Here is a 223098-nt window from a genome sequence, read left to right on the forward strand (position 1 = left end):
TCGGGTAGAGGGCGTGATCGCTCAACTGTGCGAAGCGCGCCAGATACCCAGCCTGATCGTCACGCTGCATGGTGGCAACGCGAGCGGTGAGAAGATTCCGGAGATGATCGAATGGATGCACCGCCTGGACACGATGGGCATTCGGAATGTCCGGTTGCACCTGCTCGAAGTCGACGATGAATCGTTGCGCGGGCGCCTGGTGCTCTCTGCCCGGCAAAACATTTCAGCGCTGTTGGCTTTTGCGCAGGCGGAGCCTCGCTTCACCAACATTCGTTTCGATCTGTTCCGCGATATCGAAAATCTGCTGGAGGGAAAGGATGGCAAGGCCAGTTGTATCTGGCGCGCCTGTGATCCCTACACCACCGAGGCAGTGCAAGGCGTGGAAGGAAATGGACAGTCGAGCAACTGCGGAAGGACCAACAAGGACGGCATCGATTTCATCAAGGCGCAGGTACCGGGATTCGAGCGCTATGTGGCTCTTTTCAATGCGCCTCAATCGGATCACGGGTGTGCTGGATGCCGCTTCTTTCTCATGTGCAAGGGACAGTGTCCCGGCACAGCGGTCGGGGGCGACTGGCGCAACCGGACGGAAAACTGCGAGGAATGGAAGCATCTCTTCCAGTTGATCGAATCCCGATTGGTTCTTGCGGGAAGAATCCCCTTGACCTTGCAGCCTTTGCGCCTCGAATTGGAGCGCTTCCAGATCACCGCCTGGAAACAGGGTCGCAATCCGTCCATCAGCAAGACGCTGGGCTATTTCCACCAGGGCCTGCTGCCTGCCGGGCCCGCAGCTGAACCGGAACCCCAACCCTCTGAGATCAAGAACGGTTCGGGCAGCATTCCCCGGATCAGCTGGGTCAGCAACGCGGCGCGCAGTTTCTGGCAGCCGCGGATGGAACAAGTGCGCACGATGCTGGAAGACGTCACCGTCCACGCCGGGCGGCTGCATTCTGGGCGTTGCTCGGTCCGGCGGGTTCCGGAGTCCAGTCTGGAACGCCTGGCCGGCTTGGCGGGCCGAATGGGCGTGGGGCATGCGTTTCTTCCGGCGTCCGCGCTGACCCATGCCGTCCCTTCCGATCCCTGGGCCGAGCGCTCGGGGCTGCTGGTCTGCGGCGAGCCCTCCAGCGTGGCCTCTGTCCAGGCCGCTTGGGCCGATGGCGATCGGGGTGCGTTCCTGGCGCGGCTGGAGGTTCCACCGTGCTGCCTGGCAGGCCATTCCGCATCGGCAGAAGCGCTGTCCACGGTGCATCTGGACGATGGCTTTTCGCCGCACTCGCTGCTGGCTCCCCTGGGTCTGTCTCTGCTGCCGGTGGCGCCGTGCCAGCCCGGTTGCCGGCACGCGCTGGATGCGGCTCGGACGCTGCGGCAGGCCGCACTCGATGGCGGTTATGGAACCGAGGTGGATTGGCTGCAGGAAATGATGGCGTGGTCGATCTCATGGACTGACCGGCATGGCATCACCGAGGTGAAGGCGCCCGTATTCAAGCTGTGCTTTCTCGCGCCACCGGGGGCGGCAGACACGGCGATCCTGAAGCAGGGCGTCAGCCATGTCGCTTTCGCGACGCAGGGCCTGGGTTTTCCGTTTTCGGTCCCGGCGCGCAAGACGATCACGCTGCACGCCGATGGCCGCCGTGCCGCAGCCTGCGTGAATTCGGGTTGACGGCACTGTGCTGAACCGCAGCAACCATCTGCCGCATGACCCCATGTGGTCATGGGCTTGGAGGGATCGTGAAGCCATTCGATGAAATTCTGGCGGCCATTGACTGGTCGCGCATGGCGGTGCCGCAGCCAGACGGCTACGACACCGATGCCATTCTGGCTCTGGCTGGCAGCGGGGCCTCTCCGCTGCGGCCTGCGCCATATCAGCGCCGTCCGCCAGAAGGCTCGCACGCCTTTTGCGGTGGCATGGTGGCGGTGCGCGCCGGTCCGGAGCGGGGCCTGGGGTCGGCCAGCATGGTGCCTGCTGCGTTGGACCACCCGCATCTCGACAAGGCTGCAGCACTTCTTGCGCGATGGCCTGCGGCCCACGCACAGTTTCAGCGCTTGGTGGAGGCCGTGCATCCTTATTGCGATCTGGCGCAGGTGCGGCTGGGCCAGTGGGCTTTCGGGTCATCGAGCCATTCGCACGAGGCGGACTTCGGCTGCATCCTGGTGACCGTTGATGACCCGCTGGGCCTGGCGCAGGCTCTGCTTCACGAGATGGCGCACCACAAGCTGCGTGCAATGGGCGTGTCGGTGGAGGTGGCAGACCGGCTGATCGCCAATCCGCCCGATCAACGGTTTGATAGCCCTATACGCAAGGACCGGACGAGACCGATGACGGCGGTGTTCCATGCGCAGTATTCCTTCATGCACGTCACTGCGCTGGATCTGTACATGCTGAAAAAGGCCGACGATCCGCTGGAAGCGACCAAGATACTGATGCTGCTGGCGCGCAACGTGATCCGGATGGAGGCCGGGTACCGGGAGATCGACGTGCACCTCAGAACGGATTCGATCGGGCAGACTTTTGTCGAACCCTTCATGCGGTGGTCCCGTCAGGTGCTGGATGATGGCCGCGCTGCGTTGGATGCCCACGGATACACCCTTGCCTGATCCTGCTGCCTGGCGGGCGCCGGCCCTCGGCTTTTCCGCTCACCGTGGTGATTCGGAGGGCCAGCGCCGGACAGGAGTATGGCGGTTCAGGCAGGCCTGGTCGCTGTCACTGGCGCACCGTCCGATCCTTCCTCTTCGCTGCGCCGGTGCACGATCCGGTACAGCAGCGGCAGCACCAGCAGCGTGAGCGCGGTCGAGGACAGGATGCCGCCGATGACCACCGTCGCCAGCGGCCGCTGCACCTCCGCTCCGGTGCCGGTGGCAATGGCCATGGGCACGAAGCCCAGCGAGGCCACCAGCGCCGTCATGAGCACGGGCCGCAACCGGGTGAGCGCCCCCTCCCGGATGGCGGCGTCCAGCGGCATGCCGCCCTCGCGCAGGCTGCGGATGAAGGAGATCATCACCAGCCCGTTCAGCACGGCGACGCCCGACAGCGCGATGAATCCGACCGCGGCCGAGATCGAGATCGGGATGTCGCGCAGCCACAGCGCCACGATGCCGCCGGTGAGGGCGAACGGGATGCCGGTGAACACGACCAGCCCGTCCTTCACATTGCCGAACATGGCGAACAGCAGCGTGAAGACCAGCAGCAGCGCGACCGGCACGACCACCTGCAAGCGCTGGGTGGCCGACTGCAGGTTTTCGTACTGGCCGCCCCAGGCGGTCCAGTAGCCCGCCGGGATCTGGACGGCCTGCATGGCCTGTTCCGCCTCGGCCACGAAGGAGCCCAGGTCCCGGCCCCGCACGTTGGCGCTCACGACGATGCGGCGTTTTCCGTCCTCCCGGCTGACCTGGTTGGGACCCGGTGCCAACTGCAGCGTGGCCACTTCGCTCAGCGGGATGAAGCGGGCGCGGGCGTCTGCGGCGTCGCCGCCGCGAGGCAGTGCGACCGGCAGGCGCTGGATGGCCTCCAGGTCGGTCCGGATGTGCTCCGGCAGCCGCACGAGGATGCCGAAGCGCCGGTCGCCTTCGAAAAGGGTGCCGGCCTCGCGCCCGCCCACGGCAATCGACACGGCCTCCTGGACATCGCCCACATTCAGTCCGTAGCGGGCGGTCTTGGCGCGGTCGATGTTCACCGTCAGCACCGGCAGGCCGCTCGTCTGCTCCACCTTGACCTCGGTGGCCCCATCGATTCGGTTGAGCACTTCGGCGACCTTCTGGGCGGTCTGGTCGAGCACGGCCATGTCGTCGCCGAAGATCTTCACCGCCACATCGCTGCGCACGCCGGAGATGAGTTCATTGAACCGCAACTGGATGGGCTGTGAGAACTCGTAGTTGTTGCCCGGCAGTTGCTCCACCTCGGCCTGGATGGCCGCAAGGAGCTGTTCGCGCGACCGGGCCGGTGCAGGCCAGGCGTCCTGAGGCTTGAGCATGATGTAGGCGTCCGAGATGTTGGGCGGCATCGGGTCCGACGCGATCTCGGCCGTTCCGGTGCGGGCAAAAACCCGCTCGATCTCGGGAAACTTCGCCTTCAGCGTGCTCTCCAACTGCTGCTGCATCGCCACCGACTGCGACAGGCTGGTGCCGGGAATGCGCAACGCCTGCATGGCGAAATCGCCCTCGCCCAGGCTGGGCGCGAACTCGGTGCCCAGGCGCGTCGCCAGCAGGCCGGACAGCAGCACGGCCGCGAGCGCCAGTGCGATGACCACGGGCTTGGCGCCCATGGCGCGGTCCAGCAGCGGCGCGTAGGCGCGGCGGGCCCAGCCCATGAGCCGGTTTTCCTTCTCGCCCACCGTCTTGCCGATGAACAGCGCGACGGCGGCAGGAATGAAGGTGACCGACAGCACCATCGCACCGACCAGCGCGATGACCACCGTGAACGCCATCGGATGGAACAGCTTGCCCTCCACCCCCGTGAGCGCAAAGATCGGCAGATACACGATCATGATGATCAACTGGCCGAACAGCAGCGGCCGCCGTGCTTCCTGCGACGCCGCGAACACCTCGTGAAAACGCTCCGCCCGCGTCAGCGGCCGGCCCTTGTGCTGCTGTGCGTGGGCCAGGCGCCGCACGCAGTTCTCCACGATCACCACCGCGCCGTCGATGATGATGCCGAAATCCAGTGCGCCCAGGCTCATCAGGTTGGCACTGACCTTCTGGTTCACCATGCCGGTAAAGGTGAACAGCATCGACAGCGGGATGACCATGGCCGTGATCAACGCCGCGCGGATGTTCCCCAGGAAGAGGAACAGGATCACGATCACCAGCACCGCGCCCTCGAAGAGGTTCTTCTTCACGGTGGCGATGGCCTTGTCCACGAGCACCGTGCGGTCGTACACCGTCACCGCATGCACGCCGGCGGGCAGGGTCCGGTTGATCTCCTTCATCTTGCGGTCCACGGCCTGGGAGACCGTGCGGCTGTTCTCGCCGATGAGCATGAACACCGTGCCCAGCACGACCTCTCGGCCGTTGTCGGTGGCGGCGCCGGTGCGCAGTTCCTTGCCCAGCCCGACCTCGGCCACATCCCTGACGCGCAGCGGCACGCCGCCCGCATTGCCGAGGATGACGTTGCGCAGGTCGTCCATCGACTGCACTTGCCCGGGAGCGCGAATCAGGTATTGCTCTCCGCGGCGCTCGATGTACCCGGCTCCCACGTTCGCGTTGTTGCGTTCGAGCGCGGTGACCAGGTCCCCCATCGTGAGGCCATGCGCCAGCAGCTTGTCGGGGCTGGGTGCGATCTGGTACTCCTTGGCATACCCACCGATCGAATTGATCTCGGTCACGCCAGGTACGTTGCGCAGTTGCGGCTTGATGATCCAGTCCTGGATCTCGCGCAGGTCCGTGGAGGTGTAGGGTTGTCCGTCCGGCTTGCGGGCCCCGTCCTGGGCTTCCACCGTCCAAAGGTAGATTTCCCCCAGGCCTGTCGATATGGGGCCGATGACCGGGTGAACGCCCTCCGGCATCTGGCCGCGGGCCGACTGGATGCGCTCGTTCACGAGTTGCCGCGCGAAGTAGATGTCGGTGCCGTCCTGGAAAATCACGGTCACCTGCGACAGCCCGTAGCGCGACAGCGAGCGGGTCTGCTGCAGCCCGGGCAGCCCCGCCATGACGGTCTCCACGGGAAAGCTCACGCGCTGCTCCACTTCCAGGGGGGAGTAGCCGGGCGCCGCGGTGTTGATCTGCACCTGGACGTTGGTGATGTCCGGCACGGCATCGATGGGCAGCTTCTGGTAGCTGTAGAGGCCCAGGGCTGCCATGCCGAGCACGGCCAGCATCACGAGCCAGCGCTGCGCGATGGAAAACTGAATGACACGTTCAAACATGGTCCACCTTCAGTGTGAGTGCGACGCTGAGCTCTTGCCCTGCTGGGATTTCACGACGAAGCTGCCTGCCGCGGCATAGGCCGTACCGGCTGCCAACCCTTTGACGATCTCGACCCGCTGGCCATCCGTGCGGCCCAGTTGCACCGCCTGGGCAATGAAGCCGCCTTCGGCCCGGATGAAGACCACGGTCTTGTCATCGACGGTCTGCACCGCATCGGTTCGCACGGTGACCGGCGGTGTCGCTTCGGACGACACCAATTCGACCTCCACGAACAATCCGGGCCGCCAGACCTTCTGGGGATTCGCCACCGCCACGCGGGCCGTGGCCATGCGCGTCTGCGCGCCGATCAGGGCGCCGACATAGGAGACCTCGCCCTCCGCCTTCGCATCGAACGCGGTGGAGCGCACGGTCACCCGTTCGCCCACGCGCACCAACGGCAAGTGTTGCGCGGCCACGCTGATTTCGGCCCACACGGTGGACAGGTCGGATAGGGTGAAGACATTGGCGTCCTCCTTCACGGACTCGCCCAGCGACAGGTGCTTTTCGACCACCATGCCGTCGAAAGGCGCGCGCAGTTCATAGCGGCCCAGGGCCGATGCGGCAGGCGTGGCACCGATGGCAGAGAGCTTCTGCTGTGCATTGGCGACCGCGATCTGCGCTTCGCGCAGAGACTGCTGCGCCTGCAGGTAGTCCTGCTCCGGCGCGATTTTTTCCTCCCACAGCTTCTTCTCGCGCTCGTACGTGGTCCGGGCCAGTTCGGCCCGGCGCTGTGCGGTCTGCAGTTCGCTGCGCTGCTCCGACAGCGCCGGGCTCGACAGCACGGCCAGCACCTGCCCCTTGCGGACCTGTTGTCCGAGCTGGGCCGAGACGCTTTCCACCACACCCGCCAGCCGCGGCACCACGTGGGCCGTGCGGTCCTCGTTGAATTTGATTTCGCCCGGCAACTGCAGCGTGGCACGGATGCGCGCCGGGCCCGCGGTGTCGATCGCTATGCCGGCGGCCTTGGCCTGCGCCTCCGTCAGAGGAATTTTTCCTTCCGCCTGCTGCAGCGTGAAGGTGTGTGCACGGCCATCCTTCTGGATGGAGAGGACGATCTCGAACACATGCGGCTCCTCGATGGCCTGTACGCTCTTCAATCCCTCGCCATCGGCGGTGAACGACAGCGTTTCCCGTTCCCCTCCCGGTCGCGTCAGCGTGGCGGACAACTGGGCGGCATCCGCTTTCACCGGCTTGCCTTGCTCGGAAAGCCAGACTGCGAGATGCGGGGTGCCGCCGTCTTCCGACACTTTTGCCTCAAGGCTGAAGCCGTCTTCCGTGAAGCGCTGGCCCCCATGCGGTCCTTTGGCCGCTTCCTCCTCTGCGTGGGCATCCTGGCTGGCGCTTTTCTCACCGGGGGAGCCATGGGACGTTTCCTCCGCATGGGACGCATGGCCATCTGCCTCGGCATGGCCGCCCGGGGAGGCGGCGGGGCTGCCCCGCAGGATCAGGGCGCCGGCGATCAGCGTAACCAACAGGATGGCGGCCACCACCCACCATTGGCGCTTGCCGGCTTTGCCGGTCGATGGGTTCAGTCGTTGGTTCATGGTGGTCTTTCAGCGGGCAAATGAAATGGGGGAGGGCAGGTCGTCGCCGGCATGCCCCAGCAAGCGGTCCAGGTCGCTGGCGGCGCGGTGCGCGGCGGCCAGGGCGCGCAGCGTCTGCGTGCGCACCTGCAGCAGCGTGCGCTGCGCATCGAGGGCTTCCAGAAAACTGAACTTGCCCAGTTCGAACCCTTTGGTCGCGGCTTGGTAGGCGCTCTCCGCGCCGGGAAGGGCGTCGCGCTGCAGTGTTTCGGCTTCGATGCGCGACGCATGGAGGGTCTCCAATGCCGCCGCCGCTTCGGAGGCCGTGCGCAGTTCGGTGGACAGCAGTTCGTCGCGTGCCTGCTCCTCGCGGCTCAACGCTTCGGCCAGGTTGCCCTGGTTGGTGTCGAAAATGGGCAGGGGTATGGACACGCCCACCACCCACTGGTTTCCGCCCACGTCGGGGCTTCGCTTGCTGCCCAGCGTCACTGCGATGTCAGGCACCCGCTTGGCCTGCTCCAGGGCCGTCAGCGCACTGCGCCGATCAACTTCCAGCCGTGCCTGAACCAAAGAGGGTGCGCCATGCATCCGCTGCTCGATCTCCAGGCTGGACGGTGGGGTGGGCAAGGCATCGAGCTGTCCCACGGCATGGGCGAAGGCGGGCTTCGGATTGCCCCACAGCGCGGCCAATTGCTGCCTCGCGGTTCGCAGGGCGCCCTCGGCCTGCAAACGCTCCACCTGCACGCCGGACTCGGCCACCTTGGCCTTCGTTTCCTCCAGTGGCGAGACCTTGCCGGCAGCCACCCGGTTGGCCGCGGCATGCACCGCCCGCTGTGCCAGCGTGACCGAGTCCTGGGCCAGGCGGACGCGCTCCTGCGCGGCCAGGACTTCGAAGAAGGCGGTGATCACGCCCGCGCGAAGCTCTGATCGGCGTGCCAGGGCGGCGGCGGCGGCCTGGTCCCGCGCCCGCTCGGCGGCTGTGATGCGGGCGGCTCGCTTGCCGCCCAGCTCGATCGGCTGGCTGATCTGCACGGTCGTCGTGCGGCGCTCCTGCCGCAGGTCCTCCACCGTGGTCTCCAGCACAGGATTGGGCCGTGCGCCCGCCTGCCGGATGGCAGCATCCGCCGCATCGCGCGCACGCGCCACGGCAGACAGGTCGGGATTGTTCTGCCATGCCAGTGCCACCGCGGTGGCAAGGCTCAAGGGCTCGGACGATTCCACGGTGCGTGGCTGCACCGTGGACGGGGGGGGAAGCGGGGTGGTCTGGCTGTGCGAAAAGACCGGAAATGCCGCGAAAGCCATGGCGGCCAGCGACACAAAATGCCTGTGCATCGAATTCTCCTGGGTTGCAACAACAACGGGCGGATGAATTCGGCGAGAGTTCTCAGCGAAGGGCTGTGATCAAAGAGGGAAGGCCGTGCCGTGTCTCTCGCCGAATCAGGCGAGCGCTGGCCAGGCAGGGCGCGTGGGAATGCCTCCCACGTGGGAGCGATAGGACTCGGTAAAGGACGGGGGCCGGGCGGCGGGCCCGGCCGTGGCCGCTACGTTGGCGGTATGGGCCAGGGGCTGCACCGTGCAGGTGTGGCAGGTCAGGCAATCATTGTCCGGACCTCCCGGCAAAGGGTCCGAGGGCGTATCGGTGTCTTGTGCCGACGCACTGGTGGCGGCGACGTGGTGGTGTTCGTGGTGCCCGAAATGCGAGGCGCTGGCATGGCTTTCGTGCTGGCAATAGCCTGCGGCGGCCGCCCAGCTCAGCTGGAACGGCATCGCGAAAAGCAAAAGGATCATCAGCCAGCGGCGCATCGGGCGGCAGTATATCGGTGGGCCGCAAGGGCCTGGCACGGGGCTGGGCATTGCCCAAAGTCTCCGGGTGGACAGGCGCCTTGCATTGGCATGGGTGCGGAGGCAAGCTCAATGGTCGCCATAGCGCAGCAGGTTGCCCTTGGCGGCGCGCTCGGCCTCCAGGCGCACTTGCTCGCGTGTCAGCGCGCTCGGGGCATTGGCCTCCTTGCGGGGCACCTCCAGGCCCCACTGCATGGCCACCAGGGTGCCGTCGGTGCGGGCGTTGGCCAGCTCCGACAGGACCTGCGCCCGCGACTTTGCCTGGGTGGCATGCTGCGGATGCACGGTGTAGCCGGCTTCGGTGGGCGCGCTGTGCAAGGTGCTGGCCGCCGAAGCGCTCAAGGGCACCCATGCAGCCGACATGGCGGCGAACAGAAAAACGGCGGGGGAACGGGTCATGGTCAATCTCCTGGGTTGGGCATCCGGCCCGAACCGCCGGGCCGGGATGCAGCCGAACGTTGTGCCGGCGTGAAGTCACTGTAAAAACCCAGTCGGCCGATTCACCGACGGCAAGATGACGAATTCGTCATCTTTCAATCGGTCCCCGGGCGATACGATGGCCCGATGCGCATACTGGTCATCGAAGACGAGCCCAAGCTGGGCGATTACGTCAAAAAAGGCTTGGAAGAAAACGGCTACGTAGTCGACATTGCCAGGGACGGCATCCGGGGCCGGTACCTCGCCACGCAGGGCGATTACTCGGTCATCCTGCTCGACGTGATGCTGCCCGGGGTGGATGGTTTCGGCGTGCTGGCCGCCATTCGGCAGGGCAAGGACGTGCCCGTATTGATGGTCACGGCCCGCGATCAGGTCGAGGATCGCGTCAGGGGCCTGCAGCAGGGCGCCGACGACTATCTGGTCAAGCCCTTCGCGTTCTCGGAACTGCTGGCGCGGGTGCAGGCCCTGCAGCGCAGGGGGCCGCTGCAGGAGCATACCGTGCTGAAGCTGGCCGACCTGGAGCTCGATCTGGTTGCACGCAAATGCCATCGTGAAGGCGTGCGGATCGACCTGACCGCCAAGGAGTTCGCCTTGCTCGCCTTGCTGATGCGCCGCCAGGGGCGCGTGCTCTCTCGAACAACGCTCGCTGAACAAGTGTGGGACATGCACTTCGACAGCGAAACCAATGTGGTGGAGGTGGCCGTGCGACGCCTGCGCAGCAAGCTGGACGATCCGTTTGCGCGGCGGCTCTTGCACACGGTGCGCGGAATGGGTTACGTCTTGGAGGATCGGGAACCGCCATGAGTCCTTTCCCGTCATCGATACAGCGTCGGCTGTCCGTTTGGCTGGCCCTGCAGACGCTGATTGGCCTCAGCGTGCTCTGCGTCTCCGTCTATGCCGTCACGGCGTGGAATTTTCGACAGAAGGCACAGGAAGAACTGGACCAGCAGGCGCGACTGGTATCCCATCTGCTGAACGAGCGCAGCCAAGGGGGCGGGGCGCTGTCCTTGCAGCACAAGCTGGAAGATTACTTTTCCTCCCATGGCAACGTGAGCGTGTCCATCGGTCGCGATGGCGCGCAGTTGTTCAGTTCTACCCCGGCCACTTCGGGCGAATGGGTCTGGGCCGATCACCGGGTGGCGCCGCACGACAGCGGCTCCCCCTTCAACGTGCGCGTTGGCATCGACACCATGCAGGACGCGCGCCTTCTGCGCCGGCTGGGCGGGACGCTGGCCTTGGCCGTGGTGCTGGGCACGCTGCTGGTCTCGCTGACGGGGACGCTGCTCGTGCGCCATGGCCTTAGGCCGCTGCACAAGTTGGCGGAGCGAACCGCCCGCATCACGCCGGACGCTGCCAGTGCACCCATCGATCCCCTCGAATTTGCACAGGAGCTTCGCCCCTGGATCGCGCAATTCAATGCGCTCATGGCCCGGGTCGAACAGGCCTATTCGCAGTCCAAGGCCTTCAATGCCGATGTGGCCCACGAGTTGCGCACGCCCCTGGCGAACCTCATTGCCTCGGCGGAGGTCGAGCTGGCCCGCCCCCGCTCCGCCCAGGACATGCAGTCGCTGTTGGTGTCGAACCTGGAAGAGATCCGGCGGCTCTCGGGCATCGTGGCCGACATGTTGTTTCTGTCGCGGGCCGATCGTGGAGAGTCCTTGCGCTCACGGCAGCCGGCCCGCCTTGCAGAGCAAGCCTGCGCCGTGCTGGAGTTCCATGAAGCCTCGCTGGAGGAGGCTGGATTGCGGGCCACTGTCGTGGGCGACGCCACCGCAGCGGTGGACGTGCCGCTGGTGCGCCGTGCCCTGTCCAACCTGTTGGGCAATGCCATCCGCTATGCGGCGAAGGACTCCACCATTGTTGTGGCCATCCGACCATGGCGCGACGGCGCGGAGATCGCCGTTGAAAATCAGGGACTTGGTATTGCGCCAGAGGCGCTCAGCAGGCTGTTCGAACGCTTTTTCCGGGCAGCATCGGCACGCGATGGTTCGGACCAGCATCACGGCCTGGGATTGGCCATCGTGGACGCCATTGCGCGAATGCATGGCGGAAAAACCTTTGCCAGCAGCACGGCGCAGTTCACGCGCATCGGCTTCACCGTCAGTGCATCGACCACAGAACCGCCCGCAACGTCCTGATTTGCAGGGTTCGACCGGGAGGGGCCTCCCGTTCCCTGCGGCAACCCGGCCCGGGCGCTACACGCCGGCCGCGTGCGCCTGCTGGTCTGCGTGGTAGCTGGAGCGAACCATAGCACCCACCGCCGCGTGGCTGAAACCCATTTCGTAGGCCTTTTCCTCAAACATCTTGAACGTGTCCGGGTGCACATAGCGGCGCACCGGCAGATGGCTGTTGGAGGGCGAGAGGTACTGGCCGATGGTCAGCATGTCGATGTCATGCGCGCGCATGTCGGCCATGACCTGGAGGATCTCCTCGTCCGTCTCGCCCAGGCCCACCATGATGCCGCTCTTGGTCGGAACACCAGGGTGCAGTGCCTTGAATTTCTTGAGCAGGTTCAGGCTGAACTGGTAGTCGCTGCCGGGCCGGGCTTCCTTGTACAGGCGTGGCGCCGTCTCCAGGTTGTGGTTCATCACGTCGGGTGGCGCGGCCTTGAGGATCTCCAGCGCGCGGTCATCCCGTCCGCGGAAGTCTGGCACGAGGATCTCGATCTGGGTGGTGGGGGAGAGCGTGCGGATGTGCTGGATGCACTCCACGAAGTGCCCGCTGCCGCCATCGCGCAGATCGTCGCGGTCCACACTGGTGATCACCACGTACTTCAGCCGCAGCTGTGCGATGGTCTTGGCCAGGTTCAGCGGCTCGTCCTTGTCCAGCGGGTCGGGCCGGCCATGCCCCACGTCGCAGAACGGGCAGCGGCGCGTGCACTTGTCGCCCATGATCATGAACGTGGCCGTTCCCTTGCCGAAGCATTCGCCAATGTTGGGGCAACTGGCTTCCTCGCACACCGTGTGCAGCTTGTTCTCGCGCAGGATGTCCTTGATCTCGTAGAAGCGCGTGGTAGGGCTGCCTGCCTTCACCCGTATCCACTCGGGCTTCTTGAGCACTTCGCCTTGCTCGACCTTGATCGGAATGCGCGACAGCTTGGCGGCTGCCTTCTGCTTGGCCAGCGGGTTGTAGGCAGCGGTGGTTTGCGCTTCGCGCACGACTTCAGGAGTGCTCATGGCAGGGTAGTGGTCAGGGGGCCAGGCGAATGGCGAGCTGCTGGCTCAGCACTTCGGCGGCTTCTTCCCAGGTGGTGTGGACCCCGATTGTAGAAAGGTCCACCGTTTGCAACCCTGCGTAGCCACAAGGGTTGATGCGCGAGAAGGGTTCCAGGTCCATGTCCACGTTGAGTGCCACGCCGTGGTAGGTGCAATGGCGCGACACCTTGATGCCCAATGCGGCAATCTTGCCCAGCCCGGTGAAGTCAGGGGCGTCATGGGCTTGCGTGGCTGGCAGACCCTCGGCCTTGCGTGGCCGCTGTGGCAGTTGGGCATGGCCTCCCGGGTCATCCAGGCGCACGTAGATGCCCGGGGCCCCGCCCACGCGGTGCCCGGTGATGCCGAAATGGGCCAGCGTCCGGATCACCGCTTCCTCGATGCGGTAGACGTATTCCTTGACGAAATAACCGGCGCGCTGCAGATCCAGCAACGGATAGGCCACGACCTGCCCCGGGCCATGGAAAGTCACCTGCCCGCCCCGATTGGTGGCGACGATGGGAATGTCGCCAGGGGCCAGCACATGGTCGGCCTTGCCGGCCAGCCCCTGCGTGTAGAGCGGCGGGTGCTGGCAGATCCACAGCGCATCGGGAGTCTGGGACGTACGCTCCTGCGTGAAAGCCTGCATGCCCTGCAGCGTCTCCCGATAGTCCACGAGGCCCAGGTGGCGAATCTCCATGGGATTTAGAGCACCACCTTGACCATCGGATGCGAGGACAGCGCCCGGTACAGGTCATCGAGTTGTTCGCGGCTGGTGGCTGTGATCGTGATGGTGACGCCCAGGTAGTTGCCGGCGCGGCTGTCGCGCAGTTCGATGGTCGACGCGTCGAAGGTCGGGTCGAAGCGGTGCGCCAGTTCCGTCACCGCGTGGACGAATCCATCCACTTTCTGGCCCATGACCTTGATGGGGAACGACGAGGGGTACTCGATGAGCGAATCCTTGCGGGGATCGGTCGCGGACGGGACGTCTGATGGGAGCACGGAAGGGGGCTGTGTCATGGCGATGGTCTATAAACGGCGGGCTTTGTGCCATTTTGAACGGGTTCGGGGCCGGCAATCTTTCGGCCGAAGTCTGCACCGCGATAGGGCGGTTCACGTTGGCCGGTCACCACAACGGAGCGCGCGTGCGCACACTTTCATACCGGCCTGAGAGGTCATTGCCGGATGAAAGTGGTTTTTACTTATAATCAGGGGCTTTGTGAAAGTTTCGGTCTGTAAAGTGGGCGTCATTCCTCAATGAAAACAAACGCTCCCGACCACGAAACTGAGGCTGAAGATTCCGACTTCAAGCCCCTGTCAGCCGAAGAGGCTGCGCAGTGGCGCCTCCGGCATCCGCGGATCTCCGTGTGGCGAATCGTCTGGGGTCAGGCGTTCGTCGGAGCACTGGCTGCCCTGGTGGCATGGCTGGTTTCCGGCAAGCCCACTGTGGCTTGGTCCACGGGGTATGGCGCACTGGCGGTGGTGATTCCCGCGGCCTTGTTCGCGCGGGGCATGGCCCGGCATCAAACTTCCGCGGGAGGTGCGATGGCTGGCCTGTTCGGGTGGGAGTTGGTCAAGATTGCAATGACCGTTGCCATGCTGGCGGCGGCGCCCCGGCTGGTTCCGGGGCTGAGTTGGCTGGCATTGCTGGCCGGCATGGTAGTGACGATGAAAACGTACTGGATCGCGCTCATGGTGCGGCCCGGTGTCCGAAAAACCGATTGATATTGATAGAAGAGTTGTCCGATGGCCGCAGAAGCGCATGCACCGACTGCCAGTGAATACATCGTTCACCACTTGCAGCATCTCCAGAACATCAAGCAGAAGTCCATTGTCGATTTCTCCGTGGTGAACTTCGATTCCGTGATCGTGGGTTTGGTTCTCGGTTTCATCGCACTTTTTGTCTTCTGGCGTGCCGCCCGCACGGCCACCTCCGGCGTGCCGGGCCGTTTTCAGGCCGCGGTGGAGATCTTGGTCGAGATGGTGGACAACCAGGCCAAGGCCAACATCCACAACGCCGAAAGCCGCAAGTTCATCGCTCCCCTGGCGCTGACCGTGTTCGTCTGGATCTTCCTGATGAATGCCATGGACATGCTGCCGGTCGATCTGCTGCCCGCGATCTGGGCCCAGATCTACGGTGCCGCCGGCCATGATCCGCACCATGCCTACCTGCGCGTGGTGCCCACCGCCGATCTCTCCACCACCCTCGGTCTGTCGTTCGCCGTGCTGGTGCTTTGCCTGTACTACAGCGTGAAGATCAAGGGCCTTGGCGGCTGGGCGCATGAGCTGGTCACCGCGCCGTTCGGCACCAGCAAGAATCCCGTCTTCGCCCTGATCCTGGGCGTGGTCAATCTGCTCATGCAGATCATTGAATACATTGCCAAGACCGTGTCGCATGGCATGCGGCTGTTCGGCAACATGTACGCTGGTGAGTTGGTGTTCATGCTGATTGCCCTGATGGGCGGTGCTGCTGCCATGTCGCTTTCCGGTGTGTTGCTCCCTCTGGGGCACATCATTGCAGGCTCGATCTGGGCGATCTTCCACATCCTGGTGATCACCCTGCAGGCCTTCATTTTCATGATGCTTGCGCTGATCTATCTCGGCCAGGCGCATGAAGCTCACTGATCCTTTCCCTTTCTTTTTCAACCTTCCTTTCTTTTCATCCTAGGAGTCATCATGGAAAACGTTCTCGGTCTCGTCGCTCTGGCTTGTGGTCTGATCGTGGGTCTCGGCGCTATCGGCGCTTCGATCGGCATCGCACTGATGGGTGGCAAGTACCTCGAAGCGTCCGCTCGCCAGCCTGAGCTGATCAATGAACTGCAAACCAAGATGTTCATCTTGGCCGGTCTGATCGACGCCGCCTTCCTGATCGGCGTGGCCATCGCTCTGCTGTTCGCTTTCGCCAACCCCTTCGTCCTGGCCTAAGCTCCGTTCAACGCCCAACTAGAAAGGTGTTGCCGTGAGTATCAACGCGACCCTGTTCGTTCAGGCCATCGTCTTTCTGATCCTGGTGCTGTTCACGATGAAGTTCGTGTGGCCCCCGATCGCGAAGGCACTGGACGAGCGAGCCCAGAAAATCGCCGATGGCCTCGCTGCCGCCGACCGTGCCAAATCCGAATTGACCGCTGTGAACCAGCGCGTCGAGAAGGAACTGGCCCAGACGCGCAACGAAACGGCATCGCGTATTGCGGACGCCGAGCGCCGCGCTCAGGCCATCATCGACGAGGCCAAGGCCCGTGCGACCGAGGAAGGCAACAAGATCGTCGCCGCTGCCCGTGCAGATGCCGAGCAGCAGTCGATCCAGGCCCGTGAAGCCCTGCGCGAGCAGGTCGCTGCGCTGGCCGTCAAGGGCGCCGAGCAGATTCTCCGCAAGGAAGTCAATGCTGGCGTCCACGCCGACCTGCTGAACCGCCTGAAGACCGAGCTGTAAGGAGCGCGCACATGGCAGAACTCGCCACCATTGCCCGCCCTTACGCGGAAGCCCTGTTCAAGGCCAGCACGTCCCAGCCGGGTGCCGACCTGAACGGCACCGTGGCCTGGGTGGAAGAAGTGGCGGCGATTGCCGCCAATCCTCAGCTGCGCCAACTGGCGGACAACCCCAAGGTGACCTCCGAACAGGTGTTCGACGTCATCACGGGCGTGGTTCGTGGCGCGCTGCCCGAGGCAGCCCGCAACTTCCTGCGTGTCATCATCGAGAACGGCCGTGTGGACGCGCTTCCCGAGGTGGCGGCCCAGTTCCGCGCGCTGGTTAATCGGCGCAACGGCTCTTCCGATGCCGTGGTATTCAGTGCTTTTGCGCTGGACGCCGCCGCGTTGGCCGGCCTGGACGCGGTGCTTGAAAAGCGCTTCGGCCGCAAGTTGAATGTCTCGGTACAGGTGGACGAATCCCTGATCGGCGGCGTTCGCGTAGTCGTGGGAGACGAGGTGCTCGACACCTCCGTCAAAGCCCGTCTGGAACAAATGAAAGCGGCCCTCACTGCGTAAGCGGCTTGAGGTCTCGGCTAACCAAAGAAAGAAGGAAAGAGTCATGCAACTCAATCCCGCAGAAATTTCTGAACTGATCAAGAGCCGCATCGAAGGTCTGGCAGCCAGCAGCGACATCCGCAACCAGGGCACCGTGGTGTCCGTGTCCGACGGTATCGTGCGCGTGCACGGCCTGTCCGACGTGATGCAGGGCGAAATGCTGGAGTTCCCCGCCAACAAGGACGGTGCGCCTTCCTACGGCCTGGCGCTGAACCTCGAGCGCGACTCCGTCGGCGCCGTGATTCTGGGCGAGTACGAGCACATCTCCGAAGGCGACACCGTCAAGTGCACGGGCCGCATTCTGGAAGTGCCCGTGGGCCCCGAACTCGTGGGCCGCGTGGTGAACGCGCTGGGCCAGCCGATCGACGGCAAGGGTCCCATCAACGCCAAGCTCACCGACGTGATCGAAAAGGTCGCTCCGGGCGTGATCGCCCGTAAATCGGTGGACCAGCCCCTGCAGACCGGCCTGAAGTCCATCGACTCCATGGTGCCCGTGGGCCGTGGACAGCGCGAGCTGATCATCGGTGACCGCCAGACCGGCAAGACGGCCGTCGCCATCGACGCCATCATTGCCCAGAAGGGCCAGGGCGTGACGTGTATCTACGTCGCCATCGGCCAGAAGGCATCGTCCATCAAGAACGTCGTGCGCTCGCTGGAGCAAGCCGGCGCGATGGAATACACGATCGTGGTGGCCGCTTCGGCTTCCGAGTCCGCCGCCATGCAATACGTGTCGGCCTACTCCGGCTGCACGATGGGCGAGTACTTCCGCGACCGCGGCGAAGACGCGCTGATCGTCTATGACGACCTGTCCAAGCAAGCCGTGGCCTACCGCCAGGTTTCGCTGCTGCTGCGCCGCCCGCCAGGCCGCGAAGCCTACCCCGGCGACGTGTTCTATCTCCACAGCCGCCTGCTGGAGCGTGCCGCCCGCGTGAACGCCGACTACGTCGAAGCCTTCACCAAGGGTGAAGTCAAGGGCAAGACCGGTTCGCTGACCGCACTGCCGATCATCGAAACGCAGGCCGGCGACGTGTCCGCCTTCGTTCCGACCAACGTGATCTCGATCACGGACGGCCAGATCTTCCTGGAAACCAGCCTGTTCAACGCCGGTATCCGCCCCGCCATCAACGCCGGTATTTCCGTGTCGCGCGTCGGTGGTGCGGCCCAGACCAAGATCATCAAGAGCCTGTCCGGCGGTATCCGTACCGACCTGGCCCAGTACCGGGAACTGGCTGCGTTCGCGCAGTTCGCTTCCGACCTGGACGAAGCCACCCGCAAGCAGCTGGACCGCGGTGCCCGCGTGACCGAACTGCTCAAGCAAGCCCAGTACAGCCCGCTGCCCATCTCCCTGATGGGTGCGACGCTGTTCGCAGTGAACAAGGGCTTCATGGACGACATCGAAGTCAAGAAGGTGCTCGAGTTCGAACACGGCCTGCACCAGTTCCTGAAGTCCAGCCACGGCCCTCTGCTGGCCAAGCTGGAACAGGCGAAGGCCATGGACAAGGACGCTGAAGCCGAATTGACCGCCGCCATCGGCGCGTTCAAGAAGTCGTTCGCCTAAACCGAACGAGGAATCATCATGGCAGCAGGCAAGGAAATACGCGGCAAGATCAAATCGGTGGAAAACACCAAGAAGATCACCAAGGCCATGGAAATGGTGGCCGCGTCCAAGATGCGCAAGGCGCAAGAGCGGATGCGCTCGGCCCGTCCTTACAGCGAGAAGATCCGCAACATCGCCGCCAACCTCGGCAAGGCCAATCCGGAGTACGTTCATCCTTTCATGAAGGAAAACGATGCCAAGGTGGCCGGTGTCATCGTGGTGACGACCGACAAGGGCCTGTGTGGCGGCATGAACACCAACGTGTTGCGTGCCGTGACCACCAAGCTGCGCGAGTTGCAGTCTGCTGGCGTGTCCACCGAGGCCGTGGCCATTGGCAACAAGGGCCTGGGTTTCCTGAACCGCGTCGGTGCCAAGGTGGTTTCGCATGTCACCGGTCTGGGCGACACCCCGCATCTGGACAAGCTGATCGGCCCCGTGAAGGTGCTGCTCGACGCTTATGCCGAAGGCAAGATCAACGCGGTGTACCTGGGGTACACCAAGTTCATCAACACCATGCGGCAGGAGTCGGTGGTGGAGCGTCTGCTCCCCCTGTCTTCCTCGCAGATGGAAGCGGAGAAGACGGAGCACGGCTGGGACTACATCTATGAGCCCGATGCGCAGAGCGTCATCGACGAGCTGCTGCTGCGCTATGTCGAATCCCTGATCTACCAGGCCGTGGCAGAAAACATGGCCTCCGAGCAGTCCGCGCGCATGGTGGCCATGAAGGCTGCCACCGACAACGCAGGCAGCGTCATCGGCGAGTTGAAGCTGGTCTACAACAAAACGCGCCAGGCAGCGATCACGAAAGAGCTTTCGGAAATCGTGTCCGGCGCTGCTGCTGTGTAAACAGACAGCTCAACCCACATTTATTTGGAGCAAAAAATGGCTCAAGTGCAAGGCAAGATTGTTCAATGTATCGGCGCCGTGGTGGACGTGGAGTTCCCGCGCGACCAGATGCCCAAGATTTACGACGCCCTGAAGCTCGACGGTTCCACCCTGACGCTGGAAGTGCAGCAGCAGCTGGGTGACGGCATTGTGCGCACCATCGCCCTGGGCTCGTCCGATGGCCTGCGCCGCGGCATCGTGGTGACCAACACCGGCAACCCCATCACCGTGCCCGTGGGCAAGGCGACCCTGGGCCGCATCATGGACGTGCTGGGCGCGCCCATCGACGAGCGCGGTCCGGTCAGCCAGGACCTCACGGCCTCCATCCACCGCAAGGCCCCCGCGTACGACGAACTGTCGCCTTCGCAGGAGCTGCTGGAAACCGGCATCAAGGTGATCGACCTGGTGTGCCCGTTCGCCAAGGGCGGCAAGGTGGGCCTGTTCGGCGGCGCCGGCGTGGGCAAGACCGTGAACATGATGGAACTCATCAACAACATCGCCAAGGCCCACAGCGGTCTGTCGGTGTTTGCAGGGGTGGGCGAGCGGACCCGTGAAGGGAACGACTTCTATCACGAGATGGCCGATTCCGGCGTGGTGAATCTCGAGAAGCTCGAAGAGTCCAAGGTGGCCATGGTCTACGGCCAGATGAACGAGCCCCCAGGCAACCGCCTGCGTGTCGCGCTGACCGGCCTGACGATCGCCGAGTCGTTCCGCGACGAAGGCCGCGACGTGCTGTTCTTCGTGGACAACATCTACCGCTACACGCTGGCCGGTACCGAAGTGTCCGCCCTGCTGGGCCGCATGCCCTCCGCCGTGGGCTACCAGCCCACGCTGGCCGAAGAAATGGGCCGCCTGCAAGAGCGCATCACCTCCACCAAGGTGGGCTCGATCACCTCCATCCAGGCCGTGTACGTGCCAGCGGATGACTTGACCGACCCATCGCCCGCCACGACGTTCGCCCACTTGGACTCCACCGTGGTGCTGTCGCGTGACATCGCTTCGCTGGGTATCTACCCTGCCGTGGACCCGCTGGACTCCACCAGCCGCCAGCTCGACCCGCAAGTCGTGGGCGAAGAGCACTATGCGGTGGCCCGCGGTGTGCAAGGCACGCTGCAGCGCTACAAGGAACTGCGCGACATCATCGCCATTCTGGGCATGGACGAACTGGCTCCCGAGGACAAGCTGGCCGTGGCCCGCGCCCGGAAGATCCAGCGTTTCCTGTCGCAGCCGTTCCACGTGGCCGAAGTGTTCACGGGCTCGCCCGGCAAGTACGTGCCCCTGTCCGAAACCATCCGTGGTTTCAAGATGATCGTGGCCGGCGAGTGCGATCACCTGCCCGAGCAGGCGTTCTACATGGTCGGCACGATCGACGAAGCCTTCGAAAAGGCCAAGAAGGTCGCGTAAGGCGGCGCGATCGGCGGCCTGCCATGGGTGAGCGTGCCGTGCGGGTGCTTCCAGGCACCTGCGGCGCGCTGACCGGACAGACTGCCGATCTCCAGCTTTCCCGACTTTTGGAAGGAACCCCATGAACACCATTCACGTCGATGTCGTCAGCGCCGAAGAGTCCATCTTCTCCGGCGAAGCGCGGTTCGTCGCTCTGCCCGGCGAAGCCGGTGAACTGGGCATCTACCCCCGCCACACCCCGCTGATCACCCGCATCAAGCCCGGCTCGGTGCGCATCGAGATGGCCGATGGCGGCGAAGAGTTCGTCTTCGTGGCCGGTGGCATTCTGGAAGTGCAGCCCCACCGCGTGACGGTGCTGTCCGATACCGCGGTGCGCGGCAAGGACCTGGATGACGAGAAGGCCAACCAGGCCAAGGCCGCGGCCGAAGAAGCCGTCAAGAACGCCAAGAGCGAACTCGACCTGGCCAAGGCGCAATCGGAACTGGCCGTGATGGCCGCGCAGATCGCTGCGCTGCGCAAGTTCCGCCAAAAGCGCTGACCGAACGACGGCCTGCCTGCCGTCTGCGACAAAGCCGCCCTCGGGCGGCTTTTTTCATGGCCGCGATGAATGAGGCAAAAAGGGCCGTGCAGGCGGGCTCGGGGCGGGCGGCCGGGGCGCGCCGTCAGCACGGTAGGCGCCGGCTGACACGGGCATGCGGCGTTCCGCACCCGGGCGAAAGAGGGGTGGGCGATAGCATTCGGCATGCAAGCGCACACAGCACTTCCTTCTACGCACGGCGCATTGGGCGACGGGGTCAGACAGGTCGCCCGTAGGCGCTTCTCCCCTTTCGCGAAAGACACCGGACATGGCGCGCGGTGACGTCGATCTGATCGTCGCGCGCCCCGAAGGCCTGTACTGCACCGCGGGCGATTTCTACATCGACCCCTGGCGGCCGGTGGAGCGGGCGGTCATCACGCACGGCCATTCGGACCATGCGCGCGTGGGCCACGCCCATTACCTCGCCCATACCGACAGCGAGGGCGTCCTGCGGGCCCGGCTGGGCGCCGACATCGCCTTGCAGACGCTGGCCTATGGCGAGGCCATCGAACACCACGGCGTGCGCCTGTCGCTGCACCCCGCCGGCCATGTGCTCGGCTCCGCCCAGGTGCGGCTGGAGCACGGCGGGCGGGTGTGGGTCGCCTCGGGCGACTACAAGACCGAGGCCGACGGCACCTGCACCCCGTTCGAGCCGGTGCGCTGCGACACCTTCATCACCGAATCCACTTTCGGCCTGCCCATCTACCGCTGGCCCACGCAGCCGGTGCTGTTCGCCGACATCGATGCCTGGTGGCGCGCCAATGCCGCGCAGGGCCGGCCTTCGGTGCTGCTGTGCTATGCCTTCGGCAAGGCGCAGCGCATCCTGCACGGCGTGGATCGCAGCATCGGGCCGATCGTGGTGCATGGCGCAGTGGAGCCGCTCAACGCCGTGTACCGCGCGGCCGGCGTGGACCTGCCGCCCACCTTTCGCGTGACCGACCCGGGGGTGGATGCCCAAATGCTCAAGACCGCGCTGGTCCTGGCCCCACCGTCCGCCCAGGGCACGCCGTGGATGCGCCGCTTCGCCCGCCATGCCGATGCATTCGCCAGCGGCTGGATGCAGCTGCGCGGCACGCGCCGCCGCCGGGGCGTGGACCGCGGGTTCGTGATGTCGGACCATGCGGACTGGCCCGGCCTGCAGCGGGCGATCGGGGCCACCGGGGCCGAACGCGTTTTCGTGACCCATGGCAGCGTGGCGGTGCTGGTGCGCTGGCTGTGCGAACAGGGGCTGGATGCGCAATCGTTCCACACGGAATACGGCGATGAGGACGACCAGGAGGCCGCCCCCGCACCAGCCGTGCCGGTGCCAGCGCAGGCCGATGAGGCCGTGAACGCGGCCCGTGCCGCGCAGGCGGCCACGCCCGCGATCGCCCAGCCCGGTGGAGACGCATCCCCGGTGATCGACGGTGCGCCGTCTGCCCCGCCACCGTCCGATGCCAGCGCCCCCGCTGCGCAGGCCGGCGAAGGCCCGGGCGATGGGGCCGCAGCCGCCCAGGCCGCGGCGCCGGACGGCGTGCCCGGTGCTCCGAGGCCCCGCCCCAGGGGCCGATCGAAACGCACCGCCGCTGCCGCCGATCCCGATCAAGGCCGCCTCACGGAGCCCGCCACCGAAGGCGTTGCCCCTTCCGAGGCCGAGTCCCCCTCCCTGTCCTCCGTTACGCCCCGCCGACCCCCTTCGTCCGAACCATGAAGGACTTCGCCGCGCTCTACCGCGCGCTCGACGCCAGCACCTCCAGCCTGGCCAAGCAGGCCGCGCTGCAGGCCTACCTGCGCGCCGCGGCGCCGGCGGATGCGGCGTGGGCGGTGTATTTCCTGGCCGGCGGCAAGCCACGCCAGCTGGTGCCGACCAAGCTGCTGCGCACCCTGGCGCGCGATGCGGCCCGGTTGCCCGAATGGCTGTTCGACGAGAGCTACGAGGCCGTGGGCGACCTGGCCGAGACCATCTCGCTGCTGCTGCCCGCGCCCACCGCCGCGCAGGCGCTGGGGCTGGCCGAGTGGATGGAGCACCACCTGCTGCCCCTGCGCGGCATGCCGCCCGAGGCGCTGGAGACCACGCTGCGGGCCCAGTGGGCGGGTCTCGCGCCCGAAGAGCGGCTGGTGTATTTCAAGCTCATCACGGGGGCGTTCCGCGTGGGCGTGTCGCGCCTGCAGGTCACGCAGGCGCTGGCGGCGGTGAGCGGCGTGGATGCCAAGCGTGTCGCGCAGCGGCTCATGGGCTACACGCACATCGGGGCGCGTCCGGGCGAGGCCGACTACCTGCGCCTGGTCGCGGCCGAGGGCGAAGGCGGCGATGCCGCGGCGCAGGGCGAAGCCCGGGGCCATCCCTATCCCTTCTTCCTGGCGCACCCGCTGCAACTGCCGGTGTCCCAGTTCGACAAGGTGCTCGGCCCGCCCGCGCAGTGGATCGTGGAGTGGAAGTGGGACGGCATCCGCGCCCAGATCGTGCGGCGCAGCACCCGCGCCGAGGGCGCCAGCGACGGTGCCGGCACCTGGGTCTGGTCGCGCGGCGAGGAGCTGGTGAGCGACCGCTTCCCCGAGCTGCAGGCGCTCGGGGAAGCGCTGCCCGACGGCACGGTGCTCGATGGCGAGATCGTCGTCTGGCGCGCTGCCGAGGGCGATGCCGCGGCCCACGTGCGCCCGTTCGCCGATTTGCAAAAGCGCATCGGCCGCAAGACCCTCACACCGAAGCTGCTGCGCGAGCTGCCCGTGGTGCTGCTCGCCTATGACCTGCTGGAGGAGGGCTGCCAGGACCTGCGCCAGCGGCCCCAGCACGAACGGCGGGCGCGGCTCGATGCGCTGCTGGCGCGCGTGGCGCACCCGGCGCTGGTGGCCAGCCCGGTGCTGCAGGGCGACCGCTGGCAGGATCTGGCGGTCCAGCGCGAGCAGGCCCGCTCGCTGGGCGTGGAAGGCATGATGCTCAAGGCCCGCGATGCCGAATACGGCGTGGGCCGCACCAAGGACGTGGGGACGTGGTGGAAGTGGAAGATCGACCCCTTGAGCATCGATGCGGTGCTGATCTATGCCCAGCGCGGCCATGGCCGGCGCGCCAGCCTCTACAGCGACTACACCTTCGCGGTGTGGGACGGCCCGCCAGGCACCGAGGGACGCGCGCTGGTGCCGTTCGCCAAGGCTTATTCCGGCCTGACCGATGCGGAGATGGCGCGGGTGGATGCGGTCATCCGCAAGACCACCGTCGAGACCTTCGGCCCGGTGCGCAGCGTGCGGCCCACGCTGGTGTTCGAACTGGGGTTCGAGGGCATCGCCCGCAGCAGCCGCCACAAGAGCGGGATCGCCGTGCGCTTTCCGCGCATGCTGCGCTGGCGCGAGGACAAGCCGGTGGACGAAGCGGATTCGGTGGACACCCTGGCGGCGCTGTTGCCGAGGTCGGATGCGTGATCGCCGGAGGGCCGTCCATGCCGCGCATTGACGACGGCCGCGAGCGCGCGGCGTTCCTGGGCCGGGCGGTGGGCCGGCGGCCCGCGCACCCTGCGGTGACGCATCCCAAGAAAACGCTCCGGGCCAAGGCGGCGCACCCGGCTTGCCTGCGCTTTGCGGCGGGCTGCCTGCGGTGCGCGCGGCGAGCGGGCACCGTGCCTGCGCGCTCCGCGGCGTCGCGCCCGGGAGGGGGGCGGTCGTTCCGTCCGGTGCGGCCGTTCGTGCGCCAGCCGCTGCGCAGCGCAGCGCAAGCGGAGCGGGGGGCGCAAGCCATGGCGCTTCCCTTGTCACGCCGCTGGGTACGGGCCGGCGAGGCGCGCACGTCGTTGCGGCGCCGTTCGCCACGGCAGGGGGGCTGGCAGTGACCCGGTCCACAGTCCAGCGCGCGGTGGCCGGCTGGTTCGCGCAGCGGGGCTGGAAGCCGTTCCCGTTTCAGAAGCAGGTGTGGAAGGCCATGGCGGAGGGCCGCTCGGGGCTGCTGCACGCGACGACCGGGGCGGGCAAGACCTATGCGGTGTGGCTCGGCGCCCTGCAGGCGCTGGCCGGTGATCCAGACGGATCTGAGCCGAATCGGGCTCCAGCGCAGAGAGTACTAGGGCGTGATGCTATAAAAAAAGTAGCAATTCCTTTGCGGGGGCGCCAGAGCACCGCCGCACCGCTCACCGTCCTGTGGCTCACGCCCATGCGGGCGCTGGCGGCCGACACGCTCAAGGCGCTGCAGGCGCCGCTCGATGCGCTGGCGCCGGTGCACGGCGGCGTGGCGCGCTGGACGGCCGGCGCGCGCACGGGCGATACCGCCAGCGGCGAGCGCAGCGCGCAGTCGCGGCGCCTGCCCACGGTGCTGGTGACCACGCCCGAGAGCCTGTCGCTGCTGCTGGCGCGGGGCGATGCGCGCGAGGTGCTGTCGTCCGTGCAACTGGTGGTGGCCGACGAATGGCACGAGTTGCTGGGCAACAAGCGCGGGGTGCAGGTGCAGCTGGCCATCGCCCGGCTGCAGGGCTGGAACCCGGCGCTGCGCGTGTGGGGCATGTCGGCCACGCTCGGCAACCTGGAGGAAGCCATGCACACGCTGCTGGGCCAGCCGCCCGGTCGGCAGGGCGGCGGCTCCACAGAGGGCGTGCTGGTGCAGGGCCGGGTGGACAAGCGCCTGGTGGTGGACACGCTGCTGCCCGACCACCCCGAGCGCTTTTCGTGGGCCGGCCACCTGGGCCTGTCGATGCTGCCCGCCGTGGTGCGCGAGCTGGCCGGCACGCGCACCACGCTGGTCTTCGTCAACGTGCGCTCGCAGGCCGAGGTCTGGTACAAGGCCATTCTCGATGCGCGGCCCGACTGGGCGGGCGAGCTGGCCATCCACCACGGCTCGCTGGACCGCGGCGTGCGCGAATGGGTCGAGGCCGGGCTCAAGGCCGGGCGGCTGCGGGCGGTGGTGTGCACCTCCAGCCTGGACCTGGGCGTGGACTTTTTGCCCGTGGAGCGCGTGCTGCAGATCGGCTCGGCCAAGGGCATCGCGCGGCTGCTGCAGCGCGCGGGGCGATCGGGCCACGCGCCCGGGCGGCCGTCGCGCATCACGCTGGTGCCCACCCACAGCCTGGAGCTGGTCGAGGCCGCCGCCGCCCGCGCCGCGGTGCAGGCGGGCCAGGTGGAGATGCGCGCCAGCCCGCGCCGCCCCGTGGACGTGCTGGTGCAGCACCTGGTCACCGTCGCCCTGGGCGGCGGCTTCGAGCCCGAGGCGCTCTATGCCGAGGTGCGCCGCACGGCCGCCTATGCCGACCTGCCGCGCGCCGTGTGGCAGTGGTGCCTGGATTTCGTGCACCGGGGCGGGCCGTCGCTGGCCGTCTACCCGGACTACCAGCGCGTGGTGCCCGATGAGGGCGGCGTGTGGCGCATGCCCGATGCGCGCCTGGCGCGGCGCCACCGCGCCAACATCGGCACCATCGTGAGCGATGCCAGCATGGTGGTGCAGGTGCTGCACGGCGCGCGCCTGGGCACCATGGAAGAGAGCTTTCTGTCGCGCCTGTCGGCCGGCGACTGCTTCGTGTTCGCGGGCCAGGTGCTGGAGATGGTCAAGATCGAGGACATGACCGCCTACGTGCGCCGCGCCGCGCGCGGCCGCCCCACCGTGCCGCGCTGGGCAGGATCGCGCATGCCCTTGTCCACCGTGCTGGCCGACTTCGTGGTGCGCCAGCTCGCATTGGCGGCGGATGGCGACTACCGCTCGCCCGAGCTGAAAAGCGTGCGCCCGCTGCTGGAGGTGCAGCAGCGCTGGTCGGCCCTGCCCACGCCCGGCACGCTGCTGGCCGAAACCCTGCGCACGCGCGAAGGCTGGCACCTGTTTCTCTACCCTTTCGCCGGGCGGCATGCACACACCGGCCTGGCCAGCCTGTTCGCCTGGCGCGCGGCGCAGGGCGAGGCGGGCACCTTCTCGATCGCGGTCAACGACTACGGCCTGGAGCTGCTCAGCGCCACCGAGCGCGACTGGGCGGCCCTGTTGCCCGAGCTGCTCAGCACGCAGGCCCGCCCCGCGCCCGGTGCCCTCGCCGCGCCCACGACGGACCCGGCCCCCGGCGCGGACGCTTGCGACCTGCGCGTGCCCGCCAGCGAAGCCCTGGCCATCCGCAACACGGCCAATGCCGCCCGGGCCGAAGCCGACGATGCCGCGGGCCACCCCCTGCCCGAGGCGCCGCACGGCGACCCCGAGCGCCAGGCCCTGCTGCACGAAGTGCTGGCCAGCCTGAACGCCACCGAGATGGCGCGGCGGCGCTTTCGCGAGATCGCGCGCGTGTCGGGCCTGATCTTCCAGAGCCACCCCGGCGAGCGCCGCAGCGCCCGCCAGCTGCAGGCGTCGTCGCAACTGTTCTTCGAGGTCTTTCGCAAATACGACACCACCAACATGCTGCTGCGCCAGGCCGACGAAGAGGTGCTGAGCCAGGAGCTGGACGTGGCCCAGCTGCTGGCCGCGCTGCGCCGCATGCAGGGCCAGCAGCGGGTGGTGCGGGCGCTGCTGCGGCCGAGCCCGTTCGCCTTTCCGCTCATGGTGGAGCGCTTTCGCGAAAAGCTCACCAACGAGCACCTGGCCGACCGCATCGCGCGCATGCTCGCGCAACTGGACAGTGCCGCCGACGCCCGCGGCCCGGCGGCCGAGGCCGCGCCGCGCATGCAGGACGTGGTGCCGCCCGACCCGCCGCTGCGCGCGCGGCGGCTTCCGAAGGCCGCGGCCAGCGAACCGCCGGCCGTCGACGAGGCCCCGGCGGCGCCGCACGATCCCCTGCAGTCCGCGGCGGCCGAGGTGCGCCGCACGCTCGACTTCTCGCTGACCGCCGCCGACGAATCCGCACCGGGCGGCGGCGCGAAGCGGCGCCGCGAGCGCAAGCCCTCGCGGCCCTTGCCCCGGCTGTGAAGAACCATCAAGGCATGAGCGCAACGGACACCCACCCCGCGGCCGAGGGCGCCGCCATCTGCCACCTGGCCGGGACCGAAGTCCACCTGCTGCCCGACCGCTCCCTGTGGTGGCCGGCCGGCCGCACGCTGTTCGTGGCCGACGTGCACCTGGGCAAGTCCGATACCTTCCGCGCGCGCGGGCTGCCCGTGCCCTCCGGCACCACGCGCGACAACCTCGATCGGCTGTCGGCCCCGATCGCCCGGCAAGGCGCGCAGCGGCTGGTGGTGCTGGGCGACTTCCTGCATGCGGCCGAAGCGCAGTCGCCTGCCGTGCTGGCCGCCCTGTCGGCATGGCGCGCCGCGCATGCGGCGCTGCAGGTGGTGCTGGTGCGCGGCAACCACGACAGCCACGCCGGCGATCCGCCGGCCGGCCTGGGGTTCGCCATCGTGGACGAGCCCTGGCCGATCGGGCCGTTCGCATGCTGCCACTACCCGCAGGCGCACGGGACGCTGCACGTGCTCGCCGGCCACGTCCATCCCGCCGTGGTGCTGCGGGGGCGGGGGCGCGACGCCCTGCGCCTGCCGTGCTTCGCGGTGGAGCCGCAACTCACCGTGCTGCCGGCGTTTGGCGAGTTCACCGGCGGCCAGACGATGACCTCCGGCCCGGAGCGCCGCTTTTTCGCCGCCGGCGGCGGGCGGGTGTGGGCGGTGCCGGGCATGGGGGCCACGCCGGAGTGACCTGGCCCGTGGTGAAAGTCCTGGCGGTTATCCGGGGCCGGTTCTGCGCGACGGCCCGGCCTCGGGCGGTCTGGGATGGTTCGGCGGCATCGCTCCGCCCGCCTGAGCCGCCAAGGCCTGAAGGTGCGTATTCACCGAGGCCTCCCACTCGCTGTAGATCTCACGGGCCTGTCGCGAGTATTCGAAAGCGGCGGGGCTTTCATGATCGTCCGGCCAGGGCAATTGAAGGAAAGGATGGTTGTCCCGGGCGTCCGTCAATGGCTCGAACGTCGCTTTGTGCAGTTCCTGCATGCCGACACGCCATGTCTCGTGGTGCATCAGAAACGCTGGGTAGGCCTGCGGGTCGGACGCTTGCGCCAGAACCTCGGAATGCAGGGCTGCGATGTCGTCCGGGTTCAGTGCGCTGAAGTCGAGGTTGGTGAGGTCTTGCGCTGTGTCCTGCGGCAGTTGAAGGGGCCTTTTCAGCGCCGCCTTGGCGTGCGCCAGGGTTTCCAGCGGATCTGCCTGCAGCCATTTCGCTTTCCATGGCGGTAAATCGGTGCGCTGCTTCATCTGGTGTATCAACCGGTTCGTGGCGGTCTCCAGCAGCGACAGCCGGAACTGCTGGCCCATCAGGCCGTTCAACTGCGCTTCGTTGATCTTGCCCGCTCGCACGGCCAGTACCATCTGCCGGTTGCGCACGGCCAGCATCACCTTGGAAAAGCCATCGAGCAGGTTGTCCCTGCAATCGCCGAGGGCGGTCTGCGAGATCAGGTAAACCTCGCTGCGCAGATCGGGATCGCGCGCGATCGCCAGGATGGTCGTGCGCACCTGGCTGGCCAGTTGCTGTTGTGCCGCAGGCGAAAAACCCGGGTAAGCCTCGTCGTGCAGGCGCTCCAGCACCCGGGCGAAGGCAGGTGCCTGGGGCTCGTCGTCGAAGGCATGGGGGTCTGCGGTGGCGGCCTGTGCCATGCCGCTGCCCATCCATGTCCGGATCTGGTGACCCAGTGGCGCTTTCAGGCGTTCGAGGTCGCCTTCGACATCGCCCTCGTCGAGTTCTTCGTCGCGCTGGGTCTCGAGGTAGGCATCGAGGTCGGCTTCGAGGTCCGATGCGTCATCGCCCTCTTCCAGTGAGGGGGCGGTGGTCACGAACGTGCCCACCGGGTTCATGACGAGTTCGATCACGCGCGCCGCGGCGGGGTGGCTGTGGCGGTGCTGTTGCCATAACGCTTCCAGCCCCGTTTTGATTTCGGCCCGAACGCCCTGGCGTGTCGAAAGGGCCGCCGCCATTTGCTGGATATGGTTTTCCAGATCAGGGCGCTGCACGGCCAGCGCCACCAGATCGAAGAGCTGCGAAGAGGCCAGCGGGCCATGGATGCCCAGTTCGCCCAAAGCGTGCTGCAAGTGCTCGGGCGTTTCGAGGTCCAGCGCGCCATCATCGGACTGTGGCGATCCAGGGGCTGACGACACCTCCCCGCGTGGGCTGACCACGGCGGTGGCGGGCAGCGGCGGGCGCAGCGGCATGGCCGAGCGTGGCGGCAAGGAGGGTTCTGCCGTCGGCGCGCTGGCGGAAGTGCGGCGTGGCGACAGGGGCAGGGCTGCATCTGCACCTGGGCCGGTCGTTCGGGCGCGAACGGGCCGGGTGGGCGCTGCGCCGCTGGCCTCGGGGCTGTGTTCTCGTGGCCGGATGCGGCCGGAATGTCGTAGGGGGTCCATGGTCGCCTTTCCCGCCGCATTCGAGCGGGGCGGTACCGGCGATGTTCGTGCGGGAACGCGGTGGCGTCCTGCCCCGTGCGCACGGGTGCATCGTTTTGCGAAGCCGGCGCAACACCGGCCCAATGCGGCTTACGCCATGTCCGGTTCGGGTTTCATGGACGGGTCAGGCGCCCCGATTTTCCCCAAATGCCTCAGCAGCAGATTTTCCTCGTGCAGCCATTTCGCCTCGACCGCCCGGCTGCGGATGGCGTACTCGACCTCCGCTTCCAGGCCCTGCGGCAGGTCTTCATCGAAGAACGGATCGTCGTCGCGTGCCGTGGTGAGCTGGCCGAATTCGCGCGGGTGCAGCGCTTTCATTCCTTCACGCCATGTCGGGTGGTTAAAGCGAAATTCGCCATAAGCGGTAGGATCGCTCGCCTGTCGCTCCACGGCGCGGGCCAGATCGGCCACGTTGTTTTGGCGGAGCACGCTCAATTGCAAGGCCTGTACGCCGGTGACGGTGCCCTCCGGCAGATCCAGTCGGTCCCGCAGCGCCTGCTTGGCGTGCATCAGTGTTTCCAGCGGCTCCCGCGTGAGTTGTCGCTTGGGCCAGGGGCCAAGGTCCGGGCGCTGCAGTTCCTGATGAATGAACCGGGTGACCTCGCTTTCCAGCAAAGCCAGCCGGAACTGCTGCCTTGCCCAGCGCTGGAACTGCGTGGCGTCCACCCGGCCGCTGCGGATGTCCGCCACCATCTGGTGGTTGCGCACCGCCAACAGCGCTTTGGAAAAACCTTCGAGCACGTTGTCCTGGCAACTGCCCAAAGCCGTTTGCGCTATCAGATAGACCTGCGCGCGCAGATCGGGATCGCCTGCTACCGCATGGATGACGGCCGCGACCTGCTCGCCCCGTTGCGCTGCTACCGTCGAGGAGCCGCCCTCCGGGCCCTCGCGGCCGGCATCGCGCAGTCGGGCGAGCAGGCGGGCAAAAGCGGGCGCCTGTGGCTCGTCATCGAAAGCGCTCAATGCAGCGGCTTCGGGATGGTCCGGGCCCAGCCATTGGGCGGCTTCCCAGCCGAGAGGCCTCGTTTGGCGCTTCAGGTCCCGGGCGAGTTCGTCTTGCTCGTTCTCCTCCCCTTCGTCCTCCGACTCGACATCATCGTTTTCAAAGTCGATCAGGATGCCCATCAACTGCCGGATGGCCTCGGTCGTGACGGGGTGCAAGGTGCTGTCCCGGGCCCGCGCTTCCAACCCGTCGCGCAGTTCCGGCAGGGCGCCGAGTTCCACGAGCAGGTCGGCTGATACGCGCAGCACCTGGGGCGCCAACTCCGGCTGGGCATTCAACTGGTCCAGCAACGCAAAGACCTGGGACGAATGGGGCGTTCCGTGAACCCCCAATGCGGCATGGTTCGCAAACGGAAGCGTGAGCGGGTCCGGCGCCGCTTCGTTCTCGCTTTGCCAGCTTTCTTCTTCCGAGTCCGAGGTCTCTGACCACGCGTCTGGTGATGGCGGTGGCGTGTTGTTCAAATCGAGTGGATGAGGCTGTGCAGCGTACTCCTCTGACGATGCGGGCAGCGCGGCGTTCAGATCCGGCAGGTTCGGCGGTTGGGGCAGTGCGGCGTTCAGGTCCGGCAGGTCCGGCGGTTGGGGCAGCGCGGCGTTCAGATCCGGCAGGTCCGGCGGTTGGGGCAGCGCGGCGTTCAGATCCGGCAGGTTCGGCGGTTGGGGCAGTGCGGTGTTCAGATCCGGCAGGTTCGGCGGTTGGGGCCGTGCGGTGTTCAGGTCTGGCAGGTTCGGCGGTTGGGGCAGTGCGGTGTTCAGGTCTGGCAGAGGCAAGTGGGCACGCGGCGCTCGAAGGTAGGCAGCGGCTTCGGCGGCGTTTCCCGACAATGGATTGCGCGCAGCCAAAGGGCCGGCAGGGTGCGCTGGACTGGTTCTGCGTGCGCGGACCTGGCGGTCTGCGACGGACGGTGACCCAACACTTTGCTCACGCGGCCTCACGGTACCAATGCGTTCAATGCCTGACATGGGTGATTTTCCAGTTGGGGGCTGTGAATGGGTGGCTGCCGCGCTGCGGGTTGAGCGGGCAGACGATGGACCGGTGCCCGAGGCCGAACGGCAGACGGTAAAGCGCGCCATGAATGTCCGGTGCCGCCAGCCCGGAAGCAGGCCATTGCGGCTTTGACGAAGCTTGGCTCCGCCGAGGCGTACCGATGTGGCTGGCCATCTCTGGGCGGTGCTCGCGCAGTCGGGTGCGGCTCGGAGGCCGAAGGGGGTCCATTTGGGGCGCCTTTCCTGCCGCGCTCATGCGCTGGCGGTACCGGCGATCGTCTGTGCGTCAGCGAAAACGTTCCATGTTCCGCGCGCAGGGATGCCCGGTTTTGCGAAGCCTTGAGCCAAGCCTCGCAGGGCACGCTTGCGCGCCAAGGGCCGGGGCTATTCTTTCAGCAGCGCATCGCCCGCCAGCACCGGCGCATCGGGCAGTTCGTTGCGCCCGCTCGCCACCGCCCCCTCTTCGCCCATTCCTGTGGGGAAGTGCTCGGCCAGCAGGGCGGACACCTCCGCCAGCGCCTGCGTCAGCCCGTCCTCGTAACGCTCGGCGCGAAAGGCCTCGCCCATGTGAGCGACCAGGGTGCGCCAGCTCTCGGGCGGCACGGCGCGGGCCAGGCCCCGGTCGGCCACGATCTCGATGGCCTGCTCGGCCAGCAGCAGGTAGATGAGCACGCCGTTGTTGTGCTCGGTGTCCCACACGCGCAGCTTGCCGAACAGCGTGACGGCCCGCTCGCGGGCGCTGGCGCCGCGCCACAGGTAGCTGGTGGGCAGGCCGCCTTCGGCGCAGATGCGGATCTGCCCGGTGTGGCGGCGCTCGCTGGCGGCCACGCGGCGCGTGATGCGCTCCAGCACGTCGGGCGGCAGCGCCTGGTGCAGGCGGCCTTCCACCCAGCGGTGCCGCACGAGCCGCGCGATGCGCGAAAGGGCCGAAGGGGGGGCCGCGGGGGCCAGCGAGGTCTTTGCCATGGTCACCAGTCTCCCGAGGCGCCGCCGCCGCCAAAATCGCCGCCGCCGCCCGAACTGAAGCCGCCGCCATCGCTGCTGCTGCCGCCGCCACTGCCACCGCTCCAGCCGCCGAAGCCCCCGGTGGACGTGCCGATCCCGCCGCCCCCGGCCGGCCCGAAGCCGCCGCCGCGCCGCCCGCCCAGGGACAGGCCGGTGCCGCTGAAAAGCCAGGTGTAGAGCAGCGCGATCAGCCCGGCGCCGCCGGCCAGCAGCACGCTGGTGGTGAACAGAAACGCCAGCCCGCCCACGCCGCCGCCCAGCAGCAGGCCGCCCAGGCGGTTGCCGAAAATGCCGCGCGCCACCGGGCCGCCCACCATCACGCCGAAGAACAGGAAGATGGCGAGGTCGGTCCAGTCCACGCCCGGCGCGGACCGGGCCGCGCGTTCGCTGGTGTCACTGGGCAGGGGCAGCGATTCGCCGGCGATGCGCGCGCCGATCTGGTTCACCGCGGCGGACAGGCCGCCCGCGTAGTCGCCCTCGCGAAAGCGCGGCTTCATGGCGCCGTCGATGATGCGCGCGGCGGCGATGTCGGGGATGGCCCCTTCCAGCGCCTTGGCCACCTCGATGCGCATCTTGCGGTCGTCCTTGGCCACCAGCACCAGCACGCCGTCGCCCACGTCCTTGCGGCCGACTTTCCAGGCGTTGCCGACCCGGTTGGCGAACGCGGCCAGTTCCTCGGGCGCGGTGGTGGCCACCATCAGCACCACGACCTGCGAGCCATGGGACTTTTCGATGGCGGCCAGGCGCGTGTCCAGCGCCTGCCGGTCGGCCGCGCTGAGCGTGCCCGTCTGGTCGATCACGCGCGCGGTCAATGCCGGCACGGCGCGCTGCGCCTGCGCTGGCGTGCCAAAGCCGCCGATGGCGATCAGAAAGAGAGCTGTCAGCGCGAGGCGGACGTGCGCCAGGGCCATGTCGGGCACTCCGGTGGTGGCGTCAGGGCTTGGACGCCGGCTTGGAGAAGTCCACCGCCGGCGGGGTGGAGATCTGCGCCTCGTTCTGCACGGTGAAGCTGGGCTTCGGGTCGTAGCTGAACACCTTGGCCGTGACGTTGGTGGGGAAGCTGCGCGCCAGCACGTTGTATTCCTGCACCGTCTGGATGTAGCGGTTGCGCGCCACGGTGATGCGGTTTTCGGTGCCCTCCAGCGTCACGCGCAGGTCGCGGAACGCCTGATTGGCCTGCAGTTGGGGGTAGCGCTCGGCCACCACCATCAGGCGCGAGAGGGCGCCGGACAGCTCGCCCTGCGCGGCCTGGAATTTGTTGAACGCCTCGGGGTTGTTCAGCGTCTCGGGCGTCACCTGGATGGAGGTGGCCTTGGCGCGGGCCTCGACCACCTTGGTCAGCGTGTCCTGCTCGAAGGCGGCCTCGCCCTTGACGGTGGCGACGATGTTGGGCACCAGGTCGGCGCGGCGCTGGTACTGGTTGAGCACCTCGCTCCACGCGGCCTTGGACTGCTCGTCCAGGCGCTGGAAGTCGTTGTAGCCGCAGCCCGAAAGGGCCAGGACGGCGGCCAGGGTGGCAAGAAGACGTTTCATGGCGCGTGCGCTGGGCCGGGTGCAGGCGACAGTGCCGAAAGGCTGGCAGCGCCCGCGCATTCTGCCCCAGCCCGATCGGGCACCGCGTAGTCCGCCGGGCCGACCGCCCGGCCGGTCCGGCGGCCGCGGGCCGGGCGTTGCGGCCCGCCAGCCCCGACAATAGCGCCACCGCATGACAGCCCACCGAAGCGCCATGACCCGATCCCCCTACCGTGCCGCCACCCTGGGCGGCTCCGCCGACGAGACCGAAGCCGCCTTCTACGAAGCCCTGCAGACGGGCAACCTGGAACGCCTGATGGCGTGCTGGGCCGAGGAGGACGACATCGTCTGCGTCAACCCCGGCGGCCCGCGCCTGCTGGGCGCCGCGGCCATCCGCGCCGCCTTCAGCGCCATGTTCGAGCACGGCACCCTGCGCGCCCGGCCGGCCCAGGTGCACCGGGTGCAGGCCATGGCCAGCGCGGTGCACAGCGTGGTCGAGCACGTCGAAGTGGTGCTGGACGGCGGGGTGCGCGAGGCCATCGTGCAGTCCACCAACGTCTACCACAAGACCCCGCAGGGCTGGCGCCTGGTGGCCCACCACGCCAGCCCGGGCACCGTGCACGAAGCCCAGGCGCCGGGCCACCCGCCGCCGGTGCTGCATTGAGGCGCTGCCCGCCATGTTGTCGGCCCACGGGCTTCAAGCCTTTTAGCCCTCCAGCGCAATAAGTACTAGGGCATATTGCTATGAAATATGTAGCGCCTCGCTGGTTGCCCGGTGGCCACCTGCAGACCATCTGGCCGGCGCTGGCCTCGCGCCGGGTGCTGGCCGCGCCACCGGCCTACCGGCGCGAGCGCTGGACGGCACCGGACGGCGATTTCGTGGACGTGGACTTCCTGGCGCCGGCCCCGGGGGCCGGGACGCAGGGCGATCCCGGCCGGCCGCTGCTGGTGCTGTTCCACGGGCTGGAGGGGTCGTCGCGCAGCCACTATGCCGAGGCTTTCGCCGATGTGGCGCGCGAGCGCGGCTGGGCCTACGCCGTGCCGCATTTCCGGGGCTGCAGCGGCGAACTCAACCTGGCCCCGCGCGCCTACCACTCGGGCGACCACGAGGAGATCGCCTGGATCCTGGCGCGCCTGGCACAGCGGCAGGCCGACGGCGCCCTCGGGGCCGACGGCACGCCCGGCCCGCGCGCGCCGCTGCTGGCCGTGGGCGTGTCGCTGGGCGGCAACGCGCTGCTGCGCTGGGCCGCCGAGGCCGGCGCCAGCGCCTCGCGCAGCGCCGATGCGGTGGCGGCCGTGTGCTCGCCGCTCGACCTGGCCGCGGGCGGGGCGGCCATCGGCCGGGGCTTCAACCGGCAGGTGTACACGCGCATGTTCCTGCGCACCATGGTGCCCAAGGCGCTGGCCAAGCTGCGCCAGCACCCGGGCCTGTTCGACCGGCAGGCCCTGCTGGCCGCGCGCGACCTGTACGACTTCGACAACGTGTTCACCGCGCCGCTGCACGGCTTTCGCGACACCGACGACTACTGGCGCCGCGCCTCGGCCCAGCCGCTGCTGGGGCGCATCCGCATCCCGGCGCTGGCCGTCAATGCGCGCAACGATCCGTTCGTGCCGGCGTCCAGCCTGCCGCGCGCGGGGCAGGCCGGGCCCCACGTCACGCTGTGGCAGCCCGCGCACGGCGGGCACGTCGGCTTCGCCCAGGGGCGCCTGCCGGGCCACGTGCGCGCCATGCCGGCCGAGGTGGCCGGCTGGCTGGCGGCCCACGGGGCACCGGACTACGCAGCCGGCGAAACCCCCTCGATACCATCGCGCCATGGATGACATCGTCAAACAGGCCATCGCCAAGTGGCCCAACGTTCCCGATTGCTACGGCTGGCTGGGGCTCGACGCGCGGGGCCGCTGGTACATGCGCGACGACGCCACCCAGGCCCAGGGGCCGTTCCCGCAGGCCAAAGGCTCGCTGCTGGCGCACGGCAAGCTCATCGACTTCATCCAGCGCAACTACGAGGCCGACGCCCAGGGGCGCTGGTTCTTCCAGAATGGCCCGCAGCGCGTGTACGTGGAGCTGGAGATCACCCCGGTGGTCTGGCGCATCGAGCCGGATTTCACCCTGGTCGCCCACACCGGCCGCGCCTCCACCGCCCGCGAATGCCTGCTGGACGAGGCCGGTCGCCTGTACCTGTTCGACGGCACCGTGCTGGGGCTGGCGCACACGCTGGACATGGAAACCGCCGCGCAGGCGGTCGAGGCCGGGCAGTGGGACCCGCAGCCGGTGCAGGCGGCCGATCTGCCGGTGCGCTATGGCTACGTGCTGCAGCCCTCGGTGTTCCGGGTCTGAGCCGTTGCCGGGCCCCGGGCGGTTCTGCGCGGCGCGGCAGTGCCGGCGCACACACTTTCTCAAGGCTTTACCTGCTGGCGTTGTCCCGAGCGGCCGGGCGCTTCACTTCGGATATGACCTCGTCTTCACCGAAGATGCCTATGAAAGCCAGTCACGAGCCGGGAAGCACCCATTCGGCGATCAGCTTGATCTCCACGCTCCGTGGTTCCCAGTGGACCTGATCTACCAGTTGCACGGCTTCGATGTTCGTCTCTTGCAAGACGGTGCCGTCCTGGGTTTGGAGCTGCACAAAGCCAGGGGCGTCTGCGGAAGCGCCGGGCGACATTCGCCACGGCGAGCCGATCCGGAACACGGCCACTTGAAAGCGTTGGTCCGGACTGGTGAAGGTTTTGTAAACGCTGGAGCAACACAGCTTGCGCCCGCTGGGCGTGAACGACAGCCAGCCACAGACCCCCAGCGCCACGGCGACGAGCAAGGCCAAGAATTTGGAGCGCGATGCGCTTGGATGGGCCATGGTTCTAAGGCTTGAACAAGAACGTATTGTTCGTGGTCTGCTTGAGCACCCGCATATCGGAATAGATCAGAAAATCACCGCCTTTCCCATTGGCCGAGCGCCATTTCCTGAAATCAGAATTGCGGACGTTGAAGCCGCCATTCAAACCGGTTCGCCCGACGCTATTGGATTCGAAGTTCCAGTTTCCAAGATCCTGGTCCTCGCCCGCTGCATCATTGAAGTCATAGGAGTCCTTGACATAGATGCCTACCTCCTCGATGGTCACCAGATAATTGCCGGTCGGAACCTTCGGTGCTGGGCCTGAAGCAACTTTTTTTTCGGTCATTTCAGCCTCTACGGTTCCGGCCACCACCAGGCGGAACGTGAAGTTGCCCAATGCGGCCCTCAAGTCGTCCATGGGGCCCACTAACATGTCCAGGTTTCCGCCAATCACGCGGAATTGAATGGCTTCATTCTCCATGGACTGGAGCATCCTGGGGAGCAAGAAGCGTTGTTTGCCGCTGCCCAGTGCGTTCTTTCGTTTGAGGAGCTTCACAATCTCCCTGCGGGCAGCTTCATTCAGCCAAATGCGTTCCGAGATCAGCGTGTCGTAGACTTGGCGCGCTCGGGAAAAGCCAAGAACCCAATCCATGGTAATGATGTCTGTAGACGCTATACCATTCGAGGGGGATGAGTTTGATGGGTCTGAAAACCACTTTTCCATCAATTGGGCCCCACGCTCCCAATTGTTTGATCGCATCACTGTGGGCAGCTTTGTGATATCAAGCTTGGACATATTATTATCAAGTCATTGAAGATTAAATTGATAATAACATGGCTCTCACTGAATTTAAAAGTCAAGCAGTGATTTTTGCCTTTTGATTGAATTGATGTTTCAATGATTCCAGTTTGAAAGGGAATTTTCGATCGTTTTAACCGAAGTGAGATGTCCGCCCCGTAGAGAATTCCTGCCGGATGCAGGTTCATTTGGTTAATGCATAAAAAAGGGACAAGCAATCGCTGTCCCTTTTCTTTTGTGAAGTGCCCTGAGTAATTCTCAGGGCTTACCAAACGGGCATGGAGTTGAATGCCCCGCCTTTTGTGGTAGGTCGGGTGCCTCGTCTTACTTGGCCGCGTTGGCCATGCACTCGACCGCCGCATGGATGTCCGCGTCCGACGCCTGCGTGCCGCCGCGGGGCGGCATGGCGCCCTTGCCGGCGATGGCGATGCGGGTCATGCCGTCGATGCCGTCCTTCAGGCGCTCGGCCCAGGCGGCCTTGTCGCCAAACTTGGGCGCACCTGCGATGCCGGCGGCATGGCAGACCTGGCACGCCTGCTTGTACAGGGCTTCGCCAGCGCCGGCGGCGGCCGTCGTCGTGGGGGCGGCGGGTGCCGCGGCCGGAGCGGGTGCTGCTGCCGCGGTGGCCTGTGCAGCGGAAGCGGGCGCTGCAGCTGCCGTGGGGGCGGCAGCGGCGTCGGAAGCCCCGGCGGCGGCACCGGAGGCCCCTGCGGCTGCAGGGGCGGCGGGCTCTTCGAACTTGGCGCCGGCCGCGTTGGCCATGTAGGCCACGCCGCGCGCGATCTCGGTGTCGTTGAAATCGCCGCCGCCTTGCGGGGCCATCGCGCCCTTGCCGGCGAGGGCGGAATGCACCAGCGCCTCGAACCCGGTCTTGATGCGCGGGCCCCAGGCCGCGGCGTCACCCAGCTTGGGGGCGCCTGCCGCGCCCGTGGCATGGCAGGCGGCGCATTGGCCCTTGAAGACTTCCTCGCCGGGGCGCAGGGGGCGGTTGGCATCGCGCACTTCCACCATGCCCACCTTCTGGATGCGTTCCGCCAGCGCCCGTTCGGGGTTCGCGGCGCCATCGGCCGGCTTGGTGCCCGAGGTCACGTACATCACGAGCCCGATGATGGCAAAGATCGGGACCACAAACGAAAAGAAGACCGTCAACAGCAGTTGCTTGGGATTCTTGATGGGGCCGGTGTGCGCTTCTTCGTGGGGGGTGTCGCTCATGACGTCCTCTATGTATCGGGGGCTTGATGAAACCAGCCGCTGATTATAGGAAGGCTCCCCGGGGCCGGCCGTTAGGGAAAACGGCCGGCTTTTCCTGGCGTTTGCGCTGCATCAAGAACCGGCGGCAGGCATTGGGGTGGCGGCTGTGCGGATCGCCCTTGCGGGCGGGGGCACCACGCCGACGCATCGCAGCGGCCCTGAAAACAAAACGCCCTGCAAGGACGGTTTTCCTTGCAGGGCGCGGTGCCCGGTCTGGAGGCTAAAGCCGCACCCCAGTGCGTGCCCGAAGCCGTTTTGCGGGGGGCGCGGGATCAGGAGCCCGAGGCGCGCTCGTCCTGCGGCGTCCAGCCGCCGCCCAGCACCTTGTACAGGGTGATCTGGTTTTGCAGCTGGATGAGCCGCGTCTGCACCACGAGTTGCTCGGAGGTGAACAGCGAGCGCTGGGCATCCAGCAGATCGAGGTAGCTGGACACGCCGTTGCGGTAGCGCAGATCCGACAGCTGCAGGCGCTTGGCGTCCGCATCCGCCTGGGCGCGCTGCGCCGCCAGCTGCTCCCCGAGGGTGGCCTGGCCTGCGAGGGCGTCGGACACTTCGCGGAAGGCGGTCTGAATCGACTTCTCGTACTGCGCCACCGAGATGGAGCGTGCGGCCCGCGCCGATTCGAGCGTGGCCTGGTTGCGCCCGGCATCGAAGATCGGCAGCGCCGCCTGCGGCGCCAGCGAGAACGCCCAGGAGCCGCTCTTGAACAGGCCCGACAGCTCGTTGCTCACCGTGCCCACGCTGGCGGTCAGCGAGATGCGCGGAAAGAACGCCGCGCGCGCGGCGCCGATGTTCGCGTTGGCGGCGATCAGCTGCTGCTCGGCCTGGCGGATGTCGGGGCGCCGCGTGAGCAGGTCGGACGGCAGGCCCGCCGGAAGCGCCGGCATGGCGGGGGCGTCGGCCAGGCGCGACACCGTGGTGCCCAGGCTGTCGCGGATGTCCTGCGGCAGGGGCTGGCCCAGCAGCAGGGCCAGGGCGTTCTCGTCCTGCATGCGCTGGCGCCGCTGCTGCGCATAGGTGGCGCGGGCGGCCTGCGCCAGGCCTTCCGCCTGGCTGTTGTCCAGCTCGGAACTCACGCCGTTTTCCAGGCGCAGGCGCGTCAGCTTGACCGACTCTTCGCGCGTGCCCAGCGTGCGGCGGGAAATGTCGAGCAGTTCCTCGTCGGCCAGCAGGTTGAACCAGGCGGTGGCGACGGACGACACCAGGCTCAGCTGGGTGGACCGGCGGGCCTCCTCGGTGGCGAAATACTGCGCCAGGGCCTGCTCCTTCAAGGCGGCGATGCGCCCGAAGAAGTCGATTTCCCAGGCCGAAACCGCCAGGCCGACCTGGTAGCTGTTGGCATACGAACGCGTGGTCGTGTCGGGCTGGCGTGTCGCGTTGACGGCGGCGTTCACCGTGGGGAACTGGCCGGCGCGCTGGATCTGGAACTGCGCGCGGGCCTGCTCGATGTTGAGCGCGGCCACACGCAGGTCGCGGTTGTTTTCCAGCGCGATGGCGATCAGCGTCTGCAGGCGTGCATCGGCGAAGTATTCCTTCCAGTCGATGTCCGCGGCGGCCTTGGCCGTTTCGGCGCCGCCGGCGGCCGCGGCGTTGGGGAACGCCTGCGGCACCGGAGCGGCGGGCCGCTCGTAGGTCGGGATGAAGCTGCAGCCTGCCAGCACGGCGGCGGCAGCCACCACGCTCAGCAGGGGGCGTGCGATGCGCGCACTAGCGCGCAGGGACGATGGATGGGGCATGGGGGTCTCCAGCGGATCGGTCGTCATTCAAGGTTTTCCGTGGCATGGCGGTGCTGGACCTGCTTGGCGTCGTGCTCCTGCTGGCGCTTGCTGCCCTTGAAGAAGGTGCGCACCAGCACGAAGAACACGGGCACGAAGACCACGGCCAGCACGGTGCCGGTGATCATCCCGCCGATCACGCCGGTACCGATGGCACGCTGGCTGGCCGAGCTGGCGCCCGAGGCGATGAACAGCGGCACCACGCCCAGCGTGAATGCCAGCGAGGTCATGATGATCGGCCGGAAACGCAGGTGGGCGGCTTCGAGGGCGGCCTCCAGTGCGCTCTTGCCCTCGGCCTGCAGGTCCTTGGCGAACTCCACGATCAGGATCGCGTTCTTCGCCGACAGGCCGATGATGGTCACCAGGCCGATCTGGAAGTACACGTCGTTCGACAGCCCGCGCATCAGCGTGGCCAGCAGCACGCCGAGCACGCCCAGCGGCACCACCAGCAGCACCGACACGGGAATCGTCCAGCTTTCGTACAGCGCGGCCAGGCACAGGAACACCGCCAGCAGCGAGAAGGCGTAGAGGATCATGGCCTGGGAGCCGGCGAGCTTTTCCTCGCGGGACTGGCCCGTCCACTCGAAGCCGAAGCCGGGCGGCAGTTGGCCGGCCAGGCGCTCCATCTCGTTCATCGCATCGCCGGTGGTGAAGCCGGGACCGGCATCGCCCGCGATCTTGATGGACGGGTAGCCGTTGTAGCGCACCGTCTGCATCGCGCCCGTGATCCAGCGCGTCGTGGCGAAGGTCGACAGCGGCACCGTCTGGCCCTGGCTGTTCACGACCGGCAGGTCCAGCACCGATTCCGGGCGCATCCGCGCGGCGGCGTCGGCTTGCACCACCACGCGCTGCAGGCGGCCCTTGTTCGGGAAGTCGTTGATGTAGCTCGAACCCAGCGCGGTCGAGAGCGCCGAGCTGATGCTGTCGAAGCCGATGCCCAGGGCGTTGGCCTTGTCGCGGTCGATGTCGATCTGCATCTGCGGCGCATCTTCCATGCCGTCGGGGCGCACGCCCGCAAGGACCTTGCTCTGCCCGGCCATGCCGAGCAGCTGGTTGCGTGCCCCCAGCAGCGCTTCGTGCCCCTGGCCCGCGCGGTCCTGCAGCCGGAAGTTGAAGCCGGTGCCCGTTCCCAGTTCGGGAATGGGCGGCGGGCTCAGCGCGAAGATGAAGGCATCGCGGATGCTGGAGAGGGCGCCGAAGGCGCGGCCAGCCACGGCAGAGGCCGCGTGTTCGGCGCCGGAGCGCTCGCTCCAGTCCTTCAGGATCACGAAGGCCAGGCCCGCGTTCTGGCCCTGGCCGGAGAACGAGAAGCCCGCCACGGTCACGATGTTCTCGACCTCGGGCTGCTTGAGCATGTAGCCCTCGACCTGCTTGAGCACCTCGCTGGTCCGCGACTGCGCGGCGCCGGGCGGCAGCTGCACGTTGGTGATGATGTAGCCCTGGTCTTCGTTGGGCAGGAACGAAGTCGGCAGGCGCATGAACACCACCGCCACCGCGCCGATCAGCGCGAGGTACACGATCATCATGCGGCCGCCGCGGCGCAGCATCTTGCTCAGGCCGCTTTCATAGCCGTGCGTGGCGTTCTTGAACGAACGGTTGAACCAGCCGAAGAAGCCTTTCTTCTCGGCATGGTGCTCGGGATCGATCGGCTTGAGCAGCGTGGCGCACAGGGCCGGCGTGAGCGACAGAGCGAGGAACGCCGAGAAGGCGATCGACGTGGCCATCGTGGCCGCGAACTGGCGGTAGATGTTGCCGGTGGAGCCGGCGAAGAACGCCAGCGGCACGAACACCGAGATCAGCACCACGGTCACGCCGATCACGGCGCCCGAGATCTGGCCCATGGCCTTGCGGGTGGCCTGCAGCGGCGGCAGGCCTTCCTCGGCCATGATCCGTTCGACGTTCTCCACCACCACGATGGCATCGTCCACCACGATCCCGATCACCAGCACCATGCCGAACATGGTCAGCACGTTGATCGAAAAGCCCATGGCCATCAGCACGCCGAAGGTGCCCAGCAGCGCCACCGGCACCACGATGGTCGGGATGATGGTGTAGCGGAAGTTCTGCAGGAACAGGAACATCACGATGAACACCAGCACCACGGCTTCGATCAGCGTGTGCACCACCTTCTCGATCGAGACGGACACGAACTTGGAGGTGTCATACGGCACCACGTAGTTCACGCCCTGCGGGAAGAACTTCTTGAGCTCTTCCAGCTTGGCCTTCACCGCCTTGGCCGTGGCCAGGGCATTCGCGGACGGCGTGGGCTGCACGCCCAGGCCCACGGCGTCCTTGCCGTTCAGGCGCGCGCTGGTGTTGTAGCTCTGCGAGCCCAGCTCGATGCGGGCCACGTCCCTGAGGCGGACGGCCGAGCCGTCCGTGTTGGCGCGCAGCACGATGCGGCCGAACTCTTCGGCCGACGACAACTGGCCCTGCACCACGATGGTGGCCGCCACGGGCTGGCCCGTCTCGGCCGGCAGATCGCCCAGGTTACCGGCGGACACCTGCGCGTTCTGCGCGCGGATGGCGGCGTTGACCTGATCGAGCGACAGGTTGAAGCCCTTGAGCTTGGCCGGGTCCACCCAGATCCGCATGGCGCGTTCCGAGCCGAACTGCGTGAGCGTGCCCACGCCGGCCACGCGCTGCAGTTCGGGAACCACGTTGCGCGCCGCATAGTCGTTCAGCGCCTCGATGCTCACGTCGGGGCTTTCCGTCGTGAGCATGGCGAACATCAGGAAGTTGGAGCGCGACTGCTCCACGCGCACGCCCTGCTGGGTCACGGCGCTCGGCAGCCGCGGCGTGGCGCGCGAAAGCCGGTTCTGTACGTCCACCTGCGCGAGGTCGGCATTGGTGCCGGGCTCGAAGCTCAGCACGATGCTGCCGGTGCCGTTGGCCTGGCTGGTCGTCTCGACGTAGGCCAGGCCGCTCGCACCGTTCATCTCGCGCTCGATGACGGCCAGCACGCTGTCCTCCAGCGTCTGGGCGTTGGCGCCAGGGTAGGCCACCGACACCTGGATGGTCGGCGGCGCGACGGCGGGGTACTGCGCGATCGGCAGCCGCGTGATGGAGATGGCCCCCATCACGATGATGAAAATGGTGATCACCCACGCGAAGATGGGGCGCTCGATGAAGAACTTGGCCATGTGCCGCGCTCCTTCTTATGGCTTGGCCGGGGCGGCAGCGGAAGCGGCGGACGCGGCGGGAGCCGCCGCAGAGGCGGGCGCACCGGGCGCCGCGGCGCCAGCGCCGCCGGCCTGCCAGGCCACGGGCTGCACCACGATCGGATCGCCGGGCTTGCCGCGCGGCAGCTTCTGGAAGCCGTCCACCATGACCTTTTCGCCCGTCTGCAGTCCTTCCAGCACCACCCAGTTCGTGCCCTGGGCCGGCCCGAGCTTGATGGGGCGCGGCGTGAGGTGGTTGTCCGCGCCCACCACCATCACGGTGTCGCCCTTGGCCGAGCGGGTCACGGCCTGCTGCGGCAGCAGCACGCCGCCGGCCACCTGGGCCTGCTCCAGGCGCACGCGCACGTAGAGCCCCGGCAGCAGCTGGCGGTCGGTGTTGGGGATCTCGGCGCGCAGCGTGACTTGGCCGCTGGTCGGGTCCACCGTCAGGTCGGTGAAGAGCAGCTTGCCGGTCTGGGGATAGAGGCTGCCGTCTTCCAGCACGACGCTCACGCTGGCCGAGCCCTTGCCGGCCTGCTTGTACTTGCCGCTGGCCAGGCCCGCCTTGAGCTTGAGCGCTTCGGAGGCGGACTGCGTGAAGTTCACGTACAGCGGGTCGATCTGCTGGATGACCGCCAGCTCGGTGGCCGAGCCCTGGCCCACCAGCGCGCCTTCGGTCACCAGCGCGCGGCCGATGCGGCCGGAAATGGGGGCGGTCACGGCCGCGTAGCCCACGTTGATCTGTGCCGTGGTCACGGAGGCGCGGGCGGCGGCGAGGTTGGCCTCGGCAGTCTTTTGCGAGGCGACGGCGTTGTCGTATTCCTGCTTGCTGATCGCGTTGACGGCCACGAGCGGTTTGTAGCGCTCGGCCAGCGCGCGGGTCTGTGCCACGTTGGCATCGGCCTGCGCCACGCTCGCCCGGGCGCTTTCCAGCGAAGCCCGGTAGGGCGCGTCGTCGATGGCGAAGAGCTTTTGCCCGGCCTTCACGTCGCTGCCTTCGGTGAACAGGCGTTTTTGCAGAATGCCCGCGGCCCGTGCACGCACTTCGGCGACGCGGGAGGCCTCCAGCCGGCCGGGCAGCTCGGTCACGAGTCCCACGTCGCCGGGCGCCACGGTGACCACGCCCACCTGGGGCGGGGGAGGGGCGCCGCCACCGGCCTGGGCCGGGGCTTCGCTCTTGCCGCAGGCCACCAGGACGGTGGCGGCGACCAGGCTGAGGCAAAGGGTCACGACCCGGCGTGCGGGGGGGAGGGCGGCAGCGGAAACGCCAAGATCGTCACTGAGGCGAAGCATGAAAGTCCTTCCGGAAATGCGCTGATTGAAAAGGCCATGCAGGCACGGAGATGTCTTTGATCGGCATCAACCACGCAGATGGCCCTTGAATTCGGTGCGCGATTATACATACAAACATGAATGTATAATTGCTGCGAAGCGCTGGCGCCGCCCTTTCCACGGGGTGGGCAATGCCAGAAAAACGCGGACATCGAACACAAAAGGAGACATGCCCCATGGCCCGACGCACCAAAGAAGACGCCGTTGCGACACGCAATAGTTTGCTGGATGCGGCCGAGCAGGTCTTTTACCAGAAGGGTGTGTCGCACGCGTCGCTCAACGAGATCGCGCAGGCCGCCGGCGCCACGCGGGGCGCCATCTACTGGCATTTCAAGGACAAGGTCGATCTGTTCAACGCGATGATGGAGCGCGTCACCCTGCCGCTGGAGCGCGCCAACGGCGAATGCGAGAGCAACGAAGACATGGCGCCGCTGCAGCGTATGCGCGGCGTGATCGACCTGGTGCTGCGCAACCTGGCGCAGGACCAGCGCATGCAGCGTGTCTTCGAGATCGCTTTCTTCCGGGTGGAATACGTCGAGGAACTGGCGGGCGTGCGCGACCGGCACATCGCCGCCTGCGGCGCCTTCCGCGAGCAGCTCGCCAACGACCTGCGCCTGGCCGCCGAGAGCCAGAAGGTGCAGCTGCCCATGCCCCCGCAGATCGCGGCCATCGCCTTGCAGGCGATCTTCGAAGGGTTGCTGCAGGGCTGGATCCTGAACCGCGCCAATTTCGACCTCCCGGCGACCGGCCGTGCCTCGGTGGACGCCTACCTGCGCGGGCTGGGTCTGGAGTTGCCCCCGTTGCCGGACTGGCTGCAGGATTGCTCTTTGCGGGATGTGTGCCCGCACGCCGCGAGGGCCGTGCCATAATCGCCGACTGATCGGGCCGCAATGGCCCGCTGTGCGGCTGTAGCTCAGTGGATAGAGTATTGGCCTCCGAAGCCAAGGGTCGTGGGTTCGATCCCCGCCAGCCGCACCATCGATGATCGCCGCAGTGCCGGACAACGCACGGGGTTCTCCCTCTTTTTCCATTCCTTCCGATTCGCGTCCGGCGTTACTGCCGCATCAGCGGCGCCTGCGCAACGCATCGCGCTTTTCACGCCGTTCCAGCCACAACGACAGCGCCACGCGCGCGGCCAGCAGGGCCACGGTGGTGGCCAGGGCGCCGGTGGACAAGGGCGCTGCCGGAGCCGCTTGCATGGCGGGCGCGGGCAAAGGCGTGACGGGCGTGAGCGCCGAGTTGGCGTCGGCCCCGCCCTTGCGGGGCTCGACCGGGTCGAGCAAGGCCTCAGGGGCGGCGGCATGCGAGCCGTGCTCGGCCGCGTACACCTTGGTGAATTCCGCGCCCAGCAGGAAGATCTGCGCGGCGTAATACACCCAGATCAGCACCACCGCGATGGCGCCGGCGGCGGCATAGGTCGAGCTCAGGCCCGCCTTGCCCACATACAGGCCGATCAGCACCTTGCCCACCTCGAACAGCACGGCGGTCACCGCGGCGCCCACCCACACGTCGCGCCAGGCGATCGGCACCGAGGGCATGAACTTGAAGATCATCGCGAACAGCACGCAGCTGATGCTCATCGACAGCAGGGTGTTGATGCCCATCAGCATCAGCTCCCAGCCCGGCATCAGCGCGCCGAGCCAGGTGCCCGCCGCCGCCACCGCGGCGCTGACGGTGAGCGAGGCCATGAGCAGGAAGGCCAGGCCCAGGATCAGCCCGAACGACAGGAAGCGCGCGCGCAGCAGGCCCCAGATGCCGCTCGGCTTGGCGGGCTCCGGCACGTGCCAGATGCGGTCGAGCGCGCTCTGGATCTCGCCGAACACCGTGGTCGCGCCGATGCCCAGCAGCACCAGGCTGATGGTGCTGGCGATGATGCCTTCTGTGGGCTCGCGGGCGCTCTTGATGAGGCCCTGGATGGCGAGCGCGCCGTCGCGCCCCACCAGGCCGGAGATCTGTCCTTCGATGGTGCCGCGCACCGCGTCCTGGCCGAACACGGCACCGGCGATGGAGATCACGATGACGAGCAGCGGCGCAATGGAGAACGCGGTGTAGTAGGAGATGGCGGCCCCCATGCTGGGGCGTAGTCGTCGAGCCAGGCCTGGCAGGATTTCTTGGCGAGTCGAAAAAGGGTCGAGGCGTTCATTGCGGTTCCGGGGTCAGGCCTCTGGTGTAACCAATCGCATTGCCGCAGGCTGTAGGAGGGGGCCGGAAGCGCCCTTCGCCGGCCCCGTTCACTCTCCACGGGGAGCCCGTCCGATGCAGCGCGAGGGCGCCGTCCCACACGGGGGCGGCCGCGGGCGGTGCGGTAATCCGGTCATTCCCAGAACTTTGCGAGGTCCGTCCATGTCCCGTTCGCACCGCCAGTGTTCCGATAAAGCCAAGCCCCGGGAGATCAAGCGCCAGCGCCAGCGGGAGGCGATGTTCAAGCCGGCGGGGCGGGGCGGCGTGCCGTTCTATCCCGACCCCGAACCGCCCGTGTGGAAACCGCTGGGCTGATGCCGCGCCCGCCGTGCCAGCGCGCTACGGCGTGGCGCAGGCCCCGTCCACGAACACCCGCAACTCGCCGCTCTGGAAAGCGGTCCACCGCTCATCGCTGGTGAGCGGCGCGGTCACGACGACGGCCACGCGGTCCTGCGGCGTGGTGTGGGCGGAAAAATCGATGCGCAGGTCTTCGTCGCACAGGCGTGCCTGCGAGAAAGGGTGGCGCCGCTCGATGTAGTAGAGCTGCGTGGAGGCATGCGCCCACAGCGCCTGGCCGTTCGACAGCAGGAAGTTGAACGTGCCGTGCGGGGCGATGCGCGCGGCCAGTTCGCGCAGGGTGATGGTCAGCTCCGGAATGCTGGGCACGCCCGCGTGGGACTTGGCCAACTCCTGCATGATCCAGCAGAAGGCATGCTCGCTGTCCGTCGTGCCCACGGGGTGGAAGTGCGAATGCAGCCGTGGGCGGAAGTCCTTGAGGTCGCCGTTGTGCGCGAACACCCAGTACCGGCCCCACAACTCGCGCACGAACGGGTGGCAGTTCTGCAGCGAGACGCTGCCCTGCGTGGCCTTGCGGATGTGGGCGATGACATTGCGGCTCTGGATGGGGTAGCGGCGGATCAGCTCGGCCACGGGCGAGTCCACCGCGCGCTGGTGGTCCACGAAATGGCGCAGGCCCTTGTCTTCGAAGAACGCGATGCCCCAGCCGTCGGAATGATCCGCCGTGTTGCCGGCACGCTGCGCGAACCCCGTGAAGCTGAACGTCACGTCGGTCGGCGTGTTGGCATTCATTCCGAGCAACTGGCACATGGGCTTTGGGAGAAAAGAAGGAAAAGGACGAAGGGCGGAAGGCCAGGGACGGGATCGGGCTTAGCGGCCCGGCGCTGCGGCTTTGGGCGCGCGCAGCTGCCACGCGGCCACCAGCGCCAGCAGGCACAGGCCGGTGAGCAGCAGGAAGGTTTCGCCGAAGGCGGCGATGCGCGCCGGGCTGCTGACCGCGTTCTGCAGCGAGTCGCCATGCGCGGCGATGCGCCATTCGAGCACGATCCCGCACAGGCTCACGCCGGCTGCGCCGCCCAGCATGCGCACGAAGCTGATGGCGCTGGAGCCCTGCGCGATGAGCGGCTTGGCCAGCGGCCGCATGGCCCCCAGGTTGAGCGAGGGCAGGATGAACCCGAGCCCGATGCGCCCCAGCACCGCGAACACCACCAGCATCCACAGCCCGCTGGTCAGATCGACCAGCACCATGAGCGCAAACGAGATCGCCAGCAGCGCCAGGCCCGTGCCCACCAGCCAGTGCGTGGGGTGGCGGTCGGCCAGCCGGCCCACGATGGGAATGGTGATGGCCAGCACGATGCCCGCCGGCAGCATGATGGTGCCCACGTGCGAGGCCGACAGCTGCAGGCCCAGCTGCATGAACACCGGCAGCAGGTAGGTGGAGCCGAAGAGCGCCGTGCCGTAGATGAAGGCCACGATGCTGCCCATGGCGAACTGCCGGTATTCGAACAGGCGCAGGTCCATGAGCGGCGTGGCGCCGCGCGCCAGTTGCCGGCGCTGCCACGCGATGAAGACGGCCAGGGCCGCGAAGGCCGCCAGCAGCAGCGCGCCGGCCTGCAGGCCTGGCCCGCCGTGCAGCGCCACCAGGCCGTTGAGCAGGCACAGCGTGCCGACCGCGCCCAGCACCAGCCCGCGCCAGTCCAGCGCGTTGCCGGACTGGCCGGCCACGGCGCCGCCGGGGCTGCTGACCGGCACGAACCGATAGGCCAATGCGATGGAGGCGATGCAGAACGGCACCACCATGAAGAAGATCGAGCGCCAGCCGAACCAGTCCACCAGCAGCCCGCCGATGCTCGGGCCGATGGCCGGTGCCAGGACCACGCCCATGCCGAAGATGCCGCTTGCGCGGCCCTGCTCGTGCGGCTGGAAGGCGTAGAGGATGATGACCGCCGGAATCGGCTGCACCACGCCCGCGGCCAGCCCTTCGAGCACCCGGGCGGCCAGCACCAGCCCGTAGTGGCTGGCCACGCCGCCGCCGATGCCGCCCACCAGCAGCAGCACCATGGCGCCCACGTAGGTCGCGCGGTAGCCGAAGCGGGCCAGCAGCCAGGGGGTGGTGAGCATGGCGACCGTGGTGGCCACCATGAAACCCGACGACACCCACTGCGCGCGTTCCTGGCCGAGCGTGAAGTAGTGGCTCATGTCGGGAATGGCCACGTTCACGATGGTCGACGACATGATGGAGGCCATCGTGCCGACCATCACGGACAACAGGAGCAGCCAGCGGTAGCGCTCGCCGTACCGTTCGCGCAGCAGGGCGGTGGAGCCGGGACCGGTCATCGGGCGGAAATCGGGCAGGGGCCGGCCGGATCAGGTCCGCTCGGACCAGAGCTTTCCGCCGGTGGCCCAGTTCTCGCGCTTGACGTCGGTGATGAGGATGTCCACCGAGTCGGGCGAGCCGCCGAGGATTTCCACCGACACGCGGGTGATCTCTTCCACCAGCTTCTTCTTCTGTTCGATGGTGCGGCCTTCCATCATTTCGATGTGGTACGTCGGCATGTCGGTCCTTCAGGGAGTTCAAAAAAGGGAGCGGCCATCATATCGGCGCGCCGGTTGCCGCGCCCTGTGGCGCGGAGCCCGTTCCGGCCGCGCACCGGGGGCACAGGCAGGCGGTGCCGCGCTGGCCGGGGGCCAGTTGCGCCAGGGCCTGCACGGACACGTCGGCCGCCATGCACCAGCAATCCGCGGCGGGGGCGCCGGCTTCGATGGCGCACTGGTTGCGGCCACCGCACAGGGGGCAGCGGGAGGGGTCCAGCGGGGCGGGGGAGGGCGGTGCGGCGGTCATGGCGTCGGGGCAAGGCGCCAGTGTAGACCGCGCCAGTGCGGCGGGGTGCCGCACAGGGGAATGGGCAAAAATGCCTTCCGGCGCATATTCTTCTAGGGCATTGTGCTATTAATTAAATAGCAATCGATTGCCCGGCGGCGCCCGCGCCGGGCATGGGCCACCGGCCGTTCGCGTCAGCCCGCGAGGGCCGGCGCGTGCCGCGCTGCCGCGAGCGCCGGGCCGGCGCCATCGGCGTTGCCGACGCGGAACACCGCCACCGCGCGCACCAGTTGCGCCGTCTGCGATTCCAGCGAGCCGGTGGCCGCGGCCGCCTCTTCGACCAGCGCCGCGTTCTGCTGCGTCACCGTGTCCATCTGCGAGATGGCCTGGTTGACCTGCTCCAGCCCGGTGGTCTGCTCCTGGCTGGCCACGCTGATCTCGCCCACGAGGTCGGTCACGCGGCGCACGCCGTCCACCACCTCGCGCATGGCTTCGCCGGCCTGCTCCACCAGCCGGTTGCCCGAGTCCACGCGCTGCACCGAGTCGTCGATCAGGCCCTTGATCTCCTTGGCCGCCGCCGCGCTGCGCTGCGCCAGCGTGCGCACCTCGCCCGCCACCACGGCGAAGCCGCGGCCCTGCTCGCCGGCCCGGGCGGCCTCGACCGCCGCGTTCAGCGCCAGGATATTGGTCTGGAAGGCGATGCCGTCGATCACGCCGATGATGTCCACGATCTTGCGCGAGGCCGCGTGGATCTCGCCCATCGTGGAGACCACGTTGCCCACCACCTCGCCGCCGCGCACGGCCTTGTCCGAGGTGGCCTGCGCGAGCTGGTTGGCGGTGCGCGCGTTGTCGGCGTTCTGGCGCACGGTGGCGGTCATCTGCTCCATCGACGCGGCCGTCTGCTGCAGCGCGCTGGCCTGCTCTTCGGTGCGGCTGGACAGGTCCAGGTTGCCCCGCGCGATCTCGCTGGAGGCCACGGCGATGCCCTCGGCCCCGTGGCGCACCTGGCCCACGGCGGTGCGCAGTTGCTCGCCCATGGCGTTCAGCGTGCGCAGCAGCTGGCCGGTCTCGTCCTGCGCGGTGCTGTCGGACGACACGGTGAGGTCGCCCGTGGCCACGGTCTTGGCCATGGTCACGGCATCGTGCAGCGGGTGGGTGATGCTGCGCGTGATCGCCACGGCCAGCGCCAGCGCGATCAGCGTGGCCAGCGCGCCCAGCGCGATCAGCTGCAGCCGGCCGCTCTGGTAATTGGCCTGCACGGCTTCGGAGGATTCGTTGATCTGCGCGCGCTGGAAGTCCAGCATCGCCTGCAGGGCCTGCAGGTATTGCTCGCCCGCGGGGGTGAAGTCGGCGTTCAGGATGCGCTCGGCGTCTTCGGAGCGGCCTTCGGCCTTGGCCTTGTAGATGGCATCGCGGGCGACGACGAAGCGCTTGCGCTCTTCGCCGGCCTTGTCGAACAGGGCCTGCTCCTGCGGGCTGCTGATGAGCTTGGACAGCTGGCTCTGCTGCTCGGACGACATCTTGGAGGCCGCTGCGTTGTCCGCCGCGAACTGCTGCGCCAGGGTGGAGTCGGTGCTGCGGGCCACCACGCTGTGGCGGCGCACGTTGCTGAAGATGGTGCGGTACCAGTCGGAGATGAGCCGCTCCTTGGTCAGGGGCAGGGCCATCATCGAAGCCGTCTCTTGCGCCACCGACTGCAATTTCCAGGTGCCCACGCCCAGCATGGTGACGATGAAGAGGATGAGCACGCCGAAGGCCAGGCCCAGGCGTTTTCCGATGGAAATGTTTTGGAGGTTCATGGTGAGGCTAGGGAAAACCCTTGGTTGGGTGGCGATTCTCTCCGCATTGATCCAGCGCAACTACAAACCCTTACGCATTGCCGGAACATATGGATTTACCCGGATACCCCTGTTAAGCCGTGCTTTTCGGGCGCCCAACGACAACGGGGCACCCGGATGGGTGCCCCGTCGACGGGGGGCTGGCCGGCACTCCAGGCGCCGGCCGGGCGGAAGGTGCCGAGCCGGTTCAGCGCACGGCGGCGCCGGCCTTCACCTTCAGCCGCCAGGCGTGCAGCAGGGGCTCGGTGTAGCCGCTGGGCTGCTCCACGCCCTTGAAGACGAGGTCGCACGCGGCCTGGTAGGCGGCCGATTCGGCGAAGCGCCCGGCCATCTTCTGGTACAGCGGATCGCCGGCGTTCTGCTGGTCCACCACGGCGGCCATGCGCTCGAAGGTTTCGCGCACCTGCGCTTCGGTCACCACGCCGTGCAGCAGCCAGTTGGCCATGTGCTGGCTGCTGATGCGCAGCGTGGCGCGGTCCTCCATCAGGCCCACGTTGTGGATGTCGGGCACCTTGGAGCAGCCCACGCCCTGGTCGATCCAGCGCACCACGTAGCCCAGGATGCCCTGGGCGTTGTTGCGCAACTCCAGCTCCTGCTGCTTCTCGGCATCGCGCCACTTTGGGTTGGCGGTGATGGGGAGCATCAACAACCGGGTCAAAATGTCGCCATTCCTTGCGATCAAACCTCTTCATCGCGGTTTGTGCAACCTAGCCGAGTTGCTCACCATAATGCACCATTCGTTTAAGTGAAAGTTGTCATGCCTGCGATTGATACATCTGTAGCCGTTAGGCAAATGCAAGAACCCGAGCTTTTGGCATATCGGCCGGAAGCGCGTGCTTTCAAAATCGAAGATTTAATGCTGGAGATAACGCTAGGGAGACTTCGGATTCCCACATTTCAGCGCCGTTTAGCTTGGGATCGTTCCGACGCACGCAAGTTGGTTGATAGCTTATATCGTGGATATCCGGTGGGTACCTTACTGTTCTGGCAAACCAGTGCTCCTGCAGACCAGTGGCGTTGGGGGGCGCTCGAAATTCGAGCAGATGAGCGGCAGGATGCTTGGTTGGTCGTGGATGGTCAGCAAAGGCTTGTTTCGTTGGCCCGTGTTCTGTTGACTTCGGACACGCAGTCGGAAGACTTTGCGTTGTACTTTGATTTGGACTCATCCGAGTTCGTCTTTCCACCTTCGCAAGGAGCCGTGGAGGAGGATGCATCCCGATGGTTGCCATTGAATCGTGTGTTGGACTCCGAGAAACTGTTTGAGTGGTTGTACGAGAAGGAACCAAGCAAGGAACGCCGAGAGCGTGCGTTGCAGTTGGGAAAGCGGTTAAGGGAATACGACATTCCTGCGTACATTGTTCGCAGTGAAAGCGAAGGTACCTTACGTGAGATTTTTGGTCGTCTCAACTCTATGGGAAAGCGCCTAGAGGCGTCGGAAGTGTTCGATGCGCTCAACGGCGCGCGTAATGGGCAACGACCTTCGACGTTGTCCCAGATGGCCTTGGAGTTAATGCAATCGACCAATTTTGGGCGCCTAGACGATGACATTCTGTATCGTTTACTCCGCGTTCTGCATGGCGTAGATGTGATTCAAAGTGGTCGAGATGATCCGCTTCGCTTGGACGGGGCACTGGCGGAAAGCTTGTATACCCAGACCGAGCACGCTGTGCGACTCGCAATGGACTTCATCTCTAGAGATGCGGGAATCCCACACTATCTGCTCCTGCCTTATAAGCAGCCGCTTGTGACGTTGGGTAAGTTCTTTCATTTCCATCCAGAGCCCAAGCCTCGCTCTCGAGAGTTGTTGGTTCGCTGGATTTGGCGCGGAGCCCTCACAGGCGCACATCGGGGTGATTCTGTTTCTACCCGTACGGCGTTGGATCACGTGGTTGCAGGTGATGAAGAGGGGTCTGTTCAGCGCATGTTGGCAATGGTTGGGCGCACAGAGCCCAGCTTGCCGCAGGTTCAAGACCGGTTTCACTTTCGCTATGCGGCCAGCAAATTGCAGGCTTTGGCCTTGTTGGATTTGGCTCCCAGAGATCTGGAGTCAGGCGAGGTGTTAGATATCGCAAGCCTATTGAACTACCGTGAAGAAAAAAAGGATCCCCCATATCCTACGATCATCAAGTCCACGGCAGATATGCTTCCGCTTCTTTTGACGGGTGCCAATCGCATAGCACATCCAAATCGGCCAGGGTTGCGCAAAGCCGTAGAAGAGGCGGACATGGCGATATTAGCTTCCCATGGCATTCAAGAGCCAGCATTACGAGCGCTTCAGCGCGACGATCTCGCCGAATTCTTGAGGCAGCGTGCCCGCCACTTGCAAACGCGCTTCGCGGAGGTGTTTGCTCGTCAAGCACGTTGGCAGGATTCGGATCGCCCGTCCATCGGTGCGCTGGTCATTGCAGACGAAAGCTAGGGCGATGAGCAAGGTCATCAGGCAGCTTCGAGTGTTGCTCAATGAAGTCCCGGTAGGTCGCTTGACGCTTGACGACGCAGAAATTTGCGAGTTCCATCTTTATGAGTCTTATCGCAAATCATCGCCTCGCTTGGTGCTAGGGCAACAGTTTGAGGATGATTTGTTCAAGCATTACCGTGCGCGGTCGCGTTTGCCGCGCTGGTTCTCCAATTTATTGCCCGAGGGGGCGTTGCGGAAGTTGGTGGAGGAGCAAGCAGGTCATCGAGAGTTTGATCTGTTGGTGCGTTTGGGAAAAGATCTTCCAGGGGCTGTACGCATCGAAGTGGAGCCCAACGTGGGGGGCACTGAGGAGAGCGCCGATTGGATGGCGGACAGCGACCCTGCATCACCGTTAGATGACGGGACATGGCATTTTTCGCTTGCAGGTGTCCAGCTGAAGTTCTCTGCGAACCGCATAGACCGGGGAATGACGATTCCAGTTTCTGGGCAAGGAGGCGATTGGATATTGAAGTTGCCAGACCCCCGATTCCCTAATGTGCCTGCTAACGAGTACGCCACTATGCGTTGGGCGGCAGCCAGCGGCATCAACATTCCAGAGATTGATTTACTGGACTTGAGTTCAGTCATTGGATTACCACAAGAAGGCGTTCCTAGGCATGAGACGCAAGCATTTGCTATTCGGAGATTTGATCGCCCGAGCGCGGATGGGCGCGTGCATATGGAAGACCTTGCTCAGGTTTTGAATCTCTACCCCGAGCAGAAGTACAGTCAATTCAACTATGAAACGATCGCCCGCTTGACCTTGGAGTTGGCAGGTCACGCGGCACTCAAGCAACTGGTGACGAGGTTGGTCTTCATGCTGGCTAGTGGCAATGGTGATGCTCACCACAAGAACTGGAGTTTCTTGTACCCCGATGGTGTCCGTGCCGAACTATCCCCTGCCTATGATCAAGTTTCAACAATCCAGTACATGACCAGTGATTCGTTGGCGCTCAATTTGGGAGGAACCAAGTTATGGGCGGACAAGCGCGTAGAAACCTTTGTGCGATTGGCGCGGAAGATTGGATTTGATGAGCGCGAAATGGGCGACTGGGTGGGTGAGGCTGTGACTGCCGTGTGTGGAGCTTGGAGCGCAGCTGCGACCGACTTCGGGTATGACCAAATGACCAGAAAAAGGATCGAAAGCCATATGAATGAAATTCCTGTCTTGAAGGGCGCATAAAAAATAGCTGCTAGCGCTTATCAATAAGTCGCTGGCAGCTTTTTTTGCAAGCAAATACTCAGGCCGCCGCCTTCACCTTCAGCCGCCAGGCGTGCAGCAGGGGCTCGGTGTAGCCGCTGGGCTGCTCCACGCCCTTGAAGACGAGGTCGCACGCGGCCTGGTAGGCGGCCGATTCGGCGAAGCGCCCGGCCATCTTCTGGTACAGCGGATCGCCGGCGTTCTGCTGGTCCACCACGGCGGCCATGCGCTCGAAGGTTTCGCGCACCTGCGCTTCGGTCACCACGCCGTGCAGCAGCCAGTTGGCCATGTGCTGGCTGCTGATGCGCAGCGTGGCGCGGTCCTCCATCAGGCCCACGTTGTGGATGTCGGGCACCTTGGAGCAGCCCACGCCCTGGTCGATCCAGCGCACCACGTAGCCCAGGATGCCCTGGGCGTTGTTGTCCAGTTCCTGTTGCTTTTCGGCATCGCTCCACTGCGGCGTGGCGGTGACGGGCACCGTGAGCAGGCCGGTCAGCAGGTTGTCGCGCTCGGCGTTGGCGTCGGTCTTTTCCAGCTCCTTCTGCACCTCGGCCACGTTGACCTGGTGGTAGTGCAGCGCGTGCAGCGTGGCGCCCGTGGGGCTCGGAACCCAGGCGGTGTTGGCGCCGGCCTTGGGGTGGGCGATCTTCTGTTTGAGCATCTCGGCCATCAGGTCGGGCATGGCCCACATGCCCTTGCCGATCTGCGCCTTTCCGCGCAGGCCGCACGACAGGCCCACGAGCACGTTGTTCTTCTCGTACGACTGGATCCAGGCGCTGGCCTTCATGTCGCCCTTGCGCACCATGGGGCCGGCCTGCATGGCGGTGTGCATCTCGTCGCCCGTGCGGTCCAGGAAGCCGGTGTTGATGAACGCCACGCGTGCCGAGGCCGCGGCGATGCAGGCCTTGAGGTTGACGCTGGTGCGGCGCTCCTCGTCCATGATGCCCAGCTTGACGGTGTTTTCGGCCAAGCCCAGCAGTTGCTCCACGCGGCCGAACAGGTCGCTGGCGAAGGCCACCTCGGCCGGGCCGTGCATCTTGGGCTTGACGATGTAGACGCTGCCCTTGCGCGAGTTGCGGATGCCGCCCTGCCCCTTGCCCTGCAGGTCGTGCAGCGCGATGGTGGTGGTGACCACGGCGTCCAGGATGCCTTCGGGAATCTCGCGCTGCGTGCCCTGCGCATCGGTCCACAGCACGGCCGGGTTGGTCATGAGGTGGCCCACGTTGCGCAGGAACATGAGCGAGCGGCCGTGCAGGCGCACCTCGCCGCTGCCGTCCGGGGCGGTGTACAGGCGGTCGGGGTTCAGGCCGCGCGTGAAGGTCTTGCCGCCCTTGCTCACCTGCTCGGTGAGGTCGGCCTTCAGGATGCCCAGCCAGTTGGCGTAGCCGTTGACCTTGTCCTCGGCATCGACGGCGGCCACGGAGTCTTCCAGGTCCAGGATGGTCGAGAGCGCGGCTTCCACCACCAGGTCGCTCACGCCGGCGGGATCGGTCTTGCCGATGGGCGTGCTGCGGTCGATCTGCAGGTCCAGGTGCAGGCCGTGGTGGCGCAGCAGCACGGACGAAGGCGCCGACGCCTCGCCCTGGTAGCCCACGAACTGGGCCGGCTCCTGCAGGCCGGTGGTGCCGCCGCCTTCCAGCGCGACGACCAGCTGGCCGCCTTCCACGCGGTAGCCGGCGGCGTTCTTGTGCGTGCCCTGGGCCAGCGGCGCGGCCTGGTCGAGCACCTCGCGGGCGAACGCGATCACGCGGGCGCCCCGCACGGGGTTGTAGCCCTGGCCCTTTTCGGCGCCGTCGGTCTCGGGGATGGCGTCGGTGCCGTAGAGCGCGTCGTACAGCGAGCCCCAGCGCGCGTTGGCCGCGTTGAGCGCATAGCGCGCGTTCAGGATCGGCACCACCAGCTGCGGGCCGGCCTGCGTGGCGAGTTCGTCGTCCACGTTGGCGGTGGTGGCCTGCACATCGGCCGGCTGGGGCACCAGGTAGCCGATCTGTTCGAGGAAGGCGCGGTACGCCGCCATGTTCTGCACCGGGCCCGGGTTGGCGCGGTGCCAGGTGTCGAGTTCGGACTGCAGGCGGTCGCGCTCGGCCAGCAGGGCGATGTTGCGCGGGGCCAGGTCGGACACCAGCGCGCTGAAGCCCTTCCAGAACGCCTCGCTGTCCACGCCCGTGCCGGGCAGGACCCGGTCTTCGACGAAGCGGTGCAGGGAGGTGGCCACTTGCAGGCCGTGAACGGTGGTGCGGTCGGTCATGGAGGTCTCTTGGGTCTGGGAAAGGGTGGATGCGAACCGGCAACGGCCGCTAGGGACCGTCACCACGATGTCGACCCACTGTATTGCAAATCTTTCCAGACATAAACCGCCTGAAAATCTCAGAACCAGTGACTTTTACGCACAAATGAAGAAAGCGGCGGCGGGGTCCGGGCGGGGTTGCGCGGCCGCCCGGAGCGCTTGGGGTAGCCGTCAGCCGCGCCCGGCCATGGCCCGCGCGTCCACCCTTCGGTCGTATTCGTCGCCCGTGAGAAACCCCAGCGCCACGGCGGCGGCCTTCGGCGTGATGCCGCGTTCCATGGCCTCGCGCGTGATGCGGGCCACGCGGTCGTAGCCCAGCACCGGGTTCAGGGCGGTGGCCAGCAGCAGGGCGTTGTCCACGTTGGCGGCCAGGCGGTCGGTGTCGGCCTCGATGCCCTGCACCAGGCGCTCGGCGAACACGCGGGCGCTGTCGGCCAGCACGCGGATGGACTGCAGCAGGTTGTGGATGAGCACCGGCTTGGCCACGTTCAGCTCGAAGTGGCCCGATGCGCCGGCCAGCGTGATGGTGGTGTGGTTGCCCATCACCTGCCAGGCGGCCTGCGCCACCACCTCGGCGATGGTCGGGTTGCGCTTGCCCGGCATGATCGACGAGGTGAGCCCGTCGTCCGGGATGCGCAGCTCGCCGAGGCCGCAGCGCGGGCCCGAGCCCAGGAGCCGCAGGTCGTTGGCGATCTTGGCCAGCGACGCGGCGACCACGTTCAGCGCGCCGGACACCTCCACCAGCGCATCGTGCGCGCCCATGCCCTCGAATTTGCTCGGGTTGGGCGTGAAGGCCATGCCGGCCAGCGCGCTGGCCTCCTCGCAGAACGCCACGTCGAAGCCGGGCGGCGCATTCAGCCCCGTGCCGGCCGCGGTGCCGCCCTGCGCCAGCAGGCACAGGCGGGGCAGGGTGGCGTGCAGCCGGTCGATGCCATGGCCCACCTGGTGGGCGAAGGCGTCGAAGCCCTGGCCCAGCGTCATGGGCACGGCGTCCATCAGGTGGGTGCGCGCGATCTTCAGCACGCCGGCGAAGGCGGTGGCCCGCTCCTGCAGGCGCGACTGCAGCAGCGCGAGCGCGGGCACCAGTCGGTCGCGCAGCTCCAGCGCCGTCGCCAGGTGCATCACGGTCGGAAAGGTGTCGTTGGACGACTGCGAGGCGTTCACGTGGTCGTTCGGGTGCACCGGGCTGCGCGTGCCCGGCGGCTGGCCCAGGCACTGGTTGGCGCGGTTGGCCAGCACCTCGTTGGCGTTCATGTTGGTCTGCGTGCCCGAGCCCGTCTGCCAGATGGTGAGCGGAAAGTGCGCATCCAGCAGGCCGGTGCGCAACTCCTCGGCGGCGGCCTCGATGGCGTCGGCGCGCGGGGCGTCCAGCGTGCCCAGGCGGCGGTTGGCGCGGGCCGCCGCCTGCTTTTGCAGGCCGAAGGTGTGCAGCAGGCAGGCCGGAAAACGCTCCTCGCCGATGTCGAAGACCGCCAGCGCGCGCTGGGTCTGCGCGCCCCACAGGCGGTCGGCGGGGATCTCGACCGGCCCGAAGGCGTCGTGCTCGGTGCGGGTGGCGGCGCCCATGCGGTCAGTCCAGTGAGATCCTGGCCTCGGCCGCCACCTTGCGCCAGCGCTCCACCTCGGTGGCGGTGTGTCTGGCCAAGGCGTCCGGCGTGTACTGGTCGTCCGGCAGCATGCGGATGCCCTGCGCGGCCATCCTGTCGGTCCAGGCCTTGTCGGCCAGGGCCTTGGTGTAGGCCTGGTAGACCTTCTGGATGGCCTCGCGCGGCGTGCCCTTGGGGGCGTAGATGCCGTACCAGGTGGCAGTCTCGAAGCCGGGAATCACCTTCTGGCCCAGCGGGGGCACGCCCGGGAACTGCGGCATGGCCTTGTCGGAGGTGAGCGCCACGGCGCGCACGCGATCTCCGGCCAGCTGGGGCAGGGCGGTGTTGGTCTGGTCGAACATCGCATCGACCTGGCCGGCCACCAGATCGGTCATGGCCGGGGCCGCGCCCTTGTACGACACGGAGGTGATCTCGACCTTCGCGCGGCTGGCGAACAGCGCCGCCACCAGGTGCGAGGTGGAGCCCACGCCGGCGTTGCCGAAGTTGAGCTTGCCCGGGTTCTGCTGGCCGTGGGCGATCAGGTCCTCGGCCGTCTTGTACGGCGAGTTCTTGCCCACCAGCAGCACCAGGGGCGTGTCGGGGAAGCGGAAGACGGCGTCGAAGTCCTTCACCGGGTCGTAGGCCAGCTTCTTGTACAGCGAGGGCGCGGCGCCCATGTACCCCATGTGGCCGACGAGGAAGGTGTAGCCGTCTGCCGGCGCGCGCGCCGCCTTGGCGCTGCCGATGGTGCCGCCGGCGCCCGGCGTGTTCTCGATGATGATCTGCTGGCCCAACTGCGTGCTGGTGCGCTGCGCGATGTCGCGCGCCATGGCGTCGGTGGGGCCGCCGGCGGCGAAGGGCACGATCCAGGTGAGCGGCTTGGCGGGGTAGCCCTGCGCCTGGGCGGCGAAGGCGAAGGCGAGGGTGGCGGCGGCCAGCGCCACGGCGGCGCGGCGGAAGGTCGAAGGTTGCATGCGTGTCTCCGGTTGACGTTCTTGGGAATCAGCTTTTTTTCTGCGCGCGCGACAGGGCCAGTGCGCGGTCCACCATCCCGGGCGCGGCGCCCAGGTAGTTGCGGGGATCGGTGAGGCGGTCGATCGCCGCGCGGTCGAAGTGCGCCGACACCTCGGGCAGCCGCGCCAGCGCATCGGCCAGCGTGCCGCCCTGCGTGTTCACGGTGCGGCAGGCGCCGTAGACGATGTCGTGCGCCTGCTGGCGGCCGGTGAACGGGGCCAGGCCCATCATCACGGCCTCGGCCACGATCAGGCCGTCCGTCATGTCCAGGTTCCTGGCCATGCGGTCTTCGTTGACGATCAGGCCGCCGAGCATGAAGCGCGCCTGGTTCAGGGCCCCGGCGGTGAGCACGAAGCTCTCGGGAATGGCGATCCACTCGGCGTGCCACGGGCCGGTGGCGCGCTCCAGGTCCTGCACCATGGCGTCCAGCATCAGGCCGGCATGCTGGCGCACGGACTTGGACGCCGCCAGCATCAGTTCGCTGGAGATCGCATTGCGCTTTTGCGGCATGGTGCTGCTGGCGCCGCGGCCGGGCACGAAGGGCTCGAACACCTCGCCGAACTCGGTGGCCGACAGCAGCATCACGTCGTAGGCGATCTTGCCCAGCGAGCCGGTCACCAGGGCCAGGAAGTTCACCGCCTCCGCCAGCCCGTCGCGCGCCACGTGCCAGGTGGTGGCGGGCACGCCCAGCTGCAGCTCCTCCATCAGCAGACCCTGCACCTCCAGCCCGCGATCGCCCAGCGAGGCCAGCGTGCCTGCGGCGCCGGCGAACTGGCCGACGAGCACGCGCTTTTTCAATTCCTGCAGCCGCTCGGCATGGCGGTCGAACATCGCCAGCCAGATGGCGGCCTTGTAGCCGAAGGTGATGGGCAGCGCGTGCTGCAGATGGGTGCGCCCGGCCATGGGCGTGTCGCGGTAGCGCTCGGCCAGGCCGGCCAGGATGCCGCGCAGGGCCGCGATGTCGGCCTCCACCAGCGCCAGCGCGTCGCGCACCTGCAGCACCGTGGCCGTGTCCATGATGTCCTGGGTGGTGGCGCCCCAGTGCACGTAGCGGCCGGCGTCGCCGCACTGCTTCACCAGCTGGTGCACCAACGGCAGGATGGGGTAGCCGACAATGTCGGTCTCCTGGCGCAGCAGCTCGAAGTCGAGCGCGTTCAGGTCGCAGCGCGCGGCGATCTCGCGGGCCGCTTCGGCCGGAATCACGCCGCAGCGGCCCTGCGCGGTGGCCAGCGCCACCTCCACTTCGATGTAGCGGGCGACGAGCGTGCGGTCGGCGAAGATCGCGCGCATGGCGGGCGTGCCGAAAGCGTCGCGAAAGAGCAGCGAGTCGATGGCGGTGCTGGAGGCAAAGGCGGGGGTGGTCATGGTGTCGGTGGTTGCGTCGGCGTCCGCGGGTGATTAAGTTCGGACATATGAATTATTGTGTTTATGTACGTACATAAAGAAAATCCGGGTTTACCCCGGGTGAAAGGCTGCGCCCATGGCTGAGCCGCGCTATGCGCTGGTGGCGCGCCATCTGTCGGAGCGCATCGCCGCGGGCGAATACGTGGTGGGCGCGCTGCTGCCGACCGAGCTGGAGCTGTGCGACCGCTACGGCGTGAGCCGCCACACGGTGCGTGCCGCGATCTCGGAACTGCAGCAGTCCGGCCTGGTGTCGCGCCGCAAGAAAGTGGGCACGCGCGTGGAGGCGGCCACGCCCAATGCGCACTACAAGCAGACGCTGGCCTCGCTGGACGACCTGGTGCAGTTCGGCGCCACGCACGTGCGCGAGGTGCGCCGCATCGAAGAGGTGGTGCTCGACCGCGACCTGGCCGCCGAGCTGGGCTGCGCCGCCGGCAGCCGCTGCCTTGCCATCGCCAGCCTGCGCCGGGACGGTGCCGCGCCGCACCTGCCTATCGCCTGGACGGTGGTCTACGTGGATGCGGCCCGCTTCGACGCGCAGGAGCTGGCCGAACATGTGCGCGCCGCGCCCGACGTGCTGGTCAGCAGCCTGCTGGAGGCGCAATACGGCCTGCGCATCGCCAAGGTGCGGCAGGACATCGTGGGGGCGCTGGTGCCGGAGTCGCTGGCCGAAGAGCTGCAGGCGCCCGCCGGTTCCGCGGCGCTGAAGATCGTTCGCCGCTACGTGGACACCGGCGGCGAACTGATGGATGTGAGCGTGACGCTGCACCCAGCCAGCCGCTACACGCTGTCGATGCAGCTCACCCGCGCGGCCGTCTAGGCGCGGCTGCGGGAGCGATCGGCGCGGGGCGGGGCGACCCCGTGCAATTCATGGGGCAGAGTTTGCTATTTTTTTGATAGCTATACGCCCTAGAATTAATTGCACTGGTGCCCGATTTCGCTTGAAGTCCTACGTCAGCAATCAGCGTGGAACCCGCATGCATCCGTGACATCCATCCGCATAATCGGCGCCCATGGACAAGCTCAAGGCCTTCGAGTCATTCGTGTCGGTGGCAACGCGCGGCAGCCTCACCGCGGCCGCCAAGGCCGAAGGCGTGGCCCCGGCCATCATGGGGCGCCGGCTCGATGCGCTGGAAGAGCACCTGGGGGTCAAGCTCATGGTGCGCACCACGCGGCGCATCCACCTCACGCACGAGGGCAGCGCCTTCCTGGAAGATTGCCAGCGCCTGCTGTCCGACGTGGCGAATGCCGAGGCCAGCGTGTCCGCCGGCGGCGTCAAGGCCACCGGGCACCTGCGCATCACCGCGCCGGCCGGTTTTGGGCGGCGCCACGTGGCGCCGCTGGTGCCGCGCTTTCGCGACCTGCATGCCGAGGTGACCATCTCGCTCAACCTGAGCGACCGCGTGGTCGATCTGGCGGGCGAGGGGTTCGACTGCGCGGTGCGCGTGGGCGACCTGCCCGATTCTTCCCTGGTGAGCGTGCGCATCGCCGACAACCGGCGCCTGTGCGTGGCCACGCCGGCGTACCTGGCGCGCCACGGCACGCCGCGCCACCTGGGCGATCTGGCGCAGCACGCCTGCCTCACGCTCTCCAGCGACGCCTCGCAAACGCGCGGCTGGGCCTTTCGCATGCCCGCGGCCGAGGGCGGCGGCACCGAGGTTGTGCACTTCAAACCCGGCGGTCCGCTGGACTGCTCGGACGGGCAGGTGCTGCACGACTGGTGCCTGGGCGGCTGGGGCATCGCCTGGCGCAGCACCTGGGAGGTCGAGGCCGAGATCGCCGCGGGCCGCCTGGCCGCCGTGCTGGAAGACTTCGCCGCGCCGCCCAACGGCATCTACGTGGTCTTTCCCCAGCGCAAGCACATGCCGCTGCGCGTGCGGCTGTGGATCGACTACCTCAAGCACCATTACGGCCAGCCCGAGTTCTGGCGCCGCACGGCGGGCCCTGCCGCCGCCCCATCCACCCAAGAAGGAGCCTTGCCATGACCCACCATTCCCCACCGAGGCGGCGCGGCGCGGCGGCGCGCGCCGCGGGCATGGCCTGGCCGGGACGCGGCCGCGCGGGCGCGGCGCTGGCCCTGCTGGCGGCCGCCGCAATGCTGGCCGGCTGCGCGGGTGGGCCGCCAACGGCCCCGGAAGCGCCCCAGGCGCCCGTGGCGGGCCGAAGCCCGGCCCCGGAATCCGCACGGCCGGCCGCTCCCGGCCCCGGCGCGGCACGCGGGGCGCATCCGGTTGCGCCCGGCATCGTCAGCGTGGAGTACGACGATCCCTCCCGCTTCAGCGATGCCCGAATGGGCCCGCACGAGTCCGACCGCGCGCGCCGGGCGTGGGTCGATGCCCTGTGCCAGCACCTGTCCGAACGCGCGGCCGCCGCGCTGCCCGATGGCGAGCGGCTGGCGGTGCGCATCACCGACGTGCAGCGCGCGGGCGGGTTCGAGCCCGGGCGCGGCGCGCAGCTGGCGCAGGTGCGCATCGTGCGCGACGTGTATCCGCCGCGCATCGACCTGGAGTTCCAGCGGACGGCGGCCGATGGCCGCGTGCTGCAGTCCGGTCGCCGCGAGCTGCGCGATCCTTCGTTCCTGTCCCGCGCGGGGCGGGGCGGCAGCGATCCGATGCGGTATGAAAAGGCGCTGCTCGACGACTGGGTGCGCCAGGACATCGGAGCGCCTTCGCCGCAGTGATGCGGCGAAGGCGGCACCCCGTGGCGCTGCCTTCGCCGCCTGCGCGGGTCAGCGGCCGGGCCCGACGACCGCCGGGTCCTTCAGTGCCGTGTTGATCCGGTCGATGTAGGCGCTGGCGTTGGCATTGCCCGGGTCGGGGTTGCCCGACACGTAGTACGCCAGCCCCTGCTGCAGGCCGCCGTGGTCGGCCACGCGCTGGGCCAGGTTGGATGCCGCCATGCGCAACTGCGTCGTCACGCTGCCCTGGTATTGCTCGGTGGAGACCTTCTGGCCGCCGACCCGTTCGTTGCCGGGGCCGCCGTCCGCCCATTCGCGGCCGTCCAGGAACTTGCGGGAAATCTGCCCCAGGCCGATGGAGGTGTTGTTCTCGCCGGCACGGCCCAGGTCGCCTTCCAGCTTCATGGCGCCCTGAAAGCCCTTGGAGAAGGCGTTGGATTCCACCTCCAGCTGGGCGCGGAACACGTTGGGGTCGAGGCCGTATTCCCTGGCCGTGGCATCGGCCGCCTTGCCGAAGTCCGCCTGGGTCTGGATCTGCGCGTCCTTTTGCGACTCGTCGCCGCGCAGCACCGGCTCGAATTTCGGGTAGACCTTGCCCGCACCTTCCGCCACGCTCTGCGTGCCGAAGTCGTTGCCTGCCGTGCCGCTGCCGGGAATGGCCGGGCTGGTAGAGGGCGCTGGTGCCAGGACCGTGTCGGCGGTGCCGTCGTGCGTTGGCGTGGGAGCCGGAGCGCCCGAGGGGGGGCTGGCCGGACCGGCGGACGGGCTGGGTGCCGGGCCAGGTGATGGACTGGGTGACGCGCTGGGGGGCGCGCTCGCGGGGCTGGAAGCCGGGGTGCCGCCGGGCTGGCTGGACGGCGCGTCGTTTTTCTTGCCCAGCTTCTCCAGCAGGCTGACGAGCAGCATTTCCAGGACCTTTTTGATGAGATCCTGCTGCAGGGTGGTGCTCTGGTCGCCCTGGAGCCAGGCGTTGGGCTGCGTGTGGGAGATGGACTGGATCGGCATGGACATGCCTCGCAACAATGGAGAGGCTTTCACTGTTGCGCCAGTCCCGGAGATTGCGCACGCGCACCCGAAGCGCTGCACCGGCGAACGAAACGCGGCGCAGGCTGCCGTAGGCGCGCTACCATCGCGCCGCCCCCACTCCAAGGAACGCCACATGACCACCGAAGCCCTGCTGGCCTATGCCCATTTCCTGGCCATTCTCACCATGGTCACCTTCCTGGCCAGCGAAGCCGCGCTGTGCCGCCCGGCCTGGCTGAACGCGGCCGCGGTGGAGCGGCTGGCGCAACTGGACCGGTTCTATGGCATCGCGGCCCTGGCCGTGCTGGCCACGGGGCTGGCCCGCGTCGGCTGGGGCATCAAGGGTGCGCAGTGGTATGGAATGCAGCCGCTGCTGCATGTGAAGGTGGGGCTCTTCGTGGTGGTCGGGCTGATCTCCATCGCGCCCACCCTGCGGTTCCTGCGCTGGCGCAAGGCCCTGCGCGCCACGGGCGCGCTGCCGGACGAGGCGGCGATCCGCAGCACCCGGCGCCTGGTCATGATCGAGGCGCACCTGCTGGTGCTGATCCCGCTGGCGGCCACGTTCCTCGCGCGGGGCGTCGGCACCCGCTGAACGCCCCGCGCCCAGCAAAAAAGCCCCGCAATGCGGGGCTTTTTGACGAAAGGCGGGCCGGTGGCCGGATCAGGCGGCGGGCTTGTTGCTCAGGCACTGCTTCATGAAGGCCTTGCGCTCGTCGCCCTTGAGCGCCTTGGTCTTGGCGTCGGCGTTGCAGGTGGTCATCTTGCCCTGCTGGGCGGCCTGCTTGTCGGCGCTCAGGCAGTCCTTCATGAAGGCCTTGCGTTCGTCGCCCTTGAGTGCCTTGGTCTTGGCATCGGCGTTGCAGGTGGCCATCTTGCTCTGTTGAGCGGTGGGGGCCTTGGCCGGCGCGGAGGCGGCGGCTGCGGGGGCATCGGCGGCATGCGCCGTGGCGAAGGAGAGGGCGAGGCCGGCGGCGGCCACCACGGAGAGCAGATTCTTCATGTCGTATTCCTGCAAAAAGTGGATAGGAAGCCCCCCGTCGACGCGCACCCCGCGAGGCTGTTCAGCATAACGTCATGGCCGAAAGTTTGGATGACGGGCGGCCCGTAGAATCGCCGCATGCTCTCCGTCAAACAGGAATTGCTCTCGGCGCTCGCCGGCGAGCTGGAAAAATTGTCGCCCGGCGCTGCCGGGCGTGCTGCTTTTGAATCCCCCAAGGTGGCGGCGCACGGCGATTTCGCCTGCACCGCCGCCATGCAGCTGGCCAAGGCCGCCAGGCAGAACCCCCGGCAACTGGCCGAAACGCTGCGCGAGGCCCTGCTGGCCACGCCGGCCTTCGGCCGCTGGGTCGAGGCGCTGGAGATCGCCGGCCCCGGCTTCATCAACATCCGCCTGAAGCCCGCCGCCAAGCAGGAAGTGGTGCGCGAGGTGCTGGCCGCCGGCGAGCGCTTCGGGCAACAGCCGGACAACGGGCGGAAGGTGCTGGTCGAGTTCGTCTCGGCCAACCCCACGGGCCCGCTGCACGTGGGCCACGGCCGCCAGGCGGCCCTGGGCGATGCGATCTGCAACCTCTTCGCCACGCAGGGCTGGAAGGTGCACCGCGAGTACTACTACAACGATGCGGGCGTGCAGATCCACACGCTCACGCACAGCACGCAGCTGCGCGCCAAGGGCTTCAAGCCCGGCGACGACTGCTGGCCCACCGATCCCGAGAATCCCGCCAGCAAGGGGTTCTACAACGGCGACTACATCCAGGACATCGCCAACGACTTCCTCGCGAAGAAGACGGTGCAGGCCACCGACCGCGCCTTCACGGCCAGCGGCGACGTGGAGGATGTGGAGTCCATCCGCAACTTCGCGGTGGCCTACCTGCGCCACGAGCAGGACAAGGACCTGCAGGCCTTCAACCTGAAGTTCGACGAGTACTACCTGGAGTCGAGCCTGTACACCAGCGGCCGCGTCGAGGCCACGGTGAACCGGCTGGTCGCCAACGGCAAGACCTACGAGCAGGACGGCGCGCTGTGGCTCCAATCCACCGACTACGGTGACGACAAGGACCGCGTGATGCGCAAGCAGGACGGCTCGTACACGTACTTCGTGCCCGACGTGGCCTACCACATCTCCAAATGGGAGCGCGGCTACACCAAGGTCGTCAACATCCAGGGCACGGACCACCACGGCACCATCGCCCGCGTGCGCGCCGGCCTGCAGGCCGCCGACGTGGGCATTCCGCAGGGCTACCCCGACTACGTGCTGCACACCATGGTGCGCGTGGTCAAGGGCGGCGAAGAGGTCAAGATCAGCAAGCGCGCCGGCAGCTACGTGACGCTGCGCGACCTGATCGAGTGGACCAGCAAGGATGCCGTGCGCTTTTTCCTGCTGAGCCGCAAGCCCGACACCGAATACACCTTCGACGTCGATCTGGCCGTGGCGCAGAACAACGACAACCCGGTGTACTACGTGCAGTACGCATATGCACGTATTCGCTCCGTGCTCGCCGCTTGGCACGCGCAACGCCGGGGTGATGACCCAAATATCTCGGATGAAAAACTCGAAAGCTTGGCGCCAGCAGAACTAGAAAGCTTGGGTGAACTTGCTCGATCAGATCAAAACTTTGCGTTCATATTGAATGAACTTAAAGACGTGGACCTGTCCGCGCTCGAAGGCCCGCAGGCCCAGGCGCTGATGCTGCAATTGGGCAAATACCCCGAAATGCTCACCGCCGCGACCGAGGGCGAGGCGCCGCACGACGTCACTTTTTACCTGCGCGACCTGGCCGCGAGCTACCACAGCTACTACGACGCCGAGCGCATCCTGGTGGACGACGAAGCCGTCAAGCGCGCGCGCCTGGCGCTCGTCGCCGCCACCGCACAGGTATTGCACAATGGCCTGGCCGTGCTGGGCGTATCGGCGCCAGCCAGAATGTGAGTGTTTACGGATATGACAAAACAGCAACGTGGGGGCACCGCCATCGGCTTCATCCTCGGGGTGGTCGTGGGCCTGGGGGCGGCGCTGGGCGTGGCCGTGTATGTGACCAAGGTGCCGGTGCCCTTCCTCAACAAGGGCGGTGCGCGCAATGCCGATCAGGACGCCGCCGAATCCCAGAAGAACAAGAACTGGGATCCGAATTCGCCGCTGTACGGCAAGAACCCGGCGCGCCCGCCCGTGCCCGCCAGCTCGACGCCCGCGGTGGCCGGTGTCGCACCGGCCCCTGCGAGCAACGCTTCGGTGCCCGCCGCCGTGGCTGCCGCTTCGGCGCCTCGGGGTGCCGCCAGCAAGCCGGCCGCCTCGTCCGATCCGCTGGGCGATCTGGCCAAGGCCCGGGCCGCCAGCGCGCCCGGCGGCGCCGAGCCGTTTGATTACTTCGTGCAGGCCGGTGCCTTCCGCACCCAGGGCGACGCGGATGCGCAGCGCGCCAAGCTGGCCATGCTGGGCTGGGAGGCCCGGGTGAGCGAGCGCGAGCAGAGCGGCCGCACCGTCTTTCGCGTGCGCGTCGGCCCCTTCACCAAGCGCGACGATGCCGAAATGCTCAAGGACAAGCTCGATGGCGCGGGCGTCGAATCCGCGCTGGTGCGCGTGCAGCGCTGAACTTTTCCCGCAGGCTGCCGCTCACAACCCTCTGACCGAACAAGGAGTGTCTTTTTCATGAAACGCCGCGAGTTTTCCCTGTCCACCGCCACGGCCGTGGCCGCTTCCGCCCTGACGCTGCCCCTGGCGACGCCCGCCATGGCCCAGGCCCGCCAATTCAAGGAAGGCAAGGACTACGTCAAGCTCGCCAAGCCCGTGGCCAGCGATGTGCCCGCCGGCAAGGTCGAGGTCATCGAGTTCTTCTGGTACAGCTGCCCCCACTGCAACGCCTTCGAGCCCACGCTGGAAGCCTGGATCAAGGCGGCGCCCAAGGACCTCGTCATCCGCCGCATGCCCGTGGCGTTCAACTCCAGCTTCGCACCGCAGCAAAAGCTGTACTTCGCCCTGGAAAGCATGGGCAAGGTCGGCGATCTGCACGCCAAGGTGTTTCGCGCCGTGCACGTGGAAAAGCAGGCCCTCAACAAGGACGACCTGATCTTCGAATGGATCGGCAAGCAGGGCGTGGACGTGGCCAAGTTCAAGGAGGCTTACAACTCCTTCTCCGTGTCCAACCAGTTGCGCAAGGCCGCCCAGCTGCAGGAAGCCTACGGCGTGGAAGGCGTGCCCTCGATGGGCGTGGCCGGCCGCTACTACACCGATGGCACCATGGCCGGCAACATGCAGGGCGTGCTGCAAGTGGTGGAGTACCTCGCTTCCACCGCCGCCAAGGGCGGTTGATCCCCCCGCCCCTGTGCGATGCAAGCCCGCGTTTGCGGGCTTTTTCTTTGCTGCTCCCGGATCGCGCCAAGGGGTGGCTACAATCTTTGCAAGATTCGTGCCCTATGAGAAAACGCCTCCTACCGATCCTCCTGCTTGCCGCCCTGGCTTTCGCCATGGGGGGCACCCGCGCCGAAAAGGCCGACCGCAACAAGCCCATGAACATCGAGGCCGATGCACTGCGCCACGATGAGCTCAAGCAAACCAGCGTCTTCACCGGCCGCGTGGTGGTCACCAAGGGCACCATCCTGCTGCGCGGCGCGCGGCTGGACGTCCGGCAGGACCCCGATGGCTTCCAGTACGGCACCATGACGGCCGAGGCCGGCAAGCGGGCCTTCTTCCGGCAAAAGCGCGACACGGCGCCCGGCATGCCCGACGAGTTCGTCGAGGGCGAGGGCGAGGTCATCGAGTACGACGGCCGGGCCGATCTGGTGCGGCTCATCCGCCGCTCGGAACTGCGCCGCTACCGCGAATCCACCCTCACCGACGAGATGGCCGGTGCCCTCATCGTCTACAACAACCTGACCGACGTGTTCACCGTCGATGGCCAGAAGGCCGCCCCCGCCGGCAGCAACACCGCGGCCACGCCCGGAGGCCGCGTGCGCGCGGTGCTCTCGCCCAAGGAGACTCCGGCCAAGGCCGGGGCGCCCGCTGCGGCCCCCACCTCGCCGGCCCCCGCGCTGCGGCCCAGCGGCGAACTGGGCGGCGGCGCGAAGTGATGGCGGCGGCACACCCTTCCGACGCCTCGGCGGCCGGCACCACGAGCCGGCTGGAGGTCGAGCACCTGCAGAAGTCCTACGGCAGCCGCAAGGTGGTCAAGGACGTGTCGATGGTCGTGCAAAAGGGCGAGGTCGTCGGCCTGCTCGGCCCCAACGGCGCGGGCAAGACCACCTCGTTCTACATGATCGTGGGGCTGGTGCGCAGCGACGGCGGCGACATCCGCATCGACGGCCATTCGGTGGCCGACATGCCCATCCACCGCCGCTCGCGGCTGGGCCTGTCCTACCTGCCGCAGGAAGCGTCGATCTTCCGCAAGCTGACGGTCGAGGAAAACGTGCGCGCCGTGCTGGAGCTGCAGCGCGACGAGAACGACAAGGCCCTGAGCCGCGACGAGATCGAGTCGCGCCTCACCGCCCTGCTGCAGGAGCTGCGCGTGGAGCACCTGCGGGCCTCCCCGGCCCTGGCGCTGTCGGGCGGCGAGCGCCGCCGCGTGGAGATCGCGCGGGCCCTGGCCACGCAGCCGCGCTTCATCCTGCTCGACGAGCCGTTCGCGGGCATCGACCCCATCGCCGTGATCGAGATCCAGCGCATCATCGGGTTCCTCAAGGCGCGGGGCATCGGCGTGCTCATCACCGACCACAACGTGCGCGAGACCCTAGGCATCTGCGACCACGCGTTCATCATCAGCGATGGGCGCGTGCTGGCGCGGGGCACGCCCTCCGAGATCGTGGACAACGCCGAGGTGCGGCGCGTGTACCTCGGCGAGCATTTCAGGATGTGAGCATGGCGTCCACGCTGGTCATCGTGTTGACTGCGCTGCTCCCCGCGGGGGCTCTCGCGCCTCGGGGCGGCCCGGCGGCACCGGTGTGATGAAGCCGGGGCTGTCGCTGCGCGTCTCGCAGCATCTGGCACTCACGCCGCAGTTGCAGCAGTCCATCCGGCTGCTGCAGTTGTCCACCCTGGAACTGTCGCAAGAGGTCGAGCAGATGCTCGACGAAAACCCCTTCCTCGAACGCACCGCCGAAGAGGCCGCGCGCGAAGAATTCGGCCTGCCGCAGGCCGATGCGCCCGTGAGCGAGGACGATCGCCACACCGAAGAGGCCATCTATTCCGGCGCGCCCGGCGAGTCCAGCGCGGCGGTGGAGTCCTCTTCGGAGGGCGATGCCGCGAGCGCCGCCGAGGCGCCGGGCAGCGCCGACGCCCCCGACTGGGAGGGCGACGGCACCGTCGAGATGGCGCCGGACGACGGCGAATGGGGCGGCGACGCCCCGGCGCGCACGCGCACGGCCGGCGAGGGCGACGAAGCCGATGCCACCGAACTGGCCCGCAGCCACGAGTCGCTCACCGCCTACCTGCACCGGCAGGCGCTGGGCCTGCGCCTGTCCGAGGTCGACACCGCCGCTTTGCGCTTTCTCATCGAGTCGCTCAACGACGATGGCTACCTGGAAGAATCGCTGCCGTCGCTCGCCGTGAGCCTGGCGGGCGAGGACGACACCGAGCAGGTCGAGGAGCTGGTGCACCGCTTCACCGTGGCGCTGGGCCTGCTGCAGAGCCTGGACCCGGTGGGCGTGGGCGCGCGCGGACTGGCCGAGTGCCTGACCCTGCAGCTCAAGGCGCTGCGCGAGGACGGCGAGGGCGACCCCGACGTGGTGCAGACCGCGCTGCGCATCTGCCAACAGCCGCTGGAGATGCTCGCGCGGCGCGACGTGCGCCGCCTGGCGCAGGCCTGCGGCGGCGGCGAGGAGCGCACGCGCGCGGCCATGGCGCTGATCGCCCGCCTGGAGCCCCGGCCCGGCCGCGCCTTCGCCGAGGTGGAGCGCAACATCATCGTGCCCGACGTCATCGTGAAGAAGACCGGGCGCGGCACGCAGCAGAACTTCAGCGTGCAGCTCAACCCCGATGTGATGCCGCGCCTGCGCGTGCACGACATCTACGCCGGCGCGCTGCGCGGCAACCGTGGCGGCGAGGGCCACCAGGGCCTGCAGCAGCGGCTGCAGGAGGCGCGCTGGTTCATCAAGAACATCCAGCAGCGCTTCGACACCATCCTGCGCGTGTCGCGCGCCATCGTGGACCGGCAGAAGAACTTCTTCGTGCACGGCGAGCTGGCCATGCGGCCGCTGGTGCTGCGCGACATCGCCGATGAACTGGGCCTGCACGAGTCCACCATCAGCCGCGTGACCACGGCCAAGTACATGGCCACGCCGCAGGGCACGTACGAACTCAAGTATTTCTTCGGCTCGGGCCTGGGCACCGAGACCGGGGGCAACGCCTCCAGCACGGCGGTGCGGGCACTCATCAAGCAGTTCGTCTCGGCCGAGAGCCCGGCCAAGCCGCTGTCGGACAGCCAGATCGCCGAGATGCTGAAGGAGCAGGGCATCGAGTGCGCACGCCGCACCGTGGCCAAGTACCGCGAGGCGCTCAAGATCGCGCCGGCCAACCTGCGCAAGGCGCTGTAGCCCGCGCCGCGAAAGACGCCGGCCCCTCAGCCCAGCAGTTGCGGATTCAGCCGCCAGACCGTGAAGTTCAGCGCGGCGGCGAAGGTGATCCAGGCCAGGTAAGGCACCAGCAGCGCCCCGGCCAGCGGCCTCAGCCGCCAGAACGCCACCAGGGTGGCGGCCACGCAGCACCACAGCAGGCCGATGTCGGCCAGCGCCCAGGCGCCCTGGTGCCACTGGAAGAACAGCCAGCTCCACAGCGCATTGAGTGCCAGCTGCACGGCGAACAGCCACAGTGCGCGCCGGCGCAGGGCCCCTGCGGGCTCGCGCCATACCAGCCAGGCGGCAACGCCCATCATGGCGTACAGCGCGCTCCACACCGGCCCGAACAGCCAGGCGGGCGGTGCCCAGGCCGGCTGGGTGAGCTGGGCGTAGAACTGCGGGGCCTGGACCGATGCGATGCTGCCGACCGCAGCAGCCACGAAGGCGATCGCGAGCCAGCCGGCCAGGGCGAGCCAGATGCGTGGCGTGAGGGGGGCTCGGCCGGGGCGGGCCGGCGCCGAAGGGGTGCGCGAGGGCAGGGTGGGGGTCATCGCGCCATCATGGCCGCCGGGGGGCCTTGGCGCCGTCAGCGAAGGCCGAAAGAAGGGCGCTCGCGGGCTTGAATGCCACCCGGCGCCCCTGTCCTTTATCGCTGATTGGGGCTGCCACGCCCCAGGCCTGAGCCCGATCGCCATGCGGCCGGGTAATTTGCTATCAAATATATAGCTATATGCCCTAGTGTTTATTGTGCTGGAGGCCGTTTTTTATCGCATGGTCAGGGCGCGGTTCGTTCCGGCCGCCGGACCGCCCCGCGACGGCGCTGCGGCCCCGTGGGCGTCGAGCTTGAAGCCGGCGACCGCATCGGCCAGTTGCGCCGCCTGCTGCTGCAGCGACTGCGCGGCGGCGGTGGCTTCTTCCACCAGCGCGGCGTTCTGCTGGGTGGACTGGTCCATCTGGCTCACGGCGCTGCCGATCTCGGCGATGCCGGTGCTCTGCTCCTGGCTGGCGTTGCTGATCTCGGCCACGATGGCCGTCACGCGGCGCACGCTGTCCACCACCTTGTCCATGGTGGCCCCGGCGTCCTGCACCAGCTTGCTGCCGGCGTCCACCTGCGTGACCGAATCGTCGATCAGCGCCTTGATCTCCTTGGCGGCGGTCGCGCTGCGCTGGGCCAGCGTGCGCACCTCGCTGGCCACCACGGCGAAGCCCCGGCCCTGCTCGCCGGCGCGGGCGGCTTCCACGGCCGCGTTCAGCGCCAGGATGTTGGTCTGGAAGGCGATGCCGTCGATCACGCCGATGATGTCCACGATCTTGCGGGCCGAGGCATCGATGCCGCCCATGGTCTTCACGACCTGGCCCACCACGGTGCCGCCGTGCGTGGCGATCTCCGAGGCGCCCGTGGCCAGCGTGTTGGCCTGGCGCGCGTTCTCGGCGTTCTGCTGCACCGTGGCGGTGAGCTGCTCCATGGCGGCCGCCGTCTCCTCCAGCGAGCTGGCCTGCTGCTCGGTGCGCGAGGACAGGTCCTGGTTGCCGCTGGCGATCTCGCTGGTGGCCAGGCGCACGGATTCGGACGAGGCGCGGATCTGCACCAGCACCGCCGCGATCTTGTCCACGAAGTGGTTGAAGGCGCTGGCGATCTGGGTGAGTTCGTCGCTGCCGTGGGTGGACAGGCGGCGCGTCAGGTCGCCGTCGCCCGAGGCGATGTCTTCCAGCGCATCGCGCACCACGCCCAGGCGGCGCAACTGGTGGCTCACGGCCACGGTGACCAGCGCGACGGCGGCCAGCACGCTCAGCAGGGTGATGACGATGGCCACCTGCAGCAGCGCGCGCACCGATTGCGTGGCCTCGGAGCGGTCGATGGCGATGGCGAGCGTCCAGGGCGTGCCCTCCACCTTGGCGGCGTAGAGCATCTGGTCGGCGCCGTCCACCTGGACGTCCGCGCGGCTGCCGTCTTCGGCCAGGCGCTTGAGGAGGCTGGCGTCCAGCGTGCCCGCGATGGCCGAGACGGGCTTGAGCGCCAGTTCCGGCTTGGCGTAGGCGAGGATCTTGCCTTCGCCATCCAGCAGCACCGCGAAGCTCTTGGGGATGGGGTGGATCGCGCTGACCTTGCGGGTCACCGAGTCCAGGAACATGTCGCTGCCCACCACCGCGGTGATCTGGCCGGCCGGGCCGACCGGCTCCGCGAAGCTGATCGTGAGCTTGCCGGTGGTGGCATCCACGTAGGCGGGGGTGACCACCGGGCCACCGGCCTGCGCGGCCTGCCGGTACCAGGGGCGCGAGGTGCCGTCATACCCGGGGGCCATTTTCGACAGCGAAACGTGCCGCTTGTCCGCATAGGTGAAGTACACCGCGTCGAAAGCTCCCGCCTGCTGGGTCGCCTGCAGGAAGGGAATCGGCTCCGCCTGGCCCACCGCGACTTTCAGGGAGCCGGTGACGCGCTGCTTGTCCTTGACCCATTCGGCCACCTCGCTGGCGTGGTTGCGGGTCAGTTGGCCGATCCGGGCATCCAGGTCCGCCAGCGTGTCCTTGCGCACCACGAAGAAAGTGACCAGCGCCAGGGCCAGCAGCGACAGCACGGTGATGGCGACGCAGATGCCGATGAGGCGTGCACGCAGGCTTTTGAACATGAAGTACCTTTGCAAATGGATACACACAAGGGTTCATTCTGACCATCGGTTGACCCAGAACAAACGCCAAGTCAGGAGTTCTGTTAGGTGGAAACCCGGATTCCCCGGATGGCCTGGTCTTCGGCACACCGGCCGCATCCCAGGCCGGTGTCGGCGGCCCTTCGGCGCCGCAACGGGGCTGCCAGCGCGTATCCTCGGGGCCGTCTATGAACCAACTGCAACTTTTCCTGCCCTGCGCCGCTGGCGTCGAGGGCTTTCTGGCCGACGAGGTGCACGGCATCACCGGCCTGACCGGCCAGGACCTGCTCACCGGCCGGGGCGGCGTGCTGCTGCGGGCCTCCTGGCGCGACGCGCTGATGCTCAACCTGCACAGCCGCCTCGCGCAGCGCGTGCTGGTGCAGCTCGGCCACCGGCCGTACCGCTCCGAGAACGACCTGTACGCCGCCGCGAGCGAGGTCGCCTGGGAGATCTGGTTCACCCCGCGCCAGAGCTTCAAGATCGACGTCACCGCCCAGCACAGCCCGCTCACCAGCCTGAACTTCGCCGCGCTGCGCGTGAAGGACGCGGTGGCCGACCGCTTCCGTGCCAAGACCGGCGTGCGCCCGGACGTGGACACCCAGTGGCCCGACGTGCGCATCCACCTGCACCTGACCACCGACGAGGCCACGGTGTACATCGACACCTCGGGCGAGCCGCTGTTCAAGCGCGGCTGGCGCGAGGACAAGGGCGACGCCCCGCTCAAGGAAACCCTGGCCGCCGCCATGATCGCGGCCACCGGCTGGGACCCGCAGGGCGACGTGCCGCTGTACGACCCCTGCTGCGGCAGCGGCACCGTGCTGATCGAGGCGGCGCAGATGGCCTGCCACATCCCCGCCGGCATGCAGCGGCGGTTCGCCTTCGAGAAGCTGCTGCCGTTCCAGGCCCATGTCTGGTCTGCTATCAAAAATGAAGCGAAAAAGGCCATCAAACCGCCGGCAGTGGGCATCTTCGGCTCGGACGTGTCGCACCGCATGGTGGACTTCGCCCAGCGCAACGCCGAGCGCGCGGGCGTGGCCCAGGCCATCGAGCTGCGCGGCGGCGACGCGCTGCAGCGCATGCCGCCCACCGCCCAGCCCGGCGTGATGCTGCTGAACCCGCCCTACGGCGAGCGCATTGCCGCCGCGGGCACGGCCGGGCGCAGCGCGTCCGAGCGTGCCGGCCACGTGGAGCGCGCGGGCCGCGAGACGGCGCAGACCGAGGACGGCGGCGAGTTCTTCAGCCAGCTCGCCACGCACTGGAAGAAGAACTTCTCCGGCTGGCAGGGCTGGATGCTCACGCCCGACCTCAAGCTGCCCGGCAAGATGCGCCTGAAGGAGTCGCGCCGCGTGCCCATGTGGAACGGCCCCATCGAGTGCCGCCTGTTCCGCTTCGACATGGTGCGCGGCTCGGCGCGCGAGCGTCCCCCCCGGCCCGTGGAAAGCCCGCCCGATGCGGGTTGAGCTGCGCCTGCCGGCGCAGGCCGCGGCCGGCGAGGTCCCCCGCGCGGTGGTGGTGGACACCAACATCGTGCTGGACCTGCTGGTGTTCGCCGACCCCGCCGTGGCGTCGCTGCGCGAGCTGCTCGCCCAGGGGCGGCTGCAGTGGGTGGCCACGCAGGCCATGCGCGACGAACTGGAGCGTGTGCTGGCCTATCCGCAGATCGTGCCGCGCCTGGCGTTCTACGGCCTGGATGCCGCGGCCGTGCTGGGCGCCTTCGACACCCGGGTGCGCGTGGTGCCCGAGGCGGCGCGCGTGCCCTCGGTGTGCAAGGATGCGGACGACCAGAAGTTCATCGACCTGGCCGTGGCGCACCGCGCCATCCTGCTGTCCAAGGACAAGGCGGTGGTCTGCATGCGCAAGCGCCTGCTGGCACAGGACGCGCATGTGGCGACCGTGCTGGTGCTGGAGCCTGCGGCGTGCGCCGCATGAGGCCGCGCAGGCCACGGGCCGTGCGCGCGGCGCTCGGCGGCACCCCTCACGCCTCGAACTGAAAGCCCTCGGCCGGGTGCAGGGCCCAGCGGCCCTCGCCCAGCAGCTGCAGCACGTGCGTGTGGTGTGCCAGCACCGCCGGCCGGTGGGCGATGCTGATGATGGAGGCGCCGCTGGCGCGCAGCCGCTCGTACAGCGCCGCTTCGTTGGCACCGTCCAGCGCGCTGGTGGCTTCATCCAGGATCACGGTGCGCGGCTGGCGCACCAGCACGCGGGCGAAGGCCAGGCGCTGCTGTTCGCCGACCGACAGCTGCTTTTCCCAGTCGCGCGTGGCGTCGAGCCCGCCCACGCGGTCGGCCAGCTCGGGCAGGTGCACGTCGTTCAGGATTTGAAGCAACTGCGCATCGTCCAGCGCGGTCGTGCGCGCCGGGTAGATCATCTGGCTGCGCAGCGTGCCGGGCTGCATGTAGGGGCGCTGGGGCAGGAAGAACACCTCGTCCAGCGGCGGGTGCTGCACCACGCCGTCGCCCGTGCGCCACAGCCCGGCGATGGCGCGCAGCAGCGAGCTCTTGCCGCAGCCGCTGGCCCCGGTGATGAGCAGCGCATCGCCCGGCTGCAGCTCCAGCGTGAGGTCCTTCACCAGCAGGCGGCCGAATTTCGGGGTGTAGAGCGTGAGCCCGTCGATGGCCAGGCGTTCGCCTTCCCGCGCCTGGATCTCGCGTGAGGTGTCCGGGGCCGGTGCTTTGGCAGCGGGCGCGGGGGGCGTGGCCTGGGCTGCCGGGGCGGCCGACGGGGTGCCGCGCTGGCGGCGCGACTCGCGCTTTTGCTGGCGGCGCAGCTTGCGTGCGGCGGACACGGCCTCGGGCGCCGCCGGCTCCTCTCGCCGGGCCGGCGCACCCAGCAGGGCCTGGGCCAGCGTGTCCAGCCGGCCGATGCCGGCCACGAAGCGGCTCAGGCTCTCGAAGTTGTCCACGATCAGCGAGACGGCGGCCAGCACCGCCGCGAACGCGCCGGCCGCCTGGATGGCGCGGCCCACCTCCATGTCGCCGGAGAGCACCGCATCGGCCAGGATGATGGCGGGAATCACCACCGTGAGCTGGCTGAACGCGCGCTGGAACAGGTTGAGCGAGCGCTGGCGCTTGATGAGCCGCGCGTAGTTGGTGAACACCGCCTGGAAGCTGTGGTCCAGCTGCGCGCGTTCCTGCGACTCGCCGCGGTAGAACGCGATCGACTCGGCGTTCTCGCGCAGCCGCATCAGCCCGAAGCGGAAATCCGCCTCGCGCCGCAGCTGCCAGAAATTCAGGCGGATGAGCGGCGCGCCGAACACGTACAGCGCCACCACCGTGCCCAGCAGGGCGTACACCGCCAGAAAGGCCACGAGCACCTTGGAGATCGACCACAGCACGGTGCTGAAGGCCACCAGCTGCATGCCCGCGCCGACGAAGATCAGCAGGAAGTGCGTGGAGCGGCCGGTGAAGGTGTTGATGTCCTCGCTGATGCGCTGGTCGGGGTTGTCGATGCCGCCCTGCGTGTTCAGCTCGTAGTAGCGCCGGCCGCCCAGGTAGCCGTCCAGGAAGCGGTGCGTGAGCCAGCGCCGCCAGTGGTTGGAGAACGCATCGCGCATGTAGTAGTAGAAGGCGTACACCGGCACGGCGAAGCCCAGCACCAGCAGGCAGGTGCGCACCGCGTCCCAGAAGCGGTCGCGGTCCTTGGCGGCCAGGGCCGAGGTCATCTCGCCGGTGCGGTCGATCAGCATCACGGCCAGCTGCGTCTCGCACAGCATCAGCAGCACCAGCAGGCCGAGCAGGGACCAGGCCGCGACCTTCTTGTCGCCGCGCCAGTACGGCTTGGCCACGCTCATGAACTGGCGCCAGGCGGCGGCGGAAAAAGTGGGAGCGCGCCGGGAAGCGGCGAGGGGGGCGGGGGCGGGTGCCGCGGTGGCTGCCGCGGGGTGCGCAGCGGCAGAAGCAGAGGAAGACATGCAGGCGGTAGGAAAGGAAAGGCGGGAGCGCTGCGGCGAAGATAGGCTGCGCGCAGGCGGGGGGCTGTCGGACGCGGCCCACGGCCGGCTACGGAAACGCACGCGACCCGGGGGAGCGCGGCCGCTCGGGCGCCACAGGGGGCAGGGGGTTACAGTGCCGGCTGTTTTCTTTTCGGGTTTCCCCCGCATCCCGCCCATGTCCAATCTCATCGTGCACGGAGGCACGCCGCTGCGTGGCCGCATCACGCCCTCCGCCAACAAGAACGCCGTGCTGCCCGTGCTGTGCGCCACGCTGCTGACCCAGGCGCCGCTCACCTTGCACGGCGTGCCCGACATCACCGACGTGCGCAAGATCCTGGACATCTTCCGCACCCTGGGCAGCGACGTGCGCATGGACCACGCCAGCGGCACGCTGGAACTGCACCACAAGGACACCGCGTTCGACGCCGCCGCCCACCGCCTGCCCGAGGAGATGCGATCGTCCATCATGCTGGTGCCGCCGCTGCTGGCGCGCTTCGGCGTGGCGCGGCTCGAAGACAACGTGAAGGGCTGCACGCTCGGCGTGCGCGAGATCGATCCGCACGTGGAGGTGTTCCGCAGCTTCGGCGGCGCGGTGGAGCGCGCGCAGGGCTCGCTGCTCGTGCGCTGCGCCGGGCCGCTGCACGCCACCCACCACTGGCTCGACTACGCCTCGGTCACCACGACCGAGAACTTCGTGCTGTGCGCGGCCTCGGCCAGCGGCGTGTCGACGCTCAACAACGCCGCGTCGGAGCCGCACGTGCAGGAGTTCTGCCGCTTCATGTCCATGCTGGGCGTGCGCATCGACGGCATCGGCACCTCGCGCCTCACGGTGCACGGCGGCGCGGCGCTGGGCGGTGGCGAGTTCCGCTTCGACGAGGACTTCCACGAGATCACCACCTTCCTGGCCCTCGGGGCCATCACGGGCGGCGACGTGGTGGTGCGCAACAGCGCGCCGGAGAACTTCCCGCTGATCGACCGCACCTTCGCCAAGTTCGGCGTGCGCATCGAGCATGCGGACGGCTGGTCGCGCGCGCACCGCGAGGGGCCGCTCACCGTGCAGACGCCCTTCACCAGCAACGTGCTGACCAAGGTGGAGGCCGCGCCCTGGCCCTACTTTCCCGTGGACCTGCTGCCCATCTTCATCGCGCTGGGCGTGCGGGCGCAGGGCAACGCGATGTTCTGGAACAAGGTGTACGACGGGGCGCTGGGCTGGACGGGCGAGCTGTCGAAGTTCGGCGCGCACGTGTTCTCTTCCGACCCGCACCGCATCGTGACCTTCGGCGGCAATGCGCTCACGCCCGCCGTGGTGGAGAGCCCCTACATCATCCGCGTGGCCATCGCCCTGTTCATGGTGGCCGCCAGCATCGACGGGCGCTCGGAGATCCGCAACGCCACGCCCATCCGGCGCGCGCACCCGCGCTTCGTGGAGAACCTGCGCAGCCTGGGCGTGCAGGTGGAGTGGACGAGCGAGGAGTGACCGCGCCCAGGCGCCCTCTGCGCCTGGGTGGGGGCGGTCAGGGCGCCAGCAGGTCGTAGGCGGCGCGCACGCGCTGCAGGTCGCGGCCCAGGCGCCGGCTGGGCGGCAGGTGGCGCAGCCAGCGCAGGCGGCGCACCGTGGTGGCCAGCACCGCGCGCATGTCCGGGCCCTGGGCGCCCAGCCAAGCCGCCCACAGCGCGCGGGCCGCGTCCAGCGCGCCCGCCTGGCGCAGGTAGAGCGCGGTGGACTGGGCGTAGCACAGCGCATCGCGCGCGTGGCACACGGCCAGCGGCAGCGCGGTGGCGGGATCGTCCTCGAAATCCACGTAGCCCACCACGCCGTCGGGGCAGCGCACGAGGTTGCGGGCGAACGCCTGGCTCAGGCAGGTGCCGCTGGCGTGCACCCGGGCGATGGCGTCCAGGCCCTGGCGCCACAGGGCCAGCACGGCCTCGGGGCCCTCGGCCACGGCGTGGTCGATCTCGTTGCCCAGGGAATGGGTTTCCTCGTCGGGGGCGCCCAAGTGCCGCATCAGGAAGGCATCGTGCTGCACCGCCAGCACCTCGGGCGCGCGCAGGCCGCGCGCGGCGAAGTCCTGCAGGCGCCGCACCTCGATGGCGATGGCCGCGGGCCCGCCCGGCGTGGGCACCGGTCGCAGCACCGCCAGGCCCAGCAGGCGTGCCAGCACGGCCATGGCGCGGTAGCGCCCGGCGCCGTGGCTGGCGCCCGCGCGCTTGAGCCACCACTGCTCGCCGGGCAGGCGGTAGCTCTGCACGTTGGGCGCCTGGGTGGCCGCATGCTCGCGCAGGAAGGCCGCGGGGTCGGTGGGGACGGCGGCGGCGGGCGCTGCAGGATCGGCGTGGGTCGGCATGGGGTCGGTGCGAAAGAGGGGAACGGGCCGGGCCCGGGGCTGCGAACGGGGTGCGAACCGAGGCCGGCAGGGGCCGGCCGGGGCCGGGCGGATAAAATCGCCGCCTGCGGCCCGGCCGTGGCCTTGGGCGGGGCTGTCTGCACCTGCCTCCAGCGCCATGCCTGCGCCCGCCCCGGTTCGCCGCTTTGCGCGGGCTGCGGCATCATAACGAAGCCTTTTTCTCCCCCCGCCGCGCCCTGGAGCCGCCCCATGACCGAATCCTCCCACGACACCGCCGCCGCCGCTGCCGCCGGCACCGAACCCGCCCTCGACAACGATGCGCTCGACGAGCTGGACACGCTGCTGGACGACCTGCGCAGCCGTGCCGAAGAAATCCCGCAGTGGGAGTTCTGCGACGGTTTCCTGACCGCGCTGGCCTGCACGCGCCGCGCCATTCCCGCCGCCGAATACCTGCCCATGCTGCTGGACGACGGTGGCCCCATCGATGTGACCGAGGGTGCGGGCGCCCCGCTGCCGCTGCTGCCGGCCTTCAAGGACGAAGCCCAGCAGGCGCGGTTCATGGAGCTGTGGACGCTGCGGTTCGACGAGGTCAGCCGCCAGCTGGCGACCGAGGTGGAATCGCTGGAGGACGACCGGGCCTTTCAGCCCGAGGTGATGGACATGCGCGGCGCCGTCGCCTGCCTGCCCGAGGAAGAACGCGCCGAGATGGCCGGCCAGGACATTCCCTCATTCGGCCAGGTGTGGGCGCTCGGCTTCATGTTCGCCGTCGAGAACTGGCCCGAGGAATGGGCCGCCCCCCGCGACAAGGACGCCGCGCAGTGGCTCGACGGCGCGCTGGAGAACATCGTGGTGCTGACCGAGGACGACACCGGCAAGCCCGAGCACAACCTGTATGCCGAGGACGGCCCGGCCAGCGTGAGCGAGGCCCGCCTGGAGTCGTTCAGCGAAGCCGTCTGGGCCGTGTACGACCTGCGCCAGCTCTGGAAGAGCATCGGCCCGCGCGTGGAGGCCGTGCGCCGCGCCGACACCCCTGGCCGCAATGACCCGTGCAGCTGCGGCAGCGGCAAGAAATACAAGAAGTGCTGCGGCGCCTGACGGGCGCCGGCGCGGCCTGACCGGGCGCTTCTTCTTCCCCTTTCCTTTTGCTTTTACGCGCGCTCCGGCGCGCGTTGCCGTTCCATGACCCCTGCTTTCCTGGCCCGCCTGCGCGCCGAATGGGCGCCCAGCATTCCGCGCGAACTGTTCGCGGGTGCCGTCGCCACGTTCGCGCTGATTCCCGAGGTGATCGCGTTTTCGTTCGTGGCGGGCGTCGATCCCTCCGTGGGGCTGTTCGCCTCGTTCGTCATCAGCATCGTGATCGCCTTCGCGGGCGGGCGCCCGGCCATGGTGTCGGCAGCCGCCGGTTCGGTGGCGCTCGTGGCGGCGCCGCTGGTGCAGTCGCACGGGCTCGGCTATCTGCTGGCGGCGGGGCTGCTGGCGGGCGTGGTGCAGGTGGCGTTCGGGCTGCTGCGCATGGGCGTGCTGGTGCGCTTCGTCTCCAGCTCGGTGCGCACGGGCTTCGTCAATGCGCTGGCGGTGCTGATCTTCTCGGCGCAGCTGCCGCACCTGCGTGGCGCGGGCGCCGCCACCTGGGGCATGCTGGCGCTGGGGCTGGCCCTCATCTACGGCCTGCCGTGGCTGGGCCAGCGGCTGCAGGTGCGGGCGCTCACCGCCATTCCGTCGCCGCTGATCTGCGTGGTGGCGCTCACGCTCATCGCCTCCGCCACGGGGCTGCACCTGCCCACCGTGGCGGACCTGGGCCGGTTGCCCGATGCGCTGCCGCTGTTCGGCCTGCCCGCGGTGCCGGTGTCGCTGGAGACGCTGCGCGCCATCGCGCTGCCGGCGCTGGCGATCGCCATGGTGGGGCTGCTCGAATCGGTGCTCACCGCCGCCGTGGTGGACGAGATGACCGACACACCCAGCGACAAGAACCGCGAGTGCGCGGGCCTGGGCCTGGCCAACATCGCGGCCAGCTGCTTCGGCGGCATCGCCGGCTGCGGAATGATCGGCCAGGCCGTGGGCAACGTGAAATACGGCGGGCGCGGGCGCCTGTCCACGCTGTTCGCCGGCGTGTTCCTGCTCATCCTGATGGTGGCGCTGAAGGACTGGGTGTCGCGCGTGCCAGTGATCGCGCTGGTGGCCATCATGGTGATGGTGTCGGCCTCGACGTTCGACTGGAAGTCGCTGGGCGCCGTGGTGCGCCACCCGCGCCTGTCCAGCGCCGTGATGCTCGCCACCGTGGCCGTCACGCTCGCCACGCACAACCTCGCGGCCGGGGTGGGCGTGGGGGTGGTGCTGAGCGGCGTGTTCTTCGCGTTCAAGGTCGCGCGCCTGCTCGGCGTGCGGGCCGAGGACGATGCCGCCACCGGCCTGCGCACCTGGCACGTGTCGGGCCAGGTGTTCTTCGCCTCGGCCGATGCCTTCATCGAGGCGTTCGACATCCTCGCGGCCGAAGGGCGCCCCGTGCGCATCGACGTGTCCCGCGCGCATTTCTGGGACGTGACGGCCGTGGCCGCGCTGGAGAAGGTGGTGCTGCGGCTGCGGCACCACGGGGCGGTGGTGGAGGTGGTGGGATTGAACGAGGCCAGTGCGGGGCTGGTGGGGCGGCTGGGGCCGGGCGCGTGAGACAGCAGGATTCGTTGATGGCGGGTCAGGCACTGGAGGAAATCGAGGCGTTCGCCAGAAGAGCGTCCGGGGTTCTGCCGCGGCGCGATCTTCATTCAGCGACCAGGATCGAGGACGATCTCAGCATCACGGGCGACGATGCGGTGGAGTTCATGGAGACCTTCTTCGCGGAGTTCGGCGTCGATTCCAGCGGGTTCGATTTCGGACGGTATTTCCACAACGAAGGGTTCAATCCATTGCAGTTGTTTTGGATGCCTTTGCGCCGCTATCGGGATCGACAGAGGAAGGTGCCCATCACCTTGGGCATGCTCGCGAAGTCCGTTGAACTGAAGCGCTGGGATGCCGCCCGCATCGAATCCGCTGGACCGAGGGAGGCCGCCACTTGAGGCGCACAGGCCCAAGGTCTTGAGGCTTGGGCGTTTGCTGTCAAACCAGAAGATCGGCCAGCCGCGCCAGCGCATGCCGCACGGTGGCCGCACGCACGGCCGCCCGGTCGCCCGCGAAGCGCACCATTTCGCTGTGGGTCTGCCCCGCCACCGACCAGCCGAACCACACCGTCCCCACCGGCTTGTCCGCGCTCCCGCCCCCGGGTCCGGCCACGCCCGTCACGGCCACGCTCACCTGCGCCAGCGAGCGCGCCACGGCGCCCTCGGCCATGGCGCGCGCCACGGGCTCGCTCACGGCGCCGTGCGCTTCGATGAGGGCGGCGGGCACGCCCAGCAGGTCGGTCTTGGCGGCGTTGGAGTAAGTGACGAAGCCGCGCTCGAACCAGCGGCTCGACCCGGCCAGGTCGGTGCAGGCGCCGGCGATCAGGCCGCCGGTGCAGCTTTCGGCGGTGGCCAGCATCCACCCGCGCGCGACGAGTGTTTGCGCGATATGAGCCAAATCGGCCTCCAGCGCAATATTCTCTAGGGAATCATGCTCTGATTTCGATAGCGAATCGTCCGGTGTCACCACAGATGCCTCCAGAGCGCGATCACCACCAGCGTGCAGAAGGCCGCCACCAGGTCGTCGAACACGATGCCCCAGCCGCCGCGCCAGCCGAAGCCCTTGAACAAACTGTCGGCCCAGGCCACGGGGCCGGGCTTGGCGGCGTCGAAGAAGCGGAACAGCGCGAACGCCGCGCACTGCCCCCAGAAGCCCATGGGCATGGCCAGCCACAGCACGAGCCAGAAGGCGATCACCTCGTCCCACACGATGCTGCCGGGGTCGGCCACGCCCATGTGGCGCGCGGTGGTGGTGCAGGCCCACCAGCCGACGAGCGTGCCGGCCAGGATCAGCACGCCGAAATGCAGGGGTGCGAGCCACTGCTGCAGCACCAGATAGGCCAGCCACGCCCACAGCGTGCCCACGGTGCCGGGTGCCTTGGGCGACAGGCCGGCGCCGAAGCCCAGGGCGATCCAGTGCGCCGGGTGCGACCGCATGAAGGCGGCGGTCGCGCGGCGCGGTGCGGCAGCGGGCGTGGCAGGGCCGAAGGGGGTGGCGTTCATTCCCGCTCCCTCAGCGCGATCTCCTTCGGGTAGCGCACGGTGTGCGTGGCCGTGAAGCGCGCGGTGGCGCCGGCGGCCAGCGGCTGCTGCCAGGCGATGGTGCCGGGCGTGCGGTTCCAGGCCGTGTCCTGCGGCGCGGGCGTGTAGCGGGATTCGACCTCGATCTTCTCGTTGCGCGAGACCGGCGCTGCGTCCAGCACCTGCAGCGCGATGGGCCGGGCGTGGCGGTTTTCCACGCGGTAGGCGCGATCGGTGCGGCGTTCGGTGCGCCCGCCGGTGAAGCCGGCGCTGCCGGTGGTCTCCTGCGGCGGCTCGGCCTGCACGATCACCTGGTCGTCGGCCCCGAACCACAGGGTGGCCCTGCCGCCGGCCGTGGCGTCCTGCGCAAAATCCAGCGTGTCGTTGCCGATGAAGGCGCCGTCGCGGTACAGCCCCACGGGCCCCGCGGGCCAGGCGCCCGGCGGCGGCGCGATTTCGGCCACGAGATAGGCCGTCTCCTGCCGGGCGGGCACGGCGCGCGTGAGCAGCGTGGCGGCCGCGTTGTGCGTGCCCAGGGCCAGCGTGGTGCGCTGGCCGTTGGAGGGCACGGTGATGCGCTGGGGCACGGCGAACTGCGTGGCGTAGGTGCCGGCGAACGCGGTGACGTCGAAGCTGGGCGGCTCGGCTTCTTCGGCCACGCTGGCCGGCGCGGCCATCGTAGCGGGTGCCGCCGGTGCGGGCAGGCGGGCCATGGCCGTCTGCGGCTGCGGGGGCGGCGCCACATCGAGGGTCCAGGCACCGGGCGCGGGGCCGCGCGTGGCGCGGGTGGCGGCTTGCGTGGAGAGGGTGAGCCGCACGTCGGTCCAGTCCTCGCCGCTGTTTTGCGCGACGAGCGCCAGGCGCTCCAGCACCACGGCGCCGGTGTCGCTGTTCAGCACGGCGCGGTAGGTGGGCTGCCAGCCGGGGCCGCGCACCTGGTAGGACAGGCGCAGTTCGCCCTCGCGCTCGGCGGCGAGGTGGACGGCGACCGACACGGCGCGCGCCCGCGGGCCGCCCGCGTTGCGGTTGCGCTCGGCCACCAGGGGCTTGAGCGCGAGCTCCAGCGCCTCCTGCCGGCGCTTGAGCGCGTGCGAGCGGGTGAGGGCGTCGAGCGAGGTCTTGCGCAGCGCATCGGCCGTGGCGCCGATCTGGCCCGGGCTTACCGCGGCGGCGGGGCCCGCGGCCGGGCGGCGGTCGGGCGGCGGCGTGTCGGCCGCGCTGCCGGCGTTGCCGGCCACGCCCTGCAGGTAGCGGTTCACGAGCTGCAGCGAGGCGGTCTCGGCACGCACGGCGGCCAGCTGGTCTTCCAGGTCCTGGATGCGGCCGTCCAGCGGGCTGGCGCAGCCGGCGGCCACGTCGCGGTCTTCGGTGGTGATCTTGAATTCGCCCACGCGCACCCCGGTGCCTGCGGCGATCTGCAGGCTGGCGGTGTCGATGGAGGCGGGAAGGCAGCGGAACACGGCGCTGCGGGCGCCGGCGGCCACGCGCGCGGTGCGCTCCACGGTGGCGCTGCCGGGGGAGACGGTGACCTGGGTGATGCGCGAGGCCACGCTGTCCTGCGCCAGGGCGGCGCCGGTGCCCAGCAGTGCCGTGGCGCTGGACAGACAGGTCAGCAGCGCGGCCATGGAGGGGCCGGCCGGCCGGACGGCAGGCACGGGCCGCAGGGAGGGCATGGAGGGAATCAAGGGCGGCTCCTGGGTGGGCTGGCGGATGGATCTGGAGGCGGCGGAAAGGTACCGCGCCCGGCGATTATTCACCCGTGCCCGCCGCGGCCCGCAGGAGCCCCGCGCCGAGGGCGCTCCGGCGATCAGTCCATGAACGCGGCAGCGGCCGCGGCGGCCGGGCTGACGCCGGTCGGCCGCATGCGGCCCAGCGTCTCGCTGCCCACCAGGCCCTCGATGTCCACGAGGATGAGCATGCGGTCGTTCACGCTGCCCAGGCCCAGGATGAATTGGGCGTCCACGCTGGAGGACAGCTGGGGCGCGGGGCGGATCATCTCCGCCGTCAACTCCACCACATCGGAGACGGAGTCCACCACCGCGCCCACGGTGTGCTGTCCGACGTTGAGCACGATCACCACCGTGGAGTGGTTGTACTCGGCGCTGGCGCAATGCAGCCGCAGGCGCAGGTCCACGATGGGAATGATGATGCCGCGCAGATCGACCACGCCCTTGATGAAGTCGGGAGCACCGGCCAGCCGCGTCGGCGGCTCGTAGGAGCGGATTTCCTGTACCTGGAGGATGCCGATGCCGTACTCCTCATCGCCCAGGCGGAACGAGAGGAATTCGCCGCCCTGGCTGACGGCATTGGCGGCGGCGGTGTCGGTGGTGTCGGTGGGAGAGGAAGAAAGGGCCATGGCGGATCTCTTGCAGGCAATGAAGGAAGAAAAGGGTCCCGTTGGGGTCCGGTGGCCCATCGTACCGGGGTGGGACGATGGGCCATGGACGGTGCGCGGGGGCGGGTCAGAAGTTCTGCCAGTCGTCTTCGCTGCCGCCGCCCGCCATGGCTAGCGACGGCTGGCTCGGGCTGGGCGCGGCGGCCTTCTTGGGCGCAGCCGCCATGCGGGCCGGCGCGTGCGGTGCCATGGCAGCGCGCAGCGGGGCGGGCTTGGGCGCTGCGGCGCGGGCCGGGGCGGAGGCCGCCACCGCGTGCAGGCTGGGGGCTTCGTGGTCCAGCCGGAACACGCTCACCGCCTGCACCAGCCTGCCCGCCTGCGCACGCAGGCTGTCCGCCGCCGCGGCGCTTTCCTCGACCAGCGCGGCGTTCTGCTGCGTCACCTGGTCGAGCTGGCTCACGGCGTCGCTCACCTGGCCGATGCCCAGCGTCTGCTCCTGCGTGGCGGCGCTGATCTCGCTGATGAGGTCGTTCACGCGCTTGACCTGCGCCACGATGTCGGCCATGGTGCGGCCGGCCTCCTCCACCTGCTGGCTGCCTGCGTCCACCTTCTGCACGCTGTCGGTGATGAGGCCCTTGATCTCCTTGGCGGCGTCGGCGCTGCGCTGCGCGAGGCTGCGCACTTCGCTGGCCACCACGGCGAAGCCCCGGCCCTGCTCGCCGGCGCGGGCCGCTTCCACGGCCGCGTTCAGCGCCAGGATGTTGGTCTGGAAGGCGATGCCGTCGATCACGCCGATGATGTCCACGATCTTCTTGCTGGAGGCGGTGATGGCCTCCATGGTGTCCACGACCTGCCCCACCACCACGCCGCCGCGCTGCGCCACGGCGCTGGCGGAGTCGGCCAGCTGCGTGGCCTGGCGGGCGGTATCGCCGTTGTTCTTGACGGTGGCCGTGATCTCTTCCATCGAGGCGGCGGTCTGCTGCAGGTTGGAGGCCTGCTCTTCCGTGCGCTGGCTCAGGTCGGCGTTGCCGGTGGCGATCTGCGTGCTGCCGGTGGCGATCGAGTCGCTGCTCTGGCGGACCTGGCCCACCACCTGCGCCAGGCTGTCGCGCATGGCCTTCATGCCCACCAGCAGGCTGGCCTGGTCGCCTGCGCGGGTGCTCACGTCCACGGCGAGGTTGCCCGCGGCGATCTGGCGCACCACCTCGGAGGCGTAGTCCGGTTCGCCGCCGAGCTGCCGCGTGATGGACCGCGTCACCCACACGCCCAGCGCACAGGCCAGCCCGATGGCGAGCAGGGAGCCGGCCACGACGGCGTTGACATTGAAGGCGCGCAGCTGCTCGGCCTCCGCGGAGCGGCGGGCCAGCAGGTCGCTCTCGGCCTTGTCGAGTTCGCCCTGCAGCGCGCGAAAGCCGTCCATGGCCGCCTTGTCCTTGCCCTGGCCGAACTGCGCGAGGAAGTCCTGCATGGTCCTGGTGCCTGCCGCCACGTCGCGCCGTGCCTGCATCAAGGCGATCACCACGGTGGTGAATTCGGTGTTGCGGGCCTTCATCCCGTCCAGGCGCTGCTGCTGCGCCGGGTTGTCTGCGGTCAGCTTCTTGACCTCCGTCCAGGCCTGGTCGAACGCCTGGCTGCCAGCTTTCCAGGGCTCCAGGAACCGGTCTTCGCCGCTGAGCAGAAAGCCGCGCGTGCCGGTTTCCATGTTGACCATGCTGTTGAGCAGCGTGTTGGAGCGGTCCAGCACCTGGTAGGTGTGGATGTTCCATTTTTCCGCCTCGGCCAGATGGGCGCTGCTGTACAGGGACGTGGCGGCGACCACCAGGAAGATACCGATGACGGTACCGAAAGCGACCAGAAGTCGCCGTGAAACGGTCAGGGTGCGGCTCGGGTTCATATCCATCCTTCCGGGTCTGGTGGGGGGTGATTTGAAATGTAATAATTCGTATAAATGATAAATTTGAAACCCCGCAATGGGTATCAAAAAACAGTCTGAATTCTCGGAATTTCAGCCCGTGGAAAGAAAAATGGGTGGCATTGAGGATCTGGCACCCCGGTATTTATTTGATAAATATGATACTTTGTGCGCCCATCCATGGGGTGCGATCCAAAGAAAGGCAGCCTGCAGGCCCGGGATCGGATCCCGGACCGGCAGGCTGCGGTGGGTGGGCTCGGGGCTGGGCCGGAAAACGTCAGCCGTCGATCACGCCTGCGGTGCCACGTAGGCGATGAGCCGCCCCATGCGGCGGATCCACTCCGAGGTGACGATGAACTGCGGCTTGTCCCGCTTCACGTAGGGCGGGACCTCCGGCGGGTTGTCGGCCGGGTAGGGCGACGTGTCCCAGGCATCGCCCACGTGCTTGCTGCGGTAGGCGGTGCCGGTGTAGGCCGCCGAGGGCCCGTCGCCCTGGTAGGGGTTGACGACTTCGGGCACGGGCGAGGTCCAGTAGCCCTTGGCGCCCAGTTCGTCCACCAGCGTCTGCGCTTCGCTGTCGGGCACCTTGGGCGTGGCCATGGTGGCGCCCGCGAACAGGTCGGGGAAGTCCACCTCGCGGATCGAGAAATACCGGGGCAGCGCGCGCGTGGCGGTGCCGGCCTGGAGGGGCGAGCGCGCCGCCATGGCCGCCACCGCCGCATCGCTCATGCCATCGAGCTGCCGGTAGGTGGACTCCAGTCCCGCGATGTCGATGGCGCGGCCCGCCGAGTAGTGGCTGACGGTGTTGGCCCAGTCCTTGTCGGCGTAGTAGCCGCCGTTGTGGATGTTGGAGCCGTAGCGGTGCACGTACAGCGGTGCGTTGGTGCCCAGCTCCACGAACGTGGGGTGGGTGCGGCCGCCGCCCAGCAGCGGACTGCCCGCGATGGCCGCCGTCGGCAGCGGGCAGGTCTTGAGCCAGGCGATGGCCTCGGGAATGCGCGCGAGGTAGCGGCGCTCGCCTGTGAGCTGGAAGTAGTTGAACAGCTGGCGGATGTTGGTCTGCGTGGTGTGCGTGGCCAGCGAGCGGGGCTCGTAGCTGCGCGCGCCGGCCGGTGCGCCGGCCGGGCGGCCGCCCATGGGGCGCGACAGGTGCTGCAGGCTCCAGCCGGCCTGCGGGCTGCTTTGCTGCATGAGGCGCATGCACTCCATGGCGCGTGCGATGGGGGCCAGCAGGCGCGTCTCGCCCAGCGCCATCACGCACATGGTGAGGAACTTGATGTTCTCGCCCATCACGTCGTCGTTGAAGGTCACGTGCAGCGTGTAGTCGCCGTCTTCCATGCCCGAATGGGCGCCCGCGGGCACCTGCTCGGGGTGCGGCGAGGGCATGGCGCCGACCGCGCCGGGAAAGTGCGGAAACCGCTGCGGCCAGCCGCCGTTCGCCACGCCGTATTCGGGGCCGAACTGCGCGTTCAGCACGAAGTCGATGGCCTTTTGCAGCGGCGCGAGAAAGCGCACGTCGCGCTTTTCCACATACATGCGCAGCAGCAGCTGCGAGGCCACGGCCGTGCCCGCGTCGTCGAACGTGGCGTTGCCGTAGTAGTGCTGGAACTCCTCCAGCCGCCAGCCGTTCTTGCCGATGGTGTCGTACCACTGGCGCAGCGACGCCTCGCCCGCGAAGTCGTGGATGTAGTTCCAGCCGCCCGAGGCGTGCTGCGCCGCGACGATGGCCAGCGTGGTGCGCTCGGCGGCCTGCAGGAAGCGTTCGTCGCCAGTGGCGTGGTAGGCGTCCAGGTACACGTGACCGACCGAGGGCGTGCCCGGCGGCTGGATCCAGCACATGGTGCGGTAGGCCTCCATCTCGCCGAAGGTCTGCTTCAGGTCGGGCGAGTACGACCACACGTAGCCGCCGCGGTACGAAACCACCTCGTCCATGTAGTCGGCGGAGCGCCGCAGCGCGGTGGCCGCCTCGCCCTGCGGGCCGGATGCGCCACCCGAACCGCCACCACAGGCGGTGAGCCACAGCGGCGCGAGCGCCGTCAGCGCGAAATCTCTGCGTTTCATGGAATGTCTCCTCTCGTCTTCGATGCAAGGAATGCACGCGCCGTCGGCGCGGCGATCGCAGCCTGGGGATCCCGGCTGTCTTGGTGTGCAGATCATCTTGAAGGATGTCGTACAACTTGGCGGCGATTGTGGGAGGCAGGGGAGAGGAGGCGATGCGTGTTTACCCGGTCTGCCACGCTCCAGAGGGCTCGTAAGCCTTTGGTAAGGCGCTCCGAGTTAGTACCTACTTAGGCGCAAACGATTGCGCAGTCGGTATCAGTCGCCAACGTCGGGATGGCCGCAAGCGTGATTTCGGTGGCATTTCGTCACAAAGTGGTACGACAACTGCCGCTTTGCAGGGACGGCGATGTCCCGCAAGTGATTGCGCTGCCGATCAGCGAAAGTGGTCGTATGACGAGTATTGCTGGGGGAGGGACTGGCCCTGGGCATCCACCAGCCGCAGGCCGGGCACGGCCTCGATGGTGCCGATGCGGGCCACGGGCGTGGCCGTGGCCTGCCCGGCGGCCTGGACCTCGGCGCGGTGCTCGGGCGCGGCGGTGAACAGCAGTTCGTAGTCGTCGCCGCCGGCCAGGGCGCAGCGCAGCAGGGTTTCGTGGTCAAAAGCCGCTGATGCCCTAGTACTCATTGCCCCTGTTGCTATTAATTCAATAGCGTTCTGGGTGTCGATGCGGGCCCCCACGCCCGAGGCCTGCAGGATGTGGCCCAGGTCACCCACCAGCCCGTCGCTCACGTCGATGGCGCTGCGGGCCAGCCCGCGCAGGGCCTGCCCCAATGCCACGCGCGGCGTGGGGCGCTCCAGCCGCTCGCGGGCCGGGGCCAGCCAGGGCGCGGGCAGGGTGCGCTCGCCGCGCAGCGCCTCCAGCGCCAGCCGCGCGTCCCCGAGCGTGCCGCTCACCCACACGTCGTCGCCCGCGCGCGCGCCGCTGCGCAGCAGGGCCTGGCCGGCGGGCACTTCGCCGAACACGGTGATGCAGATGTTGAGCGGCCCGCCCGTGGTGTCGCCGCCCACCAGCTCGCAGCCGTGCGCATCGGCCAGCGCCAGCAGCCCGCGCGAAAAGCGCTCCAGCCAGTCGCTGTCGGCCCGCGGCAGCGACAGGGCGAGCGTGAAGGCCAGCGGCCGGGCGCCGCACGCAGCCAGATCGCTCAGGTTGACCGCCAGCGCCTTGTGGCCGAGCGCCTCGGGATCGACGTCGGCAAAGAAATGGCGGCCCTCCACCAGCATGTCGCTGGAGACGGCCAGGTGCATGCCCGGCGCGGGCGCGAGCAGCGCGCAGTCGTCGCCCACGCCCAGCGCGGCGCGGCGCACGGGGCGCTGGAAGAAACGGCGGATCAGATCGAATTCACCCATGGCAGGAGCATACGGTGCGGCAGGCCACGGCCCGCGCTACGTCTGGTAGTCGCCGCTGGCCTCGGGCTGAAAGAGGATGGCGACGACCTGCGCCGCGCAGGCGTCGCCGTTCGGCGTGAGCCACTTCGCGACGTCCCCGACCTTCAGGCCCAGCAGGCTGCTGCCCACCGGCGAGAGCACGGAGATGAAGCCGGCCGTGGGCTCGGCATCCCGCGGATAGCAGACCGTGAGCGTCTGGCGCCGGGCGGTCTGCACATCGACCAGCTCCACGCGCGAGTACATCGTCACGACATCGCCGGGCACGGCGCGCGAGCCGGTCACCTCGGCGCTGGCCAGCAGCGCGGCCAGGGCGGGGGGGAGTTCGCGCCCGGGCAGTTTGCTCAGGCGGGCGAAATCAAGTTCGGTGAGCGTGCGCTCGCCGTGAATCGTTGCATGCATCGACACACTCCATCGAATGAATGCGGGCAACGCCCAAAAGAGGGTGCGCCCGCGGCCGCGCGAGGAGGGGGCCCGGCGGCGGAGGGTTGCGCTGAAAGAAGAGGAGAGGGGAGCGGACCGCCGGGCTCAGGAAGGTGCGGGGGGCACCGGCCGATGCGCTCTCTTGGCGGCCGCGTGCGCGCCGGCCGCTGCGCGGGGCAGTGTGGCCAGGGCGGCGTGGGGGCCGGAGAGGGGGAAGGGCATGCGGGCAGTGTAGGCCGTCATGCGGGCGGCACCCGCAATGGCCTCACGCCCTTTGCCAGATTGGGTGCCCCCTCGCGCTGCGGCGCGCGCCCAGGAGCGGCATGCAGGGCGGCCAGGCAAAAAAAAACCGGCCCAGGAGGGCCGGCTTTTCGCGGAGTGCGGCAGGGCTCAGTAACGGCCACCGCCGAAACCACCCGTGCCGTAGCCCACGTCGGAGCGCTTGTTCGCGCCGTAGCCCGCTGCGCTGTAGCCGCCCGAACCGCCGCCTTCTTCGCGGGGGCGGGCCAGGTTCACAACGATCGAGCGGCCGTCGACGGACATGCCGTGCAGTCCGGTGATGGCGGCCTGCGCGACTTCGGCGGACGCCATTTCCACGAAGCCGAAGCCCTTGGAGCGGCCGGTTTCACGGTCCATCATGACCTTGGCGGAGGAGACGTTGCCGAACTCGGCAAAGTTGCTTTGCAAGATCGCATCGGTCACGGAGTAGGGCAGGTTGCCCACGTAGATTTTGCTGCTCATGGAAAGAGCCTTTCTGAAAGAGGTGCGCAACGAATGGCGCGCCGTTGGAGGACGGTGGTGCGAAGGGGGAAAAGGGAGCTGCCTTGGCAGACCCTGGGCCTCAGCACGCCGGAGGATGCGGCATGCTCGTTTGCAGCCAGCCCTGGGTGATGGCAAAGAGCCGGGCGGCTTCGCGGGATGCAAAGGCTTTGTCGAAACGGAATACGCGGCAGTAGCTGCCGTTACCCTGGGATCGATGGACCGAGAAGGAGGCGCGGAAGCGGCCACAGTCGGTCGGGTGTGTCGAGGGCGAGACGACGTATGGGCCCATGGGAATGGCGGTCTTGGAAATCTAATTCATTCAGGATCGCAGGCGGGAGAGGGCCTGCGTGAGCATCGAGGAACTCGGTCGGCTGCAGCTCGGCAGATCGACAGGGCGACGAAGGTCGCAAAAGGCGGCCTGCCGGGGGCCGATGGCCGGTTCCCAGCAAGCGTTGCGGTGACGGCACGGGTCAGGCACCAGGATTGCAACGAAGGGCATTATATCACCATTGAGAATTTAAAAGTCAATTAATATTCTCGATGGTTTTAAAGAGGGTGTCTCCCAGCCACCCCTCGGGCTATTCGGCCGCCTGCCCAAGCACCGCCCGGTATACGGACAGGTCCTGCTCCGAGAAGCAGCAGAAGGTCACCTCCCGAATACCGGGCGTCTGCGCGAGGGTGGCATGCACCGCATCGACGGCCACCACCGCCGCCTGCTCGATCGGGTAGCCGTAGATGCCCGTGCTGACGCAGGGAAACGCCACCGTCCTCGCCCCACGTTCGCTCGCCAGCAGAAGCGACTTGCGATAGCAGGAGGCCAGCAGGCCCGCCTCGCCGTTCGCGCCGCCGCGCCACACCGGACCGACCGTGTGCACGATGACGGAGGCCGCCAGCCGGTAGCCCCGGGTGGCTTTCGCATCCCCGGGCTTGCAGCCGCCCAGCAGCCGGCATTCGTGCAGCAGTTCCGGACCGGCCGCGCGGTGGATGGCGCCATCCACCCCGCCCCCGCCGAGCAGCGACGAATTCGCCGCGTTGACGATGGCATCCACCGCCAGCTGGGTGATGTCGGCGCGCAGCGCGCGAAGCGTGGCGTTCGCCATGGGCACAGCCTGGCGTCGGCCCGTCAGGACACCGCGCCCCGAAAGCGCTGCGCCGCCTGCCGGCTCACCTCGCCCAGCAACTGCTCGTTGCGCTGGCGCTCGCGCAGCCAGCGCGCGTCGTTCTGGCCGGCGTCGGCCTCGCTGCGCAGCATGTGCAGGGCGCTCGACGCCCCGGTGACACCCGCGTGCCGCGCGATGTGGTCGATCGTCTGCAGGATGTGGTCGCGCAGCGGCATGTGGCTGCCCGTGGCCGGGTCCACATAGACCGCGTCCATGCCGAAGCGGCAGGCCTGGAAGCGGTTGTAGGTGTAGACGAGGTAGTCGTCCTCGGTCGGCATGAAGGGCTGCTCGGCCAGGAACCACGCACCCAGCGACTGCACGAAGCCGGCGAGCGCGGCGGCGCGCTCCACGGTGAGCGGCGTGTCGAACACCCGGATCTCGATGGTGCCGAACTCGGGCTTGGGGCGGATGTCCCAGTAGAAGTCCTTCATGCTCTTGACCACGCCCGTGCGCGTCATCTTGTCGAAGTAGTGCTCGAAGTCCGTCCAGGTGAGCGCCATGGGCGCGCGGCCGGACAGCGGGAACGCGAACACCGAGTTGAGCCGGGCGGAATCGAACGCCGTGTCCTGCCCCTGCACGTAGGGGCTGGAGGCCGACAGCGCGATGAAGTGCGGGATGTAGCGCGACATGCGGTGCAGCATCAGCAGCGCCGCGTCGGCGTCCGGGCAGCCGATGTGCACGTGCTGCCCGAAGATCGTGAACTGCTTGGACAGGTAGCCATACAGCTCCGACAGCTCGCGAAAGCGCGGCTTGTCGTAGATGCGCCGCTCGTGCCATTGCTGGAACGGGTGTGTGCCGCCGCCGGCCACGGCGATGTTGAGCTTGTCCGCGCTCTTGACCAGCGCATCGCGGATCTGCGTGAGCTGGCCCAGCACCTCGCTGCTGCTGTGGCACACGCCGGTGGAGATCTCGATCATGCTGTTGGTCATCTCGGGCACGACGCTGCCGGGCAGCGGCGTCTTGTGCATGAGGCGCAGCATGTCCTCGGCATAGGGCGCGAGGTCGTAGTCGTGCGTGTTGACGAGCTGCAGCTCCAGCTCGACGCCCAGCGTCAGGGGCTCGGAATGGTGGAAGGCTTCAAGACTCACGGCTGTTGTCTCCGTTGGCGGCGCGCGAGAGCGGCGCCCAGGGTTTCGAACTCTCGCCCGCGCGGTAGATGGCGACGGTGGCGATCACGGCCCCGAGCACTTCCATGACCAGGATGGCCGGCAGCGCCACGCGGGCGATCAGCTGGCCGGTGGAGGCCGAGGCCACCACGAACTGCGATGCGATCAGCAGCGCGATGGACGACATCGGCGTCATCGCGCAGCCCACCCACAGGGCCTGGCGCCAGCTGGCGCCGCTGCCCACGTTGCCCACCGCCACGCCCAGGGCCTTGGCCGCCAGGCGCACCACGATCAGGGCCAGCACCACGCCGGCCACCGGGCCGCTCCAGTCGGCCTGCGCCGCCACGGTGGAGACCAGCACGAACATCAGCATGGTCAGCAAAGACGAGGCCGTGCCCATCTGGCGCGGCCAGGCCCAGGGGCGCGGATTGAGCTGCTTGAGCAGCATGCCGGCCAGGAGCGCGGCCAGCGGCGCGGAGCCGCCCATGTGCGCCGCGACGGCCGTGCCGGCGGCGATGAGGGTGAGCAGCAGGAACGAGGTGTTCTCGCTCGTGGGGCTCATGAAGCGCAGCGCCATGCGCAGCACCAGGGCCAGCACGGCGCCGACAATGATCGAGACGCCCAGCACCACCATGACCGGGTAGATGGTGTCCATGATGCGCGCGGCGGGGCGGTTGATCAGCTCCGCCGTGGCGCTGCCCAGCGTCAGGGCGTACAGCGTGGAGAGCGTGGCCAGCACCATGGCGCGGTCGGTCACCGGGCCGGCGGCGCGCGTGTCGGCCACCACGCGGCTGAGCACCGCGGGCGAGGCGGCCAGGGCCACCAGGGCGAGCGGCCCGGCAGCGCGCTGGGGCACGTCCAGCCACATCAGCACGTAGTACACGGCGAAGTAGGTCAGGGCCGATTCGGCGATGCTCTGCACCAGCACCATCGGGTTGTGGCGGAACCAGCGCAGCGGAATGCGCCCGCCCGCCTCGAACAGCACCAGTGCGATGCCCAGCTCCAGCAGGAACAGGCTGATGCCCTGCAGCGGCCACACGGCGCCGGTGAAGCCCAGCAGGCCGGCGATGGTGCCGACCAGGGTGTAGCCGACCACCTTGGGCAGGCCGATATGGCGTTGGAAAAGGTAGCCCGATACCGCGGCCACTGCGAGCAGCAGCGACCATTGCACGGTGGGCAACCCGGCCGAAGGGCGCAACCATTGCGCCCAGAAGCTCAGGATTTCATCCATTCTTTGTATGTCCTCTTCGCGCAGGCGCCAGGCCTGCAGGGTTGGGTCGGCCTTCGCGAAGCCCCCTCGGCGCGCAGCGGCCCGACCCCGGGGTCGCCCGAATTTACCCGCTGGGGTGGCCCCACCCTGTAGGACGGAGGCCTCCATTCCGGGGCGTATCGGGGCGGCGGAAAAGACCTTTTAACAGGGCTCAGGCCGCGCGCCGGGCGGGCATGAAAAACTCCAGCGGCGCGCGCCGCAGCCGCGAGCGCAGGGCCGCATAGACGCGGGCCCGCTCCACCCCCGTCACGCTGTGCGCGCGCAGAGCGAGCCGGAAGGCCAGGTAGAAGCTCACCGACACGTTCAGCGCGCCCAGCAGCGGAATCGTGGCCACGGCCCACCAGAACTGCGGCATGTGCAGCACCTGCAGGCCCAGCGCCGTGCTGGCGGCGCCCAGCTGGCCCGACGACAGCGTGACGTGGCGCACGTCCAGCCCGAGCCCGAAGAACGAGGCGATGGGCGGCACCAGCCCCAGCATGAAGCCGAGCGAGATGTTGGCAGCGAAGCCGGACAGGTTCTCGCGCAGGAAGTGCGCCCAGCGCGCGGCGCGCGCCGTGCCCAGCAGCCGGGTGATGCGCGGGTTGTACTGCACGGCCGAATCCAGGCGGTGCAGCACGAACCAGTTCTCCGCCCAGCCCGCGATGATGCTGGAGGCGAACAGCAGCACGCCGGTGAAGGCCGCGAACAGCAGCGAGGGCCCCAGCAGGTGCAGCGACTCCAGCACGTGGTGGGCCTGGGCCGTGCTGATGGCCGTCTGCCCGGTTCCCTTGGCGATCAGCAGCGTGATGCCGATCACGGTCGGGAACACCACGAGCACGTTGCCCAGCACCGCGGCCACCTGCGACCGCACCAGGTGCGTGACCTCGTCCACGAAGGACACCACGGCCTCGTCGGAGTGCAGGTCCTTGAGCTTGGCCGCCATGGCCGGCGCGGTCATCGCGGGCTGCTTGGTGGCCACCGTGAAGTGCAGCAGCAGGATCAGCACGAAGCTCACCGAATAGTTCACGCCCGCCCAGAAGCCGCCCCAGAAGGCCGACAGCGCCAGCGCCGCCAGGCCGAACTTCATGAGGGTGGTGAAGGCCATCACCAGGCCGCCGCCCGCGGCCTTGCCGACCATGGCGCGGTATTCGGCGCCGGTGCGCGTGATGTAGTGCTCGCCCGTCTCGGCGCTGCGCTCTGCCACCTTGGCCGCCAGCAGCGACGAGTTGGACGCCAGCAGCGCGCGCAGGCTGCGCCGTTCGCGGCCCACGGTGACCAGCCGCGCCATCAGGCGGGCGGCGGTGGGGGCGGGCGTGGGCGAGAGCAGGCAGTCCAGCAGCTCGCGCACGCGCAGAATGCGCTCGCGCAGCTGCCGCAGCCGGAACACCAGTCCCACCGAAATGCCGTTGTCCTCGAAGTGCGAATACACCGTGGCCGCGGCGGCGCGGCAGGCATCGAGCCGCTCGCGCAGGCGCTGCACGGATTCGTCGAGCCGGTCGGTGGTGCGCAACTGGTGCATCACCTCCACGCGCACGCTCTCCACGTCGCGGATCAGGGCGTGGAACGGCTGCGCGTCGCGCGCGGCTTCGCTCATGCGCAGGCGCAGTTCGGGCGCGAAACCGGTGGACAGGATCTGCCCCGCGCAATAGGTGATGGCGTCCAGCAGGGCGCGCTGCCAGCGGGTGGCGCCCGGCGCCTCGGCCGGGGCCATGGCCGACAGCAGCCGCACGAGCAGGGCCTCGTCCAGGGCCGCGAGCCACAGCGCATCGAAATCGTAGGGCAGCGCCAGCATGAACAGCTCGGACGCGTCGATGGTCTCCGGGCTGCCCGGCAGCAGCTTGTAGCGCAGGCGCTCCGCCACCTCGCTGGCGAGGGCCGTGCGCGGCGCGAAGCCGAAGTCGGCCAGCAAGGTGGTGATGTCCACCGTGCCGACGAGCGCGCTCCACCAGTCCTGCAGGCGCTGGCGCGCGGCATCGTCCTTTTCGATGGCCTCCACGAACAGCTGCATGCGGCCGACCGCGGCCTCGACCGAGCGGCGGTTGCCCCGCACCCAGTCCAGCAGCGCAATCAGCCAGAGGTGGCGCTGCGCCAGCGGCGCGCCCGCATCCAGCTGGGCCAGCAGGTGGCCCAGGTCATTGGCGTGGCGCTTCAATGCAGCACTCTGCCGTTCAGGGGAGCGCCCGAGGCGTCGCCGGACACGGCTTCCAGCACGAACAGCGCAATGGGGCATTCGAACGGCTCGCCGTCCTCGGCCACGCAGAAATAGCGGCCGTGCATGCTGCCGCTGGCCGTGCGCAGGCGGCAGCCGCTCGTGTACTGGAAGGATTCGCCGGGCTTGAGCAGCGGCTGCTGCCCGACGACGCCCAGGCCCTTGACCTCTTCGGTGTGGCCGCGCGCGTCGCTGATGACCCAGTGGCGGGAGATCAACTGGGCGGGGATGTCGCCCGTGTTCGTGATGGTGATGGTGTAGGCGAAGCCATAAAAGCCCTCGTCGGGCGTGGATTGCTCGGGCAGGTACTGGGATTGCACCTCGGCCTGGAACTGGTACTTCGGCATGGGCGCAATGGTACCCGGGCCGGCGGGCAAGCCTTCCGGAGCGCCGCGGGCTGCTGCGACAATCGGGGGATGAGCCGCACCTACCGCATTGCCCCCTCGATCCTGTCCGCCGATTTCGCCCGCCTGGGCGACGAAGTGAAGAACGTCATCGCCGCCGGCGCCGACTGGATCCACTTCGATGTGATGGACAACCACTACGTGCCCAACCTGACGTTCGGGCCCATGATCTGCCAGGCGCTGAAGCCCCACGCCAAGACCCCGGACGGCCAGCCCGTGCCGATCGACGTGCACCTGATGGTCCAGCCCGTGGATGCGCTGGCCGCCGCTTTCGCCGATGCCGGCGCCGACTACATCAGCTTTCACCCCGACGCCTCGGCCCACGTGCACCGCAGCGTGCAGGCCATCCGCGCCAAGGGCGCCAAGCCCGGCCTGGTGTTCAACCCCGCCGAACCGCTCGACGTGCTCGACTGGGTGATCGACGACATCGACCTCATCCTCATCATGAGCGTGAACCCGGGTTTCGGCGGCCAGAGCTTCATCGACTCCGCCCTCCGCAAGATCGAGGCCGTGCGCCGGCGCATCGACGCCTGCGGCAAGGACATCCGCCTCGAAGTGGACGGCGGCATCAAGACCGACAACATCCGCCGCGTGGCGGATGCGGGCGCGGACACCTTCGTGGCGGGCAGCGCGATCTTCGGCAAGCCCGACTACGCCGGCGTGATCGGCGCCATGCGCACGCAACTGGCCTGACGCGGCCCGGCCGCAGTCTGGGCCTGCATTCACATCGATCAGCGCGCTGGTGGCGCTGGGGGCGGCGGCACGATGGTGGTCGTGGTGCTCTCGCGCAGCACGCCGCCCGCGGCGGGCGAGCCGGACACGGCACTCGGGCCCTTCACGCGGTCCAGGCAGGCGGAACGCTCTTCGGGCGTCTTGAACACGGCGCAACGGTCCACCGCATTGCTCTGCTCGGCCTGGGCGCCCGGATTGGTCAACTGGCCGGTGCGCGACGATTCCAGGGCCGCACCCGCTTCCTGCAGGCACACGGCCTGGGACTGCTGCGTGTTGCCGCTCAGGCAGGCCTGGCGGTCGCGCTCGTAGCGGGTCCGGGCGGATTCGTCCGGTGCGGCGTGCGCGGTGGCGGCGGCGGCGGCCAGCAGGGCGGTCGTGGCGAGCGCGGAAAAGCGGCGAAGAGAAGACATCGGCATGGTGATCCTTTGGTATGCGAACCGCCCCTGGCAGCCGGGCGAAGGCCCGGCCGGGGCAAGGTTTGCAGACTAGGCGTACACCGAGGGAGCGTCTGTCGGACGGTGCGCAGCCGCCGTGCGGGCCGTTCGCCCGCCGCAGAGCGGCCGAGGCACCCATCCTGATGAAAAGCGGGGGCGCAGCGGCGGAAAAGGCCGGCCGCTTACCGCAAACCCTGCGCCAGCGCGCGCGTCAGGTCGGCGGCGGACGCCTCCCGGCAACCGCTCGCGTTCTGTCCGGACCACAGTGGTGAAAAGTCGCTGCGCCCCAAGGCTTCCGCCTTGGCGCGCAGCGGGGCCAGCGCGGCCGTCGCGAGGGGGAACTCCGGGGCCGCGGGGTTCAGTGGCCCCAGTTCGTGCATGACGCGGTTCATGATGCCGCGGGCAGGGCGGCCGGTGAACAGGTGGGTGAGGGCGGTATGGCGCGCCTCGTCGCTTTGCAATGCGGCGCGGTGCACTGCGCTGGTGGTGGCCTCGGTGGCCAGCATGTAGGCGGTGCCGACCTGCACGCCCGAGGCCCCCAGCGCCATGGCCGCGGCCACGCCCTGGGCGTCCGCGATGCCCCCGGCCGCGATGACCGGGCACTGCACGGCGCCGACGATCTGGGGCAGCAGCGCGAAGGTGCCGGATTGCTTGGTCAGGTCGTGCGACAGGAAGTGCCCGCGGTGCCCGCCGGCCTCCAGGCCCTGCGCGATGACCGCGTCCACGCCCCGCGCCTGCAGCCAGAGCGCTTCTTCCACCGTGGTGGCCGACGCGAGGACTTTGGAGCCCCAGCTTTTCACCTGCGCCAGGAGGTCGTCCGGCGGCAGCCCGAAATGGAAGCTGACCACCGGTGGCCGGAACTCCGCCAGCAGGCCGGCCACCTCGGCGTTGAACGGATGGCGTCCCGCACCGGCGGGGATGTCCTCCGAACGAAGGCCGAATTCGGCGTAATAGGGCGCCAGCGCCGCACGCCATGCCGCCTCCCGCTGCGGATCGGGCTGGGGCGGCGTGTGGCAGAAGAAGTTGACGTTGTAGGGCCGGCGGGTGGCCGCGCGGATGGCCGTGACTTCCTGGCGGATCAGGTCGGGCGTGAGCCCGGCGCAGGGCAAGGAGCCCAGGCCCCCGGCTTCGCACACGGCGATCACCATGGCGCTTCCCGACACCGCCACCATGGGCGCCTGGATGAGGGGGAATTCGGTGCCGAGGAGGTGTTGGAGCGTGGTCATCGGTGGGGCCTGTAGGGACGTGGTGGGCATTCTGCACCACCTCCTCCAGCCGCCACGCGCGGCGGTTCAGCGGGCGGGGCCGAATCCGAAAAGGGAGGGTTTGGAGGGGGCCGGGGGATCGGCTGGCGGGCGCTCCGTCTGGGGCGCATCGTGCGATGGCGACACCCCTTTCGCGGCCCGCTTCACGGCAAGGCGAGGGCCGATGTCCAGGTCTTCGATCATGGCTTGCAACACCCGAAGCCCATCGGCCAGGGCCTGGTGGTAGGTGCCCGCGGCCGACGCGGACCGTTCCATCTCCGCCCAGGCACCGCCGCCTTCGCGCTCCATCAGCACCCAGCGGAAGTCCCCGGGAGACGGCTCTTGCACATGGATGGCGATGGGGCGGAGGGCGGTCGGCATCGCTCCAGCATAGGGGATCGCGGGGGATGGACCAAGGCCGTGCCGCCACCCGATTGGCAGGCAATGCCTACCGATGCGGCAAGCGGCCGCCTACAAGGGTGGCAGACCGATCGACGCAGACTGGGACGCACGGGGTTTCCCCTTCGGAGAAAAGTCACATGGCAACTGGCAGTCGCACGCTCTGGAAGGGCGCCATCACTTTCGGCCTGGTCCACATCCCTGTCGGGCTGCACACGGCGGCGACGGAGCAGGGCGTGGACTTCGACTGGCTGGACAAGCGGTCCATGGACCCGGTGGGCTACAAGCGCATCAACAAGAAGACCGGCAAGGAAATCGACAAGGACCACATCGTCAAAGGGGTGCAGTACGAAGACGGCAAGTACGTCATCATCAGCCCGGAAGAGATCGAGGCGGTGTTCCCCAAGACCACGCAGACCATCGAGATCGAGCGCTTCATCGATGCGAACGACATGCCGTTCATCTTCCTGGAGCGGCCTTACTACGTGGCGCCGGTCAACAAGAGCGACAAGGTCTATGCGCTGCTGCGCGAAACCCTCATCGCGACGGGCAAGGTTGGCCTCGCGAAGGTCGTCATTTCGACGAAGCAGCACCTGGCCGCGCTGGTGCCTTCGGGACCGGCGCTGGTGCTGAACCTGCTGCGCTGGGGCGACGAGGTCAAAACGCTCGACTCGCTCGAACTGCCGGCCGCCGGCAAAAAGAGTGTGAGCGCCGCGGAACTCAAGATGGCCAGGCAGCTGGTCGAGGAGATGTCCGGAAAATGGGACCCCGCCGACTTCAAGGACGAGTTCCGCATCCAGGTGATGAAGCTCGTGGACAAGAAGGCGAAGGCGGGCGAAGGCCACACGGTGATGGACCCGGAGGAAGAAGCGCCGCAGACCGGCGAAGTGATCGACCTCACGGCCCTGCTCAAGCGCAGCCTCAAGGGTGGCTCCGCGCCTGCGCGCAAGGCGGCGAGCAAAACGGCCGGCAAGGCGGCCAAGGCGCCTGCCAGGAAGGCCGGTGCCAAAAGCGCCGCCGCCAGGAAGAGCGCACCGGAAAGAAAAGCGGCGTGAGCGATTGCTCGCCCGCGTGTTCAGACCGGTGATGCCATGCGCGTCGCCACGTGGAACATCAACAACGTCAACAAGCGGATCGACCGGCTGGTCGATTGGCTGCAGCGCACGCGGCCCGATGTGGTCGCGCTGCAGGAACTCAAATGTCCCACGGCGCAGTTCCCGCATGAGGCGCTGCGCGCGGCGGGCTACCGCGGCATGGCCGTCGGCCAGCGCACCTGGAATGGCGTGGCGCTGCTCGGCCGCGGGCACGATCCGCTGCCCGTGTTGACCGCGCTGCCGGGCGATCCCGCCGACAAGGAAGCCCGCTACCTCGAAGCGGCCATCCACGGCGTGCTCTATGCCTGCCTGTACCTGCCCAACGGCAACCCGCAACCCGGCCCCCGATTCGATGCCAAGCTGCGTTGGTTCGAGCGGCTGAACCGCCGCGCCCAGGCGCTCTGGGCGTCTGGCCATCCCGTGGTGCTGATGGGCGACTGGAACGTCGTGCCGACGGATGCGGACATCTACCGGCCCGACACGTGGGCGGACAACGCCCTGTTGCAGCCGGCGCCCCGGCAAGCCTATGCCGACCTGTTGGCCCAGGGGTGGACGGATGCCATCGCCACGGTGCACCCGAAGGACGTGCCGTTCACTTTCTGGGACTACCGGCGCCGGCGCTGGGAGCGCGATGCGGGACTGCGCATCGATCACATCCTGGTGAGCCGCATGCTCCGCGTGGCGGATGCCGGCGTGGACCGGGACGAGCGCGGCAAGGCCAACGCCAGCGACCACGCCCCCGTCTGGGCGGAACTGACGGTGGCGAAGGCGCCCGCGCGGCGCCGGGCGGCCAGGCCGGCCGGCGTTTGAAGCGCCCCACAGGCCGGTGATCGCTGCCAGAATGCAGGGTGCCTCGACCCTTGGGGTTGCAAGCGTGCTTCACAAGGACAATGCTTTCATGAACGATCCCGGCGGCTTTCCCGATCTCGAATATGTCGGCTTCTGGGCGCGCGTGGGCGCGACGCTGATCGACACCCTGCTGCTGATCGTCGTGACGGTGCCGCTGCTGGTGGCGTTCTATGGCTGGGCGTATTTCGAATCCGAGCGCCTGGTCTTGGGGCCTGCGGATTTCGTCATCTCCTGGGTGCTCCCGGCCGTGGCCGTGGTGCTGTTCTGGCTGAGCCGGCAGGCCACGCCGGGCAAGATGGCCATCGGCGCCCGCGTGGTGGATGCCGCCACCGGCAAGCCGATGACCCCCGGGCAGTCCGTGGGCCGCTACGTGGCGTATTTCGCCTCCGCGATTCCGTTGGGCCTGGGCCTGCTGTGGGTGGCGTTCGACAGCCGCAAGCAAGGCTGGCACGATAAGCTGGCGGGCACGGTGGTCGTGCGGCCGAAGCGGCGTGGGACGCAGGCGGTGAATTTTCCACAGGGTTGAACACGTCCTCCCCGCACCAGGACCGCCACGGCGCCACCCCGCCTTCATTCACTGCACGCCTGTTTTCATGGCCATGACGATGCAATCTGCCCCCTTTTCAGACTGGATTCCGCTGTCCCCCGCACAAGCCGATGCCGCGATCGTGGACCTGGACGGCACCATGGTGGACACGCTCGGCGATTTTTCCGAGGCGATCAACCGCATGCTGCATGAGCTGGGGCTGCCCGGCATCGCGGCACCCGACATCGAACGCATGGTGGGAAAGGGCTCGCAGCACCTGATTAATTCGGTGCTCAATCACGTTCTGGCGCATGATTCACTAGGGCGTAATGCTATCAAAAAAGAAGCAATCTATCCACAGGCCTGGGAAAGCTACCAGCGCCATTACGCCGCCGTCAACGGCCAGTTCGCCGCGCTGTACCCTGGCGTGGTCACCGGACTGCAGGCGCTGCGGCGGCAAGGCGTGCGCCTGGCCTGCCTGACCAACAAGCCCACGGCGTTCGCCGTTGCGCTGCTGGAGGCCAAGGGGCTGGACGGCTTCTTCGAGAAGGTGTTCGGCGGCGATGCCTTCGAGCGCATGAAGCCCGACCCGATGCCGTTGCTCAGGACCTGCGAGGCGCTGGGCACCGTGCCCGCGCGCACGCTGATGATCGGCGACTCCAGCAACGATGCCCGGGCGGCCCGCGCCGCCGGCTGCCCCGTGGTGCTGGTGACCTACGGCTACAACCACGGGCAACCCGTGCGCGAGGTGGATGCCGACGGCTATGTCGATTCGCTGGAGGCGCTGCGGCCCGGTTCCTGACGCGCCGCAGCGGCGGGGCGATGGCCCGCTACCAGCGCAGCAGCCGAGGCCCCAGCACGGCACCAGCGGCCACCGGCAGCGACATGCCCAGAACGTACCAGATGGCAATGAACGGTGCGGCCAGCTCCGGGCAGTGCAGCGCATAGACCGTGGCGCCGGCCGCGCCGCCCAGGGCGCCGGCCCCTGCGCCGGCCCAGGCCGGGCGGACGGGCGCCATGCCCCGCAGCACCCAGATCGCGGCCAGGAACACCGGCAGCGACAGCATCGCGATATTTTCCGCGCACACGCGCCAGGTTCGGCTGAGCACCAATTCCGGCAGTTGTGCCGCGGGGGCCTGCCACACCGCCATCAGCCCCAGGGCCCATACCAGGCCGATCGGGGTGGCCCAGCCCAGCCATGCGAGGCGGGTGGCAGAGCCCGGCTTCCCGAGCCGGGCGACCAGCGGCAACGCGGCCAGTGCCATCAGCAGCGGAGCGCCGAATTTCACCCAGAACATGGGCAGGGTGGCGTACTGGCCGAGCGCTGGATTGAGCCCGAGCCCATACCGCATCAGCCAGCCCGAAACCGGCACCGACAGGAGAAGGCCGAGCGCCAGGCGCTTCGCTGCGGCATGGCGAGGGACCGGCACCGTGTCGGCGGCCAATAGATGGATCAGATCGTCGGTTTTCATGGGCAGGCCTTTGGCTTCGCCGTGGGTGGGGACGAAGACGCGATGCGGCTCGCCAGCGCCTTCAGGCCCCGGTGGATGCCGATTTTCACGGCGGACTCCGTCATGCCGGTTTCCTGGGCCACGTCGGAGACCGACCGGCCATGCAGCTTGACCTGCTCGATGGGCAGGCGCTGGCGGTCGGGCAGGGTGGCGAGCAGTCGCCCGAGATCGCGCCGGGCCTCGGCGGCCGTGTCCTCGGTGTGATCGAAGAGGCCGGTGGCATCGTCGTCCAGAGGGTCGTGCAGCGCTTCGCGCGCCTGGCGCGCGCGCAGCAGATCGATGGTCTTGTAGCGCGCGATGGCGTGCACCCAGGCCGTGAGCGGCTCGGTGTGCTGGTAGGTATGGCGCTGGTTGTGCAGGGCCAGCAGGGTGTCTTGCACAAGGTCCTCCACGTCGTCGGGCCAACCGGACAGCCGCCGGCGGTAGAAGGACCGCAGGCGGGTTGCCATTTGCTGCAGGAATTGCCGGTACGCCGCCGCATCGCCCTCCAGCCCGGCGAGCATCAGGCTTCGCAGGCGCTGTTCGGTCTGGAGGTGCGCAATATCTCGAGGCGGTGGGGGTGCCATGGCCACCTCAGGGTACACGGCATCGGCGCCACTCGCGCGCATCGCGCGATGGCGTGGGACACGGCCTGCGCTGACGGCCTGCATGGACCCGTTGCGTGCAGGCATGCCGTGGCTTATTTCTTCATCTCGTCCTTCTTCATCTCATCCTTCTTCATCGCGTCCTTTCCCATGGAATCCTTGGCCATGGTGTCGTGCTTCATGCCGTCTTTCTTCATTGCATCCTTCTTCATGCCGTCGTGTTTCATGGCGTCTTTCGGCATGCCGTCCTTGGCCATCGCGTCCTTGGCCATGGGGTCCTTTTTCATCATGTCGTCCGCCGCCATGGCGGAGACGGAGGCCGCGGTCAGGCAGGCGGCGAGCAGTGCGGTCGTGAGCTGGTTCATGTCGAAAGTCCTTTTGCAGAGGGAAGAGAAAAATTGCGCCGCACCCGGGAATCGGGCACGGCCGCGCCGTCTGCGGCGCCGAGCCCGATCGCTCAGCTGCCGCCGAACCAGTTGTAGCCCTGGTCTTCCCAGTAGCCGCCTGGATAGGTGTTGGTCACGGACATCGCCATGACGTGTTTCGGGTTCTTGTAGCCCAGCTTGGTCGGTATGCGCAGCTTCAGCGGAAAGCCGTATTTCGGTGGCAATGGCTCGCCGTCGCAGGTCAGCGCGAGCAGCGTCTGCGGATGCAGCGCGGTCGCCATGTCGATGCTGGTGTGATAGTCGTCGGCACATGCGAAGCCGATGTACTTCGCGCTCAGGTCGGCGCCGATGCGCCGCAGAAAATCGCCGAAAGGCACGCCGCCCCACTTTCCGATGGCGCTCCAGCCCTCCACGCAGATGTGGCGGGTGACCTGCTCCTGCTGCGCGAGGGCGCGCAGCGCCGCAAGGGTCCAGGGGCGTTTTTCGGCCACCAGGCCGGCCACTTCGAGCCGGTAGCCTTCCTCTTTCACGATCCGGACTTCGTCTTCGCCGTAGTACGCATTGAAGGGAAACGGCCGGACGATCATGGATTCGGGATAGGTGGGTGCCAACCGGCCAGGGTCGAACAGCCATCCCTGGGCCCGGTCGTTCCAGCGCGAGATGCGCTGGAGCATGGCTTCCACATCCTCGTTGTCGCTGATGCTGCAGCCGACCAGCAGGGACAGTCCGCCCAGCGTCAGGCTGCCGCGCAGGAAATGGCGGCGCGCGGCGGGCGCCATGCGGCGCTCCAGGAGCTTGCGCGCGTCGGCCACGGCCAGGTCCGCATCGGCATTGGACAAGCTCCGGCGTCTGAAGAGGTTCATGCCGCACTCCCTTGGCGGCCGGCGCTCAGCATGGTGAGCAGCGTGCGCGGCACCAGGGCCACCATCACACCGTGCAGGGCAATGAACCCGACCAGCAGCCCCATGGCTACGAAATGGATGCGGCGCGAGAACTCGTAGCCCCCCAGCCATTCCCGCAAGACGGGGAACTGCACGGACTTGAACAGCACGAGCCCGGACAGCACCAGGACGAGAAGGTCCAGCATCACGAACAGATAGGCCAGCCGCTGCACGCTGTTGTACTGGCGCGCATCCGTGTGGGCGAGCTTTCCGCGCAGGGCGTCCATGGCATCGCGCAGCACGGCGCGCGGCCAGACCGGAAAGAACCTGCGGGCCAGCCGGCCGCTGGCGAGGTTCATCGCCAGATAGAACAGGCCGTTGGCCGCCAGCAGCCACATGGCGGCGAAATGCCACTGCAGTGCACCTCCGAGCCAGCCGCCGAGGGTCAGCGCGTTGGGCAGCGTGAAAGGGAAAAACGGCGCCGCGTTGTAGATGCGCCAACCGCTGGCGATGAGGATCAGCACCGCCAGGGCGTTCAGCCAGTGGCTGATGCGTATCCACAAGGGGTGGATGGGCTGTGGTTTCGCGGATGCCGCCATGAATGCTCCTGAAAGAGGGCCCGGCGATCGGGCCTCGTCCAGTAGTTCGGGCGGAATGCGCCGCGGGTTACAGGCGGGTGAAAAAAATCCTGGAATTCAGGTGCCGTGCCGGCATCGCGGTTTTCTTCAAAGCGGTCAAATCATGCTCTGGCGCAATATGTACTAGGGTATGTAGCTATAAAATCAATAGCATCCGGGTTGCGAGGCGGGTAAAGCAGGGGCCGGACGCCGTGCGCCGCCAGCCGGAGGGCCGCGAACACCTGGGTCAGCCGCCCGCCTTGCCCAGCAGGGCGTCCTTGAGTTTCCAGTCCGCCGGCCGCTCGCCCAGCCAGATGCCCATCAGGGCATCGAAGAATTCGGGCTCGCGGAACGGCTCGCCCTGCGCCACGCCCTTGACGCTGATCACGGTGCCCGTGCCGGGCAGCCAGTCCACGGTGAAGGTGTCGCCGGCCGAGAGCTTCTTGTGCTGGGAAAAGATCTCGCTCATGCGCAGCACGCCGGGCACCAGGCGGGAGAACGAGGCCTTGTCCATGTTGTCTTCCATGCCGCGCGAAAACAGCTTGCCCAGCTCGGCCGATTCGATGTCGCGCAGCATGGTGATCGACAGCCGCTTGGGACCGCGCAGGGCGGCCACTTCCTGCGGCGTGCCCGCCTTGCGCTCCAGGTACAGGCCCGCCGTGTACACCTTGAACACGGCCTTGTAGCGGATGCCCGCACCATTGAGCAGCAAGGGGCTGCCTTGCAGTGGCAGGGCGGTGGCGTACTTCACATCGGCGACGGTCACGACCTGGGCCCAGGCGGCCCCCATGGTCACAAGAAGGCCGGCGAGGGTGGCTGCCAGCCACCGCTGCAGAAACATCATGGCAACTCCCAAAAAAAGAACGATCGTTCGTTTCTGATTGTTGCCGCGTGTCCGGGCGTGCACAACAGGGTTTTCAGCAAGGATTGCGGCAGGGCCCCTGGTTCGCTGGCCGCGGCGGGCGGGCGCAGGCGCTTTGCTACACTTTCTCCCCATGTTCATTCACCACGTGTTCATCACAGGTTGCAGCGACCGGGGAGCCTGGCCCTGGCGCAAGCCAGCCGCATCGAACGCCTGATGGCACCTGGGGCAATCCCAGCTGCACCCGTGGCCCTGACGGGCCGAACGCAATGAACTGCGGCGCCCCACGTCCTTGTGCTGGCGCTGCCCGACTGGGAAATTCCCGTGATTACAGAACTTGAATTCAAAAGCCTGGCCAGCGAAGGCTACAACCGCATTCCGCTCATCGCGGAGGCCTTCGCCGACCTGGAGACGCCGCTTTCGCTGTACCTGAAGCTGGCCTACAGCAAGGACGGCGGCAAATACAGTTTCCTGCTCGAATCGGTCGTGGGGGGCGAGCGGTTCGGCCGCTACAGCTTCATTGGCCTGCCGGCGCGCACCTTGCTGAGGGCCAGCGGCTTCGGGGCCGACGCCAAGACCGAGGTGGTCACCGATGGGCAGGTGGTCGAGACCGCCGCCGGCAATCCGCTGGATTTCATCGAGGCGTACCAGAAGCGTTTCAAGGTGGCGCTGCGCCCCGGCCTGCCGCGGTTCTGCGGCGGCCTGGCGGGGTACTTCGGCTATGACGCGGTGCGTTACGTCGAAAAGAAGCTCGAAGCGAGTTGCCCGCCCGACACGATGGGCCTGCCCGACATCCTGCTGCTGCAGTGCGAGGAACTGGCGGTCATCGACAACCTCTCGGGCAAGCTGTACCTCATCGTCTACGCGGACCCGGGCCAGCCCGAGGCGTATTCCAGGGGCAAGCAACGCCTGCGGGGTTTGAAGGACCAGCTCAAGTATTCGGTGGCCGCGCCGGTCGTCAAACCGACGGAGAGCCATCCTCCCCAGCGCGACTTTGCCAAGGCCGATTACCTGGCGGCGGTGGACCGAGCCAAGGAGCTGATCGCCGCGGGCGACTTCATGCAGGTGCAGGTGGGCCAGCGCATCCACAAGCGCTACACCGAATCGCCGCTCTCCCTGTACCGCGCGCTGCGGTCGCTGAACCCCTCGCCCTACATGTTTTACTACCACATGGGCGACTTCCACATCGTCTCGGCGTCGCCGGAGATCCTGGTGCGGCAAGAGAGCACCCCGCAAGGCCAGAAGGTCACGATCCGGCCTTTGGCCGGAACGCGCCCGCGCGGCAACACGCCCGAGCATGACAAGGCCACGGAAATCGAACTGGTCAACGACCCCAAGGAGCGCGCGGAGCACGTGATGCTGATCGACCTTGCGCGCAACGACATCGGGCGCATCGCCAAGACGGGCTCGGTGAAGGTGACGGAGGCGTTCGCCGTGGAGCGCTACAGCCACGTGATGCACATCGTGAGCAACGTCGAGGGCCTGCTCAATGACGGCATGACCAACATGGACGTGTTGAAGGCCACGTTTCCGGCAGGCACGCTCACCGGCGCGCCCAAGGTGCATGCGATGGAGCTGATCGACCAGCTGGAGCCCGTCAAGCGTGGCCTGTATGGCGGGGCGTGCGGCTATCTCAGCTACGCCGGGGACATGGATGTGGCCATTGCCATCCGCACCGGCATCGTGAAAGACGGAACGCTCTATGTTCAGGCCGCGGCCGGCGTCGTGGCCGACTCGGTGCCCGAGCTGGAGTGGAAGGAAACGGAACACAAGGCCCGCGCTCTGCTGCGCGCTGCCGAACTGGTTGAGGAAGGACTCGAATGATGACCCGGGCGATCGACAAGGTGGAGCGCTGCAGCAGCATGGCGCAGGTGCGTGCGCGCATCGACGCGCTGGACGACATCCTGGTGCCGTTGCTGGTGGAGCGCGGCGGCTACATGACCCAGGCCGCATTGAACAAGCAGCGCGAGTCCCAGGTGCGGGACGAAGGCCGCATCGAATTCATCGTGCGCCGGGTGCGCGAGCGTGCGCTGGCCGAAGGCGGCCAGCCCGAGGTGATCGAGGCCATCTACCGCAGCATGATGGAGACCTACATCGCCTACGAACATGAAGAGTTCGCGCGGCTGGTCGAGCAAGGCGCCAAGACCTCCGTGAAGTGACGGCAGGGCGGCGGGCGGCTGTCGCGTCCCGCCAGCCGTGATATCAGTGCGCATCGGCGGGACGCCCGGCGGACAGCTTGAAGGCGTTGGCCAGCGTGGACCGGTTGCAGATGCCCCAGCGTGACGCGACGTCCAGCATGTGGGCCCGTCCGCCGGTTTCGCTCATCTCGCGCAGTTCGTCCTCGATGCGCTTCACGCGCTCGGTCCGGATCAGTTCGGCAGGCGTCATGCCCAGGTGGTTGCGGAACGCCAGTTGCAGGGCGCGTTCGGTGACCCCCAGGCGGCCTGCGATTTCACGCACCGAAAGGTTGGCGTCGTGCAGGTGCTCGACGATGTAGCGGTAGGCCGCGCGGTAGCGGGGCGGCAGGCGCAAGCCGGTCGTGTCCTGGGCCTGGGAGGGCAGGGTGGACGCGGCGCTGTTCATGCGCGCCAGCACCGTGTTGTGCACCACGCGCATGGCCTGGGCCACGTGGCGCTTGTACTGGCGCAGTGACTCGCCCAGCCGGCCTTCTTCCATGTGGATCTTGGACAGGCAGTATTGGATGTCCGACGCGTAAGGGTGCCGATCGACCTCGCGTTCGACGCTGGCCAGCGGCTGGATCACATCGCGGGCACCCGTGGCCGCCTTGTCGGTCAGCAGCGCGAGGCAGGCTTCCACCCGCACTTGCGATTCCAGGCCCGCCAGTTCGTGTTCGCGCAGCCAGCGCACGAAGCTCGCCACCGCCTCTTGCCGGCTGGCAGGGTGGTGTCCCAGCAAGCCGCAGCGCAGGTAAGCCAGTCGGGCCCGCAGCAGTTCGGGCGCGTGGGGGCTTGACTCGAGCGCCGCCAGTTCGGCCACCATCTCTGCCTCGGTCGGCAGATCGCGTGCCAGTGCCATGGCGGACTCCGACAGCGCATGGTCTGTCAGTTCTTCATGGCGCAGCAGGTGCACCCGGGCCAGCACCTCCAGGCGGATCGCCCTGGCGTGCGGCTCCAGCATGGCTGCGGCGGCTGACTGGCAGAGCGCTTCCGCCTGGCGTGCGGTGGCCAGGGCTTCGGCATGCTGGCCCAGGGCCTGCATCGACAGCGCCTTGCCGCAATGGCCTTCCACACGCAATTCGAGCGGGGCTTCGTGGTCGCTGGCCACGATCGACCAGCAGGCCACGGCACGGGCGGGCTTGTTCAGATGATGAAAGAGCCAGGCCTGGTCCAGTGCCGACTGCCAGCGCACGTTGCTGCGCGATACCTGGTCATAGGCCTTGAGCTGCTGGTGGAACACTTCGCTGGCGGCCTCTTCCATGCCAACCAGCAGCAGGCTGCGCCCGAGCAGCGCGCCTTCCTGCGGCGTGCCCGTATCGCGGCCATTGCGCTCCAGGCGCCGGCGGCCGATGCCCGCCGCGTCCTTGACGCGCATGGCGTGAATGAGATTGGAAAGCTCTGGCGCCTGGGCTTGGGCGCGCTGGCAGGTCAACGACAGAAGTGTGAGCAGCATGGGTCTTCGCGGTGTTGCCGCGCCTTTGATTGATGACCAGTCAATGCTAGGAACGGGCGTCCGGGCAATGCTCAACTTCCTTACGTTCAATCCTCAATTTTTGCTAATTGCCACGTTTTATGGTGAGTGCCTTCGGATACCTTTGCACGCGTTGCCTGAAGCTATTGGCAGCACATCCGCTCCCCTGTTCATCCAATGTTCATCGGCAAGTCATCGGTTTTTCATGAAGGGCTGCTTCGTCGTTCATGCGAGGTGCTTAGAGTGAAATCAGTCCGTCGAGGACGGGATTTGCAGCGAGAGAGGGGAGCGCGGCGAATCCAGAACGGCCAGTAAAAAAACAGGGACTGCTGCGCCAGCCAATTGAGCGCACAAAGCCTGGACCGGAGACTGATAAGGGACTGCTATGGCGTCGAATAGTTATTGCCTATAAGCAATTGACCTATCGAAAGGGCATACTGCAGAGAATATTTCGCTGATTCTGTTCCGCGGAAGGTTGGGAAAAAATTGCAAAATCTGTGACTATGTGTAGCAACCGGATGGCGCTTTTTTGGCACCCACGGTCCAGCTGAACAGGCCAAGGGGGCAGCGTGATGCGCCGCCATTTGTCGATATAAATTTGCGTCGAGGGATTCCATGAACATTGCTCTTCTTTCGCGTCGATCGACGGTGAACCAGTTCCTGGTGGACCTGCTTTCCCGTGGCGGAATTCAAGCCATGCTGCACGTCAGCATTGCGGCTTTTCGCATGCAAGTGAGACAGCAGGCCTTTGATGCCGTGATCCTTGAAGACTGCGGAGGCACTTTGGCGGAAGATCTGGGATTGATCAAAACCTGCGTCTCCGATCAGGTTCCCGTCGTGGTGGTGGGGGCCGAGTTGCACGCCGGCTTCGGCGTGGCCCTGGCCTGCGGTGCGGTGGACTACATCAGCCTTTCCCGCGTCGGGCATGACGAACTCAAGACCCGGCTGCGCGGCCACATGGAAGCCCAGGCGTTCCAGGCCGCCCACCCGATCGATGTCGACGGCTGCCGGCTCGACCCCGCCAGGCTTTGCCTCGTTCATGGAGACAAGACAGTGGGCCTCACGCACCGTGAATGTGAACTGGCCTGCCTGCTGTTTTCCAAGCCCAACCAGGTGGTGTCCTTGCCTACGATCATCGCCAAGGTGTGGGGGCGCTCGGTCGAGTCCAACAAACGCACCCTGGAGCAGCACATCTACAAGCTGCGCACCAAACTGCGAGAGGCCGGTTGCCAGCTGCGCGTCCAGGCGGCTTATGGACGGGGCTACCGGCTGCTGTCCCATGAGGGGACGGAGGCGGTCGGCAACGAATACACCGCGCTTTACTGGTAACGGCAGCAGGACCGTGCTCAATGTCTTTTTCGGGCCGTGCAGGTGACGTTTCGCAATCGGGTGCAAAGCGTGGTGCGCCACCCATTGCCTGGGACTTCGGCCAGCGCCACCACGCAGGCCGCTTGAGAAGGCATGGGTCCCGCGGGTTGGAGCGCAACCGGATGACGCAGCGTTCCGGCGGCTTGCGTGGGCACCCGCCCATGCGGTGCCACGGACCCCCGCCCCGTCCGATTGCGTGCCAGCACGTGCTCCAAAAAAGACCTTGAACACGTTCTAGCCCGATCGGGGCATGGGCGGCGGGGGCCTGGGTTTCACACCTTGAGCCAGATGTAGTCCCCCGCACAGATGCCGTTGAAGGCTTCGTCGGTGGAACTCAGCACGTTGTCCTTCCAGTACCGTCCGTGCTCTGTGTAGTGGGTCAGTGTTTCGGCCAGCCAGGTCCCGGTGATTTCCGGCGTCATCGGCACCCGCACGATCAGGATGATGCCTCCTGTATCGGGGTTGATGCCTGCCTGGGCCTGATCCTGCGCATACACGGTGAGATTGGCCTCCAGCAGGAGCCGAAAGATGGTCAGCGTGCGCCCTGCGGTGACGATGCCGAAATGGAAGTTGAGATACAGCGCAGCAGGGTCGTTCTCGTAGTGCGACAGCAGAACCTCGAACCCTTCGACCTCGATCCAGCCCTGCGCGAGCACCGCCTGCGGATCGGGCAAGTCGATGGCCTCGCACAGCTCGGTGACCAACTGGTTGTATTGATCGAGACTCATGGGCGAACGGGCCGTTTCAAGGATTGGCTGGCCTGCAATTGCCGCTCTGCAGCGATGCTTGCCTGGGACGGCGTGCGTGGGAGATCGGTGCTCAGCAAAGCCAGCGGCAGCAAGGCCTTGAGGTCTTTCATGCGAACGGTGTCACTGGCTGCATCGGGTGCGGGCCCCCCGCACAGCAACAACGCCATCTTGACCCGTTGCAGGGTGCCCAATGCACCCCGTTCTTCGTGGTTTTGAAGGTACGCCGCCATCTCCGCCATGCCCCGCGTGGGGGTGGCAGCGAAGTGGGGCTTTCGGCTGTGATCCCAAAGCCGCCGTGTAAGGACATGGGCCCGGTCTTGCGCCGTGCCGGCGTAGTGCTGCTGCAAAACATGCTGGGCCGCCATGGCACCCCCAGCCAGGCCTGGCTTGGCCATCCGGCTGGTTTGCGGGTTGTCACGCGAACTTCCTTGATCGCCTTTGCCGGAGCCCGACCCGGAGCCCGACCCGGAGCCAGAACCCGATCCCGAGCCGGATCCCGATCCGGACCCTGATCCGGAATTGCCGCCTTCGGAATTCTCCTGGGAATCCCCCTTGTCACGGCTGCTGCCTCCTTGTCGCAGGAAACTGTCCAGCGCCGCGGGCTCGTTCCCGGTGTCCCGGAGCGATTCCCGGTACCGCGCGTAGCGTTCTCCACGGTCGTCGTCGAGGGCCGCCTTCCACCGCTCCGCAGATCCTTGCCGTGCTTCGGATTCTTCGGGACCGGCCTGCAGGATTTCGAGCGGAATGTCTTGTCCCGGTGCCAAGAGCGGGGCATCGGGCTGGCCGGGGAGCCGGGCCTGCTTGGGTGGCAAGGGCAGCGGTGGGCGGGGAACCGTGCGGAAAATGTAGTCGCCGAACCGGCCCTGCTGCATGAGCGAGGCGTTGCGCGCGGCCTGCTCATGCTGCACTGCGATCAAATGATTGTGCTCGCGCAGGCGCAACTGCTTGAGCCGCTGCAGCTGTTGCAGCCCGCGAAAGAGCGGCGCATTGGGGTTCATGGCGTGAACGTGGCCGCGAGCAGCCTTTGGGAGAACTGCAGCACGGTGTTCCCGACCCACGGGGCGGAGACCGCAACAGTGACGGTCACGCAGATCAGCTTGATGCCCTGTGAAATGGCAGCATCCTGGAGCGATGTCACGGCTTGCACCAGCGCCACCAGCAAACCGACGATGGCCGCCACGGCCACCGCGGGCAGCGACAGAATGAGGCACAGCATGAGTGCCTCGGACGTCAGTTGAACGATGTTGTCGTGCGTCATGGGGTTGCGTCCTCCGTCATCGGTAGGTCAGCACGAGTCCGTGCATGACCTGGGACCACCCGTCGAGCACGACGAACAGCAACAGCTTGAACGGGATGGCGATGTTGGTGGGCGACACCTGAGACAGGCCCATGGCCAGCAGCACGTTGGCGATGACGAGCTCCACGATCACGAAGGCCAGATACAGCAGGAAACCGATGCGAAAGGCGGCCGTCAGCTCCGTCAGCAAGAAAGCCGGGGCCACCACGATCAGGTCGTCGACCAGAAGCGCTTTTGCGCGTTCCTGGGGCCATATCGCCTGTGCCGACTTCAGGAAAAATGCCTTTTCGGCCGGGTGCGCGTGCTTGACGAGGAATTGCCGGAACGGCTCCTTCGCGGCGGAGGCGGCTGCCAGCAGCTGCTGGGTGTTCGACGTCTGCGATGACGGCGGCCCGTTCTGGATCTTGTCGGCCGCCTCCATGGCGACCGGCGCCATGACGTAAATCGAAATGATGATGGCGATGCCGTTGAGCACCATGTTGGGCGGCACCTGCTGAATGCCCAGCGCGTTGCGCAGCAAGCCCAGCACCACCACCACCTTGGTGTACGAGGTGACCACCATGGCCGCGAACGGCAGCACCGCCAGCGCCATCAGGGCGATGAACAGCGAGATGGGGTCCAGCCCCTGGACGGATGACAGCGGGGTCATGGCAAATCTTGTGGTGGTGCTTCGGCCGCCAGGCTGAGCCCCATTCGCTCGATGCGCACGCCGAGTTGCTCGCCGATGACAATCAGGCGGCCGGTACCGATCACCTGGTCGTGGCACACGAGGCGCACCAGTGCTTCGCGCACGGGCATGTCCAGCGTGATGACCGAGCCCGGACCGAAGGCCGCGAGATCGTCGAGCCGGACGCGGGCGCTGTCTATCTCGAAGGCCACGGGGATGGACAGCTTTCCGATGGCACCGATTTCCGCACCCGCTGGCAGGTCGTGCTCCGGAATGGGTTCGCTGCCGGGCTCAGGTGTGCCGTCGAGCGTGGCTTGGTGCGAGTCGATATCGAGTTGTGCAGTGGTTTCCATGGAGACGCCCATTCCAAAAGACAAGTGGCAATGCAAAGAGGCCGAGGCGCCGGCGGGCAAGCCTGTGAGCAGCACATCGCCCGCACTGACCGAGCCCAGTTCGGAGGCGCAATACGTTTTGCGCGCGAGCCGGATGCGGCAGGCCACGCGCAGGCCGAGCAGGTGGCTTGCGTCGCTTCGGACCGAGGCAGCCAGCAACGCCTGGATCTGTCCTGCCATCGCTTCGTCGATGGCCTGCAGCCCGATGCGGCGATTTCTTGCGGTGATCTCGAAAGGGGCAGCGCCGGAGTCCAGCTGCATCCCATGCAGCACCAGGCCGGCAAAGCGGGACTGGAACGGGGCGAGCAGCTGGGCCAGCAGCGAGTGCACAACGTCCCGGGCCAGCGCGGGGTCTGGCAGGCGCGCCGCCATCTCCAGCGCAGGCCAGTCGGTCCTGGGTACCGACAGCCGCATCGTGCCCTGCGCCGACCGAAATTCCATGCTGATGCGTTTGCCGGATCGGCCGGGCGCCCGGCTGACCGACGCACCCGTTTGTCCCGAAAGGGCCCGAACCCACCGCACGAATCGCCGATCGAACATCACCCGCGCCAGACGGGCTTCGCCGTGGTCCATGGGCGGCAGATACCTTGCGAGGTCGCTTAAGGGGAAAGCCAGTGGCTTGACTGCGTTCAAGGTCATTCCAGGTCAATGTCGATGCTTCGGTGGGCCGTGCCCAGGCGGGCAAGCAACCCGTGCAGTTGATCGCGATGCTTTGAGATTAGGTGGCGGGACTCGGACGACATCGTTCGGAAGCGAAGCGTCATGGCATAGGACGAAAGCCCCAGGGCCAGCTCGCATTCCGGCAGCACCTTGGGGTCCATGGGCACCGTGACGGCCCAGGATTGGAAAGCCGGGTCTGCCCGCAGGCACAGATCGGTAATGGTTTGCGCGGTATCTCGCAGCCACTGCGGCGGCTCCGCATCCGTGGCGGTGCCGGTGGCACCGACGGCGTGCACGGGTGGCCGGTCGTCGGGCAGATCCTGCCCTGCTTCCCCGGGGGCGGGTGTGCGTGCCAGCGGTGGCGGAACGGTATCGCCCTGGATGAAGAAGTATTGCGGCGGCAAGGGGTCGGATGTCGCAGCCTGCGGCGCAGGAGCGGGTGGTGCGTTGTTGTCCCGCTCTTCCTCGTTCGGCGAATCGCCTTGCGCATCGGCCTGCTCCCGAGGCTCTCCGTCGCTCGAGTCCATGGGGTCGGGCGGGGTGCCCTCCGCAGCCGTGGCGAAGGGATCGGTGGACTCGATCACTTCGTCTTCGGCGGGGTCGTCCTGCGGGAGTGCGGGTGGAAACAGCTCGCGGCGAAACCGCTCTTGCGAGTTCGGCCGCAGCAGCGCGGGGGTGGCTGCCACTGCAGGGTGCGCGACGTGGCGCAGGGTGTGATCGGGGCGCTGGAGAGAGGTCATGGCCGCGGTCCTCAGGAAACGCGGCCGATAGGCCGCAGTTCCACCTGGGTTCCCAACTCCTGGAACGAGTACACGCGCAGCCAGTCGAGGCGGCTTTCGATCATCTTCTTGACATAGCGGCGAATGTCCATCGACGTCACCAAGGCCACGCCGGGCTGCCTGGCGGTATCGGCGACCGCGGCGATGCGCTCGGTCAGGTCGCGCGCGTCGTCGGGCGACATGGCCAGGTAGTTCCCCGCCGGCGTGGGCTTGATGCAGCCGCGGATCGCCTGTTCGATGTCCGGATCGAGCAAGATGGCCGACAGATGCCGCTGGCCACTGGTCGCTTCATGCGCGAGATAGCGGCCGAGGTCGGAGCGCACGTACTCCGTGAGCAGCAACAGGTCTTTTTCCTTGGGCCCCCAGACGATCAGGCTCTCGAAAATGCTGCGGATGTTGCGGATCGGCACCTGTTCTTCCAGCAGCCTGCGCAGCACCTCGGCCATGCGCTGCAGGGGCATGATCTTCTGCACCTCGGCCACGAGACCGGGGTATTCCGGCGTGCTGCGCTCGATCACCCACTGCACCTCCTGAACCCCCATGAACAGGTGGGCGTGCCGCTGCAGCATGCCCACGACTTCGCGCGCGATGACCTGCTCCACATCGATGCATGCGCCTTCTCGCTGGGCCATGGGCACGGCCTCCGGCGCCAGCCACAGCGAGACCTCGCTGCCCAGTGCGGGCCCGTGTGGCTGGGCCGATGCGGCCAGGGGCGATTGGGGGTCGAGCAGCAGCAGCATGCGGCCCGGCAGTTCGGGCTGCGCCACCGGAACGTCGTTGATCAGCACTTCGTAGCGCAGGCCGGTCAGTTCGATGTCCACCCACATCGCAGCGCCGGGAAACGGCAGGCCCAGCCTGGACTGCAGTCCTTCCCGTTCCTTGTTGAGTGCGCCGTTGAGCCGCTCTGCATCGATCAGCTTGCCCAACGCATCCGACATGCGGATCGACAGCGGCTTGGCGAACTCGGGGGCTTTTTGCTGGATGGAGGGCGCGTCTCCCTTGGCCCCTTCGCGCATCAGGGCCGCGATCGGCTTGGACAGCGAGTTGCCCGCGAGCTGGGTTCGTTTCTTGGTGAGGAAGTGCCCGCCAGCCACCAGACCGCCCGCCAGCAGGGCGAAAGGCACCATCGGAAAGCCCGGAATGAAGCCGAAGCCCGCCGTGAGCGCCGCGGCAAGGTACATCGAACGGGGGTTGCGGGTGAGTTGCTCGGTCATGTCCTGGCCGAGCGAGGTGGGCTTTTTCTTGTGCTCGTCGGTCACCCGGGTGGTGAGAACGCCGGCCGCCATACAGATGAAGAGGGCCGGAATCTGCGACACCATGGCATCGCCGATGGACAGCACCGCGAAGCGGTTGGCCGCTTCGCCGGCGGTCATGTTGTGGTACATGATGCCGACCACAACCCCTGCGAGGATGTTCACCATCGTGATGATCAGCCCGGCGATGGCGTCGCCTTTCACGAACTTCATCGCGCCGTCCATGCCGCCGTGCAGCATGCTTTCCATTCCGAGGTGAGCGCGTTTTCGCTTGGCTTCATCGGGCGTCAACAGGCCCGCGCGCAAGTCGGCATCGATGCTCATCTGCTTGCCTGGCAGGGCATCCAGCGTGAAGCGCGCGCCGACTTCCGCCACCCGCTCCGAGCCTTTGGCGATCACGATGAACTGGACGATGGTGATGACCAGGAACACCACGATCCCCACCACCAGATTGCCGCCCACCACCAACTGCCCGAAGCTCTCGATCAGGTGGCCTGCATCGGCATGCAGCAAGATCGCCTTGGTGGAGGCGATGTTCAGCGCCAGCCGGAACAGCGTGGTGAACAGCAGCAGCGAAGGAAAGGTCGAAAGCGACAGCGCGTCCGGTATGAACAGCGTGGTCATCAGCAGCAGGATGCTCACCGTGAGGTTGATGGCCAGCAGCGCATCGATGAGCATGGTCGGCAGCGGAAGGATCATCAGTGCGATCACGCCGACGAGAAAGCCCGCCATCGTCATGTCGTTGACCAGGGTGGAGTCGAAGCGTTTGGCCATGGGGTGTTCCTGGTGGTGAAGGCTTGTCAGGGAGGAGAGGTGTTTGCGGCCGTGCCGCCGCCGAATTGGTCGAGTTCTGCGACCCAGCGCAGCACGACGGCAACGGACTCGAGCAGTTCTTCGGAAATGGGTTGGTTCAGCGGCAGGCGGTGCAGCGCGCGGGCCAGGGGCGGGTTGGCGATGATCGGAACACCATGCGTTGCGGCCAGGCCGCGGATCACCGCGGCCTGTGCATCCATCCCCTTGGCCACCACGATGGGCAGGGGCGTGACGCCTTCCTCGTAGAGCAGGGCCACGGCGTAGTGGGTCGGGTTGGTGACCACCACGGTGGCGCCGGGCACGCGTTCCTGCGGTGGACTGTTGGCCAGCTCGTCGCGCAGCGAGCGCTGCTGGCCCTTGACATGGGGGTCTCCGTCGCTGTCCTTGCGCTCCCGCTTGATATCGTCCTTGCTCATGCGCTGGTCGCGCATGAACAGCCAGCGCTGCAAGCCGAAGTCCACGGGACCGATGATCACGAACACCAGGCACGAAAAACCGATCAACCGCAGGATGGCGCTCCACGCCACCTGACCCGCGCCTTGGGCAGAAAGGTAGGCCGACCCCACCAGCAATGGCACGAGGCTGAGCACGATTTGCCAGATCACGGCCCCCAGTGCCACGGCCTTCACCACCGACTTGCAGAACTCGATGATCGAGCGTGCGTTGATCAGTTTCTTGAGGCCTTCGGCGGGGTTCAGTTTTTCGAATTTCGGCTGGATGGCTTCGAACGAAATGATCACCCCCACCTGGCCCATCATGGCAATGATCGCCACCAGCACGGAGACGATGACCAGGGAGAACGCGGCGATCGCGCCGTCCAGCACCATGGAGGAAATCAGCGCCAGAACCTCCTGCGTGTCCTGCGCCTGCATGCCTTGGTGCATGGCGGTTTTCACCACCTTCGCGATGTGGTCGTAGAGCATGGGGCCGGAGCCGATCAGCACCAGCAGCGAGGCCACCAGGATGGCCGCGGCCACGACGTCCTGGCTCTTGGGAACCTCTCCCTTCTTGCGGGCGTCCAGGAGCTTCTTGTCTGTGGGTTCTTCCGTTTTTTCTGACATGGCGTGGGCTCGTTGGTCGCGGTGCGCGATGGGTTCTTGCAATCTAGCTTTGCACGCCGCCTGGCATGCGATCCATGCGAAGTCCTTGCCCTCGCAGACGAACGTGACGGATCGCAGTCCTGCGCTGCGTACCCACATTCGCATTGCCGTGACTGCCTTCGTTCGGGCTCCATGGCGCGAGGCCGCGCGCTTCTAGTCTTGCCGCCAGAAGGTCAATCGATGTCGGTTGGCCGTTGGAGAGGGATTCATGAGCACGATCAAGGGGTTGCGCATCCTGGTGCGCCTGAAGAAGCGGCGCGTCGAGCAGAGCGAAGCGGCATTGCAGGAGAGCGCCCGGCAGCGCGATCGCGAGCAGGCCGCGCACGAAGCGGCCGTGGCCGAGGAGGCGCAGGTGCGCCAGGCCGAGAGCGACCTGCGCGGCCGCATCGCCTCGACCACGGAGCGTCCGCAAGGCTTTCATGCGCAGGACGTGGTGACGCTGCAAATCCTGGTCAAGGAGGCGGAAGTGCGCAGCGCCGATGCCGGCAAGCTGACGCAGCGCGCGGCAGCGCAGGTGGAAGCCGCCGTGCAGCGGGTGGCCGAGCGAGAGTTCGCGCTGCGGCGCGCAACGCAGCAACTGGAGGCGACCGAGGCCCGGCTGGAGCGGGCCGTGCAGGAGGCTGAACGGGCCCAGGAGGACGCGCAGGACGAGGAGGCAGAGGAAACGGCCGTTGCTCGCATGCTGGCCTGCTCCCGTGCCGCTGCGCGCACGCGATTGCAGTTGGCGCGCGGCGCCAGGGCATGAGGTGGCGATGGACCCCTCCATGCAGCAGGGGCTGGGCCTTTTCCAGCTGACCCTCGATCTCAAGGGCTTCTTTGCCGTGCTGGCACTGTCCACTGCGCGCATCTATGCCGCCATGCTCGTCATGCCGGCGACGAACGACATGCTGCTGTATGGGCGCACTCGCGGTGGGCTCGTGCTTGTGCTGGGCGCCTTCGTGGCCTGGGGCCAGCCGACCGAACTGCTGCATTCGCTGACCGCCGTGGACATGGCGGTGCTGGTGCTCAAGGAGGGCGTCATCGGAATGCTGATCGGGTTCGCGGTCGGCACCGTCTTCTGGGTGGCCGAGAGCGTGGGCATGCTCATTGACAACCAGACCGGCTACAACAACATCCAGCAGACCAATCCGCTCAGCGGCCAGCAGAGCACGCCGGTGGGCAACCTGCTGTCGCAACTGGCCATCGTAGGCTTTTACATGCTGGGGGGCATGCTGGTCTTCATCGGCCTGCTGTTCGATTCGTACGAGTGGTGGCCGCTCACGGGCGTCATGCCCAGTTGGTCGGTGCTGATGGAGCGGTTCCTGCCGACCGAAGTCACCAACTACGCCGAAACCGTGCTCAAGATCGCCGGACCGGTGATCGTGATCCTGATGCTCATCGATCTGGGCATCGGCTTGCTCGGCAAGGCCGCAGAAAAACTGGAGCCCAACAGCCTCGCGCAGCCCATCAAGGGGGCGACGACCATGCTGCTGCTGGTACTCCTGGTGGGCGTTTTCTTCCAGCAGGTGCGGCCGCAACTCACGATGCGGCCCGTGGCCGAGCGCATCAAGCGTTTGCTGTCGCCTGCGGCCTCGCCCCCTGCCTCACCCCAATCGCCGGCGGTGCCCCATGGATAACGCTGAGGGCAACCGGCAGGCCGCGCAGTCCCGCCTTCGCAGCTGGACTGCCAGCCTGTCCTGTGCACTGGCGGCGCGCCGATGCGCTGTGTCGGTGAGGTGTGGACGGCCCCTCGTGCCGTCGCGCCTGCAGTGTCCCAGCGATGTGCACCGCGGGGCCGGGGTTTCCCACCACGTGTCGATCCGGTCGCCACCGCAGTCAGTCGCTTTCTCTGAACCCACGCCGTCGCGCAACACGGTGGATCCCTCCGCCGCATTTCTCTGTCTGAGCCGCCATGGAGTGGGCAGCTTTTTTTTCACTTTGCCTTAAGGAGTCAGTATGTCAGTCAATTTCCAAACCCAGACCACATCCCGGTTCAACAACAACCTGGACTCTCTGTCGGACAACCAACAGAACTCTTCCCAGAAACTGCAGGACGAACTGCTCCAGCTGGTCGTGCTGGTGCTGCAGCAAGTCATGAAAGCGATGGACAAAGACGGTTCCGACAGCAAAGCGGGCGGCACGGATGGTGTGTCGGGCAAGGGCGGCGCGGGCGGCGCCAACGGAGGCGGCGGCGCGAACAAGGGCCAGGGCGTGGCCGGCCTGATCCAGCAGTTCGGCGAGTTGCTGCAGCAGATCGCCAAGTCCATGGAGCAGAACTCGCAGAAGAATCCTGCCAGCGATCTGGCCAAAAGCATTGCCGACAAGCTCGGCGGCGGTGGCGGCAACACGCTCGATGAAATGGGCAAGGACAGCGGCAGCGGTGGCAACCTGCTGGAGCAACTGGGCGAAAGCTATCTGCGCCAGATCCTGGACAAGATGACCACAGGCGGCACGGGCAGTGCCGGCGGCACGGGGCAAACCAACGGCGGCGGCAGCGGTGGCGACGGCAATACAGGCGCCAGCGACATTGGCGATCTGGCCAAGCAATTCATCGAAGCATTGCTGTCGGGTGGCTCGGGTGCGGTGGAAGACCTGGGCAGGAAAAACGGTACGGGTGGCACCGGAGGCACAAACGGTGCCGGCGGCACTGGCGGCCCTGAGGGCGCGGACGGCACGCAAAGCGGCGACGGCCAGTCGTCGATCCAGCAGCTGCTGCAGGTGCTCGAGCAGATTCTGCAAATCCTGCAAACCCTGCAGGGCGGAAAGGCGGAAGGCTCTGGTGGTGGCGGTGGAGCCGGCGGCACCAAGGACTCTGGCGGCACCAGCAATGCCGGTGGAACTGGCGGAACTGGTGATTCCGGTGGAGTCGATGGAACTGATGGTGCAAAAGGGCAGGGCTCGCCGGGCGACATGCTCAAGCAATTGGTCGAGGCCCTCATCAAGGGCGACAGCAGCGCATTGGACAAGCTGGCCAATGGCGACAAGCAAAATGGTGGCGCACAGGATGCAACCCAACAACTGATGGAGTTGCTGCAAAAGCTGATCGAACTCCTGACGGGCAAGAAGCCGGACGAGTCCGATAGCGAGTCGGGTGGAGGCGGTGGTGGCGGCGGCACGCAGCCTTCTGCTGGCGGTGGCGGCGGCACGCAGCCTTCTGCCGGTGGTGGCGGCGGCACGCAGCCTTCTGCTGGCGGTGGCGGCGGCACGCAGCCTTCTGCCGGTGGTGGCGGCGGCACGCAGCCTTCTGCTGGTGGTGGCGGCGGTACGCAGCCTTCTGCTGGTGGTGGCGGCACGCAGCCTTCTGCTGGTGGTGGCGGCACGCAGCCTTCTGGTGATGGTGGCGGCACGAAGCCTCCAGTGGGTGATGGCGGCGGTACGGAAAAGCCTTCCACCGACAAGCCTTCCACGACGGGCCCTTCTACCGGCACCAAGCCTTCCGAGACCCCTTCCACTACGGGTTCTGGCTCTGGCGGCAAGGTAACTAGCATTCCACCCGCCAGCGGCGAAAAGATCGTCAATGAGCCCATTGTGGTCAAGGCCGGCACCACCTTCGACGGCGGCAACGTGCATTACAAGGCGGGGCCTGCTCTTGGGGACGGCGGCCAGAGCGAGAATCAGAAGCCGGTATTCATCCTGGAACCCGGTGCTACCCTTAAGAACGTCCAGATTTCCGGCGGCGATGGCATTCACACCCAAGGCAACGCCACCCTCGACGGCGTGTTTGGCCGCGATGTGGGTGAGGACTTCATGACGAAGAAGGGCGAAGGCGACGTGGTGTTCAAGAACGGCGGCGCGGCGAATGCCACCGACAAGACGTTCCAGCTCAACCACGGCGGCGCCTTCTCCATCGACAACTCCTTCTTCGATGGCACCAGCAAGCTGGTCCGCACCAACGGTGGCAAGGACTTCGCGACCGACATCTCGATCACCAACTCGACGATCAGGAACGTCAAGGAAGCCGTGGTGCGTACCGACGCGACGCAGGCCAACATCAAGCTGGCCAACAACGACATCGTTGGCGCGCCCCACGATGTGCTCGCACCCGCAGCCACCAAGGTGGAAGGTGCGGAAAACCGCGGTACGAAGGCCTTCACGGGCTGATGCAAAAGAGGCTGGAAGTCTGCTGCGCCATGCCAGCGGATCTTCCGGCCTTGCTTGGCCACAGCGGCTGGTGCATGCAGGCGTTCGCCTGCCCTGCCAGCCGCTGCGCCTGCGTGCGGCGCATCCCGCCGCCACACGGCCTGCTGCCTCGTTTTCAGCAGCAGCGGCAGTGCAATGTCTTTCCGTCGGTGCCACCTCCGTGCCCTGATTTCTCTCCCACACCCCCCACTCAATTCGTCATAGGACACTCCCATGAGCGCCCCATCCACCGTTGCCCGCGTGCCCGAGGCCGCGACGCGCGCCCAGATCGATTTCCTGACCCAGTTGGCCGTGCACATCGGCCTGCGGGCGGAAGACGGCCTTCTCCTGGTGGCCCCGCGGGTTATCAGCGGGCCGGCCGGCTTGGCCGGCCGTTTCCACTTGCACCCCGAGCATGCCGCGGTGCTGCCCGAAGTGCTGCTGCCGGTCGCGGCGCAAGAGCTTGCCGGTCCGGAGGTCTTGAAGCTTTTGACGCTGCAGGCCGTGGTCCTGAAGGAGTTTGGCTGGTATCTGGGAGCATCCGCTGAGGGCATGCTGCAGCTCAGTTCGCTGTCCTGGATCGAGGCGCCTCAAGACGCGGCCACCGCCATGGACATGCTCAATGGCATCGGGGCCAGTGTGCTTCAGGCACTGCTGGACGAACCCGCGCCAGCGCCTTCCTCGGCTTGAGACCGGCGGACTCTCCGTTTCACGAACTTCTGGACCCAAGGACACTCCCATGGACCACCCGAACATCACTGGCCGCAGCATCCGGACCATCCCCCATCGGACCGATGCCAACACCACGGCCGCCAGCCACACGACCGAGCGGCCCCCGACGCAAACGCTCGAGCACCAGGGCTTGAGCCCGCGCGCCACGCCAGGCACCACCGAGTCGGCCACTCCGGTGCGCCGGACAGTGTTGCCCGGACGGAGCACCAACTCCCCGTCGGCGTCCGGAAGCTACGTCGCCATCGACATGCCATCTCCGAATGAAAGCCTGGCCAACGCCGGGACCTCCCGCAGCTGGATGGAAACCATTGGCCAGACCTTGCAGTCGGGTGGGTGGCGCATGGCGCAAGGCGTGGGGGCTGCATGGACCGGCGCCCATGCCCTGGCGGGACAGGTGGGATGGCGAGGCCAGACGCCAGAGCCCGCGACGGCTCAGGTGACCGATGTGCAGGCGCCGGTGCAAGACATCGCCGTCGACAGGGTGGATCTGGAGGCCAGCATGCCGCATGTGGTGGTCGACCCCCCGACCTCAGACCGTACCGCTCTGTCCGCGGGCGACCGCTTGGTGGCCTTCCTGCGTAACATACCGTTTCGCACAGAAAACGAGCAGCAGCGCGAAATGGCGGCAGTGTACGAGGAATGGGCCCGGCAGCATGCCAATGCGCAGGAGGCCGCCGGGGCCGAGGGCTACTCGCTGCGGGCTGGCGATGCGGCCTTGCCTGCGGGGTACGACTTTGCGCGGCAGTTGTTGAGTTCGATGGCGCGTTCGCCTGCCACCAATGCGATGGCCACCGCGATCGGTCCACGCTCGGGCCTGAATGCCGAAGGCCAATCGGTGAACATCGGAGAGTTGAGCAACCAGTACGACCCGGCGCTCGCAGGCGGCACCCTCGGGGGGCTCACCGCGCACATGGTCGATACCACGTTGCTGTCGGCCATGGACCGGCGAGCAGCCTTGGCCAACTTTCCCCAGTTCAAGGCCATCGATCCTCACGTGCTGGTCCCCGACCCTTGCCCGGTACAGATCCGGATGGTGAAAAAATGCAAGGAGTTCTGGAGGCCGGTGACGGCAGACTCGCTCGGTGGTCCGCGGCATTTGCCCACGATGAACGAGCTGAAGGCCCAGGCGGACCTGCGGCGCAAGTCGGTGACCGCGCTGCAGGCGGCACTGGATGGCAAACAGTGGGGGGTATTGGCCCAGCCGCTGATGACGGCGGGCTTCAATGTGCTGCGCCGGCAGGTGATGCCGATCTACGCGTTCACCAATCCCGCCTTGGTGTTCGCGCACTCGCTATGGGCTTCGGGGCTCGGGGGGGGCATGACCAAACTGGCATTGGGCATGGGCAAGTCGGTGGCCTATGCGAATCTGGATGATTTCGCCGGAGGAACGCGAAAGGCCAACGTGTTTGCCAGAAGCTTGCCCCAGCCCGGGTTGCCAGCGGCGGGGCTGGCCGACATCAAAGGGTTGCCTGGCTATGGAGCGGAGGTGGCCAAGGAAACGCTGGCATTGACGCAGCACTTTTGGGTCGGCCCCTGGCGCACCAGCGGATCATGGTTGCCCAATGGCGACGACGTTCGTGCCCGGATCAGCGACATGGGCCGGTCGCTGGCGTCCAATGTGATGGCGGGCGTTGCCTCGACCGGCATCGGCGCCTTGGTCGGGCAATTGGGGCGGGGCGGCTCCAATTCCGCCTTGCCAGGCGAATCCCTGCGATCGCAGGGCTACATGCTGCAGCAGGCTGGCCAGAGCTCCTCCAACGATTTTGTCTGGCAGGCGAGCAAGGAGTACCTGGGCGGTGCATCGCACAGCCTGACGGACTCCCTGGACAAGTGGCGAGACAACAAGCTGGTACGGCTGTCAAATGCGGCGTATCACGCGCAGAATGGTTTGGTGGCCCTGGCTGAAGAGCTGCAGGGCGTGATTTCCGAGCAGGGGGGCGATGACGCGATGTACCTCAGTGCGGCGATTGACACGCTGGCTGGACTACGGGACGCCAGCAAGCCGGAATTGGCCGACCTGCAGATCGCTCAGCAGCTGTTGCGAGGCGGTGCGGCTGGCGCTGGTATCCACCGAGGCGAGATCGCGCAAATCCAGGGAATGGTCGATCAGACCCTTCGCACCCTGCAGCACCGGGATGAACTGACCCATTGGGTCAAGCCCAAATCCGATTGAGTGAGGGAGTGGGGGCCCTGCGGGCTGGCAACTGTTGCCTGCCCGACCATCGGACTGCACGCCAAGCCGAAGCAGGCATGCCTCAACGGCCGGGCCCTGCCCTGGCTTTGCGGCAGGAGCCTTCGGTTGATCCGGCGCTGCCGGAGTTCCTCAACCGAGGGCCGTCATCAATGCGCGATGCGTTTGCGCATACGCGCGGTTTCCCCGCTCGGAAAACGGGTTGCTCCAGAGGTCCAGCGATGCCAGCGTGCGGTTGCCAGCCAACGCATGCGCGCCCGACTCGCCGATCCGGTTGCGGGCCAGATTCAGCTTCTGCAGCCGGGGATTGGCCGCCAGGGCCCGGGCACCGCCGGAGCCGATCTGGTGGCCCTCCAGATCGAGTTCGGTCAGGCAGGTGCTGGCCGCCAGGGCGCAAGCGCCGGCTTCCGTGATCTGCACGGTGCCGGCCATGTCGTTGCGCAGGACCAGGCGCGTCAGCGTGCGGGAGCGGCCCAATGCGCACGCGCCGGCATTGCCCACCTGGCAACTGCCCACATCCAGGCAGACGAGGGACGGGGCGTCGGCCAGCGCCTGGGCACCTGCATCGCCAATCGGGTTGTGGCGCAGGTCCAAGGTGGTCAGGGCGGTGTGCTGTGCCAGGGCTTGCGCACCGGCCGTGCCGATGCCGTTGCCCGATGCCACCAGTGTGTGCAAACGTGGCATGCGCGCCAGAGCGCCAGCGCCCTGGTCCCCGATCCGGTTGCGTTGCATGTTCAGCGATTCCAGGAACGGGTGTGCCGCCAGGCTGCGGGCACCGTCTTCGCCGATCAGGTTGCCGCCCAGTACCAGGTGGGTCAGGCTGCGGTTGCTGCCCAGCGGGGCAATGGCCGGGTCGCGCAGCCGGTTGTCGCTCAGGTCGAGCGAACGCATGCCGTGGCTGCGGGCCAGGGCGCGGATGCCTTCGGCGCCCAACGTTGGGTTGCTGCGCAGCTCCAACACCTGAAGGTGGGGGTTGGCGGCCAGGGCGGTGGCGCCCGCATTGCCAATGCCGCAGTCGTTCAGCCGCAACGTTTGCACGCCGGGGTTTCGAGCCAGCGCGCGAGCGCCTTCATCGCCAATCGGGTTGTGGCTGAGGTCCAGGCAGCGCAGCGTGGGATGGCCTGCGAGGATCGCGGCGCCTTGCGCATCGATGTGAAGATGGCGGGCCGTGAGCGAGCGCAGATCCAACTGGCAAAGTTGTGCCAGGCCTGCGGAACTGATGCCTTTGCAATGCAGCAGTTCCAGCTCCTCAAGCGACCCGGGCAGGTGCTGCAGATCCGCGTCGCTGAACTCACCCCGCAGCACCATCTTGCGCAACCCGGGGAAAAGTCCGTCCTCGCAGATGTCGAGCAGGCCCTGTGTGCCACGCACCACCGGCACGCCAGCCTGCCCCTCGGACAGGTCCCGCACGGGGTGCTCGGCCGGCCGGGCGGCTGCTTGCTTTGCGGCAGGCGCCAAGGACGCGCCACCCATGCGATGGGACGATGCGCGGCGCAGGCGATGGGCGCTGGAGGCCTTGGCGCTCAGCCAGGCGAAGAGGCCGCCCGCTACCGGGCGCAGTTCTGTAGGGGGGCTTTTCAGGATAAGGCTGTTCATGGCGTTCTCGCGTTGATCGGGATGCCTCCAGGGTAGGCAGCCATACCCAGCGCAGGCAGCCGGCATGCGAAGCGATCGACCGACAAGCGAGCGGGCCAGGCCAGCGGTGGCCGATTGCACGGGGTGTCATCAGCCTTTCATACGGGCTGGCGATCATCCGACCCCATGTCTTTCGATATGCAGATTCGGCGCGCTGCGCCGGCGGGCTCCTGGATGCCGTCGCGCAGCGTGCGTTCGCCAGCCATGGCGCCCCAGGGCATTGCTCAGGTGGCGAGCAGGCCCCGTGCGCGGTTTTTGGGGCTGGACGACATTCCGCAATTGCTGCGCCTGGAAGCCCGGCAATGGACGCCGGAGCAAGCCGCCGACAAAGCGGCTCTGCGCAGTCGCATCCTGGCCCATCCCGATCTGTGCGTGGGTGCGTTCTGCCCGAAAACAGGAGAGGCGCTGGCGTCGCTCTTCATGAAGCCGGCCTGCCGCGAGGCGTTGGTGGCCGCCCGGTCCTGGCACGATTGCGCAGGACAACCGGTCGGCGCGAAGCCTGGCCGCAGCCTCTTCGGGATCAGCCTGACCAGCGTGGACCCGGAAGCGGCCTGCCAGTTGATCCGGTTCTTCTGGCCCCATGCGCTTCGGCATGGCTGGCGCGACATCTATCTGGGATCGCCAGTGCCCGGATTGCGCCGGGCCTTGCAGGAAGGGCTTGCGCCCGATGCGGAAACCTATGTGCATTCGCGCCGCGGCGGCCTGCCGGCCGATGCCCAGCTGCGGTACTACCATCGCAAGGGCTTTCGCGAGATCGTCGGCGTGCGGCCGGACTACTTCCCGCATGCGGAATCGCTGGACCACGGCGTTCTGCTGCGTGGCACCGTGCCGCTCGCGGCGGCGTGGCCGCTGTGGCGCATCCTGCCGTTTGCGGTGCTGCGACGTGCCACGCACTGGGCCGGAGCGCTGCTTTGAGCGCTACGCAAGCCCGTGTGGTGCCCTGGAATGGAGACATGTTCCGCACGCGGTTCTTCGACGCCCTGTCGCTGTTGCTGCCGTCCGGCGAAGCCTTCGTGATCGATGCCATCTCCGATGCGCTCCAGGCCGACGGCGGGCAAGGCGTCTCGGCTCCCGCACTGCGTGACGAGGCCCTGCGCTTCGTGCGGGAAGAAGCCACCCACCAGCGAGCGCACCGCCGTTACAACGAGCGCCTGGCGCAGACCGGCGTGCCGGTATCCAAATTGGAGGGGCGGGTCGCGGCGGCGGTCCAGGACCTGGCCGGTCTGCCGCTGCCGACACGCCTGGCGCTGGCCGAGGCATTCGAGCACCTGACTGCGCTGCTCTCAGCGCAGGTGCTGCAGGGAACGGCCTGGCTGCAGGGCGATGGCCGTGAGGCGCGGATGTGGCGCTGGCATTGCGAGGAAGAGGTGGGGCATCGCCATGTGGCCTCCGATGTGGCCCGCGCGTTCGGTATTGGCCATGTCCGGCGTGTGGCATGCCTGGCGCTGGCGGCGCTGTACCTCGGCATCGATCTGTCGCGCCTGCTGACGGGGCTGTTGTGGCGGGACATGGTTGACGGCCACGTGCGCCCGCTGGGCCTGCTGGGGCAGGCAGCGCGGTTCGCATGGCGCACGGCGCCCGGCGTGGGCCGCATGGCCATCGCTTCGCTCGCCGGTCTCTTGCCCCGCCGCCTGGCCTGACCGTTGGCCGGATCCCGGCTGGCGGGCTGTGGGGTCAGCCGTTGGCCACGTGTGCCAAGGTGCCCACCGATCGGTCGAAATCCCAGAGATCCGATGTGGCCTGGTTCAGGAAATCCAGGATCTGGGGCATTTTCTGCATGGCCTCGTCCGCGAGCGCATCGTTGCCGGGCTTGTATTCCCCCATCTGCACCAGCGGTTCGATCTCGTCGTATTTCGCCATGAGGCGGCGAAAGTGTCCGCCCGCCTGCTGATGGTCCTTGGGCACGATCTGCGACATCACGCGGCTCAGGCTGCCCAGCACGTCGATGGCCGGGTACTGGTTGCGGGCCGCGATCTTGCGTGACAGGATCATGTGGCCGTCCAGAATGCCTCGCACTTCTTCGGAGATCGGGTCGCCACCGCTCTCGTCCTCGTAAAGAATGGTGTACAGCGCCGTGATCGAGCCCACCGCACCCATGCCGGCCCGCTCCAGCAGACGGGGGATCTCGGCGAACACTGAGGGCGGGAAGCCGCGCCGCGCAGGGGGCTCGCCCGCAGCCAGGCCGATTTCCCGCTGAGCGCGGGCGAAGCGCGTGAGCGAGTCCATCATGAGCAGTACCTTCAAGCCCTGGTCCCGGTAGTACTCGGCCACGGCGGTGGCCACATGGGCTGCCTTGGCGCGTTCGCTGGACGACCGATCGGAGGTGGCGCACACCACCACGGACCGCGCCATGCCTTCTTCACCCAGAATGAACTCGACGAATTCGCGCACTTCGCGGCCTCGCTCGCCGATGAGCGCGATCACGCTGATGTCGCACTCCGTGCCACGCGCCAGCATGCCCATCAACGTGCTCTTGCCAACCCCCGCCGGCGCGAAGATGCCCATGCGCTGGCCTTCGCCCAGGGTGAGCAGGGCATCGATGGCCTTCACGCCGGTGGGCAAGGGGTGCTCGATCATTTCCCGCTCCATCGGCGTGGGCGGAAGGGCGAACACCGGGCGCCGCTCGAGGCAATCGAGCGGACCCTTGCCATCGATGGGCTGGCCCAGGCTGTCGATCACCCGGCCCAGCAGCTTGGGTCCCACAGGAACGGACAGCACCTCGCCCAGGCCGACCACCGCCGAGCCGCCCCGCACGCCGAGGATCGATCCGAACGGTGACAGGATGCTCTGGCCGTTGGCAAAGCCGATCACTTCGGCGGCCTGCAGCAGGCCACCGCTTTCATCGAGCACATGGCACAGCTCGCCGAGCTTGGCGTCCAGGCCGGTCACGCGCATCAAGGTGCCGATCACCTCGACGACCTTGCCACTGCGGCGAACGATGGTCGCGGAGGCAATTTCCTGCTCCATCCATTGGGGCAGTCCGGAGACTTCAAGCATGGTGCTTTTCCTCGTCGTCATCGTCATCGTCATCGCCGTCGCCGGCAGTCCCGCTCATCGGGTCCAGGGTTTCGAGCCAGTCCACCGCATCGTCGTCGTTGTGCAACGGCTTGGCGGATGAGAACCAGTTGGGCGAGTCGTTTGCCCTCTGGGCCAGAGGCGGTGCAACGGATGCCAGGGTTTGCTCGGGCACCGACTCTTCGGTGTCCAGCGGGTCCTCGGCTACGAGAGGCTCCTCCGACTCCGACTCCGACTCCGACTCCGACTCCGCCTCCGCCTCCGCCTCCGCCTCCGCCTCCGCCTCCGCCTCCGCCTCCGCCTCCGCCTCCGCCTCCGCTTCCGCTTCCGCTTCCGCCTCCGCTTCCGCTTCCGCTTCCGCTTCCGCTTCCGCTTCCGCCTCCGCTTCCGCTTCCTCGGCTTCGGCTTCGGCTTCGGCTTCGGCTTCGTCCGCCTCCAGCCACTCCGTGGCTTCGTGGGCGGACGTCAGCTGGACCTCATGCAAAGGTTCCATCTCGATCTCTTCGGGGTCTGGCGGCGTGCTGGCTTCCTGCGAAGCATTGGCCATCGCCAACCGGGTGGCCCGCTCCAGTGCAGAGCGCACGCCAGCGAGCTGCACACCGAGGCTGGTGTCGAGCCGGCCGATGTCGGACTCGAAGATGCAGGAGCCCAGCGCGAGCGATGCATCGGTCTCGACGCGCACCTCGGGCTCGTTCGGCCCACGCACGGCCGAGGCGATGGCGGTGCGTGCCGCCTCGGCCTCGTCCGGATGAACGCGCAGGCTGGCCGTTCCTGCCTGGCGCAGCGCATCCTTCACGGTCCACAGGGCGCGCTGGAACAGGGCTTCGCGCGATTCGGATTGCACGATGCGCTCGACGGCCAGCGCGACCACGCCGGCCAGTTGGGTGTCCATGGCGTGCCAGGCGGCTTCATGCGTGGCCTTGAGCTGCGCGAAGCGGCCGTGCCACCGCGCGGCGGCTTCGCGCTCGCCGTGGGCATAGCCCAGCTCTCGCTCGGCAGCCGCCTCGCGCCGTGCCTCGTCCACCAGGGCTTCGGCCTCTTGCCGCGCCTGCTGCAACAGGGTCTGGGCCGACTGTTCGGCTTCGTCGGCGGTGCGTTGAGCCTGGGCCCAGGCTTCCTCGCGGATGGCGGCGCATTCATCCCGGACGCTCTCCAGCAGCCCCAGTACGCCGGTCACCGTGGGGATTTCATGGGCCCGGAGGATGCCGGTGTCGGTGCGCAGCTGGGCGCGGTTCGGGTTGGACCAGATCAGCATGGTGTGCCTTCGAACAGCGATTCCAGCCGCTCCAGGCGGGCATGGGCCGGGCTGAGTGCCGCCGGCACATGCCGGGCGCGGGGCTCGTCCTGCCGCGACAGGGGCAGAGACAATCGGGCCAGCCGGCGCAATCCCCGGTCGGGCCACACGCCTTCCCGCACCAGTTCGCGGTAACCGACCCAGGCCCATGCGAGGGGTGTCCACGATGCGACTTCACTGGGCACGGGTGTGCCTTCCTGAAGGCCTCGCAGGGCCCCGTAGGCCGGCCCCAGGCATTGCTGCAGCGCGGCCCGCGACGTGCGCTCGACGCAGCAGCGCAACACACCGGGCCGGCCCATCAGGGCGAGAGCGCACAACCGCGACAGCATCTTTGTCCGGTCCATCAGCGCAAGCCGGCTGGCAGGGTGCTCCAGGGAGGGCAGGGGAGGCAGGGGGCCACAGCTGCGTTCATACAGCGCAATGGACATGCGCTGTCCCACGGCACCCTGGTCCCAGTCCTGAGCGGACTGCGCCAGGCCGAGCGGGGCGCGCCAGCTCGGGTCCATGCCTTCGTGCAGGGCTTCGAGCCGCAACTGGAGCGCCTGCGCCAGCGAGGCAAGTTGGCTGGCCCGGCTCATGGCCGCCGCCCCAGGCCGTCGGCCGTGTCGGGGAGGGGGGTCATGCCGAGGCTCCCGCGGGCGCCGTGGCTGGCGCGGGGTTGGGTTTGGCGGCCTCCACGGCAGGCTGCGATGCGCTGGCTTCCTTGCGCCGCAGCGGCGCTGGCAGCCAGGCGGGGCGCTTCCAGGCCAGCCATCCACCCGCCGCGGCAAGGACGAACAGCAAGGCGGCCAGGCCGATCCACAGGCTGTTGTTGGACTCTTCCTTCAGCACGGCAGGGCTCAGAGGCATGCCTGGCACGAGTGTGACGGTCACGTTCTCATAGGCCAGCCCTTCGACGCTGCGTGCCACCATGTTCTTGATGCCGGCGACCAGCCCTGCCAGGTTGGCGCTCTCGCGGTACTTGATGAAGACCGAGGCGCTGGCCGGCTTGACCGAGGATGCCAAGGGGTCGTTGTTGGGCAGCACGATGTGCACCCGTGCGGTGACGACGCCGTCGATCTGCGACAGCGTGGCCTCCAGCTGCTGGGCCACACCATAGATGAAGCGCACCCGCTCCTCGGTCGGCGTGGAGATGAGGCCTTCCTTCTTGAACATCTCGCCGAGCGTGACGTGGCGCTCGCGGGGCAGGCCATAGGACCTCAACACGGTCAGCGAGCGCACCACATCGTCCTGGTCGACCTGCACATTCCAGGTCTTGCCGGCATCCGTGGTGGCCTTGCTCACCTGCACGCCGCTTTCCAGCAGGGCGGCCACCATGTCGTTGGCATCGGTCTCCGTCTGCTTGGTGTAGAGGTCCGTCTTGCAGCCGGTGAGGGCCAGCAACAGTAGCAGCGGGATCAGCGCGCGGCGCGCGAACTGGCGATAGGTCGCCGCGCGGGAGCAGAGGGATGGCGCCATGATGGGTGCTTCGCTGAAAGGGGTTTATTGGTTGCGCATGAGCGTTTGCAGGCCGGTCTTGGCGGTTTGCGCAAGGCTGCTCATCGCCTGGACCTGGAAATGGGTGCCGGCGAACTGGTACATCAGAGTGACCTGGTACGCCGTCAGGTCCACCCCGGGCGGCTGCTGGATCGCGGCCTGCATGAGCGCCGCCGTGTCCTGAATCTCCTTGCGGATGGACTCGTCCTGATTGATCAGCATCTTGCCCAGCGTGGACGGGCTCTCGCTCTCCACGGAGGACAGTGGGGGCGTGTCCTTCATCATGCGAGCGAATTTCTCCGCGACAGCGCTCATGTTCATCGAGGGGCTGGACGCCTGATCGACGATGAGGGAACTGGATGCCGCGCCAATGCTGCCGATGGGGTCCATGGTGGATTCTCCGGAAATGAAGGGGTGTCAGGCGCGCATGAACATGAAAGGCATCTGGAACGCGGAAACGCTGGCGGCCTCGGCGGGCTTGGGGGCCTCGGTGGTTTCCTGGAACGTGCCCGCGGCCCGGGCCCGGTTGATGACCAGGCCGCTGACCAGTTCAAGTGCATCCGGGCCGGCGTTGCCTTGCTCCAGCTCGTTCAGCGTCATCTCCCATGTGCGATCGCCCAGCATGTATTGGCAGTTGGCGATCATGGCTTTCGCGGAACCCCACTGCTCCGGGTGGTTCTCCAGGGTGCGCACGCGCTGGATGCATTCGCGGTAGGCGCCGCGCCGGAAGGAAATCCAGCCATCGATCATGTCCAGCTCCGCCACTTTGGGGCGCAGCGTGCGGATTCCGGCAAGGATGTCCGACGCCTCGTCGTTCATGCCCTGGGCGATGGTCCGGTAGACCAGTTTGATCAGCGCGGTAACGAATTCCTTGCGCTCAAATTTCGGATTCATAAAAACACTCCTGTTTCTTCTGCATAGACGGCCTGGGCTCGCGTACAGCCCTGCGCCGGCGTCGGTCGATGGTCCGCCTCGGCGCTCACCAGTACGACGTACGAAGCGCAAGCCAGAAGGGTCACGATCGTGGTGATGAAAGGTGGCATGGCCTGCGGCGGCTGGGGGCAGGCTTGCAATCCATGCGCGGGGGAAACGCCTTGGATCCAAAGAGGATCCGATCGCTTCATCCCGCAGCCTGCGCAAGCTTGTCCGTCATGCTCTTGGAGCTTTTCTGGAACGCGTCGGCCATGTTGGAGATGACGGAGTTGCGGCCTTGCCTCTCGCTCAGCTTGGCTTGCAGTTCCGTCATGGCGTTCTGGTTGTCCTGCTGCTGCTGCATGCGGGCCATCAGGGCCTTGGTGTCGCCATCTGCTTTGTTGACCATGGGGGCTCTCCTGTGAGGGAAAAAGTAAAAGGCTTTGCTGCGCCATGAGCGGTGCGGCCCATGGCGCGATGCAGCATCAGCCCGCGCCTTGCGCTTGCTTGTCCGACAGGGCCTTGGAGTTCTTTTGGAACGCGTCGGCCATGTTGGAGACGACGGCGTTCTTGCCTTGCTGCTCGCTCAGATCGGCTTGCAGTGCCGTCATGGCGTTCTGGTTGTTTTGCTGCTGCTGCATGCGGGCCATCAGGGCACGGGTATCGCCATCGGGTCTGCTGGTAGACATAATGAATTCCTTTGTGAAGTGAACGTTGAGGAAACGAAGTGCAGCGCCATGAGCGTTTTTCGGCCCATGGCGCGATGCTGCTTTAGCCCGCGCCTTGCGCTTGCTTGTCCGACAGGGCCTTGGAGTTCTTTTGGAACGCGTCGGCCATGTTGGAGACGACGGCGTTCTTGCCTTGCTGCTCGCTCAGATCGGCTTGCAGTGCCGTCATGGCGTTCTGGTTGTTTTGCTGCTGCTGCATGCGGGCCATCAGGGCACGGGTATCGCCATCGGGTCTGCTGGTAGACATAATGAATTCCTTTGTGAAGTGCGGAACATTCCGCGTTATTGAAGGCCACACCGCGCGGCCTCCATTCGGTGAGGCATGACGGCCGGATGCCGCCGTGCCAATTTCGGTTCAGTGCAGGGAGGCCCTCCGGCCTTGCTGGCCCACGTACTTCAGCACCCCGAAGGCGGCTTCGCGCACCTCCTGGTCTGCGTGGGTGGCCAGCACGTTGTCGATCCAGTAGCGCCACCCCCTGTCGCCGCCAAAGAGCATCGCGACGGCCATGGCGATCTTGTTCTCGCCGTTCTGAGGCTCTTCCTCGATGCGCGCTGCGAGGGCCTCCCGCGCTTCGCCCAGCTGGCCGGCCATCGCCATGGCGACGGTGCGGTACAGCGAATAGCCGTGGGTGTCTTCGAGCGTCATCTCGACGGTGGAGTGGATGGTTTGCGCGTCTTCGCCCACCCGGTAGATCGTGCCCAGCAAGCCCACGGTCATGAGATTGCGGTAGATCACCGGATATGCGCTCTTGGCCGCGGCGGGTGCTTCGAGGACCAGCATGGAGGGGCTCCTTGTGTCTCAGACGGCCAGGGTGGTGCCGTGCAGGGTTTCCCAGATCCGCTGGATCACGCGCTGCGATGCGTAGAACGCCTGGATCAGCTGCGTGACGAGCTGGCGCTCGGCGTCCACCTGGGTGGACTTCAGCATGGCGCTGCTCTCATCCGCGATCTCCGCGAAGTAGCGGATCATGGCCCGCGCACGGTCGCCACTCTTGTCCTCGGTGAGCGCCTGGTCCAGATTGGCGAGGTCGCTGAAGATGATGGATTCGTTGGAAGCAGTCATGGTGTTGGCGTTCGTTGGGTGAAGGGTTAACGGGAAACCGACCAGTCGTTGGCGGCCAGGCTCTCTGCATTCGGTGGCGAGAGGTGTTTCACGCCGTCGCGTGTCTGTACGTACTGCAGGTCCCCTGCGTTCATCAGCGCGCTCATGCGCTTGACGCCTGCAGGGGGAAGTTCTGCCGCGCTCACGTCGATCCGCTTGACCAGCGGTGCCAGGTCGGACGCGATGCGCGTGGCGCTGTCCTTGAGCGCCGACAGGTTCTGTGTGTCTCCGGTGACGTTGAAGCGCCCTTCGCCCAGGTGATGGACGCGAATGCCCGGGCGTGCAATCGCGTCGGCGATGCTTTGCTCCACTTCGTTGCTCGTCGCATAGGCGTGCACGATGCGTTCCGATTTGAAAGGCGCCAGCAGTTGGCGAACGGTGTCCGCATCCGAGGCTTCGGCCAGCAGGCCGCGCACGACGACGCCATCCGCCTGGGCCACCACCTCCAGCCCGGAGACCGGAGCTGTCGCCAGGGCGCGCTGAACCCGCACCAGGAGCGGTTCCTTGGGCACCGCCTCGCGGGCAACGGAGTCGGTGGCGGGGCGATCCTTCTTGGAGGGGGTCAACGGCGCGACGGCCGCGCTCAGCGCCGCAGTCATGAGCGCGGTTCCCACCACCGCCGAAAGGATCATGGGCGACATCTTGCGGCTGTGGGGCGCCACGACGGGTACCTGGTTGAGACGGGCGATCAGATCGACGCTGGCGGGCCAGGTGGCGTTGCCGGGGCCGGTGCACAGCACGATGTCACCCATGCGATGGGGCGTGAAGTCCTCCATGGGCAGCCATGCCGGGGCAGGGCCTTGTGGCGACAGCGCGAACTGAATCATTCCGTCCTCTCCCGCTTCGATCAACATCGCATCCGAAGTCCAGTCGGTGAGCTGGATATCTGCTGCGTCTTCCGCGCTGATCAGGTAGCGCGTTGAGGTCAAATTTATCTGTGCGCCGGCATGCTGGCCGGTCAGTATGCGAAGCTGCTTCATGGCTTGCGAACCTCATTCAAGAAGGCGACAGGAGCAGGCGAGGCGGCGTTGAGAAGGCGCGGCGTGATGAGGAAAAGCCGCTCGGTGCGCTGCGTCTGGCGCTCGTTGTTGCGAAATGCCCCGCCCACGAGCGGCAGCTTGGAAAGTCCGGGAACGGCGTTGTTCTGGGACTGCTCCGACTCCACGGTGATGCCCCCGATGAGCAGGCTCTCGCCCTCGCGCACATGGGCTTCGGTGCGGATCTCGGTTTTCTTCACGATGGGGACCTGGTCCACCACGTTCGTCTCGAACGCTCCGTCTTCGATGTAGAGCGTGAGTTTGATGTTGTTGCTGCCATCCATGCGGGTGACCTGCGGCGTCATCTCCAGCAGCGTGCCGGCCTCGATCTGGAACAGGTTGGCTTCCAGATTGCCGGCCACCCGCACGGTGGCCACGCGTTTTTCGCGCATGACCGCGGTCCGGTTGGCGACGCCCATGACGGACGGCTTGGACAGGACGCGGGCCTTGCCTTCGCCCTGCAGGGCATTGACGCGGGCCAGCAGATGGCGTCCCGCGTCGGCCACGATCGTGCCCAGCGCTGCGGCAGGCATGAGGCTGTTGGACAGGTTCATGCTGATATTGGTGTCACTGCCTCGCAAGGTCCAGTTCACGCCCAGCGCGTCCACACTGTCGGAATTGACCTCGATGATCGTGGCCTCCAGTTCGACGAGCTGGGGTTTCTGGTCGAGGCGGCGGATCAGGGTCTCGAACTCCGCCATGCGGTCGGCGCGCCCGAAAACCACGACCGAGTTCGTGCCTTCGTCGGCTTCGAAACGCGGTTGGTTGTCTTCTTCCGGGTTTTTCGCAGGGGGCGTCAGCGGCCGCAGGTCGGAGGCCGGCGTGCTGGCGTCCTGGTTGGTGGCGCGCGGTAGCGGCGGCAGGAACTGGTTGGCCGAAGGCAGGGGGATATACGCGCCGAGTTTCTTGCGCGTGTTGTCGTTGTCCTTGTCCATCATCCGCACCAGGGGGGCGATGCTGGCGCCTTCCTTTTCGCGCTCACCGTAGAGCTTGCGCAGCATGGTGGCCACGCCTGGCACGGTGGTGTTGCCCACGGCCCGGTCGCCTGCAGAGGCGAATTGGAGCGAGAAGACGCGCGCCGTGCGAGCGTTGTTGTCGGTCACGCCCGCGTCGAGCGCTTCGAGGGCCGAACTCACCAGTTCCAGATGCCGGGGTGGGCCGGACGCATACAGCGTGCTGCTGGCCTCGTTGAACCGGATGGGGTAGCGCTTGTCGCCCAGGTCGAACGACTGCAGCAGCTCCGCCACCTGTTCCCGGTTGAAACCCTTGAGCCGGAACATGCGGCTTTGCATGGAGCGGCCCGGATAGAAGTACAGCGCCGACCCGTCGTGATACCACAGCAGGTTGTAGGCCCGGGAGACGCTGTCAAGGAATTCGCGCGGCTTGAGATCGAAGTTGGCGTTGACCACGCCGTCCACGCCATCGGCCACGATGGCGGGGGTGCCGCGGCTGGCGGCGAAATCCTGCAGCACGTCCGCGATCCGCTTGTTCTCCGCCCGGTAGACGAATCGGCCCTTCTCCCAGGCCGCTGCTTCTATGGCGCTGGGGGGCAGGGGCAGGGGCTGCGCGGCCGACAGCGATGTGGCCCGGGCCGATGGCATCGCGACGGGCCGGGTGGCCACGGCGGCATCGCCCTGCGCCCGGTCCGTCGCCGGAGCGGCGAAGGGGCTGGCGGAGGCGGAAATGCTGGAGAGGCTGCCCAGCTGATGGGACATTTTCATGTAGCCCATGGAGGGCTGTGCGAAAGCGGACCCGGTGAGAGACAGGGCAAGCAGCACGGCGGCGAGGGTGTCGCGCTGAACGGCTCCCATGCCGCAGGCCGGGGTGGCGGATGGCTTGCGAGAGATGGGGGCGGTGGACTTCAACGCAGTACTCCGGTTCGTTGGCTGGCAAACGAAGAGTAGGTTGGGGCCACCGCCGTCGCGGCACCGCAGGCGAAGACACGGCCCGCGGCGCGAAGGCCTTGATTCCGGTGGTTTCAGGGCCCGTACCCAGTCCCGCCGGGAAGGGTGCCGCAGGGGCGTCGGCATGCGCGGCATGGGGTGGGGCAGGGGACGACATGGCGCCTCTGCTTCGCCTTTCCGGCCATCGTTTCGACTGTTGGACCGGCCTGGCTGCGCGTTGCGGCTGCAATGGGCGCAGCTTTTGGTGCCTTTCGCGAAAGCGAAGGTGCACACGCCCTGTCACCGTCCCAACGCTCAGAGGAAGACCGATGAAATCACCCCAGCCCGCCGTGCTCGACGTGCGCAGCGAACCCTATACCCGCGGCTACTACCGCGCCCTCTCGCCCGCGCAGATGAGCGTGGCCCTGGAGTCCCGCGGCGTGTGCGGCCCCGATCTGTCAGCCCCCCTGAACTGCTTCGAGCTGGGCATGGGGTTCGGCCTGCCGCTGGTGGCGCATGCGGCTTGCTTTCCGCACATGCGCTTTTACGGCAACGACTTCAACCCCCATCACGTCGCCTATGCCAACGAACTGGCCCGGGACGCGGGGCTGTCGAACGTGGAGGTGTTCGAAGACGCCTTCGAGACCTTGCTCGATCGTGACCTGCCGCCCATGGACATCATCTCCATGCACGGCGTGTATTCCTGGATCTCGCCGCCGCTGCGCAAGGTGGTGATGCGTTTCATCGCCGAGCGGCTGCGCCCGGGAGGCGTCGTCTTCGTGAGCCACAACGCACTGCCCGGCTGGGCCGCGCAGATGCCGCTGCGCGAACTGGTGAACCTGCATGGATTGCGCCAGGTTCCGGTCAGCGCAACGCCGATCGAGCGGTTGTCGCAAACGCTGGATTTCCTCGACGATTTCGCCAAGGTGAACCCCGCCTATTTCTCGGACGACCTCTCGGTGCAGGCCCGTCTGTACGGGCTGCGGCGGCTCGATCCGCACTACGCTGCGCACGAGTATTTCAATCCCGACTGGCACCCCATGCACTTTCACCAGGTCGCCGCCGAGATGGCCGAGGCGGGGCTGGAGTTCGCAGCGCCCGCGGTGCTGTCCCAGCAGGTGGATGCGGCCATCCTGCCCCCGGCCACGCGGGAGTTGCTGCGGGGGGTCAATGACCCGGTGCTGCGGGAGACCCTGCGCGACTTCGCGGTGAACCGGTCCTTCCGCTGGGATCTGTACACCCGTGGCGCCCCCCAGGCCAGCGCGCAGCAGCATGCGCAGTTCCGCCTGGACAGGACCTGGATCCTGGCCACCGCGCGCAGCGAAACCCGGGAGAGCCCGTTGTCCGATGCCGCCGCCGACCATGTGGACGGCGCCACTGCCCTGCGCCTGCTGGACGCGCTGGCAGAAGGCCCCGCCACCGCCCGCGAACTGGCCCGCCGGCCCGAGCTGGCATCGCTGGGCGCGGATTTCATCGTCGACGCCTTGATGCTGCTGGAAAACGAAGCCCAAGTGCATCCCGCGCTGCCCGTGGCACTGCGCGAGAGCGCCCGGGAATCGGTGCAGCGCTTCAACAAGGCGGTCATGCAGCGGCCGGACGACGATGGACTGCATTACCTGTCCTGCGCCGCCAGCGGCCAGGCCATGGGCTGGTCTCCGCTTGCCATGGCGCAGATCCGTGCCGCCTGCCAGGGCGCGCAGACCGCGGACGAAATGGTCCAGGCCATGCAGGCCCGGTTCGAAGGCGAGGGCGAGGGCCAGATGCCGGCCGAACGCCTGGCGCACAGCGCCCGCTGCTTCTTTGCCAGCCGTGCCCCGGTGCTGCGCCACCTGGGGCTGTTGTGATGGTGCGCTGGCAGCGTCACGCGCTGGTGGCAGCGGCGGCGCTGCAGGCGTGTGGCGCCAACGCACTCATCGCCTACGACTGCTGGGTGAAGGGGCCGGAGTCCGATCCAGTGCGCGTGGCGTTCGACATCGCCAAGCGCTACCCGGCCATCGTGGGGCAATGCCGGGCGGTCGAGCTGCCCGACCCGCCGGCTGACCCGGCAGACGCGGACGATCCCGTGGCCAGCGCGGCCGCCGTGGCGAGCGTGCGCGTGATCCGTGCCCCACGCACTGCTGGTGCCGTGCCGTCCGGCGCGGTCTGGCCCACGGCGATGGTGACGCCCCGTTGGCGCCACGAAGCGCTGTGGCCAGTGATCGAGTCGGCCGCCACCCGCCATGCCATCGACCCGCACCTGGTCCAGGCCGTGATCGAGGTGGAGTCGGCCTACGCGCCCAACGCACGGTCTCCCAAGGGCGCGCTGGGCTTGATGCAGCTGATGCCGGCCACCGCCGCGCGCTTTGGCGCCCCGTCCTCCGCCGACCTGTTCACGCCCGCCGTCAATGTCGAGACCGGGGTGCGCTATCTGCGCTTTCTGGCCGACAAGTTCAGTGGCCAGACCGAACTGGTCCTGGCCGCTTACAACGCGGGCGAGGGGGCGGTCGTGCGGCACGGCTACAAGATTCCCCCTTTTCGCGAGACGCAGGATTACGTGCGCAAGGTGCTGGACAGGTATCCCGCCACCCGCTGATTTCCCTGATTTCCCTGATTTCCACGAGGGCCGCGACATGATCGCCGGCCCTTTTTTCGTTCGCGCGGCAGCGGCGGGCAAGAAAAAAGGACGATGGCCTGGGGCATTGCCCAGGCCATCGTCCCCATTGCGTCTTCGAGGGGTCGATCAGGCCTTGACGGAGACCTGGACGCTCACGCTCACCCGCAGCTCGATCTGCACGATGCGCTGCTGCTCACGGGACTGAAGGCCCTGAAGCACCTGGGCCAGCAACTGGAGAATGCCGGCGCTCGAAGCCGGCGTGCCACCCACGCCAGGCACTTCGCCGCGCGCGGCGGCCAGCAGATTGCCGACACCCGATCTGCCATCCGCGCCAGGCACATCGTGGGTTTCGATGGCCTTGTAGGTGTCGGGGTTCTGGAGCATGAACTTCGCGGCTGCCGCCACTTGGGGCGGTGCCTTGCCGCTCTCGGCGAGCTGGTAGAGGCGGTCCGGTGTCATGTCCTTGCCGCCGAAGGCCTTCGCCAGCAGTCCGGAGTGGCATTCCAGCATGTGATCGGCCAGGATGCGCGCGGCGCCTTGCCCGTCCAGCGGCGATGGCTGCACGGGCCGGGTGGGCCGTGAAGCGCCGTTGGACTGCGCGGTCCCCTGGCCCGTGAGCAACTGCAGGAGTTGCAGCAGCGCATCAAGCACGGAGCGGCTCGCGCCTGCGGTGCGTTGCGCCGAGCCGCCTTCGACGCCAGGGATCTCGCCGCGCGCGGCCGCCAACAGGTTGCCCAGGCCGGACTTGCCGTCGGCGCCTGGCACGTCGTGCGTCTCGATGGCACGGTAGACGTCGGGGTTCTTGAGCATGAACTTCGCGGCGTCGGCGACCTCGCCTTGGCCCTGGCTCAGCTGGTAAAGGCGGTCGGGCGTCATCGCGCCGCCTTGCTGCAGCAGCAGATCGGCCAGGGTGTGCGCAGCGCTCTGGCCATCCAGTGGCGGCCGGGTGTTCGAGGTGGCCTTGAGCAATTGCACCAGCAGTTGGAGCAGTGGCAGGAGGGCCTGTGCGGAACCGCCGGCCCGGCCCGGAACACCGGGGATCTCGCCGCGGGCGGCGGCCAGCAGGTTGCCCAGGCCGGACTTGCCGTCGGCACCGGGCACGTCGCGCGTTTCGATCGCGCGGTAGGTGTCGGGGTGCTGGAGCATGTATTTCGCGGCTTCGGCCACCTTGCCCTGTCCCTGGCTCAACTGGTACAGGCGGTCCGGCGTCATGGGCTGGGTCTTGGGCAGAAAGCGCTTGCCGAAGAGGTGGAGCGCGCCACCGGCTTCCTGCACCATGTGGTTAGCCAGGACGCGTGCCGCGCTCTGGCCGTCCAGGGGCGGGCTCGGCTCTGCATGGGCCTTCAGCAGCTTCAACAGTTGCTGCAGCAGCTTTTGCAGGCTGTCCAGGGAGTCCGTTGCGCCCTTCACGGCAGGGATCTCGCCGCGGGCGGCGGCCAGCAGGTTGCCCAGGCCGGACTTGCCGTCGGCACCGGGCACGTCGCGCGTTTCGATCGCGCGGTAGGTGTCGGGGTGCTGGAGCATGTATTTCGCGGCTTCGGCCACCTTGCCCTGTCCCTGGCTCAACTGGTACAGGCGGTCCGGCGTCATGGGCTGGGTCTTGGGCAGAAAGCGCTTGCCGAAGAGGTGGAGCGCGCCACCGGCTTCCTGCACCATGTGGTCGGCCAGCACGCGTGCCGCGCTCTGGCCGTTCATCGGCTGGGCCTGCGCCGGCTGCGGCTGACCGCCCTGGCCCTGGAGCTGCGCCAGCAATTGCCGCAGCAGTTGCAGGACGCCGCCCCGGGCGCTGGAGGCCTGGCCGCCCACGCCGGGGACCTCGCCCCGCGCGGCCGCCAGCAGGTTGCCGATGCCGGATTTGCCGTCCGCGCCAGGGACGTCATGGGTCTCAATCGCGCGGTAGACATCGGGGTTCTGGAGCATGAATTCCGCAGCCGCCGCCACCTCGGGCGAGGCTTTTCCGCCCTCGGCCAGCTGATACAGCCGCTCGGGCGTCATCGCCTGGGGCTTGAACAGGCGTGCCAGCGGCGACGCGTTCCTCTGGAGCATGTGATCCGCCAGGATGCGGGAGGCATCCCGCGCGTCCATGGGCGGCTCGGCAGGGGCGGACCGTTGCTGGGCGCGGGGTGCCACCGGCGCCACACGCTCCGGGTCGGCCAGGGGCTGCAGCGTGGAGCCGCCGGTGGGCTGGGGCGACGAAAGCCCTGAAAGGGCGCCCTGTGCGGCCGCCTCGAAGTCGTCCGATTCCGACAGGCCGTCGGCTGCGCCCCCGTCGTTCGTCTCGATCTGGCGATAGGACTCGGGGTTCTGGAGCATGAACTTCGCCGCCGCCGAGACGGTGGGCGAGGTGTCGCTGTTGGGCCGTTTGGCCAGTTGGAAAAGCGTGTTGGGGTCGATGGAGGGCACATGGTTTTGCCGCATGAAGGCCGCGATGGCGCCGGAGGCGGCCTGCTCGTTCATGGGGACCGCGCTCTCTGGCATGCTGTCCTGCAGTTGCGCGTCGTAGCCGCCGCGCGCCGCGAAGTCGAAACTGGAGACGTCCGCGGTACCGTCACCGCCGGAAGGGTCCAGCAGCGCGTAGACATCCGGGTGGGTCAGCATGAAATTCGCCGCTTCCGAAACGTCCTCGGGCGTTTGGCCCGAGGTGTTGCGGGCCAGCCCGTAGAGCCCATTCGGCGTCTGCGTTTCGATGCCGTTCTGGTGCATGTATTTCGCCAGGGCTGCCGCGGCCTCCTTGGTCTGCGCGGCCGTGTTGCCCGCCGTCTTGCCGGGCTGGGAGCGCCCGATGGTGATGCTGAGAGAGGCTGTGTAGCCGTTGACCGTGGTGTTCATGGACGCCGCCTTCGTTGGACAACAGAGGCGACCGCTTGCGGCCACGCTCCCTGCCAGGGTTGAGAAAGGTGTCTCGGATTTCGAGACGGAATGAATGGGAAAACGTTGTGCTTCGCGACCCCGAAAATCACTGCGTCGACAGCGGTGCCGCGTGGATCGGATGCGGCCTGCAGCAGGCCTGCCACGGGGCCCGGAACCCCTGCGGTGGGTGCCGGGCCACCAGGGTCAGGTGGTGGGCAGGGCCTGGTCGCGAAACGGCAGCGCCGCATCGGTGAGCAGCCACTGGATCAGGTGGGCCGGGCTCAGATGCTCGGCCAATGCGATGGCCTGCGCCGACAGCTGGACCTTCGTGTCGCCCAGCCCTTGCTGCACCAGGGCGCGCGCGGCTTCGAGCACCAGGGGCCTGGCCGCCTCGATCGTGCCCGCGGGGTCGCCAGCGTCCACCAGCCGGCGGCGTGCATGCACCGGCACCTCTGCCAGCCGCACGATCGAGGCGATCAGCGCGGCTGAAGGGGCCATGCCTCCGGGGTGAAAGCCTTTCTGGGCGTCGACCAGCAGCCATTCGCGCTCTTCGTCGATGCACGCGATCGCGTCGCCGCAGACGGGGGGCACGGCTGGGCCCGAGAGGCCGCTGGGAGCGCTCAGGCGCTCGAAGTCCGCGCTGTTGGCGTGCACCTGCGAAAGCCGGTTGTCCGAGAACAGGCGAAGGGTGCGGTTCAATTCCCGCCCCTCCTGGCCTGCCAGCGCCTCCAGCCGCACCAGCAGGCCCTGCACGGCCATGTGCCGCTGCGTCAAAGCGCTTTCGCAACCGGGCAGCAACAGGTTGCTGGACACCCAGAGCCCGGAAGAGCGGGGGAATCCGTCATCCAGAAGAATGGGGGGCTGGACCATGGACACGAGCCGCAGGCGAACGCCCGCGCCGTCATGGGGAACGATCCGGTGCGCGCCAGCGCCCCAGGCCTGGGGCGTCTGCCTGTCGGCGGCGCTCATTGAGGGTGAAGGCATGGCGATGCTCCGAAGAAGGCGGGACCCGCCGCGCGCACGGCTGGCGCGCCATTGCGGTGGGGGCGCGGGTACTCGGTCTTGCGCAGGCCGCCCTGCGGCGTGATGCGGTAGATGATGTCGTCGCCGCGGGCTTCGATCCGCTGCCAGCCATGGCGCTCCATGAAGCGCAGGCAGCGGTGGTTGTCGTTCTCCACCGCCACCAGAATCTCGGCTTTCAGCGAAAACAGCCACTGCAGCGCCGGCTTGAGCAGCAGGGCCCAGAGGCCGTGGTAACGCGGCAGCACCGCGATGTGGGCCTGCTCTCCATCGAACAGGATGCCGCCGATCGGCGCGCCATCGGACTCGAAGCCGATGGATGGGCATTCGGCGTAGAACGCGGCGAAGGCATCGCGGGTGACCGTCTGCGTGTAGTCCTGGGCGCAGCCCGCTGCGTAGCGGGCTGAATCCGCGTCGTAGAACACGCCCAGGTCGGCCTGGGGAGTGAGCTTCAGCATGGCGGCGGCCCTATGCGAGATCGCCAGCGATCTCGGGCTCCAGCTGGAGCAGTTCGCGCATGGATTTGCGCACGTGCTCGTCGCCGCTTTCCAGGCAGCTTTGTGCGTGGTAGTGCCAGGTCGGGTCGCCCAGGATGTTCAGGCACAGGGCCTTGAGTTCCGGGGCGGTGTCCTCGCCCAGCGTGTTCAGGTACTGAAGGGCCTCTTGCGTGTAGCCCCGCTGGATCGCGATGAGCACCGGAAAGATCAGGTACTCCTCGGTGTCCGGGCTGAGCGCATTCAGCTCCTCCAGCATGGTTTCCGCTTCGTCCAGCTGGTTCTCGCGGATGGCGTTGACCAGGGAGACGGCCAAGGCGGCGATGGGATCTTCGTGAACATTGGAGTCGTCCATGGTCATTGCCTTTCAAAAGAATGGAGGAAGAAGCGTCCGCGTCAGGCGCGGATGTGCATGTGCATGTCGATCGACACGCGGGTTTCGGTGGTGCTGGCGGGCAGCTGGGGCAGCTGTGGCAGTTGCGGCAGGCCCTTGCCGAGGGACAGGCCCGCGGCCACCCCTTGGTTGGCGGTGTCGATCACCGACTGCATCACGCCGCTGATCACGTCCTTCACCACGGACTGGATGCGGTCCTGGATGCCGGCACGCAGGTCCGAGCCCAGCTGGCTGCCCACGCCGCCAGCGCTCGGCGACGATGCGCCGCCCGTCGGTTGCAGGCCCTGCAGGCCCTTGGCCATGACCTGATCGACGATGCCCTGGATGGCTTGGTCCGCCACGCCGAGCAGCTTTTCCTGGATGGAGTTCTGCAGGCCTTGCTTGAGGTCCGAGGCCACCTGGCGGCTGCCCGACTTCAGGCCCGTCGCGTTGCGCGGGCTGCTCACGTTGGACAGCGTGTCCTCGAGCACGCCCTGGCCGAGCGCTGCCAGCGCGCTGTTCTGGTCGAGCCCCAGCTTGGGCAGCAGCGTGTACAGGGCGGCTTGCACAGCGGCCTGGATGGCCATGTCGACGGCGTTGTGCACCGAGTTCTGCACCGATTCCTTGACGGCCTCGCGGCGGGTCTGCGGCGGCACTTCGTCCGGGCCCTGGGCCTGGCGCGAGCCATCCGCGCCGCGGCGGCCGCGGGTCTGCACGGCCGTGCTGGCGGCGTCCTGCAACGCACCGCCGACCAGGTTCGTGCCGGTGCCGACCGCGTTCGAGTCGTTGTTGGGGTCCAGCGTCTGCTGCAGGCTGAGCATCAGCTTGTCGATGGTGCTCTGGACGACCGTGTCGACCGCATCGCGGGCCGCGGTTTCGGCAGCGTCTCGCGCGCCCTGGCGGAAGCCCGTCGGAGGCGTGTCGCACAGCTCGTCCACGCCCTGGCGGTTGGTCGTCAGGCGCGTGCCGGACAGGTCGTCTCCGTCCTGGCGCAGGCCGGGCGAGCGGGTGTCGGGCAGGTCATTGGCGCCCTTGCGGAAGCTCTCGCCATCGGCGAAACGGCCCGCGCGCGAGGAACTCAGGCCGCCGCTGGTGGCTGCGCCGATCGTGTCCACCGCCAGGCCACCCAGCAGCGATGTGCCGTTGGGGTCCAGCACCTTGGACGCGGCCTTGGTGACCTCCTGCGTGGCCAGGTCGATGGTGGAGTCCACCGCCAGGCGCGCCACGTTCTTGGCGATGCCGCCGGGCCCGAAATTGGAGGCGGTTTCCATGGCGCCCAGCGCCAGGTCCTTGATGCCGTTCAGGGCCTGAGACAGGTTGCCTTTGGCAATGCCCTTGGCCAGGCCCACGGCGCCCTTCTTGATGCTCGTGAGGCCGCCCTCGACGCTGTCCACGGCGGTGTCCACCACCTTCTGGGCGACGCTCTGCACTTTCTTGAGCACCTTGTCGAGCGCCCCGTCCAGTAAGGTATTGGCCGCCAATGCGGCCGGCGTGAGGTTGATGGCGCCGCGGGCGATGTCTCCGCCCGCCTCTCCCAGCTTCTTGAGACCGGCCGCCGCCCCTTTCAGATCGAGCGTGGCCAGGCCTTTGGCAATCTGCCCTACGCCCTGAACAGCCTTTTCAATGCCCTTCGCGATTGATTTGAACGCGTTTTTTATCGCACCCATGGATTGACCCCTTGCAGTTGATGAAGAAATGCACTGGACGGCAATCGGCCTTTTCGGAACGGAAAGGGGGCGGTTGCAGGACCCAACGCGGAGGTTCCGACTTTCCGCGTGGCAAGCGTATGTAAACGCTCTGTATGCGATGCGGATTGCGGCCATGCGAAGTGCGGCGGGCTCCGGCGTGGCGCGGGAGAGCGGCGCGCCGCAGGGCTCGTTGGGGCGCCTGCGAGGCGTCGCAGGGGCCGGTGCCCCGCGAATCCGTCCTTTGCACTGCGGGGTGGGCAGGCAGGTGATAATCGCCGCCATGCCTCATCCGCGTCCTTGCCTGGCGGCACCCTTCCCCCTTCGTTGGCGCAAGCCTGCGAACTGACACCCCTGGTGCGCCCGCGCGGGCGCGCATCCCAAAAAGTCTCCCTCCGCTGCCTCGGCAGCCGCGGACGCGCTCGGACCGGGCCGCGCCGTGTGACGGGAGTGCGTTTCCCAACGGGGGCCGGGCCCGGCACCCCAAGCATTCAAGAGGTCAAAGCCATGCTGCTGATGGTCGACAACTACGACAGCTTCACCTACAACATCGTCCAGTACTTCGGAGAGCTGGGTGCCGAGGTCGAGGTGTACCGCAACGACGAGATCACGCTGGAGGGCATCGCCGCACGGGCGCCCGACCGGCTCGTCATCTCTCCCGGGCCGTGCTCGCCGGCCGAAGCCGGCATCTCGGTGGCCGCCATCCACCACTTCGCCGGCAAGCTGCCCATCCTGGGGGTGTGCCTGGGCCACCAGGCCATCGGGGCGGCATTCGGCGGCACCATCGTGCGGGCCCAGGAACTGATGCACGGCAAGACCAGCGTGATCACCACCACCCAGCAAGGCGTGTTCGCCGGCCTGCCCGAGCAGTTCACGGTGAACCGCTACCACTCGCTGTCCATCGAGCGGGCCACCTGCCCGGACGTGCTGGAGGTGACGGCCTGGACCGACGACGGCGAGATCATGGGCGTGCGCCACAAGACGCTGGACATCGAGGGCGTGCAGTTCCACCCGGAAAGCATCCTCACCGAGCACGGCCACGCCATGCTGCGCAACTTCCTGCAGGCGCGGCCATGATCGAGACGCACGAGCTGCTCCTGTTCATCGCGGCCGGATGGCTGCTCAACCTCACGCCCGGGCCGGACGTGCTCTACATCGTCACGAACGCGCTGAAATCCGGCGTGCGCGCCGGGCTCGTCGCGGGCTTCGGGATCACGGCCGGGTGCTTCGTGCACATCGTCGCGGCGGCCGTGGGCGTGGGGGCTCTGCTGGCCGCGTCGGCCACGGCCTTCACGGCACTCAAATGGGTGGGGGCCGCCTACCTGCTGTGGATGGGCGTTCGCATGCTGTGGGCCAGGGCCCCTGCCGGCGCGGCCGATGGCGCCGATCTGGCCGCCGCGCGCGCCGCGCCCTCGGCGCCAGCTTCGCTGAAGAAGGTGTTCCTGGGCGGGTTCTGGACCAACGTGCTCAACCCCAAGGTGGCCATCTTCTTTCTGGCCTTCGTGCCCCAGTTCATCGCACCGGGCACCGAGAACAAGGCCTGGGCCTTCGTGCTGCTGGGCGTGCTGTTCAACATCAACGCCATTCCGGTCAACGCCGGCTGGGCGCTGGCGGCGGCGTGGATGGCCCGCCGCCAGGGTGCGATCCAGCGAGGCATGCATTGGCTGGACCGCGTGGCCGGCGCGATGTTCATCGGTTTCGGCATCCGGCTTGCGCTCTCCGAGCGTCCCGGCGCCTGAGTTTCATTCGAGGAAACGGAATGTCCATTACCCCCCAGGAAGCGCTGCAGCGCACCATCGAGCACCGCGAAATCTTCCACGACGAGATGCTGCACCTGATGCGCCTCATCATGCGCGGCGAACTGTCGCCCGTGATGACGGCGGCCATCGTGACCGGCCTGCGCGTCAAGAAGGAAACCATCGGCGAGATCGCTGCCGCCGCGCAGGTCATGCGCGAGTTCTCCAACAAGGTCCACGTGCCGGACACCACGCACATGGTGGACATTGTGGGCACGGGCGGCGATGGCGCCAACACCTTCAACATCTCCACCTGCGCGATGTTCGTGGCCGCCGCTGCCGACGCCAAGACCGCCAAGCACGGCGGGCGCGGCGTCTCCAGCAAGAGCGGCAGCGCCGACGTGATGGAGTCGCTGGGCGTGCACATCAACCTGCCGCCCGAGGCCATCGCGCGCTGCATCGCCGAGGTCGGCATCGGCTTCATGTTCGCGCCCAACCACCACCCCGCCATGAAGAACGTGGCGCCGGTGCGCAAGGAAATGGGCGTGCGCACGCTGTTCAACATCCTCGGGCCGCTCACCAACCCGGCGGGCGCGCCCAACATCCTCATGGGGGTGTTCCACCCCGACCTGGTGGGCATCCAGGTGCGCGCGCTGCAGCGGCTGGGCGCCGAGCACGCCGTGGTGGTCTATGGCCGCGACGGCATGGACGAGGTCAGCCTGGGCGCGGCCACGCTGGTGGGCGAGCTGAAAAAGGGCGAGATCACCGAGTACGAAATCCACCCCGAGGACTTCGGCCTGGCCATGGCCAGCAACCGGACCCTGAAGGTGGACACCCCCGAGCAGTCGCGCGAGGTGCTGCTGGGCGTGCTGCGCGGCCAGCCCGGCCCGGCCCAGGACATCGTCTGCCTGAATGCCGGCGCGGCGCTGTATGCCGCCAATGTGGCCGACTCGATCGCGGACGGCATCGTCCGCGCCCGCGCCGCCATTGCCAGCGGAGCCGCCCTCGCCAAGCTGGAGCAACTCGTCGCGCGCACCCATGCGCTGGCGGCGGACTGAGGGGGGGCCCTATTGCGGAGGGTCGGGTGCCCGCCGCGGTCGTCCATCGATACAAAAGAGGCTCTAGGAGCCGGAGAAGGTTTTCGACATGAGTGACATCCTGAACAAGATCATTGCCGTCAAGCGCGAGGAAATCGCGGCAGCGCAAAAGAAAGCGCCCCTGGCCGCCATTCGCGCGGATGCGGAAAGCCGCGTGCTCACGCGCGATTTCGAAGGGGCGCTGCGCGCAAAAATAGCCAAGGGCCAGGCGGCGGTGATCGCCGAGGTCAAGAAGGCCAGCCCGTCCAAGGGCGTGCTGCGCGCGGATTTCATTCCCGCCGACATCGCCCAGAGCTATGCCGAGGGAGACGGCAAGGTGAGCGCGGCGTGCCTGTCGGTGCTGACCGACCGGCAATTCTTCCAGGGCCAGCCCGACTACCTGAAGCAGGCGCGCGCCAGCTGCCAGCTGCCGGTGCTGCGCAAGGATTTCATGGTGGACGCCTACCAGATCTATGAATCGCGGGCCATGGGCGCCGATGCCATCCTGCTGATCGCGGCCTGCCTGGACGATGCGCAGATGGCCGATTTCGAGGCCATCGCCCGCAGCCTGGACATGGCGGTGCTGGTGGAGGTGCACGACGGCGCCGAGCTGGACCGGGCGCTGCGCCTGCGCACGCCGCTGGTGGGCATCAACAACCGCAATCTACGGACCTTCGAGGTGTCGCTCTCGACCACCCTGGCGCTGCAAAAGAACGTGCCGGCCGACCGCCTGCTGGTGACCGAGTCGGGCATTCTCTCGCCCGCCGACGTGCGGCAGATGCGCGATGCGGGCGTGAACGCCTTCCTGGTCGGCGAGGCCTTCATGCGGGCGCCGGAACCCGGCGAGGCCCTGGCCAAGCTGTTCGCCTGACACCGGTTTGCTGGATGCTATAAAATTAATAGCTATATGCCCTAGATCTTATTGTGCTGGAGGCTGTTTTGAGCATGAATGATTCCGTGGCGCCCTCCACCCAGCTGCACAGCGCCGATCCTGCCGACTGGCCCGTGGCGGCCGGATGGCAGCCCCTGGTGGATGCCTTTTTCGCCGGTGCGCGGGGGCAGGCGCTGCTGGCGTTTCTGAAGGCACGGCTGGTGGATGGCGCCGCCATCTTCCCGCCCCGGCCGCTGCGCGCGCTGGAGCTGACCCCGCCCGATCAGGTGCGCGTGGTCATCCTGGGGCAGGACCCGTACCACGGCCGCGGGCAGGCCGAGGGCCTCGCGTTTTCGGTGGCGCCCGGCGTGCAGCTGCCGCCTTCGCTGCGCAACATCTTCAAGGAGATGCAGCGCGACCTGGGCACCCCCTTTCCCGCCTGGCCCGAGCCGGGCGGCAGCCTCGCCAAATGGGCCAAAAATGGCGTGCTGCTGCTCAACACCTGCCTCACGGTGGAAGAGGGCCAGGCCGCCAGCCATTCCGGCAAGGGCTGGGAGGAGCTCACCGACGCAGTGATCCGCCATGTGGCCGAGGGCGATCGGCCGGTGGTGTTCATGCTGTGGGGCTCGCACGCCCAATCCAAGCGCGTTTGGATTCCGGGCGACCGGGGCCATCTGGTGCTCGCCGCCAACCACCCTTCGCCGCTGTCCGCGCTGCGCCCGCCGGTGCCGTTCATCGGGTGCGGGCACTTCGGCAAGGCGCGGGAGTTTCGCCAGCAGCACGCCGAGAAGTAGCCACGGCGTGAGGGCTGGGCGGGCCCCCACGCTTTGCAAAGGGGGCTTCGCCAGCCCCTGAGCTGCTTCGGGTTTTGAGAGTCTTTCCGCAGTACCACAGCCATCCTTCAGGCTGTAGATTGACTTCGTCAAGGTTTTCCATGCCCTCAGGAAATGTGAACCGTCGCGGCCATGCCGCAAGGGCACCGTCGGGTCCTGCCACCACGCCACCTTCGCAAGGCGCGTCTCCCTCGGCCAGTACATCGGCAGGGCGGCAGCGCGGCTCCTCGGTCCACCAAGGCGGGCCTTCGGATACTTTGCGCTCGCGCAGCGGTGCGGAGGCCAGTGGCTCTGCCAACGCCGCGGCACAGCGTCCCCGAACCAGCGCCCTCCCGCAGCGCGGTGTCCTGGAAACAGCGTTGGCGCGCCCTTCGCCTGCAGCCCTGGCGGCGGGCAGAACCATCGACGAGGCGGTTCCCTTCCTCCAGCAATATCACACGGCCTCGGACAGGATGTCGATGGCGACCCATGCTCCGGCCATGCGCTTCACATCGTCCCGTGCTTTCCCGAGAGCCCAGGCTGCCATGGAGGCGCTGGGCAAGCTGACGATGGGCCAGGCGCAAAAGCTCGGCCCACTCTTTCCGGTCTTTATTGAGCAGCAGCGGACGATGGCTGCTTATCGCCTGGTCATGACGACGCCCAAAGTTGACGTCAAGCCGCTGCGGGATAAGCTTCTTTCTTATCCTGACATGGCGACCGCCCGGGCATTGTGGACCCGCTATATCGAGCAAACGGATACGCAACTCAAAGAGCTGGAGCCTTGTGCCGTCGCGTTGGCAGAAACCCTGAAGTCGCTAGGGAAGCGGGAAACGTTCGAATCGACGGCCGGTGCCGAAACAACGCTCAAGGCTGCAGTCATGGGCACGGCCGAGAGCCGGCTCATCGCCATCAATTCGCACGTGGATCGAGTGATGCTGAGCATCATGATGCTGACGCTGGCCGACGAGACTGAAAGCGTGACCGGCCAGACCCGGGAAATGCAGAAAGGACTCGTCGGCGATGTCGTGCGCATGCGTGGCGTCGTGGATCTGCTGCAGGACGCGCGCGTCGGGCCCCTGCCTGGCAAGGAGGCATGGCTTCAAAACTACGTGAAGGTGCTGGAACACCACGCGCACGATCACCTCACGGCCGCGACCCGGGATCTGCCGCCGGACCAGGACCTGGCCGCATCACCGGTCGGCAGGGCGGCGCTGGAAATGGCGGCGAGCATCCGGCTCCTGACCACCGAGATCGGCGAGGTGCTCAACGCGTACAAGCTTTCGCCACAGATCGCAGAGCGCGTCCATGAGTTCACTACGGAGGGGCAGGCAACGACCGCGCGTGAGGCTCCGCTCGAGTCGGAAGAGCCCGCCGCCGCAGCGCAGGAAGCCGCGGCCTCCGATCAGGCGGCTCAGGCGCAGTCGTCCAGGCCCGGCCGCAAATCCCGCCGCCATGCGAAGGCCACGCACTCCGCATCGGGGGCATCGGCTGCCGCGGCTTCGAAGCCCGGCTTGTCGGTGGAGCAGCAGGTCTGCATCGAACTGGCGCAAGCACGCGTCAACCAATTCCGCAAGCCGCCAGCGGCGCCGTCCGGAGCGCGCTTCGACTTCTTCGCCCTGGCGGCGTCGATGAAGCAGGACACGAAGGACATCCGGGCTGCGCTCGACGCCGGCACCGATCCCGTCAATGCGGGCCAGATGATGCGCCGCGCGCTGGTGGAATGGTTCGGCCAGCCCGGCATCTGGGCCCAGCGCAGCCAACAGCTTGACGGTTTGACCGGCGTCGAACTGGAGCCGAAAACGGTCGAGTTGCAAAAAGAGGTGGCCCAGCGCGCTGTACAGGTGCAGACCTTGCACGAGCAGGTCAGTGCGTTCGAGATCGATCTCGTGAAGCAATACGCGCTGCCGAGGGCAAACCATGTGTCCATGCTGCTGAACTCCGGCGCGGCCGTGCCGGACGGGGCGGTCCGCAAGCTGCCGTCCGACGGCGATCCGGATGGCGACCACGGCACGCTGTTCGAAGTGCGCCTTGCTGTGAAGCCACTGTCGAACGGGCAGCCAGCGGCACCTCTCTATGTGCACTTCCATACCAAGAACGTGGTGGGAACCGATGCCATCGCCAATATCTCCCCCGGCGAGCTTGCGGCAGTGCATGTCAAAACGGCCGAACAGCGCGCGCTGGGCCCCAAGTGGGAAGCCCTCAATGCCGCGTTGCTAGGACCAGTGCACCGTGGCGCTTTGACGGATCAGGTGCTGGTGGATCTGCAAAAGTCCATGAAGGCATGAGTTTGCAGCCCTTGCCCATCGCGTTCGAAGGGTTAGGCCCGTGTCCGGCGAACGCGTGCAATCGGCAGGCACCTCTCGGAACGACCGCGGCCATCGCGCTGTGCAGGATCAGGCGGCAGTGCCCGCTGACGACCAGCATGCCAGCGTGTCGGCCAGCCCATCCAGCCACTTGACGGAGCGCCTTGTTCCCCGGTCCAGCGGCGCCGCGGCGAGCCATGGGGCGCCTGCGCCCCGTGCGCAGTTGCCCGCGCAGCGGGTACCGACGCCGGCGCAGCAACAGCAGATTGAGAAACACGAAAAAAAGCAGGTAGCCATGGCCGCTGCCCAGACGGTTGACGGTGCAATGGCTTATCTCCGTACTTTCGACCAGCTTTGGATGCGCGGGCTCGTCACGGTCGAGAAACAGCAGCGCACGTTGTGGATGGCCTTTCAGTCGGCAGATCGCGGCATTGCGGCCTTCAAGGAGATGACCGAACTTCACCGGGCCGGTGAGGACGGACGAACATCGTTCGTGGCCCTCTACAACAAGCGCGCAGCGCTGGCCGCCACCTTGGTGGGCTACCTTCCCCCATTGCCTGCCGAAGCAGGCTACTCGCTTTCGCAACGCATGCTCCAGGCGCGCTCGGAGCCAGTGGACCTGCCAGCGCTGGACCGCGACCTGCATGCCTACCTCGGTCAGGTTGATCTCGCCGTCGAGGCGATCGAACCTTATCTCCGTGCGACTTCCGAGGCGATCGAAAACCTGAGTGCGCCCGCCCATCTCAAGGCCTATCCGACGATGACCGAGAACTTGAAGGAGGCCATCCTCACGCTCACGGATCTGCGGCTGAGAGCGTTCGATCTGCACAAGGAGCAGATCTGGACATTGTGCAATCGCATGGTGGTTGCAGAAGGCTTGAATGGCACGGAGATTCTGCGAGAGACCGTCGCGCTGCTGACCTGTGCGGCAAACCTGTCGGACGCCCCTGCGATCGACCTGCTGCAGGATGCCCGCATCCCCCGGCAGCAACCGATGGTGAGCCGCATGGAAAACGGCGCTTTGCTTTTGCGTGAGCACGCCGAGACATTCATCGTGCTCGCGAGCCGCCACTTCGACACCGAAACCGGTGCTTCGCAGTCCGGCGCTCTCGACTTCGCCAAGCGGCTGGTAGCCGCCGTCGGCGCGCTGGCCCAGCAGTGCGATGCGGTGCTGAACGCCCACAAAGTCTCCTACACCGTTGGCAAGCTGTTGGAAGGCAACACATTCCTGGGACATCCGACGCGACGCGAAACCGCAGCGTTGCCGGACGACGATGCGCAGAGCGATTCGGTGTTGGAAGAAACCGCCGCGTCCGGTTCCGCTCGCGCAACACGGCCCACGCGATCCGGTATGGGCAAGGCACGCAAAGCCTTCGCGCGCAACAAGGCGGATCAGGAGACCGCCCCTGCGCTGTCCCTGCGACAGACGGTCGTGCTGGAGCTGGCCCAGGAGCGTCTGAAAACGTTCCCTGCGCCAAAGCTCGGCGGCCTGCGCGGGCCTGGCGATTTGTTGGCGCTGGCCGAATCGATGCACAAGGACGCTTCTGCAATCAGCGCAGCGATGGACCCGCGCACCGAGCCGCTGAGCGCCGTGCGGCAGATGCGGCAAACGCTCGATGGATGGTTCGGCGTACGGGGGCAGTGGCAGGCCCGGCGCGAGCAGCTGGCGGCGGCGGGCGTGGCGGGGATGCCATCGGTCTCGGACGCGCTCCAGGCGCTGAATGAGCGCATCGCGGCGATCGAGGGACTGCACCGTTCCGTCGATGCCATCGGGGCCGATCTGATCAAGACCTTTCCGTACCCGGACCTGAAGCATGTGTCGCACCTGCTGAACATGGCGACTGACGCCGAGTCGCAAGGGTCGGCCCCGCGGATCGGCGCTCCCCGCAAGCTGCCATCGCACGGCGACCCCGACCACCGCCACGGCACCCTGTTCGAGGTGAAGATCGATACGGGAAAGCTGGCGGATGGCCGGCCCGCGCCCGCGCTCTACGTGCATTTGCATGCCAAGGCGCCGATCACGGCCGAGGCGTGCCGCACCGTGCCTTTCGAAGCCCTTGACGCGTTTCATGTGAAAACTGCCGATCAGCGGGGCAAGGGTCCGACCTGGGAGTTGCTCAACGACGCCCTGCACAGCGTGCACCGGGGCGTGCTCGACGCCGAGGTGCTGAAAGCGCTGCAGCACCGCATGGCAGGCCCCTGATCCTGCAGGCCTGCCCTGCCGCCTGTCACAGCCCCGGCAACTCTTGCTTCAGCCGCTCCAGAAAGGCCTGTGCAGCCACGGGCAACGCGCGGCCGGCGAGGGTCTGCACTTCGATGTCGCGCAGGTCCATGCCCGGGTCGCCGAGGGGCCGGGCCACGATGGCGCCTGCGGCCACGGCATGGCGCGTGGCGATTTCGCTCGATACCGATACGCCGCCGCCATGCGCCACGAACTCCAGCACCGTGCGGGCGTGGTTGCTGACCAGCACGGGCTCCAGCTGCAGGCCCTGGCGGCTGCAGGCCATGTCGATCATCTGGCGCACGATGGTTTCCTGCGGCGGCAGCACGAGCGGGAACCGGGCCATCTGCGCCAGGCTGACGCGGCTGGCGCCAGCCAGCGGATGCCCGGGCGGCAGCATGGCGAGCACGGGCGCGCTCTGGCGGTGGGCCACCTGGATGCCGGGCTGCGGCGCGCGGCTGAAGCACAGGCCGATGTCGGCCACACCCGTGCGCACGGCCTCCGGCACCTGCGCGGTGGGCAGCGCCGTCACCGTGAAGCGGATGCCCGCATGCTCGCGCTGGAACGCCACGCACAGCCGGGGCACCAGTTCGTTGGCGAACACATCCGAGGTGGCCAGGCGCACCTGGCCCGCACGCAGCCCGAGCAGCGCGCCGATCTCGCCCAGCGCGCGCTCCGCGTCCAGCCCGGTGCGCCGCGCATGCGTGGCGAGGATCTCGCCGGCCGCCGTCAGCACCATGCCGCGCGGGTGCCGCTCGAACAGCGGCGTGCCCAGCTGCGCCTCCAGCCCCGCGATCTGGCGGCTCAGGGCCGATGCGGCCACGTGCAGCCGGGCGGAGGCTTCGGTCAGCGATCCGCATTGCGCCACTTCGAGGAAGTAGCGCAGGGCGGTGTCTTGCAGCAGGTGGGCTCGCATGGCGGAGAAGGGCGCGAAGGGCCTGGAAGGGGTTTGCTCGGGAAGGTGCAAAGTATCGAGTGCTTTGCCGTTGCGGCAAAGGTCTTTGCCGAATTGCTGTTGGTCAGCGGGCGCACCGATTCCTAAGATGGCCCCTTTTGCCGCGTGCCCGATCGGAGTGCTCCATGCGATTCGTGAATTTCACCCGCTGCCTGCTCGTTGCGTTGTCGCTCGCCGCGATGGCCGGCGGGGTCTCTGCGCAGACCTGGCCCAGCCACCCCGTGCGCGTGATCGTGCCGTTTCCGGCCAGCGGGGCCACCGATCTGGTGGCGCGCGTAGTCACGCAGCGCGTCTCGCAGGACCTGGGCCAGCAGATGGTGGTGGACAACCGGCCCGGCGCGGGCGGCACCATCGGCGCGGCCGAGGCCGCCAAGGCCCCGGCCGACGGCTACACGCTGCTGCTCACCACCAGCAGCACGCACGCGATCTCGCCCCACCTCATGCCGCGCCTGGCCTACGACCCGCGCAAGGACTTCACGCCCGTGGCCCACGTGGCGGATGCCGCCAGCGTGCTGCTGGTCACGCCCTCGCTGCCCGTCAAATCGGTGGCGGACCTGATCGCCTACGCCAAGGCGCACCCCGGCCAGCTCAACTACGCCAGCAGCGGCAACGGCACCATCGTGCACCTCAATGCCGCGGCCTTCAGCGCGCAGGCCGGCATCGAGATGACGCACGTGCCCTACAAGGGCACGGCCCAGTCGATCGCCGACCTGGCGACGGGCCAGGTGCATGTGCTGTTCGACTCGATTCCCACCGGCATGCCCCACGTGAAGAGCGGCCGCCTGCGGGCCCTGGCCGTGACCAGCCAGCAGCGCAGCGCGCTCGCGCCCGAGCTGCCCACGCTGGCGGAGTCCGGCCTGCCCGGCTATTCGTCGGTGACCTGGTTCGGCGTGTACGCACCGGCCGGCGCGCCGCCCGCGCTGGTGGAGCGCATCCACCAGGCCTTCGCCAAGGCCATGCAGGCCCCGGACGTCATCGCCAGCCTGGCCAAGCTGGGCGTGGAGCCGGCCCGGCCCAGCACGGCCGCGCAGTTCGCCGCCATGGTGCAGGCCGACAGCGCACGCTGGGCCGCCGTGATCCGCGAGCGCAAGATCACCCTGGAACAATGAGCCCGCCCCGAGCGCCTTTCCCAACCCAAGGAGACAAGACATGACCCAAGCGCCCCCACCGAACGCCACCGCCCTCGACTGGGGCCAGCCCTACGCCTCGCACCGCAGCCCCGTCATGGGCCGCAACATCGTTTCCGCCTCGCAGCCCCTGGCCGCCCAGGCCGGGCTGCGCATGCTGATGGCCGGCGGTAACGCGGTGGACGCGGCCATTGCCACGGCCATGGCGCTGACGGTGGTGGAGCCCACGGGCTGCGGCATCGGCAGCGATGGCTTCGCCATCGTGTGGGATGGCAAGGAACTGCACGGCCTCAATGCCTCGGGCCGCTCGCCGGCGGCCTGGACGCCCGAATACTTCGCCCAGCGCGGCGGCATTCCCGAGTCCGGCTGGAACGCCGTGACCGTGCCCGGCGCGGTCTCTGCCTGGGTCGCGCTGTCGAAGCGGCTGGGCAAGCTGCCGTTCGCGCAACTGGCGCAGCCCGCCATCGAATACGCACGCGGCGGTTTTCCGGTCTCGCCCATCATCGCCACGCAGTGGGCGCTGGGGGCGGACCGGCTGGGTGCCCAGCCGGGTTTCGCGGAGTGCTTCATGCCCGGCGGGCGGGCGCCGCGCGCGGGCGAGATCTTCCGCAGCGAAGCGCATGCCCGCACGCTGGAGCTGATCGCCGACACCGGTGGCGAGGCCTTCTACCGCGGCACGCTGGCCCGCCAGATGGCCGCCCACGCGCAGGCGAATGGCGGCGCGATGACCGAGGACGACCTCGCCGCGCACCAGGCCGACTGGGTGGGCACGGTGAGCCAGCCGTTCGGCGATGCGGTCGTCCATGAAATCCCGCCCAACGGCCAGGGCATCGCCGCGCTGATCGCGCTGGGGCTGCTCGACGCCGTGGGCATCGGCACGCGCCCCGTGGACGACGTGGAGACGGTGCATGCCAGCATCGAGGCCATGAAGCTCGCGCTGGCCGACCTGTACGAGCACAACGCCGACATCGACGCGATGCGCGTGGCGCCGCGCGACCTGCTGGACCCGGCCTACCTGCGCGAGCGTGCCCTGCACATCGATCCGGCGCGCGCGGGCGATCCCGGCCATGGCGCGCCGCGCCGCGGCGGCACGGTGTACCTGGCGGCCGCCGATGCCTCGGGGATGATGGTGTCGTTCATCCAGTCCAATTACATGGGCTTCGGATCGGGTGTGGTGGTGCCGGGCACCGGCATCAGCCTGCAGAACCGGGGCCACGGCTTCAGCCTGGTGCCGGGCCATGCCAACGAGGTGGGCCCGCGCAAGCGCCCCTCGCACACCATCATTCCGGCGTTCGCCATGCATGCCGACGGCACGCCGCGCATGGCCTTCGGCGTCATGGGCGGCCCCATGCAGTCGCAGGGCCACGTGCAGATGGCGCTGCGCGTGCTGCGCTACGGCCAGAACCCGCAGGCCGCCGCCGATGCGCCGCGCTGGCGGGTCACCGGCGGCCGGGGCGTGGCCGTGGAGCCGGGCTTCGATCCTGCCGTGCTGGCCGAACTGCGCGCGCGCGGCCATGAGGTCACCGTGGAGTCGGGCCACGGCGTGTTCGCCTTCGGCGGCGCCCAGCTCGTGCTGCGCGAAGGGGGCATCTACATCGCGGGCTCGGACCCGCGCAAGGACGGGCACGCCGCCGCGTTCTGATCGGCGCGTCCGGCACCCGCCATCGCCCGATGCCGCCTGCCGCTCAGGCCTTGGGGGGCCGGCGGCGGCCGGGCGGTGAGGGCTTGGCGGGCCTGGCCGGCGGGTTCAGGGAGGCCTGGTTGGCTTTCAACGAAAAGTCGCACACCTGGGCCGCCAGATCGACCATGCGCCGGATCGGCAGGCTGAAGCTGTCAGCCCGGTAGACCGCGCTGTAGACCATGGGCGGCGGCATGGGATCGCTTTTGACGATGCGCAGCAGCCCCTGCCGGATGTCCTCGCGCACATAGTCCAGGGCCAGCTGGCTGATGCCGAAGCCGCTGATGGTCAGCTCGCGCAGCACCGTCGTGCTGTTGGTGGCGAAAACCTGGTTGAAGCGAAAGCCGTGCTCTGCGCGCCAGGCGGCGTAGAAGCGGTTCTTGGAGGCGCCGGTGGACTGCTCCAGCATCGGGTAGGCCTCGAACTCGTGCGGCAGCAGCGGCCGCTTCGGGATCTTCAGGCGCGGGCTGGCCACCCACAAATCCTCGACCTGACCGACCTTCACGGTTTCGTACTCCGCGCCCCAGAACGTGCCCGGCATGATGGCCAGGTCGATGCGGTTGGCCTCCAGTCCCTCGAACAGTTTCAGCCCCGCATCCACCACCGGCTCCAGCATCAGCGCCGGGTGCTGCTCCTGCACGCGCTGGATGAACCGCGTGAGCCAGGTGAGCGCCGTCAGCTCGGTCACGCCCACCCGGAAGGTGCCGCGCAGCGGATGGTCGGCGCTCACCTCCTGCTCGATGCGAACCCGCAGGCGCTGCGATTCCTCCGCCAGCGGCACGAGCTGCCGTCCGGCATGCGTGAGTTCCAGGCCGCGCGGCGTGCGGTGCAGCAGCGGCGTGCCGCAGCTGGCCTCCAGCTCGGCCACGCGCTTGGAAATGGCGGACTGGGTGGTGTGCAGGCGCGCTGCCGCGGCACTGAAGCTGCGAAGCCGGGCGCTGAAGAAGAACGCTTCGAGTTGCCGGAAGGTGATGTTCATGCCGCGCCACTGTACGGCAGCCCCCCCCGGGCAGGAAGAAATGGAATGGCCGCGCCTGCCAATTACTCGTTTGTGCCGCTGCGGTGCGCGCCGGATACTGGCCCTCACCCCGGTCCGCCGGCCTTTGCGAACACCGCCCCTTCCATGCTCCACATCGCGCCCCGCCTTCACCGCATCCAGCCATCCCCCAGCTCCATGGCGGGCCAGCGCGCCCGCGCCCTGCGGGCGCAGGGGCGGGACATTCTTGGCCTGACGGCCGGCGAGCCCGACTTCGATACGCCCGATCACATCCGGGAGGCGGCCGTCCGTGCCATGGCCGCGGGCCAGACGCGCTACACCGACGTGGGCGGCACGCCGGCGCTGCGCGAGGCGATCGCGCACAAGTTCCGGGCCGAGAACGGGCTGGACTACGGCGTGAACGAGATCATCGTGGGCACGGGCGCCAAGCAGGTGATCTTCAACGCCCTGATGTGCACGGTGGCCGAGGGCGACGAGGTCATCGTGCCCGCACCCTATTGGGTGTCCTACCCCGACGTGGTGCGGCTGGCGGGCGGCGTGCCCGTGTTCGTGGAGGGACCCGAGGCGTTCGGCTTCAAGCTGCAGCCGGCCGACCTGGAGCGGGCCATCACGCCCAGGACGCGCTGGCTGGTCCTCAACTCGCCCAACAACCCGAGCGGCGCCACGTACTGCGCCGCCGAACTGGCCGCGCTGGCCGAAGTGCTGGAACGGCACCCGCATGTCTGGGTGCTGACGGACGACATCTACGAGCACCTCATCTACGACGGCGCCGCCTTCGCCACCATCGCCCAGGTGGCCCCCGCGCTGAAAGCCCGCACCCTCACCGTCAACGGTGTGTCCAAGGCCTATGCCATGACCGGCTGGCGCATCGGGTACGGGGCCGGGCCGGCGCAACTCATCCAGGCCATGGTCAAGCTGCAGTCGCAAAGCACCTCGGGCGCCAACGCCATCGCGCAGGCCGCAGCGGTGGCGGCGCTGACGGGCCCGCAGGATTTCGTGGCGCAGAGCCGGCGCATCTTCCAGGAGCGCCGCGATACCTTGCTGCAGGCGCTGAACGCCATCGATGGCCTGCACTGCCACCGGCCGCAGGGCGCCTTCTACCTGTTCGCCTCCTGCAGCGCGTTGTGGGGCCTGCGCACGCCCCAGGGCACGCCCATCCGCAGCAGCGACGACTGGATCCTGCACCTGCTGGAGTCCGAAAACCTCGCCGCGCTGCAGGGCAGCGCGTACGGGGTCGGCACGCATTTCCGCATCTCGTTCGCCGCCGGCACCGACGAGCTGCTGGAAGGATGCCGGCGCATCGCCCGCGCCCGTGCATCGCTGGTCGCCTGATGCCTCGGCCACTGCGTCTCCCGCTCCGCCCCGTCCCGTCCCACCACGCCCCGTTCCAAGGATCGCCATGAACCGCCTGTCGCTTCGCCCCTTCCTCGCCCTCGCCTCGGTACTCGGAGTGGCCGCCGCGCTGCAGGCCACGGCCGTGCGGGCCGCGGACCCGTTTCCCTCCAAGCCGGTGCGCATCGTCGTCGGCTTCTCGCCGGGTGGCTCCAACGACATCGTCGCGCGGCTGATCGCCCCCAAGCTGGCCGACGCCCTGGGCCAGCCGGTCGTGATCGACAACCGGCCGGGCGCGGGCGGCAACATCGCCGCCTCGGCGGTGCTGTCGGCCCCGCCCGACGGGACCACGCTGCTGATGTGCACCACGGGCACGCTGTCGATCCAGCCGCACCTGATCAAGTCGCTGCCCTTCAATCCCGAGACGGATCTGCTGCCCGTCACGCAGATCGCCAACGCGCCTTACCTGCTGCTGGTGAATGCCGCGCTGCCGGTCAAGACCGTGGGCGAACTGGTCCAGTACGCCCGGCAAAGGCCCGGCGAGCTCAATTTCGCGTCGTCCGGCAACGGCACGGGTGGCCACCTGGCCGGCGAAATGCTCAAGTCGCGCGCGGGCATCGACATCGTGCACATCGCCTACAAGGGCACCGGCAGCGCCATGGCCGACGTGCTGTCGGGCCAGGTGTCGATGATCTTCGACCAACCGGTCAGCTCGATGCCGAACGTGCGCTCGGGCAAGCTGCGGCTGCTGGCCGTGGCCAGCGCCCGGCGGCTGCCCGGCTTTCCCGACGTGCCGACCGCGTCGGAGACGGGTGTGCCGAATTTCGACCCGGTGACCTGGACAGGCCTGTGCGCCGCCAAGGGCACGCCACCCGCGGCCATCGCGCGCGTGCAGCAGGAAGTGGCCAAGGTGCTGGCCATGCCCGAGATCGCCCAGCGCCTGGTGCAGGACGGCCTGGAGCCCGTCGGCAGCACGCCACGGCAGTTCCGGGAATTCCTGGTGGCGGACAAGCAGAAATGGGGCCGCGTGATCCAGGACGCCGGCGTCAAGCTCGACTGAGCACCCGCGGCGTCACGCCTCGGCCCGACCTCCGTTCCAAAGTCACGGGGAAGGCAGGGGCTACCGCGTCTCGCGCACGGTGAGCCAGGCGCTCGCGGCCCCGCTGAGCACGATGGCCGCGATGCCCGCCAGCGACCAGGCGTCCGGCACATGGCGGAACAGCAGCCAGCCGGCGAGCATCGCGAAGCCGATCTGGCTGTAGAGGAACGGCGCGATCGTCACCGGCGTCGTGCGCGCATAGGCCTGGAGCAGCAGCATGTGCCCCACGGCGCTCGACAGGCCCATGGCGAACATGCCGGCCCACAGCCATGGGTCCGCGATGGCGGTCCAGGCGAACGGCACGCCCACCGACACCAGCGCCGCGGCCAGCCAGCCGGTGTAGAGCTGCGTGGTGGCGGGGCTCTCGTGCCCTGCCATCTTGCTGCTGATGACCTGGTAGCCCGTGCCGGTGGCCAGCAGGCACAGCGGCCAGAGCATGGCCCAGGTGAAGGCCTCGTCCCCCGGGCGGATGATGGCCAGCGTGCCCGCCAGCCCCAGGACCACCAGCGCCCAGCGCGGCGCGCTCACCCGCTGGTGCAGCCACAGCGCCGCCACCACCGTCACGCACAGCGGCGTGGCCGCCACGATGGCGGTGAACTCGGCCAGCGGCAGGTGCTGGATGCTGATGAAGCCGAAGAGGCTCGTGGCGGCGAACAGCACCGCGCGCAGCGCCTGGAACCGCGGCTGCGTGGTGCGCAGCACGGCAACGCCTTCGCGCTGCAGCACGAACACCGTGGTCAGCAGCGCCTGGAACAGGTAGCGCAGCCACAGCGCCATGAAGAGCGGCACGGCGGCGCTGACCCATTTGGTGGTGGCGTCCAGCACCGCGAAGCATGCGCAGGCGCCCACGGTGAGGCCGATGCCCGCGACGGCCGCGCCGCGGCTGCGCAGGGCGTGCAGCGGCGGCGGGGGCGGCGGCGGGGGCGGCGTCTCGGAGCGGTTCGTCACGGCGCGGGCGGCCCGCGTTCAGTGCGCCGGCTGCGGGCGCTGCAGCAGCATGGCGTCGCCGTAGCTGAAGAAGCGGTACCCCTGCGCGATGGCGTGGCGGTACAGGCCCATCACATGCTCATAGCCCGCGAAGGCGCTCACCAGCATCATCAGCGTGCTCTTGGGCAGGTGGAAGTTGGTGACCAGCACGTCCACCACCCGGAAGCCGAAGCCGGGCGTGATGAAGATGCGCGTGTCGCCCGTGGCCTGGCCGCTCAGGGCCCACGATTCGAGCGTGCGCACGGTCGTCGTGCCCACCGCCACCACGCGGCCCCCGCGCTGGCGGCAGCGCTCCAGCGCGGCCAGCGTGGCCAGGGGCACCTCGTACCACTCGCTGTGCATCTGGTGCTCGGCCAGGTTCTCGGTCTTGACGGGCTGGAAGGTGCCGGCGCCCACGTGCAGCGTGACGCTGGCGCGCTCCACGCCGCGGGCCTCCAGGTCGGCCAGCACACCCGCATCGAAGTGCAGCGCCGCCGTGGGTGCTGCCACCGCGCCGGGGGCCCGGGCGAAGACGGTTTGGTAGCGCTGTGCGTCCTCGGCGGCATCGGGGTCCTCGCCGCCCTCCTGGTGCCGCTCGATGTAGGGCGGCAGCGGCAGGTGGCCGTGCCGCTCCATCAGGTCGTAGGGCGTCTCGCCCGCGGGGCCCTGCAGCGCGAAGCGAAACAGCGGGCCGTCGTCCTCGGGCCAGCGCGACAGCAGCGTGGCGTCGAAGCCGCCACCGGCCAATCCGCCCGCCAGATGCACCACGGCGCCGGGCAGGGGCTTCTTGCTCACCTTCATGTGCGCCACCACCTCGTTGCCGGTCAGCACGCGCTCGATCAGCAGCTCCAGCTTGCCGCCGCTGGCCTTCTCGCCGAACACGCGGGCCTTGACCACGCGCGTGTCGTTGAACACCAGCAGGTCGCCCGCGCGCAGCAGCCCGGGCAGGTCGCGAAAGACCCGGTCGGCCGGCTCGGTGCTGCGGCCGTCCAGCAGGCGCGAGGCGCTGCGTTCGGGGGCGGGGTGTTGGGCAATGAGCTGCGGGGGCAGCGTGAAATCGAAATCGCTGAGCGTGAAGGTGCGGGGGCTGGCAGGCATGGGGACTTGAGGGCCGGACGGGCCCGTTCCAAGGAAAGAACGACCAAAAACAGCGGGCGATTGTCCCATGGGCCCCTGGGGCGGTGCTGGGCGCGGCTGCGCCTGCCCCTAGCGTGCCGAAGGGCCGCTGGCTCCGGCCGGCGCCAACTGCTGGCGCAGGAACGCGATCACCTCGCGGTGGAACGCCGCATGGAAGGCGATGCGGTCGAAGCCGGGCGCATCGCGGCAAAGGGCGGGCAGCCGCTCTGCCAGGGCGGCGGAACAGGGCGCGAGGAACGCGAAATGCCCCGCCTGGGGCACCCCATGCCATTCGGGGGCGGCCGGCAGCGCGTGGCGCAGGGCCTCGACGCTGCCGGGCGTGACGCCATCGCCGCCCAGCGCGGAGGCCCACAGCTGCACGGGGGCCTTCACGGCCTGCAGTGTCTCGGGGGTGAAGAAGTTCAGTGGGTCGGCGATCACCGCGGCGCGGATGCGCGGGTCCAGCGCGGGCACCGCGGGCCAGGAGCGGTTGCGGATCTCGGTGCACAGCGGGATGGGCGAGCCGGCCGGGCACAACTCGGGGCGCTGGGTGAAGTCCGGCACCGCGCCCAGGGCCACGAGCCCCGTGGTGCCGCCGCGCGAGAACCCGAAGAAGCCGATGCGCCCGGGGGCCAGCTCCGCGTGGCCGGGCCAGGTGCCCAGCAGGTAGTCGGTGAGCCGCCGCATGTCGGCCGGCCGCGTGGCGAAGGCGGAAAGCTGGCCCTGGCGGCTCAGGTCCTGCGCGTTGTCGCCCGGGTGGCTGATGGCCGCGACGGCAAAGCCCGCATCGGCCAGCGCCGCGGCCGTGTCGTGGTGGCTGAAGGCGGTGCCGCCCGAGCCATGCGAGACGATGACCAGCGGCAGCGGTGCGCCCTGCACGGGGCAGTCGCGCACCGCCTCCAGGGTGAGCGGGCCGATGCCGACGGGCCCCGGCGGCGTGGCGCAGGGCGTCCAGATCGCGCCGCGCAATGCCGGGCCCTGGGCATCGGCGGGCACCTCGATCATGCGCAGGCCCGCCGCCTGGGCCAGCCCGGCGGCCAGGGCCAGCAGCGGCAGGACCAGCCAGCGGGACCGGAAGGCGGCATGCGCCATGAGGGCAACGACGGCGCGTGCCGCGCACCCGCGGCGGTGCTCAGGAGCGGAAGGAGAGGTCATGGCGGGGCAGTGTGCCACCGCCACGCCGGCCGGCCTGCCAACGCCTTCTCGGCGCCGCTGCGGCCCGGTTCAGACCACGCGCAGCGAGAGGTCCGGCAGGCCGTCGATGTGCGCCACCATGAGGTCCCCGCGCACCACGGCGCCCACGTTCTCGGGCGTGCCGCTGTAGATCAGGTCGCCGGCCTTGAGCTCGAACGCCTGCGACAGGTTGCTGATCTGCTCGGCCACGCTCCAGATCATCTGCGCCAGGTCGGCGCTCTGCTTGACCGTGCCGTTCACCGACAGCGTGATGGCGCCCTTGGGAAAGTGGCCGGTCTGGGCCGTGCGGTGGATCGGGCCGATGGGGGCCGACAGGTCGAAGCTCTTGCCGATCTCCCAGGGCTTCTTCTGGTCCTTCATGTCGCTTTGCAGGTCGCGGCGCGTCATGTCCAGGCCCACGGCATAGCCGTACACGTGCTGCAGCGCCTGCTCCGGCGCGATGTTGCGCCCGCCGCTTTGCAGGGCGGCCACCAGCTCCACCTCGTAGTGGTAGTTGCGGGTGAGGGCGGGGTAGGGGTGGTCCACCGTGGTGCCCGGCGGCACGAACTGCACCGCGTCGTTGGGCTTTTGGAAGAAGAACGGCGGCTCGCGCGTGGGGTCGGACCCCATCTCGCGCGCATGGGCCGCGTAGTTGCGGCCGATGCAGTAAATGCGGTGCACCGGAAAGACTTCGCGGCTGCCGGCGATGGGCACGGCCGGTACGCTCAGCGAAAAAGGCGCGGGCTGGGACGGGGTGGCGGTCACGCTGGCGCAGCCTGCGGCCAGGGCGCCGCCCAGGGTGGCGGAAGAGGTCATCAAAAGGTCTCGGCGGTTCAGGTCCATGAAAGCGTCTCCGTTGTTTTGGTCAACGGAAAGCTTAGGGGTCGCCGGCGTGGCGCACCCGGACGATTCAGCGCACAACTTGGACGGAACCGGGCACCGCCACGGCCGTGCCCTGCAGTTCGCGCAGCCGCTGCGCGCGCCAGGCGCTGGGGCTCAGGCCGTGCCACTGCCGAAAGCGCCGGGCGAAATACGCCTCGTCGGCAAAGCCGCAGCGCCGTGCGATCTCGCCGATGCGCTCGCCCGTGGCCAGCAGCAGTTCCTGCGCCAGGGCCAGCCGGCGTTCGGTCAGCAGCTCGGTGAAGGTCTTGCCGGTTTCCTTCTTGATGAGGTGGGCCAGGTAGTTGGGGGACAGGCAGGCGGCCTCGGCCGCGTCGGCCAGCGTGGGGTCGCCGGCCAGTTCGCCGCGCAGGTAGCGCAGCAGCCGGGCCATGGCCGCGCGGCGGCTGCCGCGCTGCGCCTGGGCCGCGGCCAGCGCGCGCAACTCGCCTTCCCAGCGCTGGCAGGTCAGCGCCAGCAGCTGCAGCAGGCCACCGCGGATGCACGCCAGCGAGGCCAGGCGCCGCGCCGCGTTCTCGCGCTGCAGGGTGTCCAGCAGCGCCTGCACGGCCTCGAAGCCGCTTTCGTCGAAGGTGAAGTCCAGGTGCTCCTGGAACTGGAACGGCGCCAGCTCCGGTGCCAGGGCCAGCGGCACGTCTTCCAGGTCGAGCGGGTCCACGGCCAGGCCGGGCCACAGAAAGCGCTGGCTGAAGTTCACCACCAGCCAGCGCGTGCCCGGCGGGTGCGGCACGAGGTGCATGCGGTGCGGCAGCACGAAGCTCAGGGTGCGCGCGGTGAACGGCCGGGCCACGCCGCCGATGTGGTGCTGCGTGTGGCCTTCCAGGTTCACCTGGATCTGGAAATACTCGTGCTTGTGGGGCTGCGTGAGCGGCGTGCGGCCGCTCTGGTCGCGGATGTCGAAATCGAGGTGGCTGGAGCGCTCCACCATCGCGTAGGTGCGCACGGCACCCGCGGGATCGTTGCTGGCGCGCGGCGGGGGCATGCGGGCGGCCGGTGTCGCGTCAGGGCCGGGGCGTCAGCGCGGCACTGACGGCATGCCGGTCCACAGCTCGTTCAGGTCCGGAAAGCGCCATTTGTCCGGGTCTTCGCGGGCCACGATCTTCTCCGGGCAGCCGGGCTGGGCCAGGTCGATGATCTCGGGCGCAATGCGCAGGTCGGACTTGGTGGAGAAGAACACCTTCACGCGCGGCGACACCAGCGAGGCGGCCTGCTCCATCACCACGCCGATGCGCCCCGAGGTCAGCCGCACGAGCGAGCCCACGGGGTAGATGCCGATGCTCTTCACGAAGGCCTGGAACAGGCGGGGGTCGAAGTGCCCGTTGGTCCACTCGGCCATGCGCCGCAGCGATTCGGCCGGGTCCCAGCCGCGCTTGTAGGGCCTGTCGGAGGTGACGGCGTCGTACACGTCGCAGATCGAGGCCATGCGCGCGGTCAGGCTGATCTGCTCGGCCGGCAGGCGGTGCGGGTAGCCCGAGCCGTCCATCTTCTCGTGGTGGTGCAGGCAGGCGTCCAGCACCTCGTCCTCCACGCCGCCCCCGCATTCCAGCAGCATGCGGTAGCCGTGCTCGGAATGGCTGCGCACGATGTCGAATTCCTCGTCGGTGAGCTTGCCGGGCTTGTTCAGCACCGCCAGCGGGATGGCCGCCTTGCCGATGTCGTGCATCAGTCCGGCCAGGCCGGAGGTGCGGATGCGCGCGGCGTCCAGGCCGATCTGGCGCCCCAGGGCCACCATCAGCGCGCACACCGCCACCGAATGCATGTAGGTGTAGTCGTCCGCCGTCTTCAGCCGCGCCAGGCTGATGAGCGCCGAGGGGTGGCGGGTGATCGAATCGGAGATTTCCTGCACCAGGCTGCGCGCGTCGCTGGAATCCACCGCGCGGCCCATGCGGGCCTCGTGGAACATCGAGGACACGGCCTGGCGGGCATGGTGGCAGATCGATGCCGCGTGGCCCAGCTCCTCGGCCATGCTGGTCGGTGCCAGCGAGCGCACGCGCTGGGACGGGGCGGGCGGCGGGGCGGGCGCAATCTTCAGATCCGGCATCTCCTGCAGCTGGCTGAAGTCGGTATCGAGGCGGGCCTCGGCCTCTTCGGGCGAGGTGGTGGCCACATCGGAGGCCACGTCCAGCCCCTTGGAAACGTCGATCCAGACCTCGGCGATGGTGGTGCCGTGGATGCGTGCCAGGTCCGCCGGGTCCTGGAGCACGAAGCCGGTGCGCCAGAACGGGTGGTCCATCCAGGAGCCACAGAACTGGTGCAGGTACATGCCCAGGGCAAGATGTTGGACGCTGATTCGCTTGAGCATGGGACCAGTGGGTAACGCGGGTGCGTCCGCAAAAAACGCCGAACGACGGCGCTGGCATGTTAGCCTTTTCTGCCCATGCCGGTTTCCTCTTGTTGCGCATTGTTTGCGCCCGCTTCCCCTTCCCATGACCGACCGTAGCGCCGCCGCCACTGCCGCCGCCGGTTCCGCGGGCGCGCCTGGGCGTGCGGGGCCCCCCAGCCCCTCCGGGGCCCGGCCCGCCCCCAGCCCTGCCCAGAAGGCCCTGCAGAAGCTGGGGCTGGTGCGCGACATCGACCTGGCCCTGCACCTGCCCCTGCGCTACGAGGACGAAACCCGCATCACCCCCCTGCGCAACGCCCGGGACGGCGACACCGTGCAGATCGAGGCCACCGTCGTCTCCAGCGAGGTGCAGCTGCGCCCCCGCCGCCAGCTGCTGGTGCAGGTGGACGACGGCACCGGCACGTGCGAACTGCGGTTCTTCAGCTTCTACCCCTCCCACCAGAAGACCCTCGCCGTGGGCGCGCGCCTGCGCATCCGGGGCGAGGTCAAGGGCGGCTTCTGGGGCCGGCAGATGCTGCACCCGGCCTTTCGCACGGCCAGCGGCGACCTGCCGGCCGCGCTCACCCCGGTCTACCCGACCGTCGCGCAACTGCCCCAGGCCTACCTGCGCCGCGCCATCGTGAGCGCCCTGCAGCGCGTGGAGCTGTCCGAGACGCTGCCGCCCGGCGTGGAGCCGCCGGTGGGCCGCGTGCATGGCCAAAACGGCCTGGCGCCGGGGTGGAATCTGCGGCAGGCGCTCACTTTTTTGCACCACCCGGCGCCGGACGTGGCCATCGCCACTCTGGAGGACCACAGCCACCCCGCCTGGCAGCGGCTCAAGGCCGAGGAACTGCTGGCCCAGCAGCTGTCGCAGCAGCAGTCCAAGCGCGAACGGGCCCGGCTGCGCGCGCCGGTGCTGCAGGCACCGCCGCCCGGCGACGGCGGCCTGACGCTGGCCGAACAGCTGCTGGCCGTGCTGCCCTTCGGCCTCACGGGCGCCCAGCGCCGCGTGGGCGAGGAAATCGCCCGCGACCTGGGCCGCTCCGTGCCCATGCACCGCCTGCTGCAGGGCGACGTGGGCTCGGGCAAGACCGTGGTGGCGGCCCTGGCCGCCGCCGTGTGCATCGACGCGGGCTGGCAGTGCGCGCTGATGGCCCCCACCGAAATCCTGGCCGAGCAGCACTTCGCCAAGCTCGTCGGCTGGCTGGAGCCCCTGCTGGCCGCGCGTGGCCAGCGCGTGGCCTGGCTGGTCGGCGGGCAAAAGAAAAAAGAGCGCGCCGCCATGCTGGCCCTGGTGGAAAGCGGCGAGGCCGCGCTGGTGGTCGGCACCCATGCCGTGATCCAGGAGCAGGTGCGCTTTCGGTGCCTGGCCCTGGCCGTGATCGACGAGCAGCACCGGTTTGGCGTGGCGCAGCGCCTGGCGCTGCGGCAAAAGCTCGAAGGGCAGGGCATGGAGCCCCACATGCTCATGATGAGCGCCACGCCCATCCCGCGCACCCTGGCCATGAGCTACTACGCCGACCTGGACGTCTCCACCATCGACGAGCTGCCTCCCGGGCGCACCCCCATCGTCACCAAGCTCATCGCGGACAGCCGCAAGGACGAGGTCATCGAGCGCATCGCCGCCCAGGTCGCCTCGGGCCGGCAGGTGTACTGGGTGTGCCCGCTGATCGAGGAAAGCGAGGCGCTGGACCTGTCCAACGCCACCGCCACCCATGCCGAGCTGAGCGAGGCCCTGCAGGGCGGCATCGCGGCAGGCCAGGCGCCCGTGCAGGTGGGCCTGCTGCACTCGCGCATGCCCAGCGCCGAGAAGAAGGCCGTCATGGCGCTCTTCACCAGCGGCGCCATGGGCGTGCTGGTCAGCACCACCGTGATCGAGGTGGGCGTCGATGTGCCCAATGCCTCGCTCATGGTCATCGAGCATTCCGAACGGTTCGGCCTGTCGCAGCTGCACCAGCTGCGCGGGCGCGTGGGGCGGGGCGCGGCAGCCTCGGCCTGCGTGCTGCTGTATTCCACCAACGACAGCGGCCGGCTGGGCGAGACCGCCCGCGAACGCCTCAAGGCCATGGCCGAGACCAACGACGGCTTCGAGATCGCCCGGCGCGACCTGGACATCCGCGGCCCGGGCGAATTCCTGGGCGCCCGCCAGTCCGGCGCGCCGCTGCTGCGCTTTGCCGACCTGGCCACCGACACCGTGCTGCTGGAGTGGGCGAGGGAGCTGGCACCGCACATGCTCGACCGGTTTCCCGCCCTGGCCGAGCGGCATGTGATGCGGTGGCTGGGCGGGAAGTCGGATTATCTGAAGGCGTGAAGACCCAAGGCCTGGCGCATTTTCAGGGCGGGTTGCGGGTAATGTAACTCCCTGTATCTCGATGTTTGGGTTCCTGCGCAGTCGATAAAATGCGTAACTCAAAATCAAAAGGGAGAGGGATTCATGAGGGTTGTATGGGCCGCCTGCATCGCATTGCAGGCCATGGGTTATTGGGGCGTGGCAGAGGCAGGGGGGATCGACAGAAGCAAGCCGTTTGGGTATGGCATCGACGTAGAGGCCCCGCTGGCGCCCGTGATGCGATACACGGTGCTGTCCAGCACGGTGGCGGGCGTGTGCGGCGCGTTGCCAGCCGGATATGGGCCGACCCAGTTTTGCGCGCGGTCGAGCTATGGACGCAATTTCTGTACAGGGATTCCTTCCCTGGGTCCCGATCCTTGCGAGAACGTGGAAGGGTTCGGCCCCAGCATCATGCCCATCTGCAACCGGCCCACGAACGAGCACCCCGAATACCTCTACAACCCGGCGGGCTGGACCGAAAGCCGGCCCAAATACGACATCGCCACCGACAAATTCTCCTGTGTCTGCCGGAATGCGGAACGCGGGGATGTCCGCGACTCGGAAATCAGCGGCTGGTGCGGCCCCAAGCAATTGATCGACCCCGATCCGCCACCACCGCCCCCGCCGCCACCCCCACCGCCGCCACCTCCTCCCCCACCCCCGCCGCCCCTGCCGCCGCCGCCACCCCCAGTGCCGCCGCCCGGCGACGGCTACCGGGGTGTCTCCGTGTTCCCTGGCGGGCAGGACGGCATGTGCGTGGGCGACCCCGTTATTCCCGCCACCGGGGAGAATTTCCAGGAGATCGTGGACCACCAGGACCCGTGGGGCGGCAGTCTGGACTTCGTGCGCATCTACCGCAGCCACTGGGCGCTGGACTCCGCCCGCGCCAGCCGGGGCTTCGGCCGCCAGTGGGGGCACAACCACGCCATCAGCCTGCGGGTGTCCGAGGGCGTGGCGACCGTCCTCTTCGGCAACGGCGAGGAGCGGGGCTTTCAGCGCGCGGGCGCCCAGCAGGACTGGGTGGGCGACCAGCGCAGCGACACGCTGGCCCAGGCCGATGGCCTGTGGCGCTTTCGGAACGCCAGCGACGACTCCGTGCTCACCTTCGACAGCGCGGGCAAGCTCCTGAGCCGCAGGGCGCGCAACGGCTGGGTCACCACCTACGGGTACACCTACGGGCGCCTGACCACCATCACCAACGCCTTCGGCAAGACCCTCACCCTCGTCTGGGGCGAGCGGCTGATCGAACAGATCATCACGCCGGACTACCAAACCACCACCTACCGGTACAGCTACCAGGACGGCGTGGGCGACCGGCTGGTGTCGTCCCGCCTGCAGGACCAGTACCAGAAGACCTACCTGTACGAAGACACCGGCAACCCGTTCCTGCTGACCGCCATCGTCGATGAGAACGGCAGCCGTTTCGCCCAGTTCAGCTACGACGCGCTGGGCCGCACGCTCAAGGCCGCGCATGCGGGCGACGCCCTGGCGCACCAGTTCGACTACACCGACATCGCCTCGGGCCAGGTCGGCGTGAAAGACCCGCTCGGCCAGATCCGCCGGTACGGCTATACCGTGCAGAACAAGGCGCTGGCCGTCACCAGTGCCTCGTCGGCGCCGGGGCTGGCCTACCGCCCGGTCAACCGCCGGGTGCAGAACGCCGCCGGCCTCGTCACGGCGGAGGTGGACTTCGCTGGCCGCCAGACCACCTACGAATGGGACAACGACCGCCAGCTGCCCCTGCTGGCCACCCACGCCCAGGGCACCGCGCAGGAGCGCCGGGTCGCCACGCAGTGGCACCCCACCTACCGCCTGCCGGTCAAGGTCACCGATGGCCACCGCGTCACCGAATACACCTACGACGCGGACGGCAACGTCCTCACCGAGCGGGTGTACGACGCCAGCCTGCCCGACGGCGCAGCCCGTGCCGCCGTCCGCCGATGGGAATACCAGGGCGGCCTGGTCACCGCCGAAATCGATGCCCTGGGCGTGCGGCGCACATACACCTACCACAGCGACACGCCGCTGTTGTTCGAATCCACCGACCCGTTCGGGCGGCGCACCAGCCACAGCTACAGCGATGGCCGCCTGGTGGGCAAGCTCCTGCCCAACGGCCTGGAAATCCAGTACGCCTATGGCAACAACCCCTGGAACCTGCTCGGCAACGTCTCGGTCCTCGGGATGCAATGGACCCACCAGTACAACGCCATCGGCAAGCGGTCCCGCACGACGCAGCCGGACGGCTACCAGATCGACTACGCCTACGACAGCGCGCACCGGCTGGCCTCGTGGAAGGACAACCGGGGCGCCTCGGGCAGTTATGGGTACGACCTGTTCAACAACGTCATCCTGCAGGAAGTCAAAGACGCCGCGGGCCAGACCGTGTGGCGCCAGGAGCGGGGCATCAACGCCGCCAACCAGCTGGAAACCGTCAAGGCAGGCAGCCAGGTGGACCGCTACGCCTACGGCCCCAACGGCGAGCGCCTCACCGCCGAGAACGCCCTGGGCCAGCGCTACCGGTACGCCACCGACCCCCTGGGCCGCGTCGCGGAAATCACCGACCCCCTGGGCAAGGTCGCCTCGCTGTCCTACGACGGCCTGGGCGCGGTGCAGGGCGCCAAGGACTTCGCGGGCGTGGCCACCACGTATGCCAACGACATCCGGGGCAACGCCACGCGGGAGACCTCGGCCGACAGCGGCGCGGCCAACGTGCAATACGACGCACTGGGGCGCCCCACGCAGTTGAGCGATGCGCTGGGCCGCACCACCGGGCTCACGCGGGACGCGGCGGGGCGCCTGACGCGCATCCTCTTCAAGGACGGCAAGCAGAGCGTGTGGCGGTACGACCTCACCGGCGCCAGCTACAACGCCCCCGGCACGCCGCAGGCCAGCATCGGGTCCTTGAGCGAAATCCAGGACGCGGGCGTCACCACGCGCTGGCAGCGCGACCCGCTGGGCCGGGTCACCGCCCGCACCCAGGTGCTGGCCAACGGCGACAGCCGCACCCTGGCCCAGGCCTATGTGCCGGCAGGGCCGGACGGCGCCCGCAATGGCGGAGCCGGGCAGATCGCCACCCTCACCTACGCGAGCGGCAAGAAGCTGCAGTACCAGTACGACGCCACGGGCCAGCTCACTGGGATGCAATGGAACGGACAGCCGCTGCTCACCGCCATCACCTGGAACCCGCTGGGCCAGCCCACCGGCTGGAAGTGGCCGGCCTTCGGCCTGACCGAGCAGCGCAGCTACACCCTGGCGGGCCAGTTGTCCGCCAGCCGGCTGCTGCCGCAACTGACCTGGGAACGCCATGGTCAAAACCAACAAGCCTTGGGATCAATCGCTTCACGGCGCTTGACTTGAAAGACGGTTACTCAGTCGTCCGTGCCACCGTTCTCCTGGCCCTGGCGGGCCGCGGCCGCCCGCAGCTTGTCTTTCTTGCTCGGGCGCTTGCCCTTGATGCCGCCGTTGCCCGGTGGCGCGGCCGGCGCGGCTTCGGTGGGCTCGAAGCCGGGGATCTGCTCCAGCGGCAGGGCCATGCGCTGGCGCTTTTCGATCAGGCGCCAGTGCGCCTCGGTGCTGGCGCTGACGAAGCTCACGGCCACGCCGGTCTCGCCCGCGCGGCCGGTGCGGCCGATGCGGTGCACGTAATCGGTCACCGAGCGGGGCAGGTCGAAATTGACCACCACGGGCAGTTGCGCGATGTCGATCCCGCGCGAGGCGAGGTCGGTCGTCACCACCACCTGCCAGCGGTCGTCCTTGAACTCCTGCAGCACCTGCTTGCGCGCGCCCTGGCTCAGCCCCCCATGGAAGGGCGAGGCGAAGATGCCGGCCTGGTAGAGCTTCTCGGCCACGTGCTCGGCCGCGTACTGCGTGGCCACGAACACCAGCACGCGCGACCATTCGTGCGTCTGCACGAGATGGCGCAGCAGCTGGGTGCGCCGGCCCGGGTCCACGGCGATGGCGCGCTGGGCGATGTCGGGCGTGGTCTCGGGCGAGTGGGCGATCTCGATGCGCACCGGCTCGCGCAGCAGGCCGTCGGCCAGCGCGGCCACCGCCGGCGCGAAGGTGGCCGAAAACAGCAGGTTCTGCCGCTCCACGGGCAACAGGGCCAGCACGCGGTTCAGTTCCTCCGCGAAGCCTAAGTCGAGCAGGCGGTCGGCCTCGTCCAGCACCAGGGTCTGCACGGCGGAGAGCGCCACCGCGTTGTGGTCCACCAGGTCCAGCAGGCGGCCCGGCGTGGCGACGACGATGTCGGCCCCGCTGCGCAGGCCCATCATCTGCGGGTTGATGGAGACGCCGCCGAACACCACGGCAACCGCCAGGCGCTGCGGCAGCAGGTGCCGGGCCAGATCGCGCAGGACCTCGCCGACCTGCTCCGCCAGCTCGCGCGTGGGCACCAGCACCAGGGCCCGCACGCGGCGCGCGCCCCGGCCGGCCTGGGCCAGCGTGTGCGGCAGGCACTGCTGCAGCAGCGGCAAGGCGAAGGCGGCGGTCTTGCCCGAACCGGTCTGCGCGCAGGCCCGCACGTCGGCGCCGCGCAGAACGGCCGGAATGGCCTCGGTCTGGACCGCCGTGGGCGTGGTGAAGCCCATCGCATCGGCGGCGTGGACAAGGGCGGGCGAGAGGCCGAGGGAAGCAAAAGGCATGGCAGGCGCGCACCGGGGCGCGAAGGAGGGAACCCGCGATTGTGCCGCCCTGGGGCGGGATGCGGATAATTCGCGGTCTTCGAGGCCTTTCCTGCCTCATTTCCTGCCTTCACTTTTTGCCCGCCGTCCTTCGCCCGCGCCCCGGGTCCCTCGCCATGCGCCTGATTGCCACTGCCGCCGTTTTCTTCAAAGCCCAGGGGGTGCCGCCATGCGCCTGAGCGACCTGGGCGGCCTCGTCTATTCGACCGAATCGGGCCGCATGTGCCCCGGCTGCCGCCAGCCCGTGGCGCAGTGCGCCTGCCAGGCGGCCCGCGCGGTGCCGGTGGGCGATGGCACCGTGCGGGTCTCTCGCGAGACCAAGGGGCGGGGCGGCAAGGCGGTCACGGTGGTGAAGGGCGTGGCGCTCGACGAGGCTGCGCTGGCGCTGTTGGGCAAGCAGCTCAAGGCCGCGTGCGGCAGCGGCGGTACCGTGAAGGACGGCGTGATCGAGGTGCAGGGCGACCATGTCGAGCGCGTGATGGACGTGCTGCGGCAACGGGGCCACGCCGTCAAGCGGGCCGGGGGCTGAGAGGCGCCGCCATGGACCCGGAACAACTGCAGCGCCTGCTGACCGTCCAGATGCCCTACGGCAAGTACAAGGGCCACGCCATTGCGGACCTGCCGGGCAACTACCTGAACTGGTTCGCCCGCGAGGGCTTTCCGCGCGGCGATCTGGGCCGGCTGCTGGCCCTCATGCACGAGATCGACCACAACGGCCTGTCGGCCCTGCTGGAGCCGCTGCGCGCCCAGGCCGGGCAGGGACCGGCGACCCGGCGCTGAACCGCCGCCGCGCGCGCCCTCAGTGGCCGCCGGCCGGCCTGTCGAAGGCCGGCAGGTGCCCAAAGCATTTGCGGAACAGCGCGCGGGCCACGCCGTGCGCGGCCTGCTGCAGCGAATGCGCCACCTCCGGCGCGAAGCAGCGCTCGGTGTGCTGACGCCACAGCCCCACCCAGGCCGCGAAATGCGCCGGCGTCACGCCCTCCAGCGCGCCGTGCCGCGCGAGCACGTTGCGGCGGTAGCGCCGGCTGCCCAGCGCCACCGTGCTCCAGAAGTCCACCATGCGCGCCAGGTGCGGCTCCCAGCGGTCCTGCAGCGCCGCGTCGAACACGGGGCCCAGCAGGGCATCGGCGCGCACGTCGGCGTAGAAGCCGTGCACGAGGTCGGTGATGCCCGCCAGGTCCAGGGTGTGCCGGACGGGGGGCTGAAGGGGAGCGGTTGAATCCATCGGATCGGTGCGCGGGGCTGCGCGGTGGTTGAAGTCGGGTGTTCGGGTGGGTTGGACCGGGCCGGGGCAGAGCATGCCCGTTCCGGCGTCAAGGGGTTTGACGCGCAGCAAGCGATGGTCGCGCCGTGCCGTCGCCCAGCCAGGCCCCCGCCGCCGCCATCACGCAGCGCGTGAGCCGCTCCAGCCCCGCCTGGGCCGAGCGCGGCAGCGCCCAGTACAGCGGCACGTCCATCCCCGCCTGCGGCCGCAGCTCCACCAGCGTGCCATCGGCCAGTTGCCGTTCGATCAGCACGGTGGGGTGCATGCCCCAGCCCATGCCGACCTCGCAGCTGCGCAGGAAGCCCTGGTTGGACGGCATGAAGTGGCGGGGCGGGTGGCGGCGCGAGGCCAGGCCCTGGCGCTGCAGCCACTGGTCCTGCAGGCGGTCGTTGCGGCCATAGACCATCATGGGCGCGAGCGCCGCGGTCTCGGGCGTCACGCCGCCGCTGAAGTGGCGCTCCACGAATGGCGGGCTGCCGACCGCCACATAGTGCATGGCGCCCAGCGGCCAGGTGTTGCAGCCCGCGATGCTGCCGGCGCTGGCGGTGACGGCGGCGATCACTTCGCCTTCGCGCAGTCGCTGGGCGGTGTGTTCCTGGTCGTCGATGCGGATGTCCAGCAGCTCGTTGCCGCCGGCGGTGAAGGCCGCCATCGCGTCCATGAACCAGGTCGACAGGGAGTCGGCATTCACCGCCAGCTTCAATGTGGGGGCTGGCGCCTGGGTGTCGGGCATCAACGCAGGGTTGGCACGGCGCAGTTCGTTTTCCAGCAAGGCCACCTGTTCCACGTGCAGGCAGAGCCGGCGGCCCGCGTCGGTGCCCGTGCACGGCGTTCCGCGCAGCACCAGCACCTGGCCTGCGCGCTCCTCCAACTGCTTCACGCGTTGCGAGATGGCCGAGGGCGTGACGTGCAGCTTGCGCGCAGCGCGCTCGAAGCTGCCTTCGCGCACCACGGCCGCCAAGGCTTCCAGGCCGGCGTAGTCCAGCATTAGTTTTGCTTCATATTGCTTAGAGAATTTAAGTTTACTTAAATCAATGCGGTTCGGACAATTCACCCATGTGGATCGCCTCGCCCCCCTCCTTTTCTGCCGCTTCCGTCTCCGCCTCGTGGCTGGCCGGATTCACGGTGTGCCTGACGTTGATCGTCTCCATCGGCGCACAGAACCTGTTTGTGCTGCGCCAGGCCGTGCAGGGTCGCCATGTACGCGCCTGCATTGCCTGGTGCGTCATCAGCGACGCGTTGCTGGTGGCGGTGGGCGTGGCCGGCATGGCGCAGCTGCTGGGCCGATCGCCCACGCTGGCGTGGTGCCTGACGTTGGGCGGGGCGGTGTTCCTGTTCGCGTACGGATGCTTTGCGTGGCACCGGGCGTTCTGCGCGCCGCAGGCGGCGCTGGCCGCCACGGGGCGGGCTGAACGCAGTGCACTGGGCGTCGTCGGCGCGCTGGCCGTCATCACGCTGCTCAATCCGCACGTGTACCTGGACACCGTGGTGCTGATCGGGTCGATTGGCGCGCGGCAGGATGGCGGCCTGAAGTGGGTCTTCGTGGTGGGTGCCGCCTGCGCCAGCCTGCTGTGGTTTCTCGTGCTGGCCTTCGCGGGTCGGCGGCTGCAGCACGTGTTCGCCAATCCGCGCGCGTGGCGAGTGCTCGACACGTTGACGGGTGCCACCATGTTTGCGCTGGCGTGGTGGGTGGCGCGCAGCCTGCAGGGCGATTGATCCGGCGAGCGAGCGAGTGAGCGCGCCGGCGGCGGTGCCGCCACGTGCGGATCACCGAGCCGCAGCGCCTTCGCTCGAACGCTGTGCTGCCCGCTTGGTGCAGCGTGGCGCGGCCTTCAGGGCTTCGCGCGGGCCTGCAGGAAGTCAATGAACACGCGCAGCTTGCGCGGCACGTGGGTGCGGCTCGGGTGGTAGAGGTAGAAGCCCGGAAAGGTCGGCCACCAGGGCTTGAGCACCGGCATCAGCCGGCCTGCGGCGATGTCGTCGGCCACCTGCACTTCGAACACGCAGGCGATACCGGCGCCGGCGCGCACTGCCGCGACCAGGATGTCTCCGTCGTTCGAGATCAGCGGCCCCTGCACTTCCACCTCGACCGCGCGCCCCCTGTTCGTGTATTCCCAGCGGTAGATCCCTCCGCCCAGCCGCACGTTGAGGCAGCGATGGCCGGCCAGGTCCTGGGGCACCTGCGGCAAGGCGCGTCCTTGCAGGTAACGGGGGGACGCCACCGTTGCGATGCGCTGCCGCCCGCCGATGGGCACGGCCACCACGTCCTGCGCCAGATACTCCCCCAGTCGGATGCCGGCATCGAAGCCGCCAGCCACGATGTCGAGCAGCGCGTTGTCGCAATGCAGGTCGAGCGTGATGTCCGGGAACTCCGCGAGGAACGCCTGCAGGTGCGGTAGCACCACGATGTCGGCGGCGGTGCGCGAAACATTGAGCCGCAGCAGCCCTGACGGCCTGTCCCGCGACTCGTTCATGCCTTCGATGGCAAGCGCCAACGACGCCAGGCTCGGCTGCGCCTGTGCCAGGAACCGCTGGCCCAGTTCAGTGACGCCGACGCGCCGCGTCGAACGGTCGAGCAGCCGCACACCCAGACTGGCTTCCAGCTTGCGGATCGTCTGCGACAGCGCCGACGGCGACACACCCAGTTCCGTGGCGGCCCGGGTGAAGCTCGCATGGTGCGCAACGCGCGCGAACGCGGCAATGGGGGCAAGGAGATCGGGGGACATGGCGCCGATTGTGAAGCACTGCTTCATGCCGCATGCCGCGAGCGCCCATTTATCTGAAGCGACGTTGTGCCTATCGTTGGCGCTTCTCCGGCCCGGCGCCGATGGGAATCCCAACACTTCATTCCTCCACCCTCATCACCCCAAAGGAACATCCATGAGCTCACTCTCAGGCAAGGTCGCGATCGTCACCGGTTCGTCCAAAGGCATCGGTGCCGGCATCGCCGAGCGACTGGCCGCCGATGGCGCGTCCATCGTCGTGAACTACGCCACCGCCGCATCGGACGCGGACGCCGTTGTGCGCCGCATCACCGCCGCCGGTGGCCGGGCAGTCGCCGCGCAGGCAGACCTCTCGCAGCCATCGCAGATCCAGCCGTTGATCGATGCTGCCCTTGCACAGTTCGGTCGGCTAGACATCCTCGTGAACAATGCGGGCATCTACCGCATGGACTCGCTGGATTCGCTGACGGCGGACAGCATCGATGACCACTTCGCGCTCAACGTGCGGGGTTTGCTTTTGACCACGCAGGCTGCTGCGCGCGTGCTGCCGGCGGGTGGCGTCGTGGTCAACATCAGTTCGGGGCTGGCCAAGAGTCCCTACCCGGTGGTGCATGCCTACTCGGCCACCAAGGGCGCCGTCGACACGCTGACGCGTTCGCTGGCCATAGAGCTTGGACCCCGCCAGATCCGGGTGGTGGGCATCGCCCCGGGCTTCGTGAAAACGGAAGGCAGTGCCGATGCCCCCAAGGAAATGGTCGACATGCTGGTCGGCAAGACGCCGCTCGGCCGGGTGGGGACGCCGGCGGACATCGCCGACGCCGTGGCGTTCGCGGTGTCGCAGCGCGGTGGATGGGTCACCGGAACGACCATCGACGTTGCTGGGGGCATGGTGTTCTGAGCCCCATCGGAGTCCGGCGGCTCAAAGCGCCGGTGCGCTGATGGCGCTGGCCAACGGAGGCGACGGCCGTCTGCAGGCGACGCGGCCCGCACGCATCGCCGCGTGTGCCGGTGCGTGCGGGCCGCAGGCGCGACGTTGGTCCGCCCTCAGAACGCGGGCACCACGGCGCCCTGGTACTTGTCCTGGATGAACTTCTTCACTTCCGGCGTGTGCAGCGCCTTCACCAGCTTCTGGATGCGGGGGTCGTTGGCGCGGTCTGCGCGCGCGGCCACCAGGTTGGCGTAGGGTGAGTCAGCGCCTTCAATGAACAGCGCGTCCTTGGTGGGGTTGAGCTTGGCCTCGATGGCGTAGTTGGTGTTGATGAGCGCCAGGTCCACGTCCTGCAGCGCGCGCGGCAGCAGGGCGGCTTCGAGTTCGCGGAATTTGAGCTTCTTGGGGTTCTTCACGATGTCGATCGGGGTGGCCGTGATGTTCTTGGGGTCCTTCAGCTCGATCAGGCCCTGCTTTTGCAGCAGGATCAGCGCGCGGCCAGCGTTGGACGGGTCGTTGGGGATGGCGACCAGAGCGCCTTCCTTGAGTTCGCCCACGGCCTTGATCTTCCGGGAGTAGGCGCCGAAGGGCTCCACGTGCACCTTGCCGTCGGGCACGGCGACGATGCTGCTCTTGCGGTCCTTGTTGTAGCTGTCCAGGTAGGGCTGGTGCTGGAAGAAGTTGGCGTCCAGCTGCTTGTCTTCCACCGCGGCATTGGGCTGGATGTAGTCGCTGAATTCCTTGACCTGCAGGTCCACGCCCTGGGCCTTGAGCTGCGGCTTCACGAAGTTCAGGATTTCCGCATGCGGCACCGCCGAGGCCGCGACCTTGAGCACATCGGCGGCATGCGCCGAGAAGGCCAGGGTGGCAACGGCAATGGCGGACAGCGTTTTCTTCAGCATGGAGAGGGCTTTCATTTCAGTCGGTTGGATCGGTCGGCGGACGCCCCAGCGCGCGCCGTTGGAAGACGTGAATGTAGTGAAGGGCGCGGGCATGCGCCATTCTTTTATTTTCATATCGATATAACGAGCGATTCTCTTATGCGATCCAGCGGATCGCAATTCGAATGAAAAGAGGCTGATGTCCTAGTATCGTTTGGCTTGGTTGCTATTGAAAAAATAGCAATCGGGGTGGCGCGCCGATGGGCACGCCAGGGCGTCAGCGCAGCACTTCCAGCAGGCGATCCAGCCCGCCTTCGTTGATCGCCACCTTGGCCTGGGCCCGCACCGCCGGCTTGGCGTGGTAGGCCACCGATAGGCCCGCGGCTCCCATCATGGGCAGGTCGTTGGCGCCGTCACCCACGGCAATGGCCTGGCTGGGCGAAATGCCCAGGAGCGAGGCCACTTCCAGCAGCGTCCGGCGTTTCTCGGCGCCGTCGCAGATGTCGCCCCAGGCCTGGTCCACCATGCGGCCGGTGAGCACGCCGTCCTCGACCTCCAGCTGGTTCGACCGCGCGAGATCGATGCCCAGCCCGGCGCGGACCCGGTCGGCGAAGAACGTGAAGCCGCCCGAGACCAGCAGCGTGGTCAAGCCCGCGGAGCGGGCCGCGGCCACCAGTTCCTTGGCGCCGGGGTTGAAGCGCAGCCGCTCGGCGAACACGTGTTCCAGGTGCCCGACGGTCACGCCGCGCAGCAGGGCCACGCGCTGGCGCAGGCTTTCCTTGTAGTCGGTGATCAGGCCCTGCATGGCGGCTTCGGTGATGGCGGCCACTTCGGCCTTGCGGCCCGCCGCGTCGGCGATCTCGTCCACGCACTCGATGTTGATCAGGGTGGAGTCCATGTCGAATGCGATGAGCTTGAAGTCCGACAGGGACAGCGGGGTGGAGAGGCCTTGGACGACAAGGCCGGGAGCGAATTCGGTGGCGGCACTCATGGATGGGGGGAGGAAAGATCCTGCGGCGAAGACAAAGGGAAGGGGAGGGGACTGCCCGGCGCGCAGCGGCGGCGTTCCGGGACACAGCGGGGATTATCCCCAGGTCGCCTGCCGCTGCCTGCCTTTGCCGGGATCGCTGCCGCTCCCGCCTCGTTGCTTCACTGGGGCGCCAGCCCGGCCGCCTTGACCAGTTCGGCGTGCAGTTTGATTTCCGCGGCGATGGTGTCCTGCAGTTGCTGGGTGGTGCCTGGCGCCACTTCCATGCCGCTGGCCGCCAGCCGGGTCTGGGTGTCGCCCGCCAAGGCGGCGTGGGCGGCGCTGCGCAGCCGGTCGATGACGGGCTGCGGCGTCCTGGCCGGTGCCAGCAGGCCGACCCAGGCCGACAGCTCCACCTGCGGCACGCCGCTTTCCGCCATGGTGGGCACCTGCGGCAGCACCGCCGAACGCTGCGCGCTCATCACCGCCAGCGCCTGCAGCTTGCCCGACTGGATGTGCGGCAACGCTTCGGGCAGCACGGCGAACATGAGGTCCACGTTGCCCGCCAGCGTGTCGTTGATGGCCGGGGCACCGCCCTTGTACGGCACATGCAGCATGCTCGATTGCGTGCGGGTGCCGAACATCAGCGCCGCCAGGTGCTGCGGGCTGCCGTCGCCCGACGATGCATAGGTCACCCGGCCCGGCGCGGCCCGGGCCGCCTGCAGCACGGCGGCCACGCTCGGAAACTTCTGCGCGTCCTTGGCCACCAGCACCATCGGCTGGTTCACCAGCTTGGTGATGGGCACGAAGTCGGCCTGCGGGTCATAGGGCAGGGTCTTGAAGATGCTCTTGTTGGTGGTCAGGAACGACGCGGGCGACACCATGATCGTGTAGCCGTCCGGCGCCGCACGGGCCACCATGGGCGTGCCGATCTGGCCCGAAGCGCCCGCCTTGTTGTCCACCACGAACGGCTGGCCCAGTTCGGCCGCCATCTTCTGGCCCACCATGCGCGCGATCATGTCGGTGCTGCCGCCAGCGGGGAGCGCGACGATCACTTTCACCGGGCGGTCCGGGTAGGTGCCCTGGGCCAGCGCGGGCGCTGCCGTGGCCACGAGGCCGAGGGCGCAGAAAAATGCCGGGATCGGGCGTGCAACACGCATGGGCGGACTCCTTGGATCGGTTGGAACGAATGGCCGCCGGTGCCATCCCGGCGCGTGCCATCGTCCAAGCAATTCCTGCACCCGTTCGCGGTGTGCTGGCGCGTGCGCCAGCGATTGGCATGTCGGATGCTATTATTTTTATAGCTATATGCCCTAGTACTTATTGCGCTCAGGGCACGTTTCGCTCTGAATGCAAAGGGTCCGGCCAGATGGCGGGGCGCCCCGGCCGGAAGGCACCGAACACCGCGCATGGCATGCCGCTCACCACGGCACCGTCCCAAGCCATCCGTCAGGCGGCCGCGCCCTGCGCCAGCGGCTGCCCCAGGCTGCGCAGCACGTCGCGCACCATCTGCACCCGGTCCTTGGCCTCGGGCAGTTCGCGTTCGATGCGCAGCTTCTCGTTGCCGGCCAGCTTGATGTGCTTGTTCTTCTGGATCAGGTGGATGATGTTCATCGGATCGATCGGCGGCTGCGGCTTGAAGGTGATGTGGATCACGCCGGGCGCCGCATCCACCTTGACCACGCCGTAGGGTTGGCTCATGCAGCGCAGGCGGTGCACGTCGATCAGGGTCTGCGCCTGCGGCGGCAGCTTGCCGAAGCGGTCCACGATCTCCTCCAGCAGGCTGTCGATCTGGTCGGTGGTCTTGGCGGTGGCCAGCTTCTTGTAGAACGACAGGCGCAGGTGCACGTCGCCGCAGTAGTCATTGGGCAGCAGCGCGGGCGCGTGCAGGTTGATGTCGGTGGTGACGGACAGCGGCGCCAGCAGGTCGGGCTCCTTGCCCGCCTTGAGCGAGCGCACGGCCTCCGACAGCATCTCGTTGTAGAGCTGGAACCCCACCTCCAGCATGTTGCCGCTCTGGTTCTCGCCGAGCACTTCGCCCGCGCCGCGGATCTCCAGGTCGTGCATGGCCAGGTAGAAGCCGCTGCCCAGCTCCTCCATCTGCTGGATGGCGTCGAGCCGCTGCGCGGCCTGCTTGGTCAGGCCCTCGATGTCCGGCACCATCAGGTAGGCATAGGCCTGGTGGTGGCTGCGGCCCACGCGGCCGCGCAGCTGGTGCAGCTGCGCCAGACCGAACTTGTCGGCGCGGCTCATGATGATGGTGTTGGCCGTGGGCACGTCGATGCCGGTCTCGATGATGGTCGAGCACAGCAGGATGTTGTAGCGCTGTGCCACGAAATCGCGCATGACCTTTTCCAGCTCGCGCTCGGGCATCTGGCCGTGGGCCACGGCGATGCGGGCCTCGGGCAATATCTCTTCCAGCTTCTGGCGCCGGTTCTCGATGGTCTCGACCTCGTTGTGCAGGAAGTAGCACTGCCCGCCGCGCTTGAGCTCGCGCAGCACGGCCTCGCGGATCACGCCCGTGCCCTCGTTGCGCACGAAGGTCTTGATGGCCAGGCGCCGCTGGGGCGCCGTGGCGATCACGGACAGGTCGCGCAGGCCCTCCAGCGCCATGCCCAGCGTGCGCGGGATGGGCGTGGCGGTGAGGGTCAGCACGTCCACCTCGGCGCGCAGCGCCTTCATCTGCTCCTTGTGGCGTACGCCGAAGCGGTGCTCCTCGTCGATGATGAGCAGGCCCAGGTTGTGGAATTGGGTGGATTCGGAGAGCAGCTTGTGCGTGCCCACCACGATGTCCACCGTGCCGTCGCCGATGCCCTTGATGGCAGAGGTGATCTCCTTGCCCGAACGGAAGCGCGACACCTCGGCCACCTTCACCGGCCACTTGCCGAAGCGGTCCATCAGCGTCTGGTAGTGCTGCTCGGCCAGCAGCGTGGTGGGTGCGAGGAACGCCACCTGCTTGCCGCCCGTGACGGCCACGAAGGCCGCGCGCAGGGCCACCTCGGTCTTGCCGAAGCCCACGTCGCCGCAGACCAGGCGGTCCATGGGGCGGGGCGAGATCATGTCCTGGATGACCGCGTGGATGGCCGCGTTCTGGTCGGCCGTTTCCTCGAAGCCGAAGTCGTTGGCGAACTGCTCGTAGTCCTGTGGCGAGTAGCGGAAGGCGTGGCCTTCGCGCGCCGCGCGGCGGGCGTAGATGTTGAGCAGCTCGGCCGCGGAGTCGCGCACCTGCTCGGCCGCCTTGCGCTTGGCCTTCTCCCACTGGCCGCTGCCCAGCTTGTGCAGCGGCGCCTCGTCGGCGCTCACACCCGTGTAGCGGCTGATGAGCTGCAGCTGGCTGACGGGCACGTACAGCACCGCCTTGTCGGCGTATTCGAGGTGCAGAAATTCCTGCAGCGCGGGCGTGCCGTCGGGGTTCTTCTGGCCCACGTCCATGTTGATGAGCCCGTGGTAGCGGCCGATGCCGTGCGCGCTGTGCACCACCGGGTCGCCCACGTTGAGCTCGGACAGGTCCTTGATCAGCGCCTCGACATCGCTCACCTGCTCCTGCTTCTTGCGCCGGCGCGTGGTGGCGCCAGCGGCGAACAGCTCCGTCTCGGTCACGAAGTCGATGCCGTCGCCGAGCCAGCTGAAGCCCGTCGTGACGGCGGCCGTGGCGATGCCCACCTTCTCCTCGGCATGGGCCTGGAACTCGGCCAGCGAGTCGAAGGCCGGCGGGCTCAACTGAGAGGCGCGCAGGAAATCGAGCAGGCTCTCGCGCCGCCCGGCGCTTTCCGCCAGCAGCAGCACGCGGTGCGGGGTGTTGCGGATGTGGGCGTGCAGGCGCGCCAGGGGGTCTTCGGCACCGCGCGCCACCGACAGGTCGCCCAGCTTCTGGAAATGGGCGTTGTCGGCGATGTCCTCCACGCCCGGTCGCAAGGCGAGCTGCGGGTGCGCGTTGGCACGGGTGTAGAACTGCTCGGTGGTGAGGAACAGCGCTTCCGGCGGCAGGGCCGGGCGGTCTGGGTCGCCCTGGATCAGGCGGTAGCGGTCCTTGGTGTCCTGCCAGAACCGCTGGAAGGCCGGCTCCAGATCGCCGTGCAGCACCACGGTGGCCTCGGCGCCGAGGTAGTCGAACACGGTCGCCGTCTCGTCGAAGAAGAGCGGCAGGTAGTACTCGATGCCCGCGGTGGCCACGCCGTTGCCCATGTCCTTGTAGATGCGGCTCTTGGTCGGGTCGCCCTCCAGCATCTCGCGCCAGCGGCTGCGGAATTTGGCCCGCGCGTCGTCGTCCATCGGGAATTCGCGGCCCGGCAGCAGGCGCACCTCCGGCACGGGGTACAGGCTGCGCTGGCTGTCCGGGTCGAACGTGCGGATGCTGTCGATCTCATCGTCGAACAGGTCCACGCGGTAAGGCACCAGCGAGCCCATGGGAAAGAGGTCGATCAGCCCGCCGCGCACCGCGTACTCGCCCGGGCTCACCACCTGCGACACGTGGGAGTAGCCCGCCAGCGTGAGCTGCGCCTTGAACTTCGCCTCGTCCAGCTTCTGCTTGACCTTGAAGTGGAAGGTGTAGCCCGCGAGAAAGGAGGGCGGCGCCACCCGGTACAGCGCCGTGGTGGCCGGCACCAGCACCACGTCCGCGTCGCCCTGGCTGATGCGCCACAGCGTGGCCAGGCGCTCGCTGATCAGGTCCTGGTGCGGGGAGAACGTGTCGTAGGGCAGCGTCTCCCAGTCGGGGAACAGCGCGCAGCGCAGCTCGGGGGCGAAGAACGCCATCTCGTCGATGAGGCGCCGCGCATCGGTGGCGTCGGCCGTCACGATGGCGGTGGTGCGCCGCGCGGCTTTCTCTCGCTCGCCCAGGCGCGCCAGCAGCAGGGCATCGGCGCTGCCCACCGGGCGTGGCAGGGTGAAACGTTTTCCGGGGATGAGTTTGGGGAGGTCCATGCGGGTGGCGGTGCGTCGGGGCCGGGACACCGGCCCCGGGGGCGCGGTGTGCGCGGCGGTCGGGCGGTGCGGGCGAGTGGCAATTCTAGGCGGGCGTGCTCTCGGCGCACGTTGTCAGATGGGGACGCCCGCCCCTCCTACAATGGCCGCCCCATGACCGATCTGCTCCCGCACCTTTCGCCGCCACCGCTCTCCGGCCAGGGGCGTTTCTGGGCCCTGGTGCCCTGTGCCGGCGTGGGCGCCCGTGCGGTGGCGCAGCCTTCGGGGATCGACCGGGTGGCGCCAGGCCAGGTGCCGGTGCTGCCCAAGCAGTACCAGCCGGTGGCCGGGCATCCCATGGTCCTGCACACCCTGGCCGCGTTCGCCGGTGTGGGCCGGCTGCTGGGCACGCTGGTGGCCGTGGCCCCGGGCGATGCGTTTTTCGACGGCCAGCCGCAGCCCACCTTCTTCGTGGCACCTTGCGGGGGCTCTACCCGCGCGGCGACGGTGCTGGGCGGCCTGCGCGTGCTGCAAGAGCGCGGCGCGCTGCCCGAAGATTGGGTGCTGGTGCACGATGCGGCCCGCTGCCTGGTCACCACGGCGCAGATCGACGCGTTGATCGACGCCTGCGCCGACGACGCCGTGGGCGGGCTGCTGGCCCACAAGCTGGCCGACACGCTCAAGACCGCGATCGACGGCCCGGGCGGCGTGCGCGTGTCCTCCACGGTGGACCGCACCGACAAGTGGCTCGCCCAGACGCCCCAGATGTTCCGCCTCGGGCCGCTGCGGCAGGCGCTGGAGCACCTGGGCCCGGCGGCCACCGACGAAGCGAGCGCCATGGAGGCCATGGGCCTGCACCCCCGGCTGGTGCCGGGCGGCGCGCAGAACTTCAAGGTGACCTACCCGGCCGACTTCGCGCTGGCCGAAGCGGTGCTGGCGCAGCGCATGCATGCCGCCACCCTGGACCGCTTCGGCGGCGCCCGGGGCGAAGCCTCGGCCGTGCCGGGCAAGACGATTTTTTAGGCGCGCGCAGCGCCTGCAGGAACGCGAACGATGAACATCCGAATCGGCGAAGGCTGGGACGTGCATGCGCTGGTGCCGGGGCGCCGCCTCGTCATCGGCGGTGTGGACGTGCCGCACACCATGGGCCTGCTCGGCCATTCCGATGCCGACGTGCTGCTGCACGCCATCACCGACGCGCTGCTGGGCGCCGCGGCGCTGGGGGACATCGGCAGCCACTTCCCGGACACCGACCCCACGTTCAAAGGCGCGGATTCGGTGGCGCTGCTGGTGGAGGCCGCGCGGCGCGTGCGTGCGCAGGGCTACGAGATCGGCAACATCGACAGCACGGTGATCGCGCAGGCGCCGCGTCTGGCCGCCCACATCCCCGCGATGCGGGCCCGCATCGCGCAGGCGCTGTCGCTGCAGGAGGGGCAGGTCAACGTCAAGGCCAAGACCGCCGAGCGGCTCGGCCCGGTGGGCCAGGGCCTCGCCATGGAGGCCCGGGCCGCGACGCTGCTGTTCGTCAAGCCTTCGCCGGCTTAGGGCGGCGCGGGGGCAGGTTGCGCTTGATCTGCGGGCGCTGCAGGCGCTGCTTGGGGTCCTTGCCGCCGGGCAGGTCGGTCGCCCGCTGCAATTGGATGTGGGCCACCAGCCCACCCGATCCCGAATTGGCCAGGGCGAAGATGCCGCCCATGCGCTGCACGGTCTTGTCCACGATGGACAGGCCCAGGCCCGCGCCGGCGGCCGCCGTGCGGGCCGAATTGCCGCGGAAGAACGGCTTGGTCAGGTTGGCCAACTGCTCCGGCGGCACGCCCGGGCCATGGTCGCGCACCTTGATCAGCACCCACTTCTCGCGCCCCTTGGCCGCGATGTCCACGGTGGCCGTGCCGCTGTCGTGCGTCTTGCCGTAGCGGCGGGCATTCTCGAGCAGGTTGGAGATCACGCGCGCCAGTTCGACCTCGTCGGCCAGCACGTTCAGGTCCTCGGGCACGTTCATCGAGATCTGCAGTTCGCGGTGGTCCTGCACGGCGTACACGCACGACGACACCACGCCATGCAGGTTGACCGGGTTCAGGGTCACGTTGTCGGGGCGGGCGTAATCGAGGAACTTGTCGATGGTGGCGTCGAGCTGCACGATGTCGGCCACCATGTGTTCGCGGGCCACGTTGTCCGACACGCTCATTTCGGTTTCCAGCCGCAGGCGGGCCAGGGGCGTGCGCAGGTCATGCGAAATGCCCGCCAGCATCACGGCGCGGTCCTGCTCCAGCTTGGCGAGCTTTTGCGCCATGCGGTTGAAGCCGATGTTCACCTCGCGGATTTCGCTGGTCACGGCTTCTTCGTCGAGCTGGCTGGCGGCGAAGTCGCCGTCGCGCACGCGGTTGGCGGCATACGACAGCTGTTTGAGCGGCCGGTTGATCAGGCGCGCGATGGCTGCGGCACCCGCCAGCGACAGGGCCGCGGCGGTGATGAGCCAGATCATCCACGTCTTGCCGCCGGCCGCGCTCAAGCGGGACCGGTCCATCAGCAGCCAGTTGGGGTCGCCGTTGATCGTGAAGCCTACCCACAAGCCGCTTTCGCCATTGACGTTGCTCGCCACGATGGTGCCCGGCCCCAGGCGGGTGGTCAGCTCTTCGGTCAGCCGCATGCCGAGCGCCGAGGCGTCCAGCAGGTCGAAGCGGTCGGACGGCTCGCGCGGCAGGATGCGAACGCCTTCCTGGTCGGCCATGGTCTTGATCAGCGAGACGCGCGCGATCGCATCGGCATGCACCAGCGCCGCGCGGCTCAGGTTCACCAGCGAGGCGATCTGCTGCGCCGTCTGCAGCGTGCGCGGCTCGAACTCCAGCGCCCGCAGCGTCTGCAGCCAGGCCAGGATGCTGCCTACCAGCAGCAGCGCGAGCAGGAAGAACGTGCGCCAAAAAAGGTTCAGCCCCACCCGTGCACGCTGCGCCCGCAGGTACACGGGGGCCTCCAGGGGGGCGGGGCTGGTGGCGTCGGACGACGCTGCTTCGTAGTTGGCGCTCATGTCGTGAGAATCATCGGGAAATTGCCGAAGGGCAGAGGGCGCCACGGAGAAAACGCGGCCCTCGGCAAAAGGGAGATCAGCTCGTGCCGTCCGGCACGAACACGTAGCCCACGCCCCAGACCGTCTGGATGTAGCGCGGCGCCGCGGCGTCCACCTCGACCAGCTTGCGAAGGCGGGACACCTGCACGTCCAGGCTGCGGTCGAACGGCTCGAACTCGCGGCCGCGCGCCAGCAGGGCCAGCTTTTCCCGCGACAGCGGTTGCCGTGGATGGCGGACCAGCGCCTTCAGCATGGCGAACTCGCCGGTGGTGAGTGGCAGCTCTTCGCCGCTGCGCTGCAGTGCGCGCGTGCCCAGATCAAAGGTGAAAGGACCGAAGGTGACGACCTCGTTGTCGCCCGACGGAGCGCCCGGCGCCTCTTGCGGCGGCCGGCGGCGCAGCACCGCGTGGATGCGGGCCAGCAGTTCGCGGGGGTTGAACGGCTTGCCCAGGTAATCATCGGCGCCCACTTCCAGGCCCACGATGCGGTCCACGTCCTCGCCCTTGGCGGTCAGCATGATGATGGGAGTGCGATCGTTGGCGGCGCGAAGGCGGCGGCAGATCGAGAGGCCGTCCTCGCCGGGCATCATCAGGTCCAGCACGATGAGGTCCACGGTTTCGCGCAGCAGAATGCGGTTGAGGGCCTTGCCATCTTCCGCAACCATGACTTCGAAGCCCTCTTGCGTGAGATAGCGCCGCAGCAAATCGCGAATGCGGGCGTCGTCATCCACCACGAGAATCTTGTCGGTACGGTTGGTTGTTGAGGCCATTTGTTTCCCAAGTCCTATTTGTAACAGAGCCGATTCTGACCACCTTGAACCCCGAAGTTCGGCTTTTTGCCAGATACCTGACCAACTGTTACAAGTTTTGCCCCACCACGCACAGACGCTATCGGGCCTTTACCGCCGATTGATCCGGACCGGTTAACGTAGCGTTTCAAGGGTGTCCGATGCACCCGCCCACTTTCTCTTCACAAGGATTCCGATCATGAAAATTGCTATCAAAATAATAGCTGCAGGTGCTTTTCTGGTGTGCGCTGGCGCCGCTTTCTCCCAAAACGCCGTGATGCCGCCACCGCAGAATGTGCTGCAGCTGTCCGCGACCGGCACCGTGGATGTCCAGCAGGACCTGCTGGTGCTCACGCTGGCCACCAGCAAGGAAGGTGCCGATGCAGCCACGGTGCAGACGCAGCTCAAGCAAGCGCTGGACTCCGCGTTGGCGGAGGCCAAGCGCTCTGCCCAGCCGGACCAGATGGATGTGCGCACCGGCGCGTTCGGCATGTACCCGCGCTATGGCAAGGAGGGCAAGATCAACGGCTGGCAGGGCCGGGCCGAGCTGATCCTGCAGGGCCGTGATTTCTCGCGCATCACCACCACCGCCGGCAAGATCCAGTCCATGCCGATCAGCCAGATCGCCTTCGACCTGTCGCGCGAGGCCCGCGAGAAGGTGGAGGGCGAGGCGCAGACCAAGGCCATCGAGCAATTCAAGGCCCGTGCGAATGAACTGGCGCGCGGCTTCGGCTTCAGCGGCTACACGCTGCGGGAGGTGGCGGTGAACAGCAACGAGATGATCCCCGGCCCCCGGCCGCGCATGATGGCCATGGAGGCCAAGATGTCGTCGATGTCCGCCGATGCGCCCGTACCGGTGGAAGCCGGCAAGGCGCAGGTGGTGGTGAACGTCTCCGGCGCCGTGCAACTGCGCTGAGGGGTTGGCTGGCTGACGCCCGTGCCGGACAGCCTCCTTCCCTGGATGCCAGGGCAGGGCGCCGGTGATCGGGCGGTTAAGGCTTTTCGTTCTTACTGGGCGGCCCAGCCACCGTCCATGTTCCAGGCGACGCCGCGGACATTGTTGGCCGCCGGCGAGCAGAAGAACACCGCCAGTTCACCCAGTTCTTCGGGCGTGGTGAACTGCAGCGAGGGTTCCTTTTCGCTCAGCAACTGCTTCTTGGCGTCTTCGTTCGACAGGCCCTGGTCGGCCGCCTTGGCATCGACCTGTTTCTGAACCAGCGGCGTGAGCACCCAGCCGGGACAGATCGCATTGCAGGTCACGCCGGTGGTGGCGGTTTCCAATGCGGTGACCTTCGTCAGGCCCACGATGCCGTGCTTGGCTGCCACATAGGCCGCCTTCTGGGCCGAAGCCACCAGCCCGTGCACCGAGGCGATGTTGATGATGCGGCCCCAGTTGGCCGCTTTCATTGGAGGCAGGGCCAGGCGCGAGGTGTGGAAGGCGCTGGTCAGGTTGATCGCCAGGATGGCATCCCACTTCTCGACGGGAAAATCCTCCACGTTCGCCACGTGCTGGATGCCTGCGTTGTTGACCAGGATGTCCACGCGCCCGAACTGGCTGGCGCTGTACTTCATCATGTCCTCGATGTCCGCTGCGCGGCCCATGTCGGCCCCGTGGTAGGCCACCTGCGCGCCATGGCTTTCGCCGGCCGCCAGCACCTCGGCACGGGGGCCGTCCACATCGCCGAAACCATTGAGGACGACGTTGGCGCCTTGGCGCGCGAGCGCCTTGGCGATGCCCAGTCCGATGCCGCTCGTGGAGCCGGTGACGAGGGCCGTTTTGCCTTGAAGCATGTGAGTCTCTCCGAATGAATTAGGATGAACGCAACCATTATCGAGCGCCCCCGCGACGAATTCGTTCCCATGACCGAGCCTACGCTGAATTACGTGAATTGCCCTGGAATCGCTGCAAAGGAGGGCTCGGCGGACGATGCAGCCGCCAGCCATCGCATGGCGTATTGGGAATGGAACGCGACGGGCCAGCCGGGCCATCCCCATGTGGTGGTTTGCGTGCATGGCCTGTCGCGCCAGGGGCGTGATTTCGATGTGCTCGCCCGCCGTCTGTCCCGTCATGCCCGGGTGATCTGTCCCGACGTGGCCGGTCGCGGCCGCAGCGACTGGCTCGCCGACCCCATGGCCTATCAGGTGCCGGTGTATGCCGCCGACATGCTGGCACTGCTGGCCGACGTGCATGGCCGCGCTCCCATCCAGCATCTGGACTGGGTGGGCACCAGCATGGGCGGGCTGATCGGCATGGCGCTGTGCGGCCAGCCGGGCCTGCCGCTTCCCGTGCCGGTGCGCAGGCTGGTCCTGAATGATGTAGGGCCGGTGATCGAATGGAGTGCGCTCCAGCGCATCGGCCAGTACCTCGGGCGGCCCGCCCACTTCGAAACGGAGCAGCAGGCAGCCGATGCCCTGTGGACGATCTCCTCCAGCTTCGGCCCCCATACGCCGGCGCAGTGGCTGGCGTTGTCGCGCGCCATGCTCCGGCCTGCGCCCGAGGGTGGGTTCGTGCTGCACTACGACCCGGCCATCGCCCAGCCGTTTCGCGCGATGACGCAGGAGGCCGCTGTTGCCGGTGAGGCGCAGTTGTGGCAGCTGTATGAACAGATCAGTGCGCGCACGCTGCTGCTTCGCGGCGCGCAATCGGATCTGCTCTCGCCCTCTACGGCGCAAGCCATGTCGCAACGCGGGCCCCGCGCGCAGGTGGTGGAGTGGAGCGGGGTGGGGCACGCCCCGACGCTGGTGGCGGACGAACAGGTGGATGCGGTCGAGGCATTTCTCTTCGACCCCGGCGAAAGAGGTGGGCTGTGAAGAGCCTGTCCACCGCCACTCCCGGCATGCAGGGCCAGGGGGGCGCGGGGAGCGCGTCGCCCCGGTCCGATGCCGTGCCGCAGCTCATCGCTGCCACGGCGCTGTCGCTGCCCGAGCAAGCGGGCGCGCTGGCGCGGGCCCGGGCCTTTGCGGAACCGCTGCTGTCCAGCGAGACGCTGGAGACCGGCGAGAACACCTTCGCGCATGCCGAAGCCGTCGCCTCCATACTCAAGAACATCGGTGGGTCGGAAGCCATGCAGGCGGCCAGCTATCTGGTGCATGCCTGCTCGCACCTGAACAAGCCCGAGGAGGTCATCGCCAAAGCCTTCGGGCAGAACTTTGCCGCCCTGGCCGTGGAGACCACCAAGCTCATGCGCGTGCAGCAGCAGGCACGCGAAGCCCAGCTTGCCGGGCAGCCGGTGGACGACCCCGCCACGCAGACCGAGAACGTGCGCAAGATGCTGCTCGCATTCTCCCGGGACCTGCGCGTCGTGATGCTGCGTCTGGCCTCGCGCCTGCAAACCCTGCGCTTCTATGCCGCCACCAAACGCGCCGTGTCGCCCGGCATCGCGCGCGAGGCCCTGCAGGTGTTCGCCCCGCTGGCCAATCGGCTCGGCATCTGGCAGATGAAGTGGGAGCTGGAAGACCTGTCCTTCCGGTTCCTGGAGCCGGAGACCTACAAGCAGGTGGCCCGGCTGCTGGACGAAAAGCGGGCCGAGCGCGAGGTGTACATGGAGCAGCTTCGCGGCCGGCTGGAGTCCGAACTGCGGGCCCGCAGCATCAGCGCCAGCGTGCAGGGCCGGCCCAAGCACATCTACAGCATCGTCAAGAAGATGCGTGGCAAGTCGCTCGACTTCGAGCATGTGTTCGACATCCGGGCGCTGCGGGTGGTGGTGCCTTCAGTGAAGGATTGCTACGCCGCACTGTCCTGGGTGCACGAGCATTTCAAGCCGATTGATGCCGAGTTCGACGACTACATCGCCAAGCCCAAGCCCAACGGCTACCAGTCGCTGCACACCGTCGTGCGCGACGAGACGGGCAAGGCCATCGAAATCCAGATCCGCACCCAGGCCATGAACGAACACGCCGAGCATGGCGTGGCCGCGCACTGGGCCTACAAGGAGGCCGGCACCAAAGGCTATGCGGGCGTTTCGGCCTCCGGCGAATACGACGCCAAGATCGCGGTGCTGCGCCAGTTGCTGGCCTGGGAGCGGGACATGGCGGGCACCGTGCAGCACGGGGGGCTGTTTGAAGACCGCATCTACGTGCTCACGCCGGACGCGGCCGTGGTGGAGCTGCCGCAGGGCGCCACCCCGGTCGATTTCGCCTATGCGGTGCACACCAGTGTCGGCCACCGTTGCCGCGGCGCGCGTGTCGACGGGGCCATGGTGCCGCTCAACACGCCGCTGCAGAACGGGCAGACGGTCGAAATCACCACCGTCAAGGAAGGCCGCCCGTCGCGCGATTGGCTCAATGCCGAGCTGGGCTACCTCACCAGCCACCGCGCCCGCGCCAAGGTGCGTGCCTGGTTCAACGCCCAGGCCACGCATGAAACCACGGCGCGGGGCCGAGAGGCGGTGGAAAAGCTGCTGCAGCGCGAGGGCAAGACCGCCATCAAGCTCGACGATCTTGCCGTGCAGCTGGGCTTCAAGACGGCGGACGCCTTGTTCGAAGTGGTGGGCAAGGACGAGTTCTCGCTGCGCACCATCGAGACGCTGCTGCGCCCGCCCGAACCCGTGCTGCAGCCGGACGATTACCTGCTGCTCAAGAAGACGCGCACCTCCGAGACCGCGCCCAAGGGCGGGGTGCTGGTGGTGGGCATCGATTCGCTGATGACCCAACTGGCCAAGTGCTGCAAGCCTGCGCCGCCCGACAGCATCCGGGGCTTCGTCACGCGCGGCAAAGGGGTGAGCGTGCACCGCGCCGACTGCAGCAATTTTCGTGAGATGGCGGCGCGCAGTGCCGAACGCATCATCGAAGTGGAGTGGGGGCAATCCAAGTCGTCCGCCGGTGCCGGCCCGTCGGTCTATCCGGTGGACGTGTCGGTCGAGGCTGCAGACCGGCAAGGCCTGCTGCGCGACATTTCCGAGGTCTTCGCCAGGGAGAAGACCAACGTGATCGGCGTTCAGACGCAGTCCGTGAAAGGCACGGCCTGGATGACGTTCACGGTGGAGGTGGCCGACTCAGGCCGGCTCAACAAAGTGCTTGGCATCGTGGCCACGGTGCAAGGCGTGCGCTCTGCGCGGCGCCGTTGAAAGAAAGCGCGCGAAGTTGCCTGGAACGTGTATTTTTTACTGCTACAATCTCGCTTCTCGAATACACACAGGCGCGTAGCTCAGCTGGTTAGAGCACCACCTTGACATGGTGGGGGTCGTTGGTTCGAGTCCAATCGCGCCTACCAACTAACCATTGGTAAAAGCCTTCCAAATCATCGATTTGGAAGGCTTTTTTTATTTCCGAAAGGGCTTTCGGGCGTCCTGCCGCAAAGTGTCAGCGGGGCAGGGGGGATGCGGCTCTTGCAATTGGTCCCGGGTCTTCGAGGTCGCGCCTCGAATGGTTTGCTCCCGTGGTCTCGGATCGCTTGGATAAACCTCCGCAAAGCCGCCAGAAAAAGCCTTGGCGTGGATGCCAACAAAAAATGCCAGCCAGCGTTGGCTGACTGGCATTCGATGTTGCAGGCTTTGCCTTCCGGAGAAGAGGCCCATTCCAGGGCCCTCTCCAGAAATACCGCTCAGCGCTTGTCCAGCGGCTGCACGTCGCGGCGCTCCGCGCCCACGAACAGTTGGCGGGGGCGGCCGATCTTGTACTCGGGGTCGCCGATCATTTCGTTCAGCTGGGCGATCCAGCCCACGGTGCGGGCCAGCGCGAAGATGCCGGTGAACAGGTTCACCGGGATGCCGATCGCGCGTTGCACGATGCCGGAGTAGAAGTCCACGTTCGGGTAGAGCTTGCGCTGCACGAAGTAGTCGTCTTCCAGGGCGATCTTTTCCAGTTCCTTGGCCAGGGCGAACAGCGGATCCTTTTCGAGGCCCAGTTCGGCCAGCACTTCGTTGCAGGTTTCCTGCATGAGCTTGGCGCGCGGGTCGTAGTTCTTGTACACGCGGTGACCGAAGCCCATCAGCTTCACACCGGAGTTCTTGTCCTTGACCTGCTTGATGAACTCGCCGATCTTCTCCACGCCGCCCTGCGCCTGGATGTCGTGCAGCATGTTCAATGCGGCTTCGTTGGCGCCACCGTGGGCGGGGCCCCAGAGGCAGGCCACGCCAGCGGCGATGGCGGCGAACGGGTTGGTGCCGGAGGAGCCGCACAGGCGCACCGTGGAAGTGGAGGCGTTCTGCTCGTGGTCGGCGTGCAGGATGAAGATGCGGTCCAGCGCGCGTTCGAGCACCGGATTGACCTTGTACTCTTCGCACGGCGTGCCGAACATCATGCGCAGGAAGTTGCCGGCATAGCTCAGGTCGTTCTGCGGGTACATGTAGGGCTGGCCCACGCCGTACTTGTATGCCATCGACACCAGCGTCGGCATCTTTGCGATCAGGCGGATGGCCGAGATCTCGCGATGCTGCGGGTTGTTGATGTCCGTGCTGTCATGGTAGAAGGCCGAGAGCGCGCCCACCAGGCCCGTCAGCACGGCCATCGGGTGGGCGTCACGGCGGAAGCCACGCAGGAAGAACTGCATCTGCTCGTTGACCATCGTGTGCTTGGTCACGCTGTCGCTGAACTCGGTCTTCTGCGCGGGGTTGGGCAGTTCGCCCTTGAGCAGCAGGTAGCAGGTTTCCAGGAAGTCGCACTGCGTGGCCAACTGCTCGATGGGGTAGCCGCGGTACAGCAGCTCGCCCTTGTCGCCGTCGATGTACGTGATCGAGGACTGGCATGCCGCAGTGGAAAGGAAACCGGGGTCGTAGGTGAACATGCCCGTCTGCGCGTACAGCTTGCGGATGTCGACCACGTCGGGGCCGATACTGCCTTGGTACACGGGAAGTTCCACGCTGGGGCTGCCGTTGCTGAACGATAGCGTTGCCTTGTTGTCTGCCAGTTTCATTTCCAGTTTCCTTCTGTTGTTAGCCCGCAAGCGGTGGAGGGGGTGCTGACGCTCTGCGGCGCAGCTGTTCAAGCACTTCCTTGACGCCCCTGGTATCGATCTCGCCCGTGGGTTCCTTGCGCCGCAGCAGCAGGTCCAGCAGGTCGTTGTCGGAAAGGTCCATCAAGGTCGTGAGACCTTGTGCCTGGCGCTGGGTCAGGCGCGAGCCGTAGGTGGCGAAGAACTGCTCGATGAACAGATCGTTCTCCACCAGGCCGCGGCGGCTGCGCCACTTCAGCTTGGCGGCCTCGCGTTCGTCGAGCAATTCGTCGTCGGCCATGGCGGTCAGATGGCGCGACGCACCATCAGTTCCTTGATCTTGCCGATGGCCTTGGTGGGGTTGAGACCCTTGGGGCACACGTCCACGCAGTTCATGATGGTGTGGCAGCGGAACAGGCGATAGGGGTCTTCGAGGTTGTCCAGACGGGCGCCCGTGGCCTCGTCGCGGCTGTCCGCAATGAAACGGTATGCCTGCAGCAGGCCGGCGGGGCCCACGAACTTGTCGGGGTTCCACCAGAAGCTGGGGCAGCTCGTCGAGCAGCTGGCGCACAGGATGCACTCGTACAGGCCGTTGAGCTCATCGCGCTCTTCCGGGCTCTGCAGGCGTTCCTTCTCGGGCGTGATGCCTTCGGTGATGAGGTACGGCTTGATCGAGTTGTACTGCTTGAAGAACTGCGTCATGTCCACGATCAGGTCGCGGATCACGGGCAGCCCGGGCAGTGGCTTGAGCACGATGGTGCCCTTGAGCGTGTTCATGTTGGTGAGGCACGCCAGGCCGTTCTTGCCGTTGATGTTCATCGCATCGGAACCGCAGACGCCTTCGCGGCACGAACGGCGGAACGAGATGGATGGGTCCTGCGCCTTGAGCTTCACCAGGGCGTCCAGCAGCATGCGCTCGTGGCCGTCGAGTTCGATCTCCACGGTCTGCATGTAAGGCTTGGCGTCCTTGTCCGGATCGTAGCGGTAGATTTGAAAGGTGCGCTTCATGGTGTTCTTTCTCGTGGGCTTGTAGGGTCAGAACGTACGGACCTTGGGAGGCACGCTGTCGACCGTCAAAGGCTTCAGGTTCACGGGCTTGTAGGTCAGGTTGTTGCCTGCGCTGTGCCACAAGGTGTGCTTCATCCACTCTTTGTCGTTGCGGCCCAGCGGGAATTCCGCGTGGTCGGCCGGATGCTCGTAGTCATACACGGTGTGGGCGCCGCGGCATTCCTTGCGGGCGGCGGCGGAGGTCATCGTGGCCTGTGCCACTTCGATGAGGTTGTCCACTTCCAGTGCTTCCATGCGCGCGGTGTTCCAGACCTTGGACTTGTCCTTGAGCGTGACGGAACCCACGCGCTCGCGGATGGCGTTGATCTTGACCACGCCTTCATCCATGCCTTCTTGCGTGCGGAACACGCCGGCGTGCTGCTGCATCGACGCGCGGATGTCATTGGCGACGTCCTGGGCGTAGGTGCCTTCGTTCGAATCCTGCAGCTGGTTCAGGCGCGCCAGGGTGCGGTCGGCGGCGTCAGCCGGCAGGGGCTTGTGCTCGCCGCTGCCCTTGATCATGTCCACGATGTGGCGGCCTGCGGACTTGCCGAAGACCAGCAGGTCGAGCAGCGAGTTCGTGCCCAGGCGGTTGGCGCCGTGCACCGACACGCACGAGCATTCGCCCACGGCGTACAGGCCGTTGACGACCTGGTTGTGCACGTCGCCGTTCTGGATCACGACCTGGCCGTTGATGTTGGTCGGAATGCCGCCCATCTGGTAGTGGATGGTGGGCACCACGGGGATCGGTTCCTTCGTGATGTCGACGTTGGCGAAGTTGACGCCGATCTCATACACCGAAGGCAGACGCTTGTGGATCGTCTCGGCACCGAGGTGGTCGAGCTTGAGCAGCACGTAGTCCTTGTTGGGACCGCAGCCGCGGCCTTCCTTGATTTCCTGGTCCATGGAACGCGAGACGAAGTCGCGCGGCGCCAGGTCCTTCAGCGTGGGTGCGTAGCGCTCCATGAAGCGTTCGCCGTTGCTGTTGAGCAAGATGGCGCCTTCGCCGCGGCAGCCTTCGGTCAGCAGCACGCCGGCACCGGCCACGCCGGTGGGGTGGAACTGCCAGAACTCCATGTCCTGCAGCGGGATGCCTGCGCGTGCCGCCATGCCCAGGCCGTCGCCGGTGTTGATGAACGCGTTGGTCGATGCCGCGAAGATGCGGCCCGCGCCGCCGGTGGCCAGCAGCACGGCCTTGGCCTGCAGGGCATACAGCTCGCCGGTTTCGAGTTCCAGGGCGGTCACGCCGACCACGTCGCCAGCGGCGTCGCGGATCAGGTCGAGCGCCATCCACTCCACGAAGAAGTTGGTCTTGGCCTTGACGTTCTGCTGGTACAGCGTGTGCAGCATGGCGTGGCCGGTGCGGTCGGCCGCGGCGCAGGCGCGCTGCACCGGCTTTTCACCGTAATTGGCCGTGTGGCCACCGAAGGGGCGCTGGTAGATGGTGCCGTCGGGGTTACGGTCGAACGGCATGCCGAAGTGTTCGAGCTCGTACACGACCTTGGGGGCTTCGCGGCACATGAACTCGATGGCATCCTGATCGCCCAGCCAGTCCGAGCCCTTGATGGTGTCGTAGAAGTGGTAGTGCCAGTTGTCCTCGCTCATGTTGCCGAGCGACGCGCTCACGCCGCCCTGCGCCGCCACGGTGTGCGAGCGGGTGGGGAATACTTTGGACAGCGAGGCCACGTTCAGGCCGGCGCGGGAGAGTTCGAGGGCGGCGCGCATGCCGGAGCCGCCGGCGCCGACGATGACGACATCGAACTTGCGCGTGGTGATGTTCGCTTTGGTGTAGCTCATTGTTATTTGCCTTCAGTCGCGGGGGATTGGATCAGAGACGCCAGAGGATCTGGATACCCCAGCCGGCGCAGCCGACGAGCCAGAAGATCGCGATGGCTTGCAGGGCGAGGCGCAAGCCCACGGGCTTCACGTAGTCCATCAGCACATCGCGCGTGCCCACCCAGACGTGCCAGGCGAGGGCCACGATGACGGAGAAGGTCAGCACCTTCATCCATTGCGCCGAGAAGATCGAAGCCCAGCGGTCGTAGCCGATGGGACCCTTGGTCAGCAGCACCTGGGCGAGCAGCACCACGGTGAAGAGCGCCATCAGGGCGGCGGTCACGCGCTGGCTCAGCCAGTCGCGCACTCCGTAGTGGGCACCGACGACGATGCGCTTGGAGCCGTAGTTCACGGACATAGAAGATCCTTTTTTTGTGGGGTTCGTGGGATAAGCCGGCGCGGCTCAGTACAGGCCGAACAGCTTGGCGCCGAGCACGACGGTGAGGGCGATGCTGATGACGAGCGTGGCGGTGGCGGATTTGCTGCCGAAATCCTTGTTCACCGCGTCATGGCTCACGTCCATCCACAGATGGCGCAGGCCGGCGGTGAAGTGGTGCAGGTACGACCAGATGAGGGCCAGCACGACGAGCTTGAGGAACCAGCCCGGCACGAAGCCCAGGCCCACCGTGAAGGCGGCCTTGAATTTGCCGAAGGAGATTTCGGAGGACACCGAGGTGTCGAACATCCACAGGATGAAGGGGAGCAGCACCAGCATGATCACACCGCTGACGCGGTGCAGGATCGACACCCATCCTGCGGCAGGAAGGCGGTAGGTGGGCAGGTCCGTGAGGGCATTGATGTTGCGGAATTCAGGCCGCTTTTTGGCGATCTCGGTCATGGCGGTGCTTTCGTGGATGTAACTGCTTTGTAATTTCGCGCGAACGAAACAACCCAAAATTCTATTGCAATGCAACAACCGCAGTGTTTCGGTACGGCGTAATTTCACCGCGCGGTATCGGCATGGTCGGGCAGTCTCAGCTCAGTTCGTTGTGGTAGTGGTGCGTATCGGTGCGATACAGGCCCTTGCGTAACTCCATCGGAACTTCGTTGTAGGTATAGGCAATGCGCTCCACGCTGAGCAGCGGCGTACCGGGTGCGACCTGCAGCAGCCGCGCCTGTTCGTCATCGGGCTGCACCGCCCGCAGCTTCTCGTCGGCGCGCACCATTCTGACGCCGAAATCGATTTCGAACATGGCGTAGGTGGGGCCCTGGTAGCTGGACATCTGCTCGGCGGTCAGCCCCTTGAAGGCCTGCCCGGGCAGCCAGATGTCTTCCAGGATGGTGGGAACGTCGCCGAACGACAGGATGCGCCGGGCATGCACCACGGCGTCGCCGCTGCGCAGCGCCAGAGCGCGAGCGATCTCGGCGCTGGCACGGATGCGGCGGCATTCGATGATGTGGCGCTGGGCCGGCCCCTCGACCCGGGCGTCGCCCGAGTCGGGCATGAGCTTGAGGAACCGGTATTGCACGTGCCGCTCGGCATGCGTGGCGACGAAGGTGCCCTTGCCCTGGCGGCGAACGACGAGGTTCTCCGCCGCCAGCTCATCGATGGCCTTGCGCACCGTGCCCTGGCTCACGCGGAAGCGGGCGGCCAGTTCCATCTCGCTCGGGATCGATTCGCCCGGCTTCCATTCGCCATGCTGCAGGCTGTGCAGGATGAGTCCCTTGATCTGCTGGTACAGCGGGCTGAAGGCTGGCGTGGGTGCGCCCGCGCTTCCTGCGGGGAGCGCAGGGCTGTCGGAGGCGGCAACCGGAAGGGTGGACATGGCGGCGGATCGAGGGGCGGCTGGCGCGCGGGGCAAAGGTGGGGTGTTTTCGCGCGTCGGCGAGGCCGGATCATATCTTATATAAGACATAAGACAAATTGACCGGATCCGGATTTCAGCGGTACACTCGGGAGCTGTTCTGCAGGGCACGGGCTGCTTGGTTTGACTGGCGCTGGTGCATCGACTGCACCGACACCCGTTTTTCCACTTTCTGGAGTTTTTCATGAGCAAGAAGCCCGTCCGCGTTGCTGTTACCGGCGCCGCCGGTCAAATCGGTTACGCCCTGCTGTTCCGCATTGCCTCCGGCGAAATGCTGGGCAAGGACCAGCCCGTCATCCTGCAATTGCTCGAAGTGCCCGTCGAAGGCCCGCAAAAGGCGCTCAAGGGCGTGATGATGGAACTCGACGACTGCGCCTTCCCGCTGCTGGTCGGCATGGAAGCCCACAGCGACCCCATGACGGCATTCAAGGACGCGGATTACGCCCTGCTGGTGGGCTCGCGCCCCCGCGGCCCGGGCATGGAACGTGCCGAGCTGCTGGCCGTCAACGGCGCCATCTTCACGGCCCAGGGCAAGGCGCTGAACGCCGTGGCCAGCCGCAACGTGAAGGTGCTGGTCGTGGGCAACCCTGCCAACACCAACGCCTACATCGCCATGAAGAGCGCGCCGGACCTGCCGCGCAAGAACTTCACCGCCATGCTGCGCCTGGACCACAACCGTGCTGCCAGCCAGATCGCCGCCAAGACCGGCAAGCCCGTGGCCGCCATCGAAAAGCTGGCCGTGTGGGGCAACCACTCGCCCACGATGTATGCCGACTACCGCTTCGCCACCATCGATGGCGAAAGCGTCGCCAAGACGATCAACGACCAGGAATGGAACGCCAACACGTTCCTGCCCACGGTGGGCAAGCGCGGTGCCGCCATCATCGAGGCGCGCGGTTCCTCCTCGGCCGCTTCGGCAGCCAACGCCGCCATTGACCACATGCGCGACTGGGCCCTGGGCACCAATGGCAAGTGGGTCACCATGGGTGTTCCTTCGGATGGCCAATACGGCATTCCGAAGGATGTGATGTTCGGTTTCCCTGTCACCTGCGAAAACGGCGAGTACAAGGTCGTCGAAGGCCTGGAAATCGACGCTTTCAGCCAGGAACGCATCGACAAGACGCTGGCCGAGCTGCAAGGCGAGCAAGACGGCGTGAAGCACCTGTTGTAATTTTTTCGGGTTCCGTTTTTTCATGCTCGACTGGAATCCCGCGCTCTACCGCCGCTACGAGGACGAGCGCACGCGCCCGGCCCAGGAGCTGCTCGCGCGGGTGCCCCATTCCGCGCCGGTCCACGTGGTGGACCTGGGCTGCGGGCCGGGCAATTCCACCGAGCTGCTGGTGCGGCGCTTCCCGCAGGCGCAGGTGACCGGCATCGACAATTCCGAAGCCATGCTGGCCAGCGCGCGCGAGCGCCTGCCCGGCGTGTCCTTCGTGCTGGGCGACATCGCCCGCTGGGTGCCCGACACGGCGCCCGACCTCATTTGCGCCAATGCCTCCCTGCAATGGGTGGGAGGGCATGGCGACCTCTTTCCGCGCCTGTTCGATAGCCTCGCCCCCGGCGGCGTGCTGGCAATCCAGATGCCCGACAACCGCCAGGAGCCCACGCACCGCCTGATGCGCGAAGTGGCGGCCGAGGCTCCGTGGCGCGAGCCCATCGGCGATGCCGACGCGCTGCGCACCGAGCTTCTGGACATCGGCGGCTACTACGACCTGCTGGCCACGCGCGCCGAGCGCATCGACGTGTGGCACACCGTCTACCAGCATGTGATGGCGTCGCCTGCGGCCATCGTCGAATGGGTGCGCGCCACGGGCCTCAAGCCCTTCATCGACCCGCTGGGCGATGCGTTGCGCGAGAGCTTCCTGGCCGAGTACGAGCGCCGCATCGCCGCGGCCTATGCCGTGCGCAGCGATGGCCGCCGTTTGCTGGCGTTCCCGCGCATGTTCATCGTGGCGCAGCGCCCGTCATGAGCGCGACTGGTGCCCACCCCGCGGCGGTGCTCATGGGCGCCCAGGCCAGTGCCATGCGCTTGCCGGTCTGCGACCATTACAGCGGCGTGGAAGCGCGCATGCGCAAGAGCCTGGAACTGCAAGCCGCCATGGCGGCCGAGCTGGGCCGCTGCGTGTTCGATGTGACCCTCGATTGCGAAGACGGTGCCCCCGTGGGCCGCGAGCGCGAGCATGCCGCCCTCGTGGCGCATTTGGCTCGCACCGCATCCCCCGGTGCCCGGGTGGCCGCGCGCGTGCATGCCGTGGACCACCCCGCCTTCGCCGAAGACATGGCCACCATCGCCGGCGAAGCCGCCACGCGGCTGTGCCACATCATGGTGCCCAAGGTCGAGTCGGTGGACGACGTGCTGCACGCCGAAAAGGCCCTGCTCGCCGCATCGGCAGGGCAGGTGCCGTTGCACGTGCTGCTGGAGTCGCCCGCGGCCATTCAGCGGGCTTTCGAGATCGCCGCCCATCCGCGCGTGCAGTCGATCAGTTTCGGCTTGATGGATTTCGTCTCGGCGCATGCCGGTGCGATTCCCGCGAGTGCCATGGGATCGCAGGGCCAGTTCGAGCACCCGCTGGTGGTACGCGCCAAGCTCGAGATCGCCGCGGCATGCCACGCCCACGGCAAGGTGCCGTCCCACTGCGTGGTGACCGAGTTCAACGATGCCGATGCCCTGCGCACGGCGGCCGGGCGCGCCGCGCGCCAACTGGGCTACACGCGCATGTGGAGCATCCACCCGGCGCAGATCCGCCCCATCCTGGAAGCCTTCGCTCCCGCGCAGGACGAGATCGCGCAGGCCGCCCAGCTTCTTTCCACCGCCGCGCACGCCGACTGGGCCCCCGTCAGCGTCGATGGCGTATTGCACGACCGCGCCAGCTACCGCTATTTCTGGCAGGTGCTGGAGCGTGCGCACCAGACCGGCCGCGCGCTGCCCGCCGCGGCGCAGGCCTGGTTTGCCCAGCCGGCCGCGGGTCCACAGGCCTGAGCCGTCCCACCATCAAGTTCCCCACACCTCCTTTTTCGTCGGAGTTCCCATGAAAACCTTCATCGCTTCTGCCCTGATGCTGCTGGCCCCTGCGCTGGTGATGGCGCAAGACGCCGCTCCCGCCAAGCCCGCACCGGCCAAGAGCACGGCCAAGGCCGCACCTGCCAAGGCCGCCGCCAAGGAGAAGTCCGCCGAGGCCAAGCCCGCGGCCAAGCCAGCTGCCAAGAGCGCGGCAGCCAAGCCGGCCGCGGCCAAGAAGGCCACGAGCAGCCGCACGCAGCTCAAGAGCGCCACCAACCAGGTGGCCACCGGCATCATCGCGGCCGAGGCTGCCCTGACGCCGCAGGAACTGGCCATCGCCGAACGCGTGCACACCGGCCACATTCCCTGCGAACTGGGCGCTTCCGTGCATGTCGAAGCCGATGCCAAGTCGCCGGGCCACTTCCGCATCGACGGCAAGGGCTTCAACTATTACATGTCGCCCATCGCGACCAGCACGGGCGCGGTGCGCCTGGAGGACCAGAAGGCCGGCGCCGTGTGGATCCAGATCGCCAACAAGTCCATGCTCATGAACCAGAAGCTCGGCCAGCGCCTGGCTGACGAGTGCATGAGCCCGCAGCAGGTCGCCGTGACCGAATCCATCAAGAAGAACCCGCAGCCCAGCCTGCTGGAAGCCCTGCCTGCCTCCGCCAACGCACCTGCCACCGTGGCGGCGCCAGCGGCTGCATCCGCACCGGCCCAGTGATTCTTCTTGCCCGGGTGCACCCGCTGCGCCCGGACCGCAGGGCCTGCCATGGCCAGCCCCACACACCAAAAACCCACCGGAGAAAAATATGTTGAAAGCCTACCGTGACCATGTGGCCGAGCGCGCCGCATTGGGCATTCCGCCCCTGCCTCTCACGGCCAAGCAGACCGCCTCGCTGATCGAGCTGCTGAAGGCTCCGCCCGCCGGCGAAGAAGCCACGCTGGTGGACCTGATCACCTACCGCGTGCCGGCCGGTGTGGATGATGCCGCCAAGGTCAAGGCCAGCTACCTGGCGGCCGTGGCCCACGGCACGGAAAAGTGCGCATTGATCGGCCGCGAGAAGGCCACCGAGCTGCTGGGCACCATGCTGGGCGGCTACAACCTCACGCCGCTGATCGACCTGCTGGACGATGCGGCCGTGGCGTCCGTCGCGGCCGAAGGCCTCAAGAAGACGTTGCTGATGTTCGATCAGTTCCATGACGTCAAGGAAAAGGCCGACAAGGGCAACGAATTCGCCAAGGCCGTCCTGCAAAGCTGGGCCGACGCCGAGTGGTTCACCAGCCGCCCCGAAGTGCCACAGAGCATCAAGCTCACGGTGCTCAAGGTCACCGGCGAAACCAACACCGACGATCTGTCGCCCGCCCCCGATGCCTGGAGCCGTCCCGACATTCCGCTGCATGCGCTGGCCATGCTCAAGAACAAGCGCGACGGCATCACGCCGGAAGAAGACGGCAAGCGCGGCCCGGTGAAGTTCATCGAAGACCTGCGCGCCAAGGGCAACCTCGTGGCCTACGTGGGCGACGTCGTGGGCACGGGTTCCAGCCGCAAGTCGGCCACCAACAGCGTGCTGTGGTTCACCGGCGAAGACATCCCCTACGTGCCGAACAAGCGCTTCGGCGGCGTGTGCCTGGGCTCCAAGATCGCCCCGATCTTCTACAACACCATGGAAGACGCGGGTGCGCTGCCCATCGAGCTGGACGTGAGCCAGATGAACATGGGCGACGAGATCGAACTGCTGCCCTACGCCGGCAAGGCGCTCAAGAACGGCCAGGTCATCGCCGAGTTCGAGGTCAAGAGCGAAGTGCTGTTCGATGAAGTGCGCGCCGGTGGCCGCATTCCGCTGATCGTGGGCCGCGGCCTCACCGCCAAGGCGCGCGAGGCCCTGGGCCTGACGCCTTCGACGCTGTTCCGCCTGCCGCAGAACCCCGCCGCGACGGGCAAGGGCTTCACGCTGGCGCAAAAGATGGTCGGCCGCGCCTGCGGCCTTCCCGAAGGCGAAGGCGTGGTGCCCGGCACCTACTGCGAACCGCGCATGACCTCGGTCGGCTCGCAGGACACCACCGGCCCGATGACACGCGACGAACTGAAGGACCTGGCCTGCCTGGGCTTCAGCGCCGATCTGGTGATGCAGTCCTTTTGCCATACCGCGGCGTACCCCAAGCCCGTGGACGTGAAGATGCACCACGAACTGCCCGACTTCATCAGCACGCGCGGCGGCATCTCGCTCAAGCCCGGTGACGGCATCATCCACAGCTGGCTCAACCGCATGCTGCTGCCCGACACGGTGGGCACGGGCGGCGATTCGCACACGCGCTTTCCGATCGGCATCAGCTTCCCCGCCGGCTCGGGCCTGGTGGCGTTCGCCGCCGCCACGGGCGTGATGCCGCTCGACATGCCGGAATCGGTGCTGGTGCGCTTCAAGGGCGCGATGCAGCCCGGCGTGACCCTGCGCGACCTGGTGCATGCCATTCCGCTGTACGCCATCAAGGCCGGCCTGCTGACCGTCGAGAAGAAGGGCAAGAAGAACATCTTCTCGGGCCGCATCCTCGAAATCGAAGGCCTGCCGGACATGAAGGTGGAGCAGGCGTTCGAGCTGTCCGACGCCTCGGCCGAGCGCTCGGCCGCCGGCTGCACGGTGCGCCTGAACAAGGAGCCGATCATCGAGTACATCAACTCGAACATCGTGCTGCTCAAGAACATGATCGCCCAGGGCTACGCCGATGCGCGCACCATCACGCGCCGCATCAAGGCCATGGAAGCGTGGCTGGCCAATCCGCAGCTGCTGCAGCCCGACGAAGATGCCGAGTACGCTGCCGTGATCGAGATCGATCTGGCCGAGATCACCGAGCCCATCGTCTGCTGCCCCAACGACCCGGACGACGCCAAGACGCTGTCCGACGTGGCCGGCGCGACGATCGACGAGGTGTTCATCGGCTCGTGCATGACCAACATCGGCCACTTCCGCGCGGCTTCCAAGCTGCTGGAAGGCAAGAAGGACATCCCGGTCAAGCTGTGGATGGCGCCGCCCACCAAGATGGACGCGCACCAGCTGACCGAGGAAGGCCACTACGGCGTGTTCGGCGCGGCCGGTGCGCGCATGGAAATGCCGGGCTGCTCGCTGTGCATGGGCAACCAGGCACAGGTCAAGGAAGGCGCCACGGTGATGTCCACCAGCACCCGCAACTTCCCCAACCGCCTGGGCAAGAACACGAACGTGTACCTGGGTTCCGCCGAGCTGTCGGCCATCTGCTCCAAGCTGGGCCGCATTCCGTCCAAGGAAGAGTACCTGGCGGATGTGGGCGTGCTCAACCAGAACGGCGACAAGATCTACAAGTACATGAACTTCGACCAGATCGAGGAGTACAAGGAAGTTGCGGACGGCGTCGCCGCCTGACCGGCGCCTGCCACCCTGAAGAAAAAGCCCGCTTCGGCGGGCTTTTTCTTTTGCTATTGAAATGATAGCTATATGCCGGCGTTTTTATTGCGCTGGAGGCCTTTTTGATGCTGAACGGTCTGGTGGCGTCTGGATGGCACTTTCGCCCGGCGCTAGGATCGGGCGTAACCGATCGATGGCGCCGCGGAGCGCCGCAGTCAAACCGCGCAGCTGAAAGCCCTCCCGCCATGCCATCCCATCGCCTGACCCTTTTCGCGGATTACCACCAGTTCTACCTTCAGGACGAGGCGGCGCCAGGCGACCTGGCAAGCGCCTGGGACGAGGCCGCGACGCTTCGCATGCTGGCCGTGTCGCAGGGCGTCGTCGGGTTTGGCACTGCTCGGAACATGCCGGTGCCGGTGACCCTGGAGTTGCTTGAGGCCGAGCCGCAGACCGACCTGGCCCGGTTCGATCATGTGGTCGATGGATCGGTGGCCATTGCCACAGGCCCGCTCGTCGTGGGGGGGGGCACGGACTACTTGCCCGATGCGGCCCGGTTCGATGTGCCGCCTGGAACGTACCGGGTCAGGCTGTCCAGCGCGGGTCTGGATTCGCTGTCTCCCGATGGGCTGGAAGGCGAAGACCGCTATCTCGTGCAGATGTGGCCGGGTGCGCTGTTGGAACCGACGGTGCTCAAGCAGCATGCCGGCTGACCTGAGCGTCAGGGGAGGCTGCCTTTTGGATGGCCCGTGTATTGGCCGCTGCGTGAACGCGCCTGGGGCAAGGGCAGGCGCGCCCTGTAGCGGCTTGGCCTGAGCCATTGGGCAAAAGATGGCCGGCCGCATCGACCAGGCGCCCATGGCGTTCCGATTCAGGCCCACTGCCACTCATGGCAGTGCTTCGAGGCGCTCGCATGGGGCTTCGGCAAGGGTGGGCCGGTCCGGGCTCAGAGCGGCGGCCGAAAGCCCGCGTTCGACGAAATGGTCCGGCAGGCCCCCCGTGAGGACCAGGGAGGCCAAGGCTTGTCCCACCGCCGGTGCGATCTGGATGCCGTACCCGCCCAACGCGGCGGCCCAGAAGAAGCCGGGCGCATTCCCGGCGGCCCCGAGCACGGGCGAGCCATCGGCAACAAAGCTGCGAAGGCCTGCCCAGCGGTGGGCCACGCGATGCACCGCCAGGGTGGTGGCCTGTTGCAGCCGATCGACCGCAACGGCCACATCCCACTCCTCGGGCTGCACGTCGCAGGGCGGCATGGGGGTTTCGTCGCTGGGGCTGACCAGCAGGCGCCCGGCCTCGGGCTTGAAATAGAAGGTGTCGGCAAGGTCCGTCACCATCGGCCAGGACGCCAGCGCGGGCTGGCCGGGCATGCCGTCGGGCAGGTCCACGATCACGGCGGTGCGCCGCTTGGGCACCAGGTCGATGGTCGCCACGCCGGCCTGGCGCGCGACCTCGTCGGCCCAGGCGCCTGCGGCGTTCACCAGGCAGGGCGTGTGAAACCGGCCCGCCACCGTGTGGACGGTCCAGTGGCCCGACGCATCGCCCTCGGCGCATTCGACCCCCGCGGCGGTCTGCACGCGGCCGCCGGCGGCCCGGATGCCGCGCAGGTAGCTCTGGTGCAGTGCATCGACGTCGATGTCCATGACCGAGGGGCGCCACACGGCGCAGCGGTAAGGCCTCGGGTCGATGACCGGGCAGCGCGACAGCGCCGCGTCCAGCCCGATCACGCGGGCGGGTTGGTGGGCATGGTGGCCGGCAGCCAGGGCGGTGTCGATGCGGCCGCAGTCCACGTCGTCGTGCGTTGCCAGCGCCACCACGCCGCGCGGCGCCACGAGCGGCACTGAAGCAAAGCCGACAGGGGGTGCTTCGAAAAACGGGCGGCTGGCCGCGGTGAGCGCGCGGACCGTCCGGTTACCGAAATATTCTGAAAACAGGGCGGCCGAACGGCCGGTTGCGTGGTAGCCGCAATGCGCCTCGCGCTCCAGCAGCAGCACTCGCCGGTGCTGCGCCAGTGCCCAGGCGCAACTGGCCCCGGCCATGCCCCCGCCCAGGACGATGGCGTCCCAGTGCGACTCGGCGCCCGTGCCGGCGGAGCCGGTGCGGCTCATGCGGTGGCGGCGGTGCGCGCCGCCGAGGGCGGCACCACCAGCCCCGCGGCGATGAGCCGGGAGACGATGCAGTCGGCGGCCTGTTCGGGCGACATGTACGCCGTCTGGATGTGGATGTCCGGCTGCTCCGGCGGCTCGTAGGGCGAGTCGATGCCGGTGAAGTTCTTCAGGGCGCCGCTGCGGGCCTTTCGGTACAGCCCCTTCGGGTCGCGCTGCTCGGCGAGCTCCAGCGGCGCGTCGATGAACACCTCCAGGAACTCGCCAGCCTCCAGCAGCGCGCGCGCTGCACGCCGTTCGGCACGGAACGGCGAGATGAAAGCCACCAGCACGATCAGCCCGGCATCCACCATCAGCCTGGCGACTTCGCCCACCCGGCGGATGTTCTCGACCCGATCGGCATCGGTGAACCCCAGGTCTTTGTTGAGGCCGTGCCGGACGTTGTCCCCGTCCAGCAGAAAGCTGTGGCAGCCGCGCCGGTGCAACTGCTGCTCCACCCGATTGGCGATGGTCGATTTGCCGGCGCCGGAAAGCCCGGTGAGCCACAGCACGCAGCCTTTCTGGTGCTTGATGGCGGCCCGCTGCGCCTTGCTGACCTGGGTGTGGTGCCAAACGAGGTTGTCGGCATCGCGCAGGGCACGCACGAGCATGCCCGCCCCGGAGGTCTCGTTGTCGATCCGGTCGATCAGCAGGAACCCGCCGGCGTCGCGGTTGAGGTCGTAGGCGTCAAAGGCGATGGGCTGGTCCAGGGTCAGCTCGACCAGGCCCACCGCGTTCATGTCGAGCTGGTCCGCAGGCAGCCGGTCGAAGGTTTCGATGTCCACCCGGTGGACGATGCGCGTGACGGTCGCACCCACGGTGCGGGGGCCGCATTTGAGCCAATACCCGCGGCCAGGAAAGAGAGGGGTTTCGCTGAACCAGACCATGTCGGCTTCGATGCGGTCGGCCACTTCCGCGGGAGAGGCCGGGTCGGCGATGAGATCGCCGCGCGAGACGTCGAGCTCGGCATCCAGCACCAGGGTGACCGACTGGCCCGCCGTGGCGGCCGGCAGATCCCCATCGTACGTGACGATGCGCTTCACGCGTGCCAGCTGGGCGCGGGGCTGCACCACCACCGCGTCACCCACGCGCACGCTGCCCGCTGCCACCGTGCCTGCCAGGCCCCGAAAGTCTTCGCTCGGCCGGTTTACCCATTGCACCGGAAACCGAAGCGGCTGTCGCGCGGCGCCTGCCTCGTCGACCTCCGTGGCCTCCAGCCACTGTCCGAGCGTGGGCCCCTGGTACCACGGCGTTTGAAGGCTGCGCTCGACCAGGTTGTCCCCTCGCAGGGCCGACATGGGAATGCACACCGGGGCAGGCAGGCCCATCTGCTGCGCCAGCGCGCAGAACTCCGCTTCGATCTCGGCGAAGCGGTCTTCGCGGTAGTCCACCAGGTCCATCTTGTTGACCACCAGGGCCAGGGCCCGGATGCCCAGCAGCGCGGCGATGTAGGCATGCCGCCGGGTCTGGCTGAGCACCCCTTTGCGCGCATCCACCAGCACCATCGCCGCGCCGGCGTTGGAGGCCGCGGTGGCCATGTTGCGCGTGTACTGCAGATGGCCCGGTGTGTCGGCCAGGATGAATTTGCGCGTGGGCGATGAGAAGTAGCGGTAGGCCACGTCGATGGTGATGCCCTGTTCCCGCTCGGCCACCAGGCCATCGACCAGCAGCGCGAAGTCGAGCGCACCGCCCTGCGTGCCTGACTTGCGGGAGTCGGCGGCCAACGCCTGCAACTGGTCCTCGTAGAGGCTCTTGGATTCGTACAGCAGCCGGCCGATCAGCGTGCTCTTGCCGTCGTCCACGCTGCCGCAGGTGATGACGCGCAGCAGGCTGCGCTGCGGCGCGGGATAGGGTTGGGTGCCGCTCATCAGAAATACCCCGCCTGTTTCTTCAGTTCCATGGAGCCTTTGCCATCGTGGTCGATGGCCCGGCCTTGCCGCTCGGAGGTGTGCGCCGCCAGGGTCTCGGCAATGATCGCCTCCAGCGAATCGGCATCGCTTTCGATGGCGCCGGTGAGCGGGTAGCAGCCCAGCGTGCGAAAGCGCACCCGCCGCATCCGGGGGTGTTCGCCCGGGGCGAGGGGCAGGCGCTCGTCGTCCACCATGAGCAGCATCCCGTTGCGCTCCACCACGGGCCGTTCCTTGGCGAAGTACAGCGGCACGATGGGAATCTGCTCGCGTGCGATGTATTGCCAGATGTCCGCCTCGGTCCAGTTGGAGAGGGGGAACACGCGGATGCTCTCGCCCTGGTGCTTGCGGGTGTTGTAGACCCGCCAGAGCTCGGGCCGCTGTCGCCGCGCATCCCAGCGGTGGTGCACCGACCGCAGCGAGAACACGCGTTCCTTGGCGCGCGATTTTTCTTCGTCGCGGCGCGCTCCGCCGAAGGCGGCGTCGAACCGGTGGTGGTCCAGCGCCTGCTTGAGCGCCTGGGTTTTCATCAGGTCGGTGTGCACCGCCGATCCATGCACGAACGGGTCGATGCCCATCGCGATGCCGTCGGGGTTGCTGTGCACGAGCAACTCCATGCCGGTGTCCCGCGCCCGCTGGTCCCGGAAGGCGATCATCTCGCGGAACTTCCAAAGCGTGTCCACGTGCAGCAGCGGGAATGGCGGCCGTGCGGGGTAGAACGCCTTCATCGCGAGGTGGAGCATCACCGAGCTGTCCTTGCCGATGGAATACAGCATGACGGGGTTGTCCGCCTCCGCCACCGTCTCGCGCAGGATGTGGATGCTCTCGGCTTCCAGTCGCTGCAGATGATCGAGAAACATGTCGTCGGCTCCTTGGAAAAAAGAGGTGTCTGAATATGAGGGTGTGGCCGGAGGGCGTGCCTCATGACGGCAGCGATGGCCGCCCGCGAGCGCGCAGCGGCATCCACAGCAGCATCACGCCGACCGTGCTGGCCAGCGTGGCCGCCAGCATCACGCCGTAGATCTCGGCATAGCCGAAGCGGGCCGCAACGAACCCGGCCACCACGCCCCCGGCAGCGATGCCCAGATCCCAGAACGAGGTGAACATGCCGAGCGCGGCGCCGTGGTGGGCCGGCTCGGTCTTCTGGATGACGATCAGTGCCAGCGAGGGGTAGAACAGCGAGAGTCCGAGCCCCATCGCCA

201 protein-coding genes, 2 tRNA genes and 3 pseudogenes (2 of these 206 cut by a window edge) are annotated in these 223098 nt (G+C 67.8%); 88 read left to right on the forward strand and 118 right to left on the reverse strand.

The window, feature by feature from the left end; all coding sequences use genetic code 11:
* Nucleotides 1-1660 carry the 3' portion of a radical SAM protein gene (locus tag R1Z03_RS18075; RefSeq protein ID WP_317353596.1) on the forward strand. 389 nt of this gene lie to the left of the window's left edge, so only the last 1660 of its 2049 coding nucleotides appear in the window; its start codon lies off the left edge, out of view; the stop codon is at nucleotides 1658-1660.
* Nucleotides 1661-1728: 68 nt separating this feature from the next.
* On the forward strand, nucleotides 1729-2595 hold the full coding sequence (locus R1Z03_RS18080) for an HEXXH motif-containing putative peptide modification protein (protein WP_317353599.1): 867 nt from the start codon (nucleotides 1729-1731) through the stop codon (nucleotides 2593-2595).
* 86 nt (nucleotides 2596-2681) lie between these two features.
* On the opposite strand, the gene R1Z03_RS18085 is transcribed toward R1Z03_RS18080, so the two are convergent.
* From R1Z03_RS18085 to R1Z03_RS18105, 5 genes are all read right to left on the reverse strand, one after another.
* Complete coding sequence (locus R1Z03_RS18085) at nucleotides 2682-5858, reverse strand: CusA/CzcA family heavy metal efflux RND transporter (RefSeq protein WP_317353602.1); 3177 nt, start codon at nucleotides 5856-5858, stop codon at nucleotides 2682-2684.
* Nucleotides 5859-5867: 9 nt separating this feature from the next.
* Nucleotides 5868-7442 (reverse strand): efflux RND transporter periplasmic adaptor subunit, encoded by a 1575-nt coding sequence (locus R1Z03_RS18090; RefSeq protein ID WP_317353604.1) that lies wholly within the window; start codon nucleotides 7440-7442, stop codon nucleotides 5868-5870.
* Between the two features lie 9 nt (nucleotides 7443-7451).
* Nucleotides 7452-8753 carry a TolC family protein gene (locus tag R1Z03_RS18095; protein ID WP_317353606.1) on the reverse strand — a complete coding sequence of 434 codons (1302 nt, stop codon included), beginning with the start codon at nucleotides 8751-8753 and terminating at the stop codon, nucleotides 7452-7454.
* Between the two features lie 105 nt (nucleotides 8754-8858).
* Entirely contained in the window at nucleotides 8859-9275 is a 417-nt protein-coding gene (gene czcI, locus R1Z03_RS18100) for a cation efflux protein, CzcI family (protein WP_372588167.1), read from the reverse strand.
* Nucleotides 9276-9332: 57 nt separating this feature from the next.
* Entirely contained in the window at nucleotides 9333-9662 is a 330-nt protein-coding gene (locus tag R1Z03_RS18105; protein ID WP_317353611.1) for a DUF4148 domain-containing protein, read from the reverse strand.
* Between the two features lie 165 nt (nucleotides 9663-9827).
* Here R1Z03_RS18105 and R1Z03_RS18110 point away from each other — a divergent pair, with 165 nt between their 5' ends.
* Both R1Z03_RS18110 and R1Z03_RS18115 read left to right on the forward strand, forming a co-directional pair.
* Nucleotides 9828-10505, forward strand: coding sequence for a heavy metal response regulator transcription factor (locus R1Z03_RS18110; protein ID WP_317353614.1), 678 nt, complete (start codon nucleotides 9828-9830; stop codon nucleotides 10503-10505).
* Nucleotides 10502-11839 (forward strand): heavy metal sensor histidine kinase, encoded by a 1338-nt coding sequence (locus R1Z03_RS18115; protein WP_317353618.1) that lies wholly within the window; start codon nucleotides 10502-10504, stop codon nucleotides 11837-11839. Before R1Z03_RS18110 ends, R1Z03_RS18115 begins: the two co-directional genes overlap by 4 nt.
* 57 nt (nucleotides 11840-11896) lie before the next feature.
* On the opposite strand, the gene lipA is transcribed toward R1Z03_RS18115, so the two are convergent.
* The 3 genes from lipA to R1Z03_RS18130 are packed head-to-tail and all read right to left on the reverse strand — an operon-like array spanning nucleotide 11897 to nucleotide 13912.
* Complete coding sequence (lipA, locus tag R1Z03_RS18120; RefSeq protein ID WP_272565787.1) at nucleotides 11897-12877, reverse strand: lipoyl synthase; 981 nt, start codon at nucleotides 12875-12877, stop codon at nucleotides 11897-11899.
* A 13-nt stretch (nucleotides 12878-12890) separates the two neighbouring features.
* Entirely contained in the window at nucleotides 12891-13592 is a 702-nt protein-coding gene (gene lipB, locus R1Z03_RS18125) for a lipoyl(octanoyl) transferase LipB (protein WP_317353621.1), read from the reverse strand.
* Between the two features lie 5 nt (nucleotides 13593-13597).
* On the reverse strand, nucleotides 13598-13912 hold the full coding sequence (locus tag R1Z03_RS18130; RefSeq protein WP_317353625.1) for a DUF493 family protein: 315 nt from the start codon (nucleotides 13910-13912) through the stop codon (nucleotides 13598-13600).
* Between the two features lie 237 nt (nucleotides 13913-14149).
* On the opposite strand from R1Z03_RS18130, the gene R1Z03_RS18135 reads away from it, so the two are divergent.
* The 14 genes and pseudogenes from R1Z03_RS18135 to pdeM all read left to right on the forward strand — a co-directional run bounded on the left by R1Z03_RS18135 (nucleotide 14150) and on the right by pdeM (nucleotide 28929).
* On the forward strand, nucleotides 14150-14617 hold the full coding sequence (locus tag R1Z03_RS18135; RefSeq protein WP_284430977.1) for an ATP synthase subunit I: 468 nt from the start codon (nucleotides 14150-14152) through the stop codon (nucleotides 14615-14617).
* A gap of 21 nt (nucleotides 14618-14638) precedes the next feature.
* Complete coding sequence (atpB, locus tag R1Z03_RS18140; protein ID WP_092745138.1) at nucleotides 14639-15517, forward strand: F0F1 ATP synthase subunit A; 879 nt, start codon at nucleotides 14639-14641, stop codon at nucleotides 15515-15517.
* A 51-nt stretch (nucleotides 15518-15568) separates the two neighbouring features.
* Nucleotides 15569-15817 (forward strand): F0F1 ATP synthase subunit C, encoded by a 249-nt coding sequence (gene atpE, locus R1Z03_RS18145; RefSeq protein ID WP_092745139.1) that lies wholly within the window; start codon nucleotides 15569-15571, stop codon nucleotides 15815-15817.
* A 34-nt stretch (nucleotides 15818-15851) separates the two neighbouring features.
* Entirely contained in the window at nucleotides 15852-16322 is a 471-nt protein-coding gene (locus R1Z03_RS18150; RefSeq protein WP_272565779.1) for a F0F1 ATP synthase subunit B, read from the forward strand.
* 11 nt (nucleotides 16323-16333) lie between these two features.
* Nucleotides 16334-16876, forward strand: coding sequence for a F0F1 ATP synthase subunit delta (locus R1Z03_RS18155; RefSeq protein WP_272565778.1), 543 nt, complete (start codon nucleotides 16334-16336; stop codon nucleotides 16874-16876).
* Between the two features lie 43 nt (nucleotides 16877-16919).
* Entirely contained in the window at nucleotides 16920-18473 is a 1554-nt protein-coding gene (gene atpA, locus R1Z03_RS18160) for a F0F1 ATP synthase subunit alpha (protein WP_272565775.1), read from the forward strand.
* Between the two features lie 18 nt (nucleotides 18474-18491).
* Complete coding sequence (atpG, locus tag R1Z03_RS18165; RefSeq protein ID WP_272549600.1) at nucleotides 18492-19358, forward strand: F0F1 ATP synthase subunit gamma; 867 nt, start codon at nucleotides 18492-18494, stop codon at nucleotides 19356-19358.
* Between the two features lie 36 nt (nucleotides 19359-19394).
* A complete protein-coding gene (gene atpD, locus R1Z03_RS18170; protein WP_272565773.1) occupies nucleotides 19395-20801 on the forward strand; it encodes a F0F1 ATP synthase subunit beta in 1407 nt (468 codons plus the stop codon).
* Between the two features lie 121 nt (nucleotides 20802-20922).
* Nucleotides 20923-21339 (forward strand): F0F1 ATP synthase subunit epsilon, encoded by a 417-nt coding sequence (locus R1Z03_RS18175; RefSeq protein WP_092745245.1) that lies wholly within the window; start codon nucleotides 20923-20925, stop codon nucleotides 21337-21339.
* 307 nt (nucleotides 21340-21646) lie between these two features.
* Nucleotides 21647-22690, forward strand: a pseudogene (locus tag R1Z03_RS18180) (ligase-associated DNA damage response exonuclease); the annotation flags it as partial.
* A 374-nt stretch (nucleotides 22691-23064) separates the two neighbouring features.
* Nucleotides 23065-24774, forward strand: coding sequence for an ATP-dependent DNA ligase (locus R1Z03_RS18185; protein ID WP_317353631.1), 1710 nt, complete (start codon nucleotides 23065-23067; stop codon nucleotides 24772-24774).
* A gap of 17 nt (nucleotides 24775-24791) precedes the next feature.
* Entirely contained in the window at nucleotides 24792-25178 is a 387-nt protein-coding gene (locus R1Z03_RS18190) for a hypothetical protein (protein WP_317353634.1), read from the forward strand.
* Nucleotides 25169-28210, forward strand: coding sequence for a ligase-associated DNA damage response DEXH box helicase (locus R1Z03_RS18195; protein WP_372588282.1), 3042 nt, complete (start codon nucleotides 25169-25171; stop codon nucleotides 28208-28210). The genes R1Z03_RS18190 and R1Z03_RS18195 overlap by 10 nt, the downstream gene beginning before the upstream one ends.
* A gap of 14 nt (nucleotides 28211-28224) precedes the next feature.
* Nucleotides 28225-28929, forward strand: coding sequence for a ligase-associated DNA damage response endonuclease PdeM (pdeM, locus tag R1Z03_RS18200; RefSeq protein ID WP_317353640.1), 705 nt, complete (start codon nucleotides 28225-28227; stop codon nucleotides 28927-28929).
* 27 nt (nucleotides 28930-28956) lie between these two features.
* Here pdeM and R1Z03_RS18205 read toward each other — a convergent pair whose 3' ends face one another.
* The 5 genes from R1Z03_RS18205 to R1Z03_RS18225 all read right to left on the reverse strand — a co-directional run bounded on the left by R1Z03_RS18205 (nucleotide 28957) and on the right by R1Z03_RS18225 (nucleotide 35190).
* Nucleotides 28957-30432 carry an NEL-type E3 ubiquitin ligase domain-containing protein gene (locus tag R1Z03_RS18205; protein ID WP_317353642.1) on the reverse strand — a complete coding sequence of 492 codons (1476 nt, stop codon included), beginning with the start codon at nucleotides 30430-30432 and terminating at the stop codon, nucleotides 28957-28959.
* A 321-nt stretch (nucleotides 30433-30753) separates the two neighbouring features.
* Complete coding sequence (locus R1Z03_RS18210; RefSeq protein ID WP_317353645.1) at nucleotides 30754-32508, reverse strand: NEL-type E3 ubiquitin ligase domain-containing protein; 1755 nt, start codon at nucleotides 32506-32508, stop codon at nucleotides 30754-30756.
* Between the two features lie 528 nt (nucleotides 32509-33036).
* Nucleotides 33037-33618, reverse strand: coding sequence for a TPM domain-containing protein (locus R1Z03_RS18215; RefSeq protein ID WP_317353648.1), 582 nt, complete (start codon nucleotides 33616-33618; stop codon nucleotides 33037-33039).
* Nucleotides 33619-33620: 2 nt separating this feature from the next.
* Nucleotides 33621-34568 (reverse strand): TPM domain-containing protein, encoded by a 948-nt coding sequence (locus R1Z03_RS18220; RefSeq protein WP_317353650.1) that lies wholly within the window; start codon nucleotides 34566-34568, stop codon nucleotides 33621-33623.
* Nucleotides 34569-34590: 22 nt separating this feature from the next.
* A complete protein-coding gene (locus R1Z03_RS18225; protein ID WP_272565758.1) occupies nucleotides 34591-35190 on the reverse strand; it encodes a LemA family protein in 600 nt (199 codons plus the stop codon).
* A 193-nt stretch (nucleotides 35191-35383) separates the two neighbouring features.
* Here R1Z03_RS18225 and R1Z03_RS18230 point away from each other — a divergent pair, with 193 nt between their 5' ends.
* The 3 genes from R1Z03_RS18230 to R1Z03_RS18240 all read left to right on the forward strand — a co-directional run bounded on the left by R1Z03_RS18230 (nucleotide 35384) and on the right by R1Z03_RS18240 (nucleotide 37507).
* The gene (locus R1Z03_RS18230; protein WP_272565757.1) at nucleotides 35384-35833 is read left to right on the forward strand and encodes a nuclear transport factor 2 family protein; all 450 of its coding nucleotides are present in this window, start codon (nucleotides 35384-35386) and stop codon (nucleotides 35831-35833) included.
* An 80-nt stretch (nucleotides 35834-35913) separates the two neighbouring features.
* Complete coding sequence (locus R1Z03_RS18235) at nucleotides 35914-36990, forward strand: alpha/beta fold hydrolase (RefSeq protein ID WP_317353655.1); 1077 nt, start codon at nucleotides 35914-35916, stop codon at nucleotides 36988-36990.
* The gene (locus R1Z03_RS18240; RefSeq protein WP_272565753.1) at nucleotides 36983-37507 is read left to right on the forward strand and encodes a DUF2946 family protein; all 525 of its coding nucleotides are present in this window, start codon (nucleotides 36983-36985) and stop codon (nucleotides 37505-37507) included. Before R1Z03_RS18235 ends, R1Z03_RS18240 begins: the two co-directional genes overlap by 8 nt.
* Before the next feature lie 151 nt (nucleotides 37508-37658).
* Here the strand turns inward: R1Z03_RS18240 and R1Z03_RS18245 are convergent, their stop codons facing one another.
* The 6 genes from R1Z03_RS18245 to R1Z03_RS18270 all read right to left on the reverse strand — a co-directional run bounded on the left by R1Z03_RS18245 (nucleotide 37659) and on the right by R1Z03_RS18270 (nucleotide 46279).
* Entirely contained in the window at nucleotides 37659-38021 is a 363-nt protein-coding gene (locus R1Z03_RS18245) for a hypothetical protein (RefSeq protein WP_317353657.1), read from the reverse strand.
* Nucleotides 38022-38025: 4 nt separating this feature from the next.
* Nucleotides 38026-38796, reverse strand: coding sequence for a DUF6402 family protein (locus R1Z03_RS18250; RefSeq protein WP_317353660.1), 771 nt, complete (start codon nucleotides 38794-38796; stop codon nucleotides 38026-38028).
* Nucleotides 38797-39123: 327 nt separating this feature from the next.
* Nucleotides 39124-40011 (reverse strand): c-type cytochrome, encoded by an 888-nt coding sequence (locus tag R1Z03_RS18255; protein WP_317353663.1) that lies wholly within the window; start codon nucleotides 40009-40011, stop codon nucleotides 39124-39126.
* A 311-nt stretch (nucleotides 40012-40322) separates the two neighbouring features.
* Entirely contained in the window at nucleotides 40323-41786 is a 1464-nt protein-coding gene (locus tag R1Z03_RS18260) for an efflux transporter outer membrane subunit (protein WP_284413658.1), read from the reverse strand.
* Nucleotides 41787-41809: 23 nt separating this feature from the next.
* Nucleotides 41810-44968, reverse strand: a complete 3159-nt coding sequence (locus tag R1Z03_RS18265; RefSeq protein ID WP_317353666.1) for an efflux RND transporter permease subunit — start codon at nucleotides 44966-44968, stop codon at nucleotides 41810-41812.
* 15 nt (nucleotides 44969-44983) lie between these two features.
* Nucleotides 44984-46279, reverse strand: a complete 1296-nt coding sequence (locus R1Z03_RS18270; RefSeq protein ID WP_317353670.1) for an efflux RND transporter periplasmic adaptor subunit — start codon at nucleotides 46277-46279, stop codon at nucleotides 44984-44986.
* Between the two features lie 215 nt (nucleotides 46280-46494).
* On the opposite strand from R1Z03_RS18270, the gene R1Z03_RS18275 reads away from it, so the two are divergent.
* Together R1Z03_RS18275 and R1Z03_RS18280 are read left to right on the forward strand one after the other, a co-directional pair.
* The gene (locus tag R1Z03_RS18275) at nucleotides 46495-47187 is read left to right on the forward strand and encodes a TetR family transcriptional regulator (RefSeq protein ID WP_284394426.1); all 693 of its coding nucleotides are present in this window, start codon (nucleotides 46495-46497) and stop codon (nucleotides 47185-47187) included.
* Between the two features lie 33 nt (nucleotides 47188-47220).
* Nucleotides 47221-47296: transfer RNA gene (locus R1Z03_RS18280), tRNA-Arg, on the forward strand.
* A gap of 86 nt (nucleotides 47297-47382) precedes the next feature.
* On the opposite strand, the gene R1Z03_RS18285 is transcribed toward R1Z03_RS18280, so the two are convergent.
* Nucleotides 47383-48390: a YihY/virulence factor BrkB family protein gene (locus R1Z03_RS18285; RefSeq protein WP_317353676.1), complete on the reverse strand. Its 1008-nt coding sequence runs from the start codon at nucleotides 48388-48390 to the stop codon at nucleotides 47383-47385.
* Nucleotides 48391-48661: 271 nt separating this feature from the next.
* Here R1Z03_RS18285 and R1Z03_RS18290 point away from each other — a divergent pair, with 271 nt between their 5' ends.
* Nucleotides 48662-48814 carry a hypothetical protein gene (locus R1Z03_RS18290; RefSeq protein ID WP_272565744.1) on the forward strand — a complete coding sequence of 51 codons (153 nt, stop codon included), beginning with the start codon at nucleotides 48662-48664 and terminating at the stop codon, nucleotides 48812-48814.
* A 24-nt stretch (nucleotides 48815-48838) separates the two neighbouring features.
* Here the strand turns inward: R1Z03_RS18290 and R1Z03_RS18295 are convergent, their stop codons facing one another.
* The 6 genes and pseudogenes from R1Z03_RS18295 to R1Z03_RS18320 form a co-directional block, all read right to left on the reverse strand.
* Nucleotides 48839-49606, reverse strand: coding sequence for a class II glutamine amidotransferase (locus R1Z03_RS18295; RefSeq protein ID WP_317353679.1), 768 nt, complete (start codon nucleotides 49604-49606; stop codon nucleotides 48839-48841).
* Nucleotides 49607-49666: 60 nt separating this feature from the next.
* Nucleotides 49667-51133: a DHA2 family efflux MFS transporter permease subunit gene (locus R1Z03_RS18300; RefSeq protein ID WP_272565741.1), complete on the reverse strand. Its 1467-nt coding sequence runs from the start codon at nucleotides 51131-51133 to the stop codon at nucleotides 49667-49669.
* A gap of 30 nt (nucleotides 51134-51163) precedes the next feature.
* Nucleotides 51164-51352, reverse strand: coding sequence for a 4-oxalocrotonate tautomerase (locus R1Z03_RS18305; RefSeq protein ID WP_272549570.1), 189 nt, complete (start codon nucleotides 51350-51352; stop codon nucleotides 51164-51166).
* 37 nt (nucleotides 51353-51389) lie between these two features.
* Nucleotides 51390-51638 carry a cysteine-rich CWC family protein gene (locus tag R1Z03_RS18310; RefSeq protein ID WP_317353682.1) on the reverse strand — a complete coding sequence of 83 codons (249 nt, stop codon included), beginning with the start codon at nucleotides 51636-51638 and terminating at the stop codon, nucleotides 51390-51392.
* A gap of 173 nt (nucleotides 51639-51811) precedes the next feature.
* Complete coding sequence (locus R1Z03_RS18315; protein WP_317353684.1) at nucleotides 51812-53416, reverse strand: methyl-accepting chemotaxis protein; 1605 nt, start codon at nucleotides 53414-53416, stop codon at nucleotides 51812-51814.
* A 226-nt stretch (nucleotides 53417-53642) separates the two neighbouring features.
* Nucleotides 53643-54113, reverse strand: a pseudogene (locus R1Z03_RS18320) (malate synthase G); the annotation flags it as partial.
* A gap of 135 nt (nucleotides 54114-54248) precedes the next feature.
* Between R1Z03_RS18320 and R1Z03_RS18325 the strand changes: the two are divergent.
* Together R1Z03_RS18325 and R1Z03_RS18330 are read left to right on the forward strand one after the other, a co-directional pair.
* Nucleotides 54249-55874: a DUF262 domain-containing protein gene (locus tag R1Z03_RS18325; RefSeq protein WP_317353687.1), complete on the forward strand. Its 1626-nt coding sequence runs from the start codon at nucleotides 54249-54251 to the stop codon at nucleotides 55872-55874.
* 4 nt (nucleotides 55875-55878) lie between these two features.
* On the forward strand, nucleotides 55879-57096 hold the full coding sequence (locus R1Z03_RS18330) for a type II toxin-antitoxin system HipA family toxin (protein ID WP_317353690.1): 1218 nt from the start codon (nucleotides 55879-55881) through the stop codon (nucleotides 57094-57096).
* 58 nt (nucleotides 57097-57154) lie between these two features.
* Here R1Z03_RS18330 and R1Z03_RS18335 read toward each other — a convergent pair whose 3' ends face one another.
* From R1Z03_RS18335 to R1Z03_RS18350, 4 genes are all read right to left on the reverse strand, one after another.
* Nucleotides 57155-59362, reverse strand: a complete 2208-nt coding sequence (locus R1Z03_RS18335; protein ID WP_317353691.1) for a malate synthase G — start codon at nucleotides 59360-59362, stop codon at nucleotides 57155-57157.
* A gap of 210 nt (nucleotides 59363-59572) precedes the next feature.
* Entirely contained in the window at nucleotides 59573-60967 is a 1395-nt protein-coding gene (locus R1Z03_RS18340; RefSeq protein WP_317353694.1) for a class II fumarate hydratase, read from the reverse strand.
* Nucleotides 60968-60971: 4 nt separating this feature from the next.
* Nucleotides 60972-61961 (reverse strand): tripartite tricarboxylate transporter substrate-binding protein, encoded by a 990-nt coding sequence (locus tag R1Z03_RS18345; protein WP_317353697.1) that lies wholly within the window; start codon nucleotides 61959-61961, stop codon nucleotides 60972-60974.
* Between the two features lie 28 nt (nucleotides 61962-61989).
* Nucleotides 61990-63366 carry an adenylosuccinate lyase family protein gene (locus tag R1Z03_RS18350; RefSeq protein WP_317353700.1) on the reverse strand — a complete coding sequence of 459 codons (1377 nt, stop codon included), beginning with the start codon at nucleotides 63364-63366 and terminating at the stop codon, nucleotides 61990-61992.
* Nucleotides 63367-63481: 115 nt separating this feature from the next.
* Between R1Z03_RS18350 and R1Z03_RS18355 the strand changes: the two genes are divergently transcribed.
* The 3 genes from R1Z03_RS18355 to R1Z03_RS18365 all read left to right on the forward strand — a co-directional run bounded on the left by R1Z03_RS18355 (nucleotide 63482) and on the right by R1Z03_RS18365 (nucleotide 66082).
* Entirely contained in the window at nucleotides 63482-64222 is a 741-nt protein-coding gene (locus tag R1Z03_RS18355; RefSeq protein WP_317353702.1) for a GntR family transcriptional regulator, read from the forward strand.
* A 193-nt stretch (nucleotides 64223-64415) separates the two neighbouring features.
* Nucleotides 64416-65387: a LysR family transcriptional regulator gene (locus R1Z03_RS18360; RefSeq protein ID WP_317353703.1), complete on the forward strand. Its 972-nt coding sequence runs from the start codon at nucleotides 64416-64418 to the stop codon at nucleotides 65385-65387.
* On the forward strand, nucleotides 65384-66082 hold the full coding sequence (locus R1Z03_RS18365) for a DUF3016 domain-containing protein (protein ID WP_372588168.1): 699 nt from the start codon (nucleotides 65384-65386) through the stop codon (nucleotides 66080-66082). The genes R1Z03_RS18360 and R1Z03_RS18365 overlap by 4 nt, the downstream gene beginning before the upstream one ends.
* Before the next feature lie 48 nt (nucleotides 66083-66130).
* Here the strand turns inward: R1Z03_RS18365 and R1Z03_RS18370 are convergent, their stop codons facing one another.
* Nucleotides 66131-67084 carry an FmdB family transcriptional regulator gene (locus tag R1Z03_RS18370; RefSeq protein WP_317353705.1) on the reverse strand — a complete coding sequence of 318 codons (954 nt, stop codon included), beginning with the start codon at nucleotides 67082-67084 and terminating at the stop codon, nucleotides 66131-66133.
* Between the two features lie 154 nt (nucleotides 67085-67238).
* Here R1Z03_RS18370 and R1Z03_RS18375 point away from each other — a divergent pair, with 154 nt between their 5' ends.
* Nucleotides 67239-67694 carry a DUF2214 family protein gene (locus tag R1Z03_RS18375; RefSeq protein ID WP_284394754.1) on the forward strand — a complete coding sequence of 152 codons (456 nt, stop codon included), beginning with the start codon at nucleotides 67239-67241 and terminating at the stop codon, nucleotides 67692-67694.
* Nucleotides 67695-67763: 69 nt separating this feature from the next.
* On the opposite strand, the gene R1Z03_RS18380 is transcribed toward R1Z03_RS18375, so the two are convergent.
* Nucleotides 67764-68102: a PsiF family protein gene (locus tag R1Z03_RS18380; RefSeq protein WP_284406653.1), complete on the reverse strand. Its 339-nt coding sequence runs from the start codon at nucleotides 68100-68102 to the stop codon at nucleotides 67764-67766.
* 117 nt (nucleotides 68103-68219) lie between these two features.
* Between R1Z03_RS18380 and argS the strand changes: the two genes are divergently transcribed.
* From argS to R1Z03_RS18410, 6 genes are all read left to right on the forward strand, one after another.
* Entirely contained in the window at nucleotides 68220-70028 is a 1809-nt protein-coding gene (gene argS, locus R1Z03_RS18385) for an arginine--tRNA ligase (RefSeq protein WP_317353709.1), read from the forward strand.
* Between the two features lie 12 nt (nucleotides 70029-70040).
* Complete coding sequence (locus R1Z03_RS18390) at nucleotides 70041-70688, forward strand: SPOR domain-containing protein (RefSeq protein WP_284413356.1); 648 nt, start codon at nucleotides 70041-70043, stop codon at nucleotides 70686-70688.
* Between the two features lie 57 nt (nucleotides 70689-70745).
* Entirely contained in the window at nucleotides 70746-71405 is a 660-nt protein-coding gene (locus R1Z03_RS18395) for a thiol:disulfide interchange protein DsbA/DsbL (protein WP_284413358.1), read from the forward strand.
* Nucleotides 71406-71509: 104 nt separating this feature from the next.
* The gene (gene lptA, locus R1Z03_RS18400; RefSeq protein WP_317353717.1) at nucleotides 71510-72163 is read left to right on the forward strand and encodes a lipopolysaccharide transport periplasmic protein LptA; all 654 of its coding nucleotides are present in this window, start codon (nucleotides 71510-71512) and stop codon (nucleotides 72161-72163) included.
* Nucleotides 72163-72945 carry an LPS export ABC transporter ATP-binding protein gene (lptB, locus tag R1Z03_RS18405; protein ID WP_317353720.1) on the forward strand — a complete coding sequence of 261 codons (783 nt, stop codon included), beginning with the start codon at nucleotides 72163-72165 and terminating at the stop codon, nucleotides 72943-72945. Before lptA ends, lptB begins: the two co-directional genes overlap by 1 nt.
* Before the next feature lie 88 nt (nucleotides 72946-73033).
* Nucleotides 73034-74620 carry an RNA polymerase factor sigma-54 gene (locus tag R1Z03_RS18410; RefSeq protein ID WP_317360421.1) on the forward strand — a complete coding sequence of 529 codons (1587 nt, stop codon included), beginning with the start codon at nucleotides 73034-73036 and terminating at the stop codon, nucleotides 74618-74620.
* Nucleotides 74621-74646: 26 nt separating this feature from the next.
* Here the strand turns inward: R1Z03_RS18410 and R1Z03_RS18415 are convergent, their stop codons facing one another.
* Nucleotides 74647-75192, reverse strand: coding sequence for a TspO/MBR family protein (locus R1Z03_RS18415; RefSeq protein WP_317353723.1), 546 nt, complete (start codon nucleotides 75190-75192; stop codon nucleotides 74647-74649).
* A gap of 213 nt (nucleotides 75193-75405) precedes the next feature.
* Complete coding sequence (locus R1Z03_RS18420) at nucleotides 75406-77268, reverse strand: methyl-accepting chemotaxis protein (RefSeq protein WP_317353726.1); 1863 nt, start codon at nucleotides 77266-77268, stop codon at nucleotides 75406-75408.
* 206 nt (nucleotides 77269-77474) lie between these two features.
* Here R1Z03_RS18420 and R1Z03_RS18425 point away from each other — a divergent pair, with 206 nt between their 5' ends.
* Nucleotides 77475-78746 carry a THUMP domain-containing protein gene (locus R1Z03_RS18425; RefSeq protein WP_317353729.1) on the forward strand — a complete coding sequence of 424 codons (1272 nt, stop codon included), beginning with the start codon at nucleotides 77475-77477 and terminating at the stop codon, nucleotides 78744-78746.
* Nucleotides 78736-79215 carry a putative toxin-antitoxin system toxin component, PIN family gene (locus R1Z03_RS18430; RefSeq protein ID WP_317353732.1) on the forward strand — a complete coding sequence of 160 codons (480 nt, stop codon included), beginning with the start codon at nucleotides 78736-78738 and terminating at the stop codon, nucleotides 79213-79215. Before R1Z03_RS18425 ends, R1Z03_RS18430 begins: the two co-directional genes overlap by 11 nt.
* Nucleotides 79216-79261: 46 nt before the next feature.
* Here the strand turns inward: R1Z03_RS18430 and R1Z03_RS18435 are convergent, their stop codons facing one another.
* Complete coding sequence (locus tag R1Z03_RS18435) at nucleotides 79262-81196, reverse strand: ABC transporter ATP-binding protein/permease (RefSeq protein ID WP_317353735.1); 1935 nt, start codon at nucleotides 81194-81196, stop codon at nucleotides 79262-79264.
* A 196-nt stretch (nucleotides 81197-81392) separates the two neighbouring features.
* On the opposite strand from R1Z03_RS18435, the gene R1Z03_RS18440 reads away from it, so the two are divergent.
* Nucleotides 81393-82694 (forward strand): UDP-N-acetylglucosamine 1-carboxyvinyltransferase, encoded by a 1302-nt coding sequence (locus R1Z03_RS18440; protein ID WP_284431004.1) that lies wholly within the window; start codon nucleotides 81393-81395, stop codon nucleotides 82692-82694.
* A 37-nt stretch (nucleotides 82695-82731) separates the two neighbouring features.
* On the opposite strand, the gene R1Z03_RS18445 is transcribed toward R1Z03_RS18440, so the two are convergent.
* Entirely contained in the window at nucleotides 82732-83562 is an 831-nt protein-coding gene (locus tag R1Z03_RS18445; protein WP_317353738.1) for a hypothetical protein, read from the reverse strand.
* Nucleotides 83563-83811: 249 nt separating this feature from the next.
* Here R1Z03_RS18445 and R1Z03_RS18450 point away from each other — a divergent pair, with 249 nt between their 5' ends.
* From R1Z03_RS18450 to R1Z03_RS18460, 3 genes are all read left to right on the forward strand, one after another.
* A complete protein-coding gene (locus R1Z03_RS18450) occupies nucleotides 83812-84657 on the forward strand; it encodes a UPF0149 family protein (RefSeq protein ID WP_317353742.1) in 846 nt (281 codons plus the stop codon).
* An 84-nt stretch (nucleotides 84658-84741) separates the two neighbouring features.
* The gene (locus tag R1Z03_RS18455) at nucleotides 84742-86226 is read left to right on the forward strand and encodes a SulP family inorganic anion transporter (RefSeq protein WP_317353744.1); all 1485 of its coding nucleotides are present in this window, start codon (nucleotides 84742-84744) and stop codon (nucleotides 86224-86226) included.
* 17 nt (nucleotides 86227-86243) lie between these two features.
* The gene (locus R1Z03_RS18460) at nucleotides 86244-86612 is read left to right on the forward strand and encodes a DUF1493 family protein (RefSeq protein WP_317353745.1); all 369 of its coding nucleotides are present in this window, start codon (nucleotides 86244-86246) and stop codon (nucleotides 86610-86612) included.
* A 40-nt stretch (nucleotides 86613-86652) separates the two neighbouring features.
* Here R1Z03_RS18460 and R1Z03_RS18465 read toward each other — a convergent pair whose 3' ends face one another.
* The 15 genes from R1Z03_RS18465 to apaG all read right to left on the reverse strand — a co-directional run bounded on the left by R1Z03_RS18465 (nucleotide 86653) and on the right by apaG (nucleotide 102682).
* The gene (locus R1Z03_RS18465) at nucleotides 86653-87072 is read right to left on the reverse strand and encodes a CinA family protein (RefSeq protein WP_317353747.1); all 420 of its coding nucleotides are present in this window, start codon (nucleotides 87070-87072) and stop codon (nucleotides 86653-86655) included.
* 104 nt (nucleotides 87073-87176) lie between these two features.
* Nucleotides 87177-87716, reverse strand: coding sequence for a phosphatidylglycerophosphatase A (locus R1Z03_RS18470; RefSeq protein WP_317353750.1), 540 nt, complete (start codon nucleotides 87714-87716; stop codon nucleotides 87177-87179).
* Nucleotides 87713-89359 (reverse strand): DUF4139 domain-containing protein, encoded by a 1647-nt coding sequence (locus R1Z03_RS18475; RefSeq protein ID WP_372588283.1) that lies wholly within the window; start codon nucleotides 89357-89359, stop codon nucleotides 87713-87715. Before R1Z03_RS18475 ends, R1Z03_RS18470 begins: the two co-directional genes overlap by 4 nt.
* Before the next feature lie 182 nt (nucleotides 89360-89541).
* On the reverse strand, nucleotides 89542-90090 hold the full coding sequence (locus R1Z03_RS18480) for a chemotaxis protein CheW (RefSeq protein WP_284431008.1): 549 nt from the start codon (nucleotides 90088-90090) through the stop codon (nucleotides 89542-89544).
* A 106-nt stretch (nucleotides 90091-90196) separates the two neighbouring features.
* Complete coding sequence (locus R1Z03_RS18485; protein WP_317353756.1) at nucleotides 90197-91963, reverse strand: methyl-accepting chemotaxis protein; 1767 nt, start codon at nucleotides 91961-91963, stop codon at nucleotides 90197-90199.
* Between the two features lie 306 nt (nucleotides 91964-92269).
* Nucleotides 92270-94042, reverse strand: coding sequence for a pectate lyase (locus R1Z03_RS18490; protein ID WP_317353759.1), 1773 nt, complete (start codon nucleotides 94040-94042; stop codon nucleotides 92270-92272).
* A gap of 373 nt (nucleotides 94043-94415) precedes the next feature.
* On the reverse strand, nucleotides 94416-95390 hold the full coding sequence (gene thiL, locus R1Z03_RS18495) for a thiamine-phosphate kinase (protein WP_317353761.1): 975 nt from the start codon (nucleotides 95388-95390) through the stop codon (nucleotides 94416-94418).
* A gap of 36 nt (nucleotides 95391-95426) precedes the next feature.
* Nucleotides 95427-95828: a GreA/GreB family elongation factor gene (locus tag R1Z03_RS18500; RefSeq protein WP_284406631.1), complete on the reverse strand. Its 402-nt coding sequence runs from the start codon at nucleotides 95826-95828 to the stop codon at nucleotides 95427-95429.
* A gap of 411 nt (nucleotides 95829-96239) precedes the next feature.
* The gene (locus tag R1Z03_RS18505; RefSeq protein ID WP_284413396.1) at nucleotides 96240-96590 is read right to left on the reverse strand and encodes an RNA-binding protein; all 351 of its coding nucleotides are present in this window, start codon (nucleotides 96588-96590) and stop codon (nucleotides 96240-96242) included.
* Between the two features lie 100 nt (nucleotides 96591-96690).
* Nucleotides 96691-96900, reverse strand: coding sequence for a hypothetical protein (locus R1Z03_RS18510; protein WP_317353765.1), 210 nt, complete (start codon nucleotides 96898-96900; stop codon nucleotides 96691-96693).
* A gap of 289 nt (nucleotides 96901-97189) precedes the next feature.
* Nucleotides 97190-97711 carry an O-acetyl-ADP-ribose deacetylase gene (locus tag R1Z03_RS18515; RefSeq protein ID WP_317360422.1) on the reverse strand — a complete coding sequence of 174 codons (522 nt, stop codon included), beginning with the start codon at nucleotides 97709-97711 and terminating at the stop codon, nucleotides 97190-97192.
* 23 nt (nucleotides 97712-97734) lie between these two features.
* Nucleotides 97735-98859: a YbdK family carboxylate-amine ligase gene (locus R1Z03_RS18520; protein WP_284394324.1), complete on the reverse strand. Its 1125-nt coding sequence runs from the start codon at nucleotides 98857-98859 to the stop codon at nucleotides 97735-97737.
* A complete protein-coding gene (locus R1Z03_RS18525; RefSeq protein WP_272565687.1) occupies nucleotides 98849-100108 on the reverse strand; it encodes a cation:proton antiporter in 1260 nt (419 codons plus the stop codon). The genes R1Z03_RS18520 and R1Z03_RS18525 overlap by 11 nt, the downstream gene beginning before the upstream one ends.
* 190 nt (nucleotides 100109-100298) lie before the next feature.
* Nucleotides 100299-102278 carry a site-specific recombinase gene (locus tag R1Z03_RS18530; RefSeq protein WP_317353772.1) on the reverse strand — a complete coding sequence of 660 codons (1980 nt, stop codon included), beginning with the start codon at nucleotides 102276-102278 and terminating at the stop codon, nucleotides 100299-100301.
* Complete coding sequence (apaG, locus tag R1Z03_RS18535; RefSeq protein WP_272565684.1) at nucleotides 102275-102682, reverse strand: Co2+/Mg2+ efflux protein ApaG; 408 nt, start codon at nucleotides 102680-102682, stop codon at nucleotides 102275-102277. Before apaG ends, R1Z03_RS18530 begins: the two co-directional genes overlap by 4 nt.
* A 69-nt stretch (nucleotides 102683-102751) precedes the next feature.
* On the opposite strand from apaG, the gene rpe reads away from it, so the two are divergent.
* Nucleotides 102752-103432, forward strand: coding sequence for a ribulose-phosphate 3-epimerase (gene rpe / locus R1Z03_RS18540; RefSeq protein ID WP_092745201.1), 681 nt, complete (start codon nucleotides 102752-102754; stop codon nucleotides 103430-103432).
* A gap of 38 nt (nucleotides 103433-103470) precedes the next feature.
* On the opposite strand, the gene R1Z03_RS18545 is transcribed toward rpe, so the two are convergent.
* From R1Z03_RS18545 to R1Z03_RS18555, 3 genes are all read right to left on the reverse strand, one after another.
* On the reverse strand, nucleotides 103471-103881 hold the full coding sequence (locus R1Z03_RS18545) for a hypothetical protein (RefSeq protein ID WP_317353778.1): 411 nt from the start codon (nucleotides 103879-103881) through the stop codon (nucleotides 103471-103473).
* 206 nt (nucleotides 103882-104087) lie between these two features.
* Nucleotides 104088-105131, reverse strand: coding sequence for a nitronate monooxygenase (locus tag R1Z03_RS18550; RefSeq protein ID WP_317353780.1), 1044 nt, complete (start codon nucleotides 105129-105131; stop codon nucleotides 104088-104090).
* 66 nt (nucleotides 105132-105197) lie between these two features.
* The gene (locus R1Z03_RS18555) at nucleotides 105198-105530 is read right to left on the reverse strand and encodes a hypothetical protein (RefSeq protein ID WP_317353783.1); all 333 of its coding nucleotides are present in this window, start codon (nucleotides 105528-105530) and stop codon (nucleotides 105198-105200) included.
* Between the two features lie 158 nt (nucleotides 105531-105688).
* Here R1Z03_RS18555 and R1Z03_RS18560 point away from each other — a divergent pair, with 158 nt between their 5' ends.
* From R1Z03_RS18560 to gph, 4 genes are all read left to right on the forward strand, one after another.
* Nucleotides 105689-106603 (forward strand): Ku protein, encoded by a 915-nt coding sequence (locus R1Z03_RS18560; protein ID WP_317353786.1) that lies wholly within the window; start codon nucleotides 105689-105691, stop codon nucleotides 106601-106603.
* Between the two features lie 36 nt (nucleotides 106604-106639).
* Nucleotides 106640-107452: an exodeoxyribonuclease III gene (locus R1Z03_RS18565; protein ID WP_317353789.1), complete on the forward strand. Its 813-nt coding sequence runs from the start codon at nucleotides 106640-106642 to the stop codon at nucleotides 107450-107452.
* An 88-nt stretch (nucleotides 107453-107540) separates the two neighbouring features.
* On the forward strand, nucleotides 107541-108017 hold the full coding sequence (locus tag R1Z03_RS18570; protein WP_317353791.1) for an RDD family protein: 477 nt from the start codon (nucleotides 107541-107543) through the stop codon (nucleotides 108015-108017).
* 79 nt (nucleotides 108018-108096) lie between these two features.
* Nucleotides 108097-108819, forward strand: a complete 723-nt coding sequence (gene gph / locus R1Z03_RS18575; protein WP_372588169.1) for a phosphoglycolate phosphatase — start codon at nucleotides 108097-108099, stop codon at nucleotides 108817-108819.
* A gap of 28 nt (nucleotides 108820-108847) precedes the next feature.
* Here gph and R1Z03_RS18580 read toward each other — a convergent pair whose 3' ends face one another.
* From R1Z03_RS18580 to R1Z03_RS18605, 6 genes are all read right to left on the reverse strand, one after another.
* Nucleotides 108848-109489, reverse strand: coding sequence for a DUF1109 domain-containing protein (locus R1Z03_RS18580; RefSeq protein ID WP_317353799.1), 642 nt, complete (start codon nucleotides 109487-109489; stop codon nucleotides 108848-108850).
* Complete coding sequence (locus R1Z03_RS18585) at nucleotides 109486-110094, reverse strand: sigma-70 family RNA polymerase sigma factor (protein WP_317360424.1); 609 nt, start codon at nucleotides 110092-110094, stop codon at nucleotides 109486-109488. Before R1Z03_RS18585 ends, R1Z03_RS18580 begins: the two co-directional genes overlap by 4 nt.
* Nucleotides 110095-110207: 113 nt before the next feature.
* Nucleotides 110208-110477 carry a pentapeptide MXKDX repeat protein gene (locus R1Z03_RS18590; protein WP_317353802.1) on the reverse strand — a complete coding sequence of 90 codons (270 nt, stop codon included), beginning with the start codon at nucleotides 110475-110477 and terminating at the stop codon, nucleotides 110208-110210.
* A gap of 92 nt (nucleotides 110478-110569) precedes the next feature.
* On the reverse strand, nucleotides 110570-111361 hold the full coding sequence (locus R1Z03_RS18595; RefSeq protein WP_317353805.1) for a molybdopterin-dependent oxidoreductase: 792 nt from the start codon (nucleotides 111359-111361) through the stop codon (nucleotides 110570-110572).
* Nucleotides 111358-111978, reverse strand: a complete 621-nt coding sequence (locus R1Z03_RS18600; RefSeq protein ID WP_284426248.1) for a cytochrome b/b6 domain-containing protein — start codon at nucleotides 111976-111978, stop codon at nucleotides 111358-111360. Before R1Z03_RS18600 ends, R1Z03_RS18595 begins: the two co-directional genes overlap by 4 nt.
* Nucleotides 111979-112243: 265 nt before the next feature.
* Complete coding sequence (locus tag R1Z03_RS18605) at nucleotides 112244-112840, reverse strand: chalcone isomerase family protein (protein WP_284426249.1); 597 nt, start codon at nucleotides 112838-112840, stop codon at nucleotides 112244-112246.
* 342 nt (nucleotides 112841-113182) lie between these two features.
* On the opposite strand from R1Z03_RS18605, the gene trpE reads away from it, so the two are divergent.
* Together trpE and R1Z03_RS18615 are read left to right on the forward strand one after the other, a co-directional pair.
* Nucleotides 113183-114682: an anthranilate synthase component I gene (gene trpE / locus R1Z03_RS18610; protein WP_317353810.1), complete on the forward strand. Its 1500-nt coding sequence runs from the start codon at nucleotides 113183-113185 to the stop codon at nucleotides 114680-114682.
* On the forward strand, nucleotides 114682-115017 hold the full coding sequence (locus R1Z03_RS18615; protein WP_284426251.1) for a chorismate mutase: 336 nt from the start codon (nucleotides 114682-114684) through the stop codon (nucleotides 115015-115017). The genes trpE and R1Z03_RS18615 overlap by 1 nt, the downstream gene beginning before the upstream one ends.
* Nucleotides 115018-115060: 43 nt before the next feature.
* Here the strand turns inward: R1Z03_RS18615 and R1Z03_RS18620 are convergent, their stop codons facing one another.
* Nucleotides 115061-116488 (reverse strand): helix-turn-helix domain-containing protein, encoded by a 1428-nt coding sequence (locus R1Z03_RS18620; RefSeq protein WP_317353813.1) that lies wholly within the window; start codon nucleotides 116486-116488, stop codon nucleotides 115061-115063.
* Nucleotides 116489-117121: 633 nt separating this feature from the next.
* Here R1Z03_RS18620 and R1Z03_RS18625 point away from each other — a divergent pair.
* A complete protein-coding gene (locus tag R1Z03_RS18625; RefSeq protein ID WP_272565656.1) occupies nucleotides 117122-117835 on the forward strand; it encodes a winged helix-turn-helix domain-containing protein in 714 nt (237 codons plus the stop codon).
* Between the two features lie 311 nt (nucleotides 117836-118146).
* Here R1Z03_RS18625 and R1Z03_RS18630 read toward each other — a convergent pair whose 3' ends face one another.
* From R1Z03_RS18630 to sctU, 8 genes are all read right to left on the reverse strand, one after another.
* Entirely contained in the window at nucleotides 118147-118602 is a 456-nt protein-coding gene (locus R1Z03_RS18630) for a CesT family type III secretion system chaperone (RefSeq protein ID WP_272549503.1), read from the reverse strand.
* A complete protein-coding gene (locus R1Z03_RS18635; RefSeq protein WP_317353815.1) occupies nucleotides 118599-119621 on the reverse strand; it encodes a hypothetical protein in 1023 nt (340 codons plus the stop codon). Before R1Z03_RS18635 ends, R1Z03_RS18630 begins: the two co-directional genes overlap by 4 nt.
* A complete protein-coding gene (sctS, locus tag R1Z03_RS18640; protein ID WP_284431025.1) occupies nucleotides 119618-119881 on the reverse strand; it encodes a type III secretion system export apparatus subunit SctS in 264 nt (87 codons plus the stop codon). Before sctS ends, R1Z03_RS18635 begins: the two co-directional genes overlap by 4 nt.
* 16 nt (nucleotides 119882-119897) lie before the next feature.
* A complete protein-coding gene (gene sctR / locus R1Z03_RS18645; protein ID WP_272565652.1) occupies nucleotides 119898-120569 on the reverse strand; it encodes a type III secretion system export apparatus subunit SctR in 672 nt (223 codons plus the stop codon).
* Entirely contained in the window at nucleotides 120566-121552 is a 987-nt protein-coding gene (gene sctQ, locus R1Z03_RS18650) for a type III secretion system cytoplasmic ring protein SctQ (protein WP_284431026.1), read from the reverse strand. The genes sctR and sctQ overlap by 4 nt, the downstream gene beginning before the upstream one ends.
* A 62-nt stretch (nucleotides 121553-121614) precedes the next feature.
* Nucleotides 121615-122379, reverse strand: coding sequence for a type III secretion HpaP family protein (locus R1Z03_RS18655; RefSeq protein WP_317353822.1), 765 nt, complete (start codon nucleotides 122377-122379; stop codon nucleotides 121615-121617).
* Between the two features lie 11 nt (nucleotides 122380-122390).
* Nucleotides 122391-124445, reverse strand: coding sequence for a type III secretion system export apparatus subunit SctV (sctV, locus tag R1Z03_RS18660; RefSeq protein ID WP_284406609.1), 2055 nt, complete (start codon nucleotides 124443-124445; stop codon nucleotides 122391-122393).
* A gap of 26 nt (nucleotides 124446-124471) precedes the next feature.
* Nucleotides 124472-125545 carry a type III secretion system export apparatus subunit SctU gene (gene sctU / locus R1Z03_RS18665; protein WP_284406608.1) on the reverse strand — a complete coding sequence of 358 codons (1074 nt, stop codon included), beginning with the start codon at nucleotides 125543-125545 and terminating at the stop codon, nucleotides 124472-124474.
* A gap of 247 nt (nucleotides 125546-125792) precedes the next feature.
* Here sctU and R1Z03_RS18670 point away from each other — a divergent pair, with 247 nt between their 5' ends.
* The 5 genes from R1Z03_RS18670 (at nucleotide 125793) to R1Z03_RS18690 (ending at nucleotide 132587) form a co-directional block, all read left to right on the forward strand.
* Nucleotides 125793-126329, forward strand: a complete 537-nt coding sequence (locus R1Z03_RS18670; protein WP_284426258.1) for a type III secretion protein — start codon at nucleotides 125793-125795, stop codon at nucleotides 126327-126329.
* A gap of 7 nt (nucleotides 126330-126336) precedes the next feature.
* On the forward strand, nucleotides 126337-127200 hold the full coding sequence (gene sctT / locus R1Z03_RS18675; RefSeq protein ID WP_284394248.1) for a type III secretion system export apparatus subunit SctT: 864 nt from the start codon (nucleotides 126337-126339) through the stop codon (nucleotides 127198-127200).
* Nucleotides 127201-127519: 319 nt separating this feature from the next.
* Nucleotides 127520-129664 (forward strand): pectate lyase, encoded by a 2145-nt coding sequence (locus tag R1Z03_RS18680; protein ID WP_317353827.1) that lies wholly within the window; start codon nucleotides 127520-127522, stop codon nucleotides 129662-129664.
* A 252-nt stretch (nucleotides 129665-129916) separates the two neighbouring features.
* Nucleotides 129917-130372, forward strand: a complete 456-nt coding sequence (locus R1Z03_RS18685; RefSeq protein WP_284431029.1) for a hypothetical protein — start codon at nucleotides 129917-129919, stop codon at nucleotides 130370-130372.
* Between the two features lie 49 nt (nucleotides 130373-130421).
* The gene (locus R1Z03_RS18690) at nucleotides 130422-132587 is read left to right on the forward strand and encodes a hypothetical protein (protein ID WP_317353831.1); all 2166 of its coding nucleotides are present in this window, start codon (nucleotides 130422-130424) and stop codon (nucleotides 132585-132587) included.
* A 150-nt stretch (nucleotides 132588-132737) separates the two neighbouring features.
* Here the strand turns inward: R1Z03_RS18690 and R1Z03_RS18695 are convergent, their stop codons facing one another.
* A complete protein-coding gene (locus tag R1Z03_RS18695; RefSeq protein ID WP_284431031.1) occupies nucleotides 132738-134201 on the reverse strand; it encodes a ribonuclease inhibitor in 1464 nt (487 codons plus the stop codon).
* Between the two features lie 243 nt (nucleotides 134202-134444).
* Between R1Z03_RS18695 and R1Z03_RS18700 the strand changes: the two genes are divergently transcribed.
* Together R1Z03_RS18700 and R1Z03_RS18705 are read left to right on the forward strand one after the other, a co-directional pair.
* Nucleotides 134445-135155 (forward strand): hypothetical protein, encoded by a 711-nt coding sequence (locus R1Z03_RS18700; protein WP_317353834.1) that lies wholly within the window; start codon nucleotides 134445-134447, stop codon nucleotides 135153-135155.
* Nucleotides 135152-135880 (forward strand): metal-dependent hydrolase, encoded by a 729-nt coding sequence (locus tag R1Z03_RS18705; RefSeq protein WP_284431033.1) that lies wholly within the window; start codon nucleotides 135152-135154, stop codon nucleotides 135878-135880. Before R1Z03_RS18700 ends, R1Z03_RS18705 begins: the two co-directional genes overlap by 4 nt.
* A gap of 34 nt (nucleotides 135881-135914) precedes the next feature.
* Here R1Z03_RS18705 and sctN read toward each other — a convergent pair whose 3' ends face one another.
* From sctN to sctC, 13 genes are all read right to left on the reverse strand, one after another.
* Nucleotides 135915-137237 carry a type III secretion system ATPase SctN gene (sctN, locus tag R1Z03_RS18710; protein WP_284406600.1) on the reverse strand — a complete coding sequence of 441 codons (1323 nt, stop codon included), beginning with the start codon at nucleotides 137235-137237 and terminating at the stop codon, nucleotides 135915-135917.
* Entirely contained in the window at nucleotides 137230-138510 is a 1281-nt protein-coding gene (gene sctL, locus R1Z03_RS18715) for a type III secretion system stator protein SctL (RefSeq protein ID WP_317353840.1), read from the reverse strand. The genes sctN and sctL overlap by 8 nt, the downstream gene beginning before the upstream one ends.
* A complete protein-coding gene (locus R1Z03_RS18720) occupies nucleotides 138504-139127 on the reverse strand; it encodes a type III secretion protein HrpB4 (protein ID WP_284406598.1) in 624 nt (207 codons plus the stop codon). The genes sctL and R1Z03_RS18720 overlap by 7 nt, the downstream gene beginning before the upstream one ends.
* Before the next feature lie 40 nt (nucleotides 139128-139167).
* Entirely contained in the window at nucleotides 139168-140007 is an 840-nt protein-coding gene (gene sctJ, locus R1Z03_RS18725) for a type III secretion system inner membrane ring lipoprotein SctJ (protein WP_284431035.1), read from the reverse strand.
* 24 nt (nucleotides 140008-140031) lie between these two features.
* Complete coding sequence (locus tag R1Z03_RS18730; RefSeq protein ID WP_284431036.1) at nucleotides 140032-140415, reverse strand: type III secretion protein; 384 nt, start codon at nucleotides 140413-140415, stop codon at nucleotides 140032-140034.
* Between the two features lie 27 nt (nucleotides 140416-140442).
* Nucleotides 140443-140919, reverse strand: coding sequence for an HrpB1 family type III secretion system apparatus protein (locus R1Z03_RS18735; RefSeq protein ID WP_272565622.1), 477 nt, complete (start codon nucleotides 140917-140919; stop codon nucleotides 140443-140445).
* Between the two features lie 226 nt (nucleotides 140920-141145).
* A complete protein-coding gene (locus R1Z03_RS18740; RefSeq protein WP_272565621.1) occupies nucleotides 141146-141346 on the reverse strand; it encodes a hypothetical protein in 201 nt (66 codons plus the stop codon).
* 76 nt (nucleotides 141347-141422) lie between these two features.
* The gene (locus R1Z03_RS18745; protein ID WP_272565620.1) at nucleotides 141423-141626 is read right to left on the reverse strand and encodes a hypothetical protein; all 204 of its coding nucleotides are present in this window, start codon (nucleotides 141624-141626) and stop codon (nucleotides 141423-141425) included.
* 82 nt (nucleotides 141627-141708) lie between these two features.
* Nucleotides 141709-141912, reverse strand: coding sequence for a hypothetical protein (locus R1Z03_RS18750; protein WP_272565620.1), 204 nt, complete (start codon nucleotides 141910-141912; stop codon nucleotides 141709-141711).
* A 108-nt stretch (nucleotides 141913-142020) separates the two neighbouring features.
* Complete coding sequence (locus R1Z03_RS18755) at nucleotides 142021-142446, reverse strand: hypothetical protein (RefSeq protein WP_317353849.1); 426 nt, start codon at nucleotides 142444-142446, stop codon at nucleotides 142021-142023.
* Between the two features lie 18 nt (nucleotides 142447-142464).
* The gene (locus tag R1Z03_RS18760; protein ID WP_272565616.1) at nucleotides 142465-142728 is read right to left on the reverse strand and encodes a hypothetical protein; all 264 of its coding nucleotides are present in this window, start codon (nucleotides 142726-142728) and stop codon (nucleotides 142465-142467) included.
* Between the two features lie 26 nt (nucleotides 142729-142754).
* A complete protein-coding gene (locus R1Z03_RS18765; protein ID WP_284431039.1) occupies nucleotides 142755-143747 on the reverse strand; it encodes a secretion protein in 993 nt (330 codons plus the stop codon).
* A complete protein-coding gene (gene sctC, locus R1Z03_RS18770; RefSeq protein WP_317353852.1) occupies nucleotides 143744-145669 on the reverse strand; it encodes a type III secretion system outer membrane ring subunit SctC in 1926 nt (641 codons plus the stop codon). Before sctC ends, R1Z03_RS18765 begins: the two co-directional genes overlap by 4 nt.
* Nucleotides 145670-146016: 347 nt before the next feature.
* Between sctC and R1Z03_RS18775 the strand changes: the two genes are divergently transcribed.
* Both R1Z03_RS18775 and R1Z03_RS18780 read left to right on the forward strand, forming a co-directional pair.
* Complete coding sequence (locus tag R1Z03_RS18775; RefSeq protein WP_317353855.1) at nucleotides 146017-147531, forward strand: class I SAM-dependent methyltransferase; 1515 nt, start codon at nucleotides 146017-146019, stop codon at nucleotides 147529-147531.
* Entirely contained in the window at nucleotides 147531-148259 is a 729-nt protein-coding gene (locus tag R1Z03_RS18780; RefSeq protein WP_317353858.1) for a lytic transglycosylase domain-containing protein, read from the forward strand. The genes R1Z03_RS18775 and R1Z03_RS18780 overlap by 1 nt, the downstream gene beginning before the upstream one ends.
* 147 nt (nucleotides 148260-148406) lie before the next feature.
* On the opposite strand, the gene R1Z03_RS18785 is transcribed toward R1Z03_RS18780, so the two are convergent.
* From R1Z03_RS18785 to R1Z03_RS18805, 5 genes are all read right to left on the reverse strand, one after another.
* On the reverse strand, nucleotides 148407-151109 hold the full coding sequence (locus R1Z03_RS18785; protein ID WP_317353861.1) for a hypothetical protein: 2703 nt from the start codon (nucleotides 151107-151109) through the stop codon (nucleotides 148407-148409).
* 225 nt (nucleotides 151110-151334) lie between these two features.
* Nucleotides 151335-152114, reverse strand: coding sequence for a hypothetical protein (locus tag R1Z03_RS18790; RefSeq protein ID WP_317353864.1), 780 nt, complete (start codon nucleotides 152112-152114; stop codon nucleotides 151335-151337).
* The gene (locus R1Z03_RS18795) at nucleotides 152096-152608 is read right to left on the reverse strand and encodes a GNAT family N-acetyltransferase (RefSeq protein ID WP_317353867.1); all 513 of its coding nucleotides are present in this window, start codon (nucleotides 152606-152608) and stop codon (nucleotides 152096-152098) included. The genes R1Z03_RS18790 and R1Z03_RS18795 overlap by 19 nt, the downstream gene beginning before the upstream one ends.
* A 10-nt stretch (nucleotides 152609-152618) precedes the next feature.
* On the reverse strand, nucleotides 152619-152999 hold the full coding sequence (locus tag R1Z03_RS18800; RefSeq protein WP_272565598.1) for an HrpB1 family type III secretion system apparatus protein: 381 nt from the start codon (nucleotides 152997-152999) through the stop codon (nucleotides 152619-152621).
* 41 nt (nucleotides 153000-153040) lie between these two features.
* Nucleotides 153041-154684 carry a hypothetical protein gene (locus R1Z03_RS18805; RefSeq protein WP_317353871.1) on the reverse strand — a complete coding sequence of 548 codons (1644 nt, stop codon included), beginning with the start codon at nucleotides 154682-154684 and terminating at the stop codon, nucleotides 153041-153043.
* Between the two features lie 525 nt (nucleotides 154685-155209).
* Here R1Z03_RS18805 and R1Z03_RS18810 point away from each other — a divergent pair.
* The 7 genes from R1Z03_RS18810 to R1Z03_RS18840 all read left to right on the forward strand — a co-directional run bounded on the left by R1Z03_RS18810 (nucleotide 155210) and on the right by R1Z03_RS18840 (nucleotide 163703).
* Nucleotides 155210-155779 carry an aminodeoxychorismate/anthranilate synthase component II gene (locus R1Z03_RS18810; RefSeq protein ID WP_284394222.1) on the forward strand — a complete coding sequence of 190 codons (570 nt, stop codon included), beginning with the start codon at nucleotides 155210-155212 and terminating at the stop codon, nucleotides 155777-155779.
* A complete protein-coding gene (locus R1Z03_RS18815) occupies nucleotides 155776-156441 on the forward strand; it encodes a LysE family translocator (protein WP_317353875.1) in 666 nt (221 codons plus the stop codon). Before R1Z03_RS18810 ends, R1Z03_RS18815 begins: the two co-directional genes overlap by 4 nt.
* Before the next feature lie 20 nt (nucleotides 156442-156461).
* On the forward strand, nucleotides 156462-157496 hold the full coding sequence (gene trpD / locus R1Z03_RS18820) for an anthranilate phosphoribosyltransferase (protein ID WP_317353877.1): 1035 nt from the start codon (nucleotides 156462-156464) through the stop codon (nucleotides 157494-157496).
* Nucleotides 157497-157584: 88 nt separating this feature from the next.
* Nucleotides 157585-158385 (forward strand): indole-3-glycerol phosphate synthase TrpC, encoded by an 801-nt coding sequence (trpC, locus tag R1Z03_RS18825; RefSeq protein ID WP_272565585.1) that lies wholly within the window; start codon nucleotides 157585-157587, stop codon nucleotides 158383-158385.
* Nucleotides 158386-158459: 74 nt separating this feature from the next.
* Complete coding sequence (locus R1Z03_RS18830) at nucleotides 158460-159179, forward strand: uracil-DNA glycosylase (RefSeq protein WP_317353878.1); 720 nt, start codon at nucleotides 158460-158462, stop codon at nucleotides 159177-159179.
* 563 nt (nucleotides 159180-159742) lie between these two features.
* Nucleotides 159743-161482, forward strand: a complete 1740-nt coding sequence (locus R1Z03_RS18835; RefSeq protein WP_317353881.1) for a hypothetical protein — start codon at nucleotides 159743-159745, stop codon at nucleotides 161480-161482.
* Nucleotides 161483-161522: 40 nt separating this feature from the next.
* Nucleotides 161523-163703: a hypothetical protein gene (locus tag R1Z03_RS18840; RefSeq protein WP_317353884.1), complete on the forward strand. Its 2181-nt coding sequence runs from the start codon at nucleotides 161523-161525 to the stop codon at nucleotides 163701-163703.
* Between the two features lie 25 nt (nucleotides 163704-163728).
* On the opposite strand, the gene R1Z03_RS18845 is transcribed toward R1Z03_RS18840, so the two are convergent.
* The gene (locus tag R1Z03_RS18845) at nucleotides 163729-164637 is read right to left on the reverse strand and encodes a LysR family transcriptional regulator (RefSeq protein ID WP_284394199.1); all 909 of its coding nucleotides are present in this window, start codon (nucleotides 164635-164637) and stop codon (nucleotides 163729-163731) included.
* Between the two features lie 218 nt (nucleotides 164638-164855).
* Between R1Z03_RS18845 and R1Z03_RS18850 the strand changes: the two genes are divergently transcribed.
* Together R1Z03_RS18850 and R1Z03_RS18855 are read left to right on the forward strand one after the other, a co-directional pair.
* Nucleotides 164856-165785 (forward strand): Bug family tripartite tricarboxylate transporter substrate binding protein, encoded by a 930-nt coding sequence (locus tag R1Z03_RS18850; protein WP_372588284.1) that lies wholly within the window; start codon nucleotides 164856-164858, stop codon nucleotides 165783-165785.
* 40 nt (nucleotides 165786-165825) lie between these two features.
* Nucleotides 165826-167445, forward strand: a complete 1620-nt coding sequence (locus R1Z03_RS18855) for a gamma-glutamyltransferase family protein (protein WP_317353892.1) — start codon at nucleotides 165826-165828, stop codon at nucleotides 167443-167445.
* A gap of 43 nt (nucleotides 167446-167488) precedes the next feature.
* Here the strand turns inward: R1Z03_RS18855 and R1Z03_RS18860 are convergent, their stop codons facing one another.
* On the reverse strand, nucleotides 167489-168460 hold the full coding sequence (locus R1Z03_RS18860) for a LysR family transcriptional regulator (protein ID WP_272565574.1): 972 nt from the start codon (nucleotides 168458-168460) through the stop codon (nucleotides 167489-167491).
* A gap of 144 nt (nucleotides 168461-168604) precedes the next feature.
* Between R1Z03_RS18860 and R1Z03_RS18865 the strand changes: the two genes are divergently transcribed.
* Nucleotides 168605-169810 carry a pyridoxal phosphate-dependent aminotransferase gene (locus R1Z03_RS18865; RefSeq protein ID WP_317353895.1) on the forward strand — a complete coding sequence of 402 codons (1206 nt, stop codon included), beginning with the start codon at nucleotides 168605-168607 and terminating at the stop codon, nucleotides 169808-169810.
* A 67-nt stretch (nucleotides 169811-169877) separates the two neighbouring features.
* The gene (locus R1Z03_RS18870; RefSeq protein ID WP_317353897.1) at nucleotides 169878-170870 is read left to right on the forward strand and encodes a tripartite tricarboxylate transporter substrate binding protein; all 993 of its coding nucleotides are present in this window, start codon (nucleotides 169878-169880) and stop codon (nucleotides 170868-170870) included.
* A 60-nt stretch (nucleotides 170871-170930) separates the two neighbouring features.
* On the opposite strand, the gene R1Z03_RS18875 is transcribed toward R1Z03_RS18870, so the two are convergent.
* The 6 genes from R1Z03_RS18875 to R1Z03_RS18900 form a co-directional block, all read right to left on the reverse strand.
* Entirely contained in the window at nucleotides 170931-171809 is an 879-nt protein-coding gene (locus R1Z03_RS18875; protein ID WP_317360426.1) for a DMT family transporter, read from the reverse strand.
* A gap of 66 nt (nucleotides 171810-171875) precedes the next feature.
* Complete coding sequence (gene queA, locus R1Z03_RS18880; protein ID WP_284426284.1) at nucleotides 171876-172973, reverse strand: tRNA preQ1(34) S-adenosylmethionine ribosyltransferase-isomerase QueA; 1098 nt, start codon at nucleotides 172971-172973, stop codon at nucleotides 171876-171878.
* Nucleotides 172974-173081: 108 nt separating this feature from the next.
* Nucleotides 173082-174083: a dienelactone hydrolase gene (locus tag R1Z03_RS18885; RefSeq protein WP_317360428.1), complete on the reverse strand. Its 1002-nt coding sequence runs from the start codon at nucleotides 174081-174083 to the stop codon at nucleotides 173082-173084.
* 132 nt (nucleotides 174084-174215) lie between these two features.
* Nucleotides 174216-175007: a fumarylacetoacetate hydrolase family protein gene (locus tag R1Z03_RS18890; protein WP_317353900.1), complete on the reverse strand. Its 792-nt coding sequence runs from the start codon at nucleotides 175005-175007 to the stop codon at nucleotides 174216-174218.
* Nucleotides 175008-175074: 67 nt separating this feature from the next.
* Nucleotides 175075-176046 carry an AraC family transcriptional regulator gene (locus tag R1Z03_RS18895; protein WP_317353904.1) on the reverse strand — a complete coding sequence of 324 codons (972 nt, stop codon included), beginning with the start codon at nucleotides 176044-176046 and terminating at the stop codon, nucleotides 175075-175077.
* A gap of 33 nt (nucleotides 176047-176079) precedes the next feature.
* Entirely contained in the window at nucleotides 176080-177366 is a 1287-nt protein-coding gene (locus tag R1Z03_RS18900) for an HD-GYP domain-containing protein (protein ID WP_317353907.1), read from the reverse strand.
* 124 nt (nucleotides 177367-177490) lie between these two features.
* Between R1Z03_RS18900 and recG the strand changes: the two genes are divergently transcribed.
* Both recG and R1Z03_RS18910 read left to right on the forward strand, forming a co-directional pair.
* Nucleotides 177491-179695: an ATP-dependent DNA helicase RecG gene (recG, locus tag R1Z03_RS18905; protein WP_317353910.1), complete on the forward strand. Its 2205-nt coding sequence runs from the start codon at nucleotides 177491-177493 to the stop codon at nucleotides 179693-179695.
* A 123-nt stretch (nucleotides 179696-179818) separates the two neighbouring features.
* Entirely contained in the window at nucleotides 179819-183070 is a 3252-nt protein-coding gene (locus R1Z03_RS18910; protein ID WP_317353914.1) for a DUF6531 domain-containing protein, read from the forward strand.
* 11 nt (nucleotides 183071-183081) lie between these two features.
* Here R1Z03_RS18910 and R1Z03_RS18915 read toward each other — a convergent pair whose 3' ends face one another.
* Nucleotides 183082-184356: a DEAD/DEAH box helicase gene (locus R1Z03_RS18915; RefSeq protein ID WP_317353917.1), complete on the reverse strand. Its 1275-nt coding sequence runs from the start codon at nucleotides 184354-184356 to the stop codon at nucleotides 183082-183084.
* A 208-nt stretch (nucleotides 184357-184564) separates the two neighbouring features.
* On the opposite strand from R1Z03_RS18915, the gene R1Z03_RS18920 reads away from it, so the two are divergent.
* The gene (locus tag R1Z03_RS18920; protein WP_317353920.1) at nucleotides 184565-184924 is read left to right on the forward strand and encodes a translation initiation factor Sui1; all 360 of its coding nucleotides are present in this window, start codon (nucleotides 184565-184567) and stop codon (nucleotides 184922-184924) included.
* 11 nt (nucleotides 184925-184935) lie between these two features.
* On the forward strand, nucleotides 184936-185175 hold the full coding sequence (locus R1Z03_RS18925; protein WP_284408989.1) for a DUF3820 family protein: 240 nt from the start codon (nucleotides 184936-184938) through the stop codon (nucleotides 185173-185175).
* A gap of 19 nt (nucleotides 185176-185194) precedes the next feature.
* Here the strand turns inward: R1Z03_RS18925 and R1Z03_RS18930 are convergent, their stop codons facing one another.
* Nucleotides 185195-185620, reverse strand: a complete 426-nt coding sequence (locus R1Z03_RS18930; RefSeq protein ID WP_317353924.1) for a group III truncated hemoglobin — start codon at nucleotides 185618-185620, stop codon at nucleotides 185195-185197.
* Nucleotides 185621-185708: 88 nt separating this feature from the next.
* The gene (locus R1Z03_RS18935; RefSeq protein WP_317353927.1) at nucleotides 185709-186647 is read right to left on the reverse strand and encodes an HTH-type transcriptional regulator ArgP; all 939 of its coding nucleotides are present in this window, start codon (nucleotides 186645-186647) and stop codon (nucleotides 185709-185711) included.
* 68 nt (nucleotides 186648-186715) lie between these two features.
* Here R1Z03_RS18935 and R1Z03_RS18940 point away from each other — a divergent pair, with 68 nt between their 5' ends.
* Nucleotides 186716-187375, forward strand: a complete 660-nt coding sequence (locus R1Z03_RS18940; RefSeq protein WP_284428831.1) for a LysE/ArgO family amino acid transporter — start codon at nucleotides 186716-186718, stop codon at nucleotides 187373-187375.
* A gap of 116 nt (nucleotides 187376-187491) precedes the next feature.
* Here the strand turns inward: R1Z03_RS18940 and R1Z03_RS18945 are convergent, their stop codons facing one another.
* Nucleotides 187492-188385, reverse strand: coding sequence for a LysR substrate-binding domain-containing protein (locus R1Z03_RS18945; RefSeq protein WP_317353930.1), 894 nt, complete (start codon nucleotides 188383-188385; stop codon nucleotides 187492-187494).
* A gap of 154 nt (nucleotides 188386-188539) precedes the next feature.
* On the opposite strand from R1Z03_RS18945, the gene R1Z03_RS18950 reads away from it, so the two are divergent.
* Nucleotides 188540-189280, forward strand: a complete 741-nt coding sequence (locus R1Z03_RS18950) for an SDR family NAD(P)-dependent oxidoreductase (protein WP_284428829.1) — start codon at nucleotides 188540-188542, stop codon at nucleotides 189278-189280.
* Nucleotides 189281-189426: 146 nt separating this feature from the next.
* Here R1Z03_RS18950 and R1Z03_RS18955 read toward each other — a convergent pair whose 3' ends face one another.
* The 4 genes from R1Z03_RS18955 to mfd all read right to left on the reverse strand — a co-directional run bounded on the left by R1Z03_RS18955 (nucleotide 189427) and on the right by mfd (nucleotide 196081).
* The gene (locus tag R1Z03_RS18955) at nucleotides 189427-190212 is read right to left on the reverse strand and encodes a MetQ/NlpA family ABC transporter substrate-binding protein (RefSeq protein WP_284409001.1); all 786 of its coding nucleotides are present in this window, start codon (nucleotides 190210-190212) and stop codon (nucleotides 189427-189429) included.
* A 256-nt stretch (nucleotides 190213-190468) separates the two neighbouring features.
* Entirely contained in the window at nucleotides 190469-191182 is a 714-nt protein-coding gene (gene serB, locus R1Z03_RS18960; RefSeq protein ID WP_272564097.1) for a phosphoserine phosphatase SerB, read from the reverse strand.
* 158 nt (nucleotides 191183-191340) lie between these two features.
* Entirely contained in the window at nucleotides 191341-192318 is a 978-nt protein-coding gene (locus R1Z03_RS18965) for a tripartite tricarboxylate transporter substrate binding protein (protein WP_317353934.1), read from the reverse strand.
* 289 nt (nucleotides 192319-192607) lie between these two features.
* A complete protein-coding gene (gene mfd / locus R1Z03_RS18970; protein ID WP_317353937.1) occupies nucleotides 192608-196081 on the reverse strand; it encodes a transcription-repair coupling factor in 3474 nt (1157 codons plus the stop codon).
* A gap of 153 nt (nucleotides 196082-196234) precedes the next feature.
* On the opposite strand from mfd, the gene R1Z03_RS18975 reads away from it, so the two are divergent.
* Complete coding sequence (locus R1Z03_RS18975) at nucleotides 196235-197083, forward strand: 2-C-methyl-D-erythritol 4-phosphate cytidylyltransferase (RefSeq protein ID WP_317353939.1); 849 nt, start codon at nucleotides 196235-196237, stop codon at nucleotides 197081-197083.
* A gap of 30 nt (nucleotides 197084-197113) precedes the next feature.
* On the forward strand, nucleotides 197114-197605 hold the full coding sequence (gene ispF, locus R1Z03_RS18980; RefSeq protein WP_284399393.1) for a 2-C-methyl-D-erythritol 2,4-cyclodiphosphate synthase: 492 nt from the start codon (nucleotides 197114-197116) through the stop codon (nucleotides 197603-197605).
* Here the strand turns inward: ispF and R1Z03_RS18985 are convergent.
* Complete coding sequence (locus R1Z03_RS18985) at nucleotides 197586-199085, reverse strand: sensor histidine kinase (protein WP_272564092.1); 1500 nt, start codon at nucleotides 199083-199085, stop codon at nucleotides 197586-197588. The genes ispF and R1Z03_RS18985 overlap by 20 nt on opposite strands.
* A gap of 76 nt (nucleotides 199086-199161) precedes the next feature.
* Nucleotides 199162-199893, reverse strand: coding sequence for a two-component system response regulator OmpR (ompR, locus tag R1Z03_RS18990; RefSeq protein ID WP_272564091.1), 732 nt, complete (start codon nucleotides 199891-199893; stop codon nucleotides 199162-199164).
* Nucleotides 199894-200110: 217 nt separating this feature from the next.
* Between ompR and R1Z03_RS18995 the strand changes: the two genes are divergently transcribed.
* Nucleotides 200111-200827 (forward strand): SIMPL domain-containing protein, encoded by a 717-nt coding sequence (locus R1Z03_RS18995; protein ID WP_317353947.1) that lies wholly within the window; start codon nucleotides 200111-200113, stop codon nucleotides 200825-200827.
* A gap of 92 nt (nucleotides 200828-200919) precedes the next feature.
* Here R1Z03_RS18995 and R1Z03_RS19000 read toward each other — a convergent pair whose 3' ends face one another.
* Nucleotides 200920-201702 carry a 3-hydroxybutyrate dehydrogenase gene (locus tag R1Z03_RS19000; protein ID WP_284424867.1) on the reverse strand — a complete coding sequence of 261 codons (783 nt, stop codon included), beginning with the start codon at nucleotides 201700-201702 and terminating at the stop codon, nucleotides 200920-200922.
* A gap of 69 nt (nucleotides 201703-201771) precedes the next feature.
* On the opposite strand from R1Z03_RS19000, the gene R1Z03_RS19005 reads away from it, so the two are divergent.
* The 3 genes from R1Z03_RS19005 to R1Z03_RS19015 all read left to right on the forward strand — a co-directional run bounded on the left by R1Z03_RS19005 (nucleotide 201772) and on the right by R1Z03_RS19015 (nucleotide 205123).
* The gene (locus tag R1Z03_RS19005) at nucleotides 201772-202722 is read left to right on the forward strand and encodes an alpha/beta hydrolase (protein ID WP_317360429.1); all 951 of its coding nucleotides are present in this window, start codon (nucleotides 201772-201774) and stop codon (nucleotides 202720-202722) included.
* 26 nt (nucleotides 202723-202748) lie between these two features.
* The gene (locus tag R1Z03_RS19010; protein ID WP_317360430.1) at nucleotides 202749-204977 is read left to right on the forward strand and encodes a bifunctional (p)ppGpp synthetase/guanosine-3',5'-bis(diphosphate) 3'-pyrophosphohydrolase; all 2229 of its coding nucleotides are present in this window, start codon (nucleotides 202749-202751) and stop codon (nucleotides 204975-204977) included.
* A gap of 69 nt (nucleotides 204978-205046) precedes the next feature.
* A tRNA-Val gene (locus R1Z03_RS19015) sits at nucleotides 205047-205123 on the forward strand.
* A 330-nt stretch (nucleotides 205124-205453) separates the two neighbouring features.
* Here R1Z03_RS19015 and R1Z03_RS19020 read toward each other — a convergent pair.
* The 7 genes from R1Z03_RS19020 to R1Z03_RS19050 all read right to left on the reverse strand — a co-directional run bounded on the left by R1Z03_RS19020 (nucleotide 205454) and on the right by R1Z03_RS19050 (nucleotide 211431).
* A complete protein-coding gene (locus tag R1Z03_RS19020) occupies nucleotides 205454-206764 on the reverse strand; it encodes a citrate synthase (RefSeq protein WP_284399417.1) in 1311 nt (436 codons plus the stop codon).
* 19 nt (nucleotides 206765-206783) lie between these two features.
* Nucleotides 206784-207083, reverse strand: coding sequence for a succinate dehydrogenase assembly factor 2 (locus tag R1Z03_RS19025; RefSeq protein ID WP_317353955.1), 300 nt, complete (start codon nucleotides 207081-207083; stop codon nucleotides 206784-206786).
* A 5-nt stretch (nucleotides 207084-207088) separates the two neighbouring features.
* Nucleotides 207089-207790, reverse strand: a complete 702-nt coding sequence (locus tag R1Z03_RS19030) for a succinate dehydrogenase iron-sulfur subunit (protein ID WP_272548188.1) — start codon at nucleotides 207788-207790, stop codon at nucleotides 207089-207091.
* A 27-nt stretch (nucleotides 207791-207817) separates the two neighbouring features.
* Complete coding sequence (gene sdhA / locus R1Z03_RS19035) at nucleotides 207818-209626, reverse strand: succinate dehydrogenase flavoprotein subunit (RefSeq protein ID WP_284428824.1); 1809 nt, start codon at nucleotides 209624-209626, stop codon at nucleotides 207818-207820.
* A gap of 31 nt (nucleotides 209627-209657) precedes the next feature.
* Nucleotides 209658-210023, reverse strand: coding sequence for a succinate dehydrogenase, hydrophobic membrane anchor protein (sdhD, locus tag R1Z03_RS19040; RefSeq protein WP_272564085.1), 366 nt, complete (start codon nucleotides 210021-210023; stop codon nucleotides 209658-209660).
* Between the two features lie 45 nt (nucleotides 210024-210068).
* On the reverse strand, nucleotides 210069-210503 hold the full coding sequence (gene sdhC, locus R1Z03_RS19045) for a succinate dehydrogenase, cytochrome b556 subunit (RefSeq protein WP_284399427.1): 435 nt from the start codon (nucleotides 210501-210503) through the stop codon (nucleotides 210069-210071).
* A 136-nt stretch (nucleotides 210504-210639) separates the two neighbouring features.
* Nucleotides 210640-211431, reverse strand: coding sequence for a GntR family transcriptional regulator (locus R1Z03_RS19050; protein WP_284428823.1), 792 nt, complete (start codon nucleotides 211429-211431; stop codon nucleotides 210640-210642).
* A gap of 223 nt (nucleotides 211432-211654) precedes the next feature.
* Here R1Z03_RS19050 and R1Z03_RS19055 point away from each other — a divergent pair, with 223 nt between their 5' ends.
* From R1Z03_RS19055 to R1Z03_RS19080, 6 genes are all read left to right on the forward strand, one after another.
* Nucleotides 211655-212641 carry a malate dehydrogenase gene (locus R1Z03_RS19055; protein ID WP_284399433.1) on the forward strand — a complete coding sequence of 329 codons (987 nt, stop codon included), beginning with the start codon at nucleotides 211655-211657 and terminating at the stop codon, nucleotides 212639-212641.
* Between the two features lie 22 nt (nucleotides 212642-212663).
* Complete coding sequence (gene tam, locus R1Z03_RS19060; RefSeq protein ID WP_317353968.1) at nucleotides 212664-213440, forward strand: trans-aconitate 2-methyltransferase; 777 nt, start codon at nucleotides 212664-212666, stop codon at nucleotides 213438-213440.
* Entirely contained in the window at nucleotides 213437-214450 is a 1014-nt protein-coding gene (locus R1Z03_RS19065) for an aldolase/citrate lyase family protein (protein ID WP_317353971.1), read from the forward strand. Before tam ends, R1Z03_RS19065 begins: the two co-directional genes overlap by 4 nt.
* A gap of 49 nt (nucleotides 214451-214499) precedes the next feature.
* Nucleotides 214500-215195: a hypothetical protein gene (locus tag R1Z03_RS19070; RefSeq protein ID WP_284428820.1), complete on the forward strand. Its 696-nt coding sequence runs from the start codon at nucleotides 214500-214502 to the stop codon at nucleotides 215193-215195.
* An 88-nt stretch (nucleotides 215196-215283) separates the two neighbouring features.
* The gene (gene acnB, locus R1Z03_RS19075) at nucleotides 215284-217869 is read left to right on the forward strand and encodes a bifunctional aconitate hydratase 2/2-methylisocitrate dehydratase (RefSeq protein WP_317353974.1); all 2586 of its coding nucleotides are present in this window, start codon (nucleotides 215284-215286) and stop codon (nucleotides 217867-217869) included.
* Between the two features lie 227 nt (nucleotides 217870-218096).
* On the forward strand, nucleotides 218097-218561 hold the full coding sequence (locus tag R1Z03_RS19080) for a hypothetical protein (protein ID WP_317353977.1): 465 nt from the start codon (nucleotides 218097-218099) through the stop codon (nucleotides 218559-218561).
* A gap of 174 nt (nucleotides 218562-218735) precedes the next feature.
* Here R1Z03_RS19080 and R1Z03_RS19085 read toward each other — a convergent pair whose 3' ends face one another.
* The 4 genes and pseudogenes from R1Z03_RS19085 to R1Z03_RS19100 form a co-directional block, all read right to left on the reverse strand.
* Nucleotides 218736-219953 (reverse strand): FAD-binding oxidoreductase, encoded by a 1218-nt coding sequence (locus tag R1Z03_RS19085; protein WP_317353979.1) that lies wholly within the window; start codon nucleotides 219951-219953, stop codon nucleotides 218736-218738.
* Entirely contained in the window at nucleotides 219950-221857 is a 1908-nt protein-coding gene (gene cysN, locus R1Z03_RS19090; RefSeq protein WP_317353983.1) for a sulfate adenylyltransferase subunit CysN, read from the reverse strand. The genes R1Z03_RS19085 and cysN overlap by 4 nt, the downstream gene beginning before the upstream one ends.
* Nucleotides 221857-222759: pseudogene (cysD, locus tag R1Z03_RS19095) on the reverse strand (sulfate adenylyltransferase subunit CysD); the annotation flags it as partial. The pseudogene cysD and the gene cysN, both read right to left, overlap by 1 nt.
* Before the next feature lie 58 nt (nucleotides 222760-222817).
* On the reverse strand, nucleotides 222818-223098 hold the 3' end of the coding sequence (locus R1Z03_RS19100; protein ID WP_317353986.1) for an MFS transporter. The gene runs 892 nt beyond the window's last position; only the last 281 of its 1173 coding nucleotides appear in the window; its start codon lies off the right edge, out of view; its stop codon occupies nucleotides 222818-222820.

It is taken from the genome of Acidovorax sp. BLS4 (assembly GCF_032929295.1).
In the GTDB taxonomy this organism is placed as follows: domain Bacteria; phylum Pseudomonadota; class Gammaproteobacteria; order Burkholderiales; family Burkholderiaceae_C; genus Paracidovorax.

What these genes read in the sequence shown, in the direction of transcription:
- R1Z03_RS18090 (WP_317353604.1), bottom strand. Translation starts at nt 7,442, where the DNA reads ATGAACCAACGACTGAACCCATCGACCGGCAAAGCCGGCAAGCGCCAA.
- R1Z03_RS18940 (WP_284428831.1), top strand. Translation starts at nt 186,716, where the DNA reads ATGTGGATCGCCTCGCCCCCCTCCTTTTCTGCCGCTTCCGTCTCCGCC.
- R1Z03_RS18155 (WP_272565778.1), top strand. Translation starts at nt 16,334, where the DNA reads ATGGCAGAACTCGCCACCATTGCCCGCCCTTACGCGGAAGCCCTGTTC.
- R1Z03_RS18295 (WP_317353679.1), bottom strand. Translation starts at nt 49,606, where the DNA reads ATGTGCCAGTTGCTCGGAATGAATGCCAACACGCCGACCGACGTGACG.
- R1Z03_RS18565 (WP_317353789.1), top strand. Translation starts at nt 106,640, where the DNA reads ATGCGCGTCGCCACGTGGAACATCAACAACGTCAACAAGCGGATCGAC.
- R1Z03_RS18655 (WP_317353822.1), bottom strand. Translation starts at nt 122,379, where the DNA reads ATGACCTCTCTCCAGCGCCCCGATCACACCCTGCGCCACGTCGCGCAC.
- R1Z03_RS18730 (WP_284431036.1), bottom strand. Translation starts at nt 140,415, where the DNA reads ATGGACCCCATCGGCAGCATTGGCGCGGCATCCAGTTCCCTCATCGTC.
- R1Z03_RS18605 (WP_284426249.1), bottom strand. Translation starts at nt 112,840, where the DNA reads ATGATGTTTCTGCAGCGGTGGCTGGCAGCCACCCTCGCCGGCCTTCTT.
- R1Z03_RS18270 (WP_317353670.1), bottom strand. Translation starts at nt 46,279, where the DNA reads ATGCTTCGCCTCAGTGACGATCTTGGCGTTTCCGCTGCCGCCCTCCCC.
- sctN (WP_284406600.1), bottom strand. Translation starts at nt 137,237, where the DNA reads ATGCTTGAAGTCTCCGGACTGCCCCAATGGATGGAGCAGGAAATTGCC.
- R1Z03_RS18510 (WP_317353765.1), bottom strand. Translation starts at nt 96,900, where the DNA reads ATGGGCCCATACGTCGTCTCGCCCTCGACACACCCGACCGACTGTGGC.
- thiL (WP_317353761.1), bottom strand. Translation starts at nt 95,390, where the DNA reads ATGGGTGAATTCGATCTGATCCGCCGTTTCTTCCAGCGCCCCGTGCGC.
- R1Z03_RS18570 (WP_317353791.1), top strand. Translation starts at nt 107,541, where the DNA reads ATGAACGATCCCGGCGGCTTTCCCGATCTCGAATATGTCGGCTTCTGG.
- R1Z03_RS18985 (WP_272564092.1), bottom strand. Translation starts at nt 199,085, where the DNA reads ATGAGCGCCAACTACGAAGCAGCGTCGTCCGACGCCACCAGCCCCGCC.
- mfd (WP_317353937.1), bottom strand. Translation starts at nt 196,081, where the DNA reads ATGGACCTCCCCAAACTCATCCCCGGAAAACGTTTCACCCTGCCACGC.
- R1Z03_RS18975 (WP_317353939.1), top strand. Translation starts at nt 196,235, where the DNA reads ATGACCGATCTGCTCCCGCACCTTTCGCCGCCACCGCTCTCCGGCCAG.
- R1Z03_RS18695 (WP_284431031.1), bottom strand. Translation starts at nt 134,201, where the DNA reads ATGAACAGCCTTATCCTGAAAAGCCCCCCTACAGAACTGCGCCCGGTA.
- R1Z03_RS18790 (WP_317353864.1), bottom strand. Translation starts at nt 152,114, where the DNA reads ATGCCTTCACCCTCAATGAGCGCCGCCGACAGGCAGACGCCCCAGGCC.
- R1Z03_RS18205 (WP_317353642.1), bottom strand. Translation starts at nt 30,432, where the DNA reads ATGCCGCTGCGCCCGCCGCTGCCCGCCACCGCCGTGGTCAGCCCACGC.
- R1Z03_RS18110 (WP_317353614.1), top strand. Translation starts at nt 9,828, where the DNA reads ATGCGCATACTGGTCATCGAAGACGAGCCCAAGCTGGGCGATTACGTC.
- R1Z03_RS18425 (WP_317353729.1), top strand. Translation starts at nt 77,475, where the DNA reads ATGAACCAACTGCAACTTTTCCTGCCCTGCGCCGCTGGCGTCGAGGGC.
- R1Z03_RS18435 (WP_317353735.1), bottom strand. Translation starts at nt 81,196, where the DNA reads ATGTCTTCCTCTGCTTCTGCCGCTGCGCACCCCGCGGCAGCCACCGCG.
- sctQ (WP_284431026.1), bottom strand. Translation starts at nt 121,552, where the DNA reads ATGGACCACGGCGAAGCCCGTCTGGCGCGGGTGATGTTCGATCGGCGA.
- R1Z03_RS18285 (WP_317353676.1), bottom strand. Translation starts at nt 48,390, where the DNA reads ATGGGGGCCGCCATCTCCTACTACACCGCGTTCTCCATTGCGCCGCTG.
- R1Z03_RS18505 (WP_284413396.1), bottom strand. Translation starts at nt 96,590, where the DNA reads ATGAGCAGCAAAATCTACGTGGGCAACCTGCCCTACTCCGTGACCGAT.
- R1Z03_RS18370 (WP_317353705.1), bottom strand. Translation starts at nt 67,084, where the DNA reads ATGCCGATCCAGTCCATCTCCCACACGCAGCCCAACGCCTGGCTCCAG.
- R1Z03_RS19025 (WP_317353955.1), bottom strand. Translation starts at nt 207,083, where the DNA reads ATGGCCGACGACGAATTGCTCGACGAACGCGAGGCCGCCAAGCTGAAG.
- R1Z03_RS18895 (WP_317353904.1), bottom strand. Translation starts at nt 176,046, where the DNA reads ATGCCCCCGCCGCGCGCCAGCAACGATCCCGCGGGTGCCGTGCGCACC.
- R1Z03_RS18670 (WP_284426258.1), top strand. Translation starts at nt 125,793, where the DNA reads ATGAGCACGATCAAGGGGTTGCGCATCCTGGTGCGCCTGAAGAAGCGG.
- tam (WP_317353968.1), top strand. Translation starts at nt 212,664, where the DNA reads ATGCTCGACTGGAATCCCGCGCTCTACCGCCGCTACGAGGACGAGCGC.
- R1Z03_RS18555 (WP_317353783.1), bottom strand. Translation starts at nt 105,530, where the DNA reads ATGCCGACCGCCCTCCGCCCCATCGCCATCCATGTGCAAGAGCCGTCT.
- R1Z03_RS18225 (WP_272565758.1), bottom strand. Translation starts at nt 35,190, where the DNA reads ATGAAACGTCTTCTTGCCACCCTGGCCGCCGTCCTGGCCCTTTCGGGC.
- R1Z03_RS18380 (WP_284406653.1), bottom strand. Translation starts at nt 68,102, where the DNA reads ATGAAGAATCTGCTCTCCGTGGTGGCCGCCGCCGGCCTCGCCCTCTCC.
- R1Z03_RS18765 (WP_284431039.1), bottom strand. Translation starts at nt 143,747, where the DNA reads ATGAAGCAGCTTCGCATACTGACCGGCCAGCATGCCGGCGCACAGATA.
- R1Z03_RS18925 (WP_284408989.1), top strand. Translation starts at nt 184,936, where the DNA reads ATGGACCCGGAACAACTGCAGCGCCTGCTGACCGTCCAGATGCCCTAC.
- R1Z03_RS18845 (WP_284394199.1), bottom strand. Translation starts at nt 164,637, where the DNA reads ATGCGAGCCCACCTGCTGCAAGACACCGCCCTGCGCTACTTCCTCGAA.
- R1Z03_RS18690 (WP_317353831.1), top strand. Translation starts at nt 130,422, where the DNA reads ATGGACCACCCGAACATCACTGGCCGCAGCATCCGGACCATCCCCCAT.
- R1Z03_RS18450 (WP_317353742.1), top strand. Translation starts at nt 83,812, where the DNA reads ATGACCGAATCCTCCCACGACACCGCCGCCGCCGCTGCCGCCGGCACC.
- R1Z03_RS18860 (WP_272565574.1), bottom strand. Translation starts at nt 168,460, where the DNA reads ATGAACATCACCTTCCGGCAACTCGAAGCGTTCTTCTTCAGCGCCCGG.
- R1Z03_RS18810 (WP_284394222.1), top strand. Translation starts at nt 155,210, where the DNA reads ATGCTGCTGATGGTCGACAACTACGACAGCTTCACCTACAACATCGTC.
- R1Z03_RS19080 (WP_317353977.1), top strand. Translation starts at nt 218,097, where the DNA reads ATGCCATCCCATCGCCTGACCCTTTTCGCGGATTACCACCAGTTCTAC.
- R1Z03_RS18240 (WP_272565753.1), top strand. Translation starts at nt 36,983, where the DNA reads ATGGATGACATCGTCAAACAGGCCATCGCCAAGTGGCCCAACGTTCCC.
- R1Z03_RS18365 (WP_372588168.1), top strand. Translation starts at nt 65,384, where the DNA reads ATGACCCACCATTCCCCACCGAGGCGGCGCGGCGCGGCGGCGCGCGCC.
- lptA (WP_317353717.1), top strand. Translation starts at nt 71,510, where the DNA reads ATGAGAAAACGCCTCCTACCGATCCTCCTGCTTGCCGCCCTGGCTTTC.
- R1Z03_RS18915 (WP_317353917.1), bottom strand. Translation starts at nt 184,356, where the DNA reads ATGCCTTTTGCTTCCCTCGGCCTCTCGCCCGCCCTTGTCCACGCCGCC.
- czcI (WP_372588167.1), bottom strand. Translation starts at nt 9,275, where the DNA reads ATGCCCAGCCCCGTGCCAGGCCCTTGCGGCCCACCGATATACTGCCGC.
- R1Z03_RS18850 (WP_372588284.1), top strand. Translation starts at nt 164,856, where the DNA reads ATGGCCGGCGGGGTCTCTGCGCAGACCTGGCCCAGCCACCCCGTGCGC.
- R1Z03_RS18130 (WP_317353625.1), bottom strand. Translation starts at nt 13,912, where the DNA reads ATGACACAGCCCCCTTCCGTGCTCCCATCAGACGTCCCGTCCGCGACC.
- R1Z03_RS18390 (WP_284413356.1), top strand. Translation starts at nt 70,041, where the DNA reads ATGACAAAACAGCAACGTGGGGGCACCGCCATCGGCTTCATCCTCGGG.
- sdhD (WP_272564085.1), bottom strand. Translation starts at nt 210,023, where the DNA reads ATGTCCGTGAACTACGGCTCCAAGCGCATCGTCGTCGGTGCCCACTAC.
- R1Z03_RS18595 (WP_317353805.1), bottom strand. Translation starts at nt 111,361, where the DNA reads ATGAACCTCTTCAGACGCCGGAGCTTGTCCAATGCCGATGCGGACCTG.
- R1Z03_RS18105 (WP_317353611.1), bottom strand. Translation starts at nt 9,662, where the DNA reads ATGACCCGTTCCCCCGCCGTTTTTCTGTTCGCCGCCATGTCGGCTGCA.
- cysN (WP_317353983.1), bottom strand. Translation starts at nt 221,857, where the DNA reads ATGAGCGGCACCCAACCCTATCCCGCGCCGCAGCGCAGCCTGCTGCGC.
- R1Z03_RS18740 (WP_272565621.1), bottom strand. Translation starts at nt 141,346, where the DNA reads ATGGTCAACAAAGCAGATGGCGACACCAAGGCCCTGATGGCCCGCATG.
- R1Z03_RS18920 (WP_317353920.1), top strand. Translation starts at nt 184,565, where the DNA reads ATGCGCCTGAGCGACCTGGGCGGCCTCGTCTATTCGACCGAATCGGGC.
- R1Z03_RS18630 (WP_272549503.1), bottom strand. Translation starts at nt 118,602, where the DNA reads ATGAGTCTCGATCAATACAACCAGTTGGTCACCGAGCTGTGCGAGGCC.
- R1Z03_RS18910 (WP_317353914.1), top strand. Translation starts at nt 179,819, where the DNA reads ATGAGGGTTGTATGGGCCGCCTGCATCGCATTGCAGGCCATGGGTTAT.
- R1Z03_RS18440 (WP_284431004.1), top strand. Translation starts at nt 81,393, where the DNA reads ATGTCCAATCTCATCGTGCACGGAGGCACGCCGCTGCGTGGCCGCATC.
- R1Z03_RS18460 (WP_317353745.1), top strand. Translation starts at nt 86,244, where the DNA reads ATGGCGGGTCAGGCACTGGAGGAAATCGAGGCGTTCGCCAGAAGAGCG.
- R1Z03_RS18560 (WP_317353786.1), top strand. Translation starts at nt 105,689, where the DNA reads ATGGCAACTGGCAGTCGCACGCTCTGGAAGGGCGCCATCACTTTCGGC.
- R1Z03_RS18485 (WP_317353756.1), bottom strand. Translation starts at nt 91,963, where the DNA reads ATGAACCCGAGCCGCACCCTGACCGTTTCACGGCGACTTCTGGTCGCT.
- R1Z03_RS18275 (WP_284394426.1), top strand. Translation starts at nt 46,495, where the DNA reads ATGGCCCGACGCACCAAAGAAGACGCCGTTGCGACACGCAATAGTTTG.
- R1Z03_RS18930 (WP_317353924.1), bottom strand. Translation starts at nt 185,620, where the DNA reads ATGGATTCAACCGCTCCCCTTCAGCCCCCCGTCCGGCACACCCTGGAC.
- R1Z03_RS18255 (WP_317353663.1), bottom strand. Translation starts at nt 40,011, where the DNA reads ATGAGCGACACCCCCCACGAAGAAGCGCACACCGGCCCCATCAAGAAT.
- R1Z03_RS18830 (WP_317353878.1), top strand. Translation starts at nt 158,460, where the DNA reads ATGAATGATTCCGTGGCGCCCTCCACCCAGCTGCACAGCGCCGATCCT.
- R1Z03_RS18635 (WP_317353815.1), bottom strand. Translation starts at nt 119,621, where the DNA reads ATGAACCCCAATGCGCCGCTCTTTCGCGGGCTGCAACAGCTGCAGCGG.
- R1Z03_RS18620 (WP_317353813.1), bottom strand. Translation starts at nt 116,488, where the DNA reads ATGCTGCTCACACTTCTGTCGTTGACCTGCCAGCGCGCCCAAGCCCAG.
- R1Z03_RS18260 (WP_284413658.1), bottom strand. Translation starts at nt 41,786, where the DNA reads ATGCCCCATCCATCGTCCCTGCGCGCTAGTGCGCGCATCGCACGCCCC.
- R1Z03_RS18745 (WP_272565620.1), bottom strand. Translation starts at nt 141,626, where the DNA reads ATGTCTACCAGCAGACCCGATGGCGATACCCGTGCCCTGATGGCCCGC.
- R1Z03_RS18550 (WP_317353780.1), bottom strand. Translation starts at nt 105,131, where the DNA reads ATGACCACGCTCCAACACCTCCTCGGCACCGAATTCCCCCTCATCCAG.
- R1Z03_RS19020 (WP_284399417.1), bottom strand. Translation starts at nt 206,764, where the DNA reads ATGAAACTGGCAGACAACAAGGCAACGCTATCGTTCAGCAACGGCAGC.
- R1Z03_RS18815 (WP_317353875.1), top strand. Translation starts at nt 155,776, where the DNA reads ATGATCGAGACGCACGAGCTGCTCCTGTTCATCGCGGCCGGATGGCTG.
- R1Z03_RS18685 (WP_284431029.1), top strand. Translation starts at nt 129,917, where the DNA reads ATGAGCGCCCCATCCACCGTTGCCCGCGTGCCCGAGGCCGCGACGCGC.
- R1Z03_RS18865 (WP_317353895.1), top strand. Translation starts at nt 168,605, where the DNA reads ATGCTCCACATCGCGCCCCGCCTTCACCGCATCCAGCCATCCCCCAGC.
- R1Z03_RS18750 (WP_272565620.1), bottom strand. Translation starts at nt 141,912, where the DNA reads ATGTCTACCAGCAGACCCGATGGCGATACCCGTGCCCTGATGGCCCGC.
- R1Z03_RS18375 (WP_284394754.1), top strand. Translation starts at nt 67,239, where the DNA reads ATGACCACCGAAGCCCTGCTGGCCTATGCCCATTTCCTGGCCATTCTC.
- R1Z03_RS18455 (WP_317353744.1), top strand. Translation starts at nt 84,742, where the DNA reads ATGACCCCTGCTTTCCTGGCCCGCCTGCGCGCCGAATGGGCGCCCAGC.
- pdeM (WP_317353640.1), top strand. Translation starts at nt 28,225, where the DNA reads ATGAGCGCAACGGACACCCACCCCGCGGCCGAGGGCGCCGCCATCTGC.
- R1Z03_RS18945 (WP_317353930.1), bottom strand. Translation starts at nt 188,385, where the DNA reads ATGTCCCCCGATCTCCTTGCCCCCATTGCCGCGTTCGCGCGCGTTGCG.
- R1Z03_RS18500 (WP_284406631.1), bottom strand. Translation starts at nt 95,828, where the DNA reads ATGCATGCAACGATTCACGGCGAGCGCACGCTCACCGAACTTGATTTC.
- R1Z03_RS18515 (WP_317360422.1), bottom strand. Translation starts at nt 97,711, where the DNA reads ATGGCGAACGCCACGCTTCGCGCGCTGCGCGCCGACATCACCCAGCTG.
- trpC (WP_272565585.1), top strand. Translation starts at nt 157,585, where the DNA reads ATGAGTGACATCCTGAACAAGATCATTGCCGTCAAGCGCGAGGAAATC.
- R1Z03_RS18470 (WP_317353750.1), bottom strand. Translation starts at nt 87,716, where the DNA reads ATGAACGCCACCCCCTTCGGCCCTGCCACGCCCGCTGCCGCACCGCGC.
- R1Z03_RS18220 (WP_317353650.1), bottom strand. Translation starts at nt 34,568, where the DNA reads ATGGCCCTGGCGCACGTCCGCCTCGCGCTGACAGCTCTCTTTCTGATC.
- R1Z03_RS18305 (WP_272549570.1), bottom strand. Translation starts at nt 51,352, where the DNA reads ATGCCGACGTACCACATCGAAATGATGGAAGGCCGCACCATCGAACAG.
- R1Z03_RS18545 (WP_317353778.1), bottom strand. Translation starts at nt 103,881, where the DNA reads ATGTCTTCTCTTCGCCGCTTTTCCGCGCTCGCCACGACCGCCCTGCTG.
- R1Z03_RS19030 (WP_272548188.1), bottom strand. Translation starts at nt 207,790, where the DNA reads ATGAAGCGCACCTTTCAAATCTACCGCTACGATCCGGACAAGGACGCC.
- R1Z03_RS18235 (WP_317353655.1), top strand. Translation starts at nt 35,914, where the DNA reads ATGAAATATGTAGCGCCTCGCTGGTTGCCCGGTGGCCACCTGCAGACC.
- R1Z03_RS18490 (WP_317353759.1), bottom strand. Translation starts at nt 94,042, where the DNA reads ATGAAACGCAGAGATTTCGCGCTGACGGCGCTCGCGCCGCTGTGGCTC.
- R1Z03_RS18785 (WP_317353861.1), bottom strand. Translation starts at nt 151,109, where the DNA reads ATGAACACCACGGTCAACGGCTACACAGCCTCTCTCAGCATCACCATC.
- R1Z03_RS18615 (WP_284426251.1), top strand. Translation starts at nt 114,682, where the DNA reads ATGACCCGGGCGATCGACAAGGTGGAGCGCTGCAGCAGCATGGCGCAG.
- R1Z03_RS19000 (WP_284424867.1), bottom strand. Translation starts at nt 201,702, where the DNA reads ATGCTTCAAGGCAAAACGGCCCTCGTCACCGGCTCCACGAGCGGCATC.
- R1Z03_RS18465 (WP_317353747.1), bottom strand. Translation starts at nt 87,072, where the DNA reads ATGCTGGCCACCGCCGAAAGCTGCACCGGCGGCCTGATCGCCGGCGCC.
- R1Z03_RS18760 (WP_272565616.1), bottom strand. Translation starts at nt 142,728, where the DNA reads ATGACTGCTTCCAACGAATCCATCATCTTCAGCGACCTCGCCAATCTG.
- R1Z03_RS18340 (WP_317353694.1), bottom strand. Translation starts at nt 60,967, where the DNA reads ATGGGCGCCGCCACCCGCACCGAGCACGACGCCTTCGGGCCGGTCGAG.
- R1Z03_RS18290 (WP_272565744.1), top strand. Translation starts at nt 48,662, where the DNA reads ATGTCCCGTTCGCACCGCCAGTGTTCCGATAAAGCCAAGCCCCGGGAG.
- R1Z03_RS18345 (WP_317353697.1), bottom strand. Translation starts at nt 61,961, where the DNA reads ATGCAACCTTCGACCTTCCGCCGCGCCGCCGTGGCGCTGGCCGCCGCC.
- R1Z03_RS18800 (WP_272565598.1), bottom strand. Translation starts at nt 152,999, where the DNA reads ATGGACGACTCCAATGTTCACGAAGATCCCATCGCCGCCTTGGCCGTC.
- atpE (WP_092745139.1), top strand. Translation starts at nt 15,569, where the DNA reads ATGGAAAACGTTCTCGGTCTCGTCGCTCTGGCTTGTGGTCTGATCGTG.
- R1Z03_RS18835 (WP_317353881.1), top strand. Translation starts at nt 159,743, where the DNA reads ATGGAGGCGCTGGGCAAGCTGACGATGGGCCAGGCGCAAAAGCTCGGC.
- R1Z03_RS19010 (WP_317360430.1), top strand. Translation starts at nt 202,749, where the DNA reads ATGCAGGGCCAGGGGGGCGCGGGGAGCGCGTCGCCCCGGTCCGATGCC.
- R1Z03_RS19065 (WP_317353971.1), top strand. Translation starts at nt 213,437, where the DNA reads ATGAGCGCGACTGGTGCCCACCCCGCGGCGGTGCTCATGGGCGCCCAG.
- R1Z03_RS18795 (WP_317353867.1), bottom strand. Translation starts at nt 152,608, where the DNA reads ATGCTGAAGCTCACTCCCCAGGCCGACCTGGGCGTGTTCTACGACGCG.
- R1Z03_RS18580 (WP_317353799.1), bottom strand. Translation starts at nt 109,489, where the DNA reads ATGAAAACCGACGATCTGATCCATCTATTGGCCGCCGACACGGTGCCG.
- lptB (WP_317353720.1), top strand. Translation starts at nt 72,163, where the DNA reads ATGGCGGCGGCACACCCTTCCGACGCCTCGGCGGCCGGCACCACGAGC.
- sctS (WP_284431025.1), bottom strand. Translation starts at nt 119,881, where the DNA reads ATGACGCACGACAACATCGTTCAACTGACGTCCGAGGCACTCATGCTG.
- R1Z03_RS18265 (WP_317353666.1), bottom strand. Translation starts at nt 44,968, where the DNA reads ATGGCCAAGTTCTTCATCGAGCGCCCCATCTTCGCGTGGGTGATCACC.
- R1Z03_RS18890 (WP_317353900.1), bottom strand. Translation starts at nt 175,007, where the DNA reads ATGGACCTGAACCGCCGAGACCTTTTGATGACCTCTTCCGCCACCCTG.
- R1Z03_RS18585 (WP_317360424.1), bottom strand. Translation starts at nt 110,094, where the DNA reads ATGGCACCCCCACCGCCTCGAGATATTGCGCACCTCCAGACCGAACAG.
- R1Z03_RS18805 (WP_317353871.1), bottom strand. Translation starts at nt 154,684, where the DNA reads ATGGGTGCGATAAAAAACGCGTTCAAATCAATCGCGAAGGGCATTGAA.
- R1Z03_RS18335 (WP_317353691.1), bottom strand. Translation starts at nt 59,362, where the DNA reads ATGACCGACCGCACCACCGTTCACGGCCTGCAAGTGGCCACCTCCCTG.
- R1Z03_RS18245 (WP_317353657.1), bottom strand. Translation starts at nt 38,021, where the DNA reads ATGGCCCATCCAAGCGCATCGCGCTCCAAATTCTTGGCCTTGCTCGTC.
- R1Z03_RS18480 (WP_284431008.1), bottom strand. Translation starts at nt 90,090, where the DNA reads ATGGCCCTTTCTTCCTCTCCCACCGACACCACCGACACCGCCGCCGCC.
- ispF (WP_284399393.1), top strand. Translation starts at nt 197,114, where the DNA reads ATGAACATCCGAATCGGCGAAGGCTGGGACGTGCATGCGCTGGTGCCG.
- R1Z03_RS18135 (WP_284430977.1), top strand. Translation starts at nt 14,150, where the DNA reads ATGAAAACAAACGCTCCCGACCACGAAACTGAGGCTGAAGATTCCGAC.
- R1Z03_RS18310 (WP_317353682.1), bottom strand. Translation starts at nt 51,638, where the DNA reads ATGACCGCCGCACCGCCCTCCCCCGCCCCGCTGGACCCCTCCCGCTGC.
- serB (WP_272564097.1), bottom strand. Translation starts at nt 191,182, where the DNA reads ATGAGTGCCGCCACCGAATTCGCTCCCGGCCTTGTCGTCCAAGGCCTC.
- R1Z03_RS18900 (WP_317353907.1), bottom strand. Translation starts at nt 177,366, where the DNA reads ATGCTCAAGCGAATCAGCGTCCAACATCTTGCCCTGGGCATGTACCTG.
- sctU (WP_284406608.1), bottom strand. Translation starts at nt 125,545, where the DNA reads ATGTCAGAAAAAACGGAAGAACCCACAGACAAGAAGCTCCTGGACGCC.
- R1Z03_RS18955 (WP_284409001.1), bottom strand. Translation starts at nt 190,212, where the DNA reads ATGCTGAAGAAAACGCTGTCCGCCATTGCCGTTGCCACCCTGGCCTTC.
- R1Z03_RS18775 (WP_317353855.1), top strand. Translation starts at nt 146,017, where the DNA reads ATGAAATCACCCCAGCCCGCCGTGCTCGACGTGCGCAGCGAACCCTAT.
- R1Z03_RS18250 (WP_317353660.1), bottom strand. Translation starts at nt 38,796, where the DNA reads ATGTCCAAGCTTGATATCACAAAGCTGCCCACAGTGATGCGATCAAAC.
- R1Z03_RS19070 (WP_284428820.1), top strand. Translation starts at nt 214,500, where the DNA reads ATGAAAACCTTCATCGCTTCTGCCCTGATGCTGCTGGCCCCTGCGCTG.
- sctV (WP_284406609.1), bottom strand. Translation starts at nt 124,445, where the DNA reads ATGGCCAAACGCTTCGACTCCACCCTGGTCAACGACATGACGATGGCG.
- recG (WP_317353910.1), top strand. Translation starts at nt 177,491, where the DNA reads ATGACCGACCGTAGCGCCGCCGCCACTGCCGCCGCCGGTTCCGCGGGC.
- R1Z03_RS18350 (WP_317353700.1), bottom strand. Translation starts at nt 63,366, where the DNA reads ATGACCACCCCCGCCTTTGCCTCCAGCACCGCCATCGACTCGCTGCTC.
- R1Z03_RS18965 (WP_317353934.1), bottom strand. Translation starts at nt 192,318, where the DNA reads ATGCGTGTTGCACGCCCGATCCCGGCATTTTTCTGCGCCCTCGGCCTC.
- R1Z03_RS18445 (WP_317353738.1), bottom strand. Translation starts at nt 83,562, where the DNA reads ATGCCGACCCACGCCGATCCTGCAGCGCCCGCCGCCGCCGTCCCCACC.
- R1Z03_RS18175 (WP_092745245.1), top strand. Translation starts at nt 20,923, where the DNA reads ATGAACACCATTCACGTCGATGTCGTCAGCGCCGAAGAGTCCATCTTC.
- R1Z03_RS18185 (WP_317353631.1), top strand. Translation starts at nt 23,065, where the DNA reads ATGAAGGACTTCGCCGCGCTCTACCGCGCGCTCGACGCCAGCACCTCC.
- R1Z03_RS18095 (WP_317353606.1), bottom strand. Translation starts at nt 8,753, where the DNA reads ATGCACAGGCATTTTGTGTCGCTGGCCGCCATGGCTTTCGCGGCATTT.
- acnB (WP_317353974.1), top strand. Translation starts at nt 215,284, where the DNA reads ATGTTGAAAGCCTACCGTGACCATGTGGCCGAGCGCGCCGCATTGGGC.
- R1Z03_RS18475 (WP_372588283.1), bottom strand. Translation starts at nt 89,359, where the DNA reads ATGGCCGCGCTGCTGACCTGTCTGTCCAGCGCCACGGCACTGCTGGGC.
- R1Z03_RS18950 (WP_284428829.1), top strand. Translation starts at nt 188,540, where the DNA reads ATGAGCTCACTCTCAGGCAAGGTCGCGATCGTCACCGGTTCGTCCAAA.
- trpD (WP_317353877.1), top strand. Translation starts at nt 156,462, where the DNA reads ATGTCCATTACCCCCCAGGAAGCGCTGCAGCGCACCATCGAGCACCGC.
- atpD (WP_272565773.1), top strand. Translation starts at nt 19,395, where the DNA reads ATGGCTCAAGTGCAAGGCAAGATTGTTCAATGTATCGGCGCCGTGGTG.
- R1Z03_RS18085 (WP_317353602.1), bottom strand. Translation starts at nt 5,858, where the DNA reads ATGTTTGAACGTGTCATTCAGTTTTCCATCGCGCAGCGCTGGCTCGTG.
- apaG (WP_272565684.1), bottom strand. Translation starts at nt 102,682, where the DNA reads ATGCCGAAGTACCAGTTCCAGGCCGAGGTGCAATCCCAGTACCTGCCC.
- R1Z03_RS18935 (WP_317353927.1), bottom strand. Translation starts at nt 186,647, where the DNA reads ATGCTGGACTACGCCGGCCTGGAAGCCTTGGCGGCCGTGGTGCGCGAA.
- R1Z03_RS18600 (WP_284426248.1), bottom strand. Translation starts at nt 111,978, where the DNA reads ATGGCGGCATCCGCGAAACCACAGCCCATCCACCCCTTGTGGATACGC.
- sdhA (WP_284428824.1), bottom strand. Translation starts at nt 209,626, where the DNA reads ATGAGCTACACCAAAGCGAACATCACCACGCGCAAGTTCGATGTCGTC.
- R1Z03_RS18720 (WP_284406598.1), bottom strand. Translation starts at nt 139,127, where the DNA reads ATGAGCCGGGCCAGCCAACTTGCCTCGCTGGCGCAGGCGCTCCAGTTG.
- sctJ (WP_284431035.1), bottom strand. Translation starts at nt 140,007, where the DNA reads ATGGCGCCATCCCTCTGCTCCCGCGCGGCGACCTATCGCCAGTTCGCG.
- ompR (WP_272564091.1), bottom strand. Translation starts at nt 199,893, where the DNA reads ATGGCCTCAACAACCAACCGTACCGACAAGATTCTCGTGGTGGATGAC.
- R1Z03_RS18300 (WP_272565741.1), bottom strand. Translation starts at nt 51,133, where the DNA reads ATGACCGGTCCCGGCTCCACCGCCCTGCTGCGCGAACGGTACGGCGAG.
- R1Z03_RS18355 (WP_317353702.1), top strand. Translation starts at nt 63,482, where the DNA reads ATGGCTGAGCCGCGCTATGCGCTGGTGGCGCGCCATCTGTCGGAGCGC.
- queA (WP_284426284.1), bottom strand. Translation starts at nt 172,973, where the DNA reads ATGCCTGCCAGCCCCCGCACCTTCACGCTCAGCGATTTCGATTTCACG.
- R1Z03_RS18525 (WP_272565687.1), bottom strand. Translation starts at nt 100,108, where the DNA reads ATGGATGAAATCCTGAGCTTCTGGGCGCAATGGTTGCGCCCTTCGGCC.
- lipB (WP_317353621.1), bottom strand. Translation starts at nt 13,592, where the DNA reads ATGGAGATTCGCCACCTGGGCCTCGTGGACTATCGGGAGACGCTGCAG.
- R1Z03_RS18625 (WP_272565656.1), top strand. Translation starts at nt 117,122, where the DNA reads ATGAACATTGCTCTTCTTTCGCGTCGATCGACGGTGAACCAGTTCCTG.
- rpe (WP_092745201.1), top strand. Translation starts at nt 102,752, where the DNA reads ATGAGCCGCACCTACCGCATTGCCCCCTCGATCCTGTCCGCCGATTTC.
- R1Z03_RS19055 (WP_284399433.1), top strand. Translation starts at nt 211,655, where the DNA reads ATGAGCAAGAAGCCCGTCCGCGTTGCTGTTACCGGCGCCGCCGGTCAA.
- R1Z03_RS18995 (WP_317353947.1), top strand. Translation starts at nt 200,111, where the DNA reads ATGAAAATTGCTATCAAAATAATAGCTGCAGGTGCTTTTCTGGTGTGC.
- R1Z03_RS18885 (WP_317360428.1), bottom strand. Translation starts at nt 174,083, where the DNA reads ATGGCGCATGCCGCCTTCCGGTCCCGCTGGCTGGTCCTGCCGCTGCTG.
- R1Z03_RS18230 (WP_272565757.1), top strand. Translation starts at nt 35,384, where the DNA reads ATGACCCGATCCCCCTACCGTGCCGCCACCCTGGGCGGCTCCGCCGAC.
- R1Z03_RS18360 (WP_317353703.1), top strand. Translation starts at nt 64,416, where the DNA reads ATGGACAAGCTCAAGGCCTTCGAGTCATTCGTGTCGGTGGCAACGCGC.
- R1Z03_RS18855 (WP_317353892.1), top strand. Translation starts at nt 165,826, where the DNA reads ATGACCCAAGCGCCCCCACCGAACGCCACCGCCCTCGACTGGGGCCAG.
- R1Z03_RS18410 (WP_317360421.1), top strand. Translation starts at nt 73,034, where the DNA reads ATGAAGCCGGGGCTGTCGCTGCGCGTCTCGCAGCATCTGGCACTCACG.
- gph (WP_372588169.1), top strand. Translation starts at nt 108,097, where the DNA reads ATGCAATCTGCCCCCTTTTCAGACTGGATTCCGCTGTCCCCCGCACAA.
- R1Z03_RS18315 (WP_317353684.1), bottom strand. Translation starts at nt 53,416, where the DNA reads ATGAACCTCCAAAACATTTCCATCGGAAAACGCCTGGGCCTGGCCTTC.
- sdhC (WP_284399427.1), bottom strand. Translation starts at nt 210,503, where the DNA reads ATGACCGAGATCGCCAAAAAGCGGCCTGAATTCCGCAACATCAATGCC.
- argS (WP_317353709.1), top strand. Translation starts at nt 68,220, where the DNA reads ATGCTCTCCGTCAAACAGGAATTGCTCTCGGCGCTCGCCGGCGAGCTG.
- R1Z03_RS18735 (WP_272565622.1), bottom strand. Translation starts at nt 140,919, where the DNA reads ATGAATCCGAAATTTGAGCGCAAGGAATTCGTTACCGCGCTGATCAAA.
- atpG (WP_272549600.1), top strand. Translation starts at nt 18,492, where the DNA reads ATGGCAGCAGGCAAGGAAATACGCGGCAAGATCAAATCGGTGGAAAAC.
- R1Z03_RS18395 (WP_284413358.1), top strand. Translation starts at nt 70,746, where the DNA reads ATGAAACGCCGCGAGTTTTCCCTGTCCACCGCCACGGCCGTGGCCGCT.
- sctL (WP_317353840.1), bottom strand. Translation starts at nt 138,510, where the DNA reads ATGCTGATCTGGTCCAACCCGAACCGCGCCCAGCTGCGCACCGACACC.
- R1Z03_RS18215 (WP_317353648.1), bottom strand. Translation starts at nt 33,618, where the DNA reads ATGGCAAAGACCTCGCTGGCCCCCGCGGCCCCCCCTTCGGCCCTTTCG.
- sctR (WP_272565652.1), bottom strand. Translation starts at nt 120,569, where the DNA reads ATGACCCCGCTGTCATCCGTCCAGGGGCTGGACCCCATCTCGCTGTTC.
- R1Z03_RS18115 (WP_317353618.1), top strand. Translation starts at nt 10,502, where the DNA reads ATGAGTCCTTTCCCGTCATCGATACAGCGTCGGCTGTCCGTTTGGCTG.
- R1Z03_RS18420 (WP_317353726.1), bottom strand. Translation starts at nt 77,268, where the DNA reads ATGTTCAAAAGCCTGCGTGCACGCCTCATCGGCATCTGCGTCGCCATC.
- R1Z03_RS18415 (WP_317353723.1), bottom strand. Translation starts at nt 75,192, where the DNA reads ATGACCCCCACCCTGCCCTCGCGCACCCCTTCGGCGCCGGCCCGCCCC.
- R1Z03_RS18870 (WP_317353897.1), top strand. Translation starts at nt 169,878, where the DNA reads ATGAACCGCCTGTCGCTTCGCCCCTTCCTCGCCCTCGCCTCGGTACTC.
- R1Z03_RS18590 (WP_317353802.1), bottom strand. Translation starts at nt 110,477, where the DNA reads ATGAACCAGCTCACGACCGCACTGCTCGCCGCCTGCCTGACCGCGGCC.
- R1Z03_RS19085 (WP_317353979.1), bottom strand. Translation starts at nt 219,953, where the DNA reads ATGAGCCGCACCGGCTCCGCCGGCACGGGCGCCGAGTCGCACTGGGAC.
- lipA (WP_272565787.1), bottom strand. Translation starts at nt 12,877, where the DNA reads ATGAGCACTCCTGAAGTCGTGCGCGAAGCGCAAACCACCGCTGCCTAC.
- R1Z03_RS18190 (WP_317353634.1), top strand. Translation starts at nt 24,792, where the DNA reads ATGCCGCGCATTGACGACGGCCGCGAGCGCGCGGCGTTCCTGGGCCGG.
- R1Z03_RS18430 (WP_317353732.1), top strand. Translation starts at nt 78,736, where the DNA reads ATGCGGGTTGAGCTGCGCCTGCCGGCGCAGGCCGCGGCCGGCGAGGTC.
- R1Z03_RS19050 (WP_284428823.1), bottom strand. Translation starts at nt 211,431, where the DNA reads ATGTCCACCCTTCCGGTTGCCGCCTCCGACAGCCCTGCGCTCCCCGCA.
- R1Z03_RS18700 (WP_317353834.1), top strand. Translation starts at nt 134,445, where the DNA reads ATGGCGCCCCAGGGCATTGCTCAGGTGGCGAGCAGGCCCCGTGCGCGG.
- atpA (WP_272565775.1), top strand. Translation starts at nt 16,920, where the DNA reads ATGCAACTCAATCCCGCAGAAATTTCTGAACTGATCAAGAGCCGCATC.
- R1Z03_RS18325 (WP_317353687.1), top strand. Translation starts at nt 54,249, where the DNA reads ATGCAAGAACCCGAGCTTTTGGCATATCGGCCGGAAGCGCGTGCTTTC.
- sctT (WP_284394248.1), top strand. Translation starts at nt 126,337, where the DNA reads ATGGACCCCTCCATGCAGCAGGGGCTGGGCCTTTTCCAGCTGACCCTC.
- R1Z03_RS19005 (WP_317360429.1), top strand. Translation starts at nt 201,772, where the DNA reads ATGACCGAGCCTACGCTGAATTACGTGAATTGCCCTGGAATCGCTGCA.
- R1Z03_RS18755 (WP_317353849.1), bottom strand. Translation starts at nt 142,446, where the DNA reads ATGCTGGTCCTCGAAGCACCCGCCGCGGCCAAGAGCGCATATCCGGTG.
- R1Z03_RS18330 (WP_317353690.1), top strand. Translation starts at nt 55,879, where the DNA reads ATGAGCAAGGTCATCAGGCAGCTTCGAGTGTTGCTCAATGAAGTCCCG.
- atpB (WP_092745138.1), top strand. Translation starts at nt 14,639, where the DNA reads ATGGCCGCAGAAGCGCATGCACCGACTGCCAGTGAATACATCGTTCAC.
- R1Z03_RS18680 (WP_317353827.1), top strand. Translation starts at nt 127,520, where the DNA reads ATGTCAGTCAATTTCCAAACCCAGACCACATCCCGGTTCAACAACAAC.
- R1Z03_RS18780 (WP_317353858.1), top strand. Translation starts at nt 147,531, where the DNA reads ATGGTGCGCTGGCAGCGTCACGCGCTGGTGGCAGCGGCGGCGCTGCAG.